At 54.6% G+C, this 229,155-nt stretch carries 210 protein-coding genes, 9 tRNA genes and 3 pseudogenes (2 of these 222 cut by a window edge); 134 read left to right on the top strand and 88 right to left on the bottom strand.

Annotated elements, in window-relative coordinates:
* On the top strand, window positions 1-605 hold the 3' portion of the coding sequence (locus tag FFI95_RS09420; protein ID WP_144822150.1) for a sodium-dependent transporter. 778 nt of this gene lie to the left of the window's left edge; the window shows 605 of its 1,383 coding nt (coding positions 779-1,383); the start codon falls outside the window, past its left edge; it ends in the stop codon at window positions 603-605.
* Between the two features lie 19 nt (window positions 606-624).
* Here FFI95_RS09420 and FFI95_RS09415 read toward each other — a convergent pair whose 3' ends face one another.
* The 5 genes from FFI95_RS09415 to FFI95_RS09395 are packed head-to-tail and all read right to left on the bottom strand — an operon-like array spanning window position 625 to window position 6,227.
* A complete protein-coding gene (locus tag FFI95_RS09415) occupies window positions 625-1,419 on the bottom strand; it encodes a methyltransferase domain-containing protein (RefSeq protein ID WP_144822149.1) in 795 nt (264 codons plus the stop codon).
* 17 nt (window positions 1,420-1,436) lie between these two features.
* Window positions 1,437-2,192, bottom strand: coding sequence for an ABC transporter ATP-binding protein (locus FFI95_RS09410; RefSeq protein WP_144822148.1), 756 nt, complete (start codon window positions 2,190-2,192; stop codon window positions 1,437-1,439).
* Between the two features lie 8 nt (window positions 2,193-2,200).
* Entirely contained in the window at window positions 2,201-3,217 is a 1,017-nt protein-coding gene (locus tag FFI95_RS09405; RefSeq protein WP_246069466.1) for a FecCD family ABC transporter permease, read from the bottom strand.
* Window positions 3,214-4,248 carry an iron ABC transporter substrate-binding protein gene (locus FFI95_RS09400; protein WP_186311987.1) on the bottom strand — a complete coding sequence of 345 codons (1,035 nt, stop codon included), beginning with the start codon at window positions 4,246-4,248 and terminating at the stop codon, window positions 3,214-3,216. Before FFI95_RS09400 ends, FFI95_RS09405 begins: the two co-directional genes overlap by 4 nt.
* A gap of 5 nt (window positions 4,249-4,253) precedes the next feature.
* Complete coding sequence (locus FFI95_RS09395; RefSeq protein WP_144822146.1) at window positions 4,254-6,227, bottom strand: TonB-dependent receptor plug domain-containing protein; 1,974 nt, start codon at window positions 6,225-6,227, stop codon at window positions 4,254-4,256.
* Window positions 6,228-6,447: 220 nt separating this feature from the next.
* Between FFI95_RS09395 and FFI95_RS09390 the strand changes: the two genes are divergently transcribed.
* The 4 genes from FFI95_RS09390 (at window position 6,448) to FFI95_RS09375 (ending at window position 10,140) form a co-directional block, all read left to right on the top strand.
* Entirely contained in the window at window positions 6,448-8,844 is a 2,397-nt protein-coding gene (locus tag FFI95_RS09390) for an intermembrane phospholipid transport YdbH family protein (RefSeq protein ID WP_144822145.1), read from the top strand.
* A gap of 45 nt (window positions 8,845-8,889) precedes the next feature.
* On the top strand, window positions 8,890-9,102 hold the full coding sequence (locus tag FFI95_RS09385; protein WP_425463060.1) for a YnbE family lipoprotein: 213 nt from the start codon (window positions 8,890-8,892) through the stop codon (window positions 9,100-9,102).
* A 46-nt stretch (window positions 9,103-9,148) separates the two neighbouring features.
* On the top strand, window positions 9,149-9,493 hold the full coding sequence (locus FFI95_RS09380) for a YdbL family probable chaperone protein (RefSeq protein ID WP_144822143.1): 345 nt from the start codon (window positions 9,149-9,151) through the stop codon (window positions 9,491-9,493).
* A 95-nt stretch (window positions 9,494-9,588) separates the two neighbouring features.
* Complete coding sequence (locus tag FFI95_RS09375; protein ID WP_144822142.1) at window positions 9,589-10,140, top strand: DUF5610 domain-containing protein; 552 nt, start codon at window positions 9,589-9,591, stop codon at window positions 10,138-10,140.
* A 14-nt stretch (window positions 10,141-10,154) separates the two neighbouring features.
* On the opposite strand, the gene FFI95_RS09370 is transcribed toward FFI95_RS09375, so the two are convergent.
* The 3 genes from FFI95_RS09370 to FFI95_RS09360 all read right to left on the bottom strand — a co-directional run bounded on the left by FFI95_RS09370 (window position 10,155) and on the right by FFI95_RS09360 (window position 12,284).
* A complete protein-coding gene (locus FFI95_RS09370; RefSeq protein ID WP_144822141.1) occupies window positions 10,155-11,039 on the bottom strand; it encodes a PA2778 family cysteine peptidase in 885 nt (294 codons plus the stop codon).
* Window positions 11,040-11,048: 9 nt separating this feature from the next.
* Complete coding sequence (locus tag FFI95_RS09365) at window positions 11,049-11,450, bottom strand: PA2779 family protein (protein WP_144822140.1); 402 nt, start codon at window positions 11,448-11,450, stop codon at window positions 11,049-11,051.
* Between the two features lie 120 nt (window positions 11,451-11,570).
* Window positions 11,571-12,284, bottom strand: a complete 714-nt coding sequence (locus tag FFI95_RS09360; RefSeq protein ID WP_144822139.1) for a succinate dehydrogenase iron-sulfur subunit — start codon at window positions 12,282-12,284, stop codon at window positions 11,571-11,573.
* 159 nt (window positions 12,285-12,443) lie between these two features.
* Here FFI95_RS09360 and FFI95_RS09355 point away from each other — a divergent pair, with 159 nt between their 5' ends.
* Both FFI95_RS09355 and FFI95_RS09350 read left to right on the top strand, forming a co-directional pair.
* A complete protein-coding gene (locus tag FFI95_RS09355) occupies window positions 12,444-13,586 on the top strand; it encodes an L-lactate dehydrogenase (RefSeq protein WP_144822138.1) in 1,143 nt (380 codons plus the stop codon).
* A gap of 22 nt (window positions 13,587-13,608) precedes the next feature.
* Complete coding sequence (locus tag FFI95_RS09350) at window positions 13,609-13,971, top strand: DUF488 domain-containing protein (RefSeq protein ID WP_144822137.1); 363 nt, start codon at window positions 13,609-13,611, stop codon at window positions 13,969-13,971.
* On the opposite strand, the gene FFI95_RS09345 is transcribed toward FFI95_RS09350, so the two are convergent.
* On the bottom strand, window positions 13,966-15,150 hold the full coding sequence (locus FFI95_RS09345; RefSeq protein ID WP_144822136.1) for a trans-sulfuration enzyme family protein: 1,185 nt from the start codon (window positions 15,148-15,150) through the stop codon (window positions 13,966-13,968). The genes FFI95_RS09350 and FFI95_RS09345 overlap by 6 nt on opposite strands.
* 53 nt (window positions 15,151-15,203) lie before the next feature.
* On the opposite strand from FFI95_RS09345, the gene FFI95_RS09340 reads away from it, so the two are divergent.
* A complete protein-coding gene (locus FFI95_RS09340) occupies window positions 15,204-16,118 on the top strand; it encodes an AEC family transporter (protein ID WP_144822135.1) in 915 nt (304 codons plus the stop codon).
* On the opposite strand, the gene FFI95_RS09335 is transcribed toward FFI95_RS09340, so the two are convergent.
* Window positions 16,095-17,015, bottom strand: a complete 921-nt coding sequence (locus FFI95_RS09335; RefSeq protein ID WP_144822134.1) for a zinc ABC transporter substrate-binding protein — start codon at window positions 17,013-17,015, stop codon at window positions 16,095-16,097. The genes FFI95_RS09340 and FFI95_RS09335 overlap by 24 nt on opposite strands.
* A gap of 146 nt (window positions 17,016-17,161) precedes the next feature.
* Here FFI95_RS09335 and gltX point away from each other — a divergent pair, with 146 nt between their 5' ends.
* From gltX to FFI95_RS09320, 3 genes are all read left to right on the top strand, one after another.
* Entirely contained in the window at window positions 17,162-18,643 is a 1,482-nt protein-coding gene (gene gltX, locus FFI95_RS09330; protein WP_144822133.1) for a glutamate--tRNA ligase, read from the top strand.
* Between the two features lie 115 nt (window positions 18,644-18,758).
* Window positions 18,759-18,834, top strand: a tRNA-Ala gene (locus FFI95_RS09325).
* 7 nt (window positions 18,835-18,841) lie between these two features.
* Window positions 18,842-18,917 (top strand) — tRNA-Glu (locus FFI95_RS09320).
* A 230-nt stretch (window positions 18,918-19,147) separates the two neighbouring features.
* On the opposite strand, the gene FFI95_RS09315 is transcribed toward FFI95_RS09320, so the two are convergent.
* Window positions 19,148-19,996, bottom strand: a complete 849-nt coding sequence (locus tag FFI95_RS09315) for a 6-pyruvoyl trahydropterin synthase family protein (RefSeq protein WP_144822132.1) — start codon at window positions 19,994-19,996, stop codon at window positions 19,148-19,150.
* Window positions 19,997-20,125: 129 nt separating this feature from the next.
* Here FFI95_RS09315 and FFI95_RS09310 point away from each other — a divergent pair, with 129 nt between their 5' ends.
* Complete coding sequence (locus FFI95_RS09310) at window positions 20,126-20,749, top strand: nucleotidyltransferase family protein (RefSeq protein WP_246069465.1); 624 nt, start codon at window positions 20,126-20,128, stop codon at window positions 20,747-20,749.
* Here FFI95_RS09310 and FFI95_RS09305 read toward each other — a convergent pair.
* Entirely contained in the window at window positions 20,727-21,641 is a 915-nt protein-coding gene (locus FFI95_RS09305; protein WP_144822130.1) for a response regulator, read from the bottom strand. The genes FFI95_RS09310 and FFI95_RS09305 overlap by 23 nt on opposite strands.
* A 4-nt stretch (window positions 21,642-21,645) precedes the next feature.
* Window positions 21,646-22,116, bottom strand: a complete 471-nt coding sequence (locus tag FFI95_RS09300; RefSeq protein WP_144822129.1) for a hypothetical protein — start codon at window positions 22,114-22,116, stop codon at window positions 21,646-21,648.
* 101 nt (window positions 22,117-22,217) lie between these two features.
* Between FFI95_RS09300 and FFI95_RS09295 the strand changes: the two genes are divergently transcribed.
* Window positions 22,218-25,142, top strand: a complete 2,925-nt coding sequence (locus FFI95_RS09295; RefSeq protein WP_144822128.1) for an insulinase family protein — start codon at window positions 22,218-22,220, stop codon at window positions 25,140-25,142.
* A 54-nt stretch (window positions 25,143-25,196) separates the two neighbouring features.
* Here the strand turns inward: FFI95_RS09295 and ppsR are convergent, their stop codons facing one another.
* Window positions 25,197-26,012, bottom strand: coding sequence for a posphoenolpyruvate synthetase regulatory kinase/phosphorylase PpsR (gene ppsR / locus FFI95_RS09290; RefSeq protein WP_144822127.1), 816 nt, complete (start codon window positions 26,010-26,012; stop codon window positions 25,197-25,199).
* 222 nt (window positions 26,013-26,234) lie between these two features.
* Here ppsR and ppsA point away from each other — a divergent pair, with 222 nt between their 5' ends.
* Together ppsA and rraA are read left to right on the top strand one after the other, a co-directional pair.
* Complete coding sequence (gene ppsA / locus FFI95_RS09285) at window positions 26,235-28,607, top strand: phosphoenolpyruvate synthase (protein ID WP_144822126.1); 2,373 nt, start codon at window positions 26,235-26,237, stop codon at window positions 28,605-28,607.
* Window positions 28,608-28,638: 31 nt separating this feature from the next.
* Window positions 28,639-29,118 carry a ribonuclease E activity regulator RraA gene (gene rraA / locus FFI95_RS09280; RefSeq protein ID WP_144822125.1) on the top strand — a complete coding sequence of 160 codons (480 nt, stop codon included), beginning with the start codon at window positions 28,639-28,641 and terminating at the stop codon, window positions 29,116-29,118.
* Window positions 29,119-29,142: 24 nt separating this feature from the next.
* Here the strand turns inward: rraA and FFI95_RS09275 are convergent, their stop codons facing one another.
* On the bottom strand, window positions 29,143-29,814 hold the full coding sequence (locus tag FFI95_RS09275; protein WP_144822124.1) for a TIGR04211 family SH3 domain-containing protein: 672 nt from the start codon (window positions 29,812-29,814) through the stop codon (window positions 29,143-29,145).
* 123 nt (window positions 29,815-29,937) lie between these two features.
* Window positions 29,938-30,237, bottom strand: coding sequence for a YciI family protein (locus FFI95_RS09270; RefSeq protein WP_144822123.1), 300 nt, complete (start codon window positions 30,235-30,237; stop codon window positions 29,938-29,940).
* A 95-nt stretch (window positions 30,238-30,332) separates the two neighbouring features.
* Here FFI95_RS09270 and FFI95_RS09265 point away from each other — a divergent pair, with 95 nt between their 5' ends.
* Window positions 30,333-31,211, top strand: coding sequence for a PHP domain-containing protein (locus FFI95_RS09265; RefSeq protein ID WP_144822122.1), 879 nt, complete (start codon window positions 30,333-30,335; stop codon window positions 31,209-31,211).
* On the opposite strand, the gene FFI95_RS09260 is transcribed toward FFI95_RS09265, so the two are convergent.
* Both FFI95_RS09260 and rne read right to left on the bottom strand, forming a co-directional pair.
* A complete protein-coding gene (locus FFI95_RS09260) occupies window positions 31,208-31,750 on the bottom strand; it encodes a YecA/YgfB family protein (protein WP_144822121.1) in 543 nt (180 codons plus the stop codon). The two genes, FFI95_RS09265 and FFI95_RS09260, sit on opposite strands and share 4 nt — an antisense overlap.
* A gap of 3 nt (window positions 31,751-31,753) precedes the next feature.
* The gene (gene rne / locus FFI95_RS09255) at window positions 31,754-34,759 is read right to left on the bottom strand and encodes a ribonuclease E (protein ID WP_144822120.1); all 3,006 of its coding nucleotides are present in this window, start codon (window positions 34,757-34,759) and stop codon (window positions 31,754-31,756) included.
* Window positions 34,760-35,364: 605 nt separating this feature from the next.
* Here rne and rluC point away from each other — a divergent pair.
* From rluC to FFI95_RS09240, 3 genes are read left to right on the top strand one after another with little or no spacing between them, the layout of a single operon-like run.
* The gene (rluC, locus tag FFI95_RS09250; RefSeq protein WP_144822119.1) at window positions 35,365-36,420 is read left to right on the top strand and encodes a 23S rRNA pseudouridine(955/2504/2580) synthase RluC; all 1,056 of its coding nucleotides are present in this window, start codon (window positions 35,365-35,367) and stop codon (window positions 36,418-36,420) included.
* Window positions 36,417-37,064, top strand: a complete 648-nt coding sequence (locus FFI95_RS09245; protein WP_144822118.1) for an HAD family hydrolase — start codon at window positions 36,417-36,419, stop codon at window positions 37,062-37,064. Before rluC ends, FFI95_RS09245 begins: the two co-directional genes overlap by 4 nt.
* Before the next feature lie 36 nt (window positions 37,065-37,100).
* Complete coding sequence (locus FFI95_RS09240; protein WP_144822117.1) at window positions 37,101-38,108, top strand: S49 family peptidase; 1,008 nt, start codon at window positions 37,101-37,103, stop codon at window positions 38,106-38,108.
* A 9-nt stretch (window positions 38,109-38,117) separates the two neighbouring features.
* On the opposite strand, the gene FFI95_RS09235 is transcribed toward FFI95_RS09240, so the two are convergent.
* Entirely contained in the window at window positions 38,118-38,714 is a 597-nt protein-coding gene (locus FFI95_RS09235; RefSeq protein WP_144822116.1) for a Maf family protein, read from the bottom strand.
* 136 nt (window positions 38,715-38,850) lie between these two features.
* Here FFI95_RS09235 and FFI95_RS09230 point away from each other — a divergent pair, with 136 nt between their 5' ends.
* The 12 genes from FFI95_RS09230 to putP all read left to right on the top strand — a co-directional run bounded on the left by FFI95_RS09230 (window position 38,851) and on the right by putP (window position 49,363).
* A complete protein-coding gene (locus tag FFI95_RS09230) occupies window positions 38,851-39,405 on the top strand; it encodes a YceD family protein (protein ID WP_144822115.1) in 555 nt (184 codons plus the stop codon).
* A gap of 104 nt (window positions 39,406-39,509) precedes the next feature.
* A complete protein-coding gene (rpmF, locus tag FFI95_RS09225) occupies window positions 39,510-39,689 on the top strand; it encodes a 50S ribosomal protein L32 (protein WP_144822114.1) in 180 nt (59 codons plus the stop codon).
* A gap of 43 nt (window positions 39,690-39,732) precedes the next feature.
* Entirely contained in the window at window positions 39,733-40,734 is a 1,002-nt protein-coding gene (plsX, locus tag FFI95_RS09220; protein WP_144822113.1) for a phosphate acyltransferase PlsX, read from the top strand.
* A 61-nt stretch (window positions 40,735-40,795) separates the two neighbouring features.
* Entirely contained in the window at window positions 40,796-41,734 is a 939-nt protein-coding gene (gene fabD / locus FFI95_RS09215) for an ACP S-malonyltransferase (RefSeq protein WP_144822112.1), read from the top strand.
* A 16-nt stretch (window positions 41,735-41,750) separates the two neighbouring features.
* Complete coding sequence (gene fabG, locus FFI95_RS09210) at window positions 41,751-42,494, top strand: 3-oxoacyl-ACP reductase FabG (RefSeq protein ID WP_144822111.1); 744 nt, start codon at window positions 41,751-41,753, stop codon at window positions 42,492-42,494.
* A gap of 136 nt (window positions 42,495-42,630) precedes the next feature.
* Window positions 42,631-42,864, top strand: coding sequence for an acyl carrier protein (gene acpP / locus FFI95_RS09205; RefSeq protein WP_012136033.1), 234 nt, complete (start codon window positions 42,631-42,633; stop codon window positions 42,862-42,864).
* A gap of 104 nt (window positions 42,865-42,968) precedes the next feature.
* The gene (gene fabF / locus FFI95_RS09200; protein ID WP_144822110.1) at window positions 42,969-44,216 is read left to right on the top strand and encodes a beta-ketoacyl-ACP synthase II; all 1,248 of its coding nucleotides are present in this window, start codon (window positions 42,969-42,971) and stop codon (window positions 44,214-44,216) included.
* A 7-nt stretch (window positions 44,217-44,223) separates the two neighbouring features.
* Window positions 44,224-45,054 (top strand): aminotransferase class IV, encoded by an 831-nt coding sequence (locus FFI95_RS09195; RefSeq protein WP_144822109.1) that lies wholly within the window; start codon window positions 44,224-44,226, stop codon window positions 45,052-45,054.
* Window positions 45,055-45,059: 5 nt separating this feature from the next.
* Window positions 45,060-46,115, top strand: coding sequence for an endolytic transglycosylase MltG (gene mltG / locus FFI95_RS09190; RefSeq protein WP_186311986.1), 1,056 nt, complete (start codon window positions 45,060-45,062; stop codon window positions 46,113-46,115).
* Window positions 46,112-46,747 (top strand): dTMP kinase, encoded by a 636-nt coding sequence (gene tmk, locus FFI95_RS09185; RefSeq protein WP_144822107.1) that lies wholly within the window; start codon window positions 46,112-46,114, stop codon window positions 46,745-46,747. Before mltG ends, tmk begins: the two co-directional genes overlap by 4 nt.
* 38 nt (window positions 46,748-46,785) lie before the next feature.
* The gene (locus FFI95_RS09180; RefSeq protein WP_144822106.1) at window positions 46,786-47,565 is read left to right on the top strand and encodes an AraC family transcriptional regulator; all 780 of its coding nucleotides are present in this window, start codon (window positions 46,786-46,788) and stop codon (window positions 47,563-47,565) included.
* A 304-nt stretch (window positions 47,566-47,869) separates the two neighbouring features.
* Window positions 47,870-49,363 carry a sodium/proline symporter PutP gene (gene putP, locus FFI95_RS09175; protein ID WP_144822105.1) on the top strand — a complete coding sequence of 498 codons (1,494 nt, stop codon included), beginning with the start codon at window positions 47,870-47,872 and terminating at the stop codon, window positions 49,361-49,363.
* Window positions 49,364-49,486: 123 nt separating this feature from the next.
* Here putP and FFI95_RS09165 read toward each other — a convergent pair whose 3' ends face one another.
* From FFI95_RS09165 to FFI95_RS09155, 3 genes are read right to left on the bottom strand one after another with little or no spacing between them, the layout of a single operon-like run.
* A complete protein-coding gene (locus FFI95_RS09165) occupies window positions 49,487-50,776 on the bottom strand; it encodes an ISL3-like element ISPpu12 family transposase (RefSeq protein WP_144822104.1) in 1,290 nt (429 codons plus the stop codon).
* Between the two features lie 21 nt (window positions 50,777-50,797).
* Window positions 50,798-51,310 carry a signal peptidase II gene (lspA, locus tag FFI95_RS09160; RefSeq protein ID WP_144822103.1) on the bottom strand — a complete coding sequence of 171 codons (513 nt, stop codon included), beginning with the start codon at window positions 51,308-51,310 and terminating at the stop codon, window positions 50,798-50,800.
* A gap of 3 nt (window positions 51,311-51,313) precedes the next feature.
* A complete protein-coding gene (locus FFI95_RS09155; protein ID WP_004574643.1) occupies window positions 51,314-52,210 on the bottom strand; it encodes a cation efflux transmembrane domain-containing protein in 897 nt (298 codons plus the stop codon).
* 95 nt (window positions 52,211-52,305) lie between these two features.
* Here FFI95_RS09155 and cadR point away from each other — a divergent pair, with 95 nt between their 5' ends.
* Window positions 52,306-52,713: a Cd(II)/Pb(II)-responsive transcriptional regulator gene (cadR, locus tag FFI95_RS09150; RefSeq protein ID WP_004364961.1), complete on the top strand. Its 408-nt coding sequence runs from the start codon at window positions 52,306-52,308 to the stop codon at window positions 52,711-52,713.
* Between the two features lie 178 nt (window positions 52,714-52,891).
* Here the strand turns inward: cadR and acnB are convergent, their stop codons facing one another.
* Window positions 52,892-55,486 carry a bifunctional aconitate hydratase 2/2-methylisocitrate dehydratase gene (acnB, locus tag FFI95_RS09145; RefSeq protein ID WP_144822102.1) on the bottom strand — a complete coding sequence of 865 codons (2,595 nt, stop codon included), beginning with the start codon at window positions 55,484-55,486 and terminating at the stop codon, window positions 52,892-52,894.
* Window positions 55,487-55,680: 194 nt separating this feature from the next.
* Between acnB and FFI95_RS09140 the strand changes: the two genes are divergently transcribed.
* Window positions 55,681-56,310, top strand: coding sequence for a MiaE family protein (locus FFI95_RS09140; protein WP_186311985.1), 630 nt, complete (start codon window positions 55,681-55,683; stop codon window positions 56,308-56,310).
* 20 nt (window positions 56,311-56,330) lie between these two features.
* Here FFI95_RS09140 and FFI95_RS09135 read toward each other — a convergent pair whose 3' ends face one another.
* The gene (locus FFI95_RS09135) at window positions 56,331-57,212 is read right to left on the bottom strand and encodes a LysR substrate-binding domain-containing protein (protein ID WP_144822101.1); all 882 of its coding nucleotides are present in this window, start codon (window positions 57,210-57,212) and stop codon (window positions 56,331-56,333) included.
* Window positions 57,213-57,355: 143 nt separating this feature from the next.
* Here FFI95_RS09135 and FFI95_RS09130 point away from each other — a divergent pair, with 143 nt between their 5' ends.
* The 4 genes from FFI95_RS09130 to FFI95_RS09115 all read left to right on the top strand — a co-directional run bounded on the left by FFI95_RS09130 (window position 57,356) and on the right by FFI95_RS09115 (window position 62,899).
* A complete protein-coding gene (locus tag FFI95_RS09130) occupies window positions 57,356-58,126 on the top strand; it encodes a ferredoxin--NADP reductase (RefSeq protein ID WP_144822100.1) in 771 nt (256 codons plus the stop codon).
* Window positions 58,127-58,232: 106 nt separating this feature from the next.
* Window positions 58,233-59,570 (top strand): dicarboxylate/amino acid:cation symporter, encoded by a 1,338-nt coding sequence (locus FFI95_RS09125; protein WP_246069464.1) that lies wholly within the window; start codon window positions 58,233-58,235, stop codon window positions 59,568-59,570.
* Between the two features lie 286 nt (window positions 59,571-59,856).
* On the top strand, window positions 59,857-61,242 hold the full coding sequence (locus FFI95_RS09120; RefSeq protein ID WP_144822099.1) for a hypothetical protein: 1,386 nt from the start codon (window positions 59,857-59,859) through the stop codon (window positions 61,240-61,242).
* Between the two features lie 34 nt (window positions 61,243-61,276).
* Entirely contained in the window at window positions 61,277-62,899 is a 1,623-nt protein-coding gene (locus FFI95_RS09115) for an AMP-binding protein (RefSeq protein ID WP_144822098.1), read from the top strand.
* A 70-nt stretch (window positions 62,900-62,969) separates the two neighbouring features.
* Here FFI95_RS09115 and FFI95_RS09110 read toward each other — a convergent pair whose 3' ends face one another.
* Genes FFI95_RS09110 through FFI95_RS09095 form a run of 4 tightly spaced genes read right to left on the bottom strand, consistent with a single transcriptional unit; the run spans window position 62,970 to window position 68,343 of the window.
* Complete coding sequence (locus FFI95_RS09110) at window positions 62,970-64,391, bottom strand: NAD-dependent succinate-semialdehyde dehydrogenase (protein ID WP_144822097.1); 1,422 nt, start codon at window positions 64,389-64,391, stop codon at window positions 62,970-62,972.
* 22 nt (window positions 64,392-64,413) lie between these two features.
* Window positions 64,414-66,192, bottom strand: coding sequence for an acyl-CoA dehydrogenase (locus tag FFI95_RS09105; RefSeq protein WP_144822096.1), 1,779 nt, complete (start codon window positions 66,190-66,192; stop codon window positions 64,414-64,416).
* Between the two features lie 12 nt (window positions 66,193-66,204).
* Entirely contained in the window at window positions 66,205-66,954 is a 750-nt protein-coding gene (phbB, locus tag FFI95_RS09100; protein ID WP_144822095.1) for an acetoacetyl-CoA reductase, read from the bottom strand.
* A 24-nt stretch (window positions 66,955-66,978) separates the two neighbouring features.
* Window positions 66,979-68,343 carry a malonyl-CoA decarboxylase gene (locus FFI95_RS09095; protein WP_144822094.1) on the bottom strand — a complete coding sequence of 455 codons (1,365 nt, stop codon included), beginning with the start codon at window positions 68,341-68,343 and terminating at the stop codon, window positions 66,979-66,981.
* Between the two features lie 148 nt (window positions 68,344-68,491).
* On the opposite strand from FFI95_RS09095, the gene FFI95_RS09090 reads away from it, so the two are divergent.
* The 5 genes from FFI95_RS09090 (at window position 68,492) to FFI95_RS09070 (ending at window position 72,677) form a co-directional block, all read left to right on the top strand.
* Window positions 68,492-68,923, top strand: coding sequence for a MaoC family dehydratase (locus tag FFI95_RS09090; RefSeq protein WP_144822093.1), 432 nt, complete (start codon window positions 68,492-68,494; stop codon window positions 68,921-68,923).
* 37 nt (window positions 68,924-68,960) lie between these two features.
* On the top strand, window positions 68,961-69,503 hold the full coding sequence (locus FFI95_RS09085) for a hydrolase (protein WP_222120391.1): 543 nt from the start codon (window positions 68,961-68,963) through the stop codon (window positions 69,501-69,503).
* A gap of 84 nt (window positions 69,504-69,587) precedes the next feature.
* Entirely contained in the window at window positions 69,588-71,108 is a 1,521-nt protein-coding gene (locus FFI95_RS09080) for a PAS domain-containing sensor histidine kinase (protein WP_144822091.1), read from the top strand.
* 6 nt (window positions 71,109-71,114) lie between these two features.
* Entirely contained in the window at window positions 71,115-71,753 is a 639-nt protein-coding gene (locus tag FFI95_RS09075) for a response regulator transcription factor (protein ID WP_144822090.1), read from the top strand.
* Window positions 71,754-71,831: 78 nt separating this feature from the next.
* Window positions 71,832-72,677 carry a hypothetical protein gene (locus FFI95_RS09070; RefSeq protein ID WP_425463059.1) on the top strand — a complete coding sequence of 282 codons (846 nt, stop codon included), beginning with the start codon at window positions 71,832-71,834 and terminating at the stop codon, window positions 72,675-72,677.
* Between the two features lie 10 nt (window positions 72,678-72,687).
* Here the strand turns inward: FFI95_RS09070 and FFI95_RS09065 are convergent, their stop codons facing one another.
* From FFI95_RS09065 to FFI95_RS09055, 3 genes are read right to left on the bottom strand one after another with little or no spacing between them, the layout of a single operon-like run.
* A complete protein-coding gene (locus tag FFI95_RS09065) occupies window positions 72,688-75,417 on the bottom strand; it encodes a mechanosensitive ion channel domain-containing protein (protein ID WP_246069463.1) in 2,730 nt (909 codons plus the stop codon).
* Window positions 75,351-76,085 (bottom strand): UDP-2,3-diacylglucosamine diphosphatase, encoded by a 735-nt coding sequence (locus tag FFI95_RS09060; RefSeq protein ID WP_144822088.1) that lies wholly within the window; start codon window positions 76,083-76,085, stop codon window positions 75,351-75,353. Before FFI95_RS09060 ends, FFI95_RS09065 begins: the two co-directional genes overlap by 67 nt.
* A complete protein-coding gene (locus FFI95_RS09055; protein ID WP_144822087.1) occupies window positions 76,082-76,591 on the bottom strand; it encodes a peptidylprolyl isomerase in 510 nt (169 codons plus the stop codon). The genes FFI95_RS09060 and FFI95_RS09055 overlap by 4 nt, the downstream gene beginning before the upstream one ends.
* 137 nt (window positions 76,592-76,728) lie before the next feature.
* Between FFI95_RS09055 and FFI95_RS09050 the strand changes: the two genes are divergently transcribed.
* The 3 genes from FFI95_RS09050 to FFI95_RS09040 all read left to right on the top strand — a co-directional run bounded on the left by FFI95_RS09050 (window position 76,729) and on the right by FFI95_RS09040 (window position 82,129).
* Window positions 76,729-78,399: a glutamine--tRNA ligase/YqeY domain fusion protein gene (locus FFI95_RS09050; RefSeq protein ID WP_144822086.1), complete on the top strand. Its 1,671-nt coding sequence runs from the start codon at window positions 76,729-76,731 to the stop codon at window positions 78,397-78,399.
* A gap of 25 nt (window positions 78,400-78,424) precedes the next feature.
* Window positions 78,425-79,813 carry a cysteine--tRNA ligase gene (gene cysS / locus FFI95_RS09045; RefSeq protein WP_144822085.1) on the top strand — a complete coding sequence of 463 codons (1,389 nt, stop codon included), beginning with the start codon at window positions 78,425-78,427 and terminating at the stop codon, window positions 79,811-79,813.
* A gap of 135 nt (window positions 79,814-79,948) precedes the next feature.
* Complete coding sequence (locus tag FFI95_RS09040; protein ID WP_144822084.1) at window positions 79,949-82,129, top strand: malate synthase G; 2,181 nt, start codon at window positions 79,949-79,951, stop codon at window positions 82,127-82,129.
* 83 nt (window positions 82,130-82,212) lie between these two features.
* Here the strand turns inward: FFI95_RS09040 and folD are convergent, their stop codons facing one another.
* A complete protein-coding gene (gene folD, locus FFI95_RS09035; protein ID WP_144822083.1) occupies window positions 82,213-83,067 on the bottom strand; it encodes a bifunctional methylenetetrahydrofolate dehydrogenase/methenyltetrahydrofolate cyclohydrolase FolD in 855 nt (284 codons plus the stop codon).
* A gap of 225 nt (window positions 83,068-83,292) precedes the next feature.
* Here folD and FFI95_RS09030 point away from each other — a divergent pair.
* From FFI95_RS09030 to FFI95_RS08985, 10 genes are all read left to right on the top strand, one after another.
* Window positions 83,293-83,369, top strand: a tRNA-Pro gene (locus FFI95_RS09030).
* 32 nt (window positions 83,370-83,401) lie between these two features.
* Window positions 83,402-83,478, top strand: a tRNA-Arg gene (locus FFI95_RS09025).
* A gap of 85 nt (window positions 83,479-83,563) precedes the next feature.
* Window positions 83,564-83,639: transfer RNA gene (locus tag FFI95_RS09020), tRNA-His, on the top strand.
* Window positions 83,640-83,730: 91 nt separating this feature from the next.
* A tRNA-Leu gene (locus FFI95_RS09015) sits at window positions 83,731-83,815 on the top strand.
* A 194-nt stretch (window positions 83,816-84,009) separates the two neighbouring features.
* Complete coding sequence (gene tig, locus FFI95_RS09010) at window positions 84,010-85,317, top strand: trigger factor (RefSeq protein ID WP_144822082.1); 1,308 nt, start codon at window positions 84,010-84,012, stop codon at window positions 85,315-85,317.
* Window positions 85,318-85,476: 159 nt separating this feature from the next.
* On the top strand, window positions 85,477-86,112 hold the full coding sequence (gene clpP / locus FFI95_RS09005) for an ATP-dependent Clp endopeptidase proteolytic subunit ClpP (RefSeq protein ID WP_144822081.1): 636 nt from the start codon (window positions 85,477-85,479) through the stop codon (window positions 86,110-86,112).
* A gap of 77 nt (window positions 86,113-86,189) precedes the next feature.
* A complete protein-coding gene (clpX, locus tag FFI95_RS09000) occupies window positions 86,190-87,473 on the top strand; it encodes an ATP-dependent Clp protease ATP-binding subunit ClpX (protein WP_144822080.1) in 1,284 nt (427 codons plus the stop codon).
* A 184-nt stretch (window positions 87,474-87,657) separates the two neighbouring features.
* Window positions 87,658-90,075: an endopeptidase La gene (gene lon, locus FFI95_RS08995; RefSeq protein ID WP_144822079.1), complete on the top strand. Its 2,418-nt coding sequence runs from the start codon at window positions 87,658-87,660 to the stop codon at window positions 90,073-90,075.
* A 238-nt stretch (window positions 90,076-90,313) separates the two neighbouring features.
* Window positions 90,314-90,586: an HU family DNA-binding protein gene (locus tag FFI95_RS08990; RefSeq protein ID WP_144822078.1), complete on the top strand. Its 273-nt coding sequence runs from the start codon at window positions 90,314-90,316 to the stop codon at window positions 90,584-90,586.
* A 164-nt stretch (window positions 90,587-90,750) separates the two neighbouring features.
* Window positions 90,751-92,604 carry a SurA N-terminal domain-containing protein gene (locus tag FFI95_RS08985; protein WP_144822077.1) on the top strand — a complete coding sequence of 618 codons (1,854 nt, stop codon included), beginning with the start codon at window positions 90,751-90,753 and terminating at the stop codon, window positions 92,602-92,604.
* A 40-nt stretch (window positions 92,605-92,644) separates the two neighbouring features.
* Here the strand turns inward: FFI95_RS08985 and FFI95_RS08980 are convergent, their stop codons facing one another.
* Window positions 92,645-93,559, bottom strand: coding sequence for a MurR/RpiR family transcriptional regulator (locus tag FFI95_RS08980; RefSeq protein ID WP_144822076.1), 915 nt, complete (start codon window positions 93,557-93,559; stop codon window positions 92,645-92,647).
* 212 nt (window positions 93,560-93,771) lie between these two features.
* Between FFI95_RS08980 and zwf the strand changes: the two genes are divergently transcribed.
* Genes zwf through eda form a run of 3 tightly spaced genes read left to right on the top strand, consistent with a single transcriptional unit; the run spans window position 93,772 to window position 96,602 of the window.
* A complete protein-coding gene (gene zwf, locus FFI95_RS08975) occupies window positions 93,772-95,214 on the top strand; it encodes a glucose-6-phosphate dehydrogenase (RefSeq protein WP_222120397.1) in 1,443 nt (480 codons plus the stop codon).
* Entirely contained in the window at window positions 95,201-95,920 is a 720-nt protein-coding gene (gene pgl, locus FFI95_RS08970) for a 6-phosphogluconolactonase (protein WP_342778846.1), read from the top strand. The genes zwf and pgl overlap by 14 nt, the downstream gene beginning before the upstream one ends.
* Window positions 95,921-95,948: 28 nt before the next feature.
* Window positions 95,949-96,602, top strand: coding sequence for a bifunctional 4-hydroxy-2-oxoglutarate aldolase/2-dehydro-3-deoxy-phosphogluconate aldolase (eda, locus tag FFI95_RS08965; protein WP_144822074.1), 654 nt, complete (start codon window positions 95,949-95,951; stop codon window positions 96,600-96,602).
* Here the strand turns inward: eda and pyk are convergent.
* Window positions 96,592-98,040 (bottom strand): pyruvate kinase, encoded by a 1,449-nt coding sequence (pyk, locus tag FFI95_RS08960; RefSeq protein ID WP_144822073.1) that lies wholly within the window; start codon window positions 98,038-98,040, stop codon window positions 96,592-96,594. The genes eda and pyk overlap by 11 nt on opposite strands.
* Before the next feature lie 136 nt (window positions 98,041-98,176).
* Between pyk and edd the strand changes: the two genes are divergently transcribed.
* Complete coding sequence (gene edd, locus FFI95_RS08955) at window positions 98,177-100,000, top strand: phosphogluconate dehydratase (protein ID WP_144822072.1); 1,824 nt, start codon at window positions 98,177-98,179, stop codon at window positions 99,998-100,000.
* The gene (locus tag FFI95_RS08950; RefSeq protein ID WP_144822071.1) at window positions 99,997-100,608 is read left to right on the top strand and encodes a uracil-DNA glycosylase family protein; all 612 of its coding nucleotides are present in this window, start codon (window positions 99,997-99,999) and stop codon (window positions 100,606-100,608) included. The genes edd and FFI95_RS08950 overlap by 4 nt, the downstream gene beginning before the upstream one ends.
* Here the strand turns inward: FFI95_RS08950 and glpD are convergent.
* On the bottom strand, window positions 100,563-102,068 hold the full coding sequence (gene glpD, locus FFI95_RS08945) for a glycerol-3-phosphate dehydrogenase (RefSeq protein ID WP_144822070.1): 1,506 nt from the start codon (window positions 102,066-102,068) through the stop codon (window positions 100,563-100,565). The two genes, FFI95_RS08950 and glpD, sit on opposite strands and share 46 nt — an antisense overlap.
* Window positions 102,069-102,407: 339 nt before the next feature.
* Here glpD and FFI95_RS15590 point away from each other — a divergent pair.
* The 6 genes and pseudogenes from FFI95_RS15590 to FFI95_RS08915 all read left to right on the top strand — a co-directional run.
* A pseudogene (locus FFI95_RS15590) lies at window positions 102,408-102,692 on the top strand (methylated-DNA--[protein]-cysteine S-methyltransferase); the annotation flags it as partial.
* A 77-nt stretch (window positions 102,693-102,769) separates the two neighbouring features.
* Window positions 102,770-104,233, top strand: coding sequence for an SLC13 family permease (locus tag FFI95_RS08935; protein WP_144822068.1), 1,464 nt, complete (start codon window positions 102,770-102,772; stop codon window positions 104,231-104,233).
* 130 nt (window positions 104,234-104,363) lie between these two features.
* Window positions 104,364-105,164 carry a C39 family peptidase gene (locus FFI95_RS08930; protein WP_144822067.1) on the top strand — a complete coding sequence of 267 codons (801 nt, stop codon included), beginning with the start codon at window positions 104,364-104,366 and terminating at the stop codon, window positions 105,162-105,164.
* A 60-nt stretch (window positions 105,165-105,224) separates the two neighbouring features.
* Window positions 105,225-106,235 (top strand): transporter, encoded by a 1,011-nt coding sequence (locus tag FFI95_RS08925; RefSeq protein WP_144822066.1) that lies wholly within the window; start codon window positions 105,225-105,227, stop codon window positions 106,233-106,235.
* 39 nt (window positions 106,236-106,274) lie between these two features.
* Window positions 106,275-107,900 (top strand): OmpP1/FadL family transporter, encoded by a 1,626-nt coding sequence (locus FFI95_RS08920; protein WP_144822065.1) that lies wholly within the window; start codon window positions 106,275-106,277, stop codon window positions 107,898-107,900.
* A 34-nt stretch (window positions 107,901-107,934) separates the two neighbouring features.
* A complete protein-coding gene (locus FFI95_RS08915; protein ID WP_144822064.1) occupies window positions 107,935-108,924 on the top strand; it encodes a MalM family protein in 990 nt (329 codons plus the stop codon).
* A 5-nt stretch (window positions 108,925-108,929) separates the two neighbouring features.
* Here FFI95_RS08915 and FFI95_RS08910 read toward each other — a convergent pair whose 3' ends face one another.
* Both FFI95_RS08910 and FFI95_RS08905 read right to left on the bottom strand, forming a co-directional pair.
* Complete coding sequence (locus tag FFI95_RS08910) at window positions 108,930-109,961, bottom strand: polysaccharide deacetylase family protein (RefSeq protein WP_144822063.1); 1,032 nt, start codon at window positions 109,959-109,961, stop codon at window positions 108,930-108,932.
* A complete protein-coding gene (locus FFI95_RS08905; protein ID WP_246069462.1) occupies window positions 109,958-110,548 on the bottom strand; it encodes a DNA-J related domain-containing protein in 591 nt (196 codons plus the stop codon). The genes FFI95_RS08910 and FFI95_RS08905 overlap by 4 nt, the downstream gene beginning before the upstream one ends.
* Window positions 110,549-110,749: 201 nt before the next feature.
* Between FFI95_RS08905 and ttcA the strand changes: the two genes are divergently transcribed.
* Entirely contained in the window at window positions 110,750-111,667 is a 918-nt protein-coding gene (gene ttcA, locus FFI95_RS08900; RefSeq protein ID WP_144822062.1) for a tRNA 2-thiocytidine(32) synthetase TtcA, read from the top strand.
* 25 nt (window positions 111,668-111,692) lie between these two features.
* Here the strand turns inward: ttcA and FFI95_RS08895 are convergent, their stop codons facing one another.
* The 10 genes from FFI95_RS08895 to FFI95_RS08850 form a co-directional block, all read right to left on the bottom strand.
* Entirely contained in the window at window positions 111,693-112,382 is a 690-nt protein-coding gene (locus FFI95_RS08895) for a sulfite exporter TauE/SafE family protein (RefSeq protein WP_144822061.1), read from the bottom strand.
* Window positions 112,379-112,633 (bottom strand): cbb3-type cytochrome oxidase assembly protein CcoS, encoded by a 255-nt coding sequence (gene ccoS, locus FFI95_RS08890; RefSeq protein WP_144822060.1) that lies wholly within the window; start codon window positions 112,631-112,633, stop codon window positions 112,379-112,381. The genes FFI95_RS08895 and ccoS overlap by 4 nt, the downstream gene beginning before the upstream one ends.
* Window positions 112,634-112,670: 37 nt before the next feature.
* Window positions 112,671-115,121: a heavy metal translocating P-type ATPase gene (locus tag FFI95_RS08885; protein ID WP_144822059.1), complete on the bottom strand. Its 2,451-nt coding sequence runs from the start codon at window positions 115,119-115,121 to the stop codon at window positions 112,671-112,673.
* The gene (locus FFI95_RS08880; protein WP_144822058.1) at window positions 115,118-115,633 is read right to left on the bottom strand and encodes a FixH family protein; all 516 of its coding nucleotides are present in this window, start codon (window positions 115,631-115,633) and stop codon (window positions 115,118-115,120) included. Before FFI95_RS08880 ends, FFI95_RS08885 begins: the two co-directional genes overlap by 4 nt.
* A 48-nt stretch (window positions 115,634-115,681) precedes the next feature.
* Window positions 115,682-117,109, bottom strand: coding sequence for a cytochrome c oxidase accessory protein CcoG (ccoG, locus tag FFI95_RS08875; protein ID WP_144822057.1), 1,428 nt, complete (start codon window positions 117,107-117,109; stop codon window positions 115,682-115,684).
* A gap of 130 nt (window positions 117,110-117,239) precedes the next feature.
* Window positions 117,240-118,130: a cytochrome-c oxidase, cbb3-type subunit III gene (ccoP, locus tag FFI95_RS08870; RefSeq protein WP_144822056.1), complete on the bottom strand. Its 891-nt coding sequence runs from the start codon at window positions 118,128-118,130 to the stop codon at window positions 117,240-117,242.
* Complete coding sequence (locus FFI95_RS08865) at window positions 118,127-118,312, bottom strand: cbb3-type cytochrome oxidase subunit 3 (protein ID WP_144822055.1); 186 nt, start codon at window positions 118,310-118,312, stop codon at window positions 118,127-118,129. Before FFI95_RS08865 ends, ccoP begins: the two co-directional genes overlap by 4 nt.
* A 4-nt stretch (window positions 118,313-118,316) precedes the next feature.
* Entirely contained in the window at window positions 118,317-118,925 is a 609-nt protein-coding gene (ccoO, locus tag FFI95_RS08860) for a cytochrome-c oxidase, cbb3-type subunit II (RefSeq protein ID WP_144822054.1), read from the bottom strand.
* A gap of 14 nt (window positions 118,926-118,939) precedes the next feature.
* Entirely contained in the window at window positions 118,940-120,370 is a 1,431-nt protein-coding gene (ccoN, locus tag FFI95_RS08855; RefSeq protein WP_144822053.1) for a cytochrome-c oxidase, cbb3-type subunit I, read from the bottom strand.
* Window positions 120,371-120,534: 164 nt separating this feature from the next.
* Entirely contained in the window at window positions 120,535-120,825 is a 291-nt protein-coding gene (locus FFI95_RS08850; protein ID WP_144822052.1) for an antibiotic biosynthesis monooxygenase family protein, read from the bottom strand.
* A gap of 85 nt (window positions 120,826-120,910) precedes the next feature.
* Here FFI95_RS08850 and tusA point away from each other — a divergent pair, with 85 nt between their 5' ends.
* Window positions 120,911-121,150, top strand: coding sequence for a sulfurtransferase TusA (gene tusA, locus FFI95_RS08845; protein ID WP_144822051.1), 240 nt, complete (start codon window positions 120,911-120,913; stop codon window positions 121,148-121,150).
* Window positions 121,151-121,154: 4 nt separating this feature from the next.
* Here tusA and dsbD read toward each other — a convergent pair whose 3' ends face one another.
* Window positions 121,155-123,029: a protein-disulfide reductase DsbD gene (gene dsbD / locus FFI95_RS08840; protein WP_246069461.1), complete on the bottom strand. Its 1,875-nt coding sequence runs from the start codon at window positions 123,027-123,029 to the stop codon at window positions 121,155-121,157.
* Between the two features lie 35 nt (window positions 123,030-123,064).
* Between dsbD and FFI95_RS08835 the strand changes: the two genes are divergently transcribed.
* The 3 genes from FFI95_RS08835 to pdxB are packed head-to-tail and all read left to right on the top strand — an operon-like array spanning window position 123,065 to window position 126,273.
* Window positions 123,065-123,799, top strand: a complete 735-nt coding sequence (locus tag FFI95_RS08835; protein ID WP_342778845.1) for an elongation factor P hydroxylase — start codon at window positions 123,065-123,067, stop codon at window positions 123,797-123,799.
* A gap of 6 nt (window positions 123,800-123,805) precedes the next feature.
* Entirely contained in the window at window positions 123,806-125,092 is a 1,287-nt protein-coding gene (locus tag FFI95_RS08830) for a DEAD/DEAH box helicase (RefSeq protein WP_144822049.1), read from the top strand.
* A gap of 20 nt (window positions 125,093-125,112) precedes the next feature.
* Entirely contained in the window at window positions 125,113-126,273 is a 1,161-nt protein-coding gene (gene pdxB / locus FFI95_RS08825; RefSeq protein WP_144822048.1) for a 4-phosphoerythronate dehydrogenase PdxB, read from the top strand.
* Here pdxB and FFI95_RS08820 read toward each other — a convergent pair.
* Together FFI95_RS08820 and FFI95_RS08815 are read right to left on the bottom strand one after the other, a co-directional pair.
* Window positions 126,257-126,721: a hypothetical protein gene (locus tag FFI95_RS08820; RefSeq protein WP_144822047.1), complete on the bottom strand. Its 465-nt coding sequence runs from the start codon at window positions 126,719-126,721 to the stop codon at window positions 126,257-126,259. The two genes, pdxB and FFI95_RS08820, sit on opposite strands and share 17 nt — an antisense overlap.
* Before the next feature lie 10 nt (window positions 126,722-126,731).
* Complete coding sequence (locus tag FFI95_RS08815) at window positions 126,732-127,946, bottom strand: pyridoxal phosphate-dependent aminotransferase (RefSeq protein WP_144822046.1); 1,215 nt, start codon at window positions 127,944-127,946, stop codon at window positions 126,732-126,734.
* A gap of 255 nt (window positions 127,947-128,201) precedes the next feature.
* Here FFI95_RS08815 and FFI95_RS08810 point away from each other — a divergent pair, with 255 nt between their 5' ends.
* Window positions 128,202-128,687, top strand: a complete 486-nt coding sequence (locus tag FFI95_RS08810; protein WP_281288522.1) for a glutathione peroxidase — start codon at window positions 128,202-128,204, stop codon at window positions 128,685-128,687.
* A gap of 11 nt (window positions 128,688-128,698) precedes the next feature.
* Here the strand turns inward: FFI95_RS08810 and FFI95_RS08805 are convergent, their stop codons facing one another.
* Window positions 128,699-130,696 carry an ATP-binding protein gene (locus FFI95_RS08805; RefSeq protein WP_246069460.1) on the bottom strand — a complete coding sequence of 666 codons (1,998 nt, stop codon included), beginning with the start codon at window positions 130,694-130,696 and terminating at the stop codon, window positions 128,699-128,701.
* A 41-nt stretch (window positions 130,697-130,737) separates the two neighbouring features.
* Entirely contained in the window at window positions 130,738-131,511 is a 774-nt protein-coding gene (locus FFI95_RS08800; RefSeq protein WP_144822044.1) for a hypothetical protein, read from the bottom strand.
* Between the two features lie 249 nt (window positions 131,512-131,760).
* Here FFI95_RS08800 and FFI95_RS08795 point away from each other — a divergent pair, with 249 nt between their 5' ends.
* Window positions 131,761-132,765 carry a LysR family transcriptional regulator gene (locus tag FFI95_RS08795; RefSeq protein WP_144822043.1) on the top strand — a complete coding sequence of 335 codons (1,005 nt, stop codon included), beginning with the start codon at window positions 131,761-131,763 and terminating at the stop codon, window positions 132,763-132,765.
* Here the strand turns inward: FFI95_RS08795 and FFI95_RS08790 are convergent.
* The 8 genes from FFI95_RS08790 to FFI95_RS15535 all read right to left on the bottom strand — a co-directional run bounded on the left by FFI95_RS08790 (window position 132,760) and on the right by FFI95_RS15535 (window position 139,731).
* On the bottom strand, window positions 132,760-133,728 hold the full coding sequence (locus FFI95_RS08790) for a GNAT family N-acetyltransferase (RefSeq protein ID WP_144822042.1): 969 nt from the start codon (window positions 133,726-133,728) through the stop codon (window positions 132,760-132,762). The genes FFI95_RS08795 and FFI95_RS08790 overlap by 6 nt on opposite strands.
* Window positions 133,729-133,732: 4 nt before the next feature.
* The gene (locus FFI95_RS08785; protein WP_144822041.1) at window positions 133,733-134,884 is read right to left on the bottom strand and encodes a ribosomal protein uL16 3-hydroxylase; all 1,152 of its coding nucleotides are present in this window, start codon (window positions 134,882-134,884) and stop codon (window positions 133,733-133,735) included.
* A gap of 17 nt (window positions 134,885-134,901) precedes the next feature.
* Window positions 134,902-136,269 carry an adenylosuccinate lyase gene (gene purB, locus FFI95_RS08780; protein WP_144822040.1) on the bottom strand — a complete coding sequence of 456 codons (1,368 nt, stop codon included), beginning with the start codon at window positions 136,267-136,269 and terminating at the stop codon, window positions 134,902-134,904.
* Between the two features lie 87 nt (window positions 136,270-136,356).
* Complete coding sequence (hflD, locus tag FFI95_RS08775; protein WP_144822039.1) at window positions 136,357-137,001, bottom strand: high frequency lysogenization protein HflD; 645 nt, start codon at window positions 136,999-137,001, stop codon at window positions 136,357-136,359.
* A complete protein-coding gene (gene mnmA, locus FFI95_RS08770) occupies window positions 136,998-138,182 on the bottom strand; it encodes a tRNA 2-thiouridine(34) synthase MnmA (RefSeq protein ID WP_144822038.1) in 1,185 nt (394 codons plus the stop codon). Before mnmA ends, hflD begins: the two co-directional genes overlap by 4 nt.
* Before the next feature lie 51 nt (window positions 138,183-138,233).
* Window positions 138,234-138,683, bottom strand: a complete 450-nt coding sequence (locus tag FFI95_RS08765) for an NUDIX hydrolase (protein WP_144822037.1) — start codon at window positions 138,681-138,683, stop codon at window positions 138,234-138,236.
* Entirely contained in the window at window positions 138,680-139,318 is a 639-nt protein-coding gene (locus tag FFI95_RS08760) for a pseudouridine synthase (RefSeq protein WP_144822036.1), read from the bottom strand. The genes FFI95_RS08765 and FFI95_RS08760 overlap by 4 nt, the downstream gene beginning before the upstream one ends.
* Before the next feature lie 119 nt (window positions 139,319-139,437).
* Entirely contained in the window at window positions 139,438-139,731 is a 294-nt protein-coding gene (locus FFI95_RS15535; RefSeq protein WP_144822035.1) for a cold shock domain-containing protein, read from the bottom strand.
* 311 nt (window positions 139,732-140,042) lie between these two features.
* On the opposite strand from FFI95_RS15535, the gene clpS reads away from it, so the two are divergent.
* Together clpS and clpA are read left to right on the top strand one after the other, a co-directional pair.
* Window positions 140,043-140,402: an ATP-dependent Clp protease adapter ClpS gene (gene clpS, locus FFI95_RS08750; protein WP_144822441.1), complete on the top strand. Its 360-nt coding sequence runs from the start codon at window positions 140,043-140,045 to the stop codon at window positions 140,400-140,402.
* An 18-nt stretch (window positions 140,403-140,420) separates the two neighbouring features.
* A complete protein-coding gene (clpA, locus tag FFI95_RS08745; protein ID WP_144822034.1) occupies window positions 140,421-142,691 on the top strand; it encodes an ATP-dependent Clp protease ATP-binding subunit ClpA in 2,271 nt (756 codons plus the stop codon).
* Window positions 142,692-142,748: 57 nt separating this feature from the next.
* Here clpA and FFI95_RS08740 read toward each other — a convergent pair whose 3' ends face one another.
* Entirely contained in the window at window positions 142,749-143,870 is a 1,122-nt protein-coding gene (locus FFI95_RS08740; RefSeq protein ID WP_246069459.1) for a ferredoxin reductase family protein, read from the bottom strand.
* On the opposite strand from FFI95_RS08740, the gene FFI95_RS15470 reads away from it, so the two are divergent.
* The gene (locus tag FFI95_RS15470; protein ID WP_246069458.1) at window positions 143,863-144,138 is read left to right on the top strand and encodes a hypothetical protein; all 276 of its coding nucleotides are present in this window, start codon (window positions 143,863-143,865) and stop codon (window positions 144,136-144,138) included. The genes FFI95_RS08740 and FFI95_RS15470 overlap by 8 nt on opposite strands.
* A gap of 124 nt (window positions 144,139-144,262) precedes the next feature.
* Here the strand turns inward: FFI95_RS15470 and infA are convergent, their stop codons facing one another.
* From infA to FFI95_RS08705, 7 genes are all read right to left on the bottom strand, one after another.
* Window positions 144,263-144,481, bottom strand: coding sequence for a translation initiation factor IF-1 (gene infA, locus FFI95_RS08735; protein ID WP_096781506.1), 219 nt, complete (start codon window positions 144,479-144,481; stop codon window positions 144,263-144,265).
* A 101-nt stretch (window positions 144,482-144,582) separates the two neighbouring features.
* A complete protein-coding gene (locus tag FFI95_RS08730) occupies window positions 144,583-145,296 on the bottom strand; it encodes an arginyltransferase (protein WP_144822033.1) in 714 nt (237 codons plus the stop codon).
* Window positions 145,297-146,010 (bottom strand): leucyl/phenylalanyl-tRNA--protein transferase, encoded by a 714-nt coding sequence (gene aat, locus FFI95_RS08725; RefSeq protein ID WP_144822032.1) that lies wholly within the window; start codon window positions 146,008-146,010, stop codon window positions 145,297-145,299.
* 5 nt (window positions 146,011-146,015) lie between these two features.
* On the bottom strand, window positions 146,016-146,969 hold the full coding sequence (trxB, locus tag FFI95_RS08720) for a thioredoxin-disulfide reductase (protein WP_144822031.1): 954 nt from the start codon (window positions 146,967-146,969) through the stop codon (window positions 146,016-146,018).
* A 139-nt stretch (window positions 146,970-147,108) separates the two neighbouring features.
* A complete protein-coding gene (locus FFI95_RS08715; protein WP_144822030.1) occupies window positions 147,109-148,020 on the bottom strand; it encodes an AAA family ATPase in 912 nt (303 codons plus the stop codon).
* Window positions 148,021-148,033: 13 nt separating this feature from the next.
* Window positions 148,034-149,086 (bottom strand): agmatine deiminase family protein, encoded by a 1,053-nt coding sequence (locus FFI95_RS08710; protein WP_144822029.1) that lies wholly within the window; start codon window positions 149,084-149,086, stop codon window positions 148,034-148,036.
* Between the two features lie 66 nt (window positions 149,087-149,152).
* Window positions 149,153-149,476 (bottom strand): outer membrane protein assembly factor BamE, encoded by a 324-nt coding sequence (locus tag FFI95_RS08705; protein ID WP_144822028.1) that lies wholly within the window; start codon window positions 149,474-149,476, stop codon window positions 149,153-149,155.
* Window positions 149,477-149,537: 61 nt separating this feature from the next.
* On the opposite strand from FFI95_RS08705, the gene FFI95_RS15530 reads away from it, so the two are divergent.
* The 3 genes from FFI95_RS15530 to lolD all read left to right on the top strand — a co-directional run bounded on the left by FFI95_RS15530 (window position 149,538) and on the right by lolD (window position 151,667).
* Entirely contained in the window at window positions 149,538-149,660 is a 123-nt protein-coding gene (locus FFI95_RS15530) for a hypothetical protein (protein WP_257535402.1), read from the top strand.
* 62 nt (window positions 149,661-149,722) lie between these two features.
* Window positions 149,723-150,964, top strand: coding sequence for a lipoprotein-releasing ABC transporter permease subunit (locus tag FFI95_RS08700; protein WP_144822027.1), 1,242 nt, complete (start codon window positions 149,723-149,725; stop codon window positions 150,962-150,964).
* Window positions 150,965-150,977: 13 nt separating this feature from the next.
* Window positions 150,978-151,667, top strand: coding sequence for a lipoprotein-releasing ABC transporter ATP-binding protein LolD (lolD, locus tag FFI95_RS08695; RefSeq protein WP_144822439.1), 690 nt, complete (start codon window positions 150,978-150,980; stop codon window positions 151,665-151,667).
* Here the strand turns inward: lolD and FFI95_RS08690 are convergent.
* Entirely contained in the window at window positions 151,655-152,203 is a 549-nt protein-coding gene (locus FFI95_RS08690; protein ID WP_144822026.1) for a DUF2062 domain-containing protein, read from the bottom strand. The genes lolD and FFI95_RS08690 overlap by 13 nt on opposite strands.
* 80 nt (window positions 152,204-152,283) lie before the next feature.
* On the opposite strand from FFI95_RS08690, the gene FFI95_RS08685 reads away from it, so the two are divergent.
* The 9 genes from FFI95_RS08685 (at window position 152,284) to murB (ending at window position 161,182) form a co-directional block, all read left to right on the top strand.
* Entirely contained in the window at window positions 152,284-154,692 is a 2,409-nt protein-coding gene (locus FFI95_RS08685; protein ID WP_246069457.1) for a DNA internalization-related competence protein ComEC/Rec2, read from the top strand.
* A 72-nt stretch (window positions 154,693-154,764) separates the two neighbouring features.
* Window positions 154,765-155,391, top strand: coding sequence for a MotA/TolQ/ExbB proton channel family protein (locus FFI95_RS08680; protein WP_144822024.1), 627 nt, complete (start codon window positions 154,765-154,767; stop codon window positions 155,389-155,391).
* 5 nt (window positions 155,392-155,396) lie between these two features.
* Window positions 155,397-155,822: an ExbD/TolR family protein gene (locus FFI95_RS08675; RefSeq protein WP_144822023.1), complete on the top strand. Its 426-nt coding sequence runs from the start codon at window positions 155,397-155,399 to the stop codon at window positions 155,820-155,822.
* Window positions 155,819-157,597, top strand: a complete 1,779-nt coding sequence (msbA, locus tag FFI95_RS08670) for a lipid A export permease/ATP-binding protein MsbA (protein WP_144822022.1) — start codon at window positions 155,819-155,821, stop codon at window positions 157,595-157,597. Before FFI95_RS08675 ends, msbA begins: the two co-directional genes overlap by 4 nt.
* The gene (gene lpxK / locus FFI95_RS08665; protein ID WP_144822021.1) at window positions 157,594-158,631 is read left to right on the top strand and encodes a tetraacyldisaccharide 4'-kinase; all 1,038 of its coding nucleotides are present in this window, start codon (window positions 157,594-157,596) and stop codon (window positions 158,629-158,631) included. Before msbA ends, lpxK begins: the two co-directional genes overlap by 4 nt.
* A gap of 19 nt (window positions 158,632-158,650) precedes the next feature.
* Window positions 158,651-158,839, top strand: coding sequence for a Trm112 family protein (locus FFI95_RS08660; RefSeq protein WP_144822020.1), 189 nt, complete (start codon window positions 158,651-158,653; stop codon window positions 158,837-158,839).
* A 26-nt stretch (window positions 158,840-158,865) separates the two neighbouring features.
* The gene (gene kdsB, locus FFI95_RS08655) at window positions 158,866-159,681 is read left to right on the top strand and encodes a 3-deoxy-manno-octulosonate cytidylyltransferase (protein ID WP_144822019.1); all 816 of its coding nucleotides are present in this window, start codon (window positions 158,866-158,868) and stop codon (window positions 159,679-159,681) included.
* Window positions 159,678-160,157: a low molecular weight protein-tyrosine-phosphatase gene (locus tag FFI95_RS08650; RefSeq protein WP_144822018.1), complete on the top strand. Its 480-nt coding sequence runs from the start codon at window positions 159,678-159,680 to the stop codon at window positions 160,155-160,157. Before kdsB ends, FFI95_RS08650 begins: the two co-directional genes overlap by 4 nt.
* Complete coding sequence (murB, locus tag FFI95_RS08645) at window positions 160,154-161,182, top strand: UDP-N-acetylmuramate dehydrogenase (RefSeq protein WP_144822017.1); 1,029 nt, start codon at window positions 160,154-160,156, stop codon at window positions 161,180-161,182. The genes FFI95_RS08650 and murB overlap by 4 nt, the downstream gene beginning before the upstream one ends.
* 46 nt (window positions 161,183-161,228) lie before the next feature.
* Here murB and FFI95_RS08640 read toward each other — a convergent pair whose 3' ends face one another.
* Together FFI95_RS08640 and FFI95_RS08635 are read right to left on the bottom strand one after the other, a co-directional pair.
* Window positions 161,229-162,962, bottom strand: coding sequence for a proline--tRNA ligase (locus tag FFI95_RS08640; RefSeq protein WP_144822016.1), 1,734 nt, complete (start codon window positions 162,960-162,962; stop codon window positions 161,229-161,231).
* Window positions 162,963-163,060: 98 nt separating this feature from the next.
* Entirely contained in the window at window positions 163,061-163,558 is a 498-nt protein-coding gene (locus FFI95_RS08635; protein WP_144822015.1) for an Lrp/AsnC family transcriptional regulator, read from the bottom strand.
* A 146-nt stretch (window positions 163,559-163,704) separates the two neighbouring features.
* Here FFI95_RS08635 and leuA point away from each other — a divergent pair, with 146 nt between their 5' ends.
* Complete coding sequence (gene leuA, locus FFI95_RS08630) at window positions 163,705-165,399, top strand: 2-isopropylmalate synthase (protein WP_144822014.1); 1,695 nt, start codon at window positions 163,705-163,707, stop codon at window positions 165,397-165,399.
* An 80-nt stretch (window positions 165,400-165,479) separates the two neighbouring features.
* On the opposite strand, the gene FFI95_RS08625 is transcribed toward leuA, so the two are convergent.
* The 3 genes from FFI95_RS08625 to xseA all read right to left on the bottom strand — a co-directional run bounded on the left by FFI95_RS08625 (window position 165,480) and on the right by xseA (window position 169,126).
* Window positions 165,480-165,689: a cold-shock protein gene (locus tag FFI95_RS08625; protein WP_144822013.1), complete on the bottom strand. Its 210-nt coding sequence runs from the start codon at window positions 165,687-165,689 to the stop codon at window positions 165,480-165,482.
* Window positions 165,690-165,785: 96 nt separating this feature from the next.
* A complete protein-coding gene (locus tag FFI95_RS08620) occupies window positions 165,786-167,660 on the bottom strand; it encodes a propionyl-CoA synthetase (protein ID WP_144822012.1) in 1,875 nt (624 codons plus the stop codon).
* A 104-nt stretch (window positions 167,661-167,764) separates the two neighbouring features.
* Entirely contained in the window at window positions 167,765-169,126 is a 1,362-nt protein-coding gene (gene xseA, locus FFI95_RS08615; RefSeq protein ID WP_144822011.1) for an exodeoxyribonuclease VII large subunit, read from the bottom strand.
* Window positions 169,127-169,342: 216 nt separating this feature from the next.
* On the opposite strand from xseA, the gene guaB reads away from it, so the two are divergent.
* The 7 genes from guaB to FFI95_RS08580 all read left to right on the top strand — a co-directional run bounded on the left by guaB (window position 169,343) and on the right by FFI95_RS08580 (window position 180,264).
* The gene (gene guaB / locus FFI95_RS08610; RefSeq protein ID WP_144822010.1) at window positions 169,343-170,806 is read left to right on the top strand and encodes an IMP dehydrogenase; all 1,464 of its coding nucleotides are present in this window, start codon (window positions 169,343-169,345) and stop codon (window positions 170,804-170,806) included.
* A 60-nt stretch (window positions 170,807-170,866) separates the two neighbouring features.
* Window positions 170,867-172,444 (top strand): glutamine-hydrolyzing GMP synthase, encoded by a 1,578-nt coding sequence (gene guaA, locus FFI95_RS08605; protein WP_144822009.1) that lies wholly within the window; start codon window positions 170,867-170,869, stop codon window positions 172,442-172,444.
* A gap of 63 nt (window positions 172,445-172,507) precedes the next feature.
* Complete coding sequence (locus tag FFI95_RS08600; RefSeq protein WP_144822008.1) at window positions 172,508-174,337, top strand: SLC13 family permease; 1,830 nt, start codon at window positions 172,508-172,510, stop codon at window positions 174,335-174,337.
* Between the two features lie 81 nt (window positions 174,338-174,418).
* The gene (gene pcm / locus FFI95_RS08595) at window positions 174,419-175,027 is read left to right on the top strand and encodes a protein-L-isoaspartate O-methyltransferase (RefSeq protein ID WP_144822007.1); all 609 of its coding nucleotides are present in this window, start codon (window positions 174,419-174,421) and stop codon (window positions 175,025-175,027) included.
* Between the two features lie 113 nt (window positions 175,028-175,140).
* Window positions 175,141-176,508: an efflux RND transporter periplasmic adaptor subunit gene (locus tag FFI95_RS08590; protein WP_144822006.1), complete on the top strand. Its 1,368-nt coding sequence runs from the start codon at window positions 175,141-175,143 to the stop codon at window positions 176,506-176,508.
* Entirely contained in the window at window positions 176,505-179,606 is a 3,102-nt protein-coding gene (locus FFI95_RS08585) for an efflux RND transporter permease subunit (RefSeq protein ID WP_144822005.1), read from the top strand. Before FFI95_RS08590 ends, FFI95_RS08585 begins: the two co-directional genes overlap by 4 nt.
* Window positions 179,607-179,631: 25 nt before the next feature.
* Complete coding sequence (locus FFI95_RS08580; RefSeq protein WP_144822004.1) at window positions 179,632-180,264, top strand: TetR/AcrR family transcriptional regulator; 633 nt, start codon at window positions 179,632-179,634, stop codon at window positions 180,262-180,264.
* On the opposite strand, the gene FFI95_RS08575 is transcribed toward FFI95_RS08580, so the two are convergent.
* Window positions 180,230-181,819 (bottom strand): L,D-transpeptidase family protein, encoded by a 1,590-nt coding sequence (locus tag FFI95_RS08575; protein ID WP_144822003.1) that lies wholly within the window; start codon window positions 181,817-181,819, stop codon window positions 180,230-180,232. The two genes, FFI95_RS08580 and FFI95_RS08575, sit on opposite strands and share 35 nt — an antisense overlap.
* Window positions 181,820-181,906: 87 nt before the next feature.
* Here FFI95_RS08575 and FFI95_RS08570 point away from each other — a divergent pair, with 87 nt between their 5' ends.
* From FFI95_RS08570 to galE, 3 genes are all read left to right on the top strand, one after another.
* On the top strand, window positions 181,907-182,641 hold the full coding sequence (locus FFI95_RS08570) for a murein L,D-transpeptidase catalytic domain family protein (protein WP_144822002.1): 735 nt from the start codon (window positions 181,907-181,909) through the stop codon (window positions 182,639-182,641).
* A gap of 85 nt (window positions 182,642-182,726) precedes the next feature.
* Entirely contained in the window at window positions 182,727-183,230 is a 504-nt protein-coding gene (gene tadA, locus FFI95_RS08565) for a tRNA adenosine(34) deaminase TadA (RefSeq protein WP_144822001.1), read from the top strand.
* Window positions 183,231-183,236: 6 nt separating this feature from the next.
* Window positions 183,237-184,229, top strand: a complete 993-nt coding sequence (gene galE / locus FFI95_RS08560) for a UDP-glucose 4-epimerase GalE (RefSeq protein WP_144822000.1) — start codon at window positions 183,237-183,239, stop codon at window positions 184,227-184,229.
* Between the two features lie 14 nt (window positions 184,230-184,243).
* Here the strand turns inward: galE and fabR are convergent, their stop codons facing one another.
* Window positions 184,244-184,867 carry an HTH-type transcriptional repressor FabR gene (gene fabR / locus FFI95_RS08555; protein WP_144821999.1) on the bottom strand — a complete coding sequence of 208 codons (624 nt, stop codon included), beginning with the start codon at window positions 184,865-184,867 and terminating at the stop codon, window positions 184,244-184,246.
* 227 nt (window positions 184,868-185,094) lie between these two features.
* On the opposite strand from fabR, the gene aspS reads away from it, so the two are divergent.
* The 14 genes from aspS to nadA all read left to right on the top strand — a co-directional run bounded on the left by aspS (window position 185,095) and on the right by nadA (window position 196,309).
* Window positions 185,095-186,900, top strand: coding sequence for an aspartate--tRNA ligase (gene aspS, locus FFI95_RS08550; protein WP_144821998.1), 1,806 nt, complete (start codon window positions 185,095-185,097; stop codon window positions 186,898-186,900).
* A gap of 11 nt (window positions 186,901-186,911) precedes the next feature.
* The gene (gene ruvC / locus FFI95_RS08545) at window positions 186,912-187,439 is read left to right on the top strand and encodes a crossover junction endodeoxyribonuclease RuvC (RefSeq protein WP_144821997.1); all 528 of its coding nucleotides are present in this window, start codon (window positions 186,912-186,914) and stop codon (window positions 187,437-187,439) included.
* Between the two features lie 30 nt (window positions 187,440-187,469).
* Window positions 187,470-188,099 (top strand): Holliday junction branch migration protein RuvA, encoded by a 630-nt coding sequence (gene ruvA, locus FFI95_RS08540; RefSeq protein WP_144821996.1) that lies wholly within the window; start codon window positions 187,470-187,472, stop codon window positions 188,097-188,099.
* A 140-nt stretch (window positions 188,100-188,239) separates the two neighbouring features.
* A complete protein-coding gene (gene ruvB / locus FFI95_RS08535) occupies window positions 188,240-189,268 on the top strand; it encodes a Holliday junction branch migration DNA helicase RuvB (RefSeq protein WP_144821995.1) in 1,029 nt (342 codons plus the stop codon).
* Window positions 189,265-189,699, top strand: a complete 435-nt coding sequence (ybgC, locus tag FFI95_RS08530) for a tol-pal system-associated acyl-CoA thioesterase (RefSeq protein WP_144821994.1) — start codon at window positions 189,265-189,267, stop codon at window positions 189,697-189,699. The genes ruvB and ybgC overlap by 4 nt, the downstream gene beginning before the upstream one ends.
* Window positions 189,700-189,750: 51 nt before the next feature.
* A complete protein-coding gene (gene tolQ / locus FFI95_RS08525; protein WP_144821993.1) occupies window positions 189,751-190,440 on the top strand; it encodes a protein TolQ in 690 nt (229 codons plus the stop codon).
* Between the two features lie 34 nt (window positions 190,441-190,474).
* Window positions 190,475-190,921, top strand: a complete 447-nt coding sequence (gene tolR / locus FFI95_RS08520) for a protein TolR (RefSeq protein ID WP_144821992.1) — start codon at window positions 190,475-190,477, stop codon at window positions 190,919-190,921.
* 79 nt (window positions 190,922-191,000) lie between these two features.
* Entirely contained in the window at window positions 191,001-191,987 is a 987-nt protein-coding gene (gene tolA / locus FFI95_RS08515; RefSeq protein ID WP_144822438.1) for a cell envelope integrity protein TolA, read from the top strand.
* A gap of 51 nt (window positions 191,988-192,038) precedes the next feature.
* Complete coding sequence (tolB, locus tag FFI95_RS08510; RefSeq protein ID WP_144822437.1) at window positions 192,039-193,316, top strand: Tol-Pal system beta propeller repeat protein TolB; 1,278 nt, start codon at window positions 192,039-192,041, stop codon at window positions 193,314-193,316.
* 62 nt (window positions 193,317-193,378) lie between these two features.
* On the top strand, window positions 193,379-193,948 hold the full coding sequence (gene pal, locus FFI95_RS08505; protein WP_144821991.1) for a peptidoglycan-associated lipoprotein Pal: 570 nt from the start codon (window positions 193,379-193,381) through the stop codon (window positions 193,946-193,948).
* 27 nt (window positions 193,949-193,975) lie between these two features.
* On the top strand, window positions 193,976-194,728 hold the full coding sequence (gene ybgF, locus FFI95_RS08500; RefSeq protein WP_144821990.1) for a tol-pal system protein YbgF: 753 nt from the start codon (window positions 193,976-193,978) through the stop codon (window positions 194,726-194,728).
* 84 nt (window positions 194,729-194,812) lie between these two features.
* Window positions 194,813-194,888 (top strand) — tRNA-Lys (locus FFI95_RS08495).
* A 71-nt stretch (window positions 194,889-194,959) separates the two neighbouring features.
* A tRNA-Lys gene (locus FFI95_RS08490) sits at window positions 194,960-195,035 on the top strand.
* 212 nt (window positions 195,036-195,247) lie between these two features.
* Window positions 195,248-196,309, top strand: a complete 1,062-nt coding sequence (gene nadA / locus FFI95_RS08485) for a quinolinate synthase NadA (RefSeq protein ID WP_144821989.1) — start codon at window positions 195,248-195,250, stop codon at window positions 196,307-196,309.
* Window positions 196,310-196,311: 2 nt separating this feature from the next.
* Here the strand turns inward: nadA and FFI95_RS08480 are convergent, their stop codons facing one another.
* On the bottom strand, window positions 196,312-197,787 hold the full coding sequence (locus FFI95_RS08480; RefSeq protein ID WP_144821988.1) for a M48 family metalloprotease: 1,476 nt from the start codon (window positions 197,785-197,787) through the stop codon (window positions 196,312-196,314).
* Window positions 197,788-197,941: 154 nt separating this feature from the next.
* On the opposite strand from FFI95_RS08480, the gene FFI95_RS08475 reads away from it, so the two are divergent.
* A complete protein-coding gene (locus FFI95_RS08475; protein ID WP_144821987.1) occupies window positions 197,942-198,169 on the top strand; it encodes a sulfurtransferase TusA family protein in 228 nt (75 codons plus the stop codon).
* Between the two features lie 16 nt (window positions 198,170-198,185).
* The gene (locus tag FFI95_RS08470; protein WP_144821986.1) at window positions 198,186-199,268 is read left to right on the top strand and encodes an AI-2E family transporter; all 1,083 of its coding nucleotides are present in this window, start codon (window positions 198,186-198,188) and stop codon (window positions 199,266-199,268) included.
* Between the two features lie 10 nt (window positions 199,269-199,278).
* Here FFI95_RS08470 and FFI95_RS08465 read toward each other — a convergent pair whose 3' ends face one another.
* Window positions 199,279-199,746, bottom strand: a complete 468-nt coding sequence (locus tag FFI95_RS08465; protein WP_144821985.1) for a peroxiredoxin — start codon at window positions 199,744-199,746, stop codon at window positions 199,279-199,281.
* 74 nt (window positions 199,747-199,820) lie between these two features.
* On the opposite strand from FFI95_RS08465, the gene dapA reads away from it, so the two are divergent.
* Genes dapA through FFI95_RS08440 form a run of 5 tightly spaced genes read left to right on the top strand, consistent with a single transcriptional unit; the run spans window position 199,821 to window position 204,406 of the window.
* Window positions 199,821-200,699 carry a 4-hydroxy-tetrahydrodipicolinate synthase gene (gene dapA, locus FFI95_RS08460; RefSeq protein WP_144821984.1) on the top strand — a complete coding sequence of 293 codons (879 nt, stop codon included), beginning with the start codon at window positions 199,821-199,823 and terminating at the stop codon, window positions 200,697-200,699.
* The gene (bamC, locus tag FFI95_RS08455; protein ID WP_144821983.1) at window positions 200,699-201,826 is read left to right on the top strand and encodes an outer membrane protein assembly factor BamC; all 1,128 of its coding nucleotides are present in this window, start codon (window positions 200,699-200,701) and stop codon (window positions 201,824-201,826) included. The genes dapA and bamC overlap by 1 nt, the downstream gene beginning before the upstream one ends.
* A 46-nt stretch (window positions 201,827-201,872) precedes the next feature.
* Window positions 201,873-202,586 carry a phosphoribosylaminoimidazolesuccinocarboxamide synthase gene (gene purC, locus FFI95_RS08450; RefSeq protein WP_144822436.1) on the top strand — a complete coding sequence of 238 codons (714 nt, stop codon included), beginning with the start codon at window positions 201,873-201,875 and terminating at the stop codon, window positions 202,584-202,586.
* Between the two features lie 47 nt (window positions 202,587-202,633).
* Window positions 202,634-203,365, top strand: a complete 732-nt coding sequence (locus FFI95_RS08445; protein WP_144821982.1) for a TIGR04219 family outer membrane beta-barrel protein — start codon at window positions 202,634-202,636, stop codon at window positions 203,363-203,365.
* A gap of 33 nt (window positions 203,366-203,398) precedes the next feature.
* A complete protein-coding gene (locus FFI95_RS08440) occupies window positions 203,399-204,406 on the top strand; it encodes an NAD-dependent epimerase (RefSeq protein WP_144821981.1) in 1,008 nt (335 codons plus the stop codon).
* A gap of 1 nt (window position 204,407) precedes the next feature.
* Here the strand turns inward: FFI95_RS08440 and FFI95_RS08435 are convergent, their stop codons facing one another.
* Window positions 204,408-204,803, bottom strand: coding sequence for a glutaredoxin family protein (locus tag FFI95_RS08435; RefSeq protein ID WP_144821980.1), 396 nt, complete (start codon window positions 204,801-204,803; stop codon window positions 204,408-204,410).
* A gap of 109 nt (window positions 204,804-204,912) precedes the next feature.
* Here FFI95_RS08435 and FFI95_RS08430 point away from each other — a divergent pair, with 109 nt between their 5' ends.
* On the top strand, window positions 204,913-205,596 hold the full coding sequence (locus FFI95_RS08430) for a cytochrome b/b6 domain-containing protein (RefSeq protein ID WP_144821979.1): 684 nt from the start codon (window positions 204,913-204,915) through the stop codon (window positions 205,594-205,596).
* A 23-nt stretch (window positions 205,597-205,619) separates the two neighbouring features.
* Here the strand turns inward: FFI95_RS08430 and FFI95_RS08425 are convergent, their stop codons facing one another.
* The 3 genes and pseudogenes from FFI95_RS08425 to FFI95_RS08415 form a co-directional block, all read right to left on the bottom strand.
* A complete protein-coding gene (locus FFI95_RS08425; RefSeq protein WP_246069455.1) occupies window positions 205,620-206,087 on the bottom strand; it encodes a c-type cytochrome in 468 nt (155 codons plus the stop codon).
* 135 nt (window positions 206,088-206,222) lie between these two features.
* A complete protein-coding gene (katE, locus tag FFI95_RS08420) occupies window positions 206,223-208,367 on the bottom strand; it encodes a catalase HPII (protein WP_144821978.1) in 2,145 nt (714 codons plus the stop codon).
* Between the two features lie 88 nt (window positions 208,368-208,455).
* Window positions 208,456-209,046 (bottom strand): annotated as a pseudogene (locus FFI95_RS08415) (phytanoyl-CoA dioxygenase family protein); the annotation flags it as partial.
* On the opposite strand from FFI95_RS08415, the pseudogene FFI95_RS15465 reads away from it, so the two are divergent.
* Window positions 209,047-209,391: pseudogene (locus tag FFI95_RS15465) on the top strand (capsular biosynthesis protein CpsI); the annotation flags it as partial.
* A 1-nt stretch (window position 209,392) separates the two neighbouring features.
* On the opposite strand, the gene FFI95_RS08410 reads toward FFI95_RS15465, so the two are convergent.
* Entirely contained in the window at window positions 209,393-209,788 is a 396-nt protein-coding gene (locus FFI95_RS08410; protein WP_144821976.1) for a glutaredoxin family protein, read from the bottom strand.
* Window positions 209,789-209,897: 109 nt separating this feature from the next.
* On the opposite strand from FFI95_RS08410, the gene FFI95_RS08405 reads away from it, so the two are divergent.
* Entirely contained in the window at window positions 209,898-210,581 is a 684-nt protein-coding gene (locus FFI95_RS08405; RefSeq protein ID WP_144821975.1) for a cytochrome b/b6 domain-containing protein, read from the top strand.
* A 29-nt stretch (window positions 210,582-210,610) separates the two neighbouring features.
* Here the strand turns inward: FFI95_RS08405 and FFI95_RS08400 are convergent, their stop codons facing one another.
* The 5 genes from FFI95_RS08400 to galU all read right to left on the bottom strand — a co-directional run bounded on the left by FFI95_RS08400 (window position 210,611) and on the right by galU (window position 213,670).
* Window positions 210,611-211,078 (bottom strand): c-type cytochrome, encoded by a 468-nt coding sequence (locus tag FFI95_RS08400; protein WP_144821974.1) that lies wholly within the window; start codon window positions 211,076-211,078, stop codon window positions 210,611-210,613.
* A gap of 176 nt (window positions 211,079-211,254) precedes the next feature.
* Window positions 211,255-211,446 (bottom strand): CsbD family protein, encoded by a 192-nt coding sequence (locus tag FFI95_RS08395; RefSeq protein WP_144821973.1) that lies wholly within the window; start codon window positions 211,444-211,446, stop codon window positions 211,255-211,257.
* Between the two features lie 290 nt (window positions 211,447-211,736).
* Window positions 211,737-211,813 (bottom strand) — tRNA-Val (locus tag FFI95_RS08390).
* 31 nt (window positions 211,814-211,844) lie between these two features.
* The gene (locus FFI95_RS08385) at window positions 211,845-212,822 is read right to left on the bottom strand and encodes a DMT family transporter (protein WP_144821972.1); all 978 of its coding nucleotides are present in this window, start codon (window positions 212,820-212,822) and stop codon (window positions 211,845-211,847) included.
* 14 nt (window positions 212,823-212,836) lie between these two features.
* Window positions 212,837-213,670, bottom strand: coding sequence for a UTP--glucose-1-phosphate uridylyltransferase GalU (gene galU / locus FFI95_RS08380; protein ID WP_144821971.1), 834 nt, complete (start codon window positions 213,668-213,670; stop codon window positions 212,837-212,839).
* A gap of 312 nt (window positions 213,671-213,982) precedes the next feature.
* Between galU and FFI95_RS08375 the strand changes: the two genes are divergently transcribed.
* The 11 genes from FFI95_RS08375 to prpD form a co-directional block, all read left to right on the top strand.
* Complete coding sequence (locus FFI95_RS08375; protein ID WP_144821970.1) at window positions 213,983-215,137, top strand: ShlB/FhaC/HecB family hemolysin secretion/activation protein; 1,155 nt, start codon at window positions 213,983-213,985, stop codon at window positions 215,135-215,137.
* Between the two features lie 106 nt (window positions 215,138-215,243).
* On the top strand, window positions 215,244-216,782 hold the full coding sequence (locus FFI95_RS08370) for a glucan biosynthesis protein G (RefSeq protein WP_144821969.1): 1,539 nt from the start codon (window positions 215,244-215,246) through the stop codon (window positions 216,780-216,782).
* A gap of 48 nt (window positions 216,783-216,830) precedes the next feature.
* Entirely contained in the window at window positions 216,831-217,151 is a 321-nt protein-coding gene (locus FFI95_RS08365) for a hypothetical protein (protein WP_144821968.1), read from the top strand.
* Window positions 217,144-219,255 (top strand): glucans biosynthesis glucosyltransferase MdoH, encoded by a 2,112-nt coding sequence (gene mdoH, locus FFI95_RS08360; RefSeq protein WP_144821967.1) that lies wholly within the window; start codon window positions 217,144-217,146, stop codon window positions 219,253-219,255. Before FFI95_RS08365 ends, mdoH begins: the two co-directional genes overlap by 8 nt.
* Before the next feature lie 56 nt (window positions 219,256-219,311).
* Complete coding sequence (locus tag FFI95_RS08355; protein ID WP_144821966.1) at window positions 219,312-220,898, top strand: OpgD/OpgG family glucan biosynthesis protein; 1,587 nt, start codon at window positions 219,312-219,314, stop codon at window positions 220,896-220,898.
* 121 nt (window positions 220,899-221,019) lie between these two features.
* On the top strand, window positions 221,020-221,700 hold the full coding sequence (locus FFI95_RS08350) for a GntR family transcriptional regulator (RefSeq protein WP_144822434.1): 681 nt from the start codon (window positions 221,020-221,022) through the stop codon (window positions 221,698-221,700).
* 17 nt (window positions 221,701-221,717) lie between these two features.
* On the top strand, window positions 221,718-222,608 hold the full coding sequence (gene prpB, locus FFI95_RS08345) for a methylisocitrate lyase (protein ID WP_144821965.1): 891 nt from the start codon (window positions 221,718-221,720) through the stop codon (window positions 222,606-222,608).
* A 77-nt stretch (window positions 222,609-222,685) separates the two neighbouring features.
* Window positions 222,686-223,816 carry a bifunctional 2-methylcitrate synthase/citrate synthase gene (gene prpC, locus FFI95_RS08340; RefSeq protein ID WP_144821964.1) on the top strand — a complete coding sequence of 377 codons (1,131 nt, stop codon included), beginning with the start codon at window positions 222,686-222,688 and terminating at the stop codon, window positions 223,814-223,816.
* A gap of 211 nt (window positions 223,817-224,027) precedes the next feature.
* Window positions 224,028-226,640 (top strand): Fe/S-dependent 2-methylisocitrate dehydratase AcnD, encoded by a 2,613-nt coding sequence (acnD, locus tag FFI95_RS08335; RefSeq protein WP_144821963.1) that lies wholly within the window; start codon window positions 224,028-224,030, stop codon window positions 226,638-226,640.
* Between the two features lie 17 nt (window positions 226,641-226,657).
* Window positions 226,658-227,839: a 2-methylaconitate cis-trans isomerase PrpF gene (gene prpF, locus FFI95_RS08330; RefSeq protein ID WP_144821962.1), complete on the top strand. Its 1,182-nt coding sequence runs from the start codon at window positions 226,658-226,660 to the stop codon at window positions 227,837-227,839.
* A gap of 41 nt (window positions 227,840-227,880) precedes the next feature.
* Window positions 227,881-229,155, top strand: partial view of a 2-methylcitrate dehydratase gene (gene prpD / locus FFI95_RS08325; RefSeq protein ID WP_144821961.1) — the 5' portion only. It continues 210 nt past the right edge of the window; the window shows 1,275 of its 1,485 coding nt (coding positions 1-1,275); its start codon is at window positions 227,881-227,883; its stop codon lies off the right edge, out of view.

Here is a 229,155-nt window from a genome sequence, read left to right as displayed (position 1 = left end):
GGACCTCTGTAAGCATCGCGGTGATGGACACCTGTGTGGCATTGCTTGCCGGGCTGGCGATATTCCCGTTGGTGTTTGCCAATGGCCTTGAGGCCGACGCCGGCCCGGGGCTGATTTTTGTCACCCTGCCGTTGGCCTTCGGTCAGATGAGCGGTGGCCTGATATTTGGCACGCTTTTCTTTGCTCTGCTGCTGGTAGCGGCCATTACATCGGCTATTTCTATGCTGGAGCCGGTTGTGGAGTGGCTGGAAGAGCGCAAGGGGACGACCCGGGTTAAAAGTGCCATGACCGGAGGCTTTGCCGTGTGGCTGGTAGGCATAGGGACAGTGCTGTCGTTCAATCTGTGGAGTAATATATACCCACTGGGTTTTATTGGTTTTTTTGAAGATAAGACAGTATTCGAACTGATCGACTTTCTGGCCTCCAATATCCTGATGCCCCTGGGGGGGCTGGCAATCGTCCTGTTTGTAGGGTGGGCTGTCCGGCGTGAAGGTCTTGCAGAAGACATAGGTCTGCAAGGCGGTCTGTTCAAAGCCTTCATGGTGGTCCTGAAATTTGCCACACCGGCTGGGATAGCGATTGTGTTTCTCTATAATCTGGCCTGACTCTGGTCGGAATTATCAGTCAGTTGCCTGTATCCCAGGAAATAAAGGCCCACTTGAAGCCCTCTCCCCCGCGCGCAGCCCGTTCCGGGTCGGCGTGATACCAGTCACGCATGCGTTGGGTTTCCTGCGCGCTCAGTGGCCCCAGTGAAAAGCCGGCTTTATGAACGAACTCGTCGACGTTGGCGGCGCCCGCAAGACGCCCTTTGGCCTGGATATAATCCACACGTGGGTGGCGGCCCATCTGGTACAGAATGTTCAGAATATAGATGTAGTCCGGAATCCGTTTCACTTCGCGGCCAATGGCCTTGATCAGTCCTCCGTCAATAAAGCTGCCGCCTACCAGATTGGTAATACACACCCGTTTGTTTGCCGTGCGGTCCAGTTTGGCCAGTGCGTCTGCCATATCCATAACAGTGGTTGAGCGGGACGCGATCACCAAATCGCACCGGGGTATATCATTCCAGTTGTCTTCCCAGGCGCGCTGCAGGGTTCGGGTGTTGGTTTGCCCCTGAGCCAGGGCGTTGCGTTCAAACGCATTCAGCATGCCACTGCTGTAATCCACGCCGATGACTTCGTTCATATACGGAGCCAGAGCCAGCCCTATGGCACCTGTACCACAGCCCATGTCCAGTACGGATTCACAGCCATGGGTATTGGTGAGTTCTATAAAAGCGCGGATGTAGTCACTGTCACCATGACGTTTCTGCATTTCTGGTGCCCGTGCATCCCAGGCGCTGGCCGGCTTTTCCTTCCCGCCGGCTTTTGTCATCTGGTCACGGTAGAGCTTTCCGAAATCAATCCCGGTTAAAGTCATGAGAGTTTCCTTTGGTATCAGAAGGCGTTGCTAAAACAACCCGCCACCATGTGTTCGGCCACATCGTACAACGTTGCCAGGCTGGCAGGTGTAACGGTTTCCTGTGCCGGACCAATGGCCTTCAGCTCGCCATCTCTTATCAGTGCAATACGATCAGAAATAGTAAGAGCATGCTCAGGCTGGTGGGTTGAAATAAGCACTGATAGCCCTTCGTTGCGCAGCTGTTCAATAGCATCCAGTGTTTTCAGCTGGTTGCCGAAATCCAGGCTTGCGGTGGGCTCATCCATTATAAGCAAGGAAACCTCCTGGGCCAGCGCCCTTGCAATGAGCGCCAACTGCCGCTGACCGCCGGAAATTTCCGTAAATCGCCGTTTTGCCAGGTGACCTGCCCCCATTCGCTCGAGCATGGCCTGCGCAATATGCCTGTCCCTGGCAGAAGGTGCACCGAAACGTTTCAGTCGAGCGGTTCGTCCCATCAGTACAACATCTTCCACGGTAAAAGCGAATAAGCCGGTGTGTGCCTGGGGCACGTAACCCAGTAGGTTGGCCAGTTTTCTTTGGGGCCATTGCTGCAGACTGCGCCCGCCCGCCAATACCTGACCGGATACAGGTGGCAGTACCCCCAGAAGCGTACGAAAAAGTGTGGTTTTGCCGCTGCCGTTCGGGCCCAGCAGGCTGACCACTTCGCCCGGATGTATAGCCAGGTTTATAACTGTGCCCAGGGCCTGGCCGTGATAGCCAATGGCCAGATCCCGGGTTTGCAAAATCGACATAACCGACCTCAACCGCTGCGGCCGGTTCGGGCCAACAGCCAGATAAACGCTGGTGCTCCCACCAAGGCAGTAAGAATACCCAGAGGTAATTCAATGCTGGCAACACTGCGCGCCAGTGTGTCGGCAATGACCAGAAAGCCGGCACCCAGCAGGATAGATGTGGGCAACAAACGGGAGAATTCAGAGCCGGCAATCAGGCGGGCGACATGGGGAATCACCAGACCCACCCAGCCGACAATACCAGCAATAGATACGGCTGCGGCGGTCATCAGAGTGGCAGCAACAATCAGTATTCGCCTCAGTTTGTGTACATCGACACCCAGTGCGGCGGCTTCTTCATCAGCCAGGGCCAGCAGGTTGACATGCCAGCGTAGCAGTATCATGGGCACTAGCCCCGCCAGTACCAGGGGCAAAGCAAGCATCAGGTCTTCCCGGCTGGCGCCGTTCAGGCCGCCCAGTAGCCAGAAGGTAATGCTGGGCAATTGCACCGACGGATCCGCCAGAACTTTGATCAGCGAAATACCGGCACCAAACAGCGTACCCACCGCTACTCCTGACAGCACCAATACCAGTATGGGGTCATGTCGGCGCACCAGTCCGGAAACCCAGTAAACCGTGCCGACAGCAATCAATCCTCCCGCAAACGCCAGTCCTTGTACAAAGGGTAGCGATAGCCCCAGAAGAATGGCCAGGCTTGCCCCCAACCCGGCCCCGGCAGAGACGCCAAGAATGTCTGGCGACACCAGTGGGTTGCGGAACATGCCTTGATAAGCCGTGCCTGCAGCGGCAAGAGCAGCGCCGACCAGCAGGCCTGCGGCAATGCGCGGCAGGCGAAGGTTCCAGATGACGATGCCTGCATCAGAACTTGTATCGGGCAGGGCGATGGCCGGTGCCAGCAGGGCTTTCAGAACAGCCGAAGGTGCCAGGGTGTACTGGCCAATGGCAAGTGCCGCGATCACCACAACCATGAGAAACAGGATCAGGAAGGACCAGTGGAAGCGGCGATCGGCTGGCTTCATCCTCATAGACGTACCGTTTGGCCAGCGAAAATATCAATACCAGGGCGGGTGCCATAAAACAACTGATAGAAGTCAGCGGCTTTATCTGCCCACAGTTTAGTATCACTGCGCCGGGAGCCTGGGTTTTGCAACTTGTTAGCCAGCCAGTTAATGCCCACCAGCCGGTTGACGCTGGGCGGGCCATCCAGCCAGCCAAACGGAGCCTCCGGTAACAGGTAGCACTGGCGATTTTTGATAGCCGGTAAATGTTGCCAGGCCGCCGCGCTTTGGGCCAGCTCAAAGAACCCCGCACTTTGAGTCACGATCATGTCGGGTTGCCAGTGCAGCAGTTGTTCCAGGGAAACCTGTGCCAGATTGCCGCCACTTTCTACCTGAACAGCGTTACGGCCGCCCGCCAGAGCAATAACTTCAGTATTGATGGAGCCGGGCAAGCCGGTTTCGAGGCCTTTGGGTCCCCTTGCCAGATATACGCTGGGGCGATTTGCGGGCATTGTGTCAATGACCCCCAGAGTTTTTTCGGCATAAGTGGCCAATTTGGCGGCCCTGTCCGGTACTCCCAGCAACTGACCAACATCCTGCAGTTGCTGGGGTGAGTCTTCCAGGCTTCCATCCACCAGCAAATAGGGAATGCCGGTTTGTTGGTGTACCCGTTTTGCTGCCGAAAGATAGGTATCGTCCACGGTGCCTACATCAATTATGACGTCAGGCTTCAGTGCGAGCAGTTTTTCCAGGGGCATGGTACTGCCACGCCCTGCCAGTCGACCCAGGTAGGGGAGGTTGCGATAAGCCTCTGGTACCACCCGGCTTTTTTCACCCTGCATCGACATGGGCCAGCCCAGAAGCGTTTCGGGCGCCAGCGTGTAAACCAGTACGCCAGCTGGAGCACCGGCAGCCAGTACCCGTTGTACCTGACTGGGTGGCGGAAGGTCGCCAAACAGGTGCAGTAGTTGCTTGCTCTCGGCAGCGTCAGCACGCGCCGGCAGCAAAGGTGTTGCTGTCAGCGCGCCCATCAGGCCAAGAAAATGTCGGCGGTTCATACCCATCAGAAGCTATAAGAAATGTTGGCAAACCACATACGACCCGCTTCCGGATAGCTGTCTTTCAGTTCATAGTTTTTATCAGCAACGTTGTTTACGCCGACCTCCGTGGTAATGCCGGGGGCAGGGCGCCAGGCGGTTTTGACATTCAGTTTGCTAAAGCCACTGACTTTTTCCGTATCGGAAACCCAGCGACTGTTGTCATGCTCACCCAGCACTACCAGATCAACCACTGGCACAGGGCGCCAGAGCGCGTGTACGATCACTTTTACTTCCGGAACGCCGGTAATGCGGATGTCTTTGTTGGTTCTGTTCTCAATGTCCATCCAGGTGGCATTACCGCCGACTTCCCACTGATCGCCTATGGCTGACGTCAGTCCCAGCTCTGCCCCTTTAAAGCGGGCGGAGCCGATGTTCCGCATTTGGCACTTGTTGCCGCCGTCGCCGCACCGGCCAGTGGCGCTCGGGTCCAGGAAAACGGACTGGATCTTGTCGTCAACGTCATTCCAGAACACCGCGGCTTCTGCCTGAGCGCCATACCAGGGTTCCCCCTGATAACCGATTTCGTAATTGTTCGCTTTTTCGGCCTTAAGGTCGGGATTCTCTATATACCGGTCAAATCGGGCAGAGTACCGATCCTTCAGTGTTGGCAGGCGTGTTTTGCGCGCTGCTGTGGCATAAAGCCGCGCTGTGGGGGTTATGTCATAAAACAGACCTGCTTGCACATCGTCAGCCGTCTGGCTATCAGGCAGCGCAAAGTCGTCGTATTGGTCGTAAACGCTGTCGGGCTTCAAGTAATGCCAGGCGTAGCCCACCGAGAGTAGCAGGTTGTCGCTGAGGGCTATGTTGTCCTCAATCCCCAGACTGGTCTGGCTGTCTTTGTATTTTTTCTCCAGTGTGCCAGCGCCATCAGAGGTTTCATGCCGATCTTCCTTGTAGCGGACATTGGCTCGCAGCGTGTGATTACTCAGGCGGCGAGTCTCAAACTCGAGGGAGCCGCCATAAGTTTTGTCGTCGTAGATGCTTTCTGAGCCCTTGGGAACCGAGTAGGTGTCGTCTTCATACATGATCATGGTGTTGTCGAACTTGTCGACATACGCACGTACTTTTAGCGTTTCATCGTCGGTCAATCCGGTACGGGAAATAAAATACAGACTTTCTTTATTCCACTCCGGCCATTGCCAGTAGCGAGGTCTGTCGTCGTCTGTAGAGGGGGGCTGGCCTTTTTCACCGTTCTGTTTAGTGTAGGTCAGGGCGTATTCGTCGTTGCCTCTTGGTGTCAGGCCAACTTTGAAATTGACCTTACTGTCTGAGTAATAAGAGTTATCACGTCTGCCGCCGTCTTCGTTTTTCGTCGGTTTGAAATCAGAAGACAGGCGAAAGCCATCTGCCTCACGAGTTGCGGCTCCGGCCTGAATGTACCAGAGGCCCTGATTGCTTCCGATGTTCATGGCCGCACGGCGGGTGGAATCCTCCCCAAACCCCATGCGCACATCACCTTCCAGTTTTTTCTCCGGTCGGCGTGAAATCAGGTTGATGGCGCCACCCAAAGTGTTGGCACCATAGGTCACAGAGCTGAAACCTTTAGCTACCTGGATAGCAGAGAGATCTATGGTGTCGAAACGCCCGAAGTCCACATAACCATCGTAGGGTACATACACGGGAATGCCGTCAATGAACAGCGGTACCTGGCGAGGATCGTAACCGCGAATGTATACCGTCTGCTCGTTGCGCGAGTTGGTGGAGGTATGAACCCCTGCCAGCAGGTCTACGGCATCGGCTACGGTCTCCCGGTTGTGGGTTTCTATTTCTTTGCGAGTAACAACTGAGGATGCCTGCTCGGGGTCTATTTCTCCCACCTGCTGTCGGTCGGCGGTTACCGTAATCGTGCCCATATGGAATACGTCGTTGGCCCAAGCAGGCCAGGATACGGGGGCCATCAGGGAAGCGATTGCCGTGGCTAGCAGGCGTTTTTTCATTTGGTATTACTCCGACTTATATATCTCGTTATGTCTCGCTGAATATAGCGATAGCCAAAAAAAATGACATGGTGCCAAAAGCGGTTGTTTGCATTGCATTAAAGATGACGCGCTATGTTACAGTGAATATAACGTAAAAGGTATACCTCTCTTTGAAAAAACGCCTTTTGGAATATAGGGCTGCAACTGGTAGCCGAGCAGGCCGCTACGGTAAGCTCTTGTGAAAGGTTATCGTGAAGGAGCAGTGGTTGCTTACTTCATGTGGAAACGAGGTACCAGAATGCGCATTGCCTGGAAGTCCATTGGCTGGGGCCTGATTATAGTATTATTGCTGATTTTTCTTGCCGGCGGTTTGGCGGCTCGTCATTACTGGGTGCAGTTGTTACAACAAAATGGCATCGAAACCCTGTCCTGGAAGGGCATTGCGCTTTCTACCGACGGCCTTGCCCTGGAAGATCTGGAAGTCAGGCAGTCTGGACCCTCCGGAGATCTGGTCGTGACAGGGAAGAAACTGGAAGCCAGTTGGCTCTGGCCGGAAGAGGGCTGGCAACCCCAGTGGCATCATCTCAAGGCCAGGCAACTGCGGGTCGACTGGTACCCCGAAAAGAAAAGTCAAAAGCCCGTGAGCCAGTCAGGACAGCAGATCTCATCACCGACACTGCCTTCCTGGTTACCTGCAGAAATCGAGATTCGGCAATTTAATGCCACTGCGCCTTGTGGGGCTGACCGATGTACACTCTCCGGATCGCTGTCGATGAACAGCACACCATCGACTCAGGCCCAGCCAGAAATGACGCGGCGATTGCTGGTTCAGGCCCGAGTGTCAAAACCCTGGCCAGTGCCCGGTATTGGCCAGGTCAAGGGCGATTTGGAAGCAGAGTTATTGGTGGAACAGGGTCACTGGCATCCACAACGGTTGCAGACCGATCTTGAACTGAGCCAACCGGGCAAATGGGTGCAGTCTCTGCCTGAGCCATGGCGACCGGAATTGCTTTCATTGGCTATCCGGTCGGCAGAAACCATGCCTCCGCCGGCCTCAGGTTCGCCTTTGTCCGAGGGCTCTGGCTCGCCGGATTTGTTACCTTTGCAGTTATCCCTTCACAGCAGCGGTGGTGCTGAGGTAAATGCAGACTCCCATCTTGCAATAACCACAAGCGCCCCCTGGGTGATTCGGTTAGGCGAGACTCGATTAGACGCTTCTTACCCGGAACTGACAGCAGCTGGCTGGGTTCTGATACAACCGCGGGTGCGCGCCGTTGTAACCGGCTGGTTGAGTACAACCACGGCATCGTTAGTGTTCGATCAATCAACGAAGCTGAAGGTTGCCAGGCTGAGCCCTGTTACCGGACGTGCGACGGGTACGAATAATAAATTGCAGGTTGACAGTCTTGGCATTCAAATGGCTGGCACGAGACTTCACGCCCGCTACCAGCAGGTCCCGCCGGCTTTTGAAAAGCTTGCGCTGAGTGGGCCTGTGGTCGTGAAAGCCGGGCAGATTCAGCACCCGCAATTGCAGCCTCTGGCCTGGGTTTTCAATGGCAATATCGACAGTAATTTCCATAAAACCCGGGTGAAAGGGTTATTACGGGCAGGCAGTGGCACCACGGCTAATCTGGATGTGGACTTTCCTTATCAGGGGCCTGTGCACCTGAATGGCAAGATGCGGGTGAGTGGGGAAGATGAAGCCGAGGCACTTTCACGGGTTTTGGCTGACTGGCCGCCTTTGCTTGATGTGTCCGGCGGCACGGTCAGTGCTGATATAAACCTTCATCAATCCTTGCAGCGAGCACAACCCCGGAATCTTAACTTGTCTGCTGGATTGACGTTTGTTGAGTGGAGCGGTCTTTATGATCGCACTGCCTGGGAGGGTGTGAACGGTTCCATTAATATTCAGTTGCAGGATAGCGAGCTCAGTATCGATACGCAGGAACTGACCATTGAGCAGGTAAACCCCGGGCTGCCTTTGGGGCCAATACAGCTGGCAGGAAACTATCAGGCACCGTTAGCGGAGCTAAGCCGCGGTACGCTGACCTTTGAAAAGGCTTTCTCCGAGGCATTGGGCGGCGAGATACACGTACAGCCAGGGAGCTGGGATCTGGCGCAGGCACCTGTAACCATCCCGGTTGAGTTGCAGCAGCTTAGCCTGACACGCCTGCTGCAACTGTATCCGGCCGAAGGTCTGGCAGGCACGGGGATACTCAGTGGCACAGTGCCTGTGCTGTTTGATCCGCTCACAGGTATAGAAATTGATCGGGGCCGTATTGATGCACTAAAACCAGGCGGGCGGCTGCAATTGACCGCTGACCGACTGAAAGCGCTTGCCAGCCAGAATGAAACCATGAAGGTCGTTACCCGGGCGTTGGAAGACTTTCATTATTCAGTGCTGGACAGCGGTATTGACTATGACGGTGATGGTACGCTGGTTTTAACCTTGCATCTTAAAGGTCGTAACCCGGAAGTAGGCGATGGCCGGCCAGTAGTGCTGAACATCAACCTGGAGGAGAACATCCCGGCTTTGCTGAAAAGCCTGCAGTTAAGTGGAAATGTAAGTGAGAGGGTAAAGGACAGGGTCAGAAACCTTCTGGAAAGACGTCAACAGAACTCTGACGATTCGTAACTCAACCTGCTAAGGTAAAGGACAATAGAGGAGTGCACCGATATGATGCAATGTGGTTCCGAATACCCCCGGCGATTGCTTACCCTTTTCGCGGGCCTTGCGATGGGGAGTTGGCTGGCAGCCTGCACACCGACCGTTCAGGTGGCCGCGCCCAAAGAGCCGATAACGGTCAATCTGAACGTAAAGATTGAGCACGAAATTTATGTAAAGGTGGATAAGGACGTGGATGAACTCTTCAGCGAGGAAGGGTTGTTCTGATTAGCCACTGAACGACTGATCCCGGCATATTTTCAAGGAGTTAACTATGACACTGTTTTCGCGAGTCGGTGCCCTGATTTTAGCGCTCTGCCTGGCCTTGCCGGCTATGGCCATGAGCCTTGATGAAGCCAAAAATGCCCTGGAGCCTGCTAAAAGTCAGGGTCTGGTGGGCGAAACCCCCAGCGGTTACCTGGCCGCAGTAGATTCTGGCCAGAGAGCGGCTGATATTGTCAGTGCCATCAATGATGCGCGTCGCGAAGCCTACAAAAAGATTGCAGAAAAACATGGCATTGCGGTAACCAAAGTCGAAACCGTCGCCGGCAAAAAAGCGGTGGATAAGACCCCGGCCGGGCAATACATTCAGGTTAATGGCAGCTGGGTGAAAAAGTAGTGGTGCTCACATCGCTGATATAACCAATCGATATTAATGTTTCCTTAGAGCCTGCCGTTAAGCGATATACATCATCTTTTTATGAGGTTAACGTTATGGTGGCACCAATTATTGGGCGTGGCCCGGACGTGACTACAGGTCGAGCCCTGACGAACTCTGCGGAAACCAGCCCCGCAGGCCGGGTTGATGCGAAAAGCCGTGTTGGCGATCAAGTGTCTATCCGCACACCAGCAGATGCAATGAACGTTCTGCGCACACGTATGGAACAACGTTTGCAGGATGCCATGGGCGGAATACAGAATAATGTGGCGTCCAGGGCAGCAAAATACACAGAACAGTCACAGCCGCCCTCAGCATCAGATGTAGCCAGCACTATTCTCGGGTTTGTTGAAAGTCGTCTTCAGAAAGAAGCAGAAGAAGGTGCAGACCCTGAAAAGCTGGCGGACTTGATGGCACAAGCTCGGGAAGGGATTAACCAGGGCTATGCTGAAGCACGTGAACAGATCACGGCCCTTGGTATGATGAATGAGACCTTGTCGGGGGAAGTAGATAAGGGGTTTGATCTGATTCAGGAAGGTCTTATGAGTCTGGAGGAAAAATTCCTGGGAGAGCAACCGGAAACCGGGGAGTCAACTGGCCGTGAATAACCCCGCAGCCGGAATTATCGATTCACCGCTTTAGCCGGCATTTGTTGGCGAATAGCTGCAGCCTCCTGGTTTTTATCCTGTTTTTCCAGAGCTTCTGCGAGATTGTGCCAGCCGGCACGAATGTCCGGGAATTGGTCGGTCATGGTTCGATAATGGTTTTCGGCTGCTGACCACCGGCCCTGTTGGTAAGCGATGTTCCCAAGCCCCAAATACGGAGCGGGCTGTGCTGGCCATTTTTTCAAAGCGGTCTGATAGGCAGTTATCGCTGCCCGGGTTTGTTGAGTGGTTTCCAGGTCGTTTGCAGCCTTCAGAAACTGGATAGGTTCGGCTGTTACCGGAATCTGGTCCGGTGGCAGAATAACTCTGGCCCAGCGTTCCGAGCGCTCCCAGGTTGCCATAAAGGCTTTGACGGGCTGGCGGTAACTCCTTTCCGTACCCGTGTGCAGTATCAGGGACTGGCTTTTGCTGTCATAGCCGATAACCACGGCAAAATGCCATTGCGGCCACCAGCCAAAGCGCAGGTTCTGCAGAACCAGAACCGGGTGCCCCGCCTGCACTTCCTCAAGGATGCTGTCCAGTTCAGGTGCTAGCGGGTACACCAGCATCCCGTATTGGCGTGCTGCTGCCACCATCTCAACCTGCAGTGAGCCTTTGCGCTGCGGCAGGTAAACACGGTCAACCAGCTCATCCGGAGTTGCGTTCACATCCTGAGCATTAAGCATCATGGCCAGGGATGCCGGACCACACTGGAATTGCTCCTGTGGGTGGAAAGGCACTTCGGTGAGTGTGGTTGTGTCGAAGGTGTCGGGCCAGGGTTGCTGGCTGGCGCAGCCTGAGAGCAAAAGCCCCAGGAGCGCCACGACCAGAAGTCTGCATGGCCTCTGCCAGAGGAGGTGCATGTCGTCTGCTTATCGGACGCAGTTAACGAACGGGAAGATATCCGTTGCGCAGAGCATGTCGGTAATAATGAATACCAGTAAAAACAGCACGATAATGCCTACTACACCCTCGCCGGCTGGTGCTTCTGCCAACTGTTTTTTGAAATCCGCCAGTTCGCCAGGGGTAAGACTCTGAATTCTGTCCCTGACTTCCTGTTCACCAACCCCCATGCTGGCAAGCGTATTTTTCACATCTTCACGCTCCAGCATACCCATCAGCGCCTGGCGATCGATGTCTGCACTCTGCTCAGTCAACAGTTCTCCGGTACCGACGATGTTTGCGGATGCGGGAAGTGCCCACATGGAGCTTAAAATCATAACCAGGGTCATGATGGCTGAAACGGACTGAGTGTAGGATCGGATTGCTTGCATCGGACTGCTCCTGTTCTTGGCCTGTTCAGGTTTGAGTTTATGGCTCCGTCGGCAAGCAAGTGTATACGGTTGCGGGATACTTTCCGATAAACACCGGATTACTAACCATTAACTCTCTGTTCAGGTTTGCTGACGGAACAGCATAGCCTTGATGCGCCCGATTTCTTTCATAGGGTTGAGGCCTTTCGGACAATAAGCTGTGCAGTTTCCAATGCCTCTGCAACGGAATACGCTGAACGGGTCTTCCAGTTTTGCCAGCCTCTCTGCGGTTGCAGTGTCCCGGGAATCGAGCAGGAAGCGATGGGCTTGCAGCAAGCCTGCAGGCCCGACGTACTTTTCCGGATTCCACCACCAGGAGGGGCAGGCAGAGGTGCAGCAGGCGCAGAGGATACATTCGTACAGCCCGTCGAGCTTGGCACGGTCTTCCGGGCTCTGCAGGCGCTCAATGGCGGGTCTGGGGTTGTCATTGATCAGCCAGGGCTGAATGCGCTCGTATTGCTTGAAGAAAAGTGACTGATCAACCACCAGGTCGCGGATAACCGGCATGCCCGGCAAAGGCCGTATAGTGAGTACGCCGGATTTATTCAGGGCATCTTTAACACGGGTGATACAGCCCAGCCCGTTTCGGCCATTGATGTTCATGCCATCAGAGCCACAGACCCCCTCACGACAGGAGCGTCGGAAAGCAAGGGTAGGGTCAACGGTTTTCAGGTGTTCAAGTACATCCAGAACCATGCGGTTGCGGAAACTGGCATCTACTTCTACATCCTGGTTGTAGGGTACCTCGTCGGTTTCCGGGTTGTAACGATAAAGTCGGACGGTGATTGCAGACATGGGGTGCCAATCCTCCCGGAGGGTTCATACTGAAGTTTAGTCTATGAGTGAACTGCGTCAAGAAATGCGGGGAAGTTTCCGCAATAACGCTACATACCACTGTTATGATACTTGGCATTACACCATGACTTAACCGGTGAGGCTGGAGACACTAAAACAATGATTACGCCTGCAAATACCACAGATAACCGGAGACTGGCTAAAGCCCGGCTACCCCGGATGTTATTCGACTATTGTGATGGAGGGGCATTCTCCGAGCAGACTCTCCAGGAGAATACCCGGGACTTCCGCAAGCTGCACTTCCGGCAGCAGGTGATGAGGGATGTATCCAGTGCTTCTGTTGCTACAGACATACTGGGCCAGGAGGCGTCTTTGCCGCTGGCTCTGGCACCGGTCGGGCTGGCTGGTATGCTCGCCCGTCGCGGAGAGAGTCAGGCCGCCCGGGCCGCACTCAGAAGCGGTGTACCGTTCTGTCTGAGTACCGTCTCGATTTGTTCGCTGGAGGAGGTTGCTCAGGCCACCAGTGCAGCCAACTGGTTTCAGCTCTATGTTCTTAAAGACAGAGGCTATTCCAAGGCACTGCTTGACCGTGCTCACAATGCCGGTTACTCGACCTTGGTTTTCACCGTTGACCTTCCCAAGGTAGGGGTAAGGTACCGGGATGTACGTAACGGTATGAATGGCGGACTTTCCCCCTGGGGTAAGGCGCAGAAGCTGTCGGACCTGCTCTCACACCCGTTGTGGCTGTGGGATGTGGCAATCAGAGGCAAACCTCTGACATTCGGGAATCTGTCCGATGCGGTACCTTCAGGCCGGAGTCCTGAAGATTTCAAAGCCTGGGTGGATCAACAGTTTGATGCCTCTGTTACCTGGAAAGACCTCGACTGGATACGACAGCACTGGCCGGGAAAACTGGTGATCAAAGGGGTTATGGACGCTGACGACGCCCGCTCGGCAGTGGATGTCGGAGCGGACGGGATTGTTGTCTCCAACCATGGTGGGCGGCAGCTGGATGGCGCACCATCAAGTATTTCGGCCTTGCCTGCTATTGTCGATGCAGTATCCGGGAAAACCGAAGTGCTCCTTGATGGTGGTGTGCAGTCTGGCCAGGATGTTGTGAGAGCCTTGTGTCTGGGTGCAAATGCCTGTTTGATCGGCCGGGCATGGGCATTTGCGCTGGCTGCGGGCGGCGAGGCCTCAGTGTTGCAGCTGCTGGAAAACTTTCGTTACGAAGTTGAGCTGACACTTGCGCTTCTCGGCAAGAATTCTATAAATGAATTGAGCCCGGATGATCTTCTATGACCCAGCGAGGGGAGACTGAATCATGGACATTCGAATCAAAAGAGCCTACGAGAAGGCTGCGAGATCCGACGGTCCGCGTATTCTGGTAGACAGAATCTGGCCCCGGGGTGTTGCGAAAGAAGACGCTGAACTGGAAACCTGGCTGAAAGGGCTGGCACCGTCAACCGAACTGCGCAAATGGTTTGGTCACGACCCTGACAAGTGGCAGGAGTTTCGGCAGAAGTATCTCAAGGAGTTGAAAAAAAGCGAAGCGGCGGACGATCTGAACGAGTTGCAGTCGATTGTTAAAGAGCACAAGCGGATAACGCTGGTGTTTGCCGCCAAGGACACGGAGCACAATAATGCTGCGGCCCTTCGCGACTTTCTGAATAACGGCGATTTATAGCCGGTCGAGCGCCTGTTGCAGATCGGCGATCAGGTCGTGTTCATCTTCCAGCCCAACGGACAGACGCAGCATGCCGTCGGTGATTCCGTGGCGTTCCCGTTCTTCCCGGGGGATGCCATGGTGGCTGGTAATGCAGGGCTGGGAAACCAGGCTTTCCACACCACCCAGACTGGTGGCCAGAAGGAAAATCTGCAGGCTGTCGGCCACTCTGGCTGCCTGCTCTTTGCCGCCGGCAATGTCGATTGTCAGCATACCGCCATATCCGTCCATCTGCTGCCTGGCCAGGTTGTGCCCTGAAAAATCCGATAGTCCTGGGTAAAGAACCTGTTTGATGGCAGGGTGCCGGGACATTGCCTGGGCAATAGCCAGGGCATTGTTATTGTGCTGTTTTATTCTGACCGGCAGAGTTCTGAGGCTGCGTGAGAGCAGGGCAGATGTGTCCGGAGCCAGAATCTGCCCCAGGTTTTTTCGCCACTGGGCGATGGGGTGAATCTTTTCGGCGGAGGCCATGACAGCACCGGCAGTCAGGTCACTGTGACCGCCAAGGTATTTGCTGGCACTGTGAATACTTATATCGGCGCCCAGCGCAAGTGGACGCTGGTTTATGGGTGTGGCAAACGTGTTATCGACCGCAAGCATGGCGCCTCTGGCGTGGGATTGCTCCGCCAGTGCATGAATGTCGAGAATATTGAGAGTAGGATTAGCCGGGCTTTCGCAGTACACAAGCTTTCCGGGGGTATTCAGGGCAGAATCCAATTGGCTGATTTCGCTGTGTAGCAGAAACGTAACCGGGATGCCCAAGGGCTCAATGTGGTGTGTCAGCAACTCCTGGGTGCCGCCGTAAAGGTCACCCACACAAACAATACCTTTACGGCCATGGGCAAAAAAGGTTGCAGATATGGCTGCCATGCCTGCGGCAAATGCCAGGGCGTCCCCGGCACCCTCAAGGTCGGCCAGCCCTTGTTCAAGCTCCAGGATACTCGGGTTGCTGCCCCATCGGGTATACAGGTTGCCCTGGGTACGACCTTCAATCACATCCTCAAGTGAGGCGGTATTGGGATAGCGGTATGTGGTGGTATTGTAAACCGGCGAATATGGGCTGCCGAAACTGTCTTCATGGCGACGGTTGTGAATAATGCGTGTGGTTTGACCGTATGCCGGGGATGATTTGGATTGCATGAATTCTCCTTGAAGCTCTTTTTTTACGAATAACAGATACTGGAGTGTACGGTATGCCGGTTATGGTACAGGCGCTGGTGCCTGTTTTTGCGCTGATTGTACTGGGCCATTTGCTTCGCCGCTGGGCTTTTCCCTCAGTCGGGTTCTGGCCGCAGGCTGAGCGCCTGACCTATTACGTACTGTTTCCGGCGATGCTGGTTTATAAACTCGGGCAAGCCCGGTTGCCAGCGTCTGCTTATAGTGAAACCGCCATGCTTATTGGCGCCATGCTTCTGGTTGTGACGCTGGTTCTGGTGTGTATACATTTGTTCCGGCCATGGAGTGGGCCGGTCTTTTCCTCGGTTTATCAGGGTGCTATCCGTTTTAATTCCTATGTGGGCCTGGCAGCCGGCGGCATGTTGCTCGGCGATGAAGGCCTGTCGCTGACCGCCATCGCAGTCGCGGTTATGGTGCCCCTGATAAACTTGCTGTGCATCCTCATGTTTTCTTTTGTGGTAACCGAAGGACCGGTGCGTATCAAACCGGTATTGCGTGCAATTGTCTCAAACCCGCTGATTATAGGCTCAGCCCTTGGGGCCGTCTGGAGTTTTTTTGAAATTGGCTTCCACCCGTTGCTCGCAGGCACTCTGGAACCACTGAGCAATCTGGCTTTGCCGATGGGGCTGATGACCGTTGGCGCAGGCCTTCAGCTTAAAGCCCTGCGTAGTGGCTCGGTACCATTCGTCGTGTCAGCTTTTCTGAAGTTACTGCTGTTTCCACTGGTAACAGCAGGGCTGGCTGTTGTGTTGGGGCTTGAGGGCACCCTGGTTCAGGTGGCGATTCTTCTGGCAACACTGCCAACGGCCACTTCTGCTTATATTCTGGCCAGACAGCTGGGAGGCGACGCCCGCCTGATGGCAGGCATAATCAGTGGCCAGACGCTTCTGGCCATGGTGTCGATACCGTTAATGCTCAGCATTCTCTGGTAGGCACGCAAGCACCGCATCGGCAATGCTCTGCTGGAAGTCAACATAGCCGTTTGCCGTCACTTCAATGTCTGTGGCCAGGGGATCCCAGGTGCTGAATGTTACATTGAGCCCTTCGGTGATGGATCGCCACCATTGCCGGTTGAATTGTGGCTCGGTAAGCAGGCAGGGATGATTCGCCTGGCGCAGGCTGTTCTGCACGCCAGCAATATGACGGGCCCCGGGTGACCGGTCGGGATTGAGTGTCAGTACGCCTGCAACGTTCAGGTTATAGTGCTCCGCAAACCGGGTTAGGGCGCTGTGATAGGCAAACAGGCTGACGTTCTTCAGCGGCTCCAGTTGTTTGCGGATCTGCGCTTCTTTGCGGGCAACGGCTGCGCGGAATGCTTCCAGGTTACGGTCCAGAGCAGCTTTGTCAGCGCCATCCTGGCTCGCTAATGTATCCCGAATGGTTTCAGCCATGGACAGCGCCATGTCCGGGTCTACCCAGATGTGAGGGTCGTCTTCACTGTCATGGTGATGGTCATGTCGATGATCGCCAGTGTGTTCTTCTGGTGCAGAGAGTTCCGTCTCTGATTGCATCAGCGCCACCGAGCGCTCACCAAATTCCTCGCCCGTGAGCAGGCGGGTCAGAAAAGTTTCCATGTCCGGGCCTACCCAGAATATAACGTCGGCCGTTTCCAGAGCCCGGCGTTTGGATGGTGTTAAAGCGTAGTTGTGGGGGCTGGAGCCAGGAGGCACCAGGGTGCTTGTGTTCATGTTTTCTGTGGCGATAGCACGTACCAGCAGCTCGACCGGTTTAATGGACGCAAGGATGCGCGTTTCGGCATAAATACTGTGACTGTAGACTAGTGGAATGGTGCTCAGGGTTAGCAGCAGGGCGGTTCTGAGTAGACGCATGATGGCGTTTAATCCTTGAGTTAGTAATGTTATAAGATAACACAATAATAAAGCCCATGATAAGCATGCCGGTTATGCGAATGACGGCTCCGGCCGGTATAATGCCGGGTTAATTTAAACGGCCACCGAATTTTCAGGAAGATTTCATGACTGTACGTACCCGAATTGCTCCGTCGCCCACCGGTGATCCACACGTTGGTACCGCGTATGTGGCCCTGTTCAATCTGTGTTTTGCCCGCCAGCACGGAGGGCAGTTCATACTGCGTATTGAAGACACGGATCAGGTTCGCAGTACCGCGGAATCCGAGCAGGACATTCTCAAGGCCCTGCGCTGGCTTGGACTTAACTGGGATGAAGGTCCCGATGTGGGCGGAGCCTATGGCCCCTACCGGCAGTCCGAGCGCAAGGATTCATACAGCCAGTATGCGGAGGACCTGGTGACTGCAGGCCACGCCTTCTACTGTTTTCGTACGCCCGAAGAGCTGGAGGCTATCCGTGAGGACCGTAAGGCCCGGGGCCTGAACCCGGGCATTAAAGGTGACCTTGAGCTGACAGAGGAAGAAGTAAAGGGCCGCCTGGATGCAGGCGAACCTTACGTCATTCGCATGAAGGTACCCGATGAGGGTATCTGTGAAATTGAAGACATGCTCCGTGGCACCATTGAAATTGACTGGGCCCAGGTGGATTGTCAGATTCTTCTGAAGTCCGATGGCATGCCCACTTACCATCTGGCCAATGTGGTCGATGATCACCTGATGGAAATTACCCATGTCTTGCGGGGTGAGGAGTGGATTAACTCTGCACCCAAGCACAAGCTGCTATACGAATACTTTGGCTGGGACATGCCGGTATTGTGCCACCTGCCGCTTCTGCGTAACCCGGATAAGAGCAAGCTATCCAAGCGAAAGAACCCCACCAGCATCAATTTTTATGAGCGCATGGGCTTCTTGCCGGAAGCTGTTACCAACTATCTGGGCCGCATGGGCTGGTCGATGCCGGATGAACGCGAAAAGTTCACGCTGGATGAGATGATCAGCAACTTCGATATTCAGCGCGTCTCCCTGGGCGGTCCGGTTTTTGATGTGGAGAAACTGCGCTGGCTCAATGGCCAGTGGCTGCGTGAAGAGCTCACTGACGATCAGTTTGTTGAACGCCTCCGCCATTGGTGGTTCAACGAGGATGCGCTCAAAGCACTGGTACCTCATATCAAGGGCCGCGCCGAGGTGTTTTCCGATGTTGCCCCTATGGCAGGGTTTATGTTCTCGGGCATGTTGAACCTTGAGGCTGAAGATTTTACCCACAAGAAACTGGAAGAGGCCCAGGTGAAGCGGATACTTCAGTTCACCTTGTGGCGCCTTGAAGCCCAGCGTCACTGGAGCAAAGAAACCATTTTTGAGGATATCAAATTTCTGGCCAAAGCCATGGGCCTGAAGATGGGAGATTTCATGTTCCCTGTGTTTGTAGCCATTGCCGGCACCCCGAACTCCTGGTCGGTTATGGACTCTATGGCACTGTTGGGGCCTGACATGACCCGGGCGCGCTTGCGGAAGGCGTTAGAGGTGCTGGGTGGTTTCTCGAAGAAAGAAACCAAAAGGGTCGAAAAAGAGTACGCCGTTTTGGCTGTTTAATGAGCAGGTTGGTGAGGAAGTGAGCGGTTTGAACAGGGAAGTTCAGAAAACATAAAAAAAGTGTGGAGAAAGGTTGACGCCCATAGGGCGGATCCTTAATATACGCATCCGTTGAGGGGCCATAGCTCAGCTGGGAGAGCGCAACACTGGCAGTGTTGAGGTCGGCGGTTCGATCCCGCCTGGCTCCACCAATTTCTAGTCCCCTTCGTCTAGTGGCCTAGGACTCCGCCCTTTCACGGCGGCAACAGGGGTTCGAACCCCCTAGGGGACGCCAATTCGGCTTGAAGGTTTAGTCCACCGGATAGCCATCAAAAAAACCGCCTTCGGGCGGTTTTTTTGTGTCTGCGGATAAAATTATCTGGCTGGGTGCCGAAATCCGTGGGCAGGGTACCACCTCCCAAAACACGCCGTGAACCCATCCATGGGGGCTTGGTGTTGCCATCCCTGGCAACACACAGTTTTGGGAGGTGGTACCCTGCCCACTTGGCTTTGGGGTAGCCTGAGTTAACGGGAGGCTATAGCTCCTTTGCCAACACCTTCGTAGGCTTTCACAAGAATCGTATCAGAAGGGAGTTCAGCTTTAAGCTGATCAGCGATATGGGCGGCAATGAACTCCACGGTTGTGTCTGTGTCCATCATATAAACCCGCGCCTCGGGCAGGGTCAGGGCAAACTCCCCCTGGTTGGCCTCGTATTCAAAGGTGATGTAGGCCGTACCGGCATCAACATGGCGGCGCGCCACATCTTCATCAGAGCCCACATAGATATCCTGCCATGACTTCGCCCAAGTACGCTCCAGGTCTTCATCACGTTCGCCATTACGGTCAATACGAATCGGCGAGCGGTGGCCGTGGGCGATGCGCTGGCAATTGCCCAGATGTTTTTTCAGACCGTGAACATAGTGATAGTAGGGTCCCTGAATATTCTCTTCCCGAAGAGTGATTTGTACTGAGGTGACGTTTGCCGGGAGTACGGCCATCAGTTCGCGCTCAAGCAATGTTGCAACGGCAGACGCAGTAGTATGTTCCGCCGCCAGCCAGACCACGGCTTCATCGGGCGAGCGGTGTATAATGTAGGTGCCGTCGGTCAGTGTCCAGGTGAAGGTGTCAGGCGTCTCCTCACTCCGGGACAGGCCCTTGTAGTCCCGGGGGATAACCAGCCGGTGATCGACACGCTCGTCGATAACACGTTTGATGGTACGTTTGACGTTGCTGAAGTCGAATACCATGCCCTGGTCGTCCAGCTCGCCCCCTAATACAACATCGGCGATCCAGCTTTCGCCCACCAGCCCCCTTGCCGGGTCCAGATAGGCGAAGTCAATAACGGTAAGGTTGTCTACAAACAGGTGGTTCATCAAAATTCCGGGCGGGTATGGTTGAATGATGTGCGGATTCTAGCAAAAATCCGACCAGGCGTGGCGGGTCCGGGGCGGTTTTGCCTTTCCTGTGGCGTTCACTTCTTGATCAGGAGTAATATCATAACGGTGTCATGCAGTAACATCGATGGGGAGTTTCCGGTACTGGTTCTTGCAGCCGGTGCGTCCAGCCGGTTTGGAAGCCCTAAAGCCGTGCAGACTCTCGCCGGGCCGGCCGGTACACGTGTGACGTTGCTGGACTTGGCCATCGGACAGGGCAGGCTGTTGAGTGAAGATGTGCGGGTTGTCTGTGGTGCCTGGTATCCGCTGATTCGCTCTCGCTGCAGTGTGCAGCCGGCGCGCTGGGTGTATGCGAAAAACTGGCAGGACGGCATGGCTGCATCGCTGGCTGCAGGGATTCGTGATCTGGGGGAGGGGGCAAAGGGTGTCTTTGTGTTTCTGGCCGATCAGCCTTTACTGAAGCCTGACGCTCTCCGGGCTTTGGGTGCGGCTGCGCGGCGTTGCCCGGATGAGCCTGCCGCTGCGGATTACGGAAAGCGCCCGGGCGTTCCGGCCTATTTGCCGCGGGCTCTCTGGCCGGCAGTGCTGGCGTTACAGGGCGACCGCGGGGCAGGTGGGATACTGGCCGAAGCCAATGCCCGACGGTTGGAGATCCCCGGGGTCCATGATGATATAGATACACCGGCGGACTGGCGCAGGATACGTGAGCTCATCCGCCAAACAGACCTGTAAGCCAGGCAACACCAACACTGAAAATACCAAGACTGATGGCCAGCCCGATAGTGTAGAATTTTGCAGCGGCCGATCTTTGTTGGGTTACGTACAGATCAATCGTGCGCTGAGCAATCTCTTCGGCGGTCTCACGTGCAATTTCATGGGCTTGCTGAACCGCTTCTGACTGCAGGGTTTGCCAGAATTCAGTGTCGATGGTTTGTACACTGGTGATGTGATCTTTCAGCTCTGCCATGTGCTCTGACGTAAACCCGGGAGTTTCCGAAAGCTCGTTTTTTACGTCTGATATCAAGTCGTTCTGCAGCTGGCGGGTGCGTTGTTCAAGCGCATCCAGGAGTTCGCCGGTCTGGCGGGCGACGTTAACAGAAGACTCCTCGATTGCGTGATCGATGTGAGCGCGCTGTTGATCGAACAGAGAGCTGAGTAACTCATCCATGGAGGGGGCTGTGCGCTCTTCTGTGGACGAAGCAGGTGTGTCCTCAACCAGGTTGGCCGGTGCAGGTGCGATTTCTTTTTCAAGGTCCACGGTTAGCTGCTCCAGGACCTGTTCCAGGTCGTTGGGCTGCGTCGGTTTGTTGAGAATGCTGTAAACACCGAAGTGTCGGGCTTTCTGTATAAATTCCGATGATTTCTGAGACGTGCACATAATAATCGGAATGTCAGCCGTCCGCGGGCTGGTTTTGATTGCTTTGGTTGCCTCCACGCCGTTCATTCCGGGCATCAGGTGATCCATGAAGATGACATCCGGGTGCTGGCTGCCATCAAGCATATCCAGCGCCTCTTCCGCCGAGCTCGCCATATCCACATGCAAGCCCTGGTTTCTCAGTAGTTTGTTCAGGGAAAACCTGGCGACCTTGGAGTCGTCCACCAGAAGTGCACTCTTGATTGCCATCACACTACCTCGCGCTGTTTTGGGTCGGAAGTTGATCCTGATTGAGCTGTTCCCAAGCCTTCATATAGACATCTGCCTCGTATTGATAAGGTGATTTGAAAGGGGTGAGAATCACGTCGAATACCAGAAAGAAGAAGCCTACCGATGCCCAGGCAATGGTCAGCGTGCTGAGTGTTGTAGCCTGAACCTCGGGATTGGAATCAACAAATGCCTGGAGCAGGGGAATCAGGTCTGATGCCATAACCACGGGGTTGAAGCTGGCGAATACCAAGGGCACCCAGAACGCCATGAGTACAGGAAAGAAACCGAAAGACCAGGCGATCCGGCGCAGCAGGTAAAGGGCAATCCTGCCCAGAAAACGCTTTCTCATTTCGGGGGTTTTGCGGATACGCTCAATATACTGACGCCGTTCAGCCCAGTACGCAGCTACATCGGGAGCCTGGGAGGCGGTTGCCGGGTCTGACAATGTGCTCATGAATCTGTGTTCTGCCTTTATCGTTAGGGTGACGGATACAGGAAACCTGATACTACGTGTTACCCTGTCAATCTCCAATTGTTTAATGACAGGATAGTTTAATGGCTGCAGTGATCGATAACGCAACCCATCCGGCTTTTGAGAAGCTTCGCAGTCACCGGATTGATACGCTCAATCTTGATGTTGAAGAGTATCGTCACAAGAAAACCGGTGCCCGCCATCTCCATCTTGCGGCGGATAACGAGGAAAATGTGTTTTTTGTGGCGCTGCGCACGTTCCCTATGGATTCTACCGGCGTTGCCCACATTCTTGAACATACGGCGCTGTGTGGCAGTGAGCGTTACCCGGTTCGCGATCCGTTTTTCATGATGATCCGGCGCTCTCTCAATACCTTCATGAATGCGTTTACCAGCAGTGACTGGACCGCCTATCCGTTTGCCACCATGAACCGCAAGGACTTTGATAACCTGCTGTCGGTGTATCTGGACTGTGTGTTCTTTTCCAAACTGGACAAGCTGGACTTTGCTCAGGAAGGGCATCGCCTGGAATTCGAGAAACCGGATGACCCGGACACAGATCTGGTCTACCGCGGTGTCGTTTACAATGAAATGAAAGGTGCCATGAGTGCGCCCACCTCACAGTTGTGGCAGAACCTCAGTAGTCACCTGTTTCCGACGACCACCTACCATTACAACAGTGGCGGTGAGCCGGACCATATTGTCGATCTGACTTATAACGATCTTGTTCAGTTCTACAAGCAGCACTACCACCCCAGTAATGCAATTTTTGCAACCTATGGCAATATCCCGGCCCGTGAACACCACGAACGGTTTGAAGAGCTTGCCCTCAGCCGGTTTGATCAGCTGGACGTTGAGTTGCCCGTTCGCGATGAAAAACGCATGTATGCGCCGGTTCGTGTGGAGCAGGCCTATAGCGTCAATGAAGGGGAAGAAACGTCTGATAAAACCCACATTGTTATGGGCTGGCTACTGGGGCACAGCTTTGATCTTCAGGAAAACCTGGAGGGGCAGCTGTTAACGGCTGTGCTGCTGGAAAACAGTGCATCACCACTGATGCGGGCACTGGAAACCACCGATATTGGCCAGGCGCCTTCACCCATGTGCGGACTGGAAGACTCCAACCGGGAAATGACCTTCGTCTGCGGCATCGAAGGCAGTGAGCCGGAGAAGCAGAAAGACCTGGAGGCACTGATTGAAGGCACCCTGCAGGCGGTGGCAGAAGAGGGCGTCAGTGAAGAACGTCTGGAAGCGATTCTGCACCAGCTTGAGCTGCATCAGCGAGAAATTGCCGGCGACGGCTTTCCCTATGGCCTGCAGCTGATCATGAGTGCGATTGCACCCATGGTACACGGGGGCGACCCGGTTGAATTACTGGACCTGGAGCCGGTGCTGGCCACCCTGCGGGAGAAAATTCGTGATCCCCAATACATTCCGCAGCTGATCCGTCGCAAACTGCTGGATAACCCGCACCGGGTAACATTGACAATGCGCCCGGATGACAAGCTGGAAACGCGTCGCCAGCAGGCTATTCAGGAAGCTCTGGCAAAACGCAAAGCAGAGCTCAGCACTGAGGAAGTTGCAGACATTGTTGATCGCGCCAGGGCTCTGGAAGAGCGGCAGATGCGTAAGGATGATGACTCCATTCTGCCGAAAGTGGACCTGAGTGATGTGCCGCTGCAGATGCCGGAGCCGGAAGCACGGTTTGATGGTGACATTTCAGCCACAGCCTACGCACGGGGCACCAACGGCCTGGTTTATGAGCAGGTGGTTCTGCCTTTGCCCGACCTGAGCGAAGAAGAGTTACTGCTGTTGCCTTATTACGCCACCCTGATTTCGGAAGTGGGCTGTGGTGATCTGGATTATCTGCAGATGCAGGACCGGATTTCCGCAGAGTCGGGCGGTATTGGCGCTTCGTTTACCGCAAAGGGCCGTATAGACGATGTACAGAATGTGACCGGCTACATGATTTTCAGCGGCAAGGCCCTGGCCCGCAACCGGACGGCCCTGACAAAACTGCTGCATGATGTCTACACCAGTGCCCGGTTTGATGAAAAAGACCGTATTCGGGAGACCATTGCGCAAATCCGCGCGCGTCGGGAACAGGCTGTTACCGGTAGTGGTCACGTGCTGGCGATGGGAGCTGCAGCTCAGGGCGTGAGCCCCGGATCCTGGTTAGCGTTTCGCCTTGGGGGTCTGGCGGGCATTCGCGGTACTAAAGAGCTGGACCAGTCGCTGAAAAACCCGGATGCGCTCGCAGAGTTCTGTGACAGGCTGGCTGCCTTGCATAATAAAATCCGGAAGCAAGAGCGGGAATTCCTGGTTATTGGCGAGGAAGAGCAGCTCCCGGCGGTGGTCGATAACCTGAAGACCTGCTGGCAGGCTGAAACTGAGGGTGAGTCGTCACGCTGGCAGCCAGAGCCGGTAAACTTTGTAACCCGTGAAGCCTGGCTTACTTCAACTCAGGTGAACTTCTGTGCCCGCGCATACAGTACCGTACCTGTAGATCACCCGGATGCAGCGGCACTTACAGTGCTGGGTGGCTTTTTACGCAATGGCTATCTGCACAGGGCGATCCGTGAGCAGGGAGGTGCCTATGGCGGTGGTGCTGCTCAGGACAGCGTGAATGGCAACTTCCGCTTTTTCTCATACCGGGATCCGCGCCTGGCCGAAACCCTGGAGGATTTCGATAAAGCTCTGGAGTGGCTGCAGGAAACTGACCATGAGCCTCAGGACCTGGAGGAGTCCATTCTTGGAGTTATAGGGCAGTTGGACCGTCCCAGATCACCCGCTGGCGCTGCACGTCATGCCTTCCATAACAGGTTGTTTGGCCGTAGCCCGGAGCAACAGGCGAGGTTCCGTGAGCGTGTGCTGGCCGTTACTCTGGATGATCTCAGGCGCGTTGCCGCAACCTGGTTGGTGCCGGAAAAAGCCAGTACAGCTGTGGTTACAGGCGCAGAAAACCGCGCCGTGGCAGAAGAGCTTGGTCTGGATATTCAGGAGTTATAAGCAAAGCAGGCAGGCGGGCTTGCAGTGCCCGCCTGCGCCTGCCGCCATGGCCCATCAGCGGTTACGCTTGAGGCCGGTTGTAACCATGATGCGCGTTGAGATTTCCTCTACGGAGTAAGCCGTTGTATTCAGATAGGGAATGCGTTCCCGGCGATACATCAGCTCAATTTCCTCAATTTCGTGCATGCATTGCTTGATGGACGCATAGCGGGAATTTGGCCGTCGCTCATTGCGTATGGTCGCCAGCCTGTCGGGATCAATCGTCAATCCAAACATCTTTTGTTTGTAAGGGCGCAAGACTTCCGGCAGCTGTTGATCCATCAGATCCTCTTCCGTGATCGGATAATTCGCGGCCTTGATTCCGTATTGCAGTGCCAGATACAGGCAGGTTGGGGTTTTGCCACTGCGCGACGCGCCAACAAGAATAAGCTCGGCTTCATCATAGTGGCGGGTGCGTGCCCCGTCATCGTTGTCCAGGGCAAAGTTCACTGCGTGGATCCGTCGCTCGTAAACACCTTCGTTATTTATGGCGTGGGACTGGCCCACAGAATAAGAAGACGACGACTGCAGCTCTTTTTCCAGCGGGCTCAGGAAAGTACCGAAAATGTCTGCCATGAAGCATTCTGCTTCGGAAATAACCTCACGAATGGCACTGTCTACAATGGTGTCAAACACCAGAGGCCTTGCACCGTCTGCTTCTGCAGCAACATTGATGCGTTTAACCATATCCCGGGCTTTTTCAATGTTGTCGATATAAGGTACGGTAATCCGCTCGAACTTAATGGTTGCAAACTGGGCGAGAAGACTGTGCCCCAGAGCCTCGGCCGTGAGGCCGGTGCCGTCAGATATAAAGAAGGCTGTGCGTTTCATGGTGATTTCCGGCTCCGTACAGGGAGAATGTTAAGGCGAATTTGCCAGCGGGATGAGGGAAAGTGACGTGTACTTTCGCGGAAGCTCCCTAGGTAAATTCCGAAGGTTACAGTATCATATACCGCATGTTCGAGACTCCGCAGTGGTTATTGCCGGAATTTTTCGCCTGATACCGCTTGTCCGGTTTTATTCTTTGCTACACAGATTCAAGGGAGACACGCTTTGGAAGATTACATAATCTGGTTTGATCACCTGGGAATGTCCGATGTCGACCGTGTAGGTGGTAAAAACGCCTCCCTCGGTGAGATGATCAGTAATCTGGCCAATGCCGGTGTAACCGTCCCCGGTGGTTTCGCAACCACGGCCCACGCATACCGTGAATTTCTGGCCAAAGATGGCTTGAAAGACAAGATTGATAACGTTCTCGACAATCTTGATATTAACGATGTGAATGAGTTGGCTCGTGCCGGGGCAGAGATACGCCAATGGGTTATTGATACGCCGTTCCCGGAAGCACTGGAAGCCGCTCTCAGGGATGCCTATAGCCAGATGCTCAGTGGTAATGAAAAGATGGCAGTAGCCGTGCGCTCCTCCGCTACCGCTGAGGATTTGCCGGATGCGTCGTTTGCAGGCCAGCAGGAAACCTTCCTGAATGTTGTCGGGCTTGAGCAGGTCCGTACGTCTGTGAAAGAAGTGTTTGCCTCTTTGTTTAACGACCGGGCCATTTCCTATCGGGTACACCATGGCTTTGATCACAAGCTTGTGGCCCTGTCTGCCGGGATTCAGAAAATGGTTCGCAGTGAGACTGCGGCCAGTGGGGTTATGTTTACCCTGGATACAGAGTCAGGCTTTCGGGATGTCGTGTTTATTACGGGCTCATACGGTCTTGGTGAAACTGTGGTTCAGGGTGCGGTTAACCCGGATGAATTCTATGTTCATAAGCCGACTCTGGAGGCTGACAGACCCGCTGTTTTGCGCCGCAACCTGGGCAGCAAAGCCATCAAAATGATTTACAACACAGATCCGCGCAGTGACCAGCTTGTGGAAACGGTTAAGGTGGATCCGGAAGATCGTGGCCATTTCTGTATCACTGATGCAGAGGTGGAAGAGCTGGCCAGGCAGGCCATGATTATAGAAAAACACTACCAGCGCCCCATGGATATAGAATGGGCCAAAGACGGTGATGATGGCAGGATCTACATTGTCCAGGCGCGCCCTGAAACCGTGAAAAGCAGGACGACTGCGAACGTTATGGAGCGCTACCTGTTGAACGAAACAGGGACTGTGCTGGTTGAAGGACGCAGTATCGGGCACAAAATCGGGGCCGGCCCGGTCAAGATTATTACCAGCATCAAAGAAATGGACCGTGTACAGGCGGGCGATGTGCTGGTAACGGACATGACCGACCCGGACTGGGAGCCGGTTATGAAGCGGGCCTCTGCCATTATTACAGACCGGGGCGGTCGTACGTGTCATGCGGCCATTATTGCCCGTGAACTGGGAATTCCGGCGGTAGTGGGTTGCGGCGATGCCACAGAAGTGCTGGAAGATGGCCAGGAGGTCACCGTATCCTGTGCAGAGGGTGATACAGGGCTGATTTACCAGGGAGCACTGGACTTTGAGTTGCGCGAAAACACAGTAGACTCCATGCCCGCTATTCCGTTCAAGGTCATGATGAATGTGGGCAACCCGGACCGTGCCTTTGACTTTCAGTCGCTGCCCAACGAAGGGGTGGGGCTGGCGCGTCTTGAGTTCATCATTAACCGCATGATAGGTGTGCACCCGAAAGCCCTTCTGAATTTCGACGGCTTGCCGGGCGATATCAAGAAAACCGTTGAAAAGCGCATCTCCGGTTACAGTTCCCCCGTCGACTTTTATGTGGACAAACTGGTTGAGGGGATCTCCACACTGGCTGCGGCTTTTGCCCCGAAAAAAGTCATTGTGCGTCTGTCTGACTTCAAGTCCAACGAGTACGCCAACCTGATTGGCGGCACCCTGTACGAACCCGACGAAGAGAACCCGATGCTGGGTTTCCGCGGTGCTTCCCGTTATATCTCGGAAACCTTCCGTGACTGTTTTGAGCTGGAATGTCGCGCCATCAAGAAGGTACGTAACGAAATGGGCCTGACCAACGTAGAGGTTATGGTTCCCTTTGTACGTACCGTGGGTGAGGCAGAGCAGGTGGTCGACCTGCTGGCAGAGAAAGGGCTGAAGCGCGGCGAAAATGGTCTGCGCCTGATTATGATGTGTGAGCTGCCGGCTAACGCCTTGCTTGCAGAACAGTTCCTTGAACACTTCGATGGCTTCTCTATTGGCTCCAACGATCTTACTCAGCTTACGCTCGGGCTGGACAGGGACTCAGGTATTATTGCGCACCTGTTCGATGAACGGAACGAAGCCGTTAAGATTCTGCTGTCCCAGGCGATTCAGGCCTGTAAAAAGGCAGACAAGTACATTGGTATTTGTGGTCAGGGACCTTCGGATCATCCGGATCTGGCAAAGTGGTTGATGGATCAGGGGATTGACACAGTTTCCCTGAACCCGGACACGGTTCTGGATACCTGGTTTTTCCTGGCTGACGAAAAAGTAGACTGAATTTATTTCTGTATGTAAGGAGAGCTCTAAGGTGGCAACAATTATTACCCCGGACCTATGCGACGAGTTTCCGGAAGTGAACGTAGCCGCACCTGGCTTTAATAACTATGGCGGAGTAAAAGCCTTCGGCGGCGAGATCGTCACCGTAAAATGCTTTGAAGACAACTCTGTGGTTAAAGAGCAGGTCGGGCTGCCCGGTAAGGGCCGTGTCATGGTCGTAGATGGTGGCGGCTCAATGCGCCACGCACTGCTGGGCGACATGCTGGCGGAAAAAGCGGCCAGTAACGGTTGGGCAGGCCTGATTATTTACGGCTGTGTGCGTGATGTGGATGAGATTGGTAATACCAGTCTTGGCGTTCAGGCGCTGGCTACGTTTCCCAGGAAAAGTGAAAAGCGTGGTCTTGGTGACCTGGATGTGCCGGTGACGTTCCATGGCGTAACCTTCCACCCGGGCCACTATGTATACGCTGACAACAACGGCATTGTTGTCTCGGAAAAGCCCCTGGTCTGAGGACCGGGGCTCCCGTCTGTCAGCTCAGACCCAGTTATCCGTTTTCTTGCTGGGTTTGAGCAATGGAATGATCAGCGCCAGAAAAACGCCCCCGAGTACCAGGCCAGCGCCGACGAGCATAAAGTCTGATTCCTTGCTGGCTTCCAGGCGCTCATTCTCTGCCGTGAGGATTTCCAGATCGTTGCGTATTTTCTGGTTTTCCTCCAGCAACTCCCTGTTACGGCGCTCCAGATTAATGGAGTCGGAAGCGATACTTTTAATGCGCTGCAGTTCCTGCTGCAGCTCCTGAGTGCGAGTGGACAATTCTGACTCTGCGCTGCTCAGTGTATCCCGTTCGCTGGAAACTTCGCTTAACTGCGCCTTTAGCGAGGACAGCTCGCTTTTTGTCTGCTCCAGTTGGTTTGTCACGCTCTCCAGTCGGTCTGCGGCAATGGGGGTGTCGGTCAGGTATTGACTGGACACCCAGCCATCCGTGCCTTTGGGGGTGCGTATGCGGGTATAGCCGGAACTGGAAGTTTCAATAACCTCCAGGCGTGTCCCGCTGGGTACAGCATTCTCGATGATACGGTATTGAGAGCCGGCACCGGAGCGGACGGGAAGGTAGAGCTTATCGTCTACCCAGACAGTTTTCGCCTGAGCAGCGGCAATGGTGGATAAGGCAATTAGCACACTGATAGCTAAGCGAAAAAGCGTCACTGGTATGTTTCCCACGGTATACGGTTTAACAGGAGGTTATGAAGTAGCCAGACATTTTCTCACAGATAGACGGCCGGTCAAAAGAACTGGCATTACAAAAAGCTCATGGAGCCGGATGATGCATCAGGGCAGTACGACTTTATAGGGTTTGACGGTGACGTTGCTGTAAACCCCGGCTTCCACGTAAGGATCACTGTCCGCCCACGCCTGTGCAGCCTCAAGGGAGTCGAATTCTGCCACGACAAGACTGCCGGAAAAGCCCGCGTTGCCCGGGTCTGGCGTGTCGATGACCGGGTGGGGCCCTGCAATCAGCAGTCTGCCTTCGTTTTTGAGGTCATGAAGGCGTTCGATATGTGCAGCTCTCGCACCCTGACGCAGGGGCAGGCTGTTCTCAACATCTTCACTGATAATAGCGTAATACATGCTTTCTCCGGTTCTGGCTGTCTCATAAAGTAAGGCATGGAGCAGAAGGGCTGGTACACTGACTGCGTGTGCCATTCATTCGATCTGGAAATCCTGTGACTATACCGCAACACCCTGCGTTGTGCATTGACCTGCATTGTCATAGCACCGCATCTGACGGGGCCCTCACGCCCACTGAACTGCTGCAGCGCGCGGCGGACAAAAATGTAACTCACCTTGCCCTGACAGACCACGACACAGTGAACGGGTTGGCAGAAGCGCAAGCGGCTGCCGCAGAGCATAACATTGTGCTGATTCCTGGAATTGAGCTTTCCTGTCTCTGGCGCAGCCGCACCATCCACGTTGTCGGACTGGATTTTGATCCGGATAACCGTGAATTTCGCGCGGCCCTGGCGCAACAGCATCGCAACCGCTGGGCGAGGGCAGCGATGATTGACGAACGCCTGAAAAAGCTGGCCGTGCCTGATCTGCTGGAGCGGGCAACAGCCAATGCCGGTGGTGATGTGCCCGGGCGTCCGCATTTTGCCCGGGTAATGGTGGAATCCGGTGTGGTCAGGAATACGGCCCAGGCCTTCAAGCGCTATCTGGGAGCGGGCAAGCCAGGTGATGTAAAAGCCTACTGGCCAGAGCTACCGGAGGTGGTGCAGTGGATTAATCAGGCCGGGGGAATTGCCGTGCTGGCCCATCCGCGCAAATACCGGCTTACCGCAACAAAATTACGGGAGTTGACTGCTGACTTTCGCCGGGCCGGTGGCCGGGCTCTTGAGGTGTCTACGTCCGGGCAGTCCAGTGGGGATCTGGGCTTTTTGAAGGAACTATGCGTGCGAGAGAAGCTGCTGGCATCTCAGGGCAGTGATTTTCACTTTCCTGGTGCGCCCTGGTGTGAGCTGGGTCATATTATGAAAATGCCAGACGGGCTGGAGCCGGTCTGGCATCACTTCAGGCAGGTTCCTGGCAACCACGCACCCGCTTAATCGGGGGCGTGGAAGAGCAGGTACAGGTCAGTGAGGGAGTCTGGAATGGCTTCAGCCATTCGTTGTGAGAGCTTTTCGCTGGTGCGGACCCGCTGAAAATCCTCGTCATCAAAAAGGCCTGAAAGAGTCAGCATTGGCACCATCAGGTCGGCTGTCTCTTCTTCGCTGGCGGCATCCAGCCACTCATTCTCATACTCCAGGAAGGTATCCACAAAGCCGGCGCACCAGTTTTCCAGTGCATTCATAGGGTCACCATCTTCAGGCTCGGGAAGCTCCAGGGCCTGCCCCATGTCGAGGGACTTGGTCATGTCCCTCGCCAACTGTGTTACGCACTGGCGAAAGGTATCGGGGATACCACCGCCAGGCGCTTCATCAGAACCTGTCACCAACCTGAAAATGGTTGCCATGTTCAGGCTGGCGGGGCCAACAACACTGGCGCAAACAACGCCGTGGAAACCGAAGAAATCCAGGGAGTCGTCCCCCCAGGGTTCGGCAAACAGAATATCTTCCAGTGCCTCTATGTCTGAGTTCGTCAGCATGAGTTAGTTGCCCTCGGACTTTTTAGCGGCTTCAGCGGCCCGCTGACGTTTACGTACCTCACGGGGGTCGTTGTAAGCGCGCCCGGGTGTTACCGGTGGCAGTTCCGCCCCGGCAGCCGCTGTGTCTTTGCTTTCGCTGGCAGGGCTGGATTTTGGTGCTTCAGCCGTTTTCCGGGCAGGCTTGGTCTCTGCCTTTTTGCCGCTATTGGTCGCTTGCTGATCCTCACTCTGGCTCTGGGAGAACGTTTTGTCCTCCTTGACCGGAGCTTCTTTGCCGGCTTTTGCTGCAGGCTGTTTATCAGCTTTATCAGCTTTATCAGCTTTCGCTACCGATTCATTCCCGGTCTTTGCTTCGGCTTCTTTTTCAGCCTTTGCTGCGGGCTTTTTATCAGTTTTGGCTACTGCCTCTTTCTCAGGCTTGGCCACGGCCTCTTTCTCAGGCTTGGCTGCAGGCTCTTTTGCCTTTTTGGGAGTGGACTCTTGTTCGTCCCTGGCTGTGGCTGCAGATGCCTCCTTCTTCGACTCAGTCGATGCTTCCTTTTTCACCCTGGCCGGGGATTCTTTTTCCGGCTTGGAAGAGGGGGCTGTCTCAGTCTGGCTTTTGGGCTTATCGGCCGGGGCTTCAGTCTTCGCTGGGGCCTCCGTTTTAGCCGGGGCCTTGGGCTTTTGTACAGCCTCATCGACTTTGCTGCCAGCGGGTTCTTTTTTCGCTGCCGTCGCCGCCTTGGCGGTGCTGTTGCCAGTGTCCGGCTGGGTGTCCTTTTGATGCTTTTCTGTACGGGCGTTCTTGCGATCTGCAGGCCCGGATGCCGGAGTTTCTACGGGTGACCCATCCCGGTTACGAGGCCTGCGCGGTTTGCGCCGGCTGTCATTCTGGGCGGGTTTGTCAGCTGCGGGCTTCTTCGGCGCCGCCTGCTGAGTAGACTCTTTGGTGTCAGAGCTGCTCTTGGTATCCCGTTGCGGCTGGTTGCGGTTCGGGCCGCGATTCTGGGCACCTTTACGGTTGTCCCGACGATTGTCGTTACTGCGATTGTCAGCGCCTTTGTTGGCGCTCTGACGGTTCTGTCCGGCGCGGCTCTGGTCGTCGCTGCGGTTGCGGCCCCGCGAGCGGTTATCGCTGTTGCGGTTTTGCTGGTTGTTGCTTTGACGACGATCGTTTCCGCTGCGGTTGTCTTTGCCGGAGCCTCGATTTTCCTGGGCAACACGGGTTTTGCGACGGTCCTGCTGAGGCTGCTGCCGACGCTCTGCGCGCGCAGTCTCTGGTTTTTGTTTGTCGCGGCTCTCACCTTGCTGTTCATCTGCAGCGAAAAAGCAGGCGATCTTGCGGCCAATTCTGCGCAGCACGCCTTCGTCTTGTTCGGCAGCGGCGGAGGCCTGAGCGGGTTTCGCAGGAGCGGGTGCGCTCGGGCGAATTGCTCTCACTGCAGCCTGCTCGCGCACAGGTTTTTCTGCTGAAGGTGCCTCGAATATCTCTTCCTCACGCTGACTGTATTCCTGCGCAACTTCGTGGCTTGAGATGTGCTCAGGGGTGGTTTCGTCGTCGCGCATACGCAGAATGTCGAAGTGCGGCGTTTCCATGTGGGCGACCGGCACAATAACAATGCTGACTTTCTGGGTTGTCTCAATGTCTGCCAGCTGCTTGCGCTTTTCGTTCAGCAGGAAGGTGGCAACAGAGACCGGCACGATGGCCCGCACTTCACCGGTTTTATCCTTGGATGACTCCTCGTAAATCAGACGCATGATACTGAGCGCCAGGGATTCAATACCACGGATGGTGCCCTGGCCTTCGCAGCGTGGGCAGACTTCACTGCGGGTTTCTCCCAGGGAAGGGCGCAGGCGTTGCCGGGACATTTCCAGCAGGCCAAAGCGTGAGATTTTGCCAACCTGTACCCTGGCGCGGTCGATTTCCAGGGCTTCACGCATTTTTTGCTCGACTTCCCGCTGGTTTCTGGCCGGAGTCATGTCGATAAAATCAATAACGACAAGGCCGCCCATATCCCGCAAACGGAGTTGACGTGCAATTTCTTCAGCGGCCTCCAGGTTGGTCTGGAGTGCGGTTTCCTCTATATCCTGGCCTTTGGTTGCACGGGATGAGTTAATGTCGATAGAGACCAGTGCTTCCGTTGGGTCGATAACAATGGAGCCGCCTGAGGGAAGCTTTACTTCGCGCTGAAAGGCAGTTTCGATCTGGCCTTCGATCTGATACCGGCTGAACAGCGGGATTTCATCCTTGTACTGTTTGATCTTATTCTCAAATGTGGGCATGACTGCACGCACAAAACTCAGCACGTCTTCGTAGACGCCCTGGGAATCGATCAGAACTTCACCGATATCCTGGCGCAGGTAATCGCGAACAGCCCGGATAATGACATTGCTTTCCTGGTGGATAAGGAAGGGTGCTTTACGCTCTTCTGCCGCCTGGGTAATGGCCTCCCAGAACTGTACCAGGTAGTCGAGGTCCCACTGCAGCTCTTCCGTTGTTTGGCCTACGCCCGCAGTGCGCACAATAATGCCCATGGACTTGGGCACCTGGACGCTGTTCATGGCTTCTTTGAGCTGTGCTCTGTCTTCGCCTTCAATGCGTCGTGAGATGCCACCGGCCCGCGGATTGTTCGGCATGAGTACGAGGTAGCGGCCCGCAAGCGAGATGAAGGTGGTAAGCGCAGCGCCTTTATTTCCGCGCTCTTCTTTATCGACCTGGATAATAACTTCCTGGCCCTCAGAAACGGCATCCTTGATGTTCACCTTGCCTTCAATCTGGTCAGGTGACTTTTTGAAGTAATCCCGGGATATTTCTTTAAGGGGCAGGAATCCGTGGCGGTCGGCGCCAAAATCAACAAACGCGGCTTCCAGACTCGGTTCTACGCGGGTAATGCGTCCTTTGTAGATGTTTGCTTTCTTTTGCTCACGGGAGCTGGATTCGATATCAAGATCAAACAGACGTTGGCCGTCAACCAGGGCGACGCGCAACTCTTCGGGGTGAGTTGCATTGATGAGCATTCTTTTCATGGAAAAAAGGTTTTCCTGTCGTTAATTTTGACAGAAAACCGGCGAGCGTTGCTTCCGCGAAGCAGGATGTGCGTGCCGCAAGGCCCAGCAATGCAGGGAGGGGCGGCTGACAGACGAACTACACCCGTTCAGGGTGTCGTCCTGTTGCTCTGAGACCATCGTCGACTTCCTGCCAGAGTGCTGACAGTAAGGTGTCGTATAGGGTTCGTGTCTGTTGGCGCATATAATCCATTTTCAGGTTCACACAAGTGCTTGGGTCTCACGTCGTATTCGTAAGCTGGACGGCCCGGCCTTGCATGGCAATGATTCTTCGCGATAACGCCCGGCGGTTTTCCGCGCGGTTTCAATTTTCCGGTGCAGGTTCTCCGCTATTTGCGGGCCGTTCCGTGCACTGCGGAAGCATTTTTTGACGCCGGGGCCGATAGTTATTGGGTGCCCGGCGTTCAAACTCTTGAATAGTGTCGGTATACTTCTGCCGCTCCGGCTTCTGACTAGAGTTGGTCAGGCCGTAAACAAACGACAGATCACGCTGGAATATAACAGCAATCAGGATAGCGTTCAATCCTGCACTCACCTCTGCTGTGCCATCCGCTATGAGGAGCTTTATGTCCCGTAAATCAGCTACCGGAAAACCTGCCAGAGGCCGGGCCGGAAAACCGTCGCACAAGGTTGACCGCAACAACAGTGCGACTGCCGGAAAGACGGTGCAGCCTCAGGTTTTGTGGATAACGGTGGATGAGGACAATCAGGGGCAGCGGCTGGATAATTTTCTGCTGGCACAGCTAAGGGGAGTGCCCAAGGGCATTATTTACCGCATCATCCGTAAGGGGGAAGTGCGGGTTAATAAGGGCCGTGTGAAGCCTGACCGGCGTCTGGTTGCAGGCGATCAGGTGCGTATTCCGCCGGTGGCCCGGAAAGAAAAGGCACACCGGCCGGAACCGGGCAGTCGTGTGCAGCGAGTGGTGGAAGCTGCCGTAGTGTTTGAAGACGACAACATGCTGGTGGTTAATAAGCCTTCCGGCATCGCTGTGCACGGTGGCAGTGGTCTGAGCTTTGGTCTGATCGAGGTGCTGCGCTCGGCGCGCCCGGATGCCCGTTTTCTCGAGTTGGTGCATCGTCTGGACAGAGATACCTCCGGGCTGGTCATGGTAGCCAAGAAACGGTCCACGCTTCGCTATCTTCAGGATGAGCTCCGCCACCGACGCATTAACAAGCAGTACCATGCTCTGGTCGCCGGAAACTGGCCTGCTAAGCTCAGGCGCGTTGATGAACCGTTGCTGCGTTATGAAATGCCCAACGGCGAGCGCAGGGTAAAGGTTGATGAGGCGGGAAAGGCTTCATTGACCATTTTTCGCTGTCTGGCGAGGTATAAAGGTTATAGTCTGGTGGAGGCAATGCCCGTAACCGGCCGTACCCATCAGATTCGTATCCACAGTATGTGTGCAGGTCATCCGATAGCCGGGGATGACAAGTATATGGATGATGTGAGTCTGAAGGCCTTCCGGGCTACAGGTGGGCAGCGACTGATGCTGCATGCCAGGGCCCTCGAGCTTGCCTTGCCGGTCAGTGGGGAGGTCGTAAGGCTGGAGGCGCCGTATGATGACGCGTTCAGCCATGTGCTAAGCCGTCTTGAAGTGCGAGCAACAGGAGCAGATCAGTGAAAGATAAGGTTGTAATATTTGACTGGGATGGAACGCTGGTGGATTCCGTGGAGCACATTGCGGAGAGTCTCCATCAGGCGGCCACTGAGCTGGGCTATCCCGCCCTTGAAAGGGAGGCCTACCGGGACATTATCGGGTTGGGCATGATGGAGGCTCTTGCCAGGCTTTATCCGGGAGTCAGCGATGCTGAGATAATGCGCATACGTGAAGGCTACTCGACCTATTTCTTCCGCAAGACCACCACGCCGCAGAATGTTTTTGCGGGTATGGCAGACGTTGTGGCAGATATTCGCAAGGCTGACCGGGGGTGCTCCGTCGCTACCGGCAAAAGTCGCAGAGGGCTTGAGGCGGCGCTGGGCTCCAGTGGACTGGGCGAGCACTTTGATATAACCCGGTGTGCTGACGAAACCCGCTCCAAGCCGGATCCGCAAATGTTGAAAGAAATCCTGCTTTTTTATGGGATCAGGCCCGCAGATGCCGTTATGATCGGAGACACCCGTTACGATCTGGAGATGGCTCAGCGCATAGGGATGCCATCGATTGGTGTTGAGTGGGGCGTGCATAAGCGTGACGTTCTCGGAGATTATGACCCTCACGCTATTGTGGATTCCGTGGAGGACCTTCGTGATGTGCTCGGCTTGTAGGCGGGTTGGTAAATTTGTTTCTGACAGGAAAAGTGCATGAGTGACTGGGATGCCGATAAGACAGCGGGTTGGGGCGACAAGCCGGTTGAGCCCCGCCCTGAGCAGGCTGAATCTGGCCGTGACTGGAAACTGATCGAAAAACTGGTGATGTCCCTGCAGTCTGAGCAGCGCCGGAGCAGGCGCTGGGGTATATTTTTCAAGCTGCTGACCTTTATCTATCTGTTTGCCCTGTTGTTTATCGTGTGGTCTCCGTTCAGCGGTACTCTGGATGCAGCAACCGGCCAGCATACGGCGGTGGTAGAGGTGAATGGTGTTATCGCTGAAGATGAGCTTGCCAGTGCTGACAACCTTGTAGGGTCTTTGCGTTCAGCTTTCGAGCAGGAGAATGCGGTCGCTGTCATTCTGCGCATTAACAGCCCGGGAGGCAGCCCGGTGCAGTCTGGCTATGTATATGATGAGATCAGGCGGTTGCGAGGCGAGTACCCGGAAAAGAAAGTCTATGCGGTTATTTCTGATATGGGGGCGTCCGGCGCTTACTATATCGCAGCGGCAGCCGATGAGATCTATGCCAATCGTGCCAGCCTTGTGGGGTCTGTCGGGGTTGTCGCAGGAGGTTTCGGATTCACTGGCATAATGGAAAAAATGGGTATCGAGCGCAGGCTGTATACGGCAGGCGAGAACAAGGCGTTTCTCGATCCCTTCTCTCCGGAAGAGGAGGGAGAGGTGCAGTTCTGGCAAGGCGTTCTGGAGAACACGCATCAGCAGTTTATAGAGGCGGTCAAGCAAGGCCGTGGGGATCGGCTGGCAGAAGACGATCGCCTGTTCAGTGGCCTGGTATGGAGTGGAGAGCAGGCACTTGAGCTTGGGCTGATTGACGGGCTGGGCAGTACATCCCATGTGGCGCGGCAAATAGTCGGTCAGGAGGAGCTGGTTGACTACAGCCGTCGCAAAGGGGCTTTGCGCGATCTTGTTGATCAGCTGGGGGTGTCGCTCGGTAAAGGTGTTTCGGCACACCTGACTGAATCCCGCATGCAGCTACGCTGACCGGCGGTGTCAGGGCTCTAACAGTGGGCTCCGGCCCCAGGTCGTGAGCATGGTACACAGGGCAATCAGGGGGAGGCCGACAAGGCTGTTCGGATCCCTTCCTTGCAGTTCCCAAAACAGCGTTATGCCCAGGCCCTCCATTTTGAAACTGCCGGCACAGTCGTAGGGCGCCTCTTTACGCAGGTACGCTTCAATTTCATTGGGGCTGAGTTCCCGGAAGAGAACCGTGAATGGCTCGCAGCAGGTTTGCAGTTTTCCGCTATCTGCATCCAGAAGAGTAAGCCCGGTAAAGAAATTGACGCGCTGACCGCTGCTTTGCTCCAGCTGTCTGCGGGCGTTTTCGTGGGAGCCGGGCTTGCTGAGCAGGGTGCCGTCGGCTAGTGCCGCGACCTGATCCGAGCCGATAATCCAGTGGCCCGGAAACCCGGGGGCAAGAGCTCGAGCCTTGCTTGTGGCCAGGCGCACAGCAAGGTCTTCCGCCGCCTCGCCGGCTCTGGGTGTTTCATCGATATCGGGGCTTGTGCTGGAAAATGGCAGTTGCAGTCTCTCCATAAGCTCTTTGCGGTAGGGGGATGATGAAGCTAGGAGCAGTGGCTTTTCAGACATAAAACGCTTCCTTTTAAGATTCAATGCCATTTTTCTGCCGTGTATCGTAGAATACACACAGAAAAACCGGAACCTTTACTTAAATACGGATGAAGGCTTTGACACCAGCCGGCTTCATCCCTAGAATTGCGCGCCTATGTCAAAAGCGTCTGATGCCAGATTACCAAAGACCGTCGACCCGTACAGGTTAGCGGAGCACGACACTGTATTGGAGGGCGATGTGCCTCTCAGTGCCCTGTCGCGTTTCCGGAATGCGGTGATGGGGTTTGAAGACGACGCTGTGTGTCGCGTAAAACTGTCTTTTTACCTGGATGGTGAGCGTCGGCGCACCGTATCCGGGGAACTTGAGGCTCCGGTCAGTTTGCAGTGCCAGCGTTGCATGGAATCCATGGGGACTGTTGTGACATCCAGCTTTTTGCTGGGGCTCGTAACCAGCGATGGCCAGGCACGACAGTTGCCTAAAGAGCTTGAGCCGTTTCTGACGGACGAATTCAGCGCTGATCTGTGGTTGATGGTGGAGGATGAGTTGTTACTGGCCCTCCCGTCGTACCCGGTTCACGATCGGAGTGAGTGCCCGGCGAAAGAAGAGCTGGAGGCGTACGAGCCGGACGGTTCTTCAGAAGGTGCAGAAGAAGGGGCGGCAGACAATCCCTTCAGTGTGCTGGCCGGACTCAAGAAAACAAAGCATTAAGGCATGCGCCGGCCGCAATATCGTTGCCTGCGCACTCAAACGAACACACGTTATTCGTAACCCTATTCCAGTAAAGTTTACGTTAACAGGTCAGGAGTATAACCATGGCTGTACAGAAGAACCGTAAAACCCGTTCCAAGCGTGGCATGCGTCGTGCCCACGATTCCCTGAGCACTGCAGCGCTGAGCACCGATGCGACAACGGGTGAGGTGCATCGTCGCCACCACGTTTCAGCAGACGGCTTTTACCGTGGCAAACAAGTAGTTGAAGCCAGCGACGAGTAACCTCGTTGCATGGCTGCACTAACCTCAATCGGGCAGGTGGACGGTGAAACCGGTTACCATAGCGGTTGATGCCATGAGTGGTGATCGGGGGCCGGCAGTCGTTGTTGCTGCGGCACTCGAAGCGGTGCACGAAAACAAAGCCTTGAGCTTTATTCTGGTTGGAATCCGGAGTGAGCTTGAGGCTTTTTTGCGTGAGGGGCATTCGCGAATCCGTATTGTGGAGGCTGCTGATGTCGTGCGTATGAATGAGCGCCCCTCCCACGCGCTAAGGCATAAGAAAAATTCGTCCATGGCAATTGCGCTGGGCCTGGTTCGCGATGGCGAAGCTCAGGGCTGTGTCAGTGCAGGAAATACCGGCGCATTAATGGCGTTTGGGCGCTCGATTATCCGCATGTATCCGGGAATTGAGCGTCCGGCAATTGCCAAGCTGATTCCGTCGTTACGCGGCCGGTGCCACGTACTGGATCTGGGCGCTAATGTGGATTCCAGTGCCGAAAACCTCTACCAGTATGCACTGATGGGGTCGTTAATGGCCTCTGCTATCTGTCGCCAGGGTGAGCCGCGGGTAGCGTTGTTGAACGTTGGCGAAGAAGAGATAAAAGGCAATGAGCAGGTTCGTCTTGCCTCTCATATGCTTGCCCAGAGCGAATCTGTTAATTATATCGGGTATGTTGAAGGCAGTGACCTTTTCCGGGATGTGGCAGATGTTGTGGTCTGCGATGGCTTTGTAGGCAACATTGCACTGAAGACCGGTGAAGGTGTGGCCGGATTGTTAATTGAGCTCATGGAGCAGGCGTTTACCCGCACGTTTTATGGGCGTATTGTAGGCGTCTTTGCCCGTCCGATTATCGGGCGCCTCCTGCGGCTGATGGACCCCTCCCGTCATAACGGAGCCAGTTTTCTCGGGCTTCAGGGTGTGGTTATAAAGAGTCATGGTAACGCCAATGAGCGTGCCATGCTCGCGGCTATGCGCCAGGCCGTTCGTGAAGTAGAGTTGGAAGTGCCCCGGCGGATTAATGAACGCCTTGACGATCTGATGCTTTAAGGTATCAGCTTGTACTATTGGCTAATCTCCTGAAACCTCCAATAACGGTAAGATCCCGCTTATGAAATCAGCCTTTATATTCCCCGGCCAGGGGGCTCAGTCTGTAGGCATGCTTGCAACTGCCGCAGAGTCCTGGCCCATGATCAATAAAACCTTCGATGAAGCCTCCAATGTGCTCGGATACGATCTCTGGCATCTTTGCCAGAAGGGACCAGCAGAAGAGCTCAATCGGACCATGGTCACCCAGCCTGCGTTACTGACGGCCAGCGTTGCCCTTTGGCGGCAATGGTTTGTCGCAGGCGGGCGGGCACCGGACTTCCTGGCAGGCCATAGCCTGGGTGAGTACAGTGCCCTGGTAGCTGCTGAAAGCCTGGATTTTGTCGAGGCCGTCAAACTGGTTCAGTTGCGTGGCGAGCTGATGCAGGAAGCGGTTCCCGCTGGCGAGGGTAAGATGGCGGCCATTCTTGGTCTGGAAGACGCGGATGTTGTTGCCGCTTGCGAGGAAGCAGCTGATAACGAAGTCGTCTCTGCCGTTAACTTTAACGCGCCGGGGCAGGTTGTCATTGCAGGCACTGCAGCGGCCGTAGACCGGGCTGTTGAAGCCTGCAAAACCAGGGGTGCCCGTAAAGCCATGCCTTTGCCGGTCAGCGTGCCTTCGCATTGCCTGCTGATGAAAGGCGCAGCAGAAGAGCTGGGTCAGGCTTTGGACGAGGTACGTTTTAACAATGCGGTCACACCAGTGATACAGAATGTTAACGCTGCAGCGGAGACGGAATCAGCTACACTGAAAGCCAACCTGCTCAAGCAATTGTACTCACCAGTACTCTGGACAGATTCGGTTCGCGCGCTCGTGGCTGCTGATGTGAAGGTGGCTGTCGAGTGCGGGGCGGGTAAGGTGCTTGCCGGACTGGCAAAACGCATTGACCGGGGGCTTGTCGTTCGCGGGATAGAAGACCCTGAGGCGTTAGCTGCGGCGCTTGCCGCGTTTGAATCGTCCTGAAAAAAGGGAGTTGTGCATGTCTCTGGAAGGTAAAACGGCACTGGTCACCGGTGCCACTCGTGGAATCGGAAAAGCCATTTCGCTGGCGCTCGCACAGCAGGGCGCAGAGGTTATAGGTACGGCTACGAGTAAAGACGGTGCGGAAACCATTACGGCCAACTTCAGCGCAGCTGGTGTGAGTGGCTATGGTATCGTAATGAACGTCGCTGACCTTGAAAGTATTGAAGCCGGGCTGAAAGAGATAGGCGATAAAACCGGCGCGCCTCTGATCCTGGTGAATAATGCGGGCATCACCCGTGATAACCTGCTGATGCGTCTCAAAGATGATGACTGGGGGGCAGTGCTCGATACCAACCTCTCAAGTGTGTACCGTACCAGCAAGGCGGTTCTGCGGGGTATGGCAAAGGCACGCTGGGGGCGTATTATTAACGTCAGTTCCGTGGTCGCCAGTATGGGCAACCCCGGGCAGGCAAACTACTGTGCCGCAAAGGCTGGCGTGGAAGGCTTTACCCGCAGCCTGGCCAAGGAAATGTCGAACCGGGGGATCACCGCTAACTGTGTTGCGCCCGGGTTTATTGATACAGATATGACAAAACAACTGGACGAAAATCAACGCGAAGCTATGCTTAAAAACATACCTGCGGGTCGTCTGGGGCAGCCGGAGGAAGTGGCAGCTATTGTGTCCTTCCTGGCATCAGATATTGCCGGCTATGTGACTGGTGAAACCATTCATGTAAACGGTGGAATGTACATGGGATAGGCTTCGTTGCTGAAGCCGGTGCGCAAACCCTTGCCGCACAACATGTTTAACCGGATCCCTGCTTGTTTGCAGGTGGGGTATACACTAAACTGGCAGCACTTTAAGTTGCTTGGTAGATACACAAAGTGAGGACATTATGAGTACAGTTGAAGAGCGCGTAAAGAAGATCGTTTGTGAACAATTGGGCGTTAAAGAATCCGAAGTTCAGAACTCATCTTCTTTTGTAGAGGATCTTGGCGCTGACTCACTGGATACTGTTGAGCTGGTCATGGCACTGGAAGAGGAGTTTGAGACTGAAATTCCTGATGAAGAAGCTGAGAAGCTTGCCAGTGTCCAGGACGCGATTGACTATATTGTCGCGCACACCTGAGACCCGGCTGTTAAGCTAACCAGGCAAAGCCGTCCTTGTTGTAACATGAAGGACGGCTTTTTTTATTGCCTGGGAGTAAACGAAAAGATCAGGTGGAAGAGATTATGAGCAAACGACGGGTTGTTATTACGGGGATGGGGATGCTGTCCCCGCTGGGAAACGATGTGACATCTTCCTGGGATGGCATTCTGGCCGGCCACAGTGGCATTGGAATGATTGATCGTTTTGATGCGTCCGAATACAACACCCGGATTGGTGGTGCCATCAAGGGGCTTGATCTGGAGCCTTACCTCACCACTAAAGAAGCCAGAAAGCTGGATGCGTTTATTCACTATGGGCTGATTGCTGCCCAGCAGGCGGTCGACCATAGTGGCCTGTCAGATTATGACGCGCTGGACTATAACCGTGCGGGTATCGCAATTGGTTCGGGTATCGGCGGCCTGGAGTATATTGAGAAAAGTGTTCTCACCATGGACAAGTCCGGCCCGCGCAAGGTATCGCCGTTTTTTGTTCCGGCATCCGTGATCAACATGATCTCCGGTAATGCGGCCATTCGGTTTGGTTATCGCGGTCCGAATATTGCGATTGTGACGGCTTGTACCACAGGTACTCACAATATTGGATATGCCGCCCGCACAATTGCCTACGGTGATGCCGATGTGATGCTTGCAGGCGGCTCCGAAATGGCAACCACGCGTACCGGGGTTGCTGCGTTTGCATCGGCTCGTGCGCTATCTACCCGTAATGATGAACCCGCGAAAGCCAGCCGTCCCTGGGACAAAGAGCGGGATGGGTTTGTTCTGAGTGATGGTGCCGGTGTTGTGGTACTGGAAGAGCTGGAACATGCGAAAGCGCGGGGGGCAACCATTTATGGTGAGCTTGCCGGTTTTGGAATGAGTGATGATGCCCATCATATTACTGCGCCCCCGGAAGATGGTGAGGGAGCAGCACGGGCCATGGCTAACGCACTGCAGGATGCGGGCCTGAAACCGGAGGAGGTGGACTATATCAATGCCCACGGAACATCAACCCAGGTAGGGGATGTGGCAGAGATCAAGGCCACAAAGCGTGTATTTGGGGAGCATGCAAACCGCCTGGCCATGAGCAGCACAAAATCCATGACCGGACACTTGCTGGGTGCCGCCGGTGCGGTTGAGACCATTTTTTCTCTTCTCGCCATCCGCGATGGCGTTTTGCCACCGACAATCAACCTCGATAATCCTGACACTGGCTGCGATCTGGACCTGGTGGCTCATCACGCCCGTAAAGCCGATGTGCGCGTGGCGCTGTCTAACTCGTTCGGTTTCGGGGGCACCAACGGTACCCTGATTGTGCGCCGTTACGAAGACTGAAAGGCGTATGTTCAATCTGTACTGGGCTGATGAACGCTCGTTGCCGGCGGGTGACAGGGGATGTGCCTATGGCGATGGTCTGTTTGAGACCATAAGAATGCAGGGCAGCCGGGGCGTGCTGATGTCTCGTCATTTGAACCGCATGGCCGGCGATGCCGGCAGGCTGGGGATACCGATGACCGTGACTGAGCTTCGAAAAGCCTGCAGTGCAGCGGCAGATCGTTTTGCAGACCGGTTTTCCAATGCCGGAGGCTGTGGAGCCTGGGTGCTGAAACTCACCCTTACCCGTGGGGAAGGGGGGCGGGGCTATCGGCCCGGCTCTGACATCCGGCCAAACCTGTTGGTGGCCGCCAGTTCTATGCCAGCCGTCCCTCCAGTAAAGGGCGTTGAGGCTGACTTTTCCCGCATCCCCCTGACAGTTAACCCACTGTTCTCCGGTATCAAATCACTGAACCGGCTTGAGCAGGTAATGGCCGCCCGGGAGATCGAGGAAGGGGTATTCGAAGCCATTATGGCCGATGCCGATGGGAATCTGGTTGAGGGTACGCGCACCAACCTGTTGGTAAAAACACCCGATGGCTGGGCCACGCCGCCCACCAAAAGCCTTGCGGTTGCCGGGGTGCTCCGACAGTGGTTGCTTGAACGGCTTCGGGCCCGGGGTGAGACGGTTGTTGAGCGGCCCTTGAGTGTTCAGGACCTTACCGGGCCCGGCTGTTCCGGGGTATACCTGATGAACAGCGTTTTGGGCATCGTTTCTGTGCGCCGTCTTGCAGATCAGGATTTGCCTGTGGGTGGCGGGCTTGCGACAATCTTTAATCCTCTCGAACTACTGGAATAATTCGTTTGCTCAAGAAACTTTTGATTGCGACAGTTTGCGCCACTGTGCTGGTGGCTGCGGGCACAGCATTGTGGGTATGGCAGGGCCTGGAAACACTCTCCAGTCCGGTGGTCATGGATGAGCCGGTTTTGTTCGATGTACCAGGCGGCTCGGCATTCAGTGATGTTGCCAGGCGCATGGAGGTCGAGGGGTTGGTGGAGAGCAGCCTGTGGTTGCGGCTCTACGCTCGTTTGTTTCCCGAGCAGGCGCGAATCAAGGCGGGTGAGTATGAGTTTACCGACGGTATGAGCGCGGAAGCCATGCTCGCAAAAATTGTCGATGGAGAGACCAAACACTGGTCTTTGCAGTTTATTGAGGGTTGGACGTTTGCCGAAATGCGTGCTGCTCTCGCGGCCAACGAGCGCCTGCAGAAGCTGACCACCCAGTGGTCCGATGCCCGGATTATGAAAGCCGTTGGTGCTGAAGGTGAGCACCCGGAAGGGCGATTCTTCCCGGATACGTACTTGTTCAACGCAAGTGAAACAGACCTTGATCTGCTTCGCCGTTCGTTTCAGCGTATGGAAGATGTTCTCGCGACAGAGTGGGAGGCCCGGCAAGAAGGACTTCCCTATGACGGTCCCTATGAAGCCTTGATTATGGCCTCTATTGTGGAGCGCGAAACCGGTGCGCCCCATGAACGGGAACAAGTGGCAGGCGTATTTGTCCGGCGGCTGCAAAAAGGTATGCGGCTACAGACAGACCCTACGGTTATTTATGGTATGGGGGATAGTTATAAAGGTCGCATCGGCAGCCGCGATTTACGCAAGCATACGCCTTATAACACCTACCGCATTGACGGCCTGCCCCCGACACCGATTGCCTTGCCGGGCCGGGAGGCGATCCACGCGGCCTTGCATCCACAACCGGGGAAGGCTCTTTACTTTGTCGCCCGGGGCGATGGCACCCATAAGTTCTCTGCCACACTGGCTGAGCATCAGAAAGCGGTACGGGCTTTTCAGCTTAACCGGCGTTCCGATTATCGATCGTCACCGGCGGCCTCAGGGAAGGAAGTCAAAAAATGAGTGTTCGTGGGCAGTTTATTACATTTGAGGGCACTGAAGGCGTTGGCAAGTCTACCCAGATTGCCAACGCAGCCGCTACCCTGAAAAAGCTGGGCGTAGAATACCGGATAACCCGTGAACCCGGCGGCACGCCCATGGCAGAATCGATCCGTGAGTTGCTTCTGGAACAGAGGGATGAGCCGGTCAGTGAAGTGACCGAGTTGCTACTGATGTTTGCAGCCCGGGCGCAGCATCTGCACACCGTAATACTGCCAGCTCTTGAAGCCGGTCAGTGGGTACTGTGCGATCGTTTCACGGATGCAACGTTTGCTTATCAGGGCGGGGGCCGCGGGGTTCCCCGTGAGCGCATAGAAATGCTGGAAAGTCTCGTACAGGGCGAACTGCGGCCTGATCATGTGCTGCTGCTGGATGCCCCGGTTGAGACAGGCATGACCCGGGCCAGGTGCCGGGGGGAACTGGATCGGTTTGAGCAAGAGGCTGTGCCATTTTTTCAGCGGATACGCGACACTTACCTGGCTCGGGCGGCAGCTGATCCTGAACGGTACAGCGTAGTGGATGCCGCTGCACCGCTGGAGGAGGTAAGTGCCCAGGTGAGCCAACTCATGTGCAAGTTCCGGTCAGATCTGCTTTAATCAGCTGATTCCCGTAATAACAAACCCCGGTCGCGCTTATGCTGGATGCCCGCTTACTCAAGCTCCCGATTGCGTCCCATCAACATTGCCACACACATCATCAGATAGTGGTAGGTGTTCGTGGTGAAGCCGCCCTGAGTGTTGATGGCACCGGCTCAGAACTGGATACCTGGAAGGCATGCCTGGTACCCACTGAAGCCAGACATGACTATTGGGGCAATCATCAGAATCACGTTCTGGTCATCAATATCGATCCCTTGGCCCCGGCTGTTTCAACGCCGGCGCACGCTGACTATGAACGGATGGTACGGCTGTTTGAAAAGCCCAGAACCCTTCAGATGGACAGCCGATTGCAGGGGCTGGTGCAGTTTGCAGCCGGCGAATTTGACCGGTCTCCCGGCAACCTCACAATGCATGGCCATCTGGCCGCAAGTATTCTGTACTGCATGGCCGATCGCCTGACTGATGGAAACGCAGTCTCATCCAGCCGTCACAGCCTGTGTCCGGAGACCATTCAGCGTTATATCGGTGCTAACCTGCATCGGAAGGTAACGGTTCAGGAACTGGCCCGTGAAGCCTGTCTGAGCGTCAGTCGTTTCCATGAAGTATTCCGGGAGGTGCTTGGCACCACGCCTCACCAGTTTCTATTGCAAGCCCGGCTGAATCAGGCTGTCAAGCTCCTGGCTTCAACATCCCTTCCTGTCTCAGAAATAAGCTACCGCGTGGGTTTTTCATCACAGAGTGCCTTGACCAACGCATTGCGTAAGCACAAAGGGACAACTCCGTCTAAACTGCAAGTCAATGATAATGTTGCCTGAGTTTGTCTGAACCCCGCTCGACTCCCGTAGTATTACGCAAGAGAATCGTAGGATTTTGTAAGCTGGATATACGTAGTGATACTAGGCTTACGATGTTAAAACTTACCCTTCCGATCCGGGCGTCATTTATCGTCGCAAATTGCTGAATCTTAACTATAGTTAAGACCGGGCAGGCAGCTTTTTGCGCGCCTGGACAGGGAAGGGGTTCCAGTAAATAAAAAAAATGACACAGCAGGTTCGCATTTGCGGAACGCTGTGCTTTGAGATCGGAGCAGAGTCCGACTCATAAAAGCGGAGGAGTCTCATGGCTATTGGTGTTTGGATCAGTCTGATTGGTTACTTTACGATAATGATCGTTATCGGTCTTTATGCAATGCGCAAATCCACATCTTCATCAGAAGATTACATGCTGGGCGGCAGGGCGCTCAGCCCTAAGGTGGCGGCTTTATCAGCCGGTGCTTCAGATATGAGTGGCTGGCTGCTGCTCGGGCTTCCGGGGGCCATGTATGTGTCCGGCCTGGCGTCAGCCTGGATAGGTATTGGTTTGTTCGCTGGCGCATTCATTAACTGGATCATTGTTGCGCCTAGGCTACGAGCCCAGACTGTACACTACGGAAACGCCTTGACCATTCCGGCATTTTTAGCAAACCGCTTTCCTACGCAAGCGTTACCCCTTCGCACAGTATCCGCGATTGTCATCGTTCTTTTCTTTGCGGTTTATACGGCATCCGGTCTGGTTGCCGGAGGAAAACTGTTTGAAAGTGCATTCTCCGGTATCTTCAACTTTGGCGGGCTGACGGATTACGGCTCCGGTATTGCGATTACCCTGGGTGTGGTGTTGGCTTATACGGTTGTTGGTGGGTTTCTCGCAGTCAGCATGACTGACTTCATTCAGGGCTGCATTATGATGGTTGCCTTGATTCTTATGCCAGCCGTTGTGCTCTTCGGAGAAGGTGGCGGTGGGTTCGCACAAGCAACACAAACGCTCAATGAGGTGGACCCAACGCTGCTTTCCTGGACACAGGGTCTAACCTTTATTGGCTGGCTTTCAGCGGTAACCTGGGGGCTGGGTTATTTTGGACAGCCACACATTATTGTGCGCTTCATGGCTATCCGGTCCGTTAAAGAGGTGCCGATTGCCCGTAATATTGGTATGTCATGGATGGGGATTTCCCTGATCGGTGCCATTGGGCTTGGTGTGTTCGGTCGGGCGTATGCAGTGCGCAACGGCTTGCCGGTGGATGACCCGGAAACCATCTTTATCATTCTTGCGGACTTGTTGTTCCATCCATTGATTACTGGTTTCCTGTACGCAGCCTTGTTGGCAGCGGTCATGAGTACGATCTCCAGTCAGTTGCTCGTGGCATCTTCCTCATTGACTGAGGACTTCTATCGCTTGTTTTTGCGCAAGGAGGCCAGTGATAAAGAGTGTGTGAACATTGGTCGTGTTTGTGTAGTGCTTGTGGGTCTGGTTGCAGCCGTTATTGCCTCGGATCCGGAATCGCAGGTGCTGGGTCTTGTCAGTAACGCGTGGGCAGGGTTTGGCTCGGCATTCGGCCCCTTGGTTATTCTGGGTCTGATGTGGTCACGCACTAATGGTGCCGGCGCTCTGGCCGGTCTTGTGGTAGGGGCGGCAACTGTGATGATCTGGATTTCACTTGGCTGGAATGGCGAGTTCATGGGCGGGCCTGGCGTCTATGAAATCATTCCCGGCTTCATTGCCTCTTTCATAGCTATTGTTTTGGTGAGCCTTGCCACTTCTGATGCCAATGAGTATCAAGCGATGGATCATGGCTAACCGCTAACGTTAGGCAGTTTTAAAGTCGACAAAAGGGCTCCTATGGGAGCCCTTCTTATTGTTTTGGGTATACGGATTTAATGGTTGATGGGGCACCTTCACCCCATCAATCTGATACCACCCTCAGATGGTTGATAGATCGACTCCGTAGTTGAGTTCCTCTGCGAAGTCCGGCAGTCCGTAACCGATGGCTTTCTTGTAGAAAGGAGAGACCTTCGCAGTCGGTGCCTTCTTCTTGTGCTTCGTGGTGTAGAGCATTCGTGCCCGCATCACCTCGAAGGAGTAACCGCGCCCTTCACGGTTCTTGTCCTTGGCCAGTCGGTTGATGGACTCCGTGTAAGCGTTGGTGACGGGCATGCCCGTCTCGAAGTAGGTCATGGTCTCTTCGCGCCAGTTTCCCACTGCCCTGACCAGATCGCTCCAGACTTCCTTTTGGCCCTTCGGGATGGTGGCTATCCACTCGTCCAGGGCGGCTTCTGCCTGGAGCCGTGTGGTGGCGTCCCAGATGCCGTAGAAGCGCTCCTTGTGCTCGTAGGCGGCCAGCAGTTGCGGGAACGCGCCTGTCCAGGTCTCCATGATGAGGCGCTCCCGGTCTGAGACTTCGTGAGCGCGTTTCAGCAGGATTTTCCGGTCTCCCTTGAGAGTCCGGCTCTGGGACGGTTTCAGCTCCTTTCTGAGGCCCTTGCGCACTCTCTCTAGGGCATCGTTGGCCATGCGCACCACATGGAGCTTATCGACCACGATACGGGCCTGGGGCAGCACAGCCTTGACCGCTGCCCGGTAGGGGTTCCACATGTCCATGCTGACGATCTCGAGCTTCTGCCGGTCTTTCAGCTTCATCAGGTAGTTGGTCACCACGTCCTGGCGGCGGGTGGCCAGCAGGTCGAGCAGGGTTCGCTCCTCAATGTTGGTCAGAATGCAGCGGTAGCGCTTGTTCAGGTATAGCTCGTCAATGCACAGGATGCGGGGCGTCTCGAAGCGGTGCCAGCGCCCCAGGAACTCGGCGCGGGCGTTGAAGATGTCGCGCACCGTCTTCTCGTCCAGGCCGGTCTGTGCCGCCACAAAGGTGTAGGGGTGGTTGAAGGATTCCTTCTCCACGTACTCATGCAGCCGCAGTGTCATACGGAATCCGTCCACCATCTCCGGTAGCTGGGGCCTGAATGTTGTCTTGCAGGCCCGGCAGGTGTATCGGCGGCGGACCACCCAGAGAGTGACCCGCTTGCCGTGGATGGGCAGATCACGATAGGGAACGTCACGCTTGCCGAACCGTACGAACTCACCCTGCACGCCGCATTCCTCGCAGGCGATGGGATCGGGCACGTCCACCTGGAAGTACATTTCGTCGTCGGTTGATTTGCAGCCCAGTACTTGGTATTGCGGCAGGTGAAGGATGTTGTCGGGAAGTTCGGTCATGGTGTTGTATAGGCGTAGGTGTCAGTCAGATCCATCCGGCTCGGCATTGGTGTTTGCTTTTTTACCCAACAAGCTGCTGGAAACGAAAAGTAAGGCACCGAGGACAATTGCAATATCAGCCAGGTTGAAGGCCGGCCAATGCCAGTCTCGCCAATAGAAATCAAAGGAATCCGCAACATAGCCGCGAAAGACCCGGTCAATCAGGTTGCCCATGGCGCCACCGAGGATAAGACTGTAAGCGATGGCTTCTCCTTTATGACGATTTTCAAGGATCAGCTTGATCAGAAAAATCGAGACCACTACCGCGATTCCGATAAAAAAGTAGCGCTGCCAGCCTCCACCATTCGCAAAAAGACTGAATGCGGCACCGGTGTTCCATAGGTGCACCCAGTTAAAGAACGGGGTCACCGAAACATACTCGCCATAGGCCATTGATTGCTGCACCAGCCACTTTACAGCCTGATCAGACGCTGCCAGCAGGCCTGATATGGACAATAGGGCATACGGCGAGAGCTTTTTGCCAATAATGAGCATTATTTAACCCTTCAACGCCAAAATGCGTCTGGCACCGTTAAGTACAATGCCCCCCGCGATGGTGCCGATAATCAGATCCGGATAATTGGAACCGGTCCACGCGACCAGGGCGCCGGCGGTGATGACCCCCAGGTTGATCACCACGTCGTTGGCCGAGAATATCCAGCTTGCCTTCATGTGCGCCCCGCCTTCCCGATGTTTGGATATGAGCAGCAGACAACTGGTATTGGCAATCAATGCGACGAATGCGATAGCCATCATCACCAGCGATTCAGGCTCACTACCGAATACAAAGCGTCTCACCACCTCTACGAGCACGCCCACAGCCAAGATCAGTTGCAGTACACCAGCAAGATGCGCGGCACGTACCTGCATTTTCACGCTATGTCCAACCGCATAAAGGGCAAGCCCGTACACCGCCGCATCGGCAAAATTGTCCAGGGATTCTCCAATCAGGCCGGTGGACTGGGCGATCAGACCGGCAGTCATTTCCACCACGAACAGAAGTGCATTGATGCCGAGCAACCAGCGCAGGGTCCCGGATTCTTGCTTAGCAGAAGCCGCCGAAAACTCGGCGGCCTTGATGGTCTCCGGATTTGCAGCGACGGTTTCCTGAAGCGAGGCGCCTAGCCCCAAGGTCTTCAGTTTCGAGGTGACGGGCTCGACCTCGCCGTCATGCACGACCTTCAGCCGGCGGTTCGACAAGTCGAAGGACAGCGCCCGAATCTCCTCAAAGCCGTTCAGGGCTAGGCGAATCATTCGTTCTTCTGATGGACAGTCCATCTTCGGCACGGCATAAACACTGACCCATCTCCCTGGCGCCTCGGAGGAGGCCTGTATATCGGTATCCGCTGCGGACGTTGCATCACCGCCACAGGCGCCACCACAGGATTTGCTCATGATACGACTCCACTTGAACAATGTTGTGGTACCATTTAAAACTATAAAGCTACTATAAGGTCAATAGAGTAAAGAATCCGTTGGGGAGGAGGCTGATGCGCATTGGTCAGTTGGCGCAGTTGGTAGGGGTCGAAACACAGACGATCCGCTTCTATGAACAGCAGGGCTTGTTGCCGCCGCCTGATCGGCAGGACAACGGTTACCGTGTCTATACCGAGAAGCATGGTGAGGGGCTGGCCTTCATCCGTCGCTGCAGAATCCTGGGCCTGTCACTGGCTGAGATTCACGAACTACAGAGCTATCAGGACGACCCTCATCAGCCTTGTACCGCCGTCAACGCCTTGCTCGATGATCACATCTCTCATGTGCGGTCGCAGATAACCGCTCTGCAAGCGCTTGAGAAACAACTCGTTTCACTGAGAGCGAGTTGCAACGATGACCGGGAAGTTGAGGCGTGTGGGGTTCTTGCTGGAATTAGCGAAGGAAACATGCACCAGCAGTAGGTGAAGCATCAACCAGATAATCCGATGAGATGCCGGTCTGTCTCACTCTCATGCAAAGGTAAGATCAACCATTTAATCCGCTTACCCATTGTTTTTTGAAAATATCAGGTAACAGGACATAAAAAAACGCCAGCCTTTCGGCTAGCGTTTTTTGGAGACTGCTCTCGAAGGTCAGCGCTTATGCAATGCTTGCTTCAGCGGCCTTCGTAGTATAGTTCTCCATCTGGTCAAAGTTCAGGTACTTGTAGATCTCGCTTGACATGCTGTTGAGATCCTTGGCGTACTCCAGGTACTCCTGCGGAGTCGGGAGTTTACCCAGTACTGCACCGACAGCGGCCAGTTCTGCGGAAGTCAGGTACACATTGGCACCATCGCCGAGGCGGTTCGGGAAGTTACGGGTGGAAGTGGACAGCACTGTAGTGCCTGCACCCACACGTGCCTGGTTACCCATGCATAGCGAGCAGCCAGGCATTTCCGTGCGCACACCCGCTGAGCCGTAGACGTTGAAGTAACCTTCTTCCATCAACTGCGCCTGGTCCATCTTGGTTGGTGGCGCCATCCAGAGACGGGTTTTCAGAGGTTCTTTATTCTGCTCAAGCAGCTTTCCGGCGGCCCGGAAGTGGCCAATGTTGGTCATGCATGAACCGATAAAAACCTCGTCGACCTTGTCGCCGGCCACCTCTGACAGGAAGCGGGCATCGTCAGGATCGTTAGGACAGCATACGATAGGCTCTTTGATGTCGGCCAGGTCAATCTCAACCACATGTGAATACTCTGCATCTTTGTCGGCGCGCATCAGCTTCGGATTGGCAAGCCATTCTTCCATTTGCTGGGCGCGACGCTCCAGGGTGCGCGGGTCGCCGTAGCCTTCAGCAATCATCCAGCGCAGCATGGTAATGTTGGAACGCAGATATTCGGCAACTGAGTCTTCTGAAAGATTGATGGTACAGCCGGCTGCGGAGCGTTCGGCAGAAGCGTCAGACAGTTCAAATGCCTGTTCAACTGTGAGGTGTTCAAGACCTTCGATTTCCAGTATACGACCAGAGAACTCGTTGATCTTGCCTTTTTTCTCAACCGTTAACATGCCCTGTTTAATACCGTACAACGGAATAGCGTGAACCAGATCACGCAGGGTGATGCCCGGCTGCATTTCGCCTTTGAAACGCACCAGAACCGACTCCGGCATATCCAGCGGCATAACACCCGTCGCTGCAGCAAATGCAACCAGGCCAGAGCCTGCAGGGAAGGAGATGCCCATGGGGAAACGGGTGTGGGAATCGCCACCTGTGCCCACTGTGTCTGGTAGCAGCATACGGTTCAGCCAGGAGTGGATGATACCGTCGCCCGGCCGCAGGGAAACACCGCCCCGGGTCTGGATAAAGTCCGGCATGGTGTGCTGCATTTCAACGTCTACCGGCTTTGGATAGGCAGCTGTGTGACAGAACGACTGCATAACAAGATCTGCCTGGAAGCCAAGGCAAGCCAGGTCTTTGAGCTCGTCGCGAGTCATGGGGCCGGTTGTGTCCTGGGACCCAACGGTTGTCATGTGCGGTTCACAGTAAGTGCCCGGGCGAACACCCTGGCCTTCTTCCAGACCACAGGCCTTACCAACCATCTTCTGAGCGAGAGTAAAGCCCTTGGTACCTGCTTCCGGGTCCGTTGGCAGACGGAACAGGTCGGTTGGGCCCATGCCCAGAGCTGCCCGTGCCTTGGCTGTCAGGCCACGGCCAATGATCAGTGGAATGCGGCCGCCAGCTTGTACCTCATCCAGAATCACGTCTGATTTAAAGTTAAACTCTGAAAGCGTTTCACCGGCTTCGTTAAGAATCTTGCCTTCGTACGGACGAATCTCGATAACATCGCCCATGTTCAGGTTGTCTACCGGAGCTTCAAACACAAGAGCGCCGGCGTCTTCCATTGTGTTGAAGAAGATCGGAGCAACTTTGTTGCCAATGCACACACCGCCAGCACGCTTGTTCGGTACGCCGGGGATGTCTTCACCGAAGAACCACAAGACAGAGTTTGTAGCAGACTTACGTGAAGAACCTGTGCCTACAACGTCACCTACGAATGCCACCGGCAGACCTTTTGACTTGATTTCGTCAATCTGACCCATGGGGCCGGTTACGCCAGGTTCTTCCGGTTTCAGGCCATCGCGCTCCATCTTATAAGCAGCGCGGGCGTGCAGCGGAATGTCAGGGCGAGACCAGGCATCCGGGGCAGGAGAGAGGTCGTCAGTGTTGGTTTCGCCAGTAACCTTGAATACCACCATTTTGGTGCTTTCAGGCACTTTATCTTTTTTGGTGAACCACTCACCCTCAGCCCAGGACTCCACTACAGATTTGGCAATGGCGTTACCCGCTTCCATCTTGTCTTTAACGTCGTTAAACGCATCAAACATCAGCAGGGTGTGCTTCAGCTGCTCACCGGCCAGTTCTCCGAGCTCAGCATCGTCCAGCAGGCCAACCAGGGTTTCAATATTATAACCACCCTGCATCATGCCCAGAAGCTCTACTGCTTTTTTCTTGTCCAGCAGTGGCGAAGTGGCTTCGTCTTTAATAATGGCAGTCAGGAAAGCGGCTTTAACATAGGCTGCTTCATCTACCCCGGGCGGGATACGGTTTTCCAGCAGGTAGACCAAGGTTTCTTCTTCGCCGGCAGGCGGGTTTTTCAACAGTTCAACCAGGGCGGCTGTCTGTTCGGCATTCAGTGGTTTGGGGGGGATGCCCAGAGCTTCGCGCTCTGCGACGTGCTCACGGTACGCTTCTAACACAATATGAACCCTCATTGGTTGGAATGTCCCACGCATCTTAACGATGCCTGGCGGGAATTTTATGGCTGAACGTCTTCAGGTTGGCGCTGCATTCTATAGGAAACCCCTTATAAAGTTAAGGTGGACAGTGGTCGGAGAAGTCCGGGGGTTACGATACAATCCGGCTTTTCATTCACCTGATGTGGTTATTTGTCATGAATAATAAAGAAGGCGCGATTGCTGATGCCTTGCACGAGATCCAGAGTTTTCTGTTGTGTCCTACCCCTCAGCAGTGGGTGAATAACGCGCTCGCCAATCAGGATCTGCTCCTGATAGATCATGCTCACTGTGAAAAAAAGGCAGCGTCGACGGCGCTCAGTCTCATGTATCGTTACGTGGAACATACAGACCTGCTTAATAAAATGTCCCGTCTTGCACGGGAGGAGTTGCGTCATTTTGAGCAGGTGCTGGCTATTATGCAGGCACGCGATGTGCGCTATGATCACTTGACCCCGGCGCCTTACGCCGCCCGTTTGCGTTCTGAGGTGCGCACCTCAGAGCCAGGACGCCTGGTGGATACGTTGATTATAGGCGCAGTCATCGAAGCCAGGTCGTGTGAGCGATTTGCGGCCTTGATCCCGTTTCTGGATGAAGAGCTGGCCTCATTTTACAGCAGTTTGCTGAAATCCGAGGCTCGTCATTACCGGGATTACCTGGCGCTTGCAGAACAGGTCAATGGTGGATCCGTGGAGGCCCGGGTGGCAGAGTTTCTGGCAATCGAACAGGCTCTGATTGAAACCCCGGATGCCGAGTTCCGGTTTCACAGCGGCCCCCTCAATAATTGAGTGAACCGTTCCCTTTTAACTCAAAGCTCTTTGCATAGCTCGATCCAGCGGGCAATTCCAGCGCTACGGTATTTCTGCTTGTGCAGGATGAAGTAGAACTGCCGTTGAAAACTCCGGTGAGCCGGTGGGGTTAACGGCACCAGGCTGCCTCGCTGGAAGGCATCAGCAAGAACTACCTCAGAAAGGCAGCCTATTCCAAGGTCCGTTTCCACCGCCCGTTTGATAGCTTCGGTATGCTCCAGTTCCAGCAGTACGTTCAGGTCTGGAAGTAACCCCTGCATGCCACGGTCAAACGTTTGTCGTGTTCCGGAGCCTGGCTCCCTCATAATCCAGGTAGCTTCTCTGAGGTCGCTGTCGGAAAGAGTTTGCTTTTGCGCCAGCGGATGGGTTGATGAGCAGAAGATCACAAGACGGTCCTGGCGCCAGGGTATGAACTCAAGTTCCGGCGATTGCAGCTCGCCTTCGATCAGGCCGATGTCGAGTTCGAAGTCCCGGACCCGACGTCCGATGGTACTGGTATTGGCTACTTCCAGCGAGACTCTGGGGCGGGTAGGGGTATTCATGTATTGGGCCATGACACCTACGGCCAGATAGTTACCTATAGTTAAGGTAGCTCCGACTTTCAGAGCGCCGACTTCAGTGTGTTTGCTGAACGCCTGCTCAAGCTCATTAGCCTGGGCGAGCAATGCCTCTGCTCTGGGCCGGTAAAGTCGTCCGAGTTCATTCAGTTGCAGGCGTTTGCCGACCCTGTCAAACAACTGAATGTCGAATTGGCCCTCCAGCTCTTTGAGAGCGCTGCTGGCTGCAGACTGAGACATGGCGAGCGACTCCGCCGCGCGGGTAATGTTCTGAAAGTGAGCGGCTGCCAGAAAGACTTCGAGTTGTCTGAAACTGTATCTCATAACCAGGTGCTCTAAATCGATGTTCTCGAATAAGATTATAGAAGTATCCCATTTCTCCGATAGGTTAATTGTGCGGTACAATTTAGGCAATTCATATTTGTTACACTGGTGCCGATAGTGATCCGGCCTGACATGAGGTTTAAATGAGTAATCTGATTAGAGAAACGGTAACCAGCGTACATCACTGGAATGATACGCTTTTCAGCTTCAAGACCAGCCGCGATCCGGGGTTTCGGTTCAAAAACGGTCACTTTGTAATGATTGGTCTGGAATCTGAAGGCAAGCCGTTACTGAGGGCCTACAGTATTGTCAGTGCCAACTATGAAGATGAGCTGGAGTTTTTCTCGATCAAGGTGCAGAACGGGCCACTGACTTCCCAGCTACAGAATATAGAGGTAGGGGACGAAATCCTGGTGAGCCGCAAGCCTACAGGTACCCTGATTCTTGATAACCTGCTGCCGGGTAAAAACCTCTGGCTGATCAGCACAGGCACAGGGCTGGCGCCATTTATGAGCATAATCAAGGATCCGGAGGTTTACGAGGCCTTTGATAAAGTCATCCTCACCCACGGAGTTCGTTATGTGTCTGAGCTTGCCTATCAGCAAGAGATAGAAGACCTGCCAGAGAACGAGTATTTCGGCGAGATGGTCAAGGGTAAGCTGGAGTATTATCCTACGGTAACCCGTGAACCGTTCCGCAATGAAGGCCGGATAACAGCCGCGATGCAAAGCGGAAAAATTACCAGGGAGTTTGGCCTGCCGGACATCAATGTTGAGGATGACCGCTTCATGATTTGCGGCAGTCCCAGCATGCTCAAAGACACCTGCTCGATTCTGGAAGAAATGGGCTTTAAAGAAGCCCGCGGTGGTGACATGGGTCACTTTGTGATTGAGCGGGCATTTGTAGAAAAGTAAAAAATTGCTTTTAAAAGTTAGAGTTGTGCAGCTTTTGCCCGCCCCCTGATGTGGGGCGGGAGACGACTTTACGTAATTATTGTCTTTATCTTCAGGAAGCAAGGATGTGCTGACTCGCCCCAGGCGCACGCGCCCATTATTGATACAAACTGGCCTTTGGCAGCAAGTATTGTTGGCCATGGTGCTTGGTATTGGGCTGGGGCTGGTGTTGTCGCCGTCTGGCCTGGCGTTACTCTCAGAACCCACGGCCTATACTATTGCACAATGGGTAGCCGTACCAGGGCAGGTATTTCTGGCTGTTATCCAGATGATAGTCATACCGTTGGTTCTGACATCTATTATTCTGGGTATTACCTCAAGCGGTGATGCGTCTTTTCTTAAGAAGGCCGGTTTGCGAATCGTACCTTATTTTGTTGTTACCACAACTCTGGCTGTTGCGATCGGTATCAGCGTTGCAACTGTAATGCGCCCCGGAGACTACATTAGTGCGAATATGGTGCAGTCGATGGTTGGCGATTCACCTGCATCGGTAATTGCGGGGCCGGCAGTACAACCCGATGTGAGTATACCCGAGCGCATCGTGAACATTATTCCGGGCAACCCGACACAATCACTGGTTGATCAGGATATGCTCGCCGTTGTGATTTACGCCATTTTTTTCGGGGTAGCCCTGCTTACGTTAAAGCACCAGCAAAGCAGCATTATCCTGGACCTCACAAGAAGTGTTCAGGCAGTGTCACTGACAATTGTTAACTGGGCGATGCTGCTTGCCCCACTTGCTGTGTTCGGATTGCTCTGTGACATCACCATTCGCGTGGGCATTGACGCCATTTTGGGGATGTCTGTATACGTTATCAGTGTGTTACTTGGATTGATGGTCCTTTTAGGGCTGTATTTCCTGATTGTACTGCTGGTCGCAAAACAGTCACCAGGGCATTTTTTAAGGGCGATTCGCGAGCCGCAACTGCTGGCTTTTTCAACATCCAGTTCCGCAGCGGTCATGCCGCTATCCATGCAAACTGCCCACGAGTCTCTCGGAGTTCGCAAATCCATTGCTCAGTTTATTGTACCTTTGGGCGCGACTATCAATATGGATGGCACAGCGCTTTATCAGGTAGTTGCAGCTGTGTTCCTGACCCAGGTATTTGGAATTGACCTTAGCCTGAACGAGCTATTGTTGCTTACCGCCACCACGATTGGCGCGTCTATTGGTACGCCCAGTACCCCAGGTGTCGGTATTGTTATATTGGCCACAATACTTCAGGGGATTGGTGTGCCAGTCCATGGCATCGCTCTGATTCTGGGCGTAGATCGGATTCTGGATATGTGCCGCACCACCGTTAACGTTACAGGAGACCTGGCAGCCTGTGCGGTGATGGATCGCTGGATTGGCAGCGAACTGGGTTCGGACGAAGCCGCTGCACCGCTTCCGCAGGTAGATTGACACTGTTGGTTGCACTGCATTTCCTGATACTTGCAGGGCAGTTTTTTGTTGGCACTTAAGTGTACTGGCCCTGTCTTTCCCCAGTCTATACCCTCCATCTCAGCAATTAGCAACCTACTTTACTGGTTACCGGTATTTTACTGGGTTTTATATCTTTCGGGTAGTTGTGTCTTTATAGCCAAGTAAAAACCATTGATTAAGTAAGTAATCATGCCTAGTATGGTTCGTGGGGCCTTTCGCTCTTGTTGTGAAAATGTCTCATTCCGGTCCTAGGAGAATAAAAACAATGTCCTTACAAAAAAGACCCACAGGTGGCGAACAGCCATCCATACTGGGAGCATTGAAGTTCCGGGTGCCTTTTGTGCACTACAAGCTTGAAATACCCGATATGCTACAGGGAGCCATACTCTGTGTTGTGCCCCTGAGCATTACAGCATTGATGACATCCGTTCTCGGCATACCCTTTGAGATAGCGGTCGCCTTTGTACTGCTCAATAATTTCCTGTATCTGGTCCACTCTCACTTTGGAGACCCTGCAGTGGCCGGTTGGATTACCGCCGGTATCCCGTTGTACATCGCATTTCTTTCAGGTTACCCCGAGGGGGATGCCAGAATACTGGCATTGATTGCTTTGCAGCTTGCAGTTGCCGTTATCTTCCTCGGCCTGGGGATCTTTAAAGGCGCAGATGCTCTGGTTCGGAAGATGCCGACATCACTCAAATCCGGCATTTTGATCGGGGCCGGCATTTCGGCTGTTATGGGTGAGTTTGCGGCAGACGGGCGCGTCTGGACAATGCCGGTTACCATACTGACCGGGGCCATTCTGGGGTTCTTCATGCTGTTTTCTGAAACAGCCGGGCCTTTGCGCGCCCGATACGGTTTTTTCCGCTTTGTTGCCCAATACGGAATCGCTGTGCCTTTTTTGATTGCCTATATTTTCGGCATCATTATAGGTGAGGTGACGCCACCACAAATTGAGTGGGGGTTCACCACGATTCCTTTTACAGAGATCGTCCGGGACTACAGTGTTTTCGGCCTTGGGCTGCCACCGCTGGAATACTTTATTGATGCTATTCCGCTTGCCCTGGCTGCGTATATCATCGCATTTGGCGACATTCTCGTGATGGATTCACTGTTCAAAAATGCCGACGGTGTGCGTAAGGACGAGAAGCTGATTTTCAGTCCACGTCGAAACAGTATTATTGTTGGTATTCGTAACTTTTTACACGGTATTTTTGCACCGTTTATCAGCCTTTCGGGGCCTGGCTGGACAGGGGGCCAGGTACTGGTTATTAACCGTTACATGAATAACCCCCGATCGGTGATGGACAGCTATTGGGGCGGTGCAACCAGTATTTACTGGGGTATGACCATTGCCATCATACTGGTGCCTGTGGTGACACTCTTCAAACCTGGTCTGAACATCGGCATGGCTCTCACGCTTTTGATTCAGGGGTATCTGTGTGGCTACCTGGCCATCGAGATGCTGAGTCGGCAAACAAACCTGGAGCGTGGAGTGGCTATCATTGTGGGTTCTGTGCTGGCAACGAAAGGTGCAGCCTGGGGCCTGGGTATAGGGTTGGTGCTGTGGTTTGTTCTGGAAAAGAACTGGTTTGCCAAAGTTTATAAAGCAACCCATGACGAAGCCCCTGATGAAGACAGCGGGCACTAAACCAAACACTAAGAACAACAAGAGGTGAAGCCAGATGGATAATATGTTTGAGTTGGGGCTCGATAAAACAGGGGCGAATTATACGCCCCTGACCCCCCTGACATTCATTGAGAGAACGGCGATAGCGCACCCTAAGAGAACTGCAGTCATTCATGGCACTGTTCGGCGCACCTGGGCCGAGACTTATGAACGTTGTCTGAAAATGGCGTCGGCATTGCGAAAGCTGGGCGTTAAGAAAGGCGACACTGTAGCAGCGTTGCTACCGAATATCCCTGAGATGTTGGAGCTGCACTATGCAGTTCCAATGATCGGGGCCGTTCTGAATGCTCAGAATACGCGCCTCGATGCCAAAACTATGACGTTCATGCTTAACCACGGTCAGGCCAAAGTATTCTTTACGGACAAGGAATACAGCGATCGTGCCCAGGAGGCGGTAAAGGGGTGTGACGCCAAGCCGCTGGTGGTGGATGTGGATGATCCGATGTTTGAAGGTGGTGAGCTGATTGGCAGTACGACCTATGAGGCTCTGCTGGCAACGGGTGACAGTGATTTTCAGTGGCATTTTCCGGATGACGAGTGGCAGGCTATTTCACTGAACTATACGTCCGGCACAACGGGAAATCCCAAAGGCGTAGTATACCATCATCGGGGTGCACATCTTAACGCCCTGAGCAACGCCATTGGCCTGGGAATGTCATCAGGTTCTGTCTACTTGTGGACGCTTCCCATGTTTCATTGTAATGGCTGGTGCTATCCGTGGGCAGTAACCGCTGTTGCGGGTACCCATGTATGCTTGCGTGCACCCCAGCCAGAACCGATCTTTGACGCTATTTCCGAGCATGGGGTTACTCATTTCTGTGCTGCACCGGTTGTTCTTAATATGCTGGTCAACGCACCTGAGGAGTACAGAAAGCCTTTTGCCCAACATGTGACGGCCGCAACCGGTGGCGCGGCGCCCCCTGCTGCCACGATTGAGTCTATGGAAGCCATGGGTATGAAAGTTGTGCACTTGTATGGGCTGACAGAAACCTATGGCCCCAGCCTGATCTGTGAGTTTCAGGACGACTGGAATGCTCTGGATGCGAAGGAAAAAGCCAGTAAGGTAGCACGGCAGGGCATTATTTCCCTGTCCATGGCCGATATGCTGGTTGCTGACCCGGCTACTCTGGAGCCTGTGGCCAAGGACGGTAAAACCATTGGTGAACTGTTGGTGAAGGGGAACGCGGTTATGAAGGGTTACCTTAATAATCCTGAAGAAACCGGCAAGTCCTTCAGTGGTGACTGGTTCCACACAGGTGACCTGGGGGTCTGGCATTCTGATGGTTATGTTGAGATTAAGGACCGGACCAAGGATATTATTATCTCCGGGGGTGAAAATATTTCGACTCTGGAAGTAGAAAGCGTGCTGTATGATCACCCGGCTGTTCTGGAGGCAGCCGTGGTAGCTGCTCCAGATGACCACTGGGGAGAAATACCCTGTGCGTTCATTACGCTGAAAACCGGGCATGATGACATCACTTCAGATGATATCGTTGCCCACTGCCGGGCCAATCTTGCTGGCTTTAAAGTGCCGAAGAAGATTGTGTTCTCCGACGAACTGCCGAAAACTTCCACCGGCAAATTACAAAAACATGTGCTCAGAGGTCAGGTGTCGTAATAACGCCTGTGAAAGCAAAAGCCCCCGGTTGTGAGACCGGGGGCTTTGTGTTTCAGCGAAAGAAACCTGGTCAGATGGCAAAACCACCAAGCTTGGTTTCCAGATACTCCTCAATGCCTTCCGCAGCACCTTCACGCCCAAGACCGCTGTTTTTCATGCCACCGAAGGGGGCAGCTGCACTGGTGGGGTTGATATCGTTTATGCCGATAATTCCGAAATCCAGGTCTTCAAAAGCACGGGTTGCCGTGGCCAGGTTGTCACTGTAAATGTAGGCTGCGAGGCCGTACTCCGTATCGTTGGCCATAGCAATAACGTCGTCAGCAGAGCGATAGGTGATCACAGGCGCCACGGGGCCGAAGGTTTCCTCCCGATAAATTTTCATGGTGCTGGTTACGCCAGAAAGTACGGTGGGTGCATAAAAGTATCCCGCGGCAAGCTCACCCTCGGTCAGCCGTTGCCCACCGGTTTCTATTTTCGCACCCTGGGCTACTGCATCCTGAACCTGCTCGGATACCTTGCCAATCGCAGCTTCGTTGATCAGGGGGCCGATTCCTGTGCCTTCGTTCAGGCCGTTACCCGCTACCAGACGCTGGGCTCTGCTGGTCAGTTCCTTCAGGAAGGCCTCTGTGTGATCCTCATGCACGAATATCCGGTTGGGGCTGATGCAGGCCTGTCCGGTGTTGAGAAATTTCACCAGCGACAGCCCTTTGGCAGCGTAGACCGGATCGGCATCCGGGAACACGATAGCCGGCGCATGGCCGCCCAGTTCCATGGAGACACGTTTCATATTGGCGGCAGCGAGAGCGTTCAGCTTTTTGCCAACGGGTGTAGATCCGGTAAACGTCAGTTTTCGAACGCGTGGGTCCGTGCAAAAGGCTTCGCCAACCGGCTGAGGGTCGTGCACGGTGAGAAGGTTCACAACGCCAGCTGGAAAGCCTGCTTCCTCGAAAATTTCAAACATGGCTTTGGCGCATAGAGGGGTGCTCTCGGCTGGCTTCAGAATCACGGTACAACCAGCCGCCAGAGCCGGTGCAAGCTTACGGGTAATCATTGAAACAGGGTAGTTCCATGGGGTAATTGCGCCTACGACACCGACAGGCACTTTGCTGGCCAGAAAACGCTGGTTTTCCCGGGCTGACGGAATGGTTTGCCCGTACATGCGCTTGGCTTCTTCCGCAAACCACAATAGAAAATCTGCGCCATACTGAACCTCGTTCAGGGATGCCTTGAGGGGCTTCCCCTGTTCCCGGGTCATGATTTCTGCCAGTTCGCGTTTGCGTTGACGCATAAGCTCCCAGGCGCGGAACAGCATGCCTGAGCGCTCGTAGGGTGTTGTTTTACGCCAGTTTTCAAACGCCCGCGAGGCTGCCGCTATGGCGGTTTCAATGTCCTCGGATGTACACTCCGGAACTTCAGTGATGAATTCACCGGTTGCCGGGTTGGTGACCGCCATCATGGTGCGTTCGGTTATCCAGTTACCATCAATAAACATTACAACGGGCCCCTATAATTGATCAGAACTCGGTTTCAGAGAGCGCCATAATACTCTCATTACCCGCGTGCAGGTTAGCCAGGTAAGTGGCGCTCCGTGGTAGAATATGGTCCATGTAAAAATCCGCCGTGGCCAGCTTTCCACGGACCAGTGGGTCATCTGCCTTCAAGGTTTCACTGGCAAGTGCCGCCGATTTTGCCATCAGCCAGCCTGCTGTTACCGTAGAAGTAAGCATAAGGTAACTGAAAGCGATAGATCCTGACTGCAAGGGGTCGTCCTTGCTTTCAAGAACAAGCTCAGTGGCTTTTTTCAGGTCTTTTACGGCCTGATTGAAGCGTGCCTGCCGCTCCCCGGAGAGTGCCGATGCTTGAGAGTCAGTGCTGCTGCAAGTCTCCATGTCTTCGATAAGTTCCAGCATGGCCTGGCCATTATCACGAATGGTTTTGCGTCCGATCAGATCCAGCGCTTGAATGCCGTTGGTGCCTTCATATATGGGAAGAATTCTTGCGTCGCGATAATGCTGCGCCACTCCGGTTTCTTCCACAAAACCCATGCCACCGTACACCTGTATACCCAGAGATGTTACTTCCTGAGCAATTTCTGTGCACCAGCCCTTCACCAGTGGTGTAAGCAGGTCTGCCCGGCGCGCCTGCCTGGCGGCTGCGGACTCCGTGACTTTTTCGCTCTTACCAAAGTCCACAGCAACGCAGCCGGTGTACGCAAGTGCACGACCCGCCTCGGTGAGCGTTTTCATAGTCATCAACATGCGCCGTACATCCGGGTGCCGGATGATGGGGGAGGCGCCGCTATCGCCGGGTGCTGTTCCCTGGGTGCGTTCCAGTGCATAGGCACGGGTTTGCTGATAGGAGCGTTCCGAAATGGACACACCCTGCAAGCCCACCGTGAGCCGGGCATTGTTCATCATAGTAAACATGCAGGCCAGGCCCTGGTTTTCGGCGCCCACCAGGTAACCGAGGGCGCCTTCGTTGTCACCAAAGCTCATGGCGCAGGTAGGGCTGGCATGAATGCCTATCTTGTGCTCAAGGGATACCGCGTAACAGTCATTGCGCTCGCCAGGTTCACCGGTAGCATCGGGAATGAACCTGGGTACGGCAAATAGCGAGATGCCTTTAACTCCCGGGGGGGCATCAGGCAACCGGGCAAGCACCAGATGGACGATGTTATCCGCCATATCATGCTCGCCCCAGGTTATAAATATTTTCTGGCCCTTAATACGATAAGCATTGCCGTCGCGTCTGGCCTGTGTGCGTATGTTTGAGAGGTCCGAGCCAGCCTGAGGCTCGGTGAGGTTCATGGTACCGGTCCACTCACCCGAGATCATTTTTGGCAGTAGTAGCTGCTTTAAAGCGTCGTCGGCATTTTCGGACAACGCTTCAACAGCTCCCTGGGACAACAAAGGACACAGCCCCCAGGCGAGGTTCGCCGAGTGCCACATTTCCTGTACCGGTATGGCCAGAGAGAAAGGAAGTCCCTGGCCGCCATACTCCGGATCAAACTGCAAACTGGCCCAGCCGCTCTCAGCGTATTGCTGATAAGCGTCCCGGAAACCCTCTGGCGTTTTGACAGTATGATTCGTATCCAGCGCCACGCCGGTACGATCCCCGGTACTGTTGGTGGGGGCAATAACCGACCCGGAAAACCGGGCGGCTTCGTCGATAATGGCAGATACCAGGTCTTCAGTAGCGTCTTCAAAGCCGCATTGATTAACCATATCGCCAAAACCTGCAGTTTGTTGCAGGGTGAATAACATATCGCGGGTGGGAGCTGTGTACTCTGTCATGTTTGTATCCTCTTAGCTCATATACTGGCCGCCGTTGACTGACAGGTTGGTTCCGGTGATATAACCTGCTTCGTCAGCGGTCAGAAACGACACGGCGCGCGCAATGTCCTCAGGTGCACCCAGCCGGCCGACCGGAATCCCCTCGATGATACTGTTAAGAATCTTTTCGGGGACTTTGCGAACCATGGGCGTATCGACGTAGCCCGGGGAAACCGCATTAGCGGTTACGCCTTTACGTGCACCCTCCTGAGCAATGGATTTTGTGAAGCCATATATACCCGCTTTGGTAGCCGCGTAGTTGGATTGACCAAACTGGCCTTTCTCGCCGTTCAACGAAGAGATATTGACGATGCGGCCAAAACCGCGCTCGCACATACCGTCGAATACCTGGCTGCACATGTTGAACATGGAGTTCAGGTTTACGTTGACAACCTGGTTCCACTGCTCGGGCTTCATGCGCTTCAGAGGCGCGTCGTTGGTAATCCCGGCGTTATTCACCAGGATATCGATGGGGCCAAGCTCTTTCTCTACGGTGTCAACAAAGGTCTTGCAGCTGTCGTAGTCGGTTACATCAAGGGGGTAGATAGCGACTTCGATGCCATCGTTGCCCAGCTCGGCCTGCCAATCTTTGGCTTCCTGAACAAACTCGTCACCCGGCAGGTGCGAAGCCACCAGTTTGCGGCCCTGTGCGGCCAGTGCCTGGCACATGGCTTTGCCCAGACCGCCTGTGGCACCGGTTACAACTGCGATGCGATTACTCATAACGTTCTCCTTGGGTTTGCAGCGTTATTTCAACAGTTTTCGAATGGCTGAGGATTGGGATATCACTCCGCCGGAAGTGTATTGCTCACTGCGGTGAACAATTTTAGGCAGCTCGTACAGATAATTGACCATCAGTCCCGCAGACTGGGCAAGCCCTTTATCAGAGGTGTCCGCCATCCAGTTCAGGCGCGCTATCTGAGCTCCATTGCTGAGATGAAAATGGGCCACTGGGTCCAGTGCACGCTCAGAATTGGGGCGTCTTGCGGTCAGATAGCTGGCGGCTAGCCGGATAATCGCCTCACGCTGGCCATTACTGGCTTCTGTGTCGGCCTGTACCGGGTCGCGCGGAGGTGGATAGCTTAGCCACTGCTCTCCGCCCGGCAGTTGTCGCAGAGTTTCCGGTTCCGCGGCTTCAAGCCATTTTCGAAACCCCGGTATGGGAGATAACGTTGCAAATTGCTTCAGTTGCGGAAACTCATCCCGGAGCTTTTGAACGACTTGCTTGATCAGGAAGTTACCAAAACTGATGCCAGTGAGCCCGCGCTGGGCATTGGATATGGAATAGAATATGGCAGTGTCAGCGTTAGCTGGGTCAAGATTGGGCGCGTCCTCATCGAGGATTTTCTGTACGTTTCCTGCCAGGCCGTCAACCAGTGCAACCTCAACAAAAATCAGCGGTTCATCTGGCATACTCGGGTGAATAAATGCATAGCAGCGCCGGTCGTAGTCCAGCCGGTTTTTCAGGTCGTTCCAACTTTTAATGGCGTGTACCGCCTCATAAGCAATCAGCTTTTCAAGCATGGACGCACTGGTATTCCAGTCAATTTCCTCCAGTTGTAACAAACCAACATCAAACCATGTCGAGAGCAGGTCTTTGAGATCTGTTTCCAGAGGTTTTAGGGAGGGGTGTTCCTTACAAAATGTAAGCAACTCATCCCGTAGGTCCACCAGAAACTTTACACCCGATGGGACCCCGTTAAAGTGCTTCAGCAGTGTGGTTCTGCTAGGCTCCAGAGTTTTACGGAGCTTCTGAGCGGCTTCGGTTTTCTGATTACCTGGCGCGTTGTGCCATTGCTCTATAGCCGACTCTACGCTGGCCTCTGCAACGCCATACTGGTCGGCAAGCAGCCCCAAAAACCGTATCTTGCCCAGATCCGAGAGCTTGAGATAAGCGCGACCCAGCAGTACCGCACGATTTCGTGCATCAACCTGTCCGCCTTTTTCCGCCAGGCAGTCATCTACCCAGGTTTTTACGGTGGCTATGTCGGCATCAGAGAGGTCCGCACTGATGCTCATAATGTCGGTCTCGCGGCGGTTACTCCCCTCGAGCCCTCCAGGTACCAGCTTCTTGAAAGCTCTTTCGAAAATGCTGACCGGTTGGGTTTGCATGCCTGTTATCCCCTTTGTAAAGCGGCGTTGGCCTGGATATTGATTTGAGGCTATCAGAGCAGCTTTAAAAAACCAAGTAAAAATACTTGGTTCTCTGGGCGTAAACCATTAGCATGGATCTCGAATAGACCATAAACAGGAGAGAGCAATGGAAGAACTACACGGATACTATCTGGAAGACCTGGAAGTGGGCATGGAGGCAACCTATGCCAAAACGATCACAGAGGCAGACGTCGTGTTATTTGCCGGTATCAGTGGAGACGATAATCCGGTACATCTTAATGTTGAGTATGCCAAAACCACGCCTTTTAAAGAGCGTATCGTGCATGGCATGTTCAGTGCTGCTTTGATTTCTGCGGTTTTGGGCACTCGTCTGCCTGGCCCCGGGGCTATTTATGTGGATCAGCAACTGAAGTTCAAAGCGCCGGTGCATATTAATGACACTGTGGTTGCGCGGGCAAAAGTTCTGGAAATCGATGAGAAGCGTCGCAGAGTCAGGATTGAAACCACCTGTACCGTTGGCGACAAGGTGGTTGCTGAAGGCGTAGCAACCAACATGGTCGATCGCCGACCTGAATAAAAAGAATAACGGTTAAAGTGAGAAAAGAGGATCTGTGATGTTGGATTCAGAACAGTCGATCGTGGCGGTTGTAGACGTTCAGGGCAAGCTGCTGACGGGCGTACACAAATCGGAAGAGCTTGTGAAAAATTGCAGCTGGTTAGTGAAGCTGGCCGACTTGATGAAAGTACCAGTGATTGGTTCAGAGCAGTACCCTGATGGGCTGGGCCACACAGAAGATTCGTTACGAGCGCTTATCGGTCCGGACAACATTTATGGTAAGCACGCGTTTGCGTGCATTGATGATCCGGAATTTGAAAAAGCATTCACGGCTCATGACCGCAAGCAGGTCGTTCTCTGCGGTATGGAATCCCAAGCTTGCATTATACAGTCCGCCTTGCGATTGCTTGAAAGGGGGTTGGAAGTGTTTGTAGTGACGGACGCGATTTCTGCCCGGAACCCGGAAGACACCAACATTTCAATGCGCAGAATGGAGCAGGCCGGAGCGCAGCTGGTGACGCGCGAAATGGTTGGCTTCGAATGGTTACGCCGTTCAGATGCGCCTGAGTTCAAAGCGTTTAGTAAAGAATTCCTGCGATAAGCTCGACGGGCCTTGGGCCAAGTCCATAGGCCCGTTACTTTATGGCAGGCTGGGAGAACCTTTTTCTGCCGGAGAGCGACTTGAATGAGAACCCGAACACCCGATGAAGGTTTCTCGGCCCTGACAGATGATGCAGAGCGCAACCAGCTGCTTGCGGAGATGGCCGAAAAATCAACGGATATGATTTCCAGACACACGCCGGAGGACTGGCGATTCATTTATGCTTCGCCCGCGGTTACGCACCTGCTTGGCTATACCGTGGAGGAAATCGTCGGGCTTTCGGCCTACGATTTGTATCACCCTGACGATGTAGAGGATTTCAGGCTTCGGGCGCCCACTGTCAACTATGACCGCGGCCTTTATACCCATACCTACAGGTTTCGGTGTAAAGATGGCCACTACACCTGGCTGGAAAGCACAAGCCGTACGATTCGCGATCCGGATACCAACGAAATACGTGAAATTCTGGTTGTTTCCCGGGATGCCACCCACCGCATCAAGGCGGACAATGCCAATAGGCGGCTGGCCAGAGTATTGGAAAGCACTCAGGATCTGGTGCTGTTCCTCAACCTGGATCACACTCTGTCTCATATCAACGAAGCGGCACGCACGGCTCTTGAACTGGAGCAGGTTGACTATAGTGTCCTGCCACTCGCCTGGTTTGTCAGCGAAAGAGGGTTGGAATACCTCCTGAAGGAGGGTTTTCCTTCTGCGATACAAAGCGGTTACTGGCGCGGTGAGCTATGGATGCGGAGTCGGCAGGGCAAGCGCATACCGGTTGTACTTGAATTACTGGCACACAGGTCACTGCACGGGGATGTTGAGTATTTTTCAATCGTCGCCCATGACCTCACAGAGAAAAAAGCAGCTGAGGAACAGTTAAAGCAATATCAGGCCGATCTGGACCACGCAGGGCGCCTTGTAACCATGGGGGAGCTGGCGTCCAGTCTGGCACATGAGCTGAATCAGCCCCTGGCCGCTATGGTTAATTATCTTCGCGGAGTAGAAAGACGGTTTGCGGGTAGCGATTCCCTCAGCTGGCAGGAGCTTGAGCTTCCCATAACACGCAGTATCAGTACAGCTTTGCGGGCGGGTGAAATTGTACATCGCATGATGGATTTTACTCGTAAGCAAGAGCCGCAAATGGAAGATCTGGCGCTTGAGGAGGTCATTGATCATATTGTTGAGTTCTGTGACTCCATGGCTGAGCGTCACGGGGTGGTTCTTGAAGTATCCGGCACCGGGGAACTGCCATCGGTCCGGGCCGACCGGATTCAGCTGGAGCAGGTATTACTGAATCTTGTGGTGAACGCAATCGAAGCAAGTGGCAATGGAGAAGAAGAGCCATTGAACATTGTGAGCATCCAACTGGAGCCTCATGGCCAAAAGCAGGTCAGGGTGTCGGTCAATGACCAGGGGCCAGGCATTGACCGGCAGGATCTTGATCGTCTTTTCACTCGATTTTATTCTACTAAAAAAGCCGGTCTGGGAATGGGGCTGGCCATCAGTCGCTCGTTGGTAGAGAATCTTGGCGGCGAGCTCTGGGCAGAAAACAGGCCTGAAAAGGGAGCTCGCTTTTCATTCACCCTCAATATGAGTGAATAACTCTGTATGACTGCTGATGCCCATCCACAAACTGTATTCGTTATCGACGATGACTCTGATGTAAGAGAATCGCTAAAATGGTTGTTGGAATCGGTTGGCCTTAGGGTCAGAACTTTCGAAAGCGCCTTATCTTTTTTCGAAGCGTTTGATCATAACCAGAGCGGTTGTGTGGTTATGGATGTGCGTATGCCCGGATTGAGCGGCATTCACGCCCAGAACAAGCTCCGGGATATGAACGTTGAGCTGCCCATCATAATGATTTCCGCCCATGGTAATGTCGATATGGCGGTTACAGCTTTAACCCAGGGTGCGCAGACGTTTATCGAAAAGCCGTTCGATGACCAGGTACTGATTGATCAGGTACATGATGCCCTGGAAAAAGACCGTAAAAGGTTCGCTTATAATCGCTCCCAATCGTTGATGCGCGAATGTTATGAAACCCTGACCAAGCGGGAGCGGCAGGTAATGGAGCTGATTGTTAATGGTGCATCCAATCAGGAAGCCGCTGACCGTCTGGGCATTAACCGGAAAACGGTTGAGGGGCATCGTGCGAACATGATTGCCAAGATGAAGGTGGACTCATTCGCAGAGCTGGTGCAAATCGCTCTCACTCTCGGGGTGGTGAGTGGTATAGCCAGTGCGTGATTGTACGGTATGGCTACGGCCTGCAGCTCAACTTGAGGAGTCCGGGTGAATTTCAAAGGTTTTTTGTCTTTTTTGTTTGTGTTGGCCTGGGGCCTGTCGGGTTGCGGTACGCAAAAAGACAGCGTTGCAAGTGACATATCCATTGCACTGAGCCCAGCCCAGCTTGACTGGATTGGCCAGAATATCTTTAACAATGAGTGTTCAGGCCGGCTTCAGTGCCTGGTGCACTGGAACCAGGCAGAAGCCTTTCCCTCCCTCGGAATCGGCCACTTTATCTGGTACCCCGAAGGCGTTAATGAGCGGTTTGTTGAAAGCTTTCCTGCACTTATTGACTATATGGAGCAGCGTCAGCTGGACACACCTGAATGGTTGCGTGAGCTGGAGCCATTTAACGCGCCCTGGCCGGACCGGCAAACTTTTCAGCAGGCGGCTGAATCGCCTCAAATAGCAGAGTTACGGGAATTTCTGGCCGGAACCCAGGGAGTTCAGGCAGAGTTTATTTTCCGTCGCGCAAAAGCGTCGTTGGGGAAAGTGGTAGCAGCGGCACCTGAGCCCCGCCAATCTGGTGTTAAAAAGCATTTGCAGATGTTGAGCCAAACCCCGGGCGGTGTTTATGCAATTGTGGATTACGTGAACTTCAAGGGGGAAGGGCTCTCCCCGGATGAGCAGTATAGCGGCGAAGGCTGGGGGCTGCTTCAGGTTCTTCTGGCCATGCCTGCGCCGGCTGAAATCAGGGATACAAAAGAGGGCGACCCGGCTACGCTGGCTGAATTTCGGACCGCTGCGCGCGCGGTACTCACACGTCGCGCGGAAAACGCCGACAATCCGGTTGAACGCGATCGGTGGCTTGCCGGCTGGTTAAAGCGTGTGGAAACCTATAAAGAACCCGTAGAAATGGGCTCTGTTCCCGGCGTGTCTTCCTGACCCCTCTCGTTTATCGGGGCTCAGGCAGCGTACGCACATGGATATCGGTTTGCGGGAAGGGGATATCGATACCTTCCTTCGCCAGGGCACTTGCCGTCGCTGCGTGTATTTCATGGGACAGCGGCATAATATCCAGAAGATCCTTAACAAAAACCCATATTTCAAAGTTTAGGCTGCTGTCTTCCAGCCCAACACAAAACACAGCCGGTGGCGGCTCCTCCGCTACCCGCTCATTGTTTTGGGCGACCTGAGTCAATATTTTCTGAACCTTATCCACATCGTTTCCATAGCCAACGCGCGCATGTAGCACCACCCGGGTGACTGCATCCGAGAGAGTCCAGTTTGTCAGGTCTTCAGTAACAAGGGTTTTGTTAGGAATAATCTGTTCTTTGCGGTCCCAGTCCACCAGGGTTGTGGCACGAATACGAATGCGCGCAACCGTGCCAGTTGTGCCACCAATAGTGACGGTATCGCCAACTCGGATCGGGCGCTCGAACAGAAGGATAATGCCGGAGACAAAATTGGCGACAATTTCCTGAAGCCCAAAGCCCAGGCCTACGCCCAGCGCTGCAATCAGCCACTGTAACTGGGACCATTGAACACCAATCACACCCAGGCAGGTAACGACGCCGGCAAGCACCAGCAGGTAAGTGGTAATTGTGGTGATTGCATAGCCGGCACCTGGCTCAAGGTCCAACCTGCTCAGCAATGTTACCTCGAGAGTCCCGGGGAGGTTTTTCGCGGCGAGAATGGTACCTGTAGCTACCAGCACAGATAACATGACATCCGCGAGTGTGATGGGTAACGGATCGCCTCCATCCAGGTTTGTGGCGATCGTCCATAAGGTGATGTCATTGAACAGTTGCAGTGCCGGAATGACGTCCGCCCAGAGAAAGAGCAGGCCTGTAACCGCCAGCGCTGAAATGATGATGCGCAGAAGAGCCGAGCTCTGTTCACTGATGTCCTGGAGGTTCATTTCCGGCATATCCAGGTTCTGAAGGCTGCTGTCAGCAGAAGCCTCTGAGGTGTCCCTGGCCTCTGCAGCTCTGCGCTCCGCCTCGCGTTGCTCTTTCAGGCGCTCAAGCATGAGCCGGCGCTCGCGAACGGAGAGAGCCCGCAGGGCAGTAAAGTAAAGCAGGGCGTTAAATGCCAGCCAGCAAATGGAAATAAACAGGTTGCGCTCCAGCTGGAGGGCGGTGTAGTGATAGCCGGCAAGCGATGCGGCGGCCAGCACAAGTGGCGTTGCCACCGCAGCGATATGCAGTAAAAGCAGAAAACCCGCCTGGGACTTGTAGTCACGTACGGCCGTCATAATCCGTTGTGCGAACACCGCCAGTGCAATGGAAACCAGTGTGAAGAGCAGCCGGCCCAGGCTGTCGTCAAACCGGATGCCTTCAGGTGTTGAGCTGGTCGAAGTTGTAATCACGGCAACCGGAATAACAAAGGCCATCAGAAGCGGCAGCTCCCGACGGATAACCAGCAATGAGCGGGGGTCCCAGTGAAAGTGACACTCCCCCAGCCCTTGCTTGCGGGCGACATTACGAATAGATGCGAGCAGAAACATGATAAAGGCAGCTGCGGTAAAGCCCTTTGAAAGGGCCGAATAAAATTCGTTGCCTTCCATCAACAAAAGCGCAATCAATGAAAAGCCGAGAACCCCCGGTAATGCCAGAAGCAGGCTGTTCACCAGGGCCAGTAATGTGAAAGCGACGCGGTCATGCCCCACGTTACCTATATGGTGGTTGTTCTCCTGAAGGTTATTTCTGATGGTTCTGCGACTGGCAAGCAATACGATAAGCAAGATAGTGACCAAGGCCACGCTGCCACCACGTTCACTGACTGAACGGGTAACCGCATCGCGCAAGGTGCTGAAACGCAGTTGTGACAGAAACCATTTGGCGGACTCAACAAGCCCTCCGGCAGTATCCGAGCTGACAAGTGCTGCGCTGGGCAACCAGAACAACCGTTGCTGTAACAGAGTCTGGTATTTCCGCACCTGGTCCTGAAGGGCGGTGACAGTATTAAAGTATTCATTAAGAACACTTATGTGTCCGGTCACGGCGGTGTGGAGTTCACGCAGAATCTTTGAGCGCCGACGCCTGAGCTGGCCCTGTGTATCGTCATCCAGGTCTGTAAGCGCTTCAAATTCTTCCAGTCGCAGTTGCTCCTCTCGCGCAGTTGAGAGCTTGTCCTGGATGCCTGAAATCAGGTCGCTGGCAATGCTTTGATCCTGCAGGCGATCCAGTCTTTGTTGCAGAAGCTCGGCATAGTCGGCCGTGAGGTTAAGTCCTGCTTTCTCAAGCCGCAGCTCAAAACTCTCGTATTCATCTTGCAGGCGGGACAGGATTGTTTCTGCATAGTTCAGCCGCCCCCGGCTTGCGCGTAAGGCTGCCTGCCTGTGCTCAAGAGATTCGCTTAAGGTCCGGATCTGGTCCTGAATGTCTGTGTTGACGGTGTCTGGAAGTTCAATTTCCGGGGGCGCCTCTGTGCTTTTTTCCAGTTCAGGCTGCACAGCCGGACGGGCTTCTTCAGGCTCATCAGACGGCTGTTCTGCCAGAGCAGTGGAGGTCGGGAAAAGGAGTAGGAGCAGAAGTGCTCCGGCCAGCAAAGGTGTCAGAACTGAACAGCGGGACGGAGAGTGCTTCATGGTTCTGCTCACAGGAGTGGGTTGGGTCAGGCGCTTGAGAGTGGCTTCTTTCTGAGCTCCGGCGGATGGTCCGGCCCGGCCGTAAGCCACCATACATTTTCATCCCAGTCGCCCAGCACGATGCGTTTTGCCTTTGCCCCGTGTACCGTCAGGTTGTGTTCCGCCGGCCGGTGAGTGTGGCCATGAATCAGTTGCGGTACATTGTAGGCTTCCATTACCCGCACCACTTCATCAGGCGTGACGTCCATAATGTCCTGGGCTTTGTCACGATTTGTCGCCATGCTCATTTCCCGCAGTTGCCGGGCCATTTGCTGACGCTCACTCAGCGGGCGGGCCAGTATGAGTTCCTGGGTTTTTGCATTGCGCATGTTGGCACGGAACTTCTGATACTCCACATCTGCCGTACACAAGCTGTCGCCATGCATCAGCAGCGTCGGTGTACCGTACAGATTGATAAGCGTGGGATCGTCGAGCAAGGTGGCACCAGCCCGCTCGCAGTAATCCGTACCCAGCAGAAAATCACGGTTGCCATGCATAAGGAAAATGCGGGTTCCGCTGTCGCTGAGTTTGCGTAATGCCGCTGCAACCTGCTCCTGTAACGGAGTGTGTTCGTCGTCTCCGATCCAGGCCTCGAAGAAGTCGCCAAGAATGTATAACTGCTCTGCGCCCGGGGCTTCCTTTTTCAGAAAGCCAAGAAACGCCCTGGTAATATCAGGGCGTGACTCTTCCAGATGCAGATCGGAAATGAACAGCGTCGTCACGCTGCGCCCCCGTCCTCTGTAACTGTGGCTTTTTCAATGACGACGTCTTCAAACGGCACGTCCTGATGGCCGGCTTTCGTCGTTGTGCGCACGGCACGGATGGCGTTCACTGTGTCCATGCCTTCTACAACCTTACCGAAAACGCAGTAACCCCAGCCTTCGGGATTTTTTGCAGAGTGATCCAGAAAGCCATTGTCTTCTACGTTAATAAAGAACTGTGCTGTGGCGGAATGCGGGTCCATGGTGCGGGCCATGGACACCGCGCCTTTCATATTACTGAGGCCATTGTCAGCCTCGTTCCTGATAGGGTCGCGGGTTTTCCTGGCTGCCATGCCTGGCTCAAAGCCACCGCCCTGCACCATAAAGTTACTGATAACCCGGTGAAAAATCAGCCCGTCGTAGAAGCCGTCACGAACATACTGTTCAAAGTTCTTTGCGGTTTCCGGAGCTTTTTCATGGTTCAGTTCAATCTTGATATCACCGTGGTTGGTGGTCAGAACAATCATCAGGGGTTCCTGTTCGTAGGGAGTGAATCGGTTTAAAGTCGTTATTGTACTCAAGAGTTTCCTGCTATGCATGAGTCTGACCCGGATTTATGAGTATAATAGCCGGTTTATGACCCACTTCTTTTAACAGAGATTGTATGAGCGCCGAGTCGAAGAAAGCCCATAACTTTATTGAGAACCTGATTGAAGACGCCATCGCTAAAGGCGACCACACCGGACAGGTAGTTACCCGTTTCCCACCTGAGCCCAATGGATACCTTCACGTTGGCCACGCCAAGTCTATCTGTCTTAATTTTGGTATTGCCCAGAGGTTTGGCGGGATATGCAATCTGCGGTTTGATGATACCAATCCGGAAAAGGAGAATCAGGAATATATCGATGCCATTAAACGGGATGTTGAGTGGCTGGGCTATACCTGGAACGGGGATGTGCGCTATGCCTCCGATTATTTTGATGCCCTGTACTACTTTGCCGAAGAACTGATCATGCGGGACAAGGCTTATGTGTGCGCCTTGTCTGCTGAGGAAATGACAGAGTACCGGGGGACGCTGACCGAGCCGGGCAAAAACAGCCCCTACAGGGAGCGCCCGACAGACGAGAGCCTGAGGCTCTTCCGCGACATGCGTGAAGGAAAGTTCGACGACGGTGAGCTGGTGTTGCGGGCGAAAATAGATATGGCTTCCCCGAATATGAACATGCGGGACCCGATTCTTTACCGCATCCGTTATGCGGAACACCACCAGACAGGCGACAGGTGGTGCATTTATCCGATGTACGACTTCACGCATCCTATCTCGGATGCCATGGAAGGAATCACGCACTCTCTGTGTACGCTGGAATTTGAAGACCACCGGCCACTTTATGAGTGGGTTTTGGAGAATATCACCGCACCCTGTGAGCCAAGGCAGATTGAGTTCGCTCGTCTTAACCTGAACTACACCATCACCAGTAAGCGCAAGCTCAAGCGACTGGTGGACGAGCATGTGGTGGAGGGCTGGGATGACCCCCGCATGCCAACCATATCCGGTATGCGTCGCCGCGGGTACACACCCGAATCCCTGCGAACGTTCTGCGACATGATTGGCGTGAACAAGGCCGGCGGCGTTGTTGATATGGGCATGCTCGAGTTCGCGATACGGGAAGACCTCAACACCCGTGCACCGCGTGCAATGTGTGTGATGCGGCCGCTCAAGGTAACACTGACCAACTATCCGGCGGACAAAACAGAGACTCTGGAGTTGCCGGTACACCCGCAAAACCCGGATATGGGGCAGCGGGAAGTCACCTGGAGTCAGACGCTTTATATTGATCGTGAGGACTTTGCAGAAGAGCCGCCACGCAAATGGAAGCGCCTGGCCCCGGATAAGGCCGTACGTCTTCGGGGTGGCTATGTCATGACCTGTAAGGAAGTGGTGCGGGACGCATCCGGCGAGATTATCGAGCTTCGTTGTGAATACGATCCTGCCACTCTGGGTGTGAACCCGGAAGGTTATAAGCCCAATGGTGTTATCCATTGGGTATCGGCAAGTCACAGTGTTGAGTGCGATATCAATCAGTACGACCGGCTGTTCAGCGAGGAATTTCCGGACAGCGACCGGGAAGCGGACTTTCTTGATCATGTGAATCCGGAATCGCTGGTGGTGCTCAGGGGGGCGCGGGTAGAGCAGAATCTGGCAGACCCCATGACTGAACTGCCGTACCAGTTTGAGCGGGAAGGTTATTTTTTCTGTGACCAGGAACTGACTGCCCAGGCCGGTAAGCCGGTATTCAATCGCACTGTTACCCTGCGGGATTCCTGGGGTAAGTAACCGGTAAGTATTCGGGAGACAAGCCGTGATCAGAATTTACAATACGCTCACTCAGCAAAAAGAAACCTTTAAGCCCATTGAGCCGGGAAAGGTACGCATGTATGTGTGCGGAATGACGGTCTATGACTACTGCCACCTGGGGCATGCCCGGGTACTGGTGGCATTTGATGTGGTTACCCGCTACCTTCGCAGTCGGGGTTACGAAGTGACCTATGTGCGCAACATAACGGACATCGACGATAAGATTCTTCGCAGGGCAGAAGAGAATGGTGAGCCGTTTACTCAGCTGACTGAGCGCATGATCGATGCCATGCATGAGGATGAAGCCAGGCTGGGCGTGCTGCCCCCCACCGCAGAGCCCCGGGCAACTGAATATATTGACGAGATCATCGCCATGATCCGCACATTGATTGAGGCGGATCACGCATACGTTGCCGATAACGGTGATGTCTACTTTTCTGTTGCCTCTTTTAAAGATTACGGAAAGCTCAGCAAGAAAAACCTTGAGGATCTTCTGGCTGGCGCGCGGGTGGACGTAGAGGAAGCCAAGCGCAGTCCGGCAGACTTTGCACTGTGGAAGGCTGCAGGTGAAGGTGAGGTCAGTTGGCCGTCTCCCTGGGGAGATGGACGGCCCGGCTGGCACATTGAATGCTCTGCGATGTCTACCCGTTGCCTGGGCGATACCTTCGACATTCATGGAGGTGGGCCGGATCTGTTGTTCCCGCACCATGAAAACGAGCTTGCTCAGTCAGAGTGCGCCACAGGGCATAAGTTCGTGAACACCTGGATGCATGCAGGTGCCATTAGGGTGGACAAAGAAAAGATGTCCAAGTCCCTGGGTAACTTCTTTACCATCCGGGAAATACTGGAAACCTACCCGGCCGAGGTGGTGCGGTTTTTTCTGGTGTCCAGCCATTACCGCAGTCAGGTAGATTACTCGGAAGAGAATCTTGCTGAGGCCGGGCGTTCGCTGGCACGCCTCTATCACGCGCTACGCGGCATTGTGCCAGCGTCTTCAGAGACTGTGCCCGAGACCGGGCATGACCGCCATTTTATCGAGTTCATGAATGATGATTTTAACTGCGCGGGTGCGATCTCGGTGTTGCATGCTCTGGCTCATGACATAAATCAACAGCGCCGTGAGGGTCAGAATGAAGAGGCCAGGAAGTCGGCCGCCGTTATGGTTAGACTCGGGTCAGTGCTGGGGCTGCTGCAACAGGATCCTGATGCGTATTTTCAGGCAGATTCAGCCGGGGTCCTGAGTGCAGAAGACATAGAGGCTAAAATCCAGGCTCGTGCTGAAGCCCGCAAAGCCAGAGATTTTGCCGGCGCAGACCGGATTCGCGATGAGCTGGCAGAGCAGGGCGTCATTCTCGATGATTCCCGGGAAGGAACCAGCTGGCGTCGCAGTTGAAACCATCACTAAAGTCGTGTTGTTTTTTCTGGAAATGACCTTGTAGGGAATTTCACGTACAATACGCACTTCCATTTTACCGAGCCCGGCTGTGGGATACGGCCGGATCTTGTTAATCTACTGAGGCGATGAACGATGACAGAGCGCGTACAACTCGGCGGCATTCAGGTCGCAAAGAACTTGTATGACTTCGTGAACAACGAGGCTATTCCCGGCACTGGTCTGGATGCAGATAAATTCTGGGCGGATTTCGACGCTATTGTTAATGACATGGCGCCGCGTAACAACGAGCTGCTGGCTCAGCGTCAGTCGATCCAGGATAAAATGAACACCTGGAGTCGTGAACACAAAGGCCAGAAACTCGATATGGCCGCTTATAAGTCATTCCTCAAAGAAATTGGCTACCTGGTTGATGAGCCTGAAGATTTCAAAATCTCCACAGCAAATGTTGATCCGGAAGTTGCCACCATGGCGGGTCCTCAGCTGGTTGTGCCGATCACCAATGCCCGTTTTGCGCTGAACGCCGCAAACTCCCGTTGGGGCAGCCTGTACGATGCGTTGTATGGTACAGATGCTATTTCTGAAGAAGACGGCGCTGAAAAAGGCCGGGGGTACAACCCGGTCCGGGGCGCAAAAGTGATCGAGTTTGCCCGCAATCTTCTGGACAGCTCCGCACCCCTGGCAGCTGGCAGCCATAAAGACGCTGTCCAGTATCAGGTAGACGGTGGCAAGCTGGCCGTCAAACTGCAGAACGGCGATGTAACCGGCCTGAAAGATGAAGCCGGATTTGTAGGCTACGCAGGTGCACCGGACGCGCCCAGCGGCATTCTGCTGGTTAAAAATGGCATGCATTTCGAGATTCAGATTGATGCAAGTCATCCCATTGGCAAGGACGACGGTGCCCACGTTAAAGATGTGCTGATGGAGTCGGCACTGACCACCATCATGGACTGCGAAGACTCTGTTGCCACTGTCGACTCCGAAGACAAGACGCTGGCCTACAGCAACTGGCTGGGTCTGATGAAAGGCGACCTTGAAGAAACGTTCGATAAGGGCGGGGAGCGCCTCACCCGTCGAATGAACCCGGATCGCGAGTACACAGCAGCCGATGGGAGTGAGCTGACCCTGAAAGGCCGCAGTCTGATGTTCGTGCGTAACGTCGGACACCTGATGACCAACCCTGCGATTCTTCTGAAAGATGGCAGTGAAGTGCCTGAAGGACTGATGGATGGTCTTCTGACATCGCTGATCGCTATTCATGACCTGAAAGGTAATGCCCGCTTCCAGAACAGTGCCACGGGTTCCGTGTACATTGTTAAGCCGAAGATGCATGGCCCTGAAGAGGTTGCGTTTACCAACGAATTCTTTGGTCGGGTAGAGGACGCACTGGGTCTGCCGCGCTTTACGCTCAAAGTCGGTATTATGGATGAAGAGCGCCGCACCACAGTGAACCTGAAAGCCTGTATCCACGCTGCGAAAGAGCGGGCGGTGTTTATCAATACCGGCTTCCTGGATCGCACAGGCGATGAGATGCACACGTCCATGGAGCTTGGGCCATTCATTCGCAAGGGTGAAATGAAGCAGGCGGCCTGGATTGGTGCGTATGAGCAGTGGAACGTTGATGTGGGTCTGGAAACCGGATTCCGCGGCGTTGCCCAGATTGGTAAAGGTATGTGGGCCATGCCGGATCTGATGGCGGCTATGCTTGAGCAGAAGATTGGCCATCCGAAAGCCGGTGCCAATACTGCCTGGGTACCATCACCAACGGCCGCAACTTTGCATGCGATTCACTACCACCAGGTGTCTGTAGCGGATATCCAGAAAGACCTGGAAAGCCGCGCCCGTGCCAGCCTGGACGATATTCTCACGGTTCCTGTAATGGAAGACCCCTCCAGGCTGACAGAGGCTGATATTCAGCAGGAGCTGGATAACAACGCCCAGGGTATTCTGGGTTACGTTGTGCGCTGGATTGACAGTGGAGTCGGTTGTTCCAAGGTGCCGGACATCAATGACATCGGTCTGATGGAAGACCGCGCTACTCTGCGTATTTCGTCACAGCATCTGGCTAACTGGCTGTATCACGGCATCTGCACCACCGAGCAGGTGGAAGAAACCATGAAGCGTATGGCCAAGGTTGTTGATCAGCAGAACGCGAACGATCCTTCGTATCGCAACATGGCGTCTGACTTTGACAACAGCGTCGCATTCCAGGCAGCTATGGACCTGGTGCTGAAGGGGCGTGAGCAGCCGAATGGCTACACCGAGCCGCTGCTGCATGCGTATCGCCTGAAGGCAAAGGAAGCGTTCAGCGCTTAATCGCTGCTGAAGTCAAAAAAACCCGCTACGGCGGGTTTTTTTGTGTCTGTGGTGCGATCACGCTGTTCCGGAAGGTTGTAAAATTAATCGTGCAATTCGTTGGCCGCGTAAAGCGTATTTTGTAGCAGGGTGGCAATGGTCATCGGGCCGACACCGCCCGGCACGGGCGTAATATAAGCGGCTCGGTCTGATGCAGCTGCAAAGTCCACATCGCCTTGCAGTTTTCCACTTTCGAGGCGATTGATGCCAACGTCGATGACAGTTGCGCCCGGCTTTACCCAGTCGCCCTTGATCAGGCCAGGCTTGCCCACAGCGGCAATCAGAATGTCGGCTTCACGAACAAATTTTTCCAGATCTGGTGTGAACCGGTGGCAGACAGTGGTCGTGGCGCCCTTGAGCAGCAGCTCCATGGTCATGGGACGGCCTACGATATTAGAGGCGCCAACAATGACTGCATGCTGCCCCTTGTAAGGTGTGTTGATGCTGTCCAGCAACGTGATTACACCTGCCGGCGTGCACGGCCGCAAAGCAGGCTTACGCTGTACCAGGCGACCTATGTTGTAGGGATGGAAGCCATCCACATCTTTGTCAGGGCGGATCTTCAGTAGAATCGGGTCGGCGTCCAGATGCTGTGGCAATGGAAGCTGAACCAGAATGCCATCTATCTCGGGGTTTTCGTTCAGCTCATCTACAAGAGCTTCAAGAGCCTGTTGGCTGGTGTCGGCAGGCAGGTCGTAAGAGAGGGAGTAAATGCCGGCAGCATCGCAGGCTTTTCGCTTGTTGCCTACGTATATCTCGGAAGCCGGGTCGCTGCCGACCAGGATTACAGCCAGGCCGGGTGCACGCAGGCCCTGGCGGGTACGGGCCTTTACGCCGTCAGCAACCTGCTGTTTGACTGCTGCAGCGATTTCTTTTCCATTGATCAGTTTGGCGCTCATGTTGGTGTCTTGTCGGTTGGGTTTGGTAAATGAAAGGCGCGGTATTGTCTCACGCCTGCACCCTAACTCCAATCAGGGCAGGCAGAGTTCGTTATGCTGTCCGGTCAGTAAAAACACGGAATATCACAATTATTTAGCATATAATGAAAATCGTGGTTGACGGATTGGAAAAGCGACGGTAATATTCGCGCCAACTTTGCTGATGCACATGTTGTTCAGTTCAGACGGGGTATAGCGCAGTCTGGTAGCGCGCCTGCTTTGGGAGCAGGATGTCGGGAGTTCGAATCTCTCTACCCCGACCATTTTCTGGATGTTCAGCTAAGCGAACGGTCGAGCGCTCGTAGCTCAGCTGGATAGAGCATCGGCCTTCTAAGCCGAGGGTCGCAGGTTCGAGTCCTGCCGGGCGCGCCATTAAGCCGTAGCTTGGGCAGTGTCGGACCAAACGCAGCAAAGTCAGACGAGTTAATGAATGTGCCGAAAGGCATGTCCCGATGTGGTGGACGTAGCTCAGTTGGTAGAGCTCAGGATTGTGACTCCTGCGGTCGAGGGTTCGATCCCCTTCGTCCACCCCACTTTTTCTGAACTACCCTGTTTTAACCATTTGTCGCCGTAGCGAGCTAAATTGTCGCGGTTTAAAATATGGCGCAAAGGTCGACAGAATTGCGGGTTGTGGCGAAATTGGTAGACGCGCCAGATTTAGGTTCTGGTTCCGAGAGGAGTGGGAGTTCGATTCTCCCCAACCCGACCATTTGAAAGGCCCCTGGATTTTATCCAGGGGCCTTTTTTTTTCAGTTTTAGCCCCAACCTCCTGTAATTAAGTGCTGCCGTGTTCACGAACCCTGAGATAGCCGGCTACAGGTGATTCTCTCGCATGGTCAAACCGTGATAAACTATCGGCTTTTAATTCACTGATATATCGAACCCGAAATTTGAGGATCTTCCATGCAAGTGTCTGTAGAAACGACCTCCAACATCGAGCGTCGCATGACGATTGGTGTGCCCGCCCAGGAAATTGACCAGGCGGTTCAGAAACGCCTCCAGGAAACTGCACGCACTGTGCGTCTGAACGGTTTCCGTCCCGGGAAGGTGCCCATGAGTGTCGTCAAGCGTCGTTTCGGTGACAGTGTTCGCCAGGAAATTGTCGGCGAAGTCATGCGCGACAATTACATCAAGGCACTGCAGGAGCAGAACATTGAGCCGGCAGGCTGGCCCCAGCTTGAACCAAAGACAATGGAAGAGGGCAAAGACCTTGAGTTTGTTGCCACTTTCGAAGTGCTTCCGGAAATTGAGCTGGGCGATCTGAGCGAGGTCTCCATCGAAAAAATGACCTCCGAGATTACCGACAAAGACATCGACAAAATGATCGATAATCTGCGTCGCCAGCAGGCCACTATGAAGTCGGTCAAGCGTAAGTCCAAGAACAAGGACGTGCTGACCATCGACTTCAAAGGCTTTATTGATGGCGAGGAGTTCGAAGGCGGTGCTGCAGAGGGCCACAAGCTGACTCTGGGTTCCGGTCAGATGATCCCGGGCTTCGAAAAGGCCATTGTTGGCGGCAAAGCGGGTGAAGAGTTCGAGATTGAGGTGACCTTCCCTGAGGATTACCACAACGAAGATCTGAAAGGTAAGCCGGCGAAGTTTGAAATCAAGATTCACGAAGTGGAAGAGCCGCAGCTGCCTGAACTGGATGCCGAGTTCTTCAGCAAGTTTGGCATTGAAGCAGAAGATGAAGCCGGGTTCCGCGAGGAAGTGCAGAAGAACATGGAGCGAGAGCTCAAGCAAGCTATCTCCAACAAGGTCAAGAATGACGTTGTAGATGGCCTTCTGGAAACAACCGAAGTGGATATCCCGACCGCGCTGGCAGACCAGGAAATTGACCGTCTGCGCCAGGATGCCGTTCAGCGTTTTGGTGGCCAGGTAGATTTCCAGCAGCTGCCCAAGGAGATTTTCCAGGAGCAGGCTGAGCGTCGCGTTAAAACCGGTCTTTTGTTTCAGGAAGTGGTCAAGGCAAACGACCTGAAGGTGGACGCAGCCCAGGTTGATGAAAAGATCCAGGAGATTGCATCAACCTATGAGCAGCCAGACGAGGTGATTGCACACTTCAACAACAACCCGGAGCAGAAGAACCAGATCGAATCGTCGGTTCTGGAAGACCAGGTGGTTGATCACGTGCTTTCTCAGGCGAAAGTCAAAGAGAAAAAGGTTAAGTACGAAGAAGCCATCCAGGCCGGGCAGCAGTCGCAGGGCTAACAGAGTAGGGCGTTAGTGCCGGGTCTGGTACAGTCCTGATCCGGCCAGCCCGGCTGTTTCCATCCTGACCCGCTGCTGGCACAGTACAGGGTGCAAGCACACTGATAAAGATGCGGCTATAAACCGTATCCCATATTCCATAAGGAGTTCAGGCGCATCATGATGCAGAAACCGATTGATGGTCCGGCAATGGTTACCAATTCCGGCCTGGTGCCGATGGTCATCGAGCAGACCGCCCGTGGGGAACGTTCATTCGACATTTATTCCCGTTTGCTCAAGGAGCGGGTAATCTTTATGGTCGGCCAGGTGGAAGACCACATGGCGAACCTGATCGTGGCGCAGCTTCTGTTCCTGGAGTCTGAGAACCCCGACAAAGACATACACTTGTACATCAACAGCCCCGGTGGCTCTGTAACTGCGGGTATGTCTATTTATGACACCATGCAATTTATCAAGCCTGATGTGTCCACCTTGTGTGTGGGACAGGCCGCGAGTATGGGGGCGTTCCTGCTGGCTGGCGGTGCTGAAGGCAAGCGAGCGTGTCTGCCGAACTCCAGAATGATGATTCACCAACCTCTGGGCGGTTACCAGGGGCAGGCTACGGATATTGAGATTCATACCCGTGAAATTCTCAAGATCCGGCATACATTGAACTCCATTCTGGCGCATCACACAGGGCAGGACCTTGAAACAGTCGCCAAAGACACAGATCGTGATAACTTCATGGATCCTGTGCAGGCTAAAGAGTATGGCCTGATCGACTCGATACTTGATAAGCGCGTGTCGAATAATTAATACTGGTAATAATTGCGTAATCCCTGGCCAGCGCCCGGGTGTCCGGGCGTTGGCAAAACGAGATCAGAGGTATTTCAATGGCAGATGAAAGAAACGGCGGCGGTGACGATAACGGTAAGTTGCTGTACTGCTCGTTTTGTGGAAAGAGCCAGCATGAAGTCCGTAAGCTCATTGCAGGGCCTTCGGTGTTCATCTGCGACGAGTGTGTCGACTTGTGCAACGATATAATCCGTGAAGAGATTCAGGAGAATGCACAGGAGGAGCCGAACGACCGCCTCCCAACACCGACTGAAATCCGCAACACGCTGGATGAGTATGTCATTGGCCAGGACCGTGCCAAAGTCGTACTCGCCGTCGCCGTTTACAACCATTACAAACGGCTTCGTTATGGCGAAGGTAAAGGTGATGTTGAGCTGGGTAAAAGTAACATACTGCTGATCGGGCCCACCGGTAGCGGTAAAACCCTGTTGGCCGAAACTCTGGCGCGCATGCTTAACGTGCCGTTCACCATCGCAGACGCTACTACGCTTACAGAAGCAGGCTATGTGGGTGAAGACGTAGAGAACATCATCCAGAAGCTGCTGCAAAAGTGCGATTACGATGTGGACAAGGCCCAGAGAGGCATTGTTTATATTGATGAGATCGATAAGGTGTCCCGCAAGTCGGATAACCCATCCATTACCCGGGACGTTTCCGGGGAAGGGGTTCAGCAGGCACTGCTTAAGCTGATCGAAGGTACGGTAGCGTCTGTGCCGCCTCAGGGCGGGCGTAAACACCCGCAACAGGAGTTTCTGCAGGTAGACACAGCGAACATGCTGTTTATCTGTGGCGGCGCGTTTGCCGGGCTGGACAAGGTGATCCGGGACCGTACCGAGAAGAGCAGTATTGGTTTTTCAGCGGCAGTGGCCAGCCGGGATGACAGCAAGAGTACCGGTGACGTCATCAAGAACGTAGAAACGGAAGATCTGGTCAAGTACGGCCTGATCCCCGAGTTTGTCGGCCGGCTGCCGGTGGTTGCCACACTGACAGAGCTCGACGAGGATGCGCTGGTGCAGATTCTCACCGAGCCGAAAAACTCCCTGATCAAGCAGTATCAGAAGCTCTTTGATATGGAAGGGGTTGACCTGGACTTTCGTGATGACGCCCTGCTCGCCGTTGCGAACAAAGCGCTGGAACGTAAGACCGGTGCCCGTGGTCTGAGGTCCATCATGGAAGCGACGTTGCTGGACACTATGTATCAGATCCCGTCGGAGCAGGACATCTCCAAAGTGGTGATCGATGAAAGTGTGATCAAGGGCGACTCTGAGCCGTTCAAGATTTACGCGAGTAACGATCAGGCAAAAGCTGTACCTGACGACTAAGCAGGCATGATGTCAGGGCAGTGAGTTCATCGGAAGTACTGAAAAAAGGGGCGGCAACGCCCCTTTTTTAATGATAGACCTGCCCGGGGCCTGTCACCGTGTGGTCAGATAAATAGTTTGCATTTTCAGAAGCTGCCCCAATGTAGAGTGGTAAGCTGAATGAAACACCGTCAGAGGAATCCCTATGACCCGGATACCCGAAGATATCGTGCAAGAGTACCCGCTGCTTCCACTTCGTGATGTAGTGGTGTTTCCGCACATGGTCGTCCCCCTGTTTGTGGGCCGCGAAAAATCCATCCAGGCTCTGGAAGCTGCGATGGAAGGAAGCAAAGAAATCCTGTTGGTAGCGCAGCGCGATGCGGCTACCGACGAGCCAGGCCCGAAGGACGTGTTTGAAGTGGGCACCCTGGCTACCGTATTGCAAATGCTCAGGCTCCCGGATGGAACCGTAAAAGTCCTGGTTGAGGGTAATGCCCGGGCCGCGCTTGGCAATATTACGGAAGACGAATACTTGTCCGGTAGCGCCAGGCTGCTGGAACCGGAGGGTGTATCTGAGCATGAACAGGAAGTGCTCCTTAAAACCCTCACGGAAGAGTTTGAAAAGTATGTAAAACTGTCCAAGAAGGTTCCGTCCGAGGTCTCCAGTGCCCTGAACGGTATCGAAGAGCTTGACCGGCTTGCCGATACAATGGCCGCCCATCTCGAGATGCGCATTCCCGAAAAGCAGGAGCTGCTTGAGGCACTCGACATCGGCCAGCGCGTTGAGCTGTTGCTTGGAAAACTGGATGGTGAGATCGACCTGATTGAGGTTGAAAAGCGTATTCGCGGCCGCGTTAAAAAGCAGATGGAGCGCAGCCAGCGTGAGTATTACCTGAACGAACAAATGAAGGCTATCCAGAAAGAAATGGGTAACCTGGGTGAGGGTAATAACGACTTCGAAGAGCTTGAAAACAAGATCGAAGAGGCCGGCTTACCAGAAGAGGCGCGCAAAAAGACAGAAGCAGAGCTGAACAAGCTGAAAATGATGTCGCCCATGTCCGCCGAAGCGACGGTGGTGCGTGGTTATATCGACTGGATGCTGGCTGTGCCCTGGAAAAAGCGCAGCCGGGTACGTCATGACATCGAAAAGGCCCGGGAGATTCTGGATCAGGATCACTACGGTCTGGATGAAGTTAAAAAGCGGATCCTTGAGTACCTGGCGGTGCAAAGCCGGGTGAAGAAGGTCAAGGGTCCCGTGTTGTGCCTGGTGGGCCCCCCGGGTGTGGGTAAGACCTCTCTGGGACAGTCCATTGCCCGCGCGACAAACCGTAAATACACCCGCATGGCGCTGGGTGGGGTGCGTGATGAGGCTGAAATCCGTGGCCACCGTAAAACATACATAGGGGCACTGCCCGGCAAGCTGATCCAGAAGTTGTCCAAGGTGGAGGTTAAAAACCCGCTGTTCCTGTTTGATGAAATCGACAAGTTGGGAATGGATCACCGTGGGGATCCGGCATCAGCACTTCTGGAGGTTCTGGACCCCGAGCAGAACCATACGTTCAACGACCATTACCTGGAAGTGGACTACGACCTCTCTGATGTCATGTTTGTATGTACCTCCAACTCCATGAACATACCGCCGGCACTTCTTGATCGCATGGAGATTATCCGGATTCCGGGGTACACAGAAGACGAAAAGGTGAACATCGCACTGAAGTACCTGTTGCCCAAACAGATCAAAGCCAATGGCCTGCGTAAGGATGAGCTGACCATACCCGAGGCGACATTGCGTGACATTATTCGCTATTACACCCGTGAAGCCGGCGTCCGTGGCCTGGAGCGGGAAATTGCCAAGATATGCCGCAAGGTGGTGCGCGAGCATGTGCAGTCAAAGGACAAGTCGACTCTCACAGTTGAGCCTGACATGCTTGAGGATTACTCAGGAGTTCGCAAGTTCAGCTATGGACTGGCCGAAGAAACCAACCAGATCGGGCAGGTAACCGGACTGGCATGGACTCAGGTTGGTGGCGAACTGCTGACTATTGAGTGTGCTCTCACGCCCGGCAAGGGCAGGGTTGTGAAAACCGGTTCCCTTGGCGATGTGATGCAGGAATCGGTACAGACAGCTCTCACTGTTGTCAGAAGTCGTGCCCCCGGGTTGGGCATAGCCGATGATTTCCACGAGAAACACGACCTGCATGTGCACGTTCCCGAAGGTGCCACACCCAAAGACGGCCCAAGTGCGGGTATTGGGATGTGTACAGCGCTTGTCTCGGCATTAACCAAGATTCCGGTGCGTGCAGACGTTGCAATGACGGGTGAAATTACTCTCCGTGGCCGGGTTCTGCCCATTGGCGGGCTCAAGGAAAAGCTGCTTGCAGCCCATCGGGGCGGCATAAAAACCATTGTGATACCAGATGAAAATGTCAGGGATCTCAAAGAGATACCTGATAACATCAAAGAGTCACTGGAAGTGATTCCGGTGAAGTGGATTGATGAGGTTCTGGATATTGCGCTTGCCTATGCCCCCGACCCGGATGCGGTAAAATCATCCTCCGGTGCGGGAGCCGGTAAGTCACGTGACGATGAAGGCGACAGTGCAGAGCGCATAAATACACATTAAACCCTACATGAGTTGTTGACATGCCGGAGAGCCCATTGGTATAACTGTTTCGCCGTGAAGCAGCCTGTATCAAGGGCTCCCGCGCTGTATTTGCCTATTCCAGAGACCGGTTTATTGCCGAAAGGAATAAGAAAACCGAAGAATGGAATTCTCGGACCGCATATGCGATAGTCGAGAACATCCGAGAAAAAATAATCCGACCTAGAACATCTTCAACCTGAAAGCGAAGGGGTTTAGTGTGAACAAGTCCGAACTGATTGATGAAATTGCAGAATCTGCAGATATCTCCAAAGCCGCCGCTGGCCGTGCTCTGGACGCAATGACAAGCTCTATCACCGGTGCCCTGAAAAAAGGCGATCAGGTTACCCTGATCGGCTTTGGTACTTTTTCTGTCAAGGATCGCGCCGCACGCACAGGCCGTAATCCACAGACAGGTGAAGAAATCCAGATTGCAGCTTCTAAAGTGCCTGGATTCAAGGCAGGCAAGGCCCTGAAAGACGCCGTCAAGTAACGGTTCTTTCTCCGGCAGTTCCTGTGAAAAGGCGTTGCCAAGAAGAATTCAAGGCGCATTCCGACAGGGTGCGCCTTTTTACGTTGAGTGCATCGGCAGCAGAGTCTGAGATAGCCGCCAAACGATAAAAACTGCACGACCTTGAACAGAGGTTCGGGAGAAACATGCTTCAAGATATTCGGGAAAATGCCCAGGGCACTATTGCCAAGATCATCATCGGTCTGCTGATTGTGTCGCTTTCCATTTGGGGAATGGATGCCATTGTTGGCGGCTTTTCCGGTGAGCCGGAAGTAGCAACGGTTAACGGCGAAGAAATCACCGAAAGAGAATTCCTGCGGGTGGTTCAGATGGAAAGCCAGCGCCGTTTGAGCGAGATGGAAAGCCCCGATCCGGCACTGCTGGATGAAGACCAGATTCGCAAAGAGGTGCTTGACTCTCTTATTCAGGAGCAGGTGCTGATTCAGGATGCCAATGAACAGGGGCTGGCGTTGACGGAATCAGACGTTGATGCACTGATTACCCAGATGCCGCAATTTCAGGTAGACGGGCAATTCAATCGCGATCGTTTTGTAGCCTCTGTACGTAACCTGGGCATGGGTGTGGGCGAGTTCCGCAACGCGATGCAGAAGCAGTATGTGGTGAACCAGATCCGTGGGGGCATCATGCAAAGTGGCCTTGTTGCCGATGAAAATGCCGCCCAGCTTCTGCGAATCCAGAACCAGACCCGCGATTTCCGGAGTGTTCAGATCCCCGAAACGGCGGTTGCGGATGAACTGGAAGTGACAGAGGCAGATATAGAAGCCTCCTATGAGGAAAACAGCGCAGCATTTCAGCAGCCGGAACAGGTGGATGCAGCCTATATCGTCTTGTCGCTGGATTCATTGGCAGAAAAAGTAGAAGTCACCCAGTCGGAGCTGGAGGCCTACTACCAGCAGCGTGCGGATGACCTGGCGCGTGAAGAGCGCCGTGCCTCTCACATTCTGGTGGAAAACTCAGCGGACTCCGGCGACACAATTGCAACCATTGAAGAACGTCTGAATGCCGGAGAGAGCTTTGAAGACCTGGCAAAAGAGTTCTCCGTGGACACCGTATCCGCAAAAGAAGGCGGTGACCTTGGCTATGCCGGTCGCGGTGTTTACGATGAAGCCTTTGAAGAAGCGCTGTTCAGTCTGGATGAAGGTGAAGTGTCTGAGCCGGTACAGACCAGCTTTGGTGTTCACCTGATCCGACTGGATGAGGTTCGGCGCTCAGACGTTCCACCGCTGGAAGACCTGGAGCAACAGCTTCGCAAGGAACTTGCCCGTGAGCAGGCTCAGGAAAAATACGCCGAAGTGAGGGCGCAGCTGGCAGATTCTGCTTACGCTGCAGACGACCTGGCCGGGCCTGCGAAAGAGATGGGGCTGGAGGTCCGCGAAATGGCCGGCATTACCAAAGACGGAGGCGAGGCCCCCTTTGACCATGCGGGCCTGATTCGCCAGCTGTTCTCTGAAGATGTCCTTGAGGCGGGGTATAACACCGAGCTGATTGATGTTGGCAATAATGTTTCTGTCGTGGCCCGTGTGCGCGAGCATCATGAAGCCCGACAGCTTGCGCTGGAAAACGTGCAAAACGATATACGCCGCAGCCTTGAGGCCCGTAAGACTCGCGAACTGCTCGCCGAACGAGCGCAGGCTGTGATCGCCGGGCTTGAAGACGGTAAAACTCTGGAAGAACTGAACGCTGGTGACTGGCAGCAGTTTGAGGACCAGGCGCGTAATACACGAGTTGCTGACCCTCAGGTTGTACAAACAGCCTTTTCGCTGAGCCGTCCTTCTGGCAGCAAACCCAGTTACGGTTTCGCCATGACGCCTTCTGGTGTTTCTGTCATTGCCCTCGATGCTGTAAACGACGGCAGTGTCGAAGATCGCAGTGAGGAGCTGCGACAGCTGCGTGAGTTTATGGCTTCTCTTGATGGTCAGCGTGAATACGCAGCTTATCAGCAGTTTCTCAGAAACCGTGCGGAAATCGCACGGCCATAGAGAACAGTCGTTGAATTTAAAGCCCGATTATCGCCCAGCGTTAATCGGGCTTTTTATTATCGCCTGTACGGGGGTTCTGATCAGTTGCAGATGAGAACCGTGTAGGTACCAGGCTGTCCTTTATTTTCTTGAGATGACCAAGAAAGTCAGAGCCACGTTTCAGCGTTACGCCGGTCGCCAGGATATCGATTACCGTCAGGTGGATGATTCTTGAGGACATGGGCATATAGACCTCAATATCCTCAGGCGCCGTGATTTCCAGCGCTGTTGTGCAGATTTCGGAAAGCGGAGAGTCCGGCGAGGTAATACCGATAACCGTGGCGCCGTTCTCCCGTGCGATGCGGGCAATGTCGACGGTTTCTCTGGTGCGCCCGGTATAGGAAATCATCACAATAACATCCCCGACATTGGCGCCGGCGGCCACCATTCGTTGCATCAGGGCATCGTCATAAGACATGACCGGAATGTTGAAGCGGAAAAACTTGTGTTGCGCATCCAGGGCAACAGAGGCAGAGCCCCCCATACCGAAGAAGTTGATCTGCCTGGCCTGGATCAGGTAATCGATCGCTGTTGCCAGAGCCTGGGGGTCCAGTGCCTGGCGCGCTTTTTCCAGGTTGGCCATGGTGCTCAGCATGATTTTATCGGCAAACTCTGCAACTGTGTCATCCGGTTCAATATTCTGACCGATATAGGGTGTGCCCGTAGCAATACTCTGTGCCAGGCGGATCTTGAAGTCGGGAAAGCCGGTAGCAGAAAAGCCACGGCAGAACCGGTTGACGGTAGGTTCGCTGACATTTGCGGCACGGGCGAGGGCTGCTATGCTGTAGCGGGTAGCAGCACTGGGGTCCCGAAGGATTGCCTCAGCTACTTTTCGTTCAGACTTGTTGAGAGTCTCCAGCCGGGACTGAATGTCCTCCAGCAGATTATCGTCACGATGCGCCTTATGTGGGGCCATCAAAGCTACTCCCTGATATCCTGATCAAAACATTGTGAATATGCACTGTACGCACTGATTGTACCGGGATTTAACGGTATATTGTGTAGTAAACGTATCAATACTCCGGCTCAGGGTTGGGTTAGTGCAGTTCCGAAAACATTATTTAGAGATAATTACTACATTTGAGGATCTGAGTCGTGGCTGACAGTACCGCAACCCCCTGCGACATTATGCTGTTTGGAGCGCTTGGCAACCTGGCCCGGCGCAAGTTGATTCCGGCTTTCTACCAGCTGGACAGAGCAGGATTGCTGGCTGAGGGCAGCAGAATACTGGCGCTGGCCCGACGGAACCTGGATGTCGCCGTCGTGCACAGACAGCTTCTTGGCGCTCTGGAAGAGTTCGTAAAGCCTGAAGAGTTTGACAGCTCGGCCGCGGAACGCTTCCTGCAACGCGTGGATTATCAGATTCTGGACTTTAACAACGCAGAAGATTTTCAGGTGCTCAATACCTGGCGCGAAGGGGCCAGAAACGAACTTATCGTTTACATGGCCTGCCCGCCTGCCATGTACGGGGTAATAGGCCGTAACCTCCACGCTGTCAGTTGCTGTACCGAAAGAACCCGTGTTGTGGTTGAAAAGCCCATTGGCCACGATCTGGAGTCGTCCCGTGTTATCAATGATGAACTGGGCGCCATATACAAAGAAAGCCAGTTGTTCCGGATAGATCACTACCTGGGTAAGGAAACAGTGCAGAACCTGATCGCGCTGCGCTTTGCCAACAACCTGTTTGCCTCCCAATGGGACCAGAACCACATTTCCCATGTGGAGATAACAGTTGCTGAGAGTGTCGGCATTGAAGGGCGCTGGGGCTACTTTGATAAGGCCGGTCAGGTCCGCGACATGATCCAGAACCACATGCTGCAGCTGTTGTGTCTGATTGCCATGGACCCGCCGTCGGATTTGTCCGCAGACAGCATTCGCGATGAAAAAGTAAAAGTGCTTAAGGCACTACGAAAGGTCACCCCGGACATGATGGCAAACTATGTGGTCCGGGGGCAGTATACAGCCGGCACAAGTACGGGAGAGCTGGTTCCCGGATACCTTGAAGAAGAGGGCGCCAACAAGAGAAGTGAAACAGAAACCTTTGTTGCTCTGAAAGTGGAAATTGATAACTGGCGCTGGTCCGGCGTGCCGTTTTATATCCGCACCGGCAAGCGTCTGCCGGAGAAGTTGTCGCAAATCATTATCCACTTCAAACCAGCACCCCATTATATTTTTGATCCGGACCAGAGGCATCTTGCCAATAACAAGCTGATTATCCGGCTGGAACCGGATGAGGGTATGTCTCTCAGGATACTGACCAAGGACCAGGGGCTTCACAAGGGCATGCGGTTGCGCCAGGGGCCGCTTGAACTGACATTCTCGGAAACCTTTGACGCCGGGCGTATCCCGGATGCCTATGAGCGTCTGCTCTGGGAAGTAATGAAAGGAAACCAGTACCTGTTTGTACGACGGGACGAAGTGGAACACGCCTGGCGCTGGGTAGATCGGATTATTCAGAACTGGAACGAAGGTGGAGAACCACCGAAGCGGTATGCCGCCGGCACCTGGGGGCCAGTGGCTTCGATTGCAATGATTACCCGTGATGGGAGGAGTTGGTATGAAGATGCCTGACCTGGCTTTACCCGCTGGAATAGACATGTGTTTTGGTACGTCCCCACAGGAGGTTGCCGAGAGGCTTGCCAATACAGTCGCGGGGTTTCTTCAGGCCCGCCTTGAGGCAGCGCCCCGTGCGAGCCTGGCGGTTTCCGGTGGTTCTACCCCGGCCCCCTTTTTTCAGGCCCTGTCTGTTAAGGATCTGGACTGGGGTCGTGTTGATATTGTGCTGGTGGACGAGCGCTGGGTAGACGAGGCAGATCCGGCCAGCAATACCCGACTGGTAAAACAGACTCTGCTGCAGAACAAGGCGGCGGCCGCACAGTTTTTTTCCCTGAAGCAACCTGGTAAGACGCCTCAAGAGGGACTGGATGCGGCTGAAGCGGAAATTGCGGAGCTGACACAGCCACTGGACGTGCTGGTTCTGGGAATGGGCAATGACGGCCATACTGCGTCCCTGTTCCCGGATGCTCCTGGCATTGAGGCGGCGATGGATCCGGGCAGCCGGCAATCTCTGGCTGCTGTGGCTCCCTTGTCTCAGGCACAGCCGCGCATAACACTGACATATGCGATGATGCGCGCAGCCCGGCTGGCGATCCTGCACCTGAAAGGCAATGATAAGATGGAGACGCTGAAGCGTGCCCTGGAGCAACCGGATGACTCGCTTGCGATGCCGGTTCGTGGATTTCTGAAGCCGGGTCTCAGCATTTTCTGGAGCCCCTGAGCCTTTTTTGACTCGTATGGAGAGAACCATGAACGAAGTATCCGGCTTTCATCGCGAACGTGTCAGATCGGTGCTGAACGCCTCGCAGCTATTGCCTGTGATCACGATCAACGATCCTGACGATGCGGTACCACTGTGTCGGGCGCTTTTTGAGGGCGGAATTGCCGTGATGGAGATAACCCTGCGCACAGAACATGGCCTTGAGGCGATCAGGCAGGTGCGTGATGCACTCCCGGACGTATGGGTGGGCGCGGGAACAGTCACCAGCCTCTCAGAGTACCGGCAGGCAGAAGCCGTTGGAGCTCAGTTTATAGTCACTCCAGGGGTGACTGAGGCTCTGCTGGATTTCGCCTTAACGGCCCAGTCACCCCTTTTGCCAGGCGTATCAACGGCTTCCGAGATAATGCTGGGCTATAGCCTGGGGTACCGGGAATTCAAGTTTTTCCCGGCTGAGGTCGCTGGCGGCATGTCTGCTCTGAAAGCCTTTGCCGGGCCCTTCAAAGAGGCCGTTTTTTGCCCGACAGGTGGCATTCGCCGGGAAACAGCCAGAGGTTATCTGGAGTTACAAAACGTGCTGGCTGTCGGCGGCAGCTGGCTGACACCTGCTGAGGCTGTGGCACGGAAAGACTGGACCAGCATTACCGAAACGGCTGCGGCCAGTCTTGCGGATGTTAACGGATAGTCGAACCGGCTTTCACGATTTTCATGGAGTTGGTGCCACCCTGGGCCTTGCTGTAATCGCCTTTAGTGATAACGACCAGATCCCCATTGCTTATTTCGTTACGCTCCATCAGTTCGGCCACCGCCTGAGCGTTGGTTTGTTCATTCGGAATCTGCGCAGAGTCAAACGGAACTGTGTGAACCCCCCGGTACATCACAACCCGGTGCTGAGTAGAAGGGTGGTGTGAGAATGCGAAAATCGGGACATTGGACTTGATTCGCGACATCAGCCTGGGGGTAGAGCCTGTTTCCGTCATGCAGATAATCGCCGCTACACCGTGCAGGTGGTTGGCTGCGTACATGGCGGACAGGGCAACCGCTTCGTCGACCTGTTCCATACTTTCATGTATCCGGTGCTGGGACTGATGCATTGAGGGGTGCTTCTCCGCACCTATACAGATACGCACCATGGCTTCAACCGCCTCTGTGGGGTAGTCCCCCACTGCCGTTTCTGCCGACAGCATAACCGCATCTGTGTGGTCCATAACCGCATTGGCAACGTCGGAGACTTCCGCCCGTGTCGGCAGGGGGCTGGTAATCATCGATTCCATCATCTGGGTTGCCGTAATCACTGCGCGGTTGAGAATCCGGGCCCGTGAAATGATGTGTTTTTGCACACCCACCAGCTCCGCATCACCGATTTCAACGGCGAGATCGCCACGGGCCACCATTACCGCATCAGACGCCATAATCACCGAGTCCAGCGCATCCTTATCGTGTGCCAGCTCTGCACGCTCGATTTTTGCGACCAGGCCTGCCTGTGAGCCGGCCTCTCTGAGGAGGTGGCGTGCGGTATGCATATCTTCAGCGGTACGGACAAAAGAGACGGCAACGTAATCGGCGCCCATCCGGGCAGCCGTCACAATGTCCTGTTTGTCTTTTTCAGTAAGTGCATCAGCCGACAGGCCGCCACCGCGTTTATTCAGGCCTTTATTGTTGGACAGCGGACCGCCGATCAGAACAGTGGAGGTGATGCTGTGCGCGTCAACCGACTGCACTTCCATTTCTATCCGGCCGTCATCCAGTACCAGAACATCGCCGGGTTTGACGTCGTCAATCAACTGCTCGTAGTCAATCCCTACACGGTCCTGAGTGCCAGCCTCTTTATCCATGGTAGCGTCCAGCACAAATGTCTGCCCCACATCCAGGCTGACTTTATTGGCCGCAAAACGGGCAATACGAAGTTTGGGCCCCTGGAGGTCCGCCAACAGAGCCACAAAGCGCCCCTGGGTGGCGGCCGTCTCGCGCACTTGGCGGGCACGTTCCAGATGCTCTTCGGCACTGCCATGGGAAAAATTCAGCCGGGTAAGATCAACCCCGGCGCTGATGATGGAGGCCAGGGCGTCAGGGGTATCTGTAGCCGGGCCGAGGGTGGCGACAATTTTGGTGCGCCTGAGCATATGTTCGTCCTTAGGTTAAGAAAGTAGTAAATGTATCAAGATAAGATGACAGTTGAATGACAATAAGATGATGATAGCAAAAAAATTACGTAAAATTACGTCGACGGGCAATGGATAACACACAACGGAGCCAGGTATGCATGCAGTTGTAGAGGCAGTGACCCAACGAATCGAAGAGCGCAGTCGTGCTTCCCGGGAGGACTATCTCTTACGCATGGGCCGGCTGAAGGACTGTTCACCACAACGGGGCGTTTTGTCCTGCGGTAATCTTGCCCATGGCTTTGCCGCCTGCGGCCAGGATGACAAGGACACCCTGAAGCTGATGAACTCGGCCAATGTGGCTATGGTATCTGCCTATAATGATATGCTCTCAGCTCATCAGCCGTATGGCGCTTTTCCGGAGATAATCCGTGGCGCAGCTCATGGTATGGGGTCTGTGGCCCAGTTCGCCGGGGGCACGCCTGCCATGTGTGACGGCGTAACCCAGGGCCAGCCCGGCATGGAACTCAGCCTGTTCTCAAGAGATACCATTGCCATGAGCACGGCCGTGGCCCTGAGCCACAATATGTTTGATGCCATGCTGCTGCTGGGCATATGTGACAAGATTGTGCCCGGGCTTCTGATCGGCGCCCTCAGCTTTGGCTATCTGCCGGCCGTACTGGTGCCGGCAGGTCCTATGCCCTCCGGTCTGCCGAATAAGGAAAAACAGCGCATCCGGCAACTCTATGCAGAAGGCAGGATTGGCAGAGATGAGCTGCTGGAGGCGGAGAGCCAGTCCTATCACAGCCCGGGTACCTGCACGTTTTACGGTACAGCCAACAGCAATCAGATGCTGGTTGAAGTCATGGGGCTGCAGCTGCCGGGCTCGGCGTTTGTTAATCCCAATACTCCGCTGCGAGATCAGTTAACCCGGGCATCCACCGAGCAGGTTATCCGCTTGTCGAAGCCTCAGGGCGGGGCGCTTGGTCTGGGCGATATGGTGAATGAAAAGAGCATTGTGAATGCGCTGGTGGCATTGCTGGCGACCGGCGGCTCCACCAATCATACGCTGCACTGGGTCGCCATTGCCCGGGCGGCCGGCATCATCATTGACTGGAATGATTATGCACAGCTGTCTTCTGTGGTGCCTTCCATGACTCGCATTTACCCCAATGGCGAAGCCGATGTGAATGCCTTTCACGAGGCCGGCGGTACAGCCTTTCTGATTCGTGAGCTGCTGGCCGGTGGTTTTTTGCACAATGATGTGGAAACAGTTGTCGGGCACGGTCTTGAACGTTACACGCAGGCGCCTGTACTGGAAGCCGGAAGGCTGGACTGGAAGCCGGCTCCGGATGAAAGTCTGCGGCCCGATGTTTTAAGCTCCGCCTCTGACCCCTTTGCACCCGACGGTGGCCTCAAGGTGCTGGAAGGTAACCTTGGCAGGGGTGTCATCAAGGTATCGGCCGTATCGCCGGCGCACCATAGAGTTGAGGCGCCAGCCGTGCTCTTTAATGACCAGAATGAACTGAAAACGGCGTTTGAGGCAGGCGAGCTGGACAAGGACTGTGTGGTGATCGTCCGTTTTCAGGGGCCAAAATCCAACGGAATGCCGGAATTACACAAACTGACGCCTTATCTCGGGGTGTTGCAAGACAGGGGTTTCAGGGTCGGCCTGGTAACCGATGGCCGTATGTCAGGTGCATCCGGCAAGGTTCCGGCCGCAATCCATGTCTATCCGGAAGCGTTTGATAACGGTCCGCTGGCGCGGGTCAGGGAGGGCGACCTGATCTGTCTGGACGCAGAGCAGGGCGTTTTATCGGTGGTCGTGGACGAGGCCGAGTTTGCACAGCGGGAGCCGGCCCGGCCGGACTTATCCGGCTATCACCAGGGTTACGGCAGAGAATTGTTTGCCTGGATGCGGCAGGGTGTCAGCACACCGGAAGAGGGGGCCAGTCTGTTTCGTCTGGCGTCGGAGCAGTGAAAGACACCTACAGAACATTACCGTTTGATGAGCTGGTCCGGCAGGTGCGCGCCTGTACCATCTGTGCGGATGTTTTGCCCCGTGGGCCGCGCCCGGTGGTGCAGCTGTCGCCCGAGTCCCGCATTCTCGTGGTGGGACAGGCCCCGGGCAGGCGGGTGCATGATACCGGGCTGCCATTCAACGATCCCAGTGGTGACCGTCTCCGGCAGTGGATGGGCATAACACGGGAGACGTTTTACGATGAGCGTAAGCTGGCCATACTCCCAATGGGCTTCTGTTACCCGGGGACGGGCAAGTCCGGTGACTTACCCCCCAGGCCCGAGTGTGCTCCTGCCTGGCGTGAGGTACTGCTGGAGCGGTTGGAAAATGTCGGCCTGACTCTGGTGATTGGTCAGTATGCTCATGCCTGGCACTTGCCGGGCGCCCGTAAATCCGTGACAGACAATGTCAGAAACTGGCACCAATACTGGCCGGAGCTATTGCCCATGCCACACCCGAGCCCGCGCAACAACCTCTGGTTGCGCCGCAATCCCTGGTTTGAGGAAGACGTCATTCCGCACCTTCAGGAGCGGGTGTCCGGGTTGTTGGCGAAGGCAGATGCGAGATAGTCCTCCAGAGCGCGGCTTTGTGTTCCGGATGCATAAAGGCCTTGCTTGGTGCGGCGCCAGAGAATATCGTCGGCGGTCCATGCCCATTCCCGTGCCACAAGGTAGTCCACCTCTTTCTGGTAAAGGGTGCCGGTAAAAAGAATTCCCATATCTCCAAGAGAGGAGGCGCCCGCCAATAAGTCGCGGGCGGTCGTGCCATAGGTCCGCACATAGCGCCGTGCCAGTGCTTCGGGCAGCCAGGGGAATTCGCTTTCCAGTTCAGCCTGTAGCGAGGCCTTGCTGTTAAAGTTCCCCCCGGGCAGCACAGCATCGTGTGTCCAGGGCTCACCGGCGGCCGGGAAAAAGTCACAGAGTTTATCCGTAGCGATTTCTGCAAGCTTCCGGTAGGTGGTTATCTTGCCACCAAATATGGACATCAGTGGCGCCTGGCCCTGGTTGGTATCCAGTTCGTAAGAATAGTCCCGGGACGCTTTCTGGGCGTTCTCTTCATCGTCAATGAGTGGCCGTACTCCGGAGTAGGACCAGACAACGTCGCCGGCTGTGGTCTGGTGCCGGAAATACGTGTTAACAATTTTCAGTAAGTAGTCGGTTTCTGCCGGTGAAATTTTGGCAAGGGATGGGTCGCCTTCGTACTCCACATCGGTGGTTCCAATCAGAGAAAAGTGCTCTTCATAAGGGATGACAAAAACAATGCGGTCATCTTCATTCTGCAGAATGTAGGCTTCATCGCCGCTGTTCAGGCGTGGAACAACCAGGTGGCTGCCTTTGACCAGGCGAATCTGTTTGGGGGCGGGGGCAGCGATTGTTTCTGCAAAGAGCGAACTGGCCCAGGGGCCGGCGGCGTTGACCAGAGCTTTGGCCGTAACGTTGTATTCATCGCCCGTCACTTTGTCCTGCAGTGTGATTGTCCAGTGCTCGTCTTCGCGTAACGCTTCTGTACAAAGGGTTCTGGGCCGGACGATTGCACCCATCTGTTGTGCTTTGCGGGCCATGAGTACAACCAGGCGAGCATCGTCTACCCAGCCATCCGAGTACTCAAAGCCCCGGGTGATTTCCGGCTTTAAAGGGCTGTCACTGCCAAATGTGATGGACTTTGAGCCGGGCAGCATTTCCCGTTTGGCCAGGTGATCGTACAGGAAAAGTCCTGTGCGGATCATCCAGCCCGGACGTAGATGGGGCTGATGAGGAAGGTGAAAGCGCATGGGCCACATGATATGGGGTGAACTGCGCAACAGGGCTTCCCGCTCAGCCAGAGCTTCGCGAACCAGCCGGAATTCATAGTGTTCCAGGTAACGCAGGCCGCCGTGGATCAGCTTGCTGCTGTTGGATGATGTTGCCGAGGCCAGGTCATTCATTTCACAAAGCAGGACATTCAGGCCCCGGCCAGCGGCATCCATGGCAATGCCAGTGCCATTAACGCCACCACCAATCACCACAATGTCGAACGAATGCTGTTGCACAGGAAGCCTCCACCCGTATGTACTTAAACCGCCATTGTGCCTGATACTCTGGTACTGTTGTTAGCAAATATGCGGGTGGAGAGGCCTATCATGACAACCATAGATACCCAGACCGAAACGCTTAGCTGGCAGACAGGTCACTGTTATCTCGGCACCCTTCTGGTCGCCCATACGTCTGCAGGCGTGTGTGCTGTTCTGCCGGGCGAGTCAAAGGATGAACTGATTGCAGAACTGGCTCGCCGTTACCCGAACGCAACGCTCAAACAGGCAAAAGACCCGGACGCACCCTGGTTTAACGCGGTGATGGATTACCTGGAAGACAGTCGCAAGCCTCTGGCAATAGAACTGGACCTCAGAGGCACAGACTTTCAGTGCAGAGTCTGGCGGGCGTTACAAGAGATTCCATCAGGGAGCTCAGCCAGTTATGCAGATATCGCCCGGCGAATAGGGCAGCCTCAGGCTTCCCGCGCCGTGGCGGGCGCCTGTGCTGCCAACGCTCTGGCAGTGGTTGTTCCCTGCCACCGGGTACTGCGCAGCGATGGTGCTCTCTCCGGGTACCGGTGGGGTATAAAACGCAAGCAGGCTCTGCTTGAGCGGGAACAGGGACTGTCCCGGTCAAAATAGAGTGACGCTGACCTTCCCTGACGTTATGATGCGGCCCATTTTATCCTTGGGAAACAAAGGTTGGGCGAGGTCTGAGCATGAGTGAACAGGAGCAAGTGACAGGGACAACTGGCGGGTACTCCAGAACCCGTTTGCTGGGTTTGTTTCTGGGAGCAGGGTTGTTGTTGATGACGGTGCTTCTTCCGGCACCGGAAACAATGGCGAAAGAGGCCTGGCTGGCGGCCGGGATGATGCTGCTCATGGCCACCTGGTGGTCAACCGAGGCGATTCCGATTCCGGCCACAGCGCTGCTGCCTATCGTTCTGGTACCTGCGTTGGGACTGGGCAGCATTTCCGAGGCAACAACTCCTTACGCACATCCGATTATTTTTCTTTTTCTGGGTGGCTTTACCCTTGGTCTGGCTATGCAGCGCTGGAGTCTTCACCGCCGCATAGCCCTGCTGACGTTGCGTGCAGTGGGCAACGAGCCGAAAAAGCAGATTGCCGGGTTTATGCTTGCCACTGCCTTTTTAAGCATGTGGGTCAGCAACACGGCAACGGCTATCATGATGCTGCCTATTGGGTTATCAGTCATCAGTATGGCCGGTAAGGGGCAACCTGGACAAAACCGGCGTTACGCTACGGCACTTTTGCTGGCCATTGCCTATTCAGCCAGTGTGGGTGGCATTGCTACATTGATAGGTACGCCCCCCAACGCCCTGCTGGCCGCCTACCTTAACGAGACGCAGGGGGTTTCAATCGGGTTTGCCCAATGGATGCTGTTTGGTGTTCCGATTTCAACGGTCATGCTGATCATGATCTGGTGGTGGCTGACACGGGGCGGGTTTGAGTCGGTTGAGCAGGAAGGAGCCGGCGAGGCCATCCGTGATGAGCTTGCAGCCCTGGGGCGGATGAGCCGGGGAGAAAAACTGGTTGCTCTTGTCTTTGTATTTACCGCCGCAGCCTGGATTTTCAGGCCGCTGATTTCTGCGAATCTTATGCCCTGGCTGACTGATACCGGTATTGCCATTGCCGCCGCGATTGCCATGTTCATTATTCCTGTCAATGCACGCACGCAGACGTTTGTTCTGGATTGGAACACCACCAGGGATATCCCGTGGGGCGTGCTTCTGCTGTTTGGTGGCGGGCTCGCCATGGCTGGCGTCATCAGTAGCTCCGGTCTGGCAGACTGGATTGCTACCACCATGGGTGCGGCCAGCACCATGCCGGTGGTGGTAATGATAATGCTGGTTGCTGCTGTGATTATTTTCCTCACAGAGGTTACCAGCAATACCGCAACGGCGGCTGCGTTTTTGCCGCTGCTGGGTGCCCTGGCAATTTCCCAGGGTGCCTCGCCACTGTTTCTGGCCGTTCCGGCTGCTGTGGCTGCCAGCTGCGCATTTATGATGCCCGTTGCGACCCCTCCCAATGCGATTGTCTTTTCCAGCGGTCACATGAAAATTGGCGACATGATCCGTGCCGGGTTCGCGCTGAATCTCATCGGCATTGTGGTTGTTACGCTGTTGGGTTACTTGTTGATCGATGTTGTTTTCACCCTCTGAGCGCAGGGAGTTGCAGCGTCAGATTTGAGGCACAGTTATCTTTAAGGCATCAGCAAATTCGGTATCTTACGGTAACAATATGTAATTCCGAAAATGTCACGGCAAACAATAAGCAAGGAATTCATCTGCCATGCTGCTGGTGCTCGCTGGGTCCATTCTTACATTCGCCATGGTGCAGGAAGCGACCATGGTGGAACCCTATCAAAAGGGAACTGTTGTCATCGAGCACAAGGTCGATTCCAGCCCTGTGGAGCTTCGCTCGCAGCATCGGATCGAACCGCTGGTTGAACAGAAGTACCGCAATATCGTTCGCCAGGCCTACGATTACAGTTGCGGCAGTGCGTCGCTGACGACGGTTCTGAATTTTTACCTTGGCCGTTCCCTTACAGAGCGTCAGGTGATGGAAGGTTTGCTGCACTACGGTGAGAGTGAACGCATTGTAGAGCGCCGGGCCTTTTCCATGCTTGATATGAAACGCCTGGTGACGGCTCTGGGGTACCCCTCCGGTGGTTTCCGCGCCACCATCGATGATCTTCTGGAACTCGACCACCCGGCCATCGTTCCGATTGAGCACGCAGGCTTCAAGCACTTTGTTGTGCTCCGGGCCATTCGTAACGGCCGTGCATATCTGGCCGACCCCGCAGTGGGCAATCTCACGTTTACCCTTGCCCAGTTTGAAGAGAAGTGGAAAGAAAACGTCCTTTTCATCGTGTTTCCGGGCAATGACACACCACTGAATCACCTGGAACTGAAAGACGAGGACCTGCGCGTGGTTGATGATCAGACCATGACCTTGCTGGCGCTGGAGCGCATTCCGGATTTTCACGAATCCACCCAGCGGCGCCTGCAAAACGCTCTGGAGCGCCAGAAAAACAACCCGGACGGCAGTGTTGAAAATACCCGCAAACAATTGCATTACCGTCGCAACTAACACTGGCGGGGTGTAACCCCGCGACTCAGGATTATGACTAATAAAAATAAGGGAGTCAGGATGAATCGTTGGTTTATGCGAGGTCTTATTCTTGTTTCCGCAGCCAGTCTGCTTCCGGGCACGACCATGGCGCAGGAAGAGAATGTAGATCAGGCGAGGGATGCGCTCGCAAAGCAGGAGGGAGATGAAGATTCTTCACGCCAGCTTGAGGAAGTGTTTCAGGCCGCGGAAAAGAACTATTCACTTCAGAAGAAAGGCACACACTCCCTTAATTACTCGTTTGATTATGCTTACACCGCCGACCAGAGGCTGGATCTTGCTATCACAAATGGTTCGGTGCGTAATCTCGATGTCGTGCCCTCGGCTACGCACAACTTCACTAATGCGTTCTCTTACGATTTCGGATTACTTGATAACCTGACCGTGGGGGCCCGGGTCCCTCTGGTGGTGAAGTACGACACGGAAGATGAGCTGAATGTTTATGACTTTGGTGACATTTCCCTGACCGGTCGCTGGCAGCCTTTTGCCTATGTGCCCGGGAAGATGTCAACCACGTTGTTTGGTACTTTTTCGAGCAAAACCGGGGTCAGCCCTTACGAAATAGATATCAATGAGCAGCTTTCAACCGGCAGTGGTTATTACTCACTGGGTGGTGGGGCAAGCCTGTCGAAGGTGCTGGACCCGGTTGTTATTTTTGGCTCTGTCAGTGCCACTTACAACATGCCAGTCGACGACCTTCAGCAGGTTCGCGGTGCCCGGTTGCTGGAAGAAGTAGAGCCAGGCTTTGGGCTCTCCGGCTCTGCTGGTTTTGCCTACTCCCTGTCCTACGATATTTCTCTGAGTATTTCCGCACAAGTGAGTTACAGCGATGAAACCATCCTGACGTTTTCCAACGGTGATCAGGCTATGGCCCAGGATCAGATGAGCGGGTTCCTGAGTATGTCCCTGGGCACCCGGGTCAGCGATACCACGATTGTAAACACCAGTGTGGGGATAGGTCTTACAGAGGATGCCCCGGACTTCTCTCTCGGTGTGTCTCTACCCATCAAATTCTCTGGCCTGAAAGAATAAATGGTGCAGCTGACGACGTAACGGGAAGGGAAACACTGCATGGGATATAATAACCATAAGCGCCGGTTGCTCACTGCCATGGCGGCCATGACACTCTCGTATGGTGCGCACGCGCAACTTGCGCAAAACCTGACAATTCATCCGAAAGCACTGGCCCTTGGAAATGCCGTCACAGCCGATCCTCCGGGGATTATGGCGATTCACTACAACCCGGCCGGGCTGACAAAACTGGAAGGTCGTCAGCTGGAAGTGAATCTGATGAGCATCTATATGGATATTGATGCTGACTTTAATGCACCCGAGGGCTACGAGATATTCGGGATCGATGGTCTTGAGACAGACCCGGAAACAGGCAAGCAGAAAGACCCTGTTGCCAACACTCATAGTCATACCAACAATGTGGCCCTGTTTGTTCCCGGGTACGGGATACTGAAGTTGCCACCCGGGCCGGCACTGGCTCCATCGGGCGGGATCAGTATCAACCCGCCGGGCTCAAAACTCACCTTCGGTAACGCCTTTTATATGCCCCTGGCTGCGGGCTTTTACCGCGAAAAAGACGATCCGGGCCGGTATCAGCCACAGGCCACGGCCCTGCAGCGCACTACCTATCTGGCTCCGACAGTTGGCTACGAAATTAATGACCAATGGTCCGTGGGTGCCGGCATTCACTTGTCCCATATGGGCATAGCAGCCGATCAGTATATGCGCGCGCCCAACATGTTGATGGGGGTTGCGGAAGTTCTCCAGGATGCTTTCAACTGCGAGGATGGCGACGAACCATTGCAGCCATGGCTGGCATTGTGCGGGGGCAACGTAGGGCCCTGGGATGATATCGGAGCCATGAGCCTCAATGTACAGGAAACCCTGTCACCGACGTATACGCTCGGGGTAATGTGGGAGCCAGTGGACTGGTTTTCCTGGGGCGCCAGTTATACCTCCGAAGCCGAAATGAACATGAAGGGCACCTTCGAGATTGAGTATACCGATGACTGGTCCGGGTTCTGGCAGAGTGTCAATGGTTCTGTTCTGGGTGCGATTACCTCAGCTATTCTCAGTTTGCCATCGGGCGCTCCCCGGGAGGCTGGCAACGTCAGTATGGATCTGGTTTACCCGCAGCACTTTCAGACGGGCATAAGCGTGAATGTTCACCCGAAGCTGACTCTGAATGCGGATATCGGCTGGACCGATTACGCCCAGTGGGATGCTTTTTTATTCCGCTTTGACCGGAACCTGGAGTTTCTTAATGCAGCCCGTATTCTTTCCCCGGATAATGCAACGCCCAGCACCCTGAGGCTCCCGCTGGGTTTTAAAAGCCAGTGGAACTGGGCATTCGGGGCGGAGTTTCACGCGTCCTCACGGCTTGATCTGAGGGCCGGTGTGGAAATTCGCGACTCAGTTATACCTGACGATCAGCGGTCAATCATGGCGCCTTTCGGTGGCGCCAACCTGTACAGTGTGGGGATGGGGTACAAGTGGGACAAGAATACGGAAATTGATCTGAATCTCAGTTATCTGCATTCCGTGGAGTCTATTCCGGCGGATACCAGCTGTAATGTGAACTGCGATAACATCACCAACATCATCTACAATCCTTATGCGGCGCTGGATGTAAAAACCTCCCTGCGGGTTATTATGGCAGGGCTGAGCTTTCGGAAAAAATTCTGACCAGGCGCTATGTCGTATTTAAAAGGGTATTTCAGTGGCCACTCCCAGACTACTCATCGCTGTTGGTTGTCTTGCTCTTGGAGCCTTGCTGTCCGGGTGCCAGATAGGGGGAGCAACCGTCGAAGAAAAAGAAGGCTACTTTTCCTGGGTAGATGAGCAGGGGCGTGTCCGCTATTCACCTATAGCAAAACCAGCCACCAAGTCGGAGTCTGCCACCTCTGCGCCGTCAGATGATGAGCTGACCTCTGAGAATTATCCGGATGCTGAAGAGCTGCGGCGCAAAGGCTACGTCAGAGACGGTGAGGGTAAGCCTTATTTCACCTGGCGTGATGCAGAAGGCCGGGTGCGCTCAACCTATTACCAGCCGGATACCCGGACAGATGAAGAAAAAGGGCGGCAGACGCCTCCGGCTGAAATATCTCAGGCCAGTGTGTTCCGGATCAGTGATGCCCCCGGTACGACAAAGCCCGTAGCGGGCCATGATCCTAATGCCCTGGCCGTGCTCGGTGTCGAAGACACGGATGACGACTACCTGAAGCGTTTTTCCCGGAGCTGCTGCCAGTCACTTGAAACCCGTCATCATGCGCGCTGGCAGGAAGGACGCGAGTTTGCTGTTCACCTGGCTGGGGACTCTCCAGAACACCGGTTTCTGTCAGGTGTCAGTCCGTACCAGCTGGTGGCCTTGCCCCAGGCCCGCTCCCGGAATGAAGGGTTTTACCGTTTACGCTCTTATGCCCATAACGGGGTTGTTGTACCTTCTGTGGCCTTTCTTGACGGTAACCTGAGGCCTGTGCGTCTGGTCACAGATCTGGTATTGGATTTTGAACCGGAAAACTGGCACCGCCGTGGTTACCTTGAAGCCCGGATTCCGGTAACTGGCTCTGCTGAAGAACGCTGGATGCTGCTTTTCACGCGTGCGGCAGACCTGGACAATCAGACCGTTGTCGAAACCCGGCAGGGCCCCCGCAAGATACCCCATGTGCGCACCGGAGAACTGGGGCTGACCCTGGTTGAGGCACACTAGGCGTTTCAGTCTTCGGGCTTACTCAGATCAAGCCATTGCTGGGAGAGCCAGTAAAATCCACCGTCAGGCGCCGGGTGAGTACAGTTATAACGGAACCGGCGGCTGTTGAATGGCCGGGGTGCCTGAATCGAAAGGGTGTTATCGGAGACCTGGACCTCGATCTGCCCCATAGTGGATGCAAAGCAGGTCAGCCTGGATGGCTGAATTTCATCCACTCTCGGCAATGTGAGAGTGGGCGGGTTCTCTGCTATCACGCCATCAGGCAGTGCACTGGTATCCACAGGAAAAGCTTTACTGGTGAGCTTATCCCGGAGGCTGTTAAGTTGCCCATAGGTGTTGGCCATGGGAAATCTGGGCAAGCGTGTCTGGCCCGAAAGGGGGCCGATAGCACCGGAGTGTTGTCCGAAAGCATACCAGCCCCGCTGGCTGACTTCTGCCTCAAGCGCGGTGTCGAACTCGCCATAGGGATAAGCGAACAACGGTAAGCGGGTATCCAGCTTCTCTTCTAACTCGGCCTGTGCTGCGTCCAGACTGCGGGTGATACGCTTCAACCAGTCTGCTTCTGCTTCATCTGGCCGGCGGGCCATGTGACCGTGACCTTCACCATGATTAGCTATACTGACCCCGTCACGCCGGGCCAGCTCTTGCAGCTGTGGCCAGCTCATATACCCATGGTTGCCTATCGCTGCTGTATCGACAAACAGCGTATAGGGCAGGCCCCGTTCCTGCAGGATATCTGCGCCTTTGCTGTAAACCGACTCATAGGCATCATCAAACGTAATGGCAATCTGCTGTTTGGTGGTCGGGTTATCAGAAAACACTTCAACCGTTGCTGTGTGCAAGTCCACCACTTCCAGATCCAGATCGGAGATCATATCCAGTTGCGCCTCGAACAGAGAGGCGGACGTGCTTGTGGAAGGTGGCGTGGCATCACTGATGTGATGATACTGAAGTACGACAAGGTCGGCATGAGCAAAGAAACTTGTCGTAAGCAGTGATACAAGGGTGCCTGCCACCCAGAGGTTGCGTAGTGTCATATGCGTTCCATTGTCCTGCTGAAGTGCGTTTTCAGAGTGGCAAAAGCTTCGTTGAGTAATTGAATGCTTTCCGTGTCGCCACCCCGGTCCGGATGTGCCTGCATTACCCTACGGCGAAAGGCCTGTTTTACTGTTGAAAAAGTATCAGGAACTGAATCGAATCCCAGGGCCCTGGCAGCATGGAGGGTGTCTGTATCGTCCGGAACTGTGTGCCGGTAACCCGCCCAGAAATCATTCATCATCTGCTGAACAGAATCGCCGGGCAGTTCGTACTGTGACAAATCCAGATAAAAATCCCGTAAATGGTCCCGGGTGCCCGGCAAACCGTTTGTTGTGCCCGTAACCGGCTGTTCAATGCGGATGCTCAGGGGCGATATGCAGACACTTTCGCCCGTCTCAGCCAGCATATCCCTCAGACGGTATAGTACATGGAAAAGCAGGAAGTGCACCGGGTAGAGCTGTACGGGGTCATGAAACTGCACAGCACCGATCAGTCTCCAGGGTGGTTTTTGCAACCGCTTTATCAGACCGAGTTCGTCAACGCCTGCAGGTGAGCGGCGCAGTTCATGCTCCACTGCAACAAGCATATGCTCGACCTGTTGTTCCAGTAGTATTGTACTCTGCGTCTTTAAATGCGCCGGTTCTGCTGCTTTTTGATTGGTTATGGCCCATTTCATGGCACTCATGGTAGTCCACGGGCATCGCGGGGGGAAGGGCAGCTGCCCTGTCCTGAAATGGCCGGGACGCGTATAATTCCTGCACCATTCTCCCACTGAACAAAGTTTGATATGCCAGAAGCAAAGATTGACAACCGTGAAACCGGATCCCGCTCAGAGCATGAGCGTCGGCAGAAGCAGGAACTGAACAAGTTGCAGAAACGCCTGCGCAGGGATGCAGGCCAGGCGATTTCTGACTTCTCCATGATCGAGGCTGGCGATAAGGTTATGTGCTGTCTGTCAGGGGGCAAGGATTCTTATGCCATGCTGGACATCCTGCTTAACCTGCAGAAAAGCGCTCCGGTTCCGTTTGAGCTGATCGCGGTGAACCTGGACCAGAAACAACCGGGTTTCCCCGAAGATGTTTTGCCGGATTACCTGGCTTCTATGGGGGTTGAATATCATATCATCGAAAAAGACACGTACAGCATTGTCAAAGAGAAGGTACCTGAGGGTAAGACAACCTGCGGGCTGTGTTCGCGTTTGCGCCGTGGCATCCTATACAACTTTGCTGCAGAGCAGGGTGTGACCAAAATTGCACTGGGCCACCACCGCGATGATCTTCTGGAAACCCTGTTTCTGAACATGTTCTATGGTGGCAAGCTCAAAACCATGCCTCCGGTTCTGCACAGTGATGATGGTCGCAATACCGTTATCCGGCCGATGGCGTATAGCCGCGAGAAAGACATTGCCCGTTATGCAATCCTCAGAGAGTTTCCGATTATTCCGTGTAATCTCTGCGGGTCCCAGGAAAACCTGCAGCGTCAGGTTATCAAGGATATGTTTCAGCAGTGGGATAAACAGCATCCCGGCAGGCTGGAAACCATGTTCAGGGCTTTGTGTAACGTTGAACCTTCACATCTTGCCGACCCGAATCTTTATGACTTCCGGGAGGGCAAGCGTCTTGGTGGAAAGCGGCAGGCTGTACAAACGGCCATGCCCGCAGAGCCGGAGCAGGATTTTGGCCGGCTGGATGTGCTGAACCTTTAAGCATCCGGCCAGAGACGGTACCGGGTCAGTGGCCGAAAAAAGCCATTAACGGTATTGTCCAGAGCCCGAATGCGATCAGCAGGGCACCGGTCACCTTCCGGAATGACCGGTTTCCCTTCAGGCTGTTGATCCAGGTGGCTGCATACCCTGTGGCAAGCATTGAGGGCAGGGTGCCAAGCCCGAAAAACATCATGGTGAGCGCAGCGGATCCCACTGTGGGCTGTAACGCTGCCCAGCCCAGAGTGCTGTAAACAAGCCCGCAGGGTAGCCAGCCCCAGAGGGCCCCAAGTGCAAGAGCTTTAGCGGGATGGTTAACGGGAAGCAGGTGACGGGTAAGGGGCGAAAGTCGTTTCCACAGAGGGGCGCCAATGCGTTCCACGTAACGAATGCCCTGCCACCACTGCCCCATGGACAATCCCATGAAAATCAAAAGTACGCCGGCAATCGAGCGCAGGACGATGCCCAGCCCGGCCCACTGACTGGCAGCAGACGTGCTTAATAATGCAACCAGGGTAGCGATCAGTGCATAGCTGGCGATGCGGGCCCCGTTGAACGCCAGTAATAATACTGTCTGACGTGCCCGGAACCCCTTGCCTACCGGCAGGGCCATGGACAGAGAAGCGCTGATTCCACCACACATGCCAAGGCAGTGAGTGCTGCCCAGCAGGCCGATAAGAAATGCACTTGGGTAGCTGAGGTACAGTTCCGGAGTCATGAACGGTCAGCTTTGTCGCCAGACCCTGTATCTTTCCCTTCGGGATCTCCGTCCGGTGGGGTATCTGTTTGCTGCCGTTTGTCCACGCGCGCTTCTGCCGGAATCATGTCTTCGTCATCATCATAAAGAATACGATGTGCCGGGCCTTCCAGATCGTCATACTGACCACTCCTTACCGCCCAGGAAAACAGGAAGATACCGATCGTGACCAGAACCAGCATCAAAGGTACCAGAAGCATTACGATTTCCACGGGACAACCTCATAAATAAAGCCAGATACTTACCGTATCAGGGAGTAACCGGCGCGCCAAGCTCCGGCTTCCGGGTGCGATTTTGCGCGCCAGTACGGGTACCCAGACGCAGCGCGTTCATTACCACAATCAATGAACTGAGTGACATGCCTATGGCAGCAGCCCAGGGCGGGACCAGGCCAGCTGCGGCCAGTGGCAGGGCGCAGAGGTTATAGCCAAGTGCCCAGATCATATTCTGGCGGATGACCTTTCGTGTCTGGCGGCTGGTATCCAATGCGGCTGCCAGCTGCATGAGCTGACCATTGAGCAGTACTGCATCCGCCTTGAGCTGGGTCAGGTCCGCCGCTGTGCCCATGGCCACGGAAATGCCGGCTCCAGCCATGGAGGGCAGGTCGTTAAGGCCATCTCCCACCATCATCACCTGATGCCCTTCGGCTTTAAGCTTTTTCAGAACTTCCAGCTTTTGTTCTGGTGAGGCCTGGCCAATCGCTTCATCTATGCCAAGAAGCTCTGCAATTTCACGCACATGCCCCGAACGGTCGCCACTGAGCAGTAACGTGCGTATCCCAGCCTCCTGCAGAGTCTTAACCGCTTGTGCAGCATCCTCGCGGGGCTGATCATCAAGTCTGAAGCTCGCCAGCCACTCAGACTCTGAAGCCAGCCAGATTTCCATCCCGGAACGAGATTCCGACTCCGGCGCAGGCGCACTGACACGCTGTGCCACAAAATCCTGATGGCCGATAAAGAATGACTGGCCATCAAGTTCACCGGAAAGTCCGCCACCAAGGTGGTTCTGGACATCGTTGATTGCCACGGCTGGACGGTTATGGAACACCCGGGCAATAGGATGCTCAGAATGTTGCTCCAGTCCCGCTGCAAGCCGCAGACAGGTGTTTTTATCCCGGGTACCAGTCACCGTTGTTTCGATCAGACTCAGCTCCCCCCGGGTGAGCGTGCCGGTTTTATCAAAAATCACGGTGTCGATCGTGTTCATGGTTTCAAGGGCATGGCCCCGGGTGGGAAGAAACCCCAGCCGGCGCAGTTTAACCGTGGCCGAAGTGATTGCCGTGGGAGTCGCCAGTGACAGGGCACAAGGGCAGGTCACGACAAGCACTGAAAGGGTAATGTCAAAAGCGTTATCAGCGCCCGCAAGCCACCAGCCAAGCCAGACGACGGGGGCCAGGATAAGCACTCGGCCAACAAACTTGCCGGCTATACGATCCGCCATGCGTGCGACTGGCGGTTTTTCTGATTGCACGCGGTCCAGTATTCGCAAAATGCCGGACAAACGGGTCTGGGCGCCGGATTTTTCCACCTGAACGTCCAGCGGGTTTTCACCGTTCACACTTCCGGCATGGACCGTGTCTCCGGGCAACCGGGTTTCGGGCAGGTACTCCCCGGTAAGGGCTGACTCGTTAAGGGTAGACTGGCCCTGAAGAATCACGCCATCCACGGGCAGAGTTTCGCCTGGCCGGATGCGCACGACATCCCCCGGCTGCACCTGATGGGCCGGAATCACTTCCGTTTCCTCTCCGTTAACCCGGGTGGCGACCGTTGGATGAAAGCCGGCAAGAGCATTTCCGGTCAGCCCCGCCCGGTATCTGGCCTGCACCTCAATGTAGCGCCCGAGTAACAGGAAAAAAGTAAACATGGAGACGGATTCAAAATACACTTCTTCGCCGCCCATAACGGTTACCCAGGTACTGGCCAGGTAGGCAAGCCCGATGGCGATGGCAACCGGGACATCCATGGTCAGGTGCCGGGTTCGAATGTCCCGCAGGGCGTTCCGGAAAAAAGGTGCGGCACTGTAGAAAACCACGGGGGTGGCAACGAGCAGGCCAAACCAGCGGAAAAATGTAATAAACCAGGGGGAAAGGTCAGGACCCACCTCAAAGTAAAGTGGGAATGCCAGCATCATACTCTGAAACGTTCCGATACCGGCAACGGCCAGGCGAATCAGCATGGAGCGGTTTTCCGCTTTCAGCTGATCTTCAACGGCATCCGGCTGATAGGGGCGGGCAGTGTAGCCAAGTTCATGAATAGCGACCAGCAAATCACTGAGCGCAGCTTTATCCTGTGCCCAGGTAAGCCGGGCGCGCTGGGTTGTATGGTTCACTGAAAAAGACAGCACGCCCGGCTGTTTTTTCATATGGTTTTCCAGCAGCCAGATGCAGGCCGCACAGGTGATACCGCCAATCAGTATTTGCGCCTCCTGTCCGCCTTTAACGGGAGACACAAACGCCTGTTGTACCAGAGGGTGGTCCAGCTCCCTGAGACGGTCCAGCTCAGAGTCGGTGAGTTGCCTGGGTGTAACGGCGTTTTCCGTGCGCAGTTGATAAAATCCGGTCAGGCCTTCGCTGTGAATGGTTTCACATACAGCCTTGCAGCCCTGGCAGCAGAAAAAACGCTTGTGGCCATCAAGCTCAAGCGTGATCGGCGGCTCCCCATCCGCCGGTTCGCCGCAGTGGAAGCAATCCAGGGGGGTCACCCTTTTATGGAGCCTTTGGCGCTCAGGTGCAGGTTGTCTTCAATGGGTAACCAGGCTTCACCTTTGAGGCGCCAGCTGTTATCAGGGCCACGCAGTTCGTAATACCAACGCCCGTCAATGTCTTCATGCATAGTGCCAGTATAGTGTCCGTTACCATCGCTACGGAGCTGAATGGTGCGATCTTTCTGCGCCAGGGTCGGATGAAACAGGTTCAGAACCAGATAAGGAAAGGTTGCCGGATCCTGGCCTGTGCTGATATTCATCAGAATGCTGCGGTTTTCAAACGTTATGTCTGCGTTAAGGTTCATATCTGCAGCCGCCTGATCACGGGCTATCTCAAGGTTAATACCCCGGCCTTCCTTGGAGTAATCATCTGTGACCATTGTATCTTTCATGTTTGCAGCCACCACCAGCATGAACATGCTGAATGTGATGGCAGACAGGGGCGCTATCGTGAGAAACCAGAACCAGGGTTGCCGGTACCAGGGCGCTATGGCTATATCTTGACTCATAATACTCAGACTCGTCTGTTTACAGATAACCAACGGTGACCCGAAGGATCACTGCGTTGGACCTACAAATCGGCTTTCGGTTTCCAGCTTCAGTGAGGCATCCGTTTCAGACTGTGCGTGGAAAATAATCTCATTGTTCGATTGCGGTATCGCTTCCGGTGAAACATCCACCACGGTAGGCAGTGAGCGGTTTTCGCCACTGTCTATCGTGACCTGTGTGTCTGTCAGTATACGAATCCCGTCAAGCCCTTCTACAGACAGACTGAAGGTCTGGGGGATTTCCGTCATATTTGCGATTTTCAGGGTATAAGAGTTTTCAATGTTGCCCTGGCCGTTAAAGCTGAACAAGGCGCCGCGATCCCTCAGAGCATCCATCTGGCCCGGGACGCGCGTAGCGATCACAAATACGACCACGCCGATCATGGTGGCCAGGACCGCGCCATAGCCAAAGGTACGGGGCCGCAGCAGCTTGGAGGTTTTACCCTCCAGCTCATTTTCAGTCGTGTAACGAATCAGCCCTCGTGGGTAGTTCATTTTGTCCATGATTTCATCACAGGCATCAATGCACAGAGCACAGCCAATACATTCGTATTGCAGGCCATCGCGGATATCAATTCCGGTAGGGCATACCTGAACGCACTGGCCACAGTCAATGCAGTCACCCAGACCGACCTCTTCAGGCTTTACACTTTTTTTGCGGGCGCCGCGCGGCTCGCCGCGACTGGGGTCATAGGAAACAATACGGGTGTTCGGGTCGAACATTACCGACTGGAAGCGGGCGTATGGGCACATGTACAGGCAGACCTGCTCTCGCATCCAGCCAGCGTTCAGGTAGGTAGCGACAGTGAAAAATGCCACCCAGAAATAGGCCCAGCCGTTGGCCTGGAACGTGAAGATATCGACAATCAGTTCACGGATCGGATAGAAGTATCCGATGAATGTAAGGCCGGTGAGCAGAGAAATTATGAGCCAGATTGTGTGCTTGGCAGACTTTTTAAATACTTTTTGCGCAGAGTTGGGGGCCTTGTCGAGCTTCATGCGTTTGTTACGGTTGCCTTCGATCCGCTCTTCAACCCACATGAAAATGAAGGTCCACACGGTCTGTGGGCAGGTATAACCACACCAGACACGACCAAACAGCGTGGTAATAAAAAACAGGCCGAAAGCGGCAATGATCAGCATTCCCGATAACAGAATGAAGTCCTTGGGATAAAAAGTTGCACCGTAGAGATGGAACTCACGGGCAGGCAGGTCAAAGTGAATCAGGGGGGCGCCATCCAGCGTCAGCCAGACGAACAGAAAGTACATGCCCAGAAGGAATAACAGGCTGAACGTACGGATGCGCTGGAACAGGCCGGTTACTTCCTTGGCATAGATTTTCTTCCGGCTTGCGTAGAGCTCAATGGTGTCCGTCTTTGGCTTGCCGTCTGAAGGCTCCGAAGGGTCTACCTGTTTAACCGGGATTTCTTTACTCATGGGTACCTCCAGAAGGAGTCATAATGCGGGAGCTGAACCTGCTCAGACGGTTGCTGATCTTCTCAAGCCTGTGCCCGCAACGCAGACACAGGGTTGAGGAAACCATGCCGGGCAAGGCCCGGCATTCAACTTAATTGGACAGGCTATATACGTAGGCGGCCAGGATCTGTATCTGATCATCAGACATCCGCCCGCCCTGGGCGGGCATTTCGTTCTGGCGTCCGTTTTCAACGGTATCCCTGATCCATTTATACGTGGAGCCGTATAGCCAGATATCATCGGTAAGGTTTGGCGCGCCCATAGCTTCCATACCTTTACCTTCGGGGCCGTGGCAGGCAACACACGCCTGTGCAAATACGGCTTCACCGGCCTCTGCAGCAGCTGCATCTTTCTCGCGCCCGCTGAAGCTCAGTACGTAGTTTACCACTTGGTCAACCTGCTCGCTGCTCATGTTCGGCATCACCCCTTTTGCAGGCATGTTGCCCTGGCGACCATTGTGCAGGGTTTCCAGAATAGCATCCGGCGTACCGCCCCAGAGCCAGTCGTCGTCTGTCAGGTTGGGGAAGCCCACCTGACCGCGTCCTGCAGAACCATGGCATACAGCGCAGTTGTTGACGAACAGACGCTGCCCGATCTTCATTGCATCGTCGTTCTTGGCAAGTTCAACCACCGGTGTTTCGCCAAACTGGGCGTATATCTCACCGTACTTTTCGTCAGCGGCCGCAACTTCTGCTTCCCACTGATTGGTTGAAGTCCAGCCCAGCAGGCCTTTGTAGTTACCCAACCCTGGGTAGAGCGCCAGATAACCCAGCGCAAACACGCACGTAGCTACGTACAGGTAGAACCACCACTTGGGAAGGGGGTTGTCGTACTCTTCAATGCCATCAAAAGAATGGCCTGTTGTACGCTCTGTCTCTACGTCAGTTGTCTGGCTCTTACGGGTTGCATACAAAAGCCACCAGCAGCCGAAAACCACCACGAGCACGAGCGTACTGATCCAGATGCTCCAAAAGGTACTCATTGTTTTTTCTCCGTTTTTTCCTGTTCGAGAGTACGCTTTTCCACCTCGTCATCATCGAACGGCAGATGGGCTGCTTCTTCGTTTGCCTTTTTTCGGTGGGCACTGAAAGCCCACCAGATGATGCCGATAAAAACCGCCATCACTAAAAGGGTGTGAATACCGCGTAACTCGTTAATATCCATCAAATCACCGTTTGTCTGAAAGTACGGTACCCAGCTGCTGCAGATAGGCAACCAGGGCCTCTATTTCAAACTTGCCTTCTACCGCGTCAGGCGCACTGGCAATTTGCTCGTCCGTGTAGGGTACGCCCAGTGTCTGCATTGCAGACAGCTTGGCAGCCGTACCCTTGTGGTTTACCCGGTCTTCAAACAGCCATGGGAACGCAGGCATATTGGACTCGGGTACGACACTGCGCGGATCGTACAGATGCTGGCGCTGCCAGGCGTCTGAGTAACGGCCGCCAACACGGGCCAGATCCGGCCCGGTGCGCTTGGACCCCCACAGGAACGGGCGGTCGTAAACGAACTCACCCGCAACGGAGTAGTGGCCATAGCGCTCGGTTTCCGCACGGAATGGACGGATCTGCTGGGTATGGCAGACGTGACAGCCTTCACGGATATAGATGTCCCGTCCTTCCAGCTCCAGCGCGGTTAAGGGTTCAAGACCTTCGATAGGTTCATTCACCTCTTTGATAAAAAAGAGCGGAACAACCTCAGCGAGAAAGCCGCCACTTATGACCAGGGTGATAAACACAATCATCAGGCCGATATTCTTTTCAATTATATCGTGTCTCATTTGCTCTCTCTCCGTTACGCCGCCTGAACTGCCGCATTATCCTGGGCAATCGCTTCTTTCTGACGCACGGTCATGTAAACGTTATAGGCCATGAACAGCATACCGCTCAGGAACAGCACGCCACCCAGGAAGCGGACGAAATAGCCTGGGTAGGAGGCCTCAAGAGCTTCTACAAAGCTGTAAGTCAGGGTGCCGTCATCATTTACCGCACGCCACATCAGGCCTTGCATAATGCCGTTAACCCACATGGCCACGATGTACAGTACGGTGCCGACAGTGGCCAGCCAGAAGTGCACGTTGATCAGGCTGGTGCTGTACATTTCCTTGAGTCCCCAGAGTTTCGGGATCAGGTGATAGATTGCACCGATACTGATCATTGCAACCCAGCCCAGGGCACCCGAGTGCACGTGGCCCACGGTCCAGTCCGTGTTATGGGACAGAGCGTTAACTGTTTTAATGGACATCATCGGGCCTTCGAAGGTGGACATGCCGTAGAAAGACAGGGAAACCACCAGGAAGCGCAGGATGGGGTCGGTGCGCAGCTTATGCCAGGCTCCGGACAGAGTCATCATACCGTTGATCATACCGCCCCATGAAGGAGCAAGCAGGATCAGGGACATAATCATACTGGCGGTCTGAGCCCAGTCAGGCAGAGCAGAGTAGTGCAAATGGTGTCCGCCTGCCCATACGTATGTGGCGATCAGTGCCCAGAAATGAACAATAGACAGGCGATAGGAGTACACAGGACGGTCAGCCTGCTTCGGGACAAAGTAGTACATCATGCCCAGGAAGCCAGCGGTCAGGAAGAAGCCAACGGCGTTATGGCCATACCACCACTGCATCATTGCGTCTGTTACACCAGCGTATGCAGAGTAGGACTTGAACGCACTGACCGGCAACGCCATGTTGTTACCGATGTGGAGTGCGGCAATGGTTATAATGAACGCACCATAGAACCAGTTTGCCACGTAGATGTGTGGCGTGCTGCGCTTGGTAATAGTGCCAAAGAACACCAGGGCATAGGTGACCCAGACAATAGCGATAGCAATGTCGATAGGCCACTCAAGCTCAGCGTATTCCTTTGTGCTTGTAAAGCCCATTGGCAGAGTGATGGCTGCGGCAATGATGATTGCTGTCCAGCCCCAGAAAGTGAAAGCCGCAAGCTTGTCTGAAATAAGACGTGCCTGGCAAGTGCGCTGAACCACGTAGTAGGACGTGCCTAAAAGAGCACTACCACCAAAGCCAAAGATAACAGCGTTGGTATGTAACGGCCTCAGGCGACCGAAGTGAGTAAAGGGCAGGTCGAGGTTGAGGGATGGCCAGACCAGTTGTGCTGCAATCAACACGCCCAGCGCCATGCCTACAATACCCCATACCACTGTCATGATGGCGAATTGTCTCACCACCTTATAGTTATATGTCAGGTTCGGATTTTGTGTGCTCATAGCCTTACCAAAGGGTTTAAAGTGGGGAATTATGCGGGCGCAAGTATGGAGAAACCATTAGCTGTTTGCAATGACACGGATCAACTTATGATATCCATCAAGCGCGCGATGACCAGCGGCATGGCGGCCTTTACGGCATTCTGACCACGCCTTATTGTGATAAATCAGGAGCCGCTCTGGGACAGAACCGTTATCTTTTCGTCCTGGTCCATCATGGGGATCAGCTCTGTCATCAGGTCGCGGCGATTGGCAGAGTGATACCAGCGATCCCAGTCCGCTTCCGAGCGCCAGTTGGCCAGGGTAATCCGATGATTGGGGTCGTGGCGGTCTACCAGTGTTTCTCCGGAAATAAAACCGGGCGCTGCCACTGCCTGTTGCAGCACCTTTCGGGAGCGGGTTTCATAGGCAGCCTCGAGTGATTCTGCGATATGGCGTTCAATCAGAACCCGGATCATATAAGCCTCCAGTCTGTTTATAATGGTATAAACAGTAATTTAGCACGTATTCCGGAAAAAACAGATCAGACAAAGGAGAGAATGAGTGAGTGCGCCTGAATATGATTCCGAACTTGATGCCTGTGGCCTGTTCTGCCCCGAACCGGTGATGATGCTCCACAATCGCATCAACGATGTGGCGCCGGGAGAGGTGTTGCGAGTGGTAGCAACCGACCCGTCTACAACCCGTGATATCCCCAGGTTCTGCCAGTTTTTGGGGCATGAACTGGTCAGCCAGGAAGAGCAGGGCGATACATTCATCTATCTTATACGCCGGGGTAGCTAGAACCTTAAAGCTCCGGGGTGAGGCCACTTATGTGGTCGAGAAACTGGGTACGATTCATTTCACCAAGTACGCGCTGTTGTGCCAGTTCATTGCCATTGCTGTCGTAGAACAGGATTGCCGGTGGTCCGAACAGCCCCAGTTTATCCAGCAAAGCCTGTTGTTCGGGGGTGTTGTCGGTCATGTCAATCTGCAGCAGGATAAAAGGTTCGAGTGAGCGGATGACATCGGACTTGCTGAAGACATTGCGCTCCATGATTTTGCAGGAAATGCACCAGTCAGCGTAGAAGTCGAGCATGACAGGGCGTCCTTCCTGGCTTGCCTGTTGCAGTCTGGCTTCAATGCTGGAAGGCGATTCGGTTGTGTTAAAGCCGGCCTGACTGCCCGCCTGACCAGCTGGATCGACCGGGGCGCTGATACCAGAAGGTGCCTTGGCAACGAACGGGGCCAGGGGCGCAAGAGGGTCGTTTGCACCGGCAGTAGCTCCGGCGAGCAATGCCAGGCCGTAGGCAAAAAGGACAAGCCCCAGGCCTTTGAAAGTGCGCCCCCAGCCAGCCCTGGCCGCTTCGAACGCGCCGAGCTGTACGCCGGTGACGGTGATCAGGAGCCCCCAGAGTGACAGGCCCACCCAGCCCGGGACCAAACGCTCAATCAGCCAGATTGCCACGGCAAGCAGCATGACACCATAAAAGTGCTTAACCGTATTCATCCAGTGGCCGGTGGTTGGCAAAAGCTTGCGGCCACCAACGGCAACCAGAATCAGCGGAACCCCCATACCCAGCCCCAGGGCAAAGAGTGCAATGCCACCAATAGCAGCATTCTGTGTTGTCGAGATATACAGCAAACTGCCGGCCAAAGGTGCGGATACGCAGGGTGATACAATCAGGGCAGACAGTGCTCCGATACCGAAAATGCTGAGAATTCGGCCGCCGGTCAGGCGCTGACTGGCGTCATTTAATGAGTCGCGTATAAATCGTGGAAGCTGGATTTCAAACAGGCCGAACATCGACAGTGCAAACATTGCAAATAGCAGTGCAAAAATGCTCAGCACCCAGGGAGACTGCAGCTGCGCCTGCAGATTAAAGCTGGCACCGAGCAGGCCGGTTAAAACGCCGGCTGCGGCGTAAGTCAGCGCCATTCCCAATACATAACTGCCGGACAACAGGAGCGCATGTCGGGTTGTACGGGTATTCTGTCCCGAGACCAGTGATGAAATAATAGGGACCATGGGCAGGACACAAGGGGTAAAAGTCAGCCCCAGGCCAAGCAGAAAAAACAACCCTGCAATTACCAGTAAAGACTGTTCAGAGAGGAAGCCCGCCAGTCCGATGGCGGAGCTGGTATCAGTCCGGCTGAATGCGCTGTCTGCGGCCGGCGTCCCGGAGCTTGCGCCTGGTCCGTCTGCCGCCTGAGGCTGGTAATACAGTACTTCTTGTGTCTGGGGTGGATAGCAAAGACCGGCTTCTGCGCAACCCTGGTAGGTTACTTCGAAGCGGGCTTCGTTCACATTATCTGGCAAGGTGACGGGGACTCTGGCTTCCACCGGCTTGAAGAAAGCCGTGGTTTTTCCGAAAAACTCATCTTCGTTCTCCTGGCCTGGGCGGGAAAACTGCGGCTCGCTTGCCTGAACGCCTTCGTCCAGTACCTTGATACTGATACGGTCCCGGTAAAGGTAATGATCGGGAGCGATATCCCAGGACAGCACAAGCGCGTCTGCATCCGTGGTGTGAGTAAAAGGGAGAGCCTCATCCACCGGCAGAAACTGGTTATTCTGACCCCCGAACAGCGAGTTGTTGCTGCCAAATGCCCAGGACGTGCTGGCCGCTGAAAACAACACGGCAAGAATAAAAAGAAGGCTGGTCGGACATGTTAAACGACGCATGTAACTGGGCCTGATAGCTGGAGCGGTCATGGAGAGTGCAGTTTTCCGTTAAAGTCGTGTCTGAAGGGCAGCGGGTTAAGCAGGCATCCGCAGTTACGCCCGGTATGCTCACGGTGCCTCTGGACACAAAGGCCGCGGAAAAGTTCCCTCTGGCATTGAGCGCGTTAAAGACGCACAATATCCTTCCAATGAAGCACAGTCCAAACGATCTTATCATGTTGTTTAATGACCTGTTTCGGGAAACGTTCCGGACAGTTCTGGTCAGAGGTGGCGAAGAGCCCGAATATCTGCCCGCTGACAGCCACAATGAACTCGCGCGCATCGTCTTTGCCCATGGCTTCTATGCCAGCGCATTGCATGAGGTAAGTCATTGGTGCATTGCGGGCAAGCACAGGCGTACACTCCACGATTATGGTTACTGGTACTGTCCTGATGGCCGAACGGCAGAGCAGCAGAAGATTTTCGAACAGGTGGAAGTCAAGCCCCAGGCTATTGAGTGGCTATTATCTGTAGCTGCCGGTTCGCGCTTCCATATCAGTGTGGACAACCTGTCAGGTGCAGGTGCCTGTGATCAGCAGGGCTTTGCTTACCGAGTGCTGCAGCAGGCAGAAGCTTACCTGGCCAACGGGCTTCCTGAACGAGCACAGGCCTTTTTTGATACGCTGACATCGTTTTATGGAACCAGCGATAGCTTCAGTAAAACCTGGCGTGAGGATGTCAGGCGAGTGGTTCCTTTACACTTTGCAAAAGAACACTACGAGGCAAACTGAGACTCCATGACATCTGACTCAAAACACACGGGTGACTTGAGGTTCGCTGACCTGAATCTCGACAAACGCCTTCTGGACGCCATCGCTGCTATTGGCTTTGAATATTGCACGCCCATTCAGGCGGAAACCCTGCCCTGGACGCTGGCATGCGAAGACCTGATCGGACAGGCACAGACAGGTACCGGAAAAACAGCCGCGTTTCTGATTACCGCCATCCAGAGCCTTCTGGAAACGCCTGTCCCCAAAGAAGACCGCTTTGCTTCCGAGCCTCGCGTGCTGGCACTGGCTCCGACCCGCGAGCTGGCCATGCAGATCGCAAAGGATGCTGAACAGCTGTGCAAGCACACCGGGCATAATGTGGTGACTGTTGTGGGTGGCATGCACTATGACAAGCAGCGTGAACAGTTGCACAACGAAATTGTCGACATTCTGGTTGCCACACCTGGCCGCCTGATTGATTTTCTCGGATCCCAGGATGTTTTCCTGGACCAGCTGGACATCCTGATTCTCGATGAAGCCGACCGTATGCTGGATATGGGCTTTATTCCGGATGTAAAGCGTATTATCCGCAAATGCACACCCAAGGATGATCGTCAGACGCTGCTCTTCAGTGCCACCTTCAATCAGGATGTTCTCAGCCTTGCATCCATGTGGACCCGTAACGCTGAATTTGTTGAGATCGAGCCGGAACAGAAAACGGCTGAGCGCGTTGAGCAGACTGTTTACCTGGTTGGCGACGATGAAAAACTGCCGGTACTGGTGAACTATCTGAAACGCCCGGAAGTTGAAAAAGCACTGGTGTTTGCCAATCGCCGGGACCAGTGTCGGGACCTTGAGGAGGATCTGCGTAACCAGGGTGTCAGGGTTGCACTGATGTCCGGCGAGATCGCTCAGAACAAGCGCCTGAAAACCCTTGAACAGTTCAAGAAAGGGAATATTCAGGTGTTGGTGGCCACAGACGTTGCCGGGCGCGGTATTCATGTGGACGGCGTTACCCACGTATTCAATTACAACCTGCCGGACAGTGCTGAAGACTATGTGCACCGGATCGGACGAACGGGCCGGGCCGGCAAAACCGGCGTTTCTGTGAGTTTTGCCGGTGAAGACGACTCTTTCGGTCTGCCCGCCATTGAGTCCTACATTGACCAGAAGCTTAAAACAGAAGTACCCGACGAGGCTCTGATGGCTGAACTGGATAATCCGCCCATTACCCGTAAGCGTGGCCGTCGCCCGGCTCAGGGGCAGGGCGGTCGCGGGCCGGGTAATCGTGGCTCTCGCCCCAGGCGGAACTGACAGATCGATCGGGGGTTAGCATGCTGATTGTCGCAGATGAGAATATTCCGCTGCTGGAAGCGTTTTTCGGCGACATGGGCCAGATCCGGCGTGTGTCCGGGCGTACCATGAGTGCGGCGGATGTCCGCGATGCAGATGTACTTCTCGTGCGCTCGGTGACCCGGGTCGATAAAGCTTTACTTGAAGGTAGTCGTGTACGTTTTGTGGGTACCGCGACGATAGGGACGGATCACGTTGATCTGGCGTGGCTTGAGCAAAACGGAATCCGGTTTTCCGCTGCGCCAGGCTGTAACGCCAACAGTGTTGCAGAATACGTACTGGCAGTACTGTCCCTGTATGCCGAGCTGCAGGTCATGGATGACTGGACGCAACTCAGCGTGGGAATCGTGGGTGCCGGCAATGTAGGGTCTGAGCTGGCAGAAAAGCTGCTTCGCCTGGGCTTTACTGTCAAACTGTGTGATCCGCCCCGGGCCATGCAGGAACCCGATCGTGAGCACGCCTTCACAAGCCTCGAAGACGCACTGACGTGCGATGTTGTTACGTTGCACACTCCGCTGACCCGCAATACGGCTCACCCCACTTACCATATGGTGGACACCCCCGAGCTTGCGGGGCTGACACCCGATCAGCTTCTGATTAATGCCGGGCGTGGTGGCGTCATCAGTAACAGTGCACTGAGTGAACGACTGAAGCAGCCGGATGCGCCGCTGGTGGCGCTTGATGTCTGGGAGCAGGAGCCGCAGATCAGTGCAGAACTCCTGTCTCAGGTATGGCTCGCGACACCTCACATTGCCGGGTACAGTTTTGAAGGTAAAGTCCGGGGAACCGAGATGGTCTATCAGGCGGTCTGCCAGTTTCTGGGACTGCCTGTCCGCAAGAAAGCCGGTCAGTTCCTGCCACAGCCGGCCCTCAGCAAGGCTGTGTTTACCAGTGCCGCTGACGAACAAACCGCAGTATGGGCAGCGCTGCGCGTCTGTTATGATCCGCGCTCAGACGATGCACGTTTGCGTAAGGTGATGAGGCTGGCCCGCTCCGGGGAGGAGCAGGGCGTTGCGTTCGATCGCCTGCGTCGGGATTACCCTGTGCGCCGGGAGTGCTCCAGTCTCAAGGTCGAGCTCAAGGGGAGCAGTCGGTCCCTGCAAGACAGTTTTCGCGCGGCAGGATTCAGGCTTCACGCGTGAACAGAGTCGCCCGGACAGCCTCCCGGATTCGCCGGGAGTGCCGGCTTCTCAGTGCACTGCGCATGATGTGAATATGACTGGAGAGGTCTTCCTGAACAGAGGGCGGCAAGCTTGTATCTGAGGGGCTGTCCTGTCCGCTGAGCTGCTGCACAAGATGGTCCGGCGCAGGCGAACTCAAGCGGGAAAACGCCTCCCTGGTGAGGACCGCCTGATCAAAAGCCTCTTGCCGGATCGTATCAACATAGCGCATAAAACCTTCTTCCTCCAGCCACAGCAGTGCGCCAAAGCAGGCCATATGCCGTCTGCTGTGCAGCCCGAACTCGTCTGGTTCGTCCGGCCCTGCAATGTCTTCCACGAACAGGGTTGCCCGCCTGGGAAATGCATTATACAGCTGAGTGAGGGCAATGGCTGAGTCTTTGTAGAACTCTTCAATGTGGATGTCGGCCATAAAAGGACCCTTACTGTCTGTAAGTTGACAGGAAGTTGCCCAGTCTGCCCATAGCATCTTCCAGTGTTTCCTTTCGTGGCAGAAAGACGACCCGAAGGTGCTGTTTGTCACTGACATTGAAGGCAGAGCCCTGCACCAGGAGAATTTTCTCTTGCAGCAGCAGATCAAGAACCAGCTTTTCATCGTTCACAATAGGGTGAACCTTCGGATCCAGTCGCGGAAACAGGTATAAGGCACCCTGAGGCTTTACACAACTGACGCCGGGGATGTCATTCAGCATACGCCAGGCAATTTCCCGCTGCTCGTAAAGGCGCCCCTCAGGCATGACCAGATCGCTGATTGACTGGTAGCCGCCCAGTGCCGTTTGTATGGCCAGCTGTGCAGGAACGTTGGCGCACAGGCGCATGTTCGACAGCATGTCGATGCCTTCAATCAGGTCCGTGGCCCGGTGTTTGGCACCGCTGATGATCATCCAGCCTGAACGGTAGCCAGCGGCGCGATAGTTTTTGGAAAGTCCATTAAAAGTAAAAAACAGCACGTCATCAGCAAGAGACGCCGTAGGTATATGCTGGGTGCCGTCGTACAGGATTTTGTCGTAGATTTCGTCAGAAAGCACAATCAGGTTGTGCTTGCGTGCAAGCTCAATGACCTGCTCCAGCAGTTCCTTGCTGTAAACGGCACCTGTCGGGTTGTTCGGGTTGATCAGGACAATAGCACGGGTGCGGTTGGTGATTTTTTTCCGGATATCATCAATATCGGGATACCAGTTTTGCTCTTCATCGCAATGGTAGTGCACCGGCTTTCCGCTCGAAAGGGTCACGGCGGCAGTCCAGAGAGGATAGTCTGGTGCGGGGATCAGCACTTCGTCGCCTGTGTTGAGCATGGCCTGCATCGACATGACGATCAGTTCGCTGACACCATTGCCCAGGTAAATATCGTCAATGTCAACCCTTTCGATGCCCCTTTGCTGGCAGTAATGCATAACCGCCTTACGGGCGGAAAAAAGGCCTTTGGACTCAACGTAGCCCTGGGCCTGATGCATGTTGTAAATCACATCCTGCTGAATTTCCTCGGGAACGTTCAGCTCAAACGTTGCTGGGTTGCCAATGTTAAGCTTCAGTATGCGGTGGCCTTCTTCTTCAAGTCGACGCGCCTCACGCATCACCACCCCACGTATTTCATAACACACGTTATCCAGCTTCCCGGATTTGTAGTAGTTTTGCATAAGACGCAGATTTCCTCAGTCAGTAAACATATAACAAGCAAGCGACTATTCTAGCGGAGGCAGGGCTAACGGCAACAGGGGAATTGTGATCAATTATGGAGTAAGGCCCGGAATTGTTTCAGAGTTTGCCCAGCGATGCCGGGTATAAGCCGGATTTCTTTCACTCGACGGGAGCATTATGCACAATACAAGCAAGAAGCTGAGCACGATTCTGCAAGTCAGCAGCCATTCAAGGTTTATGCTAAGGAGAAGCCTGTGACGACACAGACGGTTTATGAGTTCACTGCCCGGGACATCAATGGAAATGAGCAGGCGATGTCTGATTACCGGGGGAATGTACTGCTGATTGTTAATACGGCAAGCAAATGTGGGTTCACACCACAGTTTGCGGGATTGCAATCGTTGTATGAGGCGTTTGGAGATCAGGGACTGACCGTGCTCGGGTTCCCGTGCAACCAGTTTATGAACCAGGACCCGGCTGATGAAGATACCATTAGCCAGTTCTGTCGACTGAATTACGGTGTGGATTTCCCCATGTTTTCCAAGATAGACGTTAATGGGGAAGCGGCTCATCCACTTTTCGAATTTCTTAAAGCTGAAGCAAAAGGAGTATTAGGCTCAGAGAAGATCAAATGGAATTTCACCAAGTTTCTGATAGGTCGTGATGGGCAGGTTGTCCGTCGTTATCCGCCTACTGTTAAGCCTGAGCAGATAAAAGAAGACATAAAAAAACTGTTGTAGGGGGTGTCCTGTCAGGAGCGAGTAGGGCGAATGGAGCCCCAGCGTGTAATCATGTCTCTTAGCTGGTGACGTTTGTATGGTTTGGTGATGTAGTCGTTCATGCCGCTGGCAAAGCAGTCATCCTTATCCCCCTGCATCACATTTGCAGTCACGGCAATGATTGGCAGGCTCTGCCAGTCCGGGTTCTGGCGAATTCTGCGGGTCGTTTCGTAGCCATCCATAACCGGCATCTGGCAGTCCATCAGTATCAGGTCGTACTGAGTCTGTGCAAGTGCTTCAAGCGCTAGCTGCCCGTTTGCAGCAACGTCAGGGTGATGTCCCATTTTTTTCAGAAGGGAGCTTGCGACCATCTGGTTTACTTTATTGTCCTCAACCAGCAATACCCGCAGTGACTTTGCAGCAGAGGGGGTGGCCGGGTCAGCAGGCCCCGAGTGCGCTTCATCTGTGTCAGCATCCGTTTGCTGAAAGACAGGCAGGGGCAGTGTAACGGTAAAGCGGGTTCCTTCCTGTTCTTTTGAGTCTACGGTGATTTGACCGTGCATGCGCTCGACCAGCTGGCGACACAGAGCCAGACCCAGTCCGGTGCCACCGTACAGGCGGGTAGTCTGCGTATCAGCCTGAGCGAAAGGAGCGAAAAGCCGCCGGATGCCTTCCTGGCTCATCCCTATCCCTGTGTCGGTTACGGTGAGAGTTACAGAATCTGCAGAGTAGGTCGCTGCAACCTCAACCCCGCCTGTCTCAGTGAACTTTATCGCGTTGCTTAGCAGGTTGTTCAGAATTTGCCGGATCCGGGTCGGATCACCCAGAAGCTGGTCCGGGAAGTCCGGGGTTATGTCTGTTGTCAGCTCAATATCTTTAATGCGCGCCTGCTCGCTATGCAAAGTGGTGCATTCTTCAATAATGCGCGGTAGCCCGAAAGGAATATTCTCAAGGTAAAGCTTGCCTGCCTCAACCTTGGAAATGTCCAGAATGTCGTTGAGAATGCCGAGAAGACTTTCACCGGCAGACAAGGCAATTTCAAGGCGGTGGCGCTTGCCGGGATCCTGCTCATTATCCAGTGCCAGTCCCAGCATGCCCAGAAGTCCATTCAGAGGCGTGCGAATCTCGTGACTCATGCTGGCCAGGAAACTGGCCCTGGCCCTGGCCCTGCGCATGGCGTCTTCTTTGGCTTTTACTAATGCGCGGTTACTTTGCTGTAACGCGCTGTTCTTGTCAGATATTTCCTGGGTTCGGCTTAAAACTTCGTGCTCCAGTTCAATAGAGTAATTCTTGATATTGCTTTCTGCGCTGCGCAGCTTGGCCAGGGTTGAGTCTATGGTTTCCAGGTGTTGGTTGATGATCCCTACCATCGTTCCGATTTCATCCTGTTGATGGCCCCGGGGTACAGGCAGCCGGATTTTTTCCGGCGAACTCGCCCTGACTTCACTCAGTGCATTGATAACACTGAGCATCGGGCGGGTAAGGACTACGTAGAAAATACCAAGAAGTGATACAGAAAGAATCAGGCTTTTAAACAGACCGCTGACCACCGTGTAGCCGGAGCGTTTGAGGAACTGGAGGCCGTAATGGTAGGTGTCAATCGTTACAACCAGCCGCCCAAAGGTAAGATTGTTGAGCTGCTCGACGCGTAATTCCCGGCTAAAGACCTGGCGGCTCCCGAATAACCGGTCACTTATCCAACGGTAGGGAGATTCGGAGGCGCGTTTGCTGGCAGCCGCCATGACCTCGTCTTCATTTTCAACAATTCTGGCATCAATGGTCGCCGGATGCCGGAGAAGGCCGTCCAGCAATTCACCGGCAAGGCGCACATCAATGCTGTACGCAATCTGTGCAGCAGGGTTGTGACTGATCTCCATAAGCGCCTCTATATCTGCACTCATGGCTTTGCTGGCACTAAAGTAATCCAGCGTGATCTGGACAATATTCAGGGCAAGTCCCAGAACCATGGCAATCAGCACAGTATTGCGGCTAAGCTTGTAGGAGAGCCGGTTCCTGAAGCCTTTTAGCACGGGTGTCACGTTCCCTGTTTATGGTGGGCGCAGTTCATTTCTTAGTCGTCATAGTCTGGTTTTTTCTTCCAGTCATCCTCGTGAAAAAACCTGTCCCATTGTTTGTCGAGCTCGGAGTCCGGCTCTGCCGACCCTGTGCTTTCCCCTTTTTCATTCACGGCTTCCAGTTCAGCAATGCGCTTGCGAAATGCTTTGACAGCTCGGGTGGCCAGCGGGTTGTCCCGGGATTTCCCCATCTCGGTGCTGGCCATATGATACGCGTGGATTGCCTGGCGTATCTGGTTCTTGCGGATATGCTCCCGAGCCTGAAAGACATGCAGGTCGGCGTGGGTTTTATGCACTAAAAACAGAATGTATTGTTGTTTTTCCCGGGAGGTTTCTCCGTCGATACGACCGCTTTTATGCATACTTGTAATGAGCTTGAACAGGCTTTCCAGCAATTCTTTTATATAGCGGGACTTTTCAGGCGTATCAATTGCTACCGGCGTCGTCGTGTCCTGTTCGTCCTGTATACGTGCTTTTTCCTGTGTTGCAGCCTCACGCCACTTCTCTACAGGCAGTCCCGTGCTAAGCGCCGCAAGGTTGTCGCAGGCGGCTTCCATCTCATTGAGCAGCAACAGCTTTAGCTCAGGCGTAAGATACTGCGCGGGTAACTCGGTGAGCAGCCGCTCACATCGCTTGTATCTGTCCTCCAGTGCCGTGATTTTACGAGCTCGCTCAATGCGGGCTTTTTCCCGTAACTGACTCGCCACAATAATAATAATCGAGACGGCTACCACGGCAGCCAAAGCGAGTATGAGAGTAATGCTGTTCATTTTTGTAAGGATACTCCGGCTTTCTGGCAGGCCAGGCCTGTTACAAAACGATGGTCCGACATGCCGGCATATACGGCTAAGACAAGAAGGTTAGCAGAAACATGGCCTTGAATCCGTCGCCAAATGTAAAAGCTTGTCTTGGTATTAGCTTGGTGAATTGTTGTTGGTTTGGGTATAATGCATGTGAATGCCGGGTTTGCTTCTTGAAGTCTGCCCGACGAGTCGTTTAACTGTGTATCGGAGCTTTTAATGGATATTTCCCGCATCGACCTGAATCTTCTTGTGTCTCTGGATGTGTTGCTCCGGGAGCGCAATGTTACCAAAGCTGCAACCCATGTAGGTATTACCCAGCCCGCGATGAGCAACAGTTTGCGGCGACTGAGAGAGTTGTTTGGCGACCCGTTGCTGGTGCGTACCAGTGAGGGTATGACAGCAACCGAGCGTGCTCAGGAGTTACAGCCTCTGGTCAGGAGTATACTTGCAGATATTGAGCAGGCGGTGCAGGAGAAAACACCATTTTCAGCCCTGGAGAGTCAGCGGGTGTTTCGCATAATGGCCAGTGACTATGCCGAGTCGTGCCTTATGCCCAGGGTGTTGCGTCGTATCCGGCAGGAAGCGCCCCACGTAACGCTGGATGTGCTGACCCCAAGTGATGTCAGTTTTCTGGATGTGGAGCAGGGGCGCCTGGATATGGCCATTAACCGCTTCGATACCCTTCCGCAGTCGTTTCATCAGAGAACCCTGTGGACAGAGCATTTTGCCTGTCTGATGAATGCCCGCAACCCGATACTGGAGAAGCCATTTACGCTGGATACCTATCTGGATGCAAGTCACATCTGGGTAAGCAAAACCGGCTTCGGTGTGGGCGTGGGAGTTAACCCGAAAGATGTGCAACGCCTGGGTTGGGTAGATGAAGCCGTCTCGCGTCTGGGGCGTAAGCGCCGCATTTCTGTATTCACTCGCCATTACCAGTCGGCCATGCTGCTTGCGGAGCAGCACGACCTTATAGCGACGTTACCGTCAAAGGCGGCCTGGCTGCAAAAAGACAATGCCAACCTTGTTGTGAAAGTACCACCTTTTGAAATTCCGCCGTTCGAACTGAAAATGGCCTGGAGCCCACTACTGCAGCACAACTCGGATCACCAGTGGCTTCGCAGGCTGATTACCGATGTTGCCGAAGAAGTGGATGAGGAGTTCGCCCCCTTCGGAGCCCGCTTCGAGTCCGGGGACATACCGGATGTTGGCTCTTTATAGACGTAACTCACGCAGTTCAAGGGAGTTGCGTCCTGCATCCCACATACGCTGGTAGGTGTCCGACAATAATCTTACCCGGCCGCTGCCGGCAAACTCCGCAAACCCTGAAGGTCGGGTAAAGTCATGCCTGCACAGAACGCCTTCCCGGTCTGCGAGCATGAAGGGCCGGTCATCGTGGGGGTAGTCACGGTTAACGAGCTTCAGTTTGACGTGACTGGGTAGCCTTCGCATCAGCTCAACAAGCTGGTGCCTGCGTTTTACCAAGGGCTTGTCATCATGGATAAGCAGGCGGACGTCGCTGAGATGGTGGCCCCGGGCGAGTTCGGAGATAAGGTCCCGTAACCTGTTTCGATCGTAAAGGTCAGGATCCAGCAGCTTGTCATACAGCCACAACCGCCGTCTGGCCTGGCCGACTATGGAGTCCATCAGCCCCAGCATGCTGGATTCATCATCGAACAGCCAGGGCTGTGTATCTGTACCCAGTAGCATGGGGTGATGCCTGATGGAAACTGCCTGATCACTCAGAAGTGCGGGCGCAAGACAACGCATGTCCAGGTGGGGGATACCGGCGTCCTGGTACGGTTCTGAACAGATGTGAAAACCGGCCCGCTGGTAGAAGGCTATCGCGTGTTTCTGGGCTGATAGCTTCAGTTCCTGGTAGTGCTCCGACGATTCCCTGATCAAATGTTTCAGCAGGGCTTCACCCATGCCCTGGCCGCGGAACCCGGGAAGAATGGCCATGCGGCCGATATGACCGGTTTCATCAGACGTGGAGAACAGGCGAGCCACACCCACCGGTGTATCATCGGGCAGCACAGCGAGAAAATGATCGGCAATCTCATCGGTGGCGTCCCATTCCAGTTCCGGCGGTACGTTTTGTTCTTCAACAAACACCTTGTGCCGGATGTCCCGGATCTGAGGTGGCGCAAATTGCCAGCTGTATTTTTGAATCCGGATAGTCATGACGTTACTCGAAGTAAACCGAGCCCTGATTATAGAGGTTTGTCAGCAGACCAAGCAGTGCAGGGTCTCCGGTAAACAGAGCAAGTGCGTTCATGTCAATACGGGCACCCGCACACAGGACAGGGGCAAGCGGGCGGGCATCGCCTTTGAGTAAGAACTGCTCGCCATCTGCAAACAGGGCCGTTTCATTTTCGTTTTCATGGTAGGCAAAGCGGGAACCTTCGTTCCAGCGCAGTTGTGCGCCCGAGCGAACGGCATCGGCAAATTCGTCTTCCGAGGCTGGCTCATCCGCAGGAACCACAATCTCGAGGCTTTTGGGAGCAGTGGCATACTGACCGAACCACAACGACAGCTGGCGCTTGTCGCTGAGTTTGTCCATAAGAATTGAGTGTAGCCGTTCAATAACGTCCGGCGCTATGGCGCCCGGGTTGTCCTGCACCTGAAGGTCCGGATCGTTCAGATGGCTGGCAGCATCTGACTGACTGCAAAGGAAATCGGTAAACCCTGTGAGAACATCGTCGATGGTGGGAGCACGGAAGCCAACCGAAAGGGTAATGCAGTCATCTTCCGCGACGCCATGGTGACCAATTCCCGGAGGCAGGTACAGCATATCTCCCGGCTCCAGGGTGACGGTTTCATCGCCTTCCCAGTCACTGAGTATACGCAGGGGAGTGCCTTCTACCCGCGGCGAGCTTTCGTCGCAGTGGCCGCCGAATGCCCAGCGACGATGCCCCTGGGCCTGCAGCAGGAATACGTCATACTGGTCGTAATGGGGGCCTACGCTGCCGCCTTTTGGGGCATAGCTTGCCATGATGTCGTCAAGGCGCCAGTTGGGCACGAAACGAAAGTGCTCCAGGAGATCGGCAACCTCGGGAACCCAGTGATCAAGCCCTTGTACCAGCAGCGTCCAGTCCTGTTGGGGCAACTCACTGAAACGTTCTTCGGAAAAAGGACCGTTATGAAGCTGCCATGGGTTACCGTGATCGTTTTCAATAACAATGCGGGACTCTACGGCTTCTTCACAAGCCAGCCCGGCCAGTTCGTTGGCATCGACCGGGCACTGGAAGCCGGGAAATGCCTGGCGAATAACCAGTGGCTTTTTCTGCCAGTAGTCCCGCAGGAATTCTGAAGGCGAGAGGCCGCCAAGCATGTCCATGGTTGTGTTTCCTTTATTCAGATGTTGCGGGCCTGATCCACGGCGTTCCCGGTGTAGTTGCTTGGCGTCAGTGCCATCAGCTCAGCCTTGGCACTGTCGGGAATCTCAAGATTCTCCACAAAGTTTCTGATCACCTCAGGTGTCATGGCTTTGCCGCGGGTCAGAGTCTTCAGTTTTTCGTAGGGCTTTTCGATGTTGTACCGGCGCATGATGGTCTGGATGGGCTCGGCCAGCACTTCCCACGCATGGTCAAGATCTTCATCCAGGCGCGCCGGGTTGATTTCCAGTTTGCCAAGTCCCTTCAGGGTTGCCTCATAGGCAATAAGGCTGTGGGCAAAGCCAACACCCAAGTTCCGCAGCACAGTCGAGTCTGTCAGGTCACGTTGCCAACGGGAAATTGGCAGCTTGGCTGACAGATGGCCAAGGATCGCATTGGCAATGCCGAGGTTGCCTTCCGAGTTTTCAAAGTCGATCGGGTTAACCTTGTGGGGCATGGTAGAGGAGCCTACCTCGCCTTCAATGGTCTTTTGCTTGAAATAACCCAATGAAATATAACCCCAGATGTCCCGGTCAAGATCCGTCACGATTGTATTGAAGCGGGCAACCGCGTCGTACAGTTCCGCGATATAGTCGTGGGGCTCAATCTGTGTTGTGTACGGATTGAAGTTGAGGCCGAGGCTTTCAATAAAGGCTTTGGCGTTGGCAGCCCAGTCCACCGCCGGGTAGGCTGAAATGTGAGCGTTGTAGTTGCCAACGGCGCCGTTGATCTTACCCAGAATTTCAATGCCCTGTACTTGTTGTATCTGCCGCTGCAGGCGGTACACAACGTTAGCCAGCTCCTTGCCTACGGTGGTGGGAGACGCAGTTTGACCATGGGTGCGGGACAGCATGGGTTGTTCGGCATGTTCTTTGGCCAGGGTCTTCAGCTTGTCGGTAAGACGGTTCATGGCGGGAAGAAGGCCATTGTCCAGACCTTCACGGAGCATCAGTGCATGTGACAGGTTGTTGATGTCTTCCGAGGTACAGGCAAAGTGAACAAACTCGGTGACCGCATGCAGCTCCGGAACACTGGCAATTTTTTCCTTGATAAAGTACTCAACCGCTTTGACATCGTGATTGGTGGTGCGCTCAATGTCTTTGATGCGCTCAGCGTCAGCCAGGCTGAATTCGCTCACCATGGTGTCAAGGAACGCGTTTGCGTCGGCACTGAATGCTGGAACTTCTTTTATGCCCGGGTGATCCGCCAGCTGTTGCAGCCACCGGATTTCGACCGTCACGCGGTTCCTGATCAGGCCATATTCACTGAAAATGCCACGAAAAACGCTGACTTTGTTGCCATAGCGTCCATCGACCGGGGAAATGGCGGTCAGGGCGTTGAGTTCCATCGAAAACCTCACAAATGATCAAAGAGACGGTTGGGAAAAACAGGGACATAATACACCAGCTTTGCCGGCGACATCAGGGGTCTCAGGTCAGTTATCAAAAGACGTGTTGGCTTTATCGGCGAGCTCCCGGGCATACCTGACCACTTTACGGCGTGAAAGTATCAGCTGCCAGCGCCGGCCGCCGGTTTGTCTCCAGAGCACTGCAGACCGGATGCCCGCCAGAAGAAGAGCTCGCACTTTAGCGGCATTCTCGTCCCGCTGAAGCAAGCTCGGATTGCCGCTTACCTGAATACGCAGGCGAAAGGTGCTGATGGTATCCGTATAAATGGAGGCGAGATTACTGATCAGGTTTGCATGTGTGTAGCCAAAGTGGCTCGCAGTATGCCTTGCCTGATCAATGCGGCTGCCAATGACTTGCAGCATATCTCCGTGGCGGTTGAGCCGTGACTCCAGGTGAATCAGGTTCAGTACGTAGCGCAACACTTCAATGTCCTGCTGTTTGTTCTGCTCGCTCAGAACGGAAGACAGGGTAATCAGGCCCTCGCGCAGATCGGTCAGCTCACCGCCATACACATCCAGCGTCGTGGCCGGGTCGGTGGCAAACAAAGAGCGCAGGCTGGTTTCCATGCTGGTTTCATTGCAGTGCCCGTTGTTCGCGATTTGCTGCACCAGGTCAGCAGCCTGGAAGACGCCGGCCAGTGCCAGGGTCTGATCATGCAGGGACCGGCTCATGATACTTTGTCCGCAGCGTCCACGCAGTGCAGGATGCGCTCTGGCAGAGCTTCACCATCGCGCCAGGTTTGTGTGATGACGGCGCCTCCAAGGCAGACGTCACCGTCATAAAACACAACGGATTGCCCCGGGGTTACTGCTCTTTGAGCATCATCGAACACAACTTTTACGCCGCCTTCAATAACCGTAACCTCGCAATCCTGATCTGGCTGGCGGTACCGGGTTTTGGCTTTACAGCGGAAACTGTGTGCCGGAGGTTCTCCCGAAACCCAGTCTACCGGGTCGGACAACAAACCGCGGGAAAACAGCAGTGGGTTCTGTTTTCCCTGCACGGCAGTGAGGACATTACGTTCCAGATCCTTACCTGCAACGTACCAGGGGTCGTCTGCGAATTCGCTGAGTCCGCCAATGCCCAAACCCTGGCGTTGTCCGATGGTGTGGTACATCAGCCCCTGGTGGCGACCAATCTTCGTGCCGTCGGGTGTCTCGATATCACCCGGCTGCGCAGGCAGGTACTGCTTCAGAAAATCACTGAACTTCCGCTCTCCGATAAAGCAGATGCCGGTAGAATCTTTTTTATCGTGAGTCACAAAGCCCTGTTCTTCGGCGATGCGGCGTACGTCCGGCTTTGCCAGTTCGCCTACCGGAAACAGGGTGCGTGCCAGGCGTTCACCAGAAACCGCGTGGAGGAAATAGCTCTGGTCTTTGTTGGCATCCAGCCCCTTCAGTAAAAGAGCTTTGTCGGAGCCATTGGCAGCCGGGCGCTGCCGGGTATAATGGCCGGTGGCAATATAATCAGCACCCAGGGTGATTGCATAATCGAGAAATGCCCGGAATTTGACTTCCTTGTTGCACAGTATGTCCGGGTTGGGAGTGCGGCCAGCCTGGTATTCTGAAAGAAAATGCTCGAATACCCGGTCCCAGTACTCGGCAGCGAAGCTTGCGGTATGCAGCTTTATGCCGATTGCATCCGCAACAGCCTGGGCGTCTTCGAGGTCTGTCATGGCGGTGCAGTATTCGGTACCGTCATCTTCATCCCAGTTCTTCATAAACAGGCCTTCTACCTGATACCCCTGGTCTTTAAGCAGCCAGGCTGCGACCGACGAGTCGACACCGCCGGACATGCCAACAATGACGTGAGTATTTCTGGGGGAGTGAGCTTCGGGCAACGTATTGGTCATGGTAACTCTGGGCACCGGTGAAAAAGGCGTGAGTATACCATTTTGTGGTTGCTACGTCTGCGAATCGGTAATGACATCCAGCGGATAACGTCGTCCGTTTCGGTAATCTTCTATGCTTTTAATAATCAGTGGGCTCCGGAGTTTGTCACCTAGCTGTCGGATGTCATCCAGCGATAACCAGTGCGCGGCAATAATCCCGGTATCGAGCTGATCGGTTATCCGCTCTTTGGCTCTTCCGATAAAACAGAAACGGTAGTAGGTCACGCCGTTTGCCGGTGCTTTGTATGTATAAAACCCAAGAAAATGTTCCGGTTCTATATCCCAGCCGGTTTCCTCCAGGGCTTCGCGTCGGGCTGCATCCGGAATCGCCTCGTCTTCCTCAACGTGGCCGGCGGGCTGATTGAATACAACCCGGCCACTGCTGCGTTCTTCGACCATCAGAAACCGGCCATGGGCGTCTTCAACAACTACGGCTACTGTGGCATGGGGTGTCCAGGTCATGATCTTCGGGCTCTCCTTGGTTTCCTGCTTGCCCGGGAAGGTGTCGGGCGCTTTCGACGGGGCGGGGCAGCGGGCAGGTTAACGTGGGTGGTTCGATACTCCCCCGGGCCCAGGCCCTCCAGCGACCAGTCGCCAATACGATAGCGGATCAGCCTCAGAGTTGGAAACCCGACGGCTGCCGTCATTCGCCGTACCTGCCTGTTGCGGCCCTCGGTAATCGTCAGCTCCAGCCAGCTGGTGGGGATTGTATCCCGGCTGCGTATCGGGGGTATGCGGGGCCAGACCTCTGGTGCCTGTATCCTGCGCGCCTGTGCCGGCTTTGTGGGGCCGTCTTTCAGGGTGACTCCGGCTGCGAGCTTTTGTACTGCCCCGGCTGTTACATCGCCTTCAACCTGAACCCAATAGGTTTTTGGCGTGTGTCGGGCTGGCGAGGCAATGCGATGCTGCAGTGCGCCATTGCCAGTTAACAACAGGAGACCTTCAGAATCGTAATCAAGCCGTCCGGCAGGATAGATCTGCGGAATATGAATCCAGTCCGCCAGGGTTGCCCTCGGCTGCCCTTCGGTTGCGGCTCCGGGGTCTGTAAACTGGCTGAGTACCTGAAAGGGTTTATTAAAAAGTATGAGTTCAGCCATCCAACAGTATCTCCCGGTTAAGTGTTGAATCAGGTCAGGGAGAATACGATGAAAATGCAGGGTTTTAAACCGGGCGTCTGCGGACCGTGTACAGTGCTGCCACCACAGGTCCGCTGACTTCAGACCAGGTAGCGACCGGCTTCGGCTGACTCTCGCTCTGAAGAATCCGCTGCAGCAGTACCGTTACCGGGCTGTTTTTTGTTGCCGGAGTCTTCAGGGACAATATTAACCGCGTGTATGCCTTTGTCGCTCGGCTTTTTTTCAAAGCTGACTGCCTGGCCGGCTTTCAGTGTCTTGTAGCCGTCCATACAGACGGACGAAAAGTGAGCAAACAGGTCTTCATTGCAGCCGTCTTCAATAATGAAGCCGTACCCTTTGGCATTATTGAACCATTTTACTGTGCCTCTTGGCATGATGAACTCCCTTGTACTTTTGCTGTCAATTGTTGTTGTTTGGTTCAATGGCCGGTCCAGTCGATCCAGGACGACGGCTCTGTCACATGAACTACTTATTTTTTTACATTACTTTACACTTACAAAGTAACTGTCGACGAAACCTCGGGTCTAGTCAATAGTTTCTATTGCAGTAATGTGTGGTTGAACCCAGTCTGGAAACGGTATCATGTTCGTATTGACTATTATCCAGTCCCCGGGTGGGTGCGGACTTGAAAACCCGGGGTTCGACAACCACATTAATGAAGGACACCGATAACCGGTAAAGAATGATGCGGACTATCGAAAATTCTCTACTAGTATTTAATCAGGGGGAGGACGAACAGCCGGGGCGGCAGGACGACCTCAGCGTTGCTCCCGAAAAACCTGAGCTTAAGCGTCCATCGCAGTTCAAGGTGGTGCTTTTGAATGATGACTACACACCCATGGATTTTGTTGTGGATGTGCTGATGACATTCTTCGGAATGAATGAAGAAAAGGCGACACAGGTGATGCTGCTCGTCCATACTCAGGGAAAGGCAGTATGCGGGGTATATACCCGGGATATCGCGGAAACAAAGGCGGCACAGGTGAACCAGTATTCTTCGGAATGCGAGCATCCGCTCCTTTGCGAGATTGAATGTGCGGACTGATAGACGTTGGGGTGGCCCATGCTGAGCAAAGATCTTGAAATTACGCTGAATACAGCTTTCAAAAGTGCCCGCGACAAGCGCCATGAGTTCATGACCGTAGAGCATTTATTGCTGGCTCTGCTGGAGAATGAATCGGCAGTGGGGGTTTTGAGAGCTTGTGGTGCAGACCTCAAGGAACTCCAGGATGAACTGATTGAGTTTGTGGATTCCACAACGCCGCTGATTCCGAGTAGCGATCACGAGCGTGAAACTCAGCCGACTCTGGGTTTCCAGAGAGTGCTGCAGCGTGCAGTATTCCATGTGCAGTCCTCAGGGAAAAAAGAGGTAACGGGCGCGAATGTTCTGGTCGCAATTTTCAGCGAACAGGAGAGCCAGGCTGTATACCTTCTGAAAAAGCAGAATGTTGCACGCATTGATGTGGTTAATTTTGTGTCCCATGGGATTTCCCGTGTACAGGGCGCAGAAGATGAGGAGGGAAGTGAGCATATCTCACAGGATGAGGCTGCCGAAGAAGGCGGTCAGTCCAGCCCGCTGGAAGCCTATTCATCCAACCTGAATGAGCAGGCACGTCAGGGGCGCATCGACCCGCTGATTGGCCGCGAACACGAAGTTGAGCGTGTGGTGCAGATACTCGCGCGTCGACGCAAGAACAATCCGCTGCTGGTAGGAGAGGCTGGCGTCGGTAAAACCGCCATAGCTGAAGGGCTGGCCAAACGGATTGTCGACGGGCAGGTGCCCGACGTTATTGCAGATGGTGTTGTATATTCGCTGGATCTGGGCGCCTTACTGGCCGGAACCAAATATCGGGGCGACTTTGAGAAGCGCCTGAAAGCCCTGCTCGCAGAGTTGAAGAAAGAGAAGCACGCAATTCTGTTCATTGATGAAATACACACCATCATTGGCGCCGGTTCCGCATCCGGTGGTGTAATGGATGCCTCAAACCTGCTCAAGCCCATGCTGGGTTCCGGTGAACTCCGGTGTATCGGCTCTACCACCTATCAGGAGTTCCGGGGTGTGTTTGAAAAAGACAGCGCACTGGCCCGTCGCTTCCAGAAGATAGATGTAAACGAGCCGAGCGTGGAGGATACGTTTCAGATACTCAAAGGCCTGAAACCGAACTTTGAAAAACACCATGACCTGAAGTATACCGATCAGGCTTTGCGTGTGGCTGCGCAGCTGGCTGATCGTTACATCAACGACCGCCATCTGCCAGATAAAGCCATTGATGTTATTGATGAGGCAGGGGCACGTCAGCGCCTGATGTCAGAAGACAAGCGCAAGGCAACGATCGACGCTGCTGAAATCGAGGAAGTGGTGGCAAGAATTGCACGCATTCCGCCGAAAAGTGTATCGAGCAGTGATAAAGACCTGCTGCGCAACCTGGAGCGGGATCTCAAAATGGTTGTCTTCGGGCAGGATCCTGCTATTGAGTCGCTGGCTACGGCGATCAAGCTGGCCCGTGCCGGCCTCAAGGAACCGGAGAAGCCGGAAGGTTCATTCCTGTTCTCAGGGCCGACCGGTGTGGGTAAGACAGAGGTCACCCGACAGCTGGCCAAAGCGCTGGGTGTGGAGCTGGTCCGGTTCGATATGTCCGAATACATGGAACGCCACACAGTCTCCCGTCTTATCGGCGCACCTCCGGGGTACGTCGGTTACGATCAGGGCGGGTTGTTAACCGAAGCGGTTAATAAACATCCGCACTGTGTGTTGTTGCTGGATGAGATTGAAAAGGCGCACCCGGAGGTCTTCAACCTGTTACTGCAGGTGATGGATCACGGCACGTTGACGGACAACAACGGGCGTAAAGCTGATTTCCGCCACGTGATTCTGGTAATGACCACAAACGCCGGTGCCGAAAGCATGGCCCGCCGCTCCATTGGCTTCAGCGAACAGGATCACAGCAGTGATGGCATGGAGATTATCTCAAAAACCTTCACCCCCGAGTTCCGTAACCGGCTGGACGGTATTATTCAGTTCGGTGACTTGCGCAAGGATACTATTACTCACGTAGTGGACAAGTTCCTGACGGAGTTGCAGGCACAGCTGGATGAAAAGCATGTTGTTCTGCATGTGGATGAAGACGTTAAATCCTGGCTGGCTGACAAGGGGTACGACGCAACCATGGGTGCGCGTCCGATGTCCCGGCTGATTCAGGACAAGATCAAACGGCCGCTCGCTGAACAGATTCTGTTCGGCCGCCTGTCTGAAAAAGGTGGGGATGTTTTCATTCACCTTGAGGATGATGAGCTGGTCTTCGACTATGAGGACGAACCCGCTGAAGTGCTCTGATGACCTGTAGAGCCTTGATTGTCAGGGCTCTACAGGATTATTCCGGTCCCGCCTCGGTTAGCGGAACTCAAAGAACTCATAATGGAGGTTTTTTGCAGGGATGCCATTTTCTTTCATTAATTCTTTAACCCGTTTCAGCAGTCCCTGGGGGCCGCAGAAGCTGACCTGAACCTGATGTGGGTCTACTTCTGTTGCGGACTCGCGAATTGCTGTGGCTAATGCTTCTCCACCACTTGGGTTAGGAATAAGTCGCACGCCTGCCTTGTCCGCCATTTGCTGCATTCGTTCCAGGCTGGGGAAAGCGCGTGATGGATCAAAACAGTAGACCAGGGAGGCGCGCTCGAAATGGCCGTGGGCTTTATCATCCAGCCAGGAGATAAAGGGCGATATGCCTACGCCGGCGCCTATCCAGATTTCACGTTTTGCACCTGCGATCCGTTCAAAGCGGCCATGAGGGGCAAACACGTTGGCTGACATACCTACTTTGACCTGTGCTTTCAGTTTTTGCGTGTAATCACCTAAAGCCCGTATCACAAAATGAAGGTTTCCGGTGTCCGAGGGCGCATTTGCAATAGTGAAAGGGTGCGGCTCGCGCAAACCGGCTTCTTTCATGGCCAGAAAGCCGAACTGACCTGCCTGAAAGGGGAAACCTGTCTTCACGGGCGCAAGTTCCAGATGCACAGCTTTATTGCCGTGGGACACGGAAGCCACCTTGTACTCACCTCCCGGTGCGAAGAATGGGTACAGCAGCAGCCTATAAAACGCAGCGATGATCCCAACGGTGCAAAGCCCTGCCAGCCATATGCCTGACGGGCTTGCCAGAATGATCGGGGATTTAAAGCTTAGCCAGTGCAGGATGACAATTAAAAAAAGAGGGCCGGAGAGCTTGTGTAGCCAGCGCCAGCGGTTGTAGGCGATATTACGATTCAATGCCAACAGGATAATCAGCCCAAGCGCGACAATGCTGAGTTGGCGGGCCAGTCGAGTCCAGTATCTGGGCAACTCCAGAATTGGAACAATATCCCAGGAGTCCAGTTTGGCTTTGAAAACCAGGTGGTAAGCCGCAAAAACCAGAGCCCAGATGCCGAGCCATTTGTGGGTCTGATAGAGCTGATCCAGGCCGCCAAACATTTGTTCTACTATGCGCCAGCGACTGGCCAGGATGCAGGACATGGCCATACATGCCAAAGCTGTTGCGCCTAATATGAGGCTGATGGTTGCCGAGGTCGCCCAAGTGTCTCTGGGTATCTCGATTAATACGGTAGCAGCGGTGATTAAAGTAATGCCGCTAATAGCCTGCCAGGCTTTTATAATCACAATAACTCCTTGTTTCCTGGGTTTTCACCAGCCACTTGGGGCGATGTTTCGTCGTGCCAAAATACCACAGGCAGGCGTGGATATAATGATGCAGGTCAAGGTGTTTGAGGTTAGGTGGCTAGCTAAGTAGAAGTGCCTAAATCGAGTCCGGAAGTGTCAGCACTTATGGTAACGAGGAGAGAGTGCGGGGGGGTGTAGAATCAAAAAAGGCCATCAATGATGGCCTTTTTTGATTCAGTCTACATTCTAAAAAATCAGCGGGCGCGGTAAACAATCCGCCCTTTACTCAGGTCGTAAGGTGTCAGCTCAACCTTGACCTTGTCGCCGGTCAGAATACGAATATAGTTTTTGCGCATCTTTCCGGAGATGTGAGCAGTCACTACGTGACCGTTGCTGAGTTCAACCCGGAACATGGTGTTTGGAAGGGTATCAAGAATAACGCCCTCCATTTCAACGACATCTGACTTCGCCATTCAGTAGAAACCTCTTATTTGGAATACTTTCCGTAATTATAAATTGCGTAATTCTGCCTGATTTTTACAGGTTTGGCAAAACGCGTTAGTACGTATGTGTGCTAAACATCATCCAGTATCTGCCATTGGCCGCCACGCAGGGCTTCAATGGGCTTGAATCGGGTTTTATAATTCATTTTTCGGCATTGCTTTATCCAGTACCCCAGATAGAGATAGGGCAGGCTGCGCCGACGTGCTTCCTGTATTTGCCAGAGGACCGCAAACGTGCCCAGGCTGCGGTTTTCATATACGGGATCAAAGACTGTATAGATGGCAGAAAGACCGTCATCCAGGGCGTCCAGAGCAGCCAGTGCTATCAGTTCCCCTTCCAGCCGCATTTCCAGAAACCATGAATCTGTAGCGCCATCTACCAGAAAAGATGTGAATTGTTCCCGTGAAGGTGGGTACATGTCGCCATCTTTATGTCTTAATTCAATGTAGTTGGCGTATAACTGGTAGTAGTCTTCATTGAAGGCCACAGGCACCAGGGTGCATTCGAGATCGCTGTTTTTGCGTGAGACCCGGCGCTGGCTTCGGTCCGGGCGAAAATCGTTTACGCTCAGTCGTACCGGAATGCAGGCGTTACAGGCTTCACAGTGGGGGCGGTAATAGTGTGACCCGCTGCGGCGGAAGCCGAGTGTTGTCAGCTGGCTGTACAGTTTTTTATCAACGCTGGCGCGCGGGTCCACGAACATGGTTGTAGCCTCACGCCCGGGAAGATAGCTGCAATCATGGGCAGGGGTTGCAAAGAACACCAGTGTTCTGAGGCTACTCATTCATGCCTCCGGCCCGCACCATTGCCAGTGAAAGTTCCAGTCGGGCTGTTCGGGTTCCTGGTCGATGTATGTACTGATTATAGCCAAAAAGTCGCTTCTGGCCAGAGTGCTTGCGCCCATACTGAGCAGGTGGTCGCTTTCCACCTGGCAGTCCATGATGTAGTAGCCCCATTCCTGTAGCTGACGGGCGAGGTGGACCATCACTGCCTTGGATGCATTGGTTTCAAGAGAAAACATGGATTCACCAAAGAAGCACCGGCCTATGGCCAGCCCATACAACCCCCCGGTCAACTCTCCGTTTTTATTCCATGCTTCTATTGAATGGGCGATGCCTTGTCGGTGCAGTGCCGAGTAGCTCGCGATCATGTCATCCGTGATCCAGGTGCCTTCGCTGCGCGTGGAGGCGCACAGTTGCATAACCTGCCCAAAGGCCTGATCAGCGGTGATCCGGAAACGTCCTTGATTGAGTGTTCTGCGCAGGCTCCTGGAAATATGGATGTTTTCAGGAAAGAGGACACAGCGAGGGTCCGGGGACCACCAGAGTATCGGCTGATCGTCGCTGTACCAGGGGAAAATCCCGTTGCGGTAGGCAAGGATCAGGCGCTCTGTGGAAAGGTCGCCCCCCAGGGCGAGAAGACCGTCGGGATCGTCGAGGGCTTCCTCGGCCGGGGGGAACCACAGTTGGTCAGGGTCTAACCAGGGCAGCGGGGTCATTCAGCTCAGTCTTGCTGATCCAGAAATTTCTCCGCATCCAGGGCTGCCATGCAGCCGAAGCCGGCTGAAGTTACGGCCTGCCGGTAAACATGGTCGGCAACATCGCCGGCAGCAAACACGCCCGGGATGCTGGCCTGGGTCGCCATGCCTTCCAGACCTGAGCGGATGTGAATGTAGCCGTTGGTCATATCAAGCTGGCCTTCGAAAAGGCCGGTGTTGGGCTGATGCCCGATAGCAATAAAGACGCCGGCGAGATCAAGATCCTGGGTGGCGCCGTCTTTCGTGCTTTTAACGCGCATGCCGGTTACGCCGGTTCCGTCACCCAGGACTTCATCAAGCGTGTGATCCCACAGGATTTTAATATTGCCGTTCTCCACCTTATCGAAGAGTTTGTCTTGCAGAATTTTTTCCGCACGCAGGCTGTCACGGCGATGAACCAGAGTTACTTCCGCTGCAATGTTCGAGAGGTACAAGGCTTCTTCAACAGCCGTGTTGCCGCCACCGATAACGGCGACTTTCTGCTTTTTATAAAAGAAACCATCACAGGTGGCACAGGCAGATACACCCTGGCCCTTGAAACGTTCTTCGGATTCGAGCCCCAGGTACATGGCAGATGCGCCTGTGGCTATAATCAGAGCGTCGCAGGTGTATTCGCCGCTGTCGCCCTTGAGTCGGAAGGGGCGGCTTTCCAGGTCGGCTTCGTTGATGGTGTCGTAAACCACGTTGGTTTCAAAGCGCTCGGCGTGCTTGAGCATGCGCTGCATAAGCTCCGGACCCTGTACGCCATCGTTGTCACCCGGCCAGTTATCGACGTCGGTGGTTGTAGTCAGTTGGCCGCCCACTTCAATGCCTGTAATCAGTGTGGGATTGAGGTTGGCGCGGGCTGCATAAACGGCCGCAGTATAACCGGCCGGGCCGGAGCCTAGAATGATGAGCCGGGAATGTTTTGTATCACTCATGGGATGTCTCACTGAATCAATAGGTTGCAGGCTCTCTTGGAGCCATTAATATCAAGAAAAAGAAAAGCTTATCATGAAAGCGGCAGACCGCCAGTTGTTTTGGGCAATGTCGTTGATAAAGCCTTGCTATCTGCTCCGGTTATTCCAGCACAGAGGTTGAGCTCAACAACTGGCGTACACGTTCTGCGCCTTTTCCAGCTTCCCCCTGCTCCAGGCGATGCCCGGCAACGGCCGGGAAGACTGCCTGGATATCATCGGGAAGTACATGTTGTCGGCCTTCCATAAGAGCCCACGCTTTTGCGGCCCTGAGCAATCCGAGCCCGGCCCTGGGGGACAGACCATAAAGCAGCCCGGGCATACGCCGGCTTTGTTCCAGCAGGCGCTGCAGGTAGTCCAGCAGTGCCGGGCTTGCGTTCACCTGGCGCACATTTGCCTGAAGCTGCATCAGGTCGCTTTCCGACAACAGGGTGCTCAGGCGGTTAGTCATGATCTGACGATCTTCGCCTTCCAGAAGCTCGCGCTCGGCCCGGGGGTCCGGGTAGCCCAGATGCAATCGCATCAGAAAGCGATCAAGCTGTGATTCCGGCAGAGGGTGAGTACCGCCTTGCTCGGTTGGGTTCTGGGTGGCGATGACAAAAAACGGCTGCGGCAATGGCCGGGTCTCACCCTCGATAGACACCTGGCGTTCCTCCATAGCCTCCAGTAATGCGCTTTGTGTGCGTGGCGAGGCACGGTTGATTTCATCCGCAAGGACCACCTGGGCAAAAACAGGACCCGGATGGAATACCAGGCCTCCGGATTGCTTGTCGTATATGGAATAGCCCAGCACGTCAGCAGGGAGCAGGTCGTTTGTGAATTGTATGCGCTGGTAGCTCAGGCCCATAACCCGGGCCAGGGCATGTGACAGGGTGGTCTTGCCCATGCCGGGGATGTCTTCAATAAGCAAATGCCCGCTGGCAAGCAACCCGCACAGAGCAAGGCGAACCTGCTCGTCTTTGCCCAAAAGAATCTGGTTCAGCTGGTTGACGGTGGTATCTACCAGGTTTTTCATGCCGGGTTGTAGCTCATACAGGGGTGACTCCTTCAGGAATCTGCATGGTAACACTGTGCAGGCTGCCGTGTTGCTGCAGCAGCGCCAGGCAGTTGATCGGAATTATCTCCCGGTCCGGAAACAGGGTGCTCATTACGTCTATGGCTTCCTGGTCCTGGGGTAAGTCGTAGACCGGCAACAGGATCGCGCCATTAATAATCTGGAAACTGGCGTAAGTTGCCGGAAGGCGCTCACCTTTTTCACTGAATACGGGGTCTGGCCATGGCAGAGCTGTCAGCTTGTAGGGCTGGCCGTCGCGTTGGCGATAATTCTGCAGGTCTTCTTCCATGGCCGCCAGGGCGCTGTAGTGTTCGTCTGCCACATCCCGACAAGCCACATAGCAGATATGGTCCGGGGCGCAGAACCGGGCCAGGGCGTCAATATGACTGTCAGTGTTATCTCCCGCCAAATACCCATGGTTGAGCCACAGGATCCTGTCTGCCCCCAGTGTTTCAGATAACGTCTGCTCTATGGCGCCGCGGTCCAGGGAGGCGTTCCGGGTAGATGTCAGCAGGCTCTCGCTGGTGGCAAGCAGGGTGCCTTCGCCATCGGAATCAATGGAGCCGCCTTCCAGAACGAAGTCTACCGAATGCACAGGGGCGGTGCCAAACAGGCTGAAGTTGGCAAGGTGACGGTTGAGTGCATCGTCTTTTTCCCAGGGAAACTTGCCGCCCCAGGCATTAAAGCGGAAGTCCAGCACGGTTGGCTGACCTTCATTGAGGATCGTAATCGGGCCATGGTCCCGGCTCCATATATCGTTTGCCGGTGCCGGGGCCGTGTGTACGCGGCCCGGAAGCTCGTGAGCGGCGGCCCAGGCATTAAGCTCGCGTTCCAGTTCCTGGAGACGGATAACATGTTCGCAGCTGATAATCAGGTTCTCAAAGCGCAGGATCGCCCGGGCAAGTTCCAGGAAAACCGGCTCTGTATCGGTAATATCTTTTCCGCGGCTGGAGCCTGGGTGAGGCCAGGTAAGCATAATAGCGCTCTGGGGGGCCCACTCGGCGGGCAACACGCATCGGGATGTCACGTTAAAGTCACCTTGCAAATTTAAAAGCTGTCATTGTAAATATATGGTCTGGTATTGCCAGTGAGCTCACTTTGCAGGGGCAGGCCTGACCGTTTGGCGCTCCGGGCTCAGAACGGAGTGGACAGTGCGGTTTCCTTCGAAATAAACCACGAAGTTCTCATAGTGCCACTGGCTGATCGGAGGAGTGCCGACTGGCCCCTTGATTGAGCGAGGCGGCCCCCAGGCAGCTCGTACCGAATCCTGGGTTGTGCCGACTCTGGGCATATACTGCTGGCTTCTGTCTGCCTGATTACCCACAGGCACTCGCAGGTCTTCAGCAACGACGGTTGCACTCAGACACAGAGCAAGAGTAGCGCCCAGTGCGCCGGCCAGGGTTCGTTTTATCACCATTGGGGTTTCTCCGTTAAAACAGACGCTTCCGGCATTCTGCCGGGAAGGTGGATAAAGCGTAATGACTGAAGATACAGGTAAATTCAACCAAAATGCCAGTTTACAGGTTCAGTTCTGGCTTATCCGGTTGCAAGGGATTTTGGTGACAGGTCATAATGCGCGCTCGCATACATCAGCCGGCTGAAAGCAAAATCTTCCAGGCTTCCCGACCACGACCAACCCGAAGGTAGCGACAGGCACCTCTTCATGTTCAGACCCTTATCGTTTTATATCGGCCTGCGCTACACCGCGGCCAAAAGGCGCAACCACTTTATTTCATTTATTTCTCTCACATCCATGATCGGGCTGATGCTGGGTGTTGCCGTATTGATTATCGTGTTGTCAGTAATGAACGGGTTCGACCGCGAATTAAAGCAGCGCATTCTGGGGATGGTCCCCCACGCCACGATTCAAGGCAGCGGACCGCTGGATGACTGGGAATCCATAGATGCCCGGGTGCAGGAACATCCCCGGGTGCTCGCAGCGGCTCCGTTTATTCAGGGCCAGGGCATGGTGACCGGTGGCGGGGATGTGCGTGGGGTCATGCTCAATGGCGTGTTGCCGGAGGAAGAGCGCACAGTTTCAATCATCGAGAATCACATGATTGAAGGCACACTGGATGATCTGGTCTCGGGGGAGTTCGGAATTATTGTCGGTCGTACCATGGCAGCGAGCCTGAGACTGCAATTGGGAGACAAGGTAACGGTCGTGTTGCCGGAGGCTTCTGTTACTCCCGCGGGGGTCCTGCCCCGTCTCAAACGCTTTACCGTAAAGGGTATTTTCAGTGTTGGGGCAGAGCTTGACGGCAATTACACGCTTATTCATATGGATGATGCGGCCAAACTGATGCGAACCGGCGGGAAAGCAGAAGGTGTGAGGCTTCTGGTGGATGATCTCTTTGCAGCGCCCAAGGTGGCTGAAGAAGCCGCCCGGGAGTTGCCGGGCCGCTATTACATTTCGGACTGGACCCGCACCCACGGCAATCTGTTTCAGGCCATACGCATGGAAAAAACCATGATTGGCCTGCTGTTGATGTTCATTGTCGCCGTCGCCGCTTTTAACATCGTGTCGACGCTGGTCATGGTGGTTACGGACAAAACCGCCGATATCGCCATTTTACGCACCATGGGGGCAACGCCCGGGCGCATCATGCGGATATTCATCGTGCAGGGGGCTGTGATTGGCCTTTTTGGCACCCTGGTGGGCACAGCGCTTGGTGTTCTTGGGGCGCTCAATATCAGTGCCTTTATCTCCTGGCTGGAGGCCGCTCTCGGACATCAGTTCCTGAGCGCCGATGTATACTTTATCAGTTACCTGCCTTCTCAGTTGCAGTGGCAGGATGTGGCCGTAATAAGCGGTGCAGGTCTGGCCATGAGTTTATTGGCCACCATGTATCCGGCCTGGCGAGCGTCACGGGTAGATCCTGCGGAGGCTCTGCGTTATGAATAAGGAAAACGGTGCGATGAAAGAAACCCCGTTGGTGATTGATTGCCGCCAGGTTACCCGGACCTACACACAGGGCCCGGAAAAGCTGACGATATTCTCGGATATTTCTCTGCAGGTCAGTCCGGGCGAAACTGTGGCGATTGTGGGTAGTAGTGGCGCCGGTAAAACAACCCTGCTTAACCTGCTGGGCGGCCTGGATAAGCCCTCCTCAGGCCAGATTTCGATTTGTGGTAAAGACATTCATCGTTTGTCAGAAGCCGGCCGTGCACGTTTCCGCAACCGCTACCTGGGGTTCGTGTACCAGTTTCACCACCTGCTACCTGAGTTCACGGCGCTTGAAAATGTCATGATGCCCTGCGTGCTTGGCAATATGTCGGTAAGCGGTGCGCGCTCACGGGCGCAATCGATTCTGCAGCGAGTGGGACTTGGGGAGCGTCTGGCACACAAACCCGGTGAACTGTCCGGGGGTGAGCGCCAGCGTGTTGCTATCGCGCGTGCGCTGGTGAATGAGCCAGACTGTGTTTTGATGGATGAGCCCACAGGTAATCTCGACGAGCAGACCGGCGAGGGTGTCCAGGCGCTTATTGAGTCCCTGCGGGACCAGCTCGGGATTGCGTTTGTTATGGTCACCCATGACATGAGGATGGCCCGGAGCCTTGGCAGGGTGTTGCGGCTGGAGCAGGGAAGGCTGGTTCAGGAGGCCTGATTTCGGGAGGGTGGACGGACTTCCTTGCGGGCCTGCCGGCGATCACGCCAGTCGGTGCGTATTTTCCGGCGCCAGAGGTATTGTATGGCCAGATAGGCCACGCATGCGGCGAGTGTGGCCACAATCAGTGACCCCAGATACAGCGGAATGCCAATGTCCAGCAGGCGCTCACTGATCCATGGCCAGGAGAGCTGGAAATCAAAGCTCAGTACCGGGCGGTTCAGCGCCCAGGCGCCCACCTTGTAATTAAAGTAGAACATCGGGGTCATGGTGACCGGGTTACTGATCCATACCAGAACCACTGCCAGCGGCAGGTTGGCGTTGACCCAGATGGCAAAGAAAGCAGCGGCCAGCATCTGGAATGGCATAGGAATAAAGCAGAAAAAGACGCCAATCAGAAACGCCCGGGCAACGCTGTGGCGGTTAATATGCCATAGGTTGGGTTCATTGAGGATATCGCCCAGAAAGCCAAGCGATTGCATCGCCTGCACTTTTTCCCGTGAGGGCAGATAGCGTTTCATGAACTTCTTTGGCATGTGAAGCTCTACCTTCAAGTAGAATGAAACTCCGGCGCCAGGGATGTCGCCGACGGATAACATCATCGGGAGGACATGGATTGTCCAAACACTCCACAGTACTGGGCGTCTTCGCTTTTTCCTGCGGCGTCATCTTACTTTATAGGCTGACAGTGTTGCCAGCTCAAGTGTGGCTGCTGGCTGCGGCTGTGTCCGTCGGATTGATCGCGTTTTTAACGCGTCGACTTGATTCCGGGCTGTACTGGTTCCTTGTTTTTGGGCTGGTGTCAGGCCTTTTCTGGGCTGATCTATGGGCCCACGAGCGCCTGGCAGAGCGGCTTCCAGCGGACCTGGAGGGTGAAACAGCAGAGGTGTCGGGTTACGTCTGTGGCCTGCCGTCTGAGGGTAGCTTTGACAGTATCCGGTTCAGCTTTTGTGTGACCGGCTGGTACGGGCATTCACGGACCCGGAGTTCCGGCCAGCCCCTGCCCACAACCCTGCGCCTGGCCTGGTATGGCCAACCGCAGGGTCGGCTTCCGGGTCACAGGTTACGGCTTCAGGTGGTGCTGAAAAGGCCCCATGGCACGCTTAATCCGGCGGGTTTTCGTTACGAGGACTGGCTGTTCCGTAAGGGGTACCGGGCGACCGGGAGTGTACGCAGTGCCGTGTCCGATTCCTCTGTCCCCTGTGGGGTTGCATGTCACTACCATGATCTTCATAGCCGGCTGGCCCAATGGGTTGATAGCCGGTTTTCCGAAGCCCGCCAATACCCCCTGATAGCCTCGTTGCTGATAGGCAACCGGGGGCACCTGTCTTCCGCCCATTGGGAGACGCTGAAGGCCACCGGCACTATTCATCTGGTGGCCATTTCCGGTCTCCACCTGGGCCTTGTTGCCATAGGAGCCGGGTTTGTTGCCCGCCGGATCCTGCTGGCGGTGCCGGCAACACGGATTACTGAGCGCTCTGTTCGTCTGGGGGTGTTTGTGATCGTGCTTGTCTGCTGTCTGTGGTATGCACTGGCCGCGGGTTTCACGGTGCCAACCCGAAGAGCGCTGCTCATGGTGACCGTGGGAAGCTGGTATGTACTGAATGCCAGGCAGGTGCCTGTCTGGCACTCACTCGTAATGGCTCTTGGCCTCGTGCTTCTGCTTGATCCGTTTGCACCGCTGGATCAGGGGTTCTGGTTGTCGTTCGGGGCGGTTTCAATACTGATCTGCGTTTTTGCAGGCAGGCTGGGAGGTCCGGGCTGGCTCGCGGGTCTGTTGCTGGCTCAGGGTGCAGTTTTTGCCGGGCTCTGGCCCTTGCTCGTGCAGTTAGGGCAGGGGCAGCCGGTTGCAGGTTTGCTAGCCAATGTTATTGCGATTCCCTGGGTTTCGTTAATAGTGATGCCGGTGCTGATCATTGGCGCTCTGGTAGTTGCGCTGGCGCCCTCACTGCTGGTGTTTATCATTCCCATATTTGATGCAGTGCTTGGCGGGTTGTGGGGCACTCTGGAGTGGGTTGCAGGTATGCACTGGCCAGCGCTGAATGGCACGGCTCTGGAAATTTTCGCGTTTGCTGTGGTGGTGTTGTTGATCGCAACGCTGCCGTTCCGGGCGTTTCAGGTAACAGCCGGCCTTCTTGTCCTGGGGTGGGCGGTGGCGTCGGGTTCGCCCGCTGAGCTTGGCAACCCTGATATCGGGGAGCCGGAAGTGACGGTGTGGGATGTCGGACAGGGGCTTTCTGCCATGGTGAGGTCGGGCGATCAGGTGTTGCTTTACGACACCGGGCCCGAAGTAAAGGGCGTCTTTTCCGCGGCGGAGTCTGTGCTGATTCCAAACCTCAGGGCGCTGGGAGTGCAGCGCATCCACACGCTGGTTATCAGTCACGCTGACAATGACCACTCGGGTGGCATTGATCTGTTGCTGAAGGCGTTTGATGTGGGAACGATCATAACCGGTGAGCCAACTGCAATTCACGCCAGGTTGAATAACGAGCCTTCAGTAACAATTCAGGGGTGCGCAGGTGAAGGGACACTGGGAGAGAAAGTATCCTTGAGTTTCTGGCAGGCAGGCCCGGGTGTTGAAGGTAATGACGCCTCCTGTGTGTTAACCATGCGCACCAATGGTACAGCCGCAGAATGGGTATTCCCGGGTGATATCAGTGCCGGTATTGAAGCGCGTTATCTGACGGCTGTGCAAAACCGGTTATCCGCCGTCCAACCACAACAGCGGATCGTAATTGCGCCGCATCATGGCAGCAAAACCTCGTCCTCAACGCGTTGGGTTGAGGGGCTGAGTCCGGATCTGGTGATTTATACGGCCGGATACCGGCATCGCTATGGTCATCCCCATGAAGATGTAACGGCTCGCTACCGACAGGCGGGTGCGCGGGCGCTCAACACGGCCTGTTCCGGCAGTCTGGTTATGGCAATGGCTGAAGGGGAACTGAGCATCCGGGAGGCGCGGCACACAGCTCCCTTCTGGATTGCCGGTCCGGGCCTGACCAGGGCTCGATGTAAAATACCGTGACACTGCGGGTGTGGCCTCAACCTGCAGCTATGCTAAAGTAGCGCCGCTTGCCAATAATCAGGGAGATCAAGCGTGTTCGAGCTGTTGAAAGCCGGTGGCATTCTGATGGTGCCAATTGTTGCCTGTTCCATTCTGGCGCTTGCGATTGTGCTGGAGCGTTTCTGGACGCTGCGGGCGTCCCGTGTTGCTCCCCCCCAGACGATTAATGAGCTTTGGCGTTCGATTCGGAAGAAAGAGTTGAACAGCCGTAAGCTGAAAACACTGCAGGGTTCGTCACCGCTTGGGCGTGTGCTTGCCAGTGGTCTCATGAATGCCAGGCATGGTCGGGAGATCATGAAGGAGAGCATTGAGCATGAGGCCAGCCAGGTCATCCATGAACTGGAACGCTTCCTGAACCCTCTGGGCACAGTGGCAACGATAACCCCCTTGCTTGGTTTGCTGGGCACAGTGATTGGCATGATCAAGGTGTTCGCGGAAATCCAGCTTGCCGGCGTGGGTGATGCAGGCAACCTGGCTGGCGGTATTTCCGAGGCTTTAATCACAACAGCGGCGGGTCTGAGTATCGCTATTCCGGCTTTGATTTGTCATCGTTATTTCATCCGGCGGGTTGATGAACTGGTGGTCGGTATGGAGCAGGAGGCGATCAAGCTGGTTGAAGTTGTACACGGTGATCGTGAAATTGCTGAAGAAGGGGCCTGAACGCCGTGAAGTTCACTCGCCAGAGAAGTCAGGAAGTCGGGGTTGACCTCACGCCACTGATAGATGTGGTGTTTCTGCTGCTGATTTTCTTTATGGTTTCCACCACGTTCACCCGGGAAAGTCATTTACAGGTGGAGCTTCCCGAGGCCAGTGGCGAGCCTGCAGCCGCGTCCGAAGTAAAGCAGATTGATGTTGTTATCAATGCTGAAGGCCAGTATATCCTCAACGACAAGGCGCTGGTGAATAACCGCCGTGAGACCCTGGAGCGAGGTGTGGGTGAACTGGCCGAAGGGGATACCTCTCTGCCATTTATTATTACCGCAGATGCACGGACCCCCCATGAGTTCGTTGTCAGAGCCATGGACGTGGCAGGTCGTCTGGGCTTTGCCCAGTTAAGCATTACCACAGAGCGTGAGGTGGAAAGCCAGTGAGTCAGGCAGGGCCGATACCAGATTCCAGACATGTGAAGCCGGGGGACAGCTGGCAAACCTACAAGCGCTTACTGGCCTATGTAAAACCTTTCTGGCTGGCGTTTTCCCTGGCTGTGATCGGTAATATTATCTATGCGGCAGCGTCCACGGGTATGGCTGCGGCCATGGAGTATGTCATTGCTGCCATTGAAAATCCGACCCAACAAAACCGGGTGTTGCTGACTGGCCTGATTGTGGGTGTCTTTGCGTTCCGGGGCGCCGGCACGTTCATGAGCCAGTATTTCATCAGCTACGTTGGCCGGCAGGTGATCAACGCCCTGCGTGGCGACGTCTTCAACCGGCTGATGACGCTTCCTTCCCGTTATTTTGATGATAATGCCGCCGGTCGACTGGTTTCCAAGCTGACGTTTAACGTAGAGCAGGTGGCAGAAGCCAGTACCAGCGCTATCACCATTACTTTGCGGGAAGGGCTGACTATTATCGGCCTTCTCGGCTTTATGGTGTATACCAACTGGAAACTGACTCTGGTTTTTCTCGCCGTCGGGCCGCTTATCGGGGCTGTTGTCTCCTATGCCAGTAAGCGCTTTCGCAAGATCAGTCAGCGTATTCAGGGGTCAATGGGCGACATAACCCACGTGGCATCCGAGTCTATTTCCGGGTATCGGGTCGTGCGCACATTTGGGGGCGAAGGGTATGAAAAAGCGCGTTTTCAAAAGGTTAACGATAAAAACCTGAAGCAAAGTCTCAAGATGGCTTCTACACAAGCAATCAGTGTTCCGGTGATTCAGCTTCTGGTGGCTGTCGCGATTGCCGCACTGGTATGGACCATGCTAGCTCCGGAAATTCGGGGAGAAATGACAACAGGACAACTGGTCGCATTTATTACCGCTGCAGCCACTATGGCCAAGCCAATCCGTCAGGTAACGTCTGTGCACGCGAAAATCCAGAAAGGTGTGGCTGCCGCCTATGACGTGTTTGAAACCATAGACGAAGCGCCGGAACAGGATCCCGGCACCTATGCGCCTGATCGTGTTGAAGGGGAGATTGAGTTCAACCGGGTATCGTTCCGTTACCGGGATCAGCTGGATGATGTTTTAAAAGAAATTTCTGTCACGATTCCGGCAGGGCAGAGTGTGGCCCTGGTAGGGCGTTCGGGCAGTGGTAAGTCGACACTGGTGAGCCTTCTGCCCAGATTTTATGAGTATAATTCAGGGGACATTCTGATCGACGGCCACTCACTGAAGGATTTCTCCCTCAAAGCACTGCGCTCCCAGATTGCGCTGGTCACACAGAATGTTGTGTTATTTAACGACACCATTGCGGCCAATATAGCCTACGGAGCCCTTCGGGATTGCAGCCGGGAGGAAATCCGTGAGGCCGCCGCCAAGGCCCATGCGCTTGAGTTTATTGACCGAATGCCGGACGGGCTGGACTCAAAAATCGGTGATAATGGTGTGATGCTGTCCGGTGGGCAGAGGCAACGTCTGGCCATCGCCAGGGCACTGCTCAAAGACGCACCGATACTGATTCTTGATGAGGCGACGTCGGCACTGGACACTGAGTCAGAACGAAACATACAGCAGGCTTTGGAAACCGTTATGCAGGGGCGGACCACGCTGGTGATTGCACACAGACTGTCTACCATTGAAAAAGCCGACCGGATCCTGGTAATGGATAACGGCCGTATTGTTGAATCCGGCAACCACAGTGAGCTTCTCGCCAGTAATGGCGCTTATGCTCAGTTGCATCAAATGCAGTTCAGTGAGCAATCATGACTTCACTTGTCGATCGTCTCTGGTACGGAAAACGCAGGCCCTTACTGTTTCTTGCGCCATTCGCCTGGCTTTACCGGTACATTGCTGAAGCAAGGCGGCGTAAGGCTGAAAAAAAACGGGTCTCACGATTATCCGCGCCAGTGGTCGTGGTGGGTAATATAACCGCCGGAGGAACAGGTAAATCTCCCCTGACTGCCTGGCTGGTCAATGAAATGCTGTCTGCCGGGTGGCGGCCGGTCATCCTGAGCCGCGGTTATGGTGGCAAAGCGTCCGACTATCCCTTGCTGGTCACCAAAGACACCTTGCCGGCCCTGGCAGGTGATGAGCCTGTGATGCTTGCACAGGCAACGGGTGTTCCTGTGGTCGTTGATCCTGACCGGTGCCGGGGCGCAGAGTTTGCGCTTGATCAGGCACTGGGGGATATTCTGATCAGTGATGACGGATTGCAGCATTATCGTCTGCCCCGCGATATTGAGCTGGCGGTGTTTGACGGTGCCCGCGGTGTAGGCAATGGTGCGCTGATTCCGGTAGGCCCCCTGCGCGAGCCGGTTAGCCGGCTGAACAGCGTCGATTTTGTGGTGATTAACGGAGGAAGCGAGGCTGGTAGCGACGGACAGCGACCGGAAAACGGCGCCGCTGACATCGAACATCCACAGTTATACGCCATGAAACTGGAGCCGGGGCAACTGGTGAATCTTAAAACCGGCGAAACCCGGGCCCCGGCAAGCCTGCTGGGAAAACGCGTTCGTGCCGTTGCAGGTATCGGTAACCCGGACCGGTTTTTTAATACCCTGAAGGGACTGGGTGCGAGGGTCACAGCCGTGCCTTTCCCGGACCACCATCGTTTCCGTCCCGAAGATCTGGGGTCTGACTCTGACCAGGTTCTGGTGATGACAGCCAAGGATGCAGTCAAGTGTCGTGGCTTTGCGCCAGACAATGCCTGGGTGCTGCATGTAGAGGCAACACTGCCACAACAGCTTTCAGACTCAGTGCATGCGAAACTGCAGGCGTGCGTCAGGCCCTCCACCTCTTAACTGTCAGTGAGATTGTATTATGGATAAAAAACTTCTGGCCATGCTGGCCTGTCCGGTTTGTAAAGGTGACCTGAAACTTAATGAGGCCAGAACGGAACTGGTGTGTTATCAGGACGCCATGGCATTCCCGGTCCGTGAGGGAATTCCGGTGATGCTTGCAACGGAAGCCCGCACCCTCTCCACCGACGAGCGCCTTCATAAAAGCTGAGTCACATTTTTCAGGATTGAGCCCCCATGTCTTTTACGGTTGTCATACCGGCCCGCTACGCCTCTACCCGCCTGCCTGGCAAGCCATTACTGGATATCGGCGGCAAGCCGATGATTCAGCATGTGTACGACAGGGCATTCGAAAGCCAGGCAGCCCGGGTCGTTGTCGCCACAGATGACCCGCGTATTTATGAAGCGTGCCAGAAATTTCAGGGTGAAGTCATTATGACATCACCCCATCATGCCAGCGGTACTGACCGGCTGGCCGAGGTTGTTCAGACGCTCGGACTCGACGGGGATCACCGTGTTGTGAATGTGCAGGGAGACGAGCCTCTGATACCGCCACAACTGATTGATCAGGTGGCGGAAAACCTGGAGCGCTACCCGGAGGCTGCCATCTCAACCTTGTGTGAGCGGATACACGATGTGGATCAGGTTTTTAATCCCAATGTGGTGAAGGTGGTTTTTGATCTTGAGGGAATGGCCCACTACTTCAGTCGGGCGCCTATTCCCTGGGCCCGTGATTACTGGGGCGATGTAAGCAAGGACAGTTTTTCTACGTTTAATGCCGGAGCGGCACTCAAGGCGGGTGCCGGGTATTTTCGTCATATAGGCATTTATGGGTACCGCGCCAGCGTCCTTAACCAGTTTGTCAGCTGGGCCCCCGCACCTACAGAGCAGGCCGAATCCCTGGAGCAGCTCCGGGCTTTGTATAATGGTGCCCGGATCCACGTAGAGGTGGCGGCCGGAACACCACCGGCAGGTGTTGATACAGAAGTGGATTTACAAAGAGTCAGAGCCTGGATGGCGGAACGCAACCAGAAAGGAGAGAGCAGTACATGAGTAAACGTGCCAGTGTGCTTTTTGTGTGTCTTGGCAATATCTGCCGGTCACCAACCGCAGAAGGTGTGTTTCGTAAGCTGGTCGAAGATGCAGGGCTACAGGAGCAGGTGTACATTGATTCCTGTGGCACCAGTAACTGGCATATAGGGAAGGGGCCAGACCCCCGCTCACAGGAAGCGGCCAGTAATCGGGGCATTGATATCGGTGGGCTGAAGGCGCGCCAGTTTTCGGAAAAAGATCTGGATACCTTTGATTATGTGGTCGTGATGGATCGCCAGAACCTGGCGGATGTCAAAGACATCTGGCGCCAGAATGGCGGCACAGAGCCCACGCTGTTCCTGGAATACGGAAGCACCGGACTGGCGGAAGTGCCTGACCCTTACTTTGGTGGTGACGAAGGCTTTGAGCACGTGCTGGACCTGATTGAAGAAGCCGGCCAGGGGCTGCTCCGGAACATACAGGAGCGCATGGCGTGAATCCGGCGGCGGAGGTACAGGAGTGGGTTAGCCTCTTCGGACTCAACACCCTCGGTGTCTCCGCGACCGCACGCTATTATATCGAGGTGAAAAGCCTTGATGACTTGCACCGCGCGCTGGCATGGGCGCAGAACCGCGGGTGCAAAACACTGGTGCTTGGCAGTGGCAGCAATCTGGTTTTTTCCGGAGACGTCGATGGTCTTGTCATCCACATGCAAATCCCGGGGCGTTACTGGGAACAGGTTGACGAAACAGGTGCGACTCTGGTGCTGGGTGCGGGTGAAAACTGGCATCAGGCCGTACTGTACGCTGCCGGCGCCGGCTATCGGGGCATCGAAAACCTGGCTCTTATTCCTGGCACCGCCGGGGCTGCGCCGGTACAGAATATAGGCGCTTATGGCGTTGAGCTTTGCGACACCCTGGTCTCGGTCACAGCGCTGGACCGTGAATCCGGGCAAACCTTGCGTCTCGATAACGCGGCGTGTGATTTCACCTACAGAGACAGCGTGTTCAAGCGTTCGCCTGGCCGCTATATTATTACTGAAATCCGGTTAAGGTTATCCCCCACAAAGCCCTTGCAGCTTGGGTACAGAGAGCTGGAAGATTATCTGGAAAGTGCTGCCAGCAAGGAGCTGACCGCCCTGAAGGTGGCCGAGGCAGTGATAGCTATCCGCCGCCGCAAGCTTCCGGACCCCGAGACAATTCCCAACGCCGGCAGTTTCTTCAAAAACCCCGTGGTGCCGGTTGCGCAGTTCAAGGACATACAGTCGCTTTACCCGAAGGTCGTAGGGCATCCCTATAATGGTGCAATAAAGCTGGCAGCTGCCTGGCTGATTGATCAGTGCGGCTGGAAAGGCTACAGAAACTCACGGGTCGGTGTTCATAGTCGTCAGGCATTGGTCCTGATTAACCACGCGGGTGGTTCAGGCCATGAGGTGCTGGAACTGGCTGCGGCAATCCGGGCGTCGGTTCAGAGTCGTTTTGGAGTAACGCTTGAAATGGAGCCGGGCGTGGTTGGTACCTGAACAGGGCTTGTCTAAAGCGCCTGTTCAGGTGGTTAACAAACCCGGGTTACAGGTTTTTCAGCGGTGAGGCCTTGGCAAGATGCGACAAGGCATCACTGATGCTTATATCCTGCTTGTCTGTATCCCTTCGACCTTTGTATTCAAGGGTGCCCGCTGTCAGCCCGCGCTCGGAAATAACGAAGCGGTGCGGAATACCGATAAGTTCCATATCGGCAAACTTTACCCCGGGGCGCTCTTTCCGGTCATCCAGAAGCACGTCATAACCTGCCTGCGTTAATTCCTCGTGAAGCTTCTCCCCGGCTTCCGCCACGCTGGGCGTTTTGTGAGCATTCAGGGTTACGATAACCACCTGGAAGGGGGCAATAGCATCTGGCCAGATTATGCCCTTGTCATCATGGTTTTGTTCGATTGATGCCGCCACAATGCGCGATACGCCGATCCCGTAACAGCCCATTTCCATGGTTACGGTTTTGCCGTTTTCATCCAGAACGGTGGCATTCATAGCGGTGCTGTATTTGTTTCCCAGCTTGAAAATATGCCCGACTTCAATGCCTCTGCGGATCTCCAGGGTGCCCGAACCGTCCGGGCTGGCGTCGCCTTCGACGACATTACGAAGGTCCTCAACACGATCCAGCGGTAGATCACGCTCCCAGTTCACGCCGGTCAGATGATAGCCCTCACGGTTAGCGCCACAGACAAAGTCCGCAAGGTGGGCAGCACTGCGATCCACAATAACCGGAACTGGTAAATTCACCGGGCCAATAGAGCCGGCTTTGCAGCCCACGGCCGCTTCGATTTCTGCATCGGTGGCCATGGTCAGGGGTTCTGCAATGCCAGCCAGATTTTCAGCCTTTATCTCGTTCAGTTCGTGATCGCCCCGCAGTATCAGAGCCACAAGGCCCTCATGGCCTTCTGCATCCGGTTCGGCTTTCACCAGCAGGGTTTTTACCGTGCGGGTTGCATCAATAGCCAGAAACGCTGAAATGGCTTCAATGGTGCGTTGATCCGGGGTTGCAACTTCCTGCAGGTCTTCAGCAGGTGCCGGCCGCGCGCCGGCCGGAGCAACGGCTTCCGCTTTTTCAATGTTGGCGGCGTAACCACTGTCTGTGCTGAATACAATGTCGTCTTCACCGGAGGATGCCAGCACATGGAACTCATGGGAGGCACTACCGCCAATCGCTCCAGAGTCTGCCTGTACCGGGCGGTAATCCAGACCCAGGCGGTCAAAAATAGCGCAATAAGTGCGGTGCATAACCTGGTAAGTATCATCCAGGGAGTCGGCATTCACGTGGAAAGAGTAGGCATCTTTCATGATGAATTCCCGGGCGCGCATGACTCCGAAGCGGGGCCGGCGCTCGTCGCGGAACTTGGTCTGGATCTGATAAAAGTTGGCGGGCAGCTCTTTGTAGCTCTTGAGTTCGTTACGGATCAGGTCGGTGATGACCTCCTCATGAGTGGGGCCAAAGCAGAACTCACGGCCGTGGCGGTCGCTCATACGCAACAGCTCACCGCCGTATTCGGTCCAGCGCCCGGACTCTTCCCAGAGTTCCGCCGGCTGAACGGCCGGCATCAGCAGTTCCTGGGCGCCACTTTTATCCATTTCTTCACGAACAATCCGTTCGACTTTGCGCAGGGTTCTCAGGCCCATGGGAAGCCAGGTGTAAAGACCGGCTGCCAGTTTCCGGATCATGCCGGCACGCAGCATTAACTGGTGACTGACAATCTCCGCATCAGAGGGTGTTTCTTTCTGGGTTGCAATCAGATAACGGCTTGCTCGCATTATGGTTTCCGTTCATTAGTGTTTCATAAAACAGTGGTTTTAAAGTGGCGTTTATTGTACGGAGCCTGTCTCATAAGGTACAGATGGATACTCCGGTATCAGGACAAATAGCCCAGCGGCAGGGCTGTGCTATCAATAACCCGTTTCAGTACAAAGCTGGAGTGTACACCGCTCACGCCTTGAATCCGGGTAATCCGGTTGAGCAGAAAATGGTGGTACTGATCCATATCCGGCACCACAACTTTCAGCATATAGTCTGCGTCGTGGCCAGTCACCAGATAGCATTCCAGAACCTCCGGGTAGTCGGCTACCTGCTCTTCAAACGCCGCAAAGCGCTCGGGGGTGTGACGGTCCATCCCGATCAGGATAATAACCGTGAGGGAAAGGCCAAGTTTTTTGTGATCAAGAACGGCCACGGTGCGCACCAGGATGCCGGATTCCTCAAGTGCCCGTACTCGCCTGAGGCAGGGTGAGGGCGACAGGCCGACTTTTTCCGCCAGTTGCTGGTTGGTGAGAGAAGCGTCTTCCTGTATCAGGGCCAGTATACGCCGGTCGGTTCTATCGATTTGTATGAGTGGTTCTTTGTTTGTAAGCATAAAATTGCCAGAGTTGCCGGAAAATGACCATATACCGTTATTAATCTAGGTTTTTCGCTGTAAATTAGCAATCGTGTGCCCGGATAAACGCGGTAAACTTATTCCAGTCGTTAAAGACATCTGATTCGCTAGGGAGAATATTCACTATGGCTTTTGATCATCGCAAATACACGGCTTTCCGGCCGGTCGCAAAACCTGATCGCCGCTGGCCCGACCAGGTTATCGAAAAAGCACCCACCTGGTGCGCCGTTGACCTTCGCGATGGAAACCAGGCTCTGGTAAAGCCGATGAGTGTTGCCCAGAAACAGCGCATGTTCGATTTGCTGGTAAAGCTTGGATTCAAAGAAATTGAAATCGGCTTTCCGGCCGCGAGTCAGCCGGATTTCGATTTTTGCCGCAAGCTGATTGAAGAGAACCGGATACCTGACGATGTGAAAATCCAGGTCCTGACACAAGCACGCCCGGAACTGATCAAGCGTACCTATGAAGCCTTGCAGGGAGCGCAGCGTGCCATCGTTCACGTGTACAACTCCACCTCAACCGTGCAGCGGGAGCAGGTATTTGGCCTCGACCGGGCAGGTATCCGGGAGATTGCAGTTAATGGTGCTCAGCTCGTCAAAGAGCTGGCCGAACAGTATCCGGATACAGAATGGACGTTCCAGTACTCGCCCGAAAGCTTTACCGGAACCGAGCTGGATTTTGCCGTAGAGGTGATTGATGCGGTGTCGGACGTCTGGCGTCCGGATGAAGGACAGCCTGTTATCATCAACCTGCCGGCCACCGTTGAAATGGCTACACCGAACGTGTTCGCCGATCAGATAGAATGGGTTTGTGACAACATTCGCCGGCGAGAGCATATCAGTATCAGCGTACATACCCACAATGACCGTGGCTGTGGCGTAGCCGCTGCGGAACTGGCCGTTATGGCCGGTGCGGATCGTGTGGAAGGTACGCTCATGGGCAATGGCGAGCGTACGGGCAATATGGATCTGGTCACGATGGCCATGAACCTGTACTCCCAGGGCATTGATCCGACGCTGGATTTGTCTGGCATGGCCGAAATCACCGAAGTTGTGGAAGCCTGTACAGAAATCTCCACCCACCCCCGTCACCCTTACGCCGGGGAACTGGTATTTACAGCCTTCTCGGGAAGCCACCAGGATGCGATCCGTAAATGTCTTGCGCGCAGAAAAGACGGTGACACCTGGAACGTTGCGTATCTGCCCATAGACCCCTCCGATCTGGGGCGTCGATATGAAGAAGTGGTGCGCATCAACAGCCAGTCGGGCAAAGGTGGTGTCGCCTATGTTCTCGAGAGAGACTACAACATCAGTCTGCCGCGCTGGCTGCAGATTGAGTTCAGCAAGGTTGTTCAGGGCGCTGCAGAAACCAATGGCGGTGAGGTGGATTCAATGACCGTTCACAGCCTGTTCGAGCAGCGGTACCTGAAGGTGCACGAGGATTGGGCGCTGCGAGCCTATGATCTGCGCCGGGACGAGGACGGCGTGCATGCCGAGTTCACTTATGGTCGGGAATCCGCGCCTGTTCGTCTTGAAGGGCAAGGACTCGGTGCCGTAGAGGCTGTGTCGGATGCTCTGGAAAAACGCTTTGGGATTGAGGTTGCGGTTGATGCCTACGACGAGTTTGCACTCGGAGAGGGCACCCGGGCGAATGCGCTGGCTTGCATCCGTCTGACGGCGGACGAGCGGCATTGCAGTGCTGCAGCGCTGGCCGAGGATACCACCTCCGCGACTTTGCAGGCTCTGCTTTCAGCAGTGGCCCAGGTGGTTTCCGGAGATGAGGTAAAAGCAGGCAGTGAAGAAAGCGCAATAACCGCCTGAATAAAAACAACAAGCCGGCAGTGATGCCGGCTTGTTGTGTACTCCTGTGCCCGTGAGGGGCAGAGGGCAAAAAGGTAACCTCATACCGGGGTTACATTTTCTGCCTGTGGACCCTTCTGGCCCTGTGTCACGGTAAATTGTACTTGCTGGCCTTCGGTCAGAGTGCGAAAACCACTGGCATTAATGGCACTGTAGTGTACGAAAACATCACTACCACCATCCTGAGCAATAAAGCCGAAGCCTTTGGCTTCGTTAAACCACTTTACGTGGCCGGTTTTTGTATCGGACATGAATCTTTCCTGTATTCTTATGATTTGCCCTCACGGGGCACTGCAGACTTTCCGCAGCAATTTCAGTATAGACCGACTTTTTGGGGCGTCAAAATATTACTGATGCAGCTGGTCGTTTATCTCTTCAAGGATTGACGGGTCGTCAATAGTGCCCGGAACGGAATACGCCTCGCCGTCGGCAATCTGGCGGATGACCCTTCGCAGAATCTTGCCGGATCGGGTTTTGGGCAGACGGTCGACCACCAGCGCTCTCTGGAAACAGGCAATGGCGCCAATGTTCTCGCGAACCATTTCCACAAGTTCTTCTTCCAGTTCGTCATGATCGATAGTGGCGCCGTCTTTAATAAGTACCAGGCCCAAGGGAACCTGGCCTTTCAGGTCATCGTGTGCGCCTACGACGCAGCACTCGGCCACGGCCGGGTGCGAAGCAACAACTTCCTCCATCTCGCCGGTGGACAGGCGGTGTCCGGCCACGTTGATGACATCGTCTGTGCGGCCCATTACGAAGACATAGCCATCTTCATCTATAAATCCGCCATCCCCGGAACTGTAAAAACCGGGAACAGGATTGAGATAACTGTCCTGGAAACGCTGATCATTTTCCCAGACGGTCATCAGACATCCCGGGGGAAGTGGCAGTCTGACCGCTATCTGACCCTGCTCTCCTGCCGGCAGCTGGCTGCCACCCGGGTCGACCACCTGTACGTTATAGCCAGGTGAGGGCACGGTTGCCGAACCGGGCTTGGTCGCCAGTGTTTCAATGCCAACCGGGTTGCAGCAAATGGCCCATCCGGTTTCAGTCTGCCACCAGTGATCGAGCACCGGGAGTTGCGTGTGCTCCCTGAGCCAGTCATACGTTGGTGGGTCCAGGCGCTCCCCGGCGAGAAAAATGCGCCTGAGCGAGCCTGTGTCGTAAAGCTGTAACTGGTCGGCTTCCGGGTCCTCTTTACGCACGGCGCGAAAGGCCGTCGGGGCGGTAAACAGCAGGTTTACGTTGTGGTCCTGAACGACTCGCCAGAAGGCGCCGGCGTCCGGTGTACGTACGGGTTTGCCTTCATAGAGAATGGTTGTGCAGCCGGCAAACAGAGGGGCGTAAACGATGTAGCTGTGACCTACCACCCAGCCCACATCAGAGGCCGCCCAGAAAACGTCGCCCGGTACAGCGTCGTACACCAGCTTCATGCTGTATTTCAGTGCCACCGCATGGCCGCCATTATCCCGGACAACCCCTTTGGGCTTGCCGGTGGTGCCCGAGGTATAAAGTATATACAGCGGGTCGGTTGCGTTTACCGGAACCGGGTCAGCAGGGTCAGCGCCTGCGACCAGTTCTGTCCAGTCAAAGTCCCGGCCATCATGCAACTGGGCCTGCGCCTGGGGGCGTTGATAGACAACACAGAATTCAGGTTTGTGGGTAGATTGCTCAATGGCTTTATCCACCAGAGGTTTGTACTCGATGACCTTCGCAACCTCGATTCCACAGGAAGCTGTGATCACCGCTTTTGGCCGCGCGTCCTCGATGCGCACGGCAAGTTCGTGTGCCGCAAAGCCACCAAAAACCACGGAGTGAACTGCTCCGAGCCGAGCGCAGCCAAGCATTGCTATAACGGCTTCCGGGATCATTGGCATGTAAATAACAACCCGATCGCCTTTGGTGATTCCCCGGGCGGCCAGCGCACCGGCAAAACGGGCCACCTCCGCCGTCAGCTCATTGTATGTATAACTGCGTTTGGCGCCTGTGACCGGTGAATCGTAGATGAGGGCTTTCTGCTCGCCCCGGCCGGCTCGAACGTTTGCGTCCAGAGCAATATCCGAGGTATTCAGGATGCCATCAGGAAACCAGTCGCCGTGGCCGTTATCGGTTGCCTGCCAGATGGTTTCGGGTGCTTTAATCCAGTTAATGGCGCCCGCCTGGTCTCGCCAGAACTCTTCCGGGTGGTCAATAGAACGCCGGAACTCTGCGTTGTAGCCCATACGTCTGCCTCTTTGTGTCTTTTGTTATTTCTGTTGTTGGTCAGACTAACTTTAGGCGCTTTGAGGTGACGTTCCAGTAGACCATTGGATAAGTGGGAAGGGGCTTACAACCAGGTGTTATCAGGGCTGACAGTTTTAACCTCGGCTGAGAGGCTGCCACTTGCTACGCTGGCGGTAATCCGGTCACCCACAGCAACGTCGGGGGCGTTTCGGAGAATGTTGCCTTGCTCATCGCGAATGATGGCATATCCACGCCCGAGCGTGGCGAGGGGACTTACAACGTTGAGGGTTCCCGCCGTATGCTCAAGTTTTTCCTGACGTGCTGCCAAAAGGCTTTGCATGGCTTTTTCCAGCTGCAGAGTGCTGCGCTCAAGCAATTCACGATGGTTTGCCAGTTGCTTGCCGGGCGATTGTAAGCTGAGCCGTTGTAGCAAATGAGTGCTGCGTACCCGGGAGCGTTCAATATGTTCGAAGACGGACTTGCCAAGACGCTGCTCCAGGTCGTCAAGGCGCTGGGCTTTTTCCAGCAACTCCCGACGGGGATCGCGCAGGCGTGCCGTAATGTGTTCAAGGTGGGTATGCAGTCGCTGAAGTGCCCGTCGGGCTGCATTTGTCAGGCGGAGTTCGCGATCCTTGAGTTGCCGTAGCAGATCCTGTTGGTCAGGTGACACCTTTTCAGCGGCTGCAGAGGGTGTGGGGGCGCGAAAGTCCGCCACAAAGTCGGCGATGGTAATGTCCGTCTCATGTCCGACCGCGCTGACGGTCGGGATGGGGCAGGCCGCGATTGCCCGCGCCACAGATTCTTCGTTGAAGCACCAAAGATCCTCCAGTGAACCCCCACCGCGACCTATAATCAGCACATCGGCGGCGCCGTGTGTTTGCGCAAGTTCAATAGCCCGTACAATTTCAGCTGTGGCCGGCTGCCCCTGGACTGTTGTGGGATAAAGGGTGACAGGTATCGCCGGACAGCGTCGCGACAGAACGGTCAGTATGTCGTGAATGGCTGCGCCGGTAGGGGAGGTTACAACCCCAATATGGGTGGGGAGTGCCGGCACCGCCTTTTTACGTTCAGGTGCGAACAGACCTTCTGCATGCAGTCGCCGCTTCAGCTCCTCAAACGCCTGCTGCAAAGCACCCAACCCTGCAGGTTCCACGTGCTCAACAATAATCTGAAAATCGCCACGATTCTCGTACAGGGTCACTTTGCCCCGGATACGGACTTTGTCGCCCTCTTTGGGTGGGGTACGAACGTGACGGTTCATGCCGCGGAACATGGCGCATCGTACCTGGCATTTACGATCTTTCAGGGAAAAGTACCAGTGACCGGACGACGGGCGTGAGAACCCGGAAAGCTCGCCCTCAACCCAGACTTGCATAAAGCTGGATTCCAGCAGGTGCCTGGCCTGACGGTTGAGTTCACTGACAGACAGGGCCCGGGGCCGGACATCCTGAAGTACGTTGTTCACCAGATAACTCCTGACCGGCTTATACGCAATAGCCGAAAAATGTAAGTGTAAAGTGCCGGAATTTCAGATAGATGCACTATCAGGCGATGAAATGCCTGGTTTACTGGCCTGCAACACCTCTTTATAATAGGCCGATTACGTATTTTACTTTGCTGTAACACTCTTGCGGTGTCGAACGGAAAGTATAAATTTAGCACGTTCAAAGGGCCTATCCCAATGCTGCGAATTGCCGAAGAAGCTCTCACTTTTGATGATGTTCTGCTGGTTCCTGGTTATTCCGAGGTTCTGCCTCATCAAGTGGACCTGCGCACTAAACTGACCCGGGGAATTACGCTCAATACGCCCCTGATATCGGCCGCCATGGATACAGTGACCGAAGCTGAACTGGCGATTGCCATGGCACAGGAAGGCGGCATCGGCATCATGCACAAAAGCATGAGTGTTGAGCAACAGGCGGCAGCTGTACACAAGGTTAAAAAGTTTGAAAGCGGTGTGGTTCAGGATCCGGTAACGGTTCGGCCACAGAACACGGTTCGTGAGCTGGTCGAGATCACCATGGCCAACAACATTTCCGGCCTGCCGGTTGTTGATGAGAACGAGCTGGTGGGTATTGTGACCGGTCGTGACATCCGTTTTGAAAGCAGCATGGATACGCCGGTTCACGAGATCATGACGCCAAAGGACAAGCTCGTTACCGTGCAGGAAGGCGCAAGTCTGGATGAAGTCAAAGAACTGCTGCACCGTCACCGGATTGAAAAAGTGCTTGTGGTGAATGCCGACTTCCAGCTTCGGGGTCTGATCACTGCCAAGGATATCCAGAAATCCAAAGATTATCCGCTGGCCAGTAAAGACAGTCACGGCCGTTTGCGGGTTGGTGCTGCAGTCGGCACAGGCGGCGATACGGAAGCGCGCATTATTGCTCTGGCCGAGGCTGGCGCAGACGTGTTGGTTGTGGATACGGCGCACGGCCATTCACGGGGTGTGGTTGAGCGTATCCGCTGGATCAAGCAGCACTACCCGGACCTTCAGGTTATTGGAGGCAACATTGCCACCGCCGATGCCGCCATCGCGCTGGCCGATGCTGGCGCCGATGCAGTGAAAGTAGGCATTGGTCCCGGGTCCATCTGTACAACCCGCATTGTGGCGGGTGTCGGTGTTCCGCAGATCTCCGCCGTATCCAATGTTGCAGAAGCGCTGAAAGATCGCGATGTGCCTCTGATTGCTGACGGCGGCGTCAGGTTCTCCGGCGACATTGCCAAGGCTGTGGTGGCCGGAGCTCACTGTGTAATGATCGGCAGCCTGCTCGCCGGCACCGATGAGGCGCCCGGGGAGATTGAGCTCTACCAGGGACGCAGCTATAAAGCGTACCGTGGCATGGGATCGTTGGGTGCCATGGGGCAGGGCTCCAGCGACCGTTACTTCCAGGATGCAAGCAAGGGCATTGAAAAGCTTGTGCCGGAAGGCATTGAAGGTCGCGTTGCCTGTAAAGGGCCGATGCGGAACATCATCCATCAGCTGGTTGGCGGGTTGCGTGCAGCCATGGGGTACACTGGCAGCGCAAACATCACAGAGATGCGTACCACGCCGCAGTTTGTCCGTATTACCGGTGCCGGCATGCGTGAAAGCCATGTGCACGATGTCACCATCACCAAAGAAGCGCCAAACTACCGCGTCAGCTGAGTGCAGACAAACCGGGCGCGGCTCTGAGAAGAGTCGCGCCGTTTATATTTTGAGGAATCTATGGCCCACAACATTCATGACCACCGCATCCTGATTCTGGATTTCGGCTCCCAGTACACACAACTGATCGCGCGCCGGGTGCGTGAGATTGGCGTGTACTGCGAAGTTCGCGCCTTCAATATCACAGTTGACGAACTGAAAGCCTTCAACCCCAAAGGTATTCTGCTGGCGGGTGGTCCTGAGTCTGTGACCGAGCTGGGTGGGCCACGGGCACCGCAAGGATTGTTCGATCTTGGTATTCCGGTACTGGGTATCTGCTATGGCATGCAGACCATGGCTGAGCAGCTGGGCGGACGGGTCGCCAGCTCTGAAAAACGTGAGTTCGGTTATGCACAGGTGAAGGTACGCGCCAAAAGTCCGTTGCTGCAAGACATTACGGACCACCTGACAGCGACGGGCGAGTCCCTGCTTGATGTGTGGATGAGCCACGGTGACAAAGTGGCTGTTATGCCTGAAGGTTTTGAATTGCTGGCGTCTACAGAGAGTGCACCTGTGGCGGCGATGCAGGACGTATCGCGGAATCTTTACGGCCTGCAATTTCACCCGGAGGTGACGCACACCTTGCAGGGCAAACGCATCATTGAGCACTTTGTTCTGTCTATCTGTGGCTGTGAAGCGCTATGGACGCCCGCCCGGATTGTTGATGACGCAGTTCAGAAAATCCGCGACCAGGTGGGTACAGACAAAGTCCTGCTGGGGCTCTCCGGCGGTGTTGACTCCTCGGTCACCGCTGCGCTGCTGCATAAGGCCATTGGGGATCAGCTCACCTGTGTATTTGTTGATAACGGACTGCTGCGCCTGAATGAAGGTGACCAGGTCATGGATATGTTCAGCAGCAGTATGGGTGTAAAGGTGATTCGCGCCGATGCCGAAGAGCGCTTTCTCCGTAACCTTAAGGGCATCAGCGACCCGGAGCAGAAGCGCAAGGTGATCGGCAATACCTTCATTGATGTATTTGATGAAGAAGCGGTGCGCATTACCGATGTGAACTGGCTGGCCCAGGGCACAATTTATCCGGATGTAATCGAATCAGCAGCATCTAAAACCGGAAATGCTCATGTCATCAAATCCCACCATAATGTGGGAGGGCTTCCGGAAACCATGAAGCTGAAGCTGGTAGAGCCGTTGCGGGAATTGTTCAAAGACGAAGTGCGTCGCATTGGCCTTGAACTGGGCTTGCCTTACGACATGGTTTACCGTCACCCATTCCCGGGGCCGGGGCTGGGTGTGCGCATTCTGGGTGAGGTTCAGAAAGAGTACGCAGATATTCTGCGCCGGGCGGATGCCATCTTCCTGGAAGAGTTACACCGCGCCGACTTTTATCATAAAACCAGTCAGGCCTTTGCCGTATTCCTGCCAGTAAAGTCCGTAGGTGTCGTAGGAGACACCCGCCGCTATGAGTGGGTCATTGCGCTGCGCGCTGTGGAGACTGTCGATTTCATGACCGCTCGCTGGGCCCACCTGCCGTACGAACTCCTGGAAACCGTGTCTAATCGCATAATTAACGAAATCAGCGGTGTATCGCGGGTTACTTACGACGTGTCCTCCAAGCCCCCTGCAACGATTGAGTGGGAGTAGGGAAGCTCCAGACAAGGCGATTAACCACCCGCATCGGTAGATAGTCCTGCTAAAGTGACCATCATGACTTTCGAGCTGATCTGTGTTTTGGTCTTGTTGGCAATCGCCGTTGGTTTGTTCACCCGCAACCGCCCGTCCGTGGATGCTGTTGCGGTTATTATGCTGGTGGCGCTGCCGTTAAGCGGAATTCTGACCGTTCCTGAGGCGCTTGCGGGCTTCAGTGATCCAAGCGTGATTGTGATTGCCGCCCTGTTTGTAATTGGTGACGGTCTGGTGCGTACCGGAGTCGCCTACCAGTTGGGCGAACTGCTGATGCGCCATGCGGGCCAAAGTGAAGCCCGTTTGTTGGTGTTGCTGATGCTCACTGTTGCGGGGCTTGGTGCCATTATGAGCTCCACCGGCGTGGTGGCCATTTTTATGCCTGTTGTACTGAGCATTGCCGCCCGGCTGAAAATTCCGGTGAGCCGCTTGATGATGCCATTGAGTTTTGCGGGCCTGATCAGCGGTATGATGACACTGGTTGCCACTCCGCCCAACATGGTAGTACATAGTGAGCTGGTACGCAGCGGTCTGGCGGGTTTCAGCTTTTTTGCCTTTGCTCCCATAGGGCTCGTTGTGTTGGTGCTGGGTATCGGTTACATGCTGCTGACCCGTCGCAGGCTCGCCTCCGGAGTCATCGAGGCCAAGGCCCATGAATTCCGTCATGGCGTCCTTGATCTGGTTAGAGAATATAACCTGACAGAGCGTCAGCGCTGCCTGCAAGTCAACAGCAACTCTCCCCTGGCAGGCAGAATGCTGAACGAGCTGCAGCTGCGTAAGGAATTCGGGATAAATGTGATCGCGGTGGAGCGGCAGGGCCGCTTCCGCACTTTGCTGCTTGGCGCCACCGGATCGACAGAGATTCACCCTGGCGACTGCCTGCTGGTCGACATGGCCAGCCCGAGCAATGATTTTGTCGAGGATTTCAGCGGGTTGGAGCTGCAACCCGTTGTCCAGGTGAAAAATCATTTTGTGCGACATCAGCGGCAACTCGGCCTTGCCGAGGTTATGGTGCCTTCTGATTCGTCCTTTATAGGGAAAACCATTCAGCAACTGGCGTTTCGTAGCAAGCACAAGCTGAATGTTATCGGTCTGCGCCGCCAGCGACAGGCGTTGGATGGCGTCCTCGTTGCGGAAAAACTACAAGCGGGGGACACCTTTCTGGTTTCTGGAAACTGGGCGGATATTCGCCGCTTACAGGGACATAGCCGCGACTTTGTGGTGTTGACCCTGCCGGCGGAAGTGGAAGATGTCGCCCCCGCTCTCAGCCAGGCACCCTATGCGTTATTGAGCCTCACCGTTATGGTTTTCCTGATGGTGACCGGCCTGGTGCCCAATGTGTTGGCAGCATTGGTCGGCTGCCTGCTTATGGGGCTATTTCGCTGCGTTGATATGACCAGTGCCTACAAAAGCATCCACTGGCAAAGCCTGATTCTGATCGTAGGCATGTTACCCTTCGCTCTGGCCCTGGAAAAAACCGGTGGTATTGATCTGGTGGTAGCAGGTTTGCTGTCAGTTCTCGGTAGTGCCGGGCCTCACGCCATTCTGGCCACGCTGTTTTTGGTCACATCATTCATTGGTTTGTTTATTTCGAATACCGCCACTGCGGTGTTGATGGCGCCGGTCGCAATTGCCAGCGCACAAGCCCTGAGCGCTTCACCTTATCCCTTCGCAATGACTGTTGCCATCGCTGCCTCGGCGGCCTTTATGACGCCGATTTCGTCTCCGGTGAATACGCTGGTTCTGGGCCCTGGGAACTACCGCTTCATTGACTTTGTTCGTATCGGCGTGCCATTCACGGTACTGGTGTTGCTGGTGACCGTGGTGATGGTACCCCTGTTGTTTCCCCTGTAAACAGGCCTGCACCATCATCAGCTTTCAGGACTTTTCTTTGAAGTCGTCCTATCATCAAAGGGACGCAGAAAAGGAGAAGCAATGAAAACGCATTACGAACTCTCAGGTTATTTGCAGAAGCGGGGAGTGCTGAAGTCTCCCGGACTTATCGAAAGCTTCAACACGATTGACCGCAAGGATTTCGTGAGCCCGGGACTGGAAGCGGAAGCTTATGAGGATCACCCGCTTTCCATTGGCTCCGGCCAGACCATCTCCCAACCTTATACCGTTGCTTTTATGCTGGAGCTTTTACAGTTAAAAGAAAACGATCGTATTCTGGATATTGGCTGTGGTTCGGGCTGGAGTACAGCGCTTCTGGCCCAGGTTGCCAAATCCGGTTCGGTGACCGGGGTTGAACTGGTTCCCGAGCTTTTGGAGCTGGCACGACACAATCTCGACAAATACTCGTTTACCAATATCAGGTTGGAGTTAGCCGGCGAGGCCCTTGGTATTCCAGGGCAGGTGTTTGACAAAATTCTGGTATCTGCCGCTGCCGACGAACTTCCGCAAGAATTGATCCTGCAGCTTGCCCCTGGCGGCCTCATGGTGATACCCGTCCGGAACGACATGGTTGTGATCCATAAGCGTGAAGACGGCAGTATTGAGCAGAACCATTTCCCTGGTTTTCGTTTTGTACCGCTTATCTATTGAACTCAATCAACCGGTCAGTTGCCCCGGTTGCCGTTGTGTGAGCGCTTGCTTGCGGAAAAGATAGTAATTAATTACTATCAATGTAGTGAGGGCTGTTTATAAGGGAAGGTGCAATGACTCAGGGGAAGTTTCGCAGTAGAAAAGTATTTGCGCTGGCTGGTCTGATAGTCGGCATTGCTGTGCTTGCACTTCTTGTTTTCTTTGCCGAAGAGCCCGAGCGCAGCGAAGCAAACTCCCGGCCACTGCATTTGAATGTCATTGATGTGCAATCCATGCCTTTTGTGCTGAGCGCACGAGGTTTCGGGCTGGCGCGTCCGGTACAGACCTGGCAGGCCGTAGCAAACGTTTCGGGTCGGGTCGTTGAGCGTCATCCCCAGCTCAACAGCGGTACCTTACTGCCCGCGGGCACACTGTTGCTGGCACTGGATCCCAGCCGCTATGAGCTGGCCATTGCTGAGACAAAAGCGGAACTTGCATCACTGGAAGCCGAGCAGGCCCAGCTTGAGGTAGAAGTACAAAATACCCGTCATTTGTTACAGCTGGAAAGTGAGCGGTTGCAGTTATCCGAAAGTGAACTTGAGCGCATTGAGCGCCTGCTCAAAACCGGCGCTGTGTCCAGATCGCAATTTGATGATCAGCGCCGTGCAACCCTGGCGCAACGCCAGCAAGTGCAATCTCTGGAAAACCAGCTTTCCGTCCTGCCGTCGAAACAACAGTATCTTGAGGCTCAGATTCAACGGGTGAACACACGCCTGGAGCAGGGGCGTGAGGACCTGGCCGATACACGGTTTACAGCCCCTTACGATTTGCGTGTGCGCGATGTTGATGTGGAAGAGTACCAGTTTGCAAGCCAGGGGCAGTCGCTTTTTCTGGCGGATAACATTGAGCAGGCCGAAATTGAAGCGCAGGTGCCGCTGGCCATGTTACGCAGGCTGATGACTGCGGTGCTGGTGCCCGTTGATCCCCAAGAGCCGGTTCTGGATATCACCGAGCGCATGGATTTTTCGGCCATTCAGAGTGAGGTAAAGCTGACCGGGTTCCCGTCGGTGAGCTGGCCCGCAACCGTAACCCGGGTCGCCAGTGGACTGGATCCCGCGACGCGCAGCGGGCGGGTGATTGTAAAAGTAGATGAGCCCTACAGCATGACCCATGTGTCTGAGCGTCCGGCGTTGCAGCGTGATATGCATGTTCAGGTAACGTTTTCTGCAGACAGTCCACAGCCACTTCTGGCAATTCCATCCTCCGCTGTGCACCAGGGAGAAGTTTACCTTCTGGATAACGACCACCTGTTGCAGCGGCGCCCGGTAACAGTTGCTTTCGAACAGAATGGTCTCGCAGTGATTGCGGAGGGACTGAGCCCCGGAGAACAGCTGATCGTTGATGATCCTGCGCCTGCAGTCACTGGCACCAAGGTTGTGCCGCATCGTGACGAGGCTTTGGAGCAGCGCCTGCGGGAGCTTGCACAGGGTGCAGCCCAATGATTCGCTGGTTTGCTGCACATCCGACGGCCGCCAACCTGCTGCTGATACTGCTCCTGGCTGCAGGCTTGTATACGGCGCCAGGTCTGAAACGGGAAACCTTTCCGGATTACCGGCCAGTTGAGGTCAGTGTTGATGTGGTCTATCGCGGAGCCAGCGCCAGGGATGTAGAGGATGCGGTGTGCAGGCGCTTGTATGATGCCGTCAAGGGTGTTGAGTTTCTCGATGAAATGGAATGTGTTGCACAAGATAACCTGGCCCGGGCCATTGTTTCCATGGAAGCGGCCGGCGACGCCGTCCGGTTTCTGAGTGATATTGATACCGAAGTCAACGCACTGACTGACCTGCCGGCACGAGCGGAGCCGCCCGTAGTGCGGGAGCTTCACCGCAGTGATCTGGTGGCGGCAGTTGCCATTCATGGTGATGTTGCGCCCAACCAGCTTGAGGATTATGCGCTGCAGCTGGAGGAGCGCATCATGGCGCTGCCCGGTACGGCTGAGGTAAAGCTGCAGGGACTTTCCCAGCGCCAGTGGCAGGTCGAGGTCTCCCGGGCGGTGCTTGCACAGTATGGGTTATCTGCCCGTGACCTCGCCCTGCGACTCAGGCAGCAAAGCATCGATGTTCCCCTGGGAATTCTGGAAACACCCGAGCGTGATATTTTGCTGCGATTTACCGATCAGCGGCGCAGCCTGAAAGAGCTTGCGGACCTGGTGGTGGTTTCTGGCAGCCGTGGTGGGGAACTTACTCTGGGTCAGATCGCGACGCTGCGGGAAACCGGGGAACAGCCAGAGGCGCAGATCCACTTCAATAATCAGCGTGCAGTGGTGCTGGAGGTCAGCAAGACCCTTCGGGATGACTCGCTGAACGTGCTGCAGGAGCTGACCACGTTAGTCGAGGCAGAACGCGAACGCCTCGATGGACCGCTGCAGCTTACTCTTACCCAGAATATGACCCGCATAGTGCGCGATCGACTGCAGATGCTTGTCAGTAATGGGATTGCCGGGCTGGCATTGCTGATTGTGGTAATGGCGCTGTTCTTCCGCCCACGCCTGGCGCTCTGGGCAGTGCTTGGTCTGCCGGTCGCATTTGCCGGCGCCTTCTTTGTTATGAGTCTGGTGGGGCTCTCGCTGAACATGATTACACTGGTGGCTTTGTTGATGGCGATTGGTATCGTCATGGACGACGCCGTTGTGATAGCCGATAACATTGCAGTTCAGGCCAGAGCCGGTGCTTCACCTCTGGAGTCTGTGGTAGCGGGAACCCGGCAGGTTTTGCCGGGGGTGCTGTCCTCGTTTCTGACAACCGTGTGGGTGTTTGCGCCTCTTGCCTTTCTTGTGGGCGAACTCGGGGCCGTGCTCAAAGTGTTGCCGGTGGTGCTGATTGCAGCTTTGTTTGCCAGTCTTGTAGAAGCGCTCTGGATATTGCCGCATCACCTCAGGGGCAGTGTGCGCTCGCTGCAGGCCGATAAACAGTCCCGTTTCCGAACGTCCTTTGAGCGCCATTTCGGCGCCCTTCAGGAGCGGGTTGGCAAACTGGCCGACAGGGCGGTGAGCTGGCGCTATGCAGTGCTGGGCGCAGTGCTGTTGATTCTGCTGGGTACCGCAGGGTTTATGGCAGGCGGGCATGTAAGTACAGAAGCCATGCCGGATCTTGACGGCGATACGCTGGAGGCCCGGATACTGTTGCCCCAGGGTACACCGTTATCACGCACCGAGAAGGTAGCGGCGCGGGTGTCAGACGCCATGTGGCAATTAAACGACGAGTATACCCCACAGCAGCCGGATGAAGCTCCGCTGGTCGATGCCATTCAGGTGCGCTTCAATTATAACCCCAGTGCCCGGGAGGCAGGCAGTCACGTTGCAACGGTGATGGTTGACTTGCTGAACGCTGAGATTCGAACCATGACTCTGGATGAGTTAACGGAGGCATGGCGTGAGAAAATCGGCAATATTCCCGGGCTTTCAGGGCTGATTATTCAGGAACCGGGTTTCGGGCCTGCAGGCATTCCCATAGAGGTTCGCCTTCAGGGGGCGGAACTCGGAGACCTTAAAGTAGCCGCACAGGAGGTAAGCCGTTATCTGGCGGGCTACGATGCTGTGTACAACATTATTGACGATCTGCGTCCGGGTAAGCCCCAGCGAGCCTTTACCCTGAAAGAGGGTGCACTGGCATCCGGATTAACAGCAGAAATGGTTGCGTCACAGTTGCGGGCGGCGTTTCTGGGGGAAATTGTTGACACGCAGCGAATTGGTCGTCGCGATGTAGAGATCATGGTGCGTCAGACCAGGGACGACAGAGCCAGCCTGGATGACCTGGCTGAGCAGACTATCCTGCTGCCTGATGGCCATCAGGTGCCGCTGGAAGTGGTTGCTGATGTGCAGGAGCAGCGGGACTGGGGAATGATTACCCGTATTGACGGGCAGCGTACTGTGACCGTGCAGGCAAATGTGGATGCCCGCGAGGCAAGCGCTCAGGCCGTCGTCAGTGACATGCGCCGCAAATGGCTGGCGGAATTCGAGCAGCGCCACCCGAATATTACCGTCGGTTTTGAGGGCCAGGTAGCACGCTCAGCTGAAACCGGTGGCTCTATCAGGCGTGGCCTGGTTATTGGTCTGTTGGGTGTGTTTGTAATCCTGTCTTTCCAGTTCCGCAGTTATGCAGAGCCGCTGATCGTTATGCTGGCGATTCCACTGGCGTTTGTGGGCGCGCTTTGGGGGCATGTTCTGCTGGGCTGGTACATTTCCATGCCCTCGATGATTGGTGCGGCGTCCTTGGCGGGGATTGTGGTAAACGACTCCATTCTTCTGGTTCAGTTCATCAAGGAACACCGCAGCAAAGGGATGAGTGCCATTGTAGCCGCCGGCCAGGCCAGTCGTGACAGGTTCCGGTCCATACTGATTACATCGACAACCACTATTGCGGGGCTGCTGCCTTTGCTCGCAGAGACCAGCGTTCAGGCCGCGGCCATCAAGCCATTGGTGATCTCTGTCGTATTTGGTTTGTTAACAACAACCGTGCTTGTGCTGGTGATGATCCCGGCGGTATACGTGCTGTTTGACGACTGGGGCTGGACCCGGGGTACGTCTGCCGGGGCTGAGTAATGCATAACGCCACTGAGAGGATGTGATGGAAAAAACCAGGCCCGGAAATCTCCCGGCAGAGCAGCGCCGCAATGCCACTGTCGAAGCGGTCGTTGATCTTGCCGCAACGACAAATCCCGGTGATATAACAACCGCGGCAATTGCCAGGCATATGAAACTGACCCAGGGGGCGCTGTTCCGGCACTTCCCTAACAAAGACGCGATCTGGCAGGCGGTCATGGAATGGGTGGCGAAGCACCTGATGTCTCGACTCGACAAGGCCGCAACAGGCATTGAGTCACCTCTTGCGACAATGCAGGCCATGTTTATGGCCCATATTGCTTTTGTTTCCGAGCACCCGGGCGCGCCGCGCATGTTGTTCGGAGAGCTTCAGGGCGCCAGGGCTACACCGGCAAAGCGCCTGGCCCATGCGATGCTTACACAGTATGCCGGGCGCCTGAACACACTGATTGAAACTGCGAAACAGCGGGGCGAGTTGCCACCGGATACCGACAATCATGCGGCGGCCATACTGTTTATCGGAACAATCCAGGGGCTGATCATGCAGTCGCTGATGTCCGGCGATATGGACCAGATGCGCCGGGACGCGCCGGGCGTATTCGCTATCTATCGGCGCGGAATTGTCAGTGAAGAGCCGGGAGGGGACCAGGAAACATAAACGGCTGGTCAAGTGCCTTTAACAAACGGGCATCCTGCTGGTAGACATCCGGGCGAAAAATCAGTTCGCCGTCCTGCCCTGGATGGACAGTCCAATAGTGCAGAATAACCGGCACCGAGCGCTTCAAATGAATGTTGCGGGTTTTACCTTCGGCAATCAGTGAATCTACATCTGCCTGGGTGCCGGTATCTTCAAACAGCATTTGCGCAAGCTGGAATACGCCCTGGACACGAATGCAGCCGGAGCTGAACGCGCGCTGTTGCCGGGAAAACAAGCCCTGGCTGGGGGTATCATGAAGATAAACCATGTGATTATTGGGAAAACGCAGCACCACTTGCCCAAGAGCGTTTGTCGGGCCCGGACCCTGGCGCAGCATGATGCCGCCCGGATTCCACCAGTCAATTGAGTCGGGGTCCAGTTGCTGGCCTGAAAAGTTGAGCACGCTGATATTCTGCCGGTCCAGGTAGGTGCTGTCGTGACGTATTTTGGGCAGCATGTCTTCATTGAGTATGGTGGGTGGCACGGTCCAGGTCGGGTTGATTGTCAGATGGGTAATCATTGAGCGTAGCGATGGCGTGCGTCTGTAAGGCTGGCCCACGACGATGCGAGAGCGCCATATTTCGCCGTTCGGACGAAAATAACTGATGCGATAGCCCGCGATATCGACCAGTACAAATTCTTCGGCTTCACCGTGCAACAGCCAGCGGGCGCGCTCCAGGTTTACCCGGATCTGATTGATACGCTCAGTGACCGGTACATTCAGTGCAGCACGGGTTCGTCGACCAACGACTCCATCTTCTTCCAGCAAATGGTGCCGCTGGAAGCGTCGTACCGCATCAACAAGGTGGTCAGTGTATTCATGGGTGGCCGGTTCACCGGTGATAAGCAGCCGTTTGCGTAGCAGGGCCACATCTTTATGAGTATCGCCGGGCCTGATCGGGCGTTGGCGGACCGGGAGCCGGGGCCAGCCACCCTGTCGCTCCAGCTGGCGGTATTGCGCAAGCCCGGCGCGCAAGCGTTGATAAGGTGCTGCTTCAGGCCTTGCCAGAGCAAACGCTTGCTCAAAGCGTTGTGCATCCACCGCCTGGGAAATTGCCTGCATGTTAAGAGAGGGCGCTGTGATAGGCGTTTCCCACTCAGGGTCAACACTGTAGGGGTCAACTTTGCCGCGCTGAAGGTGGTGGAGTACTGTCATCAGTGTGCGGCTGATACGTAACTCAAGCCGGAGGTGATCTTCCAGTGTTCCGGTTTGAGTTTGGAGTTGACGGTGCGACGACATCAGAGCATCTGGCCGGTAATCCGCTGCATTCAGGCCGTCGCTTTCTATGGTGCTGAGTGCGGCAGCAAAACCGGCAACGGTTTCGGCATGCTGCCATGCAGGGCGTCCCTGTCTGGCAGCATAAAAGTCTTGCAAGTCAGCCTGCTCGGCCGGTAAACGGTCTGCCAGGGCTTCGAATAGAATGCGGTCGTCTTCCGATGCGTAGGTGGCTGGCGTCAGGAGGAGCAGGAGCAAGATCGATATACTTGCAGCGATTACCCGGGTACCTGGCGTCATCCCTCTCTCCTCTATGGTGCTGTAGGCACCTTTCCATGATGAAATATATGGTTATAATGCTACACGATTTCAAAACAGGTTTTCTCAATGCCCATGAAACTCCTGAACCGATGGCTTTTCGGCACACTTTTATGCGGCCAGCTTTTGCTGGGTAATCTGCCTGCGCTGGCGGATGACTATCAAACTGAGGCTGCTGTGGTGCATTCTACGGCACGTCAGTTGGTGCTTGATAAGACGCTTGCCAGACTGGCACCTCAAGCCAGCCCCGATGTTATGCAGCTGGCGGCCAAGGCAATATCTTGCGCCGCTCCCGATGCGGAGCGTTTAGCGGTCATCGACTTCTCTCTGCCCTCTGAACAACCCCGTCTTTGGGTGTTTGATCTGAAAAACGAGGAGCTGTTGTTTAAGGAGCTGGTGTCTCACGGACAGGGATCTGGCAATGCCATGGCCAGCCAGTTCTCCAATGTGCCGGACAGTCATCAGTCCAGTATTGGTTTGTTTCGCACGCTTAACAGCTATCACGGCAGGAACGGTTATTCCTTGCGGCTTGAGGGGCTGGAATCCGGTGTCAATGATCTCGCTTATCAGCGCGCAATCGTGATTCACGGGGCGGACTATGTCAGCGAGAGCTTTATTGAAAAGGCGGGGCGCCTGGGGCGCAGTCATGGCTGCCCGGCCGTTCGTCAGGATATCGCCAGGGCGTTGATCGACAGCCTGAAAGAAAATCAGTACCTGTTCACTTACTATCCGGATTCGGAATGGCTGGCAAGCTCCGAATTTCTGCGTTGTAACCGCAATGAAGGTCAGCTCGCTCTGAATTGATTTACCTGATCGAAATCGTAAAAAACGGAGCGAATTATCACCGAGTACCGGTAATCGGGCTACTGTATTGAAGGCAACCCGCCCTATGTCTGTTTCTGATAATAGTGATGAGTACTGGATGACCCGTGCACTTTCACTGGCTGCACAGGCAGCCAGCCTGGATGAAGTTCCGGTCGGTGCGGTGGTTGTCCGTGATGGCGTGGAGCTTGGCTCGGGTTTCAACGCCCCGATCAGTGGTTGTGACCCTACGGCTCACGCCGAGATTTGTGCTTTGCGTGATGCCGCAACAAACGTGAATAACTACCGGCTGACGGGCGCAACCCTTTATGTCACGCTGGAACCCTGCACTATGTGTGTCGGGGCGATTGTACACAGCCGCATCAGTCGGCTGGTTTATGGGACTTGTGAGCCTAAGTCTGGTGCCGTTGAGTCGGCGCGCTGCACGCTGGATGAGCCCCACTTGAATTGGCAGGTGGAAACAAAGGGGGGCATCATGAAAGATGAATGTGGCCAGATTATAAGTAATTTTTTCAGCCGCCGGCGAGCCGAGATCCGGCAGCGGCGCAAACAGAGTTCAGGGAAGGAGTAGCTTCGCGTGAAAGTACTGGTAACCGGTGGAGCCGGATATATAGGCAGTCATGTTGTTCGTCAGCTGGCCGAGGCAGGGCATGATATTGTCGTTTTCGATAATCTTTCGACCGGGTACCGCTGGGCGGTAACAGCGGGTGAGCTGGTGGTGGGTGATCTGGCGAACGAAGCTGAGATTGATGAGGTGTTCTCGAATCATCAGTTTGAAGCAGTTTTGCACTTTGCCGCCAACATCGTTGTTCCGGAATCTGTCGCCAATCCGCTCAAGTATTACAGCAACAACACCCGTAATACACTGAACCTGCTCAAGGCCGTCGATAAGCACAAAGTGCCTTACATGGTGTTTTCTTCAACAGCTGCCGTTTACGGAATGCCCGAACAGACGGTTCTTACGGAAGATCTCCCGCTCGCTCCGATCAATCCTTACGGCGCATCGAAAATGATGAGTGAACGTATGATCATGGATCTGGCGGCTGCATCCGACCTTAACTACGTTGTGTTGCGCTACTTTAATGTTGCCGGAGCCAACCCGGATGGCTTGCTGGGGCAGGCGACACCCGAGGCAACGCACCTTATCAAGGTGGCGTGTGAGTGCGTAACCGGGCAGCGAGAAGGCATGAGTATATTTGGAACGGATTATGACACCCACGACGGAACCTGTGTGCGGGATTATATTCATGTAGAAGACCTTGCCAGTGCCCACGTTATGGCTCTTGATTATATGGCCGAAGGCGGAGACTCCCGGATCCTGAACTGTGGTTATGGTCGTGGGTTCAGTGTCCGGGAGGTAATCGATGTGGTGCGCAAACACTCCGGTGTCGACTTTCCGGTAGCGGAGGCAGGGCGCCGAGCCGGTGACCCCGCCGCTTTGATGGCGGATAATGCGCGCATCAAAGAAGTCCTGGGGTGGCAGCCTGCATACGATAATCTTGATGTTATCGTGCAGACAGCGCTTGCATGGGAAGCCATCTGGCTGAAAAAGAAGCAGGCCGCCTCCTGAGCCCGGGCAGACAGCTACCGGATGGAGGGGTGCTTGGCCATCATTTGCGAGCCAATCAGAATCATCCTGAGTTCGGCTTTCAGTTTGCCTGCCAGTTCAGCCCGCTCTCCGGGTGTTGCGTCCAGGGCGTCTGCGCCCTGGTTGAACACCAGGGTGACCATGGCCTCGGCTACCACTCTGGCATCGGATAGTGGTTTTTGTCTTTCATGACCAAAACGCCGCAGGTCGTCGGCAAGCTCCGTTACGAAGTGATCAATTTCAGCTTTTATCGCCGTACGAAAAGGTTTGGAGCCCCCGGTGCGCTCGCGAAGCATCAACCGGAACAGGTTTGCGTTGTTGCCAAGGTACTCCATAAAAATCTCTACCGATGTGGAAATCGCGCTCCCGTTGCGGGCAATGCGCTTGCGCGCCTGTCGCATCAGTTGCCGCAGCGCAACACCGCCTTCGTCTACCAGCACCAGCCCCAGCTCATCAAGGTCTGCAAAGTGCCGGTAGAAGGATGTGGGGGCAATTCCGGCTTCCCGTGCGACTTCCCGCAGGCTCAGGCTGCCAAACCCACGATCTGCACTCAGCTGGGCAAGCGCAGCATCCATCAGGGCGCGCCGGGTGAGAAGTTTCTGCTCGGCTCTGGTAGACACACTAAAGACTCCCTAACATGATGAATACAATAGTCTAGCGGTCTGTTACCCCTTGGGGAACCGCAAGGTAAGACCCTGGCATTCAGCCGTCGCCAAACGGGTCTGATTTTCGCCACCATTATGTTTATAATAGGCCGCTTTTGCAGTATGGTTCCTGCCTGCTCTGCGGGCAGGGCCTGACCGACATCAACATTAATCTCAGACACCAGATACAAACGGGAACCGGTATGCGCAGTCATTATTGCGGTGGGATCAACGAATCCCACATTGATCAGGAAGTTACACTCTGCGGATGGGTACACCGCCGCCGTGACCATGGCGGGGTTATCTTCCTGGATCTGCGCGACCGGGATGGTATCTCTCAGGTGGTGATAGACCCGGATACACCTGAAAGCTTTGCGCTGGCCGAAAAGGTGCGCAGTGAATTCGTGGTGCAGGTAACCGGTCGTGTACGTCGCCGGCCGGCAGGTACTGAAAACAGCAACATGCCAACCGGTCAGGTTGAGCTGCTGGGCAAACAGGTGGCTATTCTGAACGCCGCAGCAACACCGCCATTTCCACTGGATGAACATGTGGATGTGGGCGAGGACGTTCGCTTGCGCTACCGCTTTGTCGACCTGCGCCGTCCTGAAATGCTGAACCGTCTGCGTTTCCGCTCAAGGGTAACCAGTTACATCCGCAATTACCTCGACAGCAACGGTTTCATGGATGTGGAAACCCCCATTCTTACCCGGGCGACTCCCGAGGGTGCCCGCGACTATCTGGTACCCAGTCGCACACACGATGGCTCATTCTTTGCGCTGCCCCAGTCACCGCAGTTGTTTAAACAAATGCTGATGGTTTCCGGTGTTGATCGTTATTACCAGATTGCCAAGTGTTTCCGTGATGAAGATCTGCGGGCAGACCGGCAGCCTGAATTCACCCAGGTGGACATGGAGGCTTCCTTCGTCAGCGAAGAAGACCTGATGAACCTGAACGAAGACATGATCCGTGCGCTGTTCAACGATGTGATGAGCGTAGAGTTGCCGGAGTTTCCGCGTATGCCCTATGCCGAAGCCATGGAGCGCTTTGGCAGTGATAAGCCGGACTTGCGTATTCCGCTGGAGCTGCAGGATGTGGGTGAACTGGTTGCCGGCGTTGACTTCAAAGTGTTTGCCGGCCCCGCCAATGATCCTAACGGCCGTGTAGCGGCTTTGCGTGTGCCCGGAGGCGGTGAGCTGAGCCGCAAACAGATTGATGAATACACCAGATTTGTCGGTGTCTATGGTGCAAAAGGTCTGGCCTACATAAAGGTGAACGACCTGGCCAAAGGTGTTGAAGGCCTGCAGTCGCCCATTGTTAAATTCCTGGGTGACGATGTAGCCATGGCGGTTATCGAGCGTACAGGTGCGGAAGACGGTGATATTGTCTTCTTCGGCGCCGATAAAACCACGGTCGTCAATGAAGCCCTTGGCGCGCTCCGGATCCGCGTTGGCCATGATCTGAAGATGCTGACTTCTGAGTGGGCACCCCTGTGGGTTGTGGACTTCCCGATGTTTGAAGAGCTGCCAGATGGTGGACTTACAGCAATTCATCACCCGTTCACAGCGCCTGCGTGCAGCCCTGAAGAGCTGGCGGCAAACCCGGCTACAGCCTTATCCCGTGCCTATGACATGGTTCTCAATGGCACCGAGCTGGGTGGTGGGTCTATTCGTATCCACAGCGAGCAAATGCAGCAGGAAGTGTTCCGTATTCTGGGCATTGGTGAGGATGAAGCCCGGGCTAAATTCGGGTTCCTGCTCGATGCACTGAAGTACGGCTGTCCACCTCATGGTGGCCTGGCCTTCGGTCTTGACCGGCTGATCATGCTGATGACGGATGCCAGCTCCATTCGAGATGTGATCGCGTTCCCCAAGACCCAGAGTGCAACGTGCCTGATGACTCAGGCACCGGGAGAGGTGGATGAAAAACAGTTGCGAGAGCTGAATATACGCCTGCGTAAGAAACCGGCAAAAACCGCTGGCGACCAGGCATCTGACTCCGACGCATCCTGATCGCCCACAAGATGGCAATTATTCTGGGTGTCGACCCTGGTTCGCGGATTACTGGCTACGGCATTATCCGGGCCGAGGGCCGGCACATAGAATACATCGATAGCGGGTGTATCCGCATGGGTGAGAAACCTATGGCGGAGCGGCTGAAAATCATTTTTCAGAGCCTGGTAAGTCTGATTACCGAATATCGGCCCCAGGAGTTCGCTATAGAACAGGTTTTTATGGCGCGTAACCCCGACTCCGCACTCAAGCTTGGCCAGGCCCGGGGTGCCGCCATTGTCGGTGCTGCAACCAGTGGCCTGGCCGTACACGAGTATTCCGCACGGCAGGTTAAACAGGCGGTGGTCGGCAAGGGCGGCGCTGACAAGTCGCAGGTTCAGCATATGGTGCAGGCGTTGCTGTCACTGTCCCGTAAACCCCAGGCAGATGCCGCCGATGCCCTGGCTATTGCGTTGTGCCATGCCCACATGAACCAGAGTATTCTCCGGGTAGCCGGCAGCGCGGGCAGAGCGCGCAGTGGGCGTGTGCGACAAAAATAAACAGCTCTGCGGAGCGGCAGGAGGTTATCCTTGATAGGTCGTATCCGAGGTATTCTTATCGAAAAAACGCCCGGGCAGGCACTGATTGAATGCAGTGGCCTGGGTTACGAAATTGACATTCCCTTCACTACCTTCTACAACCTGCCGGATGTCGGGCAGGAAGTTACCCTGCAGACACATTTCGTAGTACGTGAAGATGTCCAGAGTCTGTATGGCTTTGCTTCGCGCCTGGACCGTGATCTGTTTCGCTTGCTGATCAGAGTCAACGGCGTAGGTCCCAAACTGGCTGCCGGCATTTTGTCCGGCCTGGACGCCCATCAGTTTATTCATTGTATTGAAGCGCGGGATGTTAAGGCGCTGGTGAAATTGCCCGGGGTAGGCAAGAAAACAGCCGAGCGGCTGCTGATCGACATGACAGACCGTATCAAGCAACTGGAAGGGCAGTTTACACCGGCAGCCGAAGTTGCAGATGGCTCAACGGCCAGTGAGCCAAGAGCATCAGCAAACGCGCACAGCCCGACCGATGAAGCGGCAGAGGCTCTTATCGCGCTTGGGTACAAACCTCAGGAAGCCGAGCGTGCGATTGCTAAAGTAGCGGACGAGGGGATGACCAGTGAAACCCTGATACGGCTGGCATTGCGCAACATGATCCCCGCCTGATGACGCAGTTTTAATCTGTCGCCCGTGTGGCGCCCAACCTGTAGAGAGCGTAACGTGACACGCAGAAGCTGGTTTGTACAATTGGGTCACTTCTGGCTTGAAAGTGGCAGTCCATTGATTTCCGACGAACGGATAAGAACATGATTGAGTCCGACCGACTGATCTCAGCGCGGGCCGGTGATCACGAAGAGGTACAGGACCGCGCTGTGCGGCCGGCATTACTCTCGGAGTATGTGGGTCAGCCTGCAGTGCGGGAGCAAATGGACATCTTCATCTCAGCGGCACGCGGCCGTCATGAAGCTCTGGACCATGTTCTGATTTTTGGCCCTCCGGGTCTTGGCAAGACGACGCTTGCCAATATTGTCGCCAATGAGATGAACGTGTCGATAAAGACAACGTCCGGGCCGGTGCTGGAAAAAGCCGGTGATCTGGCGGCCATGCTGACCAATCTGGAAGAGGGAGATGTCCTCTTTATTGACGAAATTCATCGCCTCAGCGCTGTTGTGGAAGAGGTGCTGTATCCTGCGATGGAAGACTACCAGCTGGATATTATGATTGGTGAGGGGCCGGCAGCCAGATCAATCAAACTGGATCTGCCCCCCTTTACGCTGGTTGGTGCCACAACCCGGGCGGGCCTGCTTACCTCACCGTTAAGGGACAGGTTTGGCATAGTTCAGCGCCTTGAGTTCTACAATACAGCAGACCTGACCCACATTATTGAGCGCACAGCACGGCTTTCCGGCGTGGATATTGATAAAGAGGGTGCGTACGAGATTGCACGGCGCTCCCGGGGTACCCCAAGGATTGCCAACCGCTTGCTGCGACGGGTAAGGGATTATGCAGAAGTGCGTGCGAACGGGCACATTAACGCTGCCACTGCCGATCAGGCCCTGAATATGCTAAAAGTAGACAGCGAGGGTTTTGATCACATGGATCGGCGACTGTTACTGGCAATGATTGAGAAGTTCGATGGCGGCCCGGTGGGTGTTGAAAGTCTGGCTGCCGCCATCAGCGAAGAGCGCGGAACCATCGAGGATGTCATTGAACCTTTCCTTATTCAGCAGGGCTTTATGGTACGAACGCCCCGGGGGCGCATGGTCACCTCCCATGCGTACCTGCATTTCGGTATTGAAAGGGAAGCTCCGGCTTCTGAAGGAGGTCCGGCTTGAGTCAGGGCGAATTCACTCCGTTTGAATGGCCCATCCGGGTCTATATTGAAGATACGGATGCCGGCGGCATAGTGTTTCATGCCCGTTATCTTCATTACATGGAGCGGGCACGAACGGAGTGGGTACGCAGTTGCGGTGTAGAACTTCGTGCCGGAATGGCCGAAAACATAAGCTATGTAGTGCAGCGTTTATCGATTCACTATGGCGCAGCTGCTGTTCTGGATGACGAGCTTGTGGTTTCTGCAGAACCCGTAGCCTTTGGCCGGGTCTGGATGGAGTTCCGCCAACAGGTACGTCGCGTGAAAGACGGAAAACTGCTGTGTGAGGGAACAGTAAGAGTTGCCTGCATAGCGCTGGACAGCAGCCGGCCAAGACGCTTACCTGAAAGCATGCGCGAACTGCTGGAGCGCGACAGTGGCTCACGCGACTAAGAGTAATCACGCAAATACGAAACAAACCAGGAAATAACCCAGGAGTAAGTGGTGGATTCGGAACTATCAGTCTGGAGTCTGATTGCAAATGCCGGTGTGTTGGTTCAGCTGGTCATGTTGTTACTTGCCGCCGCATCGGTGGTGTCCTGGGCGCTTATTTTTCAGCGCTTGCAAGTGTTTCGCAAAGCCCGGCGGGCTCAGTTAGCGTTTGAAGAGCGCTTCTGGTCCGGCATGGACCTGGGGCAGTTGTACCGGGAAGTAAGCTCGGAGCCGACACCCTACTCGGGAATGGAAGCCTTGTTCCGCGCCGGGTTTAAAGAGTTCTCAAGGCTGCGCCAGCAGAGCCGGGATGCTGATGCGGTTATGGAGGGCACGCAGCGGGCCATGCGAGTCGCGTTCTCACGTGAACAGGAGCGCCTGGAAACTCATCAGCCGTTCTTGGCGACTGTTGGCTCTACCAGTCCTTATGTGGGGCTGTTCGGGACAGTATGGGGCATCATGAACTCGTTTCGTGGCCTGGCTCAGGTTCAGCAAGCCACACTTGCAACCGTAGCCCCCGGCATCTCGGAAGCACTTATTGCAACGGCCATGGGGCTGTTTGCGGCCATCCCCGCAGTGGTTGCGTACAACCGCTTTTCAGCCAGATCCGATGCGCTGCTGAAAAACTACGAAACCTTTGCAGAAGAGTTTTCCAGCATTCTGCATCGGCGTGTCCACAGTGCCGAAAAGGCAGGGGCCTGATGAATTTAATTGTTAACAGCCGGAGCACACCGCTATGAAAGGGATGGGAATGATGCCCGAACAAAGGCGTAAGCCGATGTCGGAAATCAACGTTGTTCCGTATATTGATGTGATGCTGGTGCTGCTGATTATATTTATGGTGACAGCACCGATGCTGACGCAGGGTGTAAAGGTAGATCTGCCGGAAACTGCATCCGACCCGATTCAGACCGACAAAAATGTGGAGTCCATTGTGGTGTCGGTAGACTCCAACGGCGCCTATTATCTGGAGGTTGGTGATGAGGGCAGTGACCCCATGTCCCTGGCCAGGGTGCGTGATCAGGTGGCGAAGATACTTTCCCAGAGAACCTCGGGTGACATTCTGGTGCGGGGAGACGAAAACGTCGATTACGGCACTGTGGTGCGTTTGATGGCAACACTTCAGGGTGCGGGGGCAAGCAGTGTCGGTTTGATTACTGATACGGTCCCGGATGAAACGTGAGATCAGTGCAGGCGGAGTGGTTGTGACAGGTCAGGAACGGGAACTCAGTAGTACGGGGGCGCCGCCGTGGAAGTCGCCATTGGCGCTCTCGATTGCAATGCACCTGCTTATCGCGGGCATTGCCCTTGCTGGCTTTTCCTGGTCCTCACCGCCCCCTGAGCCACCGCCAAGCAGTATTTCTGCCCGCCTCATTACTCAACAGAAGCCGGAGCCCAGCCCGGTTACTGAACCTGTTGATGAGCCGGACAAAGACCAGGAGCGCGAGCAAGAAGAGAAACGAAAGCGGGCGGAAGCAAAACAACGCCAGCAAGAGGAAGAGGCACGCCAGGCGGCTGAAGAACAAAAGCGCGAAGAAGCCAGACGCAAAGAGGAAGAGCAGAAGCGTAAACGGGAACAGGCAAAGGCCGAGGAGCGTAAGGCTCAGAAGGCACGGGAAGCCGAAGCCGCCCGGCAAAAAGCAGAAGCCGAAGCTAAAGAGCGTGAACGCCGCAAAGCAGAAGCCGAAGCGGAAAAGCAGCGAAAACTGGAAGAAAAACGCAAGGCTGAAGCTGAAAAGCGCAGGCAGGAAGAACAACGCAAGCGCGAAGAAGCGGAACGCAAAAAACAGGAAGAACAGGCTCGCGAAGAGGCGGAGCGTAAACGCAAAGAAGCCGAACGTCGACTCCGCGAAGAGCAATTGGAAGCCCAGGCTGAGCAGGCCCGGGAAAAGCAGGCTGAAGAGGCGCGCCGCAAAAAGCAGGCGGCAGCTGCCAAGGCACGACAGGCCCAGATGCAATCTGAAAGCAGGAAGTATCAGGCCCTGATTCGTGAGCGCCTCAGTCAGGCCTGGTATCCGCCTTCGTCGGCAACAGAAAATATGACGGCCCGACTGCAAATTACGTTATTGCCAACCGGCGAGCTGGCAAGTGTAAAGCTGGTGTCCAGCAGCGGGAATACCGCTTTTGATAACTCGGCTCTGGGCGCCGTAAAATCTTTAAACCGGTACCCGGTGCCATCAGAGCGGGATACGTTTGAGAACTATTTCCGCCAATTCACGATTGAATTCAATCCTCGAAGATTGAGATAACAAGCGGGTAACGCCATGAAACAGAAACGTTCGTTCAGCCCATTAAAGACAATGCTTGCGGCGGTTGCCCTGGTGTTTATGGTTGTTACCAGCGCCCGGGCAGAATTACTGATCCGTATAACCGAGGGAGCTGACTCTGCAATACCAGTTGCCGTGGTACCGTTTGCCGAGAATGGCAACATGCCGGCCGGCGACAAGCTGAGCAGTATTGTGCAGTCAGATCTGACCATGAGCGGCGAGTTTCGTCCTTTACCTCCAGAGAAAATGCTGAGTCTGCCGTCACAGCGATCCGATGTGCATTTCCGGGACTGGAAGATGCTTGGCCAGCGCTATGTACTGGTCGGTCAACTTACCCGTAAAGGCGATAGGGTGCAGGCGCGTTATGAGTTGTTTGATGTTAACCGTGAGCAGCGGATTCTTGGTCAAACTGCAACTGCGCCGGCATCCAACCTGCGCTCACTGGCCCATCATGTCAGTGATAAAGTGTATGAAGCGATCACCGGTGTGCAGGGTGTATTCTCCACCAAGCTGGCTTACGTTACGCTTGACAGGGTGAATGGCAAAGCCCGTTACCGTCTTCAGGTAAGCGATATAGATGGCAAGCGTGCTGGCATTCGCCTTGAAAGCCAGGAACCCATTATGTCACCGGCGTGGTCTCCGGATGGGAAAAAACTGGCGTATGTTTCTTTTGAGACCGGAAAGCCCATTATTTATGTTCATGAGCTGCGCACGGGTGAGCGCACGGAAGTGGCAGATTTCCCCGGCCTGAACTCGGCGCCTTCATGGTCCGCCGATGGCCAGTCATTGCTGATGACATTATCAAAAGATCGTAACGCTGAGGTATACCAGATGGATCTCGGGTCCCGTAAGACAACCCGGCTTACCAATCACTGGGCAATTGATACCGAAGCCACCTGGGACAGCTCCGGCGACGGGGTGTTCTTTACCTCGGACCGCTCCGGCGGGCCCCAGGTGTATTACATGAACAGGCCGGGGGCCGAACCCCGCAGGGTTACGTTCGGGAGTCGCTACAATGCGCGCCCGCGCCCCGACAATCAGGGCAAGTATGTGTATTACGTACATCAGCGGGACCGGGCATTCCACATTGCACGCACTAATCTGGAAACTGAGGAGGAAACGGTTCTCACGCGCACAGAATCCGATGAGTCACCCAGCGTCTCGCCAAATGGCCGCATGCTTATTTATGCCACCAAGCGCGATGGCGACAGTGTGCTGACGGTTGTCGCAGCAGATGGCGGGGCGGCCTACAGCTTGCCCGCCGCCGAGGGCGATGTCCGCGATCCGGCGTGGGGGCCGGTTGCCCGATAGGTGCAGACAGGATAATTACCAGAGAAAACGCATTTACGTTAAACATCAAGAAGGAATGAGTTATGAAACTTTCAACCCAGACCAAAGTAATTGCACTGTTATTTTCCGCTGGCCTTTTCGCCGGCTGTAGCTCTACCGGTGAGCAGCCTGAAGAGGGAGGTTACGGGTCCGACGTAGCACCGATTGACCAGGAGGGTGGTTCTACAGTTTACGGCGCAGATGATGACGGCGGGATTTCTTCATCTTCAATGACCGAAGACGAGCGTATGGAAGCTCAGCAGCAGGCGGAGCAGGACGCCCTGCGTGAAGTTACCACTTTTTACTTTGACTTCGATACCTCCGAAATCAAGGCTGAAGCCCGCGACGTGCTTGTGGCCCACGCCCGTTATTTGTCTGACAACCCGCGCCAGAACGTACGCCTTGAAGGGCACGGCGATGAGCGTGGTTCTAAGGAATATAACCTGGCATTGGGTGAGCGCCGTGCCAAAGCCATCGAGCGCTTTCTTGTTGTAAACGGTGCTTCTCGGGGGCAGATGGAAACCATAAGCTATGGTGAAGAGAAGCCGGCGGTTATGGGGTCTTCTGAAAGTGCCTGGGCCCAGAACCGCCGTGTGGAACTCGTATTCGAGTAAACACACCAACAAAGTCAGGTTAAGCCCATGAGAAAAGAGCTCATGGCGGCAGTGATCTTCCCGCTTGCCCTGGGGCAGGCGGGAGTGACGCTGGCGCAGTCAACAGTCAATGCCTTTCAGACTACTGCCTCAGGGAACTCCGGTCAGGCTACGTCCGAGTTGTTCTATATGATTCAGCAGCTCCAGGGGGAGGTGCGACGACTCAAGGGTGAGACAGAAGAGCAGCGGCACCTAATAGAGCGCCTGCAAAAACAGGGCAGGGATCGCTACATCGACCTGGATCAGCGGATTCTGGACCTGTCAGAAAAGCTCTCCGAGCAGTCGCAAGCCGCCCCGGCAAGTGTCAGTGCAACAGATGAGGACAGCTCTGAAAACATACGAGAGTATCGTCAGCCGGATGCTGAAGAGCGGGAAGCCTATCAGGAGATCCAGGACCTTATCCAGAAACAGAAAAAATACGATGAAGCCATCAGCAGGCTTTATGAGTTCATCGATAATTACCCCGAGGGCGATCTTACGGTTAATGCCTATTACTGGCTGGGTGAAGTCTATCTGGCAAAGCCTAAACCGGAACAGGCGCGGCAGGCATTTTCGATTGTCGCAACCCGTTATCCGGATCATCGAAAAGCGCCGGATGCAGTTTACAAGCTGGGTGTAGCGCTGGATAAGCTCGATGAGAAAGCCGAAGCGCGGCAGCATATGGAGCGGGTTGTAAAGGACTATCCGGATACCGGCGCTGCACAATTGGCCCGGAAGTTTCTGGACTCAGAGGGCACGTAAGACGGTAAATGCAAAAAAATAATAAAAAACATGGCGGAAGGGGTTGATCGCCGCCAAAAAATCATTACTATATGCGCCTCGCTTGGGTCGTTAGCTCAGTTGGTAGAGCAGTTGGCTTTTAACCAATTGGTCGATGGTTCGAATCCATCACGACCCACCATATTAGACATTCCAGCGCTCAGCTGAGCCGCGCTGGGATCGATCAGGGTCCGGGTACTGATCACCAGTTTTGGGTCGTTAGCTCAGTTGGTAGAGCAGTTGGCTTTTAACCAATTGGTCGATGGTTCGAATCCATCACGACCCACCATATTCAGCGATTTTTTTCAGTGTAAAGTAGAGACTTAAAGGGCTGCAGCGATGTAGTCCTTTTTTTTTGGCTGTTCGTTTTCCAGTCAGTTGCCGGGAATTGCAAGACTCGGAATACTTCGTACATTCGAACTCGTCCCCGAAGTGATATACTCGGAGTCAGAACGTAGTGGCGGAAAGTAACTGATGCTAAGTAACTGAGAGTATCCGTAAATGACAAAAGCTGAAGACCGTATCCTTGTTCAGGAACATTTGGCCCACGCAGCGGAGCCCAAACAGCTCAGTGCTGATGAGAAAACCTGGCTTGAGAGCCGTATCAAGGCTGTCCTTAAGGAAAAAGACGCCGTTCTTGTGGCTCACTATTATACAGACCCGGATATCCAGCGCCTCGCGGAAGAGACGGGCGGTTGTGTGGCAGACTCGCTTGAAATGGCCCGCTTTGGCAATCAGCATCCGGCTTCGACCGTGGTTGTAGCTGGTGTGCGATTCATGGGGGAAACCGCCAAAATCCTGAATCCCGAAAAGCGAATTCTTATGCCGACTCTCGAGGCAACCTGCTCGCTGGATGTGGGGTGCCCACCCGATGAGTTTGAAGCCTTCTGTAATGAACACAGTGACCGTACTGTTGTGGTGTATGCCAACACCTCAGCCGCTGTGAAAGCGCGCGCGGACTGGGTGGTAACGTCCAGCTGCGCCCAGGCTATTATCGAAGACCTGGATGCAAGGGGAGAAAAAATTCTCTGGGCTCCGGACAAGCACCTTGGGCACTATGTACAGAAAACAACCGGTGCTGACATGTTGCTGTGGGATGGCTCCTGTATTGTGCATGAAGAATTCAAATACCGCGGGCTGGAAGATCTCAAGGCTCTTTACCCTGAGGCAGCCGTACTGGTTCACCCGGAGTCGCCGGATGCCGTTGTAGAAATGGCCGACGTGGTTGGCTCAACCTCGCAACTGATTCATGCGGTGCAAACGTTGCCGAATCAGGAGTTTATCGTAGCCACCGATAACGGCATTTTCTACAAAATGCAGCAGCTGGCGCCCAACAAAACCCTGATTGAAGCCCCCACTGCCGGTGACGGTGCCACTTGTCGCAGTTGTGCCCAGTGCCCGTGGATGGCGATGAATGGGCTGAAAAACCTGCTGCATGTGCTTGAGCATGGCGATCAGGAAGTACTGGTCGGGCCAGACACCCGGGAAGCAGCGCTCAAACCCTTGCGGCGTATGCTTGACTTCACCTCGGGGATGAACCTGAAGGCTGCAGGTAACGCCTGATATCAGCTGTTTCTGCGTGCCTGGAGGCGGCTGGTGATTTCCCCCAGCCGCTCACTCACAACCTGCCTTTGGGCGGAGCCGGCGGGTAGTTTTTCCTGAGCCTGCCGCAGTTGTCTCTGGGCAGACTCCAGGTCGCCCATCAGTGCATTGTATTCCGCTCGTGCCCGATGAACCCCCACGATATTTCTGGCCATGCCCTCGGCCTCTGCCAGCCTTAACCATATATGTTCCTGTTGTGGCATGTTCCGGGACAGCTGGGTGAGGTGTCTGGCAGCCTGTGTGCCATTACCTGCCGCTATCTCCACATCTGCCAGGGTTGAGGTGATCGGGTAATTACCTGGATTTCGGCTCAGGGCTTCCTCAAGTATCGATCTGGCCTTACTCAAATTGCCTTGCTCAATATTGATTTCGGCCTCGGTAACCTGCAGCGTTATTCGCCCCGGGGCGCGTTTCAGCAATTCACGAATGATTTGCTGGGCCTGATCCGGCTGATCATTCTTCAGGTAAGCCATTGCCAGTCCGTATTGAATGGCCAGGTTGTTCTGGGCGTCCGGCTTTTCAAGCCGGTTTTCAAACGTGCGTACCGCGACATCCGGAGAGGCTGCGTAGTGTACCTGCAGACGGCTGCGAATCAGATGGTATTCCTGGCTGTCGTGGACGGTTTTATCCGGGTATTGCTCTGCCCGGTTGCGAGTGTCAGCCACCCGGCTCTGCGTCAGGGGGTGCGTAGAAAGATATTCTGGCATGTTGTTACCCTGCAGCCGGTTTTGCCGCATCATGATCTCGAACATCTCGGGCATGCCTTTGGGATCAAGCCCGGCGCTGGCGAGAATGTCCATGCCGACACGGTCAGCTTCCTGTTCATGGGAGCGGCTGTAAGCAAGCATGTTCTGTATAGCCAGAGCCTGAGTGCCGGCAATGGCTGCAATGCCAATATCTGACTGAGTGACGGCGGAAAGCACAATGCCCGCAATCATACCGGCGATCGTAAGAGGCGTGCTTGTTTCCTGTTGCTCCAGTCGGCGGGCAAAATGTCTCTGGCTCAGGTGGGCAAGCTCGTGCGCAAGTACAGATGCAAACTGCTGCTCTGTGGCAGCGTTAAGAAACAGGCCGCCATTTACGCCAACAATTCCGCCGGGTACCGCAAAGGCGTTAATGGCCGGGCTGTCAATCAGGGCCAGGGTGATGTCCGGGCTTTCCAGTGGCGCCGAAGGGACGAGCCGGTAGGTAATGGCACTCAGGTAGTCGTAAACCAGAGGGTCTGTGATCCTTGGTGCAGACCTGCGGATTGAGACCATTACCTGCTGACCGATATCGCTTTCCTGCTGCCCCGAAATAAGGCCGCCACTAGCGCCACCTATACTCGGAAGGCGGCTTTCCTGGGCCACTGTGGCAGGGCCGGAAACAAGGGCAAAAGCCAGCACAGTAACCACTGCAAGCGTTCGGTACCAGCGATGCTTAGTCAGAATGTTTTTCATGTAATACGTCAGGCTCCTGATTTGGGCAGCTTCTTCAATAACCGGGTCGGGTCACAAGTAAACCCCGGGTTAACAGGTATTGTGGTGCAATACAGTGTTACTGGGGGCATAATGCCGACTTTCGAAATTTATGTCTTGTGATGGTGTGTTTTTTATGGCTGATCGTACATTGAATGCGTCCGGTTTGCGTTGCCCGATGCCGCTGCTGAAGACAAAGCTGGAGCTCAATACCATGTCTCCCGGCGAAACACTCGAAGTGATTGCTACGGATGCCGGCTCCGCCCGGGATATACCGGCGTTTCTGGAGCTGTCTCGTCATCACCTGGTGAGCACGTCGGAAGCGGATGGGCATTTCCGGTTTGTGATAGAGTGCAGCGATTGAATTTCCGGAGTCCCTGATGGTCAGAATTTTACGCGGTCTTGCACATAAATACTTTTCAGATGACGAAGCTGTCATTCTTTTCCTGATTCTGGTAGCCGGCACAGTCTTTTTTGTACTCTTCGGTGCCATGCTGGCACCGGTGATCGGATCCCTGATTATAGCCTTCATTTTGCAGGGTCTTGTTACCCGGCTGAACAAACTCGGCGTGCCCGAGGGGCTGGCCATCCTTCTTGTGTTTCTTGTATTTCTGGGCGTTCTGGTAAGTTTTATCTTTGGTCTGTTACCACTTGTCTGGAGTCAGGTCAGCACACTGGCAGGGGAAACGCCCAGAATTATCCGAGAGTTGCAGACGTATCTTGCTCTGCTGCCTGAAGAGTATCCACATCTTATTTCAACCCAGGCAGTCAGTAATATCTACCAGCAGGTAAGTACAGAAGTAGGAAACCTGACTCAGTGGCTGGTTTCCTTTTCATTGTCGAGCATCCCCGACCTTGTAGCTCTGCTTATTTACATGGTGCTGGTGCCGATACTGGTGTTCTTTTTTCTTAAAGACCGGGGGGTGCTGCTCGACGCCATTGCCAGGATGTTGCCGCCTCAGCGCCCGATGATGCTCCAGATCTGGCACGAGGTGAATCTGCAGTGGGCCAGATATGTCCGGGGGAAAGCGCTTGAAATTCTGATAGTCGGGGGCTCTACATACGTTGCCTTCAAGCTTTTGGGGCTGCCGTATACTGCACTGCTTTCGCTTTTGGTCGGTCTGAGTGTGGTTATTCCGTACATTGGTGCGGCCGTTGTGACGATTCCAGTGGCAGTGATCGCACTGTTTGCGTTTGGTTGGGGAACGCACTTTATATGGGTGATGGTGGTCTATGGAGTTATCCAGGCCCTGGATGGCAACGTCCTCGTACCTGTTCTGTTTTCCGAGGTGAATAACCTGCACCCGGTTCTTATTATTATATCAGTGCTGTTTTTCGGGGGTGTATGGGGATTGTGGGGTGTTTTCTTTGCTATTCCGCTGGCGACCATGCTTAAAGCTGTTTTTTCGGCGTGGCCGGTGAAGGAGGGGGCTCCTCCTTCAGCCGATCCGGATCAGGCGTAGCCGCCCGGACTCAGAGTGCCTTCACGGCCTCGAGCACTTCCTCGACGTGCCCGGGCACTTTGACCCCGCGCCACTCCTGACGCAGTACGCCGTCCCGGTCAATCAGGAATGTGCTGCGTACAATGCCCATATGTTCTTTGCCGTAGAGCTTTTTTAGTTTGATAACGTCAAACAGGCGGCAAAGTTCCTCTTCTTTATCCGAGATCAGGTGAAACGGGAACTCAAACTTTTGCCGGTAGTTTTCATGGGCCCTGAGCCCGTTCCGTGAGACGCCCAGAATTTCTGTATCCAGTTCAGTGAATTCTTTCATGTTATCCCGAAAGTCTTCGCCCTCTGCGTTACAGCCGGGGGTGTTGTTTTTCGGGTAAAAGTAGATCACCACATTCTTACCCCGTAAATCTGCGAGGCGAATGGTTTGATCACCAGTGGCTGGTGCTTCAAAATCAGGTACAGGCTGATTCAATTCAACAGATGACATGAGATCTCCTTTAATTCACTTGTGTCAGTTCGTGCCCAACATTACCATATCCATTTTATTCGGACGGAGCATTTATGATTACGGGTAGCCTTGTCGCACTGGTCACGCCCATGCATCCAAACGGTGATATTCACTGGGAGCATCTGGACGCACTGGTGGACTTTCATATTGAAAGCGGTACAAACGGTATCGTTGCTGTGGGAACCACCGGCGAGTCTTCAACACTCGACCAGAAAGAGCACTGCCGGGTAATTGGTCATATCATCAAGCGCGTGAACGGACGCATACCGGTTATTGCCGGTTCGGGTGGTAACAGTACCCGGGAGGCTATCGAGCTGACAACCGAAGCCCACAGGCTTGGGGCAGACGCCTGTCTGCTCGTTGTGCCTTATTACAACAAGCCGACTCAGGAAGGCCTCTATCAGCACTATAAGACCATTGCAGAGGCAGTGCCTGGAATCAACCAGATGCTTTATAACGTGCCCGGACGAACCGCCTGCGACATGCTGAACGAGACGGTTCTGCGCCTTGCAGATATTCCCAACATTGTTGCCATTAAAGACGCCACAGGCAATATTCCCAGGGGCGCCGAACTCATTGAGGCGCTCGACGGGCGTCTTGCGGTGTATTCCGGTGATGATGCCACTGCGGCGGAACTGATGCTGGCAGGCGGCCAGGGTAACGTTTCAGTGACCGCTAACGTTGCTCCTAAAGGAATGGCTGAACTGTGTGCGGCTGCCGTTGCCGGTAATCGCGAAGAGGCAGAGCGCCTGAATGAGCGTCTGATGCCTCTTAACCGCAAGCTGTTCCTTGAAGCAAATCCGATACCGGTTAAATGGGCGCTTCAGCGCATGGGTATGATCGGGGAGGGCATACGGTTGCCCCTGACCCAGCTGAGCGAAAAGTTCCATGCAGAGGTTGAAGAAGCGTTAGCAGAGTCAGGAGTACTCTGATGCAGGATCATTCAGGAGCCCGCAAGTTCAGTACATTTCGCCCCGTGGCCGCTGCGTCCGGGCTCTTGATTGCTGTTGCACTCTCCGGTTGCAGCCTGCTGGAAGACAGATCTGAGCGCTATGTGAACGAAAAGCCGGGCGAGCCTCTGGCATTGCCAGAGTCGGCCGATAGCTCCCGGATATCACAGGCAATGCCCATTCGCCAGATCAACCCGGCAGATGCCAGTAAAATGTATCCGTCTGATATCCCCCGTCCGCCGGACATGACCTCTGAGATTCTTGAAGAGAATTACGTGATAGAGGAGCTCGATGGTCGGGCCTGGCTGCTGATAAACGATGTGCCCGGCCGTATCTGGCCCGGTGTTACAGCGTACATGAATGAGCAGGGCCTGGGTGTCGCCCGTGACAATCCGCAACTTGGCCTGTTGCAAAGTGAGCTGGCAAACTTCAGCATGCGCGCCCGCGAGCTTCTGGAGTTACCTGAACAGCCTGCCAGCGCAACAGCAGCTGAACCTAAAGCCATCATGCAGGTTCGCGTAGCACCCGGGGTACGGCGCAAGACAACAGAGATTCAGGTGCGAAAGCTCACGTCTGCTGGCGAATCAGACGACAGTACCGGCTGGCCCGGAGAGCTGGTTTCCTGGAGCAGTACTGGCGATCCGTCCGCTGCCCGACTGGCGCTGCAAAAACGCCTGCTTGCAGATATTGGTGAGTTTCTGAAAGCCAGGGAAGAGAGTAAATCATTCTCCCGTGCAGCTTCAGGTATGGAAACCAAACCCCTGGTTAACCTGGTGTCTGAAAATGATACGGCTCAGTCCATACGAATGGACCTTGATTACGGTCGGGCCTGGGCTGAGGTAAACCGCGCACTCACTGAACTGGATAACCCGGTCCTCGACCTTAACCGCAGTGAAGGCTGGCTGTTTGTTGATTTCCGTACGGCCGATGAGCGTGATCCGGGCTGGTTCAGCTGGTTCAGCAATAAAGACAAGCCCCGCCATACCCATACGATCAGCCTGGCTGAGCGTGACGGCCAGGTGTATGTGACAGCAGAGACTACTGACGACTACAACGGCGACAGGAAGGCCGAAGACGCGCTGACTCAGCTGTTCGATTACTTATACTGATCAAGAAAGGAGGCTGTGCGACAGGCCTCCGTCCCGGAGATTTATGATGGAAAAACGCGAAGAACTCTACGCAGGTAAAGCAAAATCTGTGTTCCGTACTGACGACCCCGAGCGTTTTGTACTTGTGTTTCGTGATGATACATCAGCCTTTGACGGCGAAAAGAAAGAGCAGCTTAATCGCAAGGGAATGGTTAATAACCGCTTCAATGCCTTTGTAATGGAAAAGCTCGAAGCCGCAGGTATACCTACCCACCACGAGGGCCTGCTGTCGGCTACCGAGTCACTGGTCAAGAAACTGGACATGATTCCTGTGGAATGTGTGGTGCGGAATATTTCTGCGGGCAGTCTGTGCCGCCGTCTTGGTGTGGAAGAAGGGTTAGAGCTTAATCCGCCCACCTATGAGTTGTTCCTGAAGGACGACGAGTTGCACGATCCGATGGTTAACGAATCCCTGGCTGTCAGCTTCAACTGGGCAACCGAGGCCGAGCTTGCACGCATGAAAGAGCTGACCTATAAGGTCAACAGTGTGCTGAAGAATCTGTTTGATGAAGCCGGGATGCTCCTGGTCGATTACAAACTTGAGTTTGGCCGTAGCGGCGATGACATTGTGCTGGGAGACGAATTCAGCCCGGACGGTTGTCGGGTCTGGGATAAAGAAACCCGCAAAAAAATGGACAAGGACCGTTTCCGGCAGGGTCTGGGTGATGTTATCGAAACCTATGAAGAGGTGGGACGTCGTCTTGGAATCAACTTTGACTGACACCCAGCTGTAAACACAAAACGATAAAAACCCACAGGTGTACTCTTATGCGTAAACTGACACTTGCCACAGGCAGCTTCTTGATCCTGGCCGCGCCTCTTGCTCAGGCGGATATCCTTGGCCTGGGTGCCAGTGTGAGCTACTGGGATTCAGATCTGTCCGGAAACGTCGCCAAAGACAGCAACTCTGTGGATGTAGATGACGAACTGCGGCTGGATAACGACGGTAACGCCAACGCCGGCCTTTACCTTGAACATCCGGTGCCGCTGCTGCCCAACGTAGCCTTGTCGTACACAAAAATTCAGCAAAGTGGGCGCGGACAGTTATCTCAACAGTATGATGGTGTAGACCCGGGCACGGTGTATTCCGAGCTGGATCTTGAACAGCTGGATCTGACCCTGTACTACGAGGTGCTGGATAACTGGGTAAATCTTGACCTGGGACTGACAGTACGTGATTTCTCTGGTGAGTTAAGGATGCAAAGCCGCACAAACTCAACCCAGTCAAGCCGCACGGAAGCCGATGCTGTGTTGCCTTTGGGCTATATTTCAGCCCGTTTCGATTTACCATTTACCGGCGCATCTGTGGGCGCGGGGGGCAACTTTATCAGCTACAGCGGCGACTCCATGCGCGATTTTAATGTGTATGGCCAATACCGTATTTCAGTGTTGCAGTTGCGCGCAGGTTACCGTCAGATTGCCGTGGACTACGAAGACGGCGACGACGTTTTTGATGTGAAACTCGACGGACCGTTTGTAAGCGCTGGCGTCACTTTTTAAGTGCCGGCTGAGCTGTAAAAAAGGAGCGAAAACTTGAAGATTCTGGTAACAGGCACGGCAGGGTTCATTGGTTCTCAGCTGGCTCTTCGTTTATTGGACCGGGGTGACGAAGTCATTGGCGTTGATAATGTTAATGACTATTACGATGTTAACCTCAAAGAAGCCCGGCTGGCGCGTCTGACCGGCCACGCCGGCTTTACTGAAGTACGTGAGGACGTTGCCGACCGCTCGGTGATGGCAGACATCTTTGAAAAACATCGCCCCGAACGGGTTGTGCATCTGGCGGCCCAGGCCGGTGTGCGTTATTCACTGGAAAACCCGAACGCCTATGTGGATGCCAACCTTGTTGGTTTCATGAATATCCTTGAAGGCTGTCGCCATAATGGTGTTAAGCACCTGGTGTATGCTTCCAGCAGTTCTGTGTATGGTGCTAATGAAACCATGCCGTTCTCTGTCCACGACAATGTGGATCACCCTCTGAGCCTGTATGCTGCGTCGAAAAAAGCCAATGAGCTGATGGCGCATACTTACAGCCATCTCTACGGGTTACCCACCACCGGCCTGCGCTTTTTTACGGTATATGGCCCCTGGGGACGTCCGGACATGGCGTTGTTTATCTTCACCAAAAAGATTCTTGCCGGCGAGCCCATAGATGTCTTCAACCATGGCAACCACAAGCGTGACTTCACCTACATTGATGATATCGTTGAAGGCGTTATTCGCACACTTGATCAGGTAGCGCAACCAAACCCTGGCTGGGATGGAAAAAGTCCGGAGCCGGGTACCAGTAAAGCGCCTTATCGCATTTATAACATCGGCAGCAATAACCCGGTTGAGCTGTCCCGGTTTATTGAAATTATTGAAGAACGGACGGGTAAGAAAGCGCAGAAAAACCTGCTGCCCATGCAGCCCGGCGATGTGCCGGCTACCTACGCGGACGTTGATGACCTGATCAATGACGTAGGGTATAAGCCGGCAACCGATGTGGAAGAGGGGATTGCCCGTTTCGTTGACTGGTACCGGGAGTTTTTCCGGGTCTGATTCAGGCTGTGTTCCCGAAGCGCTCTTCCAGCCAGTTATTGATGTCACTGGACTCGTAAAGCCATTGCTCGCTGCCATCTGCATTTCGAATGCGGAGGCAGGGCACTTTAATATTGCCGCCGCCCTGTTCAAGGTCGGCGCGATGGGTTTGGTTGTGTTGTGCATCACGCTTCTCGATATTCAGGTTCAGGCGCGCTATCTGTTTGCGGACCTTCACGCAGAAGGGGCAGGTTTTGAACTGATACAACGCCAGGTTTTCACAGGCCGCATCTACTTTTTGTTGAGCCTCAGTGCTGCGTTGTACGGGTTTTCCTCCGCCCAGTTTTTCGCTCAACAGCACGAAAGGCGTCAAGATAAGGCGCAATGTCCGGAAAAAATAACGGATAACGACTCGCATTGAATAAACCTCTGATCTGATACATGGAATCCGGCGCACAGTATAAAGCAAAAAAGGTATCAATCGGGCCAACTGCCCGAATCTGTAGATGTTTTATAAGGAAATGGAAATGAAGTCGATCTCACTTTGGGATTTGCCCACCCGGCTTTTTCACTGGTTACTGGTACTTGCAGTGACAGGCGCGCTGGTATCGGTAAAGCTGGGTGGCACCTGGATGGTCTGGCACGAGCGCCTGGGGCTGGCGATTGTTGGCCTGCTCAGTTTCCGGCTGGCGTGGGGCGTTGTTGGTTCAACCTATGCGCGGTTTGTTCAGTTCGTTCCGGGCCCGGCGGCCATTACAGCCTATCTGAAAGGTGAATGGCGAGGCTTGGGGCACAACCCGCTGGGCGCTCTGTCCGTCCTGGCGATGCTGGGTTTGCTGGGCTTTCAGGCAGTTACCGGATTGTTTGCTACGGATGCCATCGCGTTTAATGGCCCCCTTTACCGGGCAGTTTCCTCTGCCTGGAACGATACAATCACATCCTGGCACAAGAAGACAGAGTGGTATATTTATGGATTGATCGGCCTGCATGTTGCCAGTGTGTTTTTCTATACGCTGATCAAAAAAGACAATCTTGTTACGCCCATGATCAGTGGTCGCAAAAAGGTCACAGAGACACAGGGCAGGGATAGGGCAGGAGGTGGTCTGTTAGCGTTAATTGTGGCGTTGGCAGTTGCAGGGTTTGCCGTGTGGGTAGCAAATGGTGGGCTACTGGCACCACCCCCACCGCCACCACCCGATTTGGGGTGGTAAGCGGGGACTGCTTGTGAGGCTTACTACTCGGCGCGGAAGTCGTCGTGACAGGCCTTGCAGGTTTTGCCTACTTCACTGAACTGAGCAGCGACAGCGGCTTTTTCTGCACCGTTGGCTGCGATTTCCTGAAGCTTTGTTGCTTCCTGGGCAAAGTTAATAGCAACTTCGCGGGCCCTGTCCGGCTTATCGAAAAACTCTGGCTTCAGTCGTGTGTTGTCATTTTCGTCCAGAGCAGTACCCGGACCAAAGAGGGAGCCTAGGCCAGAATTTGCAACGGATGCAATAGCGTTGGCAGCCGCCAGCATTTGCTGTTCGTTGTAGGCAACAGCGCCATCAACAGCCTGAGCCTTGATCTTGCCCATGTTCCATGCAGCGAACGTAAATGCGCTCTGGCGGGTCTCAATCTGATCCTCCACATCCATCTGGGCCACTGCGGGTGCTGAAACGGCGGCACTCATTGCCAAGGCTAGAAAAAAACGTGATTTTCGCATGGTTCACTCTCTTAATATCTGAAGTGTTGTGATTTACCGCGGTAATGATTCCACAGATGCGGGCAGAATTACAACTTAATACCGTAAAGTCGCAGGCCCTGCGTTGTGCCCAGTGCAGGGCCTGCTGCTCTATAATCAGGCAGGAACATCGTTAGCAGCGTTGTCACGGGACCAGACTCGATGTTGGCCAAGCGCAGTTTTGAAGTCATCAAATAGATCATCGATATTCTGACCTTTGAACACTCCTTCACCTTCAGGCACGTTTGCAGCATGAAGTAAGTCTTCGGCTTCGCCCAGAAGCATAATGACCTTCAGATGCTTGTAAGCTTCTTGCAGGTAGTAACGACCCTGACCGGATTTTGCTAGCTCTGCGACGCTGTCTTTGCCCCCAGGAACGATTACCGCGTCCATGGTGACCGATGGCAAGCCATTCAGCATGGCATCACTTTCAAGAAGGCTTCCGTCAGTCCCTTTAATTGATGCCATGGATGGCGTGATCACCATCGCATTAGCACCTTCGGCTTCGAGATTTTGCTGCAACTGACGTATCTGATTGGCGTCTACCCCATCAGCCGCGAGAATCGCGACGTGGCGATATTTGATGTTCCCGGGCAGGCGCGCCATCAAGCTAAGGGCCGGAGACTCATCCAGCGAGCTTTTGCCCAGCTCATCAGCAGACGCCGTAGGTGAAGAGGGCGCTTCTATGCCATGCTTTTCCCCGACCGCCTGAGCGAGTTGCCCCGAAATGTTTGGCAAAATCTCGGTAATAACCCGTTTGCGAATATAGGGTCGCTGCACTTTCGACAACTCGAAAACATAAGCGTCGATAATATGTGCTTGTTCAACTTCAGTCTGGCTATTCCAGAACAGTTGGGCCTGGGAATAATGGTCACCAAACGAGTTGCTTCGGGCTCGTACTTTGTTGGCATTCACCCGCTCATGGTAGCTTTCAAAACCGCCATTCTCCGGGCCTGCGGGCGTTTCCTTCGGCCAACCGCCATCAATAGAGTTGGGCTCGTAAGAGGCCTGGCCGGTATTGATAGTTTGGCGGTGCATACTATCCCGCTGGTTGTTATGAAACGGACATACGGGGCGGTTGATCGGGATCTCGTGAAAGTTGGGCCCGCCGAGACGGAGCATCTGAGTGTCCAGGTAGGAGAAAAGCCTGCCCTGTAACAGTGGGTCATTGGAAAAATCAATACCGGGAACTATATGACCGGGACTGAAAGCTACCTGTTCTGTCTCGGAAAAATAGTTATCGGGATTGCGGTTAAGCACCATTTTTCCGATTGGGACCACAGGAACCTGCTCCTCCGGAATAAGTTTGGTGGCATCAAGGATGTCGAAGGCGAATGAGTGCTCATCTTCCTCTTCAATGACTTGAATACCCAATTCCCATTCAAGAAAATCTCCATTTTCAATGTCTTCCCACATTCCGCGGCGGTTAAAGTCCGGGTCTCTCCCCCAGAGTTTTTGAGCTTCGTCCCATACCAGCGAACATGTACCCGCTAGAGGTTTCCAGTGAAACTTAACAAAGCGCGACTTTTCTTGTTTGTCGATCAGGCGAAAGGTGTGTACCCCAAACCCTTCCATCGAGCGGAAATGCCGGGGGAAGGCCCGGTCTGACATGGTCCAGAGAATTGCGTGTGTGGCTTCTGGCATCAGGGAAACAAAATCCCAAAGCGTGTCGTGGGCCGACTGCCCCTGCGGGATTTCATTATGCGGCTCGGGCTTCACCGCATGAACAAAATCCGGAAACTTGTTGGCATCCTGTATAAAGAACACGGGGATATTATTGCCGACCAGATCCCAGTTACCTTCGTCAGTGTAGAATTTTACCGCGAAGCCGCGTACATCGCGAACCGTGTCGTTCGATCCCCGGGATCCTTGCACCGTTGAAAAACGGGTAAATACGGGTGTTCTTTTATCCGGATCCTGAAACAACCCGGCTTTAGAGTATTGGGCGGCGTTTTCGTAGGGTTGGAAATAGCCGTGGGCGGCGGCACCACGTGCGTGCACAATGCGCTCCGGAATGCGCTCGTTATCAAAGTGGTTCATCTTCTCCCGGAAGATGAAGTCTTCCAGTAGCGTTGGCCCACGCTCGCCAGCCTTAAGAATGTTGTGGTTATCTGAAATGCGCACGCCCTGGTTGGTGCGTAAATCGTGTTCTTCTGCATTGGAGCGTACAGCTTCCAGCTGCTCGTTTTTGCTGTTTTCGTGGGTTTTTCCGGTGTCGTTAGCCGGTCCGGAATTACTTTGAGTATGTGGATTTTTAGCCATGTCAGCACTCCTTAAGGAAATGCCGGCAACTACAAAATACCGACTCTGGTATTCACGTATACGGCAAAACTGCTATATACCTGAAAAGCTAAACAGACAACGGTGGCACCCCTTGATTGGCTAGTTCTGGAAAATCGTCATGCATAGATAGAGCAGCGCAATTTTTCCGGGCTGCCAAAAATTCAGGGCGCTCATGTTTGGCTGCAAAAGGTTCCACCAATTTATTATCTACGCTGTTATAGACGAAAAACAGGTTGGAGCGCGGCCAGGGCGACATGTTTTTGTTCGATGCGTGCAAGGTGTTGCATTCGAATAGTAGTAACGACCCGGCTGGCCCTTTCGGAGCTTCTATGCCCCCTCGTTCAGCCAATCTGGCCAGGGTTTTACGGTCAGGAACACCTACCCGTTGGGACTTCAGCGAATCCTTCCAGTTATGGTCCGGCGTTTCGCCCACACACGGCACAAAGAAATGGTGTGAGCCCGGTATAAGCATCAGCGGACCATTGAACTCGTTGTTATCTGTGAGCATGAGTGAGGCACTGACTGCTCGCATCCGTGACATGCCGTCTTCACTGTGCCAGGTTTCGAAATCGGAGTGCCAGTTAAACCCGCTGCCTTCAAACCCGAATTTGTCGTTAATGCGTGACTGGTGAATATAGACTTCACTGCCCAGTAATTTGATGATATCGTTGAAGGCGTTATTCGCACACTTGATCAGGTAGCGCAACCAAACCCTGGCTGGGATGGAAAAAGTCCGGAGCCGGGTACCAGTAAAGCGCCTTATCGCATTTATAACATCGGCAGCAATAACCCGGTTGAGCTGTCCCGGTTTATTGAAATTATTGAAGAACGGACGGGTAAGAAAGCGCAGAAAAACCTGCTGCCCATGCAGCCCGGGGATGTGCCGGCCACCTACGCAGACGTTGATGATCTGATCAATGACGTAGGATATAAGCCGGCCACGGATGTGGAAGAGGGTATCGCGCGCTTTGTTGACTGGTACCGGGAGTTTTACCAGGTCTGATTCAGGCTACGTTCCCGAAGCGCTCTTCCAGCCAGGTATTGATGTCACTGGACTCGTATAGCCACTGCTCACTGCCATCTGCATTTCGAATTCGGAGGCAGGGCACTTTTATATTGCCGCCACCCTGTTCAAGATCGGTACGGTGGGTTTGGTTGTGCTGTGCATCCCGCTTCTCGATATTCAGGTTCAGGCGCGCGATTTGTTTGCGGACCTTCACGCAGAAGGGACAGGTTTTGAACTGATACAACGCCAGATTTTCACAGGCCGCATCTACTTTCTGTTGCGCCTCGGTGCTGCGCTGTACCGGTTTTCCGCCGCCCAGCTTTTCACTCAACAGCACGAAAGGCGTCAAAATAAGGCGCAATGTCCGGAAAAAGTAACGGATAACGACTCGCATTGAATAAACCTCTGATCTGATACATGGAATCCGGCGCAGAGTATAAAGCAAAAAAGGTATCAATCGGGCCAACGGCCCGAATCTCTAGATGTTTTATGAGGAAATGGAAATGAAGTCGATCTCGCTTTGGGATTTACCCACGCGGCTTTTTCACTGGTCACTGGTGCTTGCAGTGACTGGCGCGCTGGTATCGGTAAAGCTTGGTGGCACCTGGATGGTGTGGCACGAACGCCTGGGTCTGACGATTGTTGGTTTACTCAGTTTCCGATTGGCATGGGGGGTTGTTGGTTCAACCTATGCGCGGTTTGTTCAGTTCATTCCGGGCCCGGCGGCCATTACAGCCTACCTGAAAGGTGAGTGGCGGGGCCTGGGGCATAACCCACTGGGCGCTCTGTCCGTAATGGCCATGCTGGGTTTGCTGGGCTTTCAGGCAGTCAGCGGGTTGTTTGCTACAGATGCGATAGCGTTTAATGGACCCCTTTACCGTGCTGTTTCATCTTCCTGGAACGATACGATTACGTCCTGGCACAAGATGACTGAGTGGTATATTTATGGATTGATCGGCCTGCATATCGCCAGCGTATTTTTCTACACGCTGGTCAAAAAAGACAATGTGCTTACCCCAATGATCAGCGGTCGCAAAAAGGTCACAGAGGCACAAGGCAGGGAAAGGACAGGAGGCGGTCTGTTGGCATTCGTTGTGGCGTTGGCAGTCGCAGGGTTTGCCGTGTGGGTAGCTAACGGCGGTTTACTGGCACCGCCTCCACCGCCACCACCCGATCTGGGGTGGTAAGCGGGGACGGGCGAGGGTGCCTGTGAGGCTTACTCGGCGCGGAAGTCGTCGTGACACGCCTTGCAGGACTTACCTACCTCACTGAACTGCGCAGCGATAGCGGCTTTATCTGCACCGTTGGCAGCGATTTCCTGAAGCTTTGATGCTTGCTGGGCAAAGTTAATCGCAACTTCGCGGGCCCTGTCCGGTTTATCGAAAAACTCTGGCTTCAGTCGTGTGTCGTCATTTTCATCCAAGGCTGTGCCCGGGCCAAAGAGGGCGCTCAGCCCGGAGTTTGCAACAGACGCAATGGCGTTGGCGGCAGACAGCATTTGCTGTTCGTTGTAGGCAACAGCGCCATCAACAGCCTGAGCCTTGATCTTGCCCATGTTCCATGCAGCGAACGTAAATGCGCTCTGGCGGGTTTCAATCTGATCCTCTACATCCAACTGGGCCACAGCGGGTGCTGAAACGGCGGCACTCATTGCCAAGGCTAGAAAAAAACGGGATTTTCGCATGGTTCACTCTCTCAATATCTGAAGTGTTGTGATTTACCGCTGTAATGATTCCACAGATGTGGGCAGATTTACACCTTAATACCGTAAAGTCTGATGCGTTGCCGCCGGAAGAACAGCTGGGAAAGAAAGCCGGTGGGATCTGACACCACCGGCCTGACTCAGATATAGCATGAAGACTATTTGGAAAGTTTATCCCATTCCCTCTCGGCCTCATCTCTCTTCATGCCGTATTTTTCCTGTATCTTGCCGACAAAGTTCTCTTTTTTTCCCGCAATTTCATCAAAATCGTCGTCAGTCAATTTTCCCCAGTTTTCCCGCACTTTACCTTTGAGCTGTTTCCAGTTGCCTTCAACAATATCGTTATTCATAACGCATTCCTCTTTGTGGAAAGTTGCATGTTGGCTTGGAAATGCCTGGCAGAATTTCCGGTTTTCGTGATCGCGCCAGGCAATCCCGGAAACGTATTGTGATTCCGCCATCTTTTAAACTGGCATACAAAAGCGCCACTGACAATAAATGAGTGGGTAACTCGTGACTGGCAGGCACGACGCCGGGAGGATGCTCTCAGTTAGCGCACTGTCGCTGGTACCGGGTAGGGGAGCATATTGCGAAAGACTTCAGGAAGAAGGTTGCAGTATTCAAATAACGTTTTGAAAAGTGGTAGGACCACCCAGATTCGAACTGGGGACCTCTACCATGTCAAGGTAGCGCTCTAACCAACTGAGCTATGGTCCTGCGATCTGCAACGGAGAGGGAATATACTGCTTCAGGCCTTATTGGTCAACCTCTTTTGCTTCAAATTTCGTTTTTTCAGAGCGATTTTAAGGGTGCGGCTGAGAGCTCCCCATCGATTAACGATTAGAGCCGCTAAAATCAGCCCGCAACCCGCCAGCTGCACAGCACTCATGGTTTCCCCAAACCAGCCAGCGGCGAACAGAGAAACCCATACGGGCTCAAGTACCAGGATCACCGCCCCGTGGCTGTGGGAGGACAGGCTCTGGGCGTAGGTTTGCACCAGGAAGCGGCCTGCGGTACCTATAATCGCACTGGCCAGAACCCACCAGATTAACAGTGGCGGAGGGTTGCGAAAGGTTTCCTGCCAGGAAGACTCAAAAAACAAAGATTCTACCAGGGTCAGTAGTCCGACGGTCAGCAAGGCAATGGCTGTCAGAGGGAGCGCCGGAATGCGGTGCTTTTCGACGTATTGCCCCTGATGGTTGATCACCGTACGCTGATTGGCAGCCCGGGTATTGAGTGTAAAGTACAGCGCAAAAATAGTGGCCGCCATGACAAAGAACACCTGGCCAGGCTCGGGTTGAAAGCCGTTTCGAAGGGAGAGCAGGGCCAGCCCGGCTACGGCAACCGGAAGAGCAAGCCAGGTGCTTACAGGCTGTGCTTCTTTGAAAACCACCCGGGCAATAACCGGGACAATCACAACACCCAGGCTGGTAATAAAGGCGCCTTCACCCATGCTGCTGGCATGAAACAGGCCCATTACCCAGAAACTCATGGCAATACCAAAGACCAGCCCAACGCCCACTCCCCGTTTAAGCTGGTCGCGGCTCAGGCGGGCCAGAGGCCTCCGGGCAAAAATCGCCAGAAATCCGCCCGCGATCAAAAACCGCAAGGCCATAAAAAGGAGCGGTGGCATCAACAGGATGGACTCTTTCGAGAACATCCAGCTGATCGCCGCAAGCAGGGTTACGGCGATCAGTAGCAGGTCGGATTTCCGGGGGTCAGACATTCTTGCGCCAGGTTCTATTTGTTATACACATTCTCATAGACGTAGTTTGTGGCCTCCACAAAACCGTCGATGCTGCCGCAGTCGAAACGCTTACCTTTGAACTGATACGCAAGTACGCATCCGTTTTGAGCTTGCTCAAGTAACGCATCCGTAATCTGGACTTCTCCGTTTTTGCCGGCCGGGGTGCGCTCAAGAATCTCAAAAATGTCCGGTGTCAGAATATAGCGGCCGATAATCGCCAGATTGCTCGGTGCATTTTCGGGAGCAGGCTTCTCCACCATATCGGTTATGCGGTAGAGGCCATCTTTCATGGATTCGCCGGCAATAACACCATACTTATGAGTTTCATCGGCCGGAACTTCTTCGATAGCAACAATTGAGCAGCGAAACTGGTTATACAATTTTACCATTTGCGCCATCACCCCGTCTTCGCCGTTGCCAGGTCCAACGCAGAAGTCATCCGCCAGTACAACTGCAAACGGGTTGTCTCCGATGAGGTTGCGGCCACTAAGAATGGCGTGGCCGAGTCCTTTCATTTCAACCTGACGGGTAAATGCAAAGGTATTGTTATCAATCAGTTCGCGAATAGACGTGAGCAGGTCTTCTTTGCCCGAACCGGCAATCTGGTGCTCAAGTTCGTAGTTGGTGTCAAAGTGGTCTTCAATGGCCCGTTTGCCCCGTCCTGTAACAAAACCAAATTCATGGATACCGGCATCTGCAGCTTCTTCAACACCGTATTGAACCAGCGGCTTGTTCACAATAGGCAGAATTTCCTTCGGCATGGCCTTGGTGGCTGGCAGAAAGCGGGTGCCATAACCGGCAACCGGGAACAGACATTTTTTGATCATCGTTTGTGTCCTTTCGTTGGGGTTCGGTGCCAGGCAGGCGCAGCAGCAGGCCTGCCGTTTCCTGTTAGAACCCGCGAGTTTAACAAGTTCTGGTATGAAGCGAGAGATTCTTTACGCTTGGTAATTGGTCGCATTGAGTGTTTAGGCCTGCGAGCCGGTACACCATGATTTCATGTAGTACATTTAACTGTAGTTATAACCTACTGTTTTGGATGAATTAAAAAAATTAAATTTCAGGTTTGCTGTGGATTATCCGGCGGTTTTTTTCTAAAGTACGGCCATCCGGATTCTTTGTAACCATGAGGCTTTTTTGTGAGATATGTTCTGCTGACAGCTTTGGTTCTCAGCTTTGTTGTCGGCCCGGCCTCAGCTAACAACAGGAAAATAACCCCCGGGTCTCCTTTGTGGGACCTTTACCCGGCGGATCTGCTCCAGTCGGTCAGCCGTTATGTTGCATCCCACGTCGAATTTTCCGGGGATTCCAGGCAGACCCGTGATAAAGCGGACGGCCGCATCCAGCTTACCAGCAATAACCTGATCTGGTCCCAGCACGAGTTGGGTCTCGATTTTAGTGATTCCGTCACTCGCGAAGGGGGGGAAGAATCAACAACACTGGCACTGCGTTACTCCTTTCCTGTAGCAGGCGCGAATTTTCGCCTCGAACTGGAGAACAGTGATTACTCCGGAGCAGAGAGTGGCGCCGGGCAGCGCTATGACGTTCACGGGGAGCAGCAGGTTTTTAAAATAACCGGTAACCGGCCTTTGTGGTCATGGGAAGGGCTTGAAGTAGGCAGTGTGTTCTCCCACTCCAGTGGCAGTAACAGCGAATTTGAAGATGCGATGTGGGTTGAGGATTCAACACACCAGCTCTCAAGCTTCGGTCTCGAAGGCCGGGTGTCCATGGATCTGGCAGGCGGGCTTTACGCCACTACGTCCTTCACAGCAATCAGCGGGATGGACTCGGAAAAAGTTGTCAGCCCCTCGGGTTATCGAAGTGACATTGACGATTTTTACAAACTGGCGTTAGAGGCGACTCTCAGCCGGGAGGTGTTGGACTGGAATCTGGGTTTAAACGGGCGGTACCAGTTTGCACCCGACGATCTGCCGTCTTCCGAATACCTGACGGTGGCCGGGCCGGGCTTAATACGCGGGTTCAACAACCAGACCGTTGAGGTAGCAGAAGGCGGTTTGCTGAAAATGCAGGCACGCAGCCCTGGTTATCACTGGCCATTTGCATCCAGGTTTAACTCCGCTGTTACCTTCTCTCTTCTGCAAGGCTGGGCGCCATACTCCGCAGCCCAGGCGGACCGCTATGGCAGTACCAGCAGTGGCGAGATTTCTCTGGAGCTATACTCCCGTGACTTTCGTGCCGACATGAGCATTGGGCAAATGCTTAATGCGTCAAATACGGCGCTGCTGATGCCGGTTACGCCAGACCTTTCTTTTTCAGTGTCGGTTGGTATCTGAACGCTGTTTTTTCTGTCATTACTCCTTCTTGTTACTAAGATGTCACTTGAGGCCTGCCATATTGCGGGTGGTACATTCTTAAGCTTGGTTTGCAAGGAGTGTCACAATGACTGGTTCACGGCTGGCCCTGGTTTGTTTTCATCTGATGTTGTTGGCGTATCCTGGCTACGCAATGGCGTTCGGGCTTGACGACGTTGCTGATAAGGCCAGAGCCCTTGCCGGTGAGAAGTACCAGAAGCCAGAAGCAGCGCCGGATTTTCTGAAAAACCTGAGTTATTCCGATTACCAGTCTATCCGCTTCAAATCTGAACAAAGCCTGTGGCGCGCAGATGAATCCCGATTTCAGGCAATGATGGTTCCACGGGGGAATGTGTACAGCAATGCCGTTCAGCTCAATGTTATCAATGGCAAAGGTGTCGGCCCGGTGGAGTTTGATAAGAGCCGGTTTGAGTACCCCAGCCAGGAGCTGGCGAAACGCATACCTGCGGACCTGGGTTACGCCGGATTCAGGTTAACCTATCCACTGTCGGGTGGTGAGGCGCGCAACCAGTTTCTGGTTTTTGCGGGGGCCAGTTACTTTCGCGGCGTCGGCGCGGGGCAGACTTTTGGACTTTCCGGCCGGGGTATAGCGGTGGACACTGGTTTGCCGTCCGGTGAAGAGTTTCCGGCTTTTACAGAATTCTGGATGGAGCGCCCGAGCACCGACAGTAAATCCATGGTGGTTTATGGGCTGCTCGATGGCCCCAGCCTGACCGGTGCCTACCGGTTTGATATCCATCCGGGCAAAAGCCTGAAAATGGATGTTACAGCGAAACTGTTTTTCCGCAATGACATTGAGCTGCTTGGCCAGGCCCCGCTCACCTCCATGTTTTACTATGGCGAAAATACCTTGCGACCCACGGGCGAATGGCGGCCGCAGGTGCACGATTCTGATGGTTTGCTGATCCATGATGGCAAGTCCGGGGAGTGGCTCTGGCGCCCGTTGGTTAACCCCACTCAACTGGAGCGTAACTACTATCACGTGGAAGACCTTAAGGGTTTTGGGTTGTTGCAGAGAGATCGGCAGTTTGCTGAGTTTCAGGATAACGAGGCCCGTTATGACCGGCGGCCGAGCATGTGGGTCACACCCCGCGGCGGCGAAGGAGCAGGCTGGGGTGAGGGAGAGGTTGTGCTGGTCGAGATACCCACCCGTGCAGAGACAAACGATAATATCGTGGCTTTTTTCAAACCCCGCCGGTCAGTGAAATCCGGCGAAACCCTGGAACTGTCATATTCGGTTACCGCCGGTGAGCCGGGAATAACCGAACAACCCAATGGAAGGGCCGTGCGCACGTTTGTAGGCGCTGCTTCCGATGACAGTACACTGCGCTTTATTGTTGATTTCAAGGGTGGTGAGCTGACCGGGATTAAACCGGATGCCACAGTTGTCAGCCAGGCAAGTGGTGGCGACGGCACTGAGGTCATTGAGCATTTCGTGGAGTACGTTGAAGCCAGTGATGTCTGGCGCCTTTCCATGCTGGCAAAAACGGCCCCCGGAAAACGGCTTGCCTTGCGGGGGGCGTTAAAAATGGATGGCAAGCCGGTAACCGAGACATGGACGTATATTTTGACGCCCGGAACTGGCCTGCTAGGTAAGTCGCAATAAATAGGTGGGCAGCGGACGTAGTGCTTCGGTAACGGACAGGAGACAAACATGGAAGATATTTCCTTCCAGCAGGTATTCAGCCGTGTGTATAGCTATCTGTGTGAGGCCGGAGTTGAAATGAACAGTACCCAGTGCCGGCAGTTGCTGCAGCTTATGGATGACGCTGTTGCAGGTATTGGCACAAATCCGGAGCAAAAGGAGGGGGTTGGCAAATTATCAGGTACGCCAGCACCAGATTCACGGGGGCACAGGCTGCTGGAAAGCGCCATGAACAGGGTACCGGACTACTTTACGCTTCCCGAATCACATATTGCTGTTCCCACGCCCGCCCTGTGCCGGGGAAGTATCGGGTACCGTCGTCATGACTAAGAGGCAGACAAAAGAGCCCGGCCGGCATCGCTGGCGGCTGGTTGCTAATCTGCGCCGCGCAGTGTTCATGCTGTTTGTATTCGGGCAGACCGGCATTGCCTCGTACTATTTGCTATGGGTTCTGCCATACCATGGTGGCACAGCGCTGGAAATCAGCATGCTGGTGTTGTTTGCCATCCTTTACGCATGGATTGCTGTAGGTTTCTGGACCGCTGTATTGGGTTTTGTAATCCGTCTCATGGGCGGAGACAGGCACTCCATAGTAAAGCGCCATACCAAGGCGCAGCTGCAGCAAACGCCCATGGCAAAAACCGCTGTGCTGCTGCCTGTTTACCACGAGCCGGTTCACTGGACCCTCAGCGGACTGAAAGCTGTTTACCGGGACATTGAACGCACGGGGCAGATTGACCATTTTGAGTTTTACATACTCTCGGACAGTCGCGATCCCGATGTGTGGCTGGAAGAACAGGTCGCCTGGAACAAGCTGGCGCGGGAGCTTGGAGGCGAGGGCAGAATCTTCTATCGCCGCCGGCCAGTGAACCTCAACTATAAAAGCGGCAATGTGGCAGATTTTCTCCGCCGTTGGGGTAAGCGCTGCACCTACATGGTGGTACTGGATGCCGACAGCCTGATGACGGGGAGCTCGATTGTTCGCATGGTCCGACTCATGCAGAGGGAGCCGGGCGTGGGCATTCTGCAGACCAACCCAAACATCATCAACGGCCAGTCTTTATTCGCCCGCATCCAGCAGTTCGCCAACCGTTTTTACTCCACCCTGTTTGCCAGTGGATTGGCCGCAATCCAGATGGGGGATGCGGCCTTCTGGGGACATAACGCGATTCTGCGTATTGAGCCGTTCATGAAGCATTGTGGTTTGCGCAAGCTGCCGGGTATCGGAATTTTCGGTGGCCCCATCATGAGCCATGATTTTGTTGAAGCTGCGTACATGGGACGTGCCGGGTACGAAGTCTGGCTGGAGCCGGCATTGGGTGGCAGCTACGAAGAATCGCCGCCAACCCTGGCCGACGAACTTGCCCGGGACAGCCGCTGGGCCAAAGGAAACCTGCAGCATCTGTGGATTATGTTGACGGAGCCGGGGTTGCGCTTTGCTCACCGGATGGCCTTTCTGAATGGCATCATGGCGTACGTTGCGTCGCCTTTATGGCTGGCGTTTCTTGTTCTTACCAGCATTGCCGCAGCCAATATGGCGTTGTCACCCATTGAATACTTTCCAGACGGGCATCAGGGCCTGTTTCCTTTATGGCCTGAGTGGCGACCGGAGTGGGCGCTTGGCCTGGCTTTAAGTACTCTGGCCCTGCTGTTTTTCCCTAAATTTCTGGCCATCTTCGATGCGATTATTCACCGGTACACCAGGGCGTTCGGCGGGCTGCCCCGTCTATTCCTGAGCGTAGTGCTGGAGAGCCTTATTTCGGTGTTGCTGGCGCCGGTGCGTATGTGGGCGCACAGTCGCTATGTTGTCTCTGCGTTGTTGAACGTTTCACTGCAATGGGCCGGCCAGAACCGCACGGAAGAAACCGGCTGGAAAGAAGCTTTCATTACGCAGTTGCCGGGCATGCTTCTGGGTGGTGCCTGGTCTGTTTTTGCCTGGAGTCTGGATACCCTGTTTTTCTTCTGGTCTTTGCCTGTGGCTTTGCCCCTGGTACTGGCAGCGCCTACCGCTGTGTATCTCAGCCGGGTCTCACTTGGACAGGCGCTCAGAGAGCGCCGCCTGCTGCTGATTCCTGAAGAAGACAAAGCCATGATCCTGCTTCGGGAGGCGGTCGACTACCGGGCCCGTGAGCCATCTGAGTCAACCCTGACACCACTGGAGCAGGCAGTACTCAGGCGAGACCACAACCGTCTGCACCAGGCACTGGCGTGGGATCACCGGCGAGGATCGCGTGCCGTTGAGCTGGAGCGGTGTGTAGCTCAGTGCCTTGAACAGGGGCCGGAGGCCCTGTCCCGCTCCGAGATGAGCCAGGTTGCCAGAGACCGGCAGTCTCTCAAGGCTCTGCATGCTGGTGCCTGGCGGGCCTCTCCGGATAATTACTGGGGCCGTGCCATAACCCGGCTCAGCGCTGAAACATACGATACACAGGTTTAATACGGCTGCCAGGTTGTGCGCATAGTTGTGGGCAGACGTTTACAGGAGGAAGGACTATGGACCGACGCACGCTGATGAAGCATCTGATCGCAGGGCTCGGTGCCAGCGCTTTGCCAGTGGCGCCACTGGTCTGGGCGCAGGACCCTGAACCGGGTGATGACTACAGTGCAAAACCGTTCAGCTATGGATGGCTGAAAGGCTATGCCCGCGAACTGGCCGGGCGCCCCTATATTTCCCATGAAGGCGAGTTGCCGCAAAGTCTTAAACAGCTGTCCTGGGATGATTACCAGGCGATCCGGTTTCGCAAAGCGCATGCGCTGTGGGCCAACAGTGAATCTGCGTTTCAATTGCAGCTTTTTCATCTGGGCCTGTATTTTCAATCCCCTGTAACACTCCATGAAGTCGTTGATGGCCAGGCCAGGCCAATTCGTTACAACCCTGACTTCTTTGATTACGAAGGCGAGCAGCCTCTCGGCGATCTGCCTGGCAATCTGGGTTATGCCGGTTTCCGGCTTCATTACCACACAGACTTTTCCCGGGATCTCGCAGCCTTCCTCGGTGCCAGTTACTTCCGTGCGGTAGGTTCTGAAATGCAGTACGGCATGTCCGCGCGAGGTCTGGCTATCGATACGGCAGTAGACGGTGATGAAGAGTTTCCCAGGTTCAGCGAGTTCTGGCTGGAGAAGCCCGCGCCCGGAAGCCAGGTTATGCGTGTATGGGCGTTGCTTGATTCCCCCAGCGCCACTGGTGCCTACGCCTTTGTTCTGGATCCGGGCCGCAATATGGTGATGGATGTGGATGTCGCTCTTTATCCGCGTACCCAGATTAAGAGAGCGGGCATCGCGCCTCTTACCAGCATGTATCAGGTAGGTGAAAACGACCGGCGTATGGATTACGACTGGCGCCCGGAAATTCATGATTCTGATGGGCTGGCTATGCTGTCGGGCAGCGGCGAGTGGTTGTGGCGCCCGCTGGTAAATCCCGCCACGCTTCGTTTTAACAGCTTTAGTGACACAAACCCCCAGGGGTTCGGCTTGCTGCAGCGGGACCGGAACTTTGACCACTATCAGGATGACGGCGTGTTTTATGAGCGCCGCCCCAGTGTCTGGGTACAGCCGAAAGGTGAGTGGGGTAAAGGCAGTATTGACCTGGTTGAGATCCCGACCACGGATGAGACATTCGACAACATCGTCGCGTTCTGGCATCCGGATGAGCCATTGAAACCCAACCAGGAGTATCTGTTCTCGTACCGTCTGCACTGGGGTGCTCATGCGCCCGTTAAGCCGGAGGAATTAGCAACCGTACAGGCAACCCGCACAGGGCTTGGGGGTGTCATTGGTCAGAAGCGGGAGCACTTCTCCTGGCGCTTTGCGGTCGATTTCGCCGGTGGTGCGCTGAGTATGCTGGGTGAACGCGCCGGGGTGGAACCAGTGATCACGGCCAGCAGGGGCGAAGTCGAGATAACGTCTGCGCGCCCGTTGGCGGCCATCGACGGTTACCGGGCCATGTTTGACCTGGTGCCGGGCGAGTCCGGGGAGCCCATTAATATACGGCTGTATCTGCGTCTGGGGGATCAGACACTGACCGAAACCTGGTTGTACCAGTACACGCCGCCACCGCTTTCAGAGAGGAAGCTTTACTGAATCGTTTTTTCTCTGGCAGGTAAAACGACTGGATTGTTAACAATGCACGTTGCAGATTGTTGACAATATCCAGTTTCAGGCGTAGATTTTGAAAATATCAGTCACTTATTGTCGACAAACTATGCCGGAACTCACCTCTCAAACCTACACTCGCGCCGATGAAGCTTTCGATTGTCTGCAAACGGCCATCGTAAAAGGTGAGCTAGCACCCGGGGATAAAATTGGTGAACTGGATCTCTGTTCCCGTTTCGAATTAACCCGGGGCCCGCTTCGCGAAGCGCTTGGGCGCCTGGAGTCCCGTGGACTTCTGGTGCGTCGCCCTCATGCCGGTGTGAAAGTTGTCTCACTGAGCGCATCAGAGCTTGTGGAGTTGTATCGCATACGGGAAGTCATGGAAGGTCTGGCTGCCCGCCAGGCTGCTGAACGTATGACTGACCAGGAAATTGCGGATCTCCGGGCGACTCTGGACGCCCATGAAGCCATGATTGAGGAAGCCCGCGGGCAGGCCTATTATCAGGCAGAAGGGGATTATGATTTCCACCACCGTATAGCCACCGGCAGCCGCAATACCAAACTTGCCCAGATGCTTCTGGGCGATCTTTATTACATGGTGCGAATGTACAGGTACCGGTTAAGCACTTCTGCTGGCCGCCCCCATCGCGCTCTTGGAGAACACCGCCGCATTGTTGAAGCTATTGCTCATCGCGATGGCGAGCTTGCAGAGTTCCTGATGAAAAGACACATCAACGCGGCTCGCAGGAATATCGAGAAAAAGATTCAGCAAGGCGATTTAACTATCTGACAAAAAGGGGAAATACAATGTCCAGCCAGCAATCACCGGGCGCACGTTTTCGCAAAGCCCTCAAAGACAACCAACCACTGCAGATTGTGGGTGCAGTCAATGCCTACGCCGCGATGATGGCAGAGAAAGTAGGGCACCAGGCTATCTACCTGTCTGGCGGCGGCGTAGCGAATGCTTCCTATGGCCTGCCGGACCTTGGCATGACCACAATGAACGATGTGGTAGAAGATGTGCGTCGTATTACAGCTGCGTCCGACCTGCCCCTGCTGGTAGACATTGATACAGGGTGGGGCGGGGCCTTCAATATTGCCCGCACGATCCGCGAAATGGAGCGGGCAGGTGCAGCCGCTGTCCATATTGAGGATCAGGTTGCCCAGAAGCGCTGCGGACATCGTCCTAATAAGGAAATTGTTTCCAAAGAAGAAATGGTTGATCGTATTAAAGCAGCAGCAGACGCCCGTGTAGATAAAGACTTTTTCATCATGGCCCGCACCGACTCGTTCCAGAAAGAGGGGCTGGAAGCGGCCATTGATCGTGCCAAAGCCTGCATTGAGGCAGGTGCGGACGGTATTTTTGCGGAAGCCGTTAACGAGCTTGAGCATTACGAAGCCTTCTCTGAAGCCCTGGGTGATGTGCCCATTCTCGCGAATATCACTGAATTTGGCGCAACCCCGCTTTATAACCGCAAGGAGTTGGGCGAAGCCGGAGCTGCCATGGTGCTGTACCCACTGAGCGCCTTCCGTGCCATGAACAAGGCAGCGGTAACCGTGTATGAGAACATTCTGGAAAAGGGCGACCAGAAAGATGTGGTTGACCTTATGCAGACGCGTATGGAGCTGTACGATTATCTGAACTATCACGAGTTTGAGCAGAAGCTTGACCAACTGTTCCAGCAGTCCAAAAGCTGAACAGATACCAAATTACCTCCCGGGTGTCTGAACAAAAACGAGTGACCCGGGTAAACAGGAATAAGGGAGAGTAAACAATGGCAGATACAAAGAAAGTCGGTGGCGCTGGCCTGCGTGGCCAGGTAGCAGGTGAAACCGCCCTGTGTACCGTGGGTGAAACCGGAACCGGGCTGACCTATCGTGGATACGACGTCAGTGACCTGGCCGCAAACGCCCAGTTTGAAGAAGTGGCCTACCTGCTGTTGCGGGGCAAGCTGCCAAACCAGCAGGAGCTGGATGCTTACAAGAAAAAGCTTCAGAGCCTGCGCGGGCTGCCGGCTGAACTCAAAGCCGTTCTTGAGCAGATTCCGAAAGACGCGCACCCCATGGATGTTATGCGTACGGGTTGCTCTATGCTGGGCAACCTGGAAACCGAGCAGGATTTCAGTGAACAGGACGATAAAATCGACCGCATGCTGGCGGTTTTCCCGTCTATCATCACTTACTGGTATCGATTCGCCCACGAAGGCGTAAGAATCGAAACCGACAGTGATATCGATTCTATCGGCGGCCATTTCCTGGAACTGCTGCATGGCAAGAAGCCCAGCGAACTGCATGAACGGGTCATGAATGTATCCCTGATCCTTTATGCCGAGCATGAGTTCAACGCCTCAACCTTCACCGCCCGGGTGTGTGCCTCCACCCTGTCGGACATTCACAGCTGTGTAACCGGAGCCATTGGCACACTCCGTGGACCGCTGCATGGTGGTGCCAACGAAGCTGCGATGGAGCTGATACAGAAGTTCAAGACCCCGGATGAAGCTGAGGCCGGTCTGATGGGCATGCTTGAGCGCAAAGAAAAGATCATGGGCTTCGGACACGCTATCTATCGTGAATCCGATCCGCGTAACGTGATTATCAAGCAATGGTCTGAAAAGCTCGCAGAAGAAGTGGGGGATACCGTGCTGTATCCGGTCTCTGTGCGCTGTGAAGAAGTTATGTGGCGAGAGAAAAAACTGTTCTGCAACGCCGACTTCTTCCATGCCTCGACGTATCACTTCATGGGCATTCCCACAGAACTGTTCACCCCGATTTTTGTGATGTCGCGGGTATCTGGCTGGACGGCGCACGTGAAGGAGCAGAGGGCGAATAACCGGATTATCCGCCCGAGTGCCGACTATACCGGGCCAGAGCATGCCGAGTGGCTGCCGATTGAGAAGCGGGCTTAAAAAGATCACCCCCTCTCCCCAGGCCCCTCTCCCGCGAGGGGAGAGGGGAGTTTAACTGCAGCTCTCCATCTCTCGGAGTTGACTGTCCTCTTTTCTTAGAGTTGACAGCGTTCTATCTCTGGGGAGTTGGGAGTCCAGTCTTTATTCCCTCTCCCCTTGCGGGAGAGGGCCAGGGAGAGGGGGCCAACCTATTTTTATCAAGAGTACCTTCATGAACACCAACTACCGCAAACCCCTGCCAGGCACCGACCTGGATTATTTCGACACCCGCCAGGCCGTGGAAGACATTCAGCCTGGCGCTTACGATAAACTCCCATACACCTCCAGAATCCTCGCGGAACAGCTGGTTCGTCGCTGCGATCCCGACGCGCTGACCGATTCCCTCAAGCAGCTTATCGAACGCAAACGCGACCTCGATTTCCCCTGGTACCCGGCACGGGTAGTCTGTCATGACATTCTGGGTCAGACAGCCCTTGTGGATCTTGCAGGCCTTCGTGAAGCTATCGCCGAGAAGGGTGGTGACCCGGCTAAAGTAAACCCGGTAGTTCCCACGCAGCTGATTGTGGATCACTCTTTGGCTGTTGAGCACGCAGGCTTTGAGAAGGACGCCTTCGAAAAGAACCGTGAAATTGAAGACCGTCGTAACGATGATCGCTTCCACTTTATCGACTGGACTAAAAAGGCGTTCAAGAACGTCGACGTTATCCCACCGGGTAACGGCATCATGCACCAGATCAACCTCGAGAAAATGTCTCCGGTGGTGCAGGCACGTACCGATGGTGAAGGCAAAAAGGTGGCGTTTCCGGATACCTGCGTAGGCACCGACAGCCACACGCCTATGGTTGATGCGCTTGGTGTTATTTCCGTGGGCGTTGGCGGTCTGGAAGCCGAGAGTGTCATGCTTGGCCGTGCCTCCATGATGCGTCTGCCGGATATTGTGGGTGTAGAACTCACCGGCAAACTTCAGCCGGGTATCACCAGCACCGATATGGTGCTGGCCCTGACAGAGTTCCTGCGCACGGAACGAGTGGTAGGTGCTTATCTGGAGTTCTATGGCGAAGGCGCTGACAGTCTGACTATTGGTGACCGTGCCACGATCTCGAATATGACACCGGAATACGGCGCTACAGCTGCAATGTTCTACATTGATGGCCAGACCATCGATTACCTCAAGCTCACCGGTCGTGACGACGAGCAAGTGGCTCTGGTAGAAAAGTACGCAAAGCATACCGGCCTGTGGTCTGATTCCCTGAAAACCGCTGAATACGAGCGTATTCTCAGGTTTGATCTCTCCACTGTTGTTCGCACCCTGGCAGGCCCATCCAATCCCCACGCACATCTGCCAACCTCTGAACTTGCGTCACGCGGCATTGCCAGTGAGTGGGAGCAGGAAGAAGGTAAAATGCCGGATGGGGCTGTTATTATCGCTGCCATTACCAGTTGCACCAACACCAGTAACCCCCGCAACATGGTTGCTGCCGGCTTGATTGCCCGTAACGCCAACAAACTGGGCCTCAACCGCAAGCCCTGGGTGAAAACCTCTCTGGCACCAGGTTCCAAAACCGTCGAGATGTACCTTGACGAGGCCAAGCTGTTACCCGAGCTGGAGGATCTTGGCTTTGGTGTAGTGGGCTTCGCCTGCACTACCTGTAACGGCATGAGCGGTGCGCTGGACCCGGAAATCCAGAAGGAAGTGGTTGAGCGTGATTTGTACTCAACAGCAGTACTTTCCGGTAACCGGAACTTTGATGGGCGGATTCACCCTTACGCCAAGCAGGCTTTCCTGGCATCGCCACCACTGGTGGTCGCATACGCCATTGCAGGAACCATTCGTTTCGACATCGAAAAAGATGTGCTTGGCCATGATAAGGACGGTAACCCCGTTACCTTGAAGGACATCTGGCCAGACGATGCAGAAATCGATGCCATCGTACAGGAATCGGTAAAGCCAGAGCAGTTCCGCAGCACCTACATACCCATGTTTGACTTAACCCAGTCAGCTCATGCGAACGTCGATCCATTGTACGACTGGCGGCCCATGAGCACGTATATTCGTCGCCCGCCCTACTGGGAAGGTGGAATGGTTGGCGAAAAAGCCCTTAAAGGCATGCGCCCGCTGGCGGTGTTGCCCGATAACATCACCACGGACCACTTGTCGCCGTCCAACGCTATCCTCATGGACAGCGCCGCCGGTGAATACCTGCACAAAATGGGCGTGCCGGAAGTGGATTTCAACTCCTATGCTACCCACCGGGGCGACCACCTCACCGCTCAGCGCGCCACGTTTGCCAACCCGAAACTGTTCAACGAAATGGTACGGGATGAAAATGGTGAAGTAAGGCAAGGCTCTCTGGCGCGAGTCGAGCCGGAAGGCGAGGTGACCCGCATGTGGGAGGCCATTGAGACCTACATGGAGCGCAAACAGCCGCTGATTATCATTGCCGGTGCTGACTATGGTCAGGGCTCCTCCCGCGACTGGGCCGCCAAAGGCGTTGCCCTGGCAGGCGTAGAAGCCATTGTTGCGGAAGGCTTTGAGCGTATTCACCGCACCAACCTGGTGGGCATGGGTGTTATGCCGTTGCAGTTTGAAGAAGGTACCACCCGCAAGACTCTTGAAATCGATGGCTCTGAAACCTTTGATGTGGAAGGCAAGGCAGCGCCCGGGGCCAAACTGACCCTGGTTATTCACCGTAAGGACGGCCGCTCTGAGCGGGTACCGGTGATCTGTCGTCTGGACACCGCAGAGGAACAGTCCATTTATTCTGCGGGCGGCGTTCTGCAGCGCTTTGCCGAAGACTTTCTGCAGTCGGAAGGTGCAGCGTGAACCATAAGGACAACACTATGAGCTACGCTCCACAAATCCGGGTGCCTGCCACGTATATGCGTGGCGGCACCAGCAAAGGCATGTTCTTCCGCCTGGATGATCTTCCTGAAAAGGCCCGGAACCCAGGCCCTGAACGGGACCGGCTTCTGCTCCGGGTGATTGGCAGCCCGGACCCTTACCAGAAGCATACCGATGGTATGGGCGGAGCCACGTCCAGCACCAGCAAAACAGTGATTCTGAGCAAAAGCACGCAAGAGAATCACGATGTGGATTACCTGTTTGGTCAGGTTGCGATTGATAAGCCTGTGATCGACTGGAGCGGCAATTGCGGCAACCTGACGGCCGCCGTGGGTGCATTTGCTATCAACAGTGGCTATGTGCCCCAAGACCGTATTCCTGAAAACGGAACAGCGGTTGTACGCATATGGCAGGCGAATATCCGTAAAACCATCATCGCCAACGTGCCTATCACCAACGGTGAGGTTCAGGAAACCGGAGACTTTGAGCTGGACGGGGTGACTTTCCCGGCTGCAGAAGTGCAAGTGGAGTTCATGGACCCGGCCGATGCGGAAGGCTCCATGTTCCCCACAGGAAACCTGGTGGATGAGCTGGACGTGCCAGGTATCGGTACCTTGCAGGCAACCATGATCAACGCTGGCATTCCCACGGTATTCATCAATGCAGAAGCCGTGGGCTACAGTGGCACAGAGCTGCAGGATGCTATCAACAGCGACCCTGAAGCACTGGCAATGTTTGAGACCATTCGTGCCCACGGCGCGGTCAAAATGGGTCTGATCGAGACCATCGACGACGCGGTTGCCAGACAACACACGCCAAAAGTCGCTTTCGTCGCGCCACCAGCAGGCTACACTGCATCCAGTGGCAAGGAGATTGCCGCCAGTGATATCGATGTGCTGGTACGTGCGCTGTCCATGGGCAAACTGCATCACGCCATGATGGGCACAGCGGCCGTTGCCATTGCCATTGCGGCGGCCATTCCCGGAACACTGGTGAACCTTGCAGCCGGTGGTGGCGATCGCACGTCGGTAACCTTTGGTCATCCCTCTGGCACCCTGCAGGTTGGCGCAGAAGCCAAAGAAGTCCAGGGTCAGTGGGTGGCGACGAAAGCCGTGATGAGCCGCAGTGCGCGGATTCTGATGGAAGGCTGGGTACGTGTACCTGACGTAACCCAGGTCTGACTTCAGTTACCTGTAAACGTAAACCGGATAGGAGAAACAAGATGTCTGCAACATTCGATCTTAACGAGCGGCCCGACTACGATGACGTTCTGCAGCGAATTGCAGACTACGTTCTGACGTATCGGGTGAAAAGTAAGGAAGCGCTGAATACCGCCCGCCTGTGCCTGGAGGACACCCTCGGGTGCGGTTTGCTGGCGCTGCGCTTTCCTGAATGCACCAAGCATCTCGGGCCGATGGTGGAAGGTACTGTTGTGCCCCATGGCGCCCGTGTGCCGGGAACGTCGTTTCGACTGGACCCGGTTAAAGCAGCCTGGGATATCGGCTGTATTGTGCGCTGGCTGGATTATAACGATACCTGGCTGGCGGCCGAGTGGGGACATCCCTCAGATAACCTGGGCGCCATCCTGGCGGTGGCCGACCATCTGTCGCAGAGGCGCGTAGCCGAGGGTAAAGACCCGATTACGATGCGTGACGTTCTGGAAGCCATGGTGATGGCCCACGAAATTCAGGGTGTGTTGGCGCTGGAAAACTCCTTCAACCGGGTGGGTCTGGACCACGTAGTGCTGGTGAAAGTTGCCTCAACAGCGGTTACCGCCAGGCTTATGGGCGCCAGCCGTGAGCAGCTGCTTTCCGCACTTTCCCACGCGTGGGTGGATGGGCAGGCGCTGCGAACCTATCGTCACGCACCCAATGCGGGCTCCCGGAAATCCTGGGCGGCCGGGGATGCAACCTCCCGGGCTGTTCGCCTTGCAGACATTGCCATGCGGGGTGAAATGGGCATCCCCAGTGCCCTGACTGCGCCCCAATGGGGCTTCTACGATGTGCTGTTCAGTAAAACCAACAAGGACCAGGCGCTGAAGCCGGGAGACAAGCGGCAGTTTTCAATACCGCAGGAGTTTGGCTCTTATGTGATGGAGAACATACTGTTCAAAGTGTCCTTTCCGGCGGAGTTTCACGCCCAGACAGCGGCAGAAGCTGCCGTAACGTTACACCCGGAGGTACGGAACCGTCTGGATGACATTGACCGGATCGTGATCACCACCCATGAATCTGCCATTCGTATTATTTCCAAAGTCGGTGAGCTGTCGAATGCGGCAGACAGGGATCACTGCCTGCAATACATGACGGCCGTGCCGCTGATTTTCGGAGATCTGGTGGCTGAGCATTATGAGGACAGCTTTCACGAAGCCAACCCCATCATTGATCAGCTCAGAGAGAAAATGGAAGTGGTTGAGGATGAGCGGTATACCCGTGAATACCTTGAGGAGGATAAGCGCTCGATTGCCAACGCCCTGCAGGTATTCTTCAAGGATGGC

It is taken from the genome of Marinobacter piscis, assembly GCF_007671655.1.
GTDB classification, from domain to species: domain Bacteria; phylum Pseudomonadota; class Gammaproteobacteria; order Pseudomonadales; family Oleiphilaceae; genus Marinobacter; species Marinobacter piscensis.
This window is presented reverse-complemented; position numbering and strand designations above follow the sequence as displayed.

What these genes read in the sequence shown, in the direction of transcription:
- FFI95_RS09415 (WP_144822149.1), bottom strand. Translation starts at nt 1,419, where the DNA reads ATGACTTTAACCGGGATTGATTTCGGAAAGCTCTACCGTGACCAGATG.
- FFI95_RS09410 (WP_144822148.1), bottom strand. Translation starts at nt 2,192, where the DNA reads ATGTCGATTTTGCAAACCCGGGATCTGGCCATTGGCTATCACGGCCAG.
- FFI95_RS09405 (WP_246069466.1), bottom strand. Translation starts at nt 3,217, where the DNA reads ATGAGGATGAAGCCAGCCGATCGCCGCTTCCACTGGTCCTTCCTGATC.
- FFI95_RS09400 (WP_186311987.1), bottom strand. Translation starts at nt 4,248, where the DNA reads ATGAACCGCCGACATTTTCTTGGCCTGATGGGCGCGCTGACAGCAACA.
- FFI95_RS09395 (WP_144822146.1), bottom strand. Translation starts at nt 6,227, where the DNA reads ATGAAAAAACGCCTGCTAGCCACGGCAATCGCTTCCCTGATGGCCCCC.
- FFI95_RS09385 (WP_425463060.1), top strand. Translation starts at nt 8,890, where the DNA reads ATGCAATGTGGTTCCGAATACCCCCGGCGATTGCTTACCCTTTTCGCG.
- FFI95_RS09380 (WP_144822143.1), top strand. Translation starts at nt 9,149, where the DNA reads ATGACACTGTTTTCGCGAGTCGGTGCCCTGATTTTAGCGCTCTGCCTG.
- FFI95_RS09375 (WP_144822142.1), top strand. Translation starts at nt 9,589, where the DNA reads ATGGTGGCACCAATTATTGGGCGTGGCCCGGACGTGACTACAGGTCGA.
- FFI95_RS09370 (WP_144822141.1), bottom strand. Translation starts at nt 11,039, where the DNA reads ATGCACCTCCTCTGGCAGAGGCCATGCAGACTTCTGGTCGTGGCGCTC.
- FFI95_RS09365 (WP_144822140.1), bottom strand. Translation starts at nt 11,450, where the DNA reads ATGCAAGCAATCCGATCCTACACTCAGTCCGTTTCAGCCATCATGACC.
- FFI95_RS09360 (WP_144822139.1), bottom strand. Translation starts at nt 12,284, where the DNA reads ATGTCTGCAATCACCGTCCGACTTTATCGTTACAACCCGGAAACCGAC.
- FFI95_RS09355 (WP_144822138.1), top strand. Translation starts at nt 12,444, where the DNA reads ATGATTACGCCTGCAAATACCACAGATAACCGGAGACTGGCTAAAGCC.
- FFI95_RS09350 (WP_144822137.1), top strand. Translation starts at nt 13,609, where the DNA reads ATGGACATTCGAATCAAAAGAGCCTACGAGAAGGCTGCGAGATCCGAC.
- FFI95_RS09345 (WP_144822136.1), bottom strand. Translation starts at nt 15,150, where the DNA reads ATGCAATCCAAATCATCCCCGGCATACGGTCAAACCACACGCATTATT.
- FFI95_RS09340 (WP_144822135.1), top strand. Translation starts at nt 15,204, where the DNA reads ATGCCGGTTATGGTACAGGCGCTGGTGCCTGTTTTTGCGCTGATTGTA.
- FFI95_RS09335 (WP_144822134.1), bottom strand. Translation starts at nt 17,015, where the DNA reads ATGCGTCTACTCAGAACCGCCCTGCTGCTAACCCTGAGCACCATTCCA.
- gltX (WP_144822133.1), top strand. Translation starts at nt 17,162, where the DNA reads ATGACTGTACGTACCCGAATTGCTCCGTCGCCCACCGGTGATCCACAC.
- FFI95_RS09315 (WP_144822132.1), bottom strand. Translation starts at nt 19,996, where the DNA reads ATGAACCACCTGTTTGTAGACAACCTTACCGTTATTGACTTCGCCTAT.
- FFI95_RS09305 (WP_144822130.1), bottom strand. Translation starts at nt 21,641, where the DNA reads ATGGCAATCAAGAGTGCACTTCTGGTGGACGACTCCAAGGTCGCCAGG.
- FFI95_RS09300 (WP_144822129.1), bottom strand. Translation starts at nt 22,116, where the DNA reads ATGAGCACATTGTCAGACCCGGCAACCGCCTCCCAGGCTCCCGATGTA.
- FFI95_RS09295 (WP_144822128.1), top strand. Translation starts at nt 22,218, where the DNA reads ATGGCTGCAGTGATCGATAACGCAACCCATCCGGCTTTTGAGAAGCTT.
- ppsR (WP_144822127.1), bottom strand. Translation starts at nt 26,012, where the DNA reads ATGAAACGCACAGCCTTCTTTATATCTGACGGCACCGGCCTCACGGCC.
- FFI95_RS09270 (WP_144822123.1), bottom strand. Translation starts at nt 30,237, where the DNA reads ATGTATTACGCTATTATCAGTGAAGATGTTGAGAACAGCCTGCCCCTG.
- FFI95_RS09260 (WP_144822121.1), bottom strand. Translation starts at nt 31,750, where the DNA reads ATGCTGACGAACTCAGACATAGAGGCACTGGAAGATATTCTGTTTGCC.
- rne (WP_144822120.1), bottom strand. Translation starts at nt 34,759, where the DNA reads ATGAAAAGAATGCTCATCAATGCAACTCACCCCGAAGAGTTGCGCGTC.
- rluC (WP_144822119.1), top strand. Translation starts at nt 35,365, where the DNA reads ATGTCCCGTAAATCAGCTACCGGAAAACCTGCCAGAGGCCGGGCCGGA.
- FFI95_RS09240 (WP_144822117.1), top strand. Translation starts at nt 37,101, where the DNA reads ATGAGTGACTGGGATGCCGATAAGACAGCGGGTTGGGGCGACAAGCCG.
- FFI95_RS09235 (WP_144822116.1), bottom strand. Translation starts at nt 38,714, where the DNA reads ATGTCTGAAAAGCCACTGCTCCTAGCTTCATCATCCCCCTACCGCAAA.
- FFI95_RS09230 (WP_144822115.1), top strand. Translation starts at nt 38,851, where the DNA reads ATGTCAAAAGCGTCTGATGCCAGATTACCAAAGACCGTCGACCCGTAC.
- rpmF (WP_144822114.1), top strand. Translation starts at nt 39,510, where the DNA reads ATGGCTGTACAGAAGAACCGTAAAACCCGTTCCAAGCGTGGCATGCGT.
- fabD (WP_144822112.1), top strand. Translation starts at nt 40,796, where the DNA reads ATGAAATCAGCCTTTATATTCCCCGGCCAGGGGGCTCAGTCTGTAGGC.
- fabG (WP_144822111.1), top strand. Translation starts at nt 41,751, where the DNA reads ATGTCTCTGGAAGGTAAAACGGCACTGGTCACCGGTGCCACTCGTGGA.
- acpP (WP_012136033.1), top strand. Translation starts at nt 42,631, where the DNA reads ATGAGTACAGTTGAAGAGCGCGTAAAGAAGATCGTTTGTGAACAATTG.
- fabF (WP_144822110.1), top strand. Translation starts at nt 42,969, where the DNA reads ATGAGCAAACGACGGGTTGTTATTACGGGGATGGGGATGCTGTCCCCG.
- FFI95_RS09195 (WP_144822109.1), top strand. Translation starts at nt 44,224, where the DNA reads ATGTTCAATCTGTACTGGGCTGATGAACGCTCGTTGCCGGCGGGTGAC.
- tmk (WP_144822107.1), top strand. Translation starts at nt 46,112, where the DNA reads ATGAGTGTTCGTGGGCAGTTTATTACATTTGAGGGCACTGAAGGCGTT.
- FFI95_RS09180 (WP_144822106.1), top strand. Translation starts at nt 46,786, where the DNA reads ATGCTGGATGCCCGCTTACTCAAGCTCCCGATTGCGTCCCATCAACAT.
- putP (WP_144822105.1), top strand. Translation starts at nt 47,870, where the DNA reads ATGGCTATTGGTGTTTGGATCAGTCTGATTGGTTACTTTACGATAATG.
- FFI95_RS09165 (WP_144822104.1), bottom strand. Translation starts at nt 50,776, where the DNA reads ATGACCGAACTTCCCGACAACATCCTTCACCTGCCGCAATACCAAGTA.
- lspA (WP_144822103.1), bottom strand. Translation starts at nt 51,310, where the DNA reads ATGCTCATTATTGGCAAAAAGCTCTCGCCGTATGCCCTATTGTCCATA.
- FFI95_RS09155 (WP_004574643.1), bottom strand. Translation starts at nt 52,210, where the DNA reads ATGAGCAAATCCTGTGGTGGCGCCTGTGGCGGTGATGCAACGTCCGCA.
- cadR (WP_004364961.1), top strand. Translation starts at nt 52,306, where the DNA reads ATGCGCATTGGTCAGTTGGCGCAGTTGGTAGGGGTCGAAACACAGACG.
- FFI95_RS09140 (WP_186311985.1), top strand. Translation starts at nt 55,681, where the DNA reads ATGAATAATAAAGAAGGCGCGATTGCTGATGCCTTGCACGAGATCCAG.
- FFI95_RS09135 (WP_144822101.1), bottom strand. Translation starts at nt 57,212, where the DNA reads ATGAGATACAGTTTCAGACAACTCGAAGTCTTTCTGGCAGCCGCTCAC.
- FFI95_RS09130 (WP_144822100.1), top strand. Translation starts at nt 57,356, where the DNA reads ATGAGTAATCTGATTAGAGAAACGGTAACCAGCGTACATCACTGGAAT.
- FFI95_RS09120 (WP_144822099.1), top strand. Translation starts at nt 59,857, where the DNA reads ATGTCCTTACAAAAAAGACCCACAGGTGGCGAACAGCCATCCATACTG.
- FFI95_RS09115 (WP_144822098.1), top strand. Translation starts at nt 61,277, where the DNA reads ATGGATAATATGTTTGAGTTGGGGCTCGATAAAACAGGGGCGAATTAT.
- FFI95_RS09110 (WP_144822097.1), bottom strand. Translation starts at nt 64,391, where the DNA reads ATGTTTATTGATGGTAACTGGATAACCGAACGCACCATGATGGCGGTC.
- FFI95_RS09105 (WP_144822096.1), bottom strand. Translation starts at nt 66,192, where the DNA reads ATGACAGAGTACACAGCTCCCACCCGCGATATGTTATTCACCCTGCAA.
- phbB (WP_144822095.1), bottom strand. Translation starts at nt 66,954, where the DNA reads ATGAGTAATCGCATCGCAGTTGTAACCGGTGCCACAGGCGGTCTGGGC.
- FFI95_RS09095 (WP_144822094.1), bottom strand. Translation starts at nt 68,343, where the DNA reads ATGCAAACCCAACCGGTCAGCATTTTCGAAAGAGCTTTCAAGAAGCTG.
- FFI95_RS09090 (WP_144822093.1), top strand. Translation starts at nt 68,492, where the DNA reads ATGGAAGAACTACACGGATACTATCTGGAAGACCTGGAAGTGGGCATG.
- FFI95_RS09085 (WP_222120391.1), top strand. Translation starts at nt 68,961, where the DNA reads ATGTTGGATTCAGAACAGTCGATCGTGGCGGTTGTAGACGTTCAGGGC.
- FFI95_RS09080 (WP_144822091.1), top strand. Translation starts at nt 69,588, where the DNA reads ATGAGAACCCGAACACCCGATGAAGGTTTCTCGGCCCTGACAGATGAT.
- FFI95_RS09075 (WP_144822090.1), top strand. Translation starts at nt 71,115, where the DNA reads ATGACTGCTGATGCCCATCCACAAACTGTATTCGTTATCGACGATGAC.
- FFI95_RS09065 (WP_246069463.1), bottom strand. Translation starts at nt 75,417, where the DNA reads ATGGTGGCTTACGGCCGGGCCGGACCATCCGCCGGAGCTCAGAAAGAA.
- FFI95_RS09055 (WP_144822087.1), bottom strand. Translation starts at nt 76,591, where the DNA reads ATGATTGTTCTGACCACCAACCACGGTGATATCAAGATTGAACTGAAC.
- FFI95_RS09050 (WP_144822086.1), top strand. Translation starts at nt 76,729, where the DNA reads ATGAGCGCCGAGTCGAAGAAAGCCCATAACTTTATTGAGAACCTGATT.
- FFI95_RS09040 (WP_144822084.1), top strand. Translation starts at nt 79,949, where the DNA reads ATGACAGAGCGCGTACAACTCGGCGGCATTCAGGTCGCAAAGAACTTG.
- folD (WP_144822083.1), bottom strand. Translation starts at nt 83,067, where the DNA reads ATGAGCGCCAAACTGATCAATGGAAAAGAAATCGCTGCAGCAGTCAAA.
- tig (WP_144822082.1), top strand. Translation starts at nt 84,010, where the DNA reads ATGCAAGTGTCTGTAGAAACGACCTCCAACATCGAGCGTCGCATGACG.
- clpP (WP_144822081.1), top strand. Translation starts at nt 85,477, where the DNA reads ATGATGCAGAAACCGATTGATGGTCCGGCAATGGTTACCAATTCCGGC.
- clpX (WP_144822080.1), top strand. Translation starts at nt 86,190, where the DNA reads ATGGCAGATGAAAGAAACGGCGGCGGTGACGATAACGGTAAGTTGCTG.
- lon (WP_144822079.1), top strand. Translation starts at nt 87,658, where the DNA reads ATGACCCGGATACCCGAAGATATCGTGCAAGAGTACCCGCTGCTTCCA.
- FFI95_RS08985 (WP_144822077.1), top strand. Translation starts at nt 90,751, where the DNA reads ATGCTTCAAGATATTCGGGAAAATGCCCAGGGCACTATTGCCAAGATC.
- FFI95_RS08980 (WP_144822076.1), bottom strand. Translation starts at nt 93,559, where the DNA reads ATGGCCCCACATAAGGCGCATCGTGACGATAATCTGCTGGAGGACATT.
- zwf (WP_222120397.1), top strand. Translation starts at nt 93,772, where the DNA reads ATGCTGTTTGGAGCGCTTGGCAACCTGGCCCGGCGCAAGTTGATTCCG.
- pgl (WP_342778846.1), top strand. Translation starts at nt 95,201, where the DNA reads ATGAAGATGCCTGACCTGGCTTTACCCGCTGGAATAGACATGTGTTTT.
- eda (WP_144822074.1), top strand. Translation starts at nt 95,949, where the DNA reads ATGAACGAAGTATCCGGCTTTCATCGCGAACGTGTCAGATCGGTGCTG.
- pyk (WP_144822073.1), bottom strand. Translation starts at nt 98,040, where the DNA reads ATGCTCAGGCGCACCAAAATTGTCGCCACCCTCGGCCCGGCTACAGAT.
- edd (WP_144822072.1), top strand. Translation starts at nt 98,177, where the DNA reads ATGCATGCAGTTGTAGAGGCAGTGACCCAACGAATCGAAGAGCGCAGT.
- FFI95_RS08935 (WP_144822068.1), top strand. Translation starts at nt 102,770, where the DNA reads ATGAGTGAACAGGAGCAAGTGACAGGGACAACTGGCGGGTACTCCAGA.
- FFI95_RS08930 (WP_144822067.1), top strand. Translation starts at nt 104,364, where the DNA reads ATGCTGCTGGTGCTCGCTGGGTCCATTCTTACATTCGCCATGGTGCAG.
- FFI95_RS08925 (WP_144822066.1), top strand. Translation starts at nt 105,225, where the DNA reads ATGAATCGTTGGTTTATGCGAGGTCTTATTCTTGTTTCCGCAGCCAGT.
- FFI95_RS08920 (WP_144822065.1), top strand. Translation starts at nt 106,275, where the DNA reads ATGGGATATAATAACCATAAGCGCCGGTTGCTCACTGCCATGGCGGCC.
- FFI95_RS08910 (WP_144822063.1), bottom strand. Translation starts at nt 109,961, where the DNA reads ATGACACTACGCAACCTCTGGGTGGCAGGCACCCTTGTATCACTGCTT.
- FFI95_RS08905 (WP_246069462.1), bottom strand. Translation starts at nt 110,548, where the DNA reads ATGCTTGTTGCAGTGGAGCATGAACTGCGCCGCTCACCTGCAGGCGTT.
- ttcA (WP_144822062.1), top strand. Translation starts at nt 110,750, where the DNA reads ATGCCAGAAGCAAAGATTGACAACCGTGAAACCGGATCCCGCTCAGAG.
- FFI95_RS08895 (WP_144822061.1), bottom strand. Translation starts at nt 112,382, where the DNA reads ATGACTCCGGAACTGTACCTCAGCTACCCAAGTGCATTTCTTATCGGC.
- FFI95_RS08880 (WP_144822058.1), bottom strand. Translation starts at nt 115,633, where the DNA reads ATGAGTCAAGATATAGCCATAGCGCCCTGGTACCGGCAACCCTGGTTC.
- ccoG (WP_144822057.1), bottom strand. Translation starts at nt 117,109, where the DNA reads ATGAGTAAAGAAATCCCGGTTAAACAGGTAGACCCTTCGGAGCCTTCA.
- ccoP (WP_144822056.1), bottom strand. Translation starts at nt 118,130, where the DNA reads ATGAGTACCTTTTGGAGCATCTGGATCAGTACGCTCGTGCTCGTGGTG.
- FFI95_RS08865 (WP_144822055.1), bottom strand. Translation starts at nt 118,312, where the DNA reads ATGGATATTAACGAGTTACGCGGTATTCACACCCTTTTAGTGATGGCG.
- ccoO (WP_144822054.1), bottom strand. Translation starts at nt 118,925, where the DNA reads ATGAGACACGATATAATTGAAAAGAATATCGGCCTGATGATTGTGTTT.
- ccoN (WP_144822053.1), bottom strand. Translation starts at nt 120,370, where the DNA reads ATGAGCACACAAAATCCGAACCTGACATATAACTATAAGGTGGTGAGA.
- FFI95_RS08850 (WP_144822052.1), bottom strand. Translation starts at nt 120,825, where the DNA reads ATGATCCGGGTTCTGATTGAACGCCATATCGCAGAATCACTCGAGGCT.
- dsbD (WP_246069461.1), bottom strand. Translation starts at nt 123,029, where the DNA reads ATGCGTCGTTTAACATGTCCGACCAGCCTTCTTTTTATTCTTGCCGTG.
- FFI95_RS08830 (WP_144822049.1), top strand. Translation starts at nt 123,806, where the DNA reads ATGACATCTGACTCAAAACACACGGGTGACTTGAGGTTCGCTGACCTG.
- pdxB (WP_144822048.1), top strand. Translation starts at nt 125,113, where the DNA reads ATGCTGATTGTCGCAGATGAGAATATTCCGCTGCTGGAAGCGTTTTTC.
- FFI95_RS08820 (WP_144822047.1), bottom strand. Translation starts at nt 126,721, where the DNA reads ATGGCCGACATCCACATTGAAGAGTTCTACAAAGACTCAGCCATTGCC.
- FFI95_RS08815 (WP_144822046.1), bottom strand. Translation starts at nt 127,946, where the DNA reads ATGCAAAACTACTACAAATCCGGGAAGCTGGATAACGTGTGTTATGAA.
- FFI95_RS08800 (WP_144822044.1), bottom strand. Translation starts at nt 131,511, where the DNA reads ATGAACAGCATTACTCTCATACTCGCTTTGGCTGCCGTGGTAGCCGTC.
- FFI95_RS08795 (WP_144822043.1), top strand. Translation starts at nt 131,761, where the DNA reads ATGGATATTTCCCGCATCGACCTGAATCTTCTTGTGTCTCTGGATGTG.
- FFI95_RS08790 (WP_144822042.1), bottom strand. Translation starts at nt 133,728, where the DNA reads ATGACTATCCGGATTCAAAAATACAGCTGGCAATTTGCGCCACCTCAG.
- FFI95_RS08785 (WP_144822041.1), bottom strand. Translation starts at nt 134,884, where the DNA reads ATGGACATGCTTGGCGGCCTCTCGCCTTCAGAATTCCTGCGGGACTAC.
- purB (WP_144822040.1), bottom strand. Translation starts at nt 136,269, where the DNA reads ATGGAACTCAACGCCCTGACCGCCATTTCCCCGGTCGATGGACGCTAT.
- hflD (WP_144822039.1), bottom strand. Translation starts at nt 137,001, where the DNA reads ATGAGCCGGTCCCTGCATGATCAGACCCTGGCACTGGCCGGCGTCTTC.
- mnmA (WP_144822038.1), bottom strand. Translation starts at nt 138,182, where the DNA reads ATGACCAATACGTTGCCCGAAGCTCACTCCCCCAGAAATACTCACGTC.
- FFI95_RS08765 (WP_144822037.1), bottom strand. Translation starts at nt 138,683, where the DNA reads ATGACCTGGACACCCCATGCCACAGTAGCCGTAGTTGTTGAAGACGCC.
- FFI95_RS08760 (WP_144822036.1), bottom strand. Translation starts at nt 139,318, where the DNA reads ATGGCTGAACTCATACTTTTTAATAAACCCTTTCAGGTACTCAGCCAG.
- FFI95_RS15535 (WP_144822035.1), bottom strand. Translation starts at nt 139,731, where the DNA reads ATGCCAAGAGGCACAGTAAAATGGTTCAATAATGCCAAAGGGTACGGC.
- clpS (WP_144822441.1), top strand. Translation starts at nt 140,043, where the DNA reads ATGCGGACTATCGAAAATTCTCTACTAGTATTTAATCAGGGGGAGGAC.
- clpA (WP_144822034.1), top strand. Translation starts at nt 140,421, where the DNA reads ATGCTGAGCAAAGATCTTGAAATTACGCTGAATACAGCTTTCAAAAGT.
- FFI95_RS15470 (WP_246069458.1), top strand. Translation starts at nt 143,863, where the DNA reads ATGGCCATACATGCCAAAGCTGTTGCGCCTAATATGAGGCTGATGGTT.
- FFI95_RS08740 (WP_246069459.1), bottom strand. Translation starts at nt 143,870, where the DNA reads ATGGCCATGTCCTGCATCCTGGCCAGTCGCTGGCGCATAGTAGAACAA.
- infA (WP_096781506.1), bottom strand. Translation starts at nt 144,481, where the DNA reads ATGGCGAAGTCAGATGTCGTTGAAATGGAGGGCGTTATTCTTGATACC.
- FFI95_RS08730 (WP_144822033.1), bottom strand. Translation starts at nt 145,296, where the DNA reads ATGAGTAGCCTCAGAACACTGGTGTTCTTTGCAACCCCTGCCCATGAT.
- aat (WP_144822032.1), bottom strand. Translation starts at nt 146,010, where the DNA reads ATGACCCCGCTGCCCTGGTTAGACCCTGACCAACTGTGGTTCCCCCCG.
- trxB (WP_144822031.1), bottom strand. Translation starts at nt 146,969, where the DNA reads ATGAGTGATACAAAACATTCCCGGCTCATCATTCTAGGCTCCGGCCCG.
- FFI95_RS08715 (WP_144822030.1), bottom strand. Translation starts at nt 148,020, where the DNA reads ATGAAAAACCTGGTAGATACCACCGTCAACCAGCTGAACCAGATTCTT.
- FFI95_RS08705 (WP_144822028.1), bottom strand. Translation starts at nt 149,476, where the DNA reads ATGGTGATAAAACGAACCCTGGCCGGCGCACTGGGCGCTACTCTTGCT.
- FFI95_RS15530 (WP_257535402.1), top strand. Translation starts at nt 149,538, where the DNA reads ATGACTGAAGATACAGGTAAATTCAACCAAAATGCCAGTTTACAGGTT.
- FFI95_RS08700 (WP_144822027.1), top strand. Translation starts at nt 149,723, where the DNA reads ATGTTCAGACCCTTATCGTTTTATATCGGCCTGCGCTACACCGCGGCC.
- lolD (WP_144822439.1), top strand. Translation starts at nt 150,978, where the DNA reads ATGAAAGAAACCCCGTTGGTGATTGATTGCCGCCAGGTTACCCGGACC.
- FFI95_RS08690 (WP_144822026.1), bottom strand. Translation starts at nt 152,203, where the DNA reads ATGCCAAAGAAGTTCATGAAACGCTATCTGCCCTCACGGGAAAAAGTG.
- lpxK (WP_144822021.1), top strand. Translation starts at nt 157,594, where the DNA reads ATGACTTCACTTGTCGATCGTCTCTGGTACGGAAAACGCAGGCCCTTA.
- FFI95_RS08660 (WP_144822020.1), top strand. Translation starts at nt 158,651, where the DNA reads ATGGATAAAAAACTTCTGGCCATGCTGGCCTGTCCGGTTTGTAAAGGT.
- kdsB (WP_144822019.1), top strand. Translation starts at nt 158,866, where the DNA reads ATGTCTTTTACGGTTGTCATACCGGCCCGCTACGCCTCTACCCGCCTG.
- FFI95_RS08650 (WP_144822018.1), top strand. Translation starts at nt 159,678, where the DNA reads ATGAGTAAACGTGCCAGTGTGCTTTTTGTGTGTCTTGGCAATATCTGC.
- FFI95_RS08640 (WP_144822016.1), bottom strand. Translation starts at nt 162,962, where the DNA reads ATGCGAGCAAGCCGTTATCTGATTGCAACCCAGAAAGAAACACCCTCT.
- FFI95_RS08635 (WP_144822015.1), bottom strand. Translation starts at nt 163,558, where the DNA reads ATGCTTACAAACAAAGAACCACTCATACAAATCGATAGAACCGACCGG.
- leuA (WP_144822014.1), top strand. Translation starts at nt 163,705, where the DNA reads ATGGCTTTTGATCATCGCAAATACACGGCTTTCCGGCCGGTCGCAAAA.
- FFI95_RS08625 (WP_144822013.1), bottom strand. Translation starts at nt 165,689, where the DNA reads ATGTCCGATACAAAAACCGGCCACGTAAAGTGGTTTAACGAAGCCAAA.
- FFI95_RS08620 (WP_144822012.1), bottom strand. Translation starts at nt 167,660, where the DNA reads ATGGGCTACAACGCAGAGTTCCGGCGTTCTATTGACCACCCGGAAGAG.
- guaB (WP_144822010.1), top strand. Translation starts at nt 169,343, where the DNA reads ATGCTGCGAATTGCCGAAGAAGCTCTCACTTTTGATGATGTTCTGCTG.
- guaA (WP_144822009.1), top strand. Translation starts at nt 170,867, where the DNA reads ATGGCCCACAACATTCATGACCACCGCATCCTGATTCTGGATTTCGGC.
- FFI95_RS08600 (WP_144822008.1), top strand. Translation starts at nt 172,508, where the DNA reads ATGACTTTCGAGCTGATCTGTGTTTTGGTCTTGTTGGCAATCGCCGTT.
- pcm (WP_144822007.1), top strand. Translation starts at nt 174,419, where the DNA reads ATGAAAACGCATTACGAACTCTCAGGTTATTTGCAGAAGCGGGGAGTG.
- FFI95_RS08590 (WP_144822006.1), top strand. Translation starts at nt 175,141, where the DNA reads ATGACTCAGGGGAAGTTTCGCAGTAGAAAAGTATTTGCGCTGGCTGGT.
- FFI95_RS08585 (WP_144822005.1), top strand. Translation starts at nt 176,505, where the DNA reads ATGATTCGCTGGTTTGCTGCACATCCGACGGCCGCCAACCTGCTGCTG.
- FFI95_RS08580 (WP_144822004.1), top strand. Translation starts at nt 179,632, where the DNA reads ATGGAAAAAACCAGGCCCGGAAATCTCCCGGCAGAGCAGCGCCGCAAT.
- FFI95_RS08575 (WP_144822003.1), bottom strand. Translation starts at nt 181,819, where the DNA reads ATGACGCCAGGTACCCGGGTAATCGCTGCAAGTATATCGATCTTGCTC.
- FFI95_RS08570 (WP_144822002.1), top strand. Translation starts at nt 181,907, where the DNA reads ATGCCCATGAAACTCCTGAACCGATGGCTTTTCGGCACACTTTTATGC.
- tadA (WP_144822001.1), top strand. Translation starts at nt 182,727, where the DNA reads ATGTCTGTTTCTGATAATAGTGATGAGTACTGGATGACCCGTGCACTT.
- aspS (WP_144821998.1), top strand. Translation starts at nt 185,095, where the DNA reads ATGCGCAGTCATTATTGCGGTGGGATCAACGAATCCCACATTGATCAG.
- ruvC (WP_144821997.1), top strand. Translation starts at nt 186,912, where the DNA reads ATGGCAATTATTCTGGGTGTCGACCCTGGTTCGCGGATTACTGGCTAC.
- ruvB (WP_144821995.1), top strand. Translation starts at nt 188,240, where the DNA reads ATGATTGAGTCCGACCGACTGATCTCAGCGCGGGCCGGTGATCACGAA.
- tolR (WP_144821992.1), top strand. Translation starts at nt 190,475, where the DNA reads ATGAAAGGGATGGGAATGATGCCCGAACAAAGGCGTAAGCCGATGTCG.
- tolB (WP_144822437.1), top strand. Translation starts at nt 192,039, where the DNA reads ATGCTTGCGGCGGTTGCCCTGGTGTTTATGGTTGTTACCAGCGCCCGG.
- pal (WP_144821991.1), top strand. Translation starts at nt 193,379, where the DNA reads ATGAAACTTTCAACCCAGACCAAAGTAATTGCACTGTTATTTTCCGCT.
- ybgF (WP_144821990.1), top strand. Translation starts at nt 193,976, where the DNA reads ATGAGAAAAGAGCTCATGGCGGCAGTGATCTTCCCGCTTGCCCTGGGG.
- nadA (WP_144821989.1), top strand. Translation starts at nt 195,248, where the DNA reads ATGACAAAAGCTGAAGACCGTATCCTTGTTCAGGAACATTTGGCCCAC.
- FFI95_RS08480 (WP_144821988.1), bottom strand. Translation starts at nt 197,787, where the DNA reads ATGAAAAACATTCTGACTAAGCATCGCTGGTACCGAACGCTTGCAGTG.
- FFI95_RS08475 (WP_144821987.1), top strand. Translation starts at nt 197,942, where the DNA reads ATGGCTGATCGTACATTGAATGCGTCCGGTTTGCGTTGCCCGATGCCG.
- FFI95_RS08470 (WP_144821986.1), top strand. Translation starts at nt 198,186, where the DNA reads ATGGTCAGAATTTTACGCGGTCTTGCACATAAATACTTTTCAGATGAC.
- FFI95_RS08465 (WP_144821985.1), bottom strand. Translation starts at nt 199,746, where the DNA reads ATGTCATCTGTTGAATTGAATCAGCCTGTACCTGATTTTGAAGCACCA.
- dapA (WP_144821984.1), top strand. Translation starts at nt 199,821, where the DNA reads ATGATTACGGGTAGCCTTGTCGCACTGGTCACGCCCATGCATCCAAAC.
- bamC (WP_144821983.1), top strand. Translation starts at nt 200,699, where the DNA reads ATGCAGGATCATTCAGGAGCCCGCAAGTTCAGTACATTTCGCCCCGTG.
- purC (WP_144822436.1), top strand. Translation starts at nt 201,873, where the DNA reads ATGGAAAAACGCGAAGAACTCTACGCAGGTAAAGCAAAATCTGTGTTC.
- FFI95_RS08445 (WP_144821982.1), top strand. Translation starts at nt 202,634, where the DNA reads ATGCGTAAACTGACACTTGCCACAGGCAGCTTCTTGATCCTGGCCGCG.
- FFI95_RS08435 (WP_144821980.1), bottom strand. Translation starts at nt 204,803, where the DNA reads ATGCGAGTCGTTATCCGTTATTTTTTCCGGACATTGCGCCTTATCTTG.
- FFI95_RS08430 (WP_144821979.1), top strand. Translation starts at nt 204,913, where the DNA reads ATGAAGTCGATCTCACTTTGGGATTTGCCCACCCGGCTTTTTCACTGG.
- FFI95_RS08425 (WP_246069455.1), bottom strand. Translation starts at nt 206,087, where the DNA reads ATGCGAAAATCACGTTTTTTTCTAGCCTTGGCAATGAGTGCCGCCGTT.
- katE (WP_144821978.1), bottom strand. Translation starts at nt 208,367, where the DNA reads ATGGCTAAAAATCCACATACTCAAAGTAATTCCGGACCGGCTAACGAC.
- FFI95_RS08410 (WP_144821976.1), bottom strand. Translation starts at nt 209,788, where the DNA reads ATGCGAGTCGTTATCCGTTACTTTTTCCGGACATTGCGCCTTATTTTG.
- FFI95_RS08405 (WP_144821975.1), top strand. Translation starts at nt 209,898, where the DNA reads ATGAAGTCGATCTCGCTTTGGGATTTACCCACGCGGCTTTTTCACTGG.
- FFI95_RS08400 (WP_144821974.1), bottom strand. Translation starts at nt 211,078, where the DNA reads ATGCGAAAATCCCGTTTTTTTCTAGCCTTGGCAATGAGTGCCGCCGTT.
- FFI95_RS08395 (WP_144821973.1), bottom strand. Translation starts at nt 211,446, where the DNA reads ATGAATAACGATATTGTTGAAGGCAACTGGAAACAGCTCAAAGGTAAA.
- FFI95_RS08385 (WP_144821972.1), bottom strand. Translation starts at nt 212,822, where the DNA reads ATGTCTGACCCCCGGAAATCCGACCTGCTACTGATCGCCGTAACCCTG.
- galU (WP_144821971.1), bottom strand. Translation starts at nt 213,670, where the DNA reads ATGATCAAAAAATGTCTGTTCCCGGTTGCCGGTTATGGCACCCGCTTT.
- FFI95_RS08370 (WP_144821969.1), top strand. Translation starts at nt 215,244, where the DNA reads ATGACTGGTTCACGGCTGGCCCTGGTTTGTTTTCATCTGATGTTGTTG.
- FFI95_RS08365 (WP_144821968.1), top strand. Translation starts at nt 216,831, where the DNA reads ATGGAAGATATTTCCTTCCAGCAGGTATTCAGCCGTGTGTATAGCTAT.
- mdoH (WP_144821967.1), top strand. Translation starts at nt 217,144, where the DNA reads ATGACTAAGAGGCAGACAAAAGAGCCCGGCCGGCATCGCTGGCGGCTG.
- FFI95_RS08355 (WP_144821966.1), top strand. Translation starts at nt 219,312, where the DNA reads ATGGACCGACGCACGCTGATGAAGCATCTGATCGCAGGGCTCGGTGCC.
- FFI95_RS08350 (WP_144822434.1), top strand. Translation starts at nt 221,020, where the DNA reads ATGCCGGAACTCACCTCTCAAACCTACACTCGCGCCGATGAAGCTTTC.
- prpB (WP_144821965.1), top strand. Translation starts at nt 221,718, where the DNA reads ATGTCCAGCCAGCAATCACCGGGCGCACGTTTTCGCAAAGCCCTCAAA.
- prpC (WP_144821964.1), top strand. Translation starts at nt 222,686, where the DNA reads ATGGCAGATACAAAGAAAGTCGGTGGCGCTGGCCTGCGTGGCCAGGTA.
- acnD (WP_144821963.1), top strand. Translation starts at nt 224,028, where the DNA reads ATGAACACCAACTACCGCAAACCCCTGCCAGGCACCGACCTGGATTAT.
- prpF (WP_144821962.1), top strand. Translation starts at nt 226,658, where the DNA reads ATGAGCTACGCTCCACAAATCCGGGTGCCTGCCACGTATATGCGTGGC.